We start from the raw sequence: 222,732 nt of genomic DNA, 5'->3' as shown, positions 1-222,732 counted from the left end.
AATGCCGAGATGGCCATTCCACCCGCCGCCTACGGTGTCATTGCCTATGTCGTGGGAGGGGTTTTCGTCTGGATACTCAACAAGCGTCAGGCGGCGGCGTCTTGACCGGCGGATGACTTTGATGCGGCGTCCGTCAGATTCGATGCAGGGGTGCTAGGCAAACCAATCCGCGCCTATCGCAAGTTCTGTGCAAATCAAGACCTGACGCGCCGCTTTGGAGTTAGGTATCCTTGCAATCTGCGATTCAAGAAAGGCATTCGAGAAAACACCTCTTTTTCTCAACCGTTTTGCCGCCTCGTCGGCCAAGGTTCTCGCGGAGCGACCCTGATTTTCAATCTCTGTTGAAGGATACTGGTTGCTAAGAAATAGCCTCGCTTCCGGACCGGTCGCCACAGTTGAACCGGCTATATCGAAAAATTCGGGGGCGTCCAGCCAACGAATGAATGCAATGAGCAGGGCTTGATCGTAGCGTTCCTCTATAGAGCGATTCAGCCAAACGCCGATCCACCGGGAGTCGAAGAGTGGGTAGCGATAGATATTGTCCGAGTTGTCGCGGTGAGGCCGGATACGAAGTTCCATCCGGTAAGCGAACCTAAGCTGATCCTCGAACAACAATTCCTGATTTGCCACATAGGGTTTTCTGGGAAGGAATTTGGTCCCTCGGATCCGCGATGCCAGTTCGAAGGGATCATTTGCCCTACTAAAACGCTTCCTGGCTTTAGTCCATTCGACGTTCTCCGACAATTTTGTTCGCACCTGTGAAACCGCGCCGCCTCCTAAACCATGGAATTCGACACGGCTTGGAAATGCCTTTTCTATCTTTTCTACCGCCGTAAGCCTCCTGAGGAAGAGCACATCCTGCTCGCGCCTGGCCAAGCTATAGAGGTCATCGAAACACGGGGTAGAAGATGGTAGCGAAAACTGTTCGATTGGAAGGCGGTCCGCAAGGGCGCGAGCAACCCCTGCGTCGAATTTTCGGGCGAAGGTATAAGTTTTGGGTTGTATTCCGTTCCGTCGCAGATAGTGCAGAATCAGGCGTGAATCGAAGCCTCCCGAAAGTCCCATGACGACGTTTTGGTTGGGTTCGATAGTTGTGATTTCGTCCCTAATAATCTGATTCAGGGTGCTATCCATGGCTTCAAAGCGCTCGGTTGGAGTTGCCGTCAGCCAATCCGCCTTGAAAATATCGGGCGCACTCTGCTTCGCTGAAACAAGGTAATGAATCGCTTCCTTGGAGCGACGATCATCAAGATAAAAACCGAACGACAGAAAATTTAAGAATTTCTCGCTTTTTCGTAAATCCTTTTCATCAATAAAATCAAATCTACTGTAAGGAAAATTTATTTTACTGAATTTTGCTAGAAACCTTGAGAGCATGTTCAGTATTCATGGCGATGAGCCGATTCCTCGGTAGCGTTCTCAAGCCACGAGAAACGAAAAAAATCCTTCCATAAAAAAAGGTAGTAAATCACAGCAGGCTCCCAGGCCACCACCGTAAGTTTAACTTGGCGTCTGTGTTCCAGCAACTGGTTGCCCATGCCCTTGATGGTCGCACAGTGCTGACGACGCCTAGGTCGGTATTCGCGATCCAGCAGTCTAACGTGACAGTGGAGACGGTCCCGGTGGTCCATCTCATGATCCGCTCTCCTAGGCCATGCGCCCAAAAACGGCCGCCTTGCGCATCCTCCTTCCCGCAACACTTTAAGGTGAAGCAGCATGGTCGCGATCCGGGCCGCATTCTTTCTGGCTGTCGCGATACTGATCTCCGCATCCGCTCACGCCGAACCGTGTCAGGAAGTCGATCGATCCAGGTGAGGCGGGTTGGTCTGCCGAAAGTCTCGATGCTGCGAGACGCTATTCGAAGAGCTCAAGCCGACGACTGTCGTGGTCATCCATGACGGAACGATGGTTGCCAGTTGGTGCGATCTCTCACGCGAGGTGAACATTGCGTCGGTGCGAAAGCCTTCTCAGCGCCCTCTACGGCATCGCTGTCTCCGAGGGCAGGATTGATCTTTCGAGCAGCCTGCCGACCTCAAAATCGACGACAATGCGCCAGGTCTGATAAGCGCTGCGCGGGGGCCATCGAAGATATCTGATTATGTGAGGTAGGTCGCGAGTGCCTGTGCCCGTACCTGTTAAGAGCGCAAATTCTTCAACGGCTTACACAGGTGAAGAAAGTCTATTGGTGCGGTCGAGAGGACTCGAACCTCCACGGGTTGCCCCACAGCGACCTCAACGCTGCGCGTCTACCAATTCCGCCACGACCGCACGTGGTAGGAGCCGGAACTGGCCGGCCCGCGGCGTGTAGCAAATCGCCTAGCCCGAAACAAGGGCAAAGGCGGCGTTATTCGTCACGCGGCCGCTTGCCGCGGGGAAAGGCGGGAACGCGCCGTTTCGAGGCGCATTTCGTTTGATGTTCTTAGGCGTTGCGCGCTAGACCTGAACCGCATCGTCCACCCGGTCACAGACCATTTACAAGCCGGAGGCGCCGTTGGAAAACCAGCACGAAACGCCGCCCGAGGCCAACCCGTCCGGCGCGGAGCCTGATATCTACGGGGATGGCGGAAGCATCCGCTCGTCCTTCCTTGCCCATATAGGCGCGGCAATCGCGGATCGCGATACGATCACGCTGAAGCGCGATGTGGGCGACCTCCACCAATCCGAACTCGGCGATTTGCTGGAAGCGCTTCTGCCGGAGCAGCGGTTGGCGCTTGTCGAACTGCTGGGCAAGGATTTCGATTTCTCGGCACTGACGGAGGTCGACGAGGCCATACGCCTCGACATCGTCGACAACATGCCGAACGAGCAGATCGCCGAGGCGGTCCAGGAGCTCGATTCCGACGACGCGGTCTATATTCTCGAGGACCTCGACCAGGAAGACCAGGACGAGATTCTCGCCAAACTGCCGTTCACCGAACGCGTCCGCCTTCGCCGCGCGCTCGATTACCCAGAAGAGACGGCCGGGCGGCGCATGCAGACCGAGTTCGTCGCCGTGCCGCCATTCTGGACGGTCGGCCAGACGATCGACTACATGCGCGAGGATCAGGACCTGCCTGACCGCTTCAGCCAGATCTTCGTTATCGACCCGACCTTCAAGCTTCTGGGCGCGATCGACCTCGACCAGATCCTGCGTGCCAAGCGCGCGGTGAAGATCGAGGAGATCATGCACGAGACGCGCTATGCGATCCCGGCCACGATGGACCAGGAGGAGGCGGCACGCGAATTCGAGCAGTACGACCTGCTGTCGGCCGCCGTCGTCGACGAGAACGAGCGGCTGGTCGGCGTGCTGACCATCGACGATGTGGTCGACGTTATCCAGCAGGAGGCCGAGGAAGACCTGATGCGCATGGGCGGTGTCGGCGACGAAGAGCTCTCCGACACGGTGCTCGCCACCTCCCGCTCGCGCGTGCCCTGGCTTGCAGTCAACCTCATCACCGCCTTCGTAGCCGCTTCCGTCATCAGCCTGTTCGATGGCACCATCGAGCATGTCGTGGCGCTGGCAATCCTGATGCCCATCGTGGCCGGCATGGGCGGTAACGCCGGGTCGCAGACCATGACGGTCACCGTGCGCGGCCTCGCGACCAAGGACATCGACATCTACAATGCCGGCCGCGTCATCCGGCGCGAGATGGGCGTGGGTATGATCAATGGCATCGTCTTTGCCACGTTGATCGGGGCAGTCGCCGGCCTCTGGTTCCAGAGCGTCGAGATCGGCAGCATCATCGCGGTCGCGATGGTGGTAAACATGTTCGCGGCGGCGGTCGCGGGAATCCTGATCCCGATCATGCTCAATCGCTTCGGCGCCGACCCTGCGGTGGCCTCCGCCGTTTTCGTGACCTCGGTTACCGATGTGGTTGGCTTCTTCGCCTTCCTCGGCCTCGCCGCCTGGTGGTTCGGGGTGATGTAGAGGGCGGCTTTTGTCGCGCGTTGGACCCGTCCGAACTTCGGCGGGCAGCAGGACGTCGCTGCATTCCCCTTCTCGATTCCGTACCTTTGCTATAAAAACCGATCGGGGCGAGAAGGCGGGCGACAACCAGATGGTAGGGATTCCTGACCGTGAACTGAAGTTCGCACCCGACTTTTCGTATGCCCAACGCGGCGACGGCATGGTGATAAAATTCACGCGTGCGGAACGTCTGTTGCTCGCGAACCTGATCGCACATGCCGGTATGCTGCGCAGCCGCGAACAGCTCCTCGACGCCGTTTCGGAGGTTGGGTCGGACACGTCGGATCGCAATGTCGACTTCTTCATCACGCGGCTGAGAGGCAAGCTCGGCTGCTCCGCCAGGAACCCGAAATTCATCGCTACCCGGTATGGCGAGGGCTATGTCTGGGTCGGCCCACGTTCCGCTCGGACTGGTCCGCTGGCGGAATGCTTCGTGGTCGTTGGGCCCGTTCTTGCGATTGGGCAAGGGAGCGGGGGCACTGAGGCGGTCGGCTTCGCCGAAGATCTGGCCCTTGCCCTCAGGAAGCAGTTGCCGGCCGAGAGGGTAGTCGCCGTCCGATCCGACGATGCCGGCGACAGTTCGCCATTTCGGGTCAGTCTTACCTTCGTCGTCTCCGGCGGCAGGACCGAATGTATCTCCTCGTTGCACAGCAGGGAGAGCGCCAAGGTCATTGTCGCGCGGCGTGATGACTGTCATGGACTCGATGTCGACCTGCTGGCCGGGAGCCATCTAGCCGCGCTCTGGCAGTTTCAGGTGGACCGGACGGGTGCGGGCGCCACCGACGCGGCTCCGCTGGCGGTCAGGATGTTCGAGGCCGGTGCCCTGTTCGGAGAGGACGTGCCTGCGGGACTGCCAGACGAGGTTGCGAAGCTCAAGGGCGAAGCCTTCCCGTCAGCGGCTATCTGGCGCAAGAACGAGGCGCAGTTGCGCCGGCTGCTTCACGATGGCAAGGCGACCGCCACCACGCGCCTGATGCTCGGCATGAACATCTACACCCGCTACATCATCGACGGTTGGCGGTTCCTTGCCAACGAAGACCCTCGCGAACGGGATCAGGCCGAGCTGGAAAGCCTCATCGTGGACATCCTGCCCGAACTGCTTGACGATCCACAGAACGCGCTGTCGGCTGCGCTCGTGCTCAGCTTCATGGGGCCGGCGTATCAGTTGCTGGCGCTGGAAATCGCCGAGGAGGCGTTCGCCCGGTCGACCGCGCTGGCGGACGGGCTTTCCACACTCGGCCGTCTGCGCGGCTTTGCTGGCGATTTCGACGGCGGGCTCGACCTGCTCTACCGCGCCCGGCCGCTGTGCAAGCCAGGCTCGATTTTCGAGCGCTACGTCACGTCCTGCATCTGCCAGATACTGCTGGCTGCGGGCAATTTCGAGGAAAAGGATCGCGAACTCGAAACGCTGACCCGAAGCCCGATAGCCAAGGGTCCCTACCGCCTTCTCTATGCCAACCCCGGCGAGGCCACGCCGTCGCTTCCGGTGCGCATCCATCTTGCGCTCAGCCCGCGAAAATACGCCCGTGCAACGGTGCTGTGGAGCTACTACATCTGCGCGCGCGTCTATCGGCATCAGGAGGCGCAGGAAAACCTGATCGTGGGCCTTGCCGGCCACATGCGCCGCCGCTTCGGCGACGACATAGTCCCCCAGGAGGTCGGCGCGGCAATACCGGCGACGATGCGCGACGTCATCCAACCTTCGCCGGATCAGGTTAAAGCCTATGCGTCCTTCTAGATCTTGATATGGCCTAGTTCGTGCTTTCGCCCGCCGGCCGCATCTCGTGCAACTGCGCCTGATTCAGCGGCGTGATCTCCCGCAGAAGCTTGGAGTGCATCGCCGTGGCGAAATCATCGAAGCTGTTGGCCACGATCACGAAGGCGGTCGCCCCTGAAATCACCTTGCCTCGATAGTACTCCTCGAGGTCCTCTTCCTCATCGAGTATGGCGAGGCCGTTGATGATGACGCCGTATTCCTCAGCCCTCTTTTGAGCCGAGAAGATGGAGACACCATGCCGCCTGCGCGGATAGAGCGTTTCCTTGCCGTCGCCCGACACGTCGATCACGCGCTGCATGGCGCAGAGCGTGGGATCGTCGAGCAGATCGAGCGCCTGCCAGACGCCCTGACCCATGTCGGTGCCGCCGCCGCCAACCCTCGGCAGGCTTTCGATCGTGCTGGCGAAGCCTTCGATGTCCTGTGCGTTGCGCACCGACTGCCAGCCCACCGTGGTCGCTGCCATCGCCGTATCGGACCACACAACCGCGGCGAGCGCGATGCCTCCCGCGCGCCGCACGGCCTCTTCAATTTTGGGGTCTCTTAGCGCCTGCGACAGGCCGCCCATTTGCAGGACATATTCCCTGTCATCAACGCTGCCGGACGCGTCGATCGCGAAGACCAGCGCGGTGCCGAAACATCCTCTTGCGCTGGCGGGGCTGGGCGCCATGCCGAGCAAAAGGCATATCATAAGCGAACCGAGGAAAGGTTTCGTGATCGCGGCAAGGCAGATGCGATATGGAGACAGGTTCATGTCGGCCCCTTACCGTTGAACGCGTCGCTTCCGTTAGGGAAGGAATGTTGCAGGATTATTTGCGAACCGCCGGAGCACGACGTGATATCGCGCGGGAAACTGCCTTCCCGTTCGGGAGGGCGTACCTCGCCTGACCCTGCCGCTGAGGTGCGGTCTGTCGCTGGGTGCTCGGCCTGAAATTGACTTTTACGTAAATGCCGTCAGAGTCGTTCGCGGCGGATTCGGTCGCCGGGAGAACCCATGCGGGAATATTACACGATCACCGAACTGACCCGCGAATTCGATATCTCGACGCGCACGTTGCGTTTTTACGAGGACGAGGGGCTTATCCAGCCGGTGCGGCGAGGCCGGACGCGCCTGTTCAGACCGTCCGACCGGCACCTGATCCGCCAGATCCTGCGCGGCAAGCGGCTCGGCTTCTCGATCAACGAGATCCGCGAGATCATCCAAATGTATCGCGAGCCGCCCGGCGAGGTGGGTCAGCTCAAGCTGATGATCAAGCGCATCGAGGAAAAGCGCGAGGACCTTCGCCAGAAGCGTCGCGACCTTGAGGAAACGATCGTCGAGCTGGACAACGCGGAGGAGGCCTGCGTCGAGCGTCTCGCCGAGCTTGGCGTCAACACCTGACTTTCGGCCGGCTCAGATCCAGCGCCTGACCCGCTTGGTGTAGTCGCGATAGTGCTTGCCGAATTTGTCGGCCAGCCAGCGCTCTTCCTTCTGGATGGCCACTTTCTGCGTAGCGAATGCAGCGACGATCGCTGCCGGCAAGAACCAGGTGATACCCGTGATCAGCCCGACTCCGATCAGGAGAAGCGTGTCAGCGAGATAGATTGGGTTGCGCGTGACGGCGAACGGGCCTGTGGTGAGCAGATGTTCCGGCCGCTTGTTCGGGTTGATCGGCGTCTTCGCATTTGCCATCGCGCGGAACGCTGTCAGGAACAGCGAGACCATTGCAAGCAACGCCAGCCAGCCGACCGCGACCAGGATGTCCGACATGGGCGAACCGAACCAGGGCAGGGGGTAGATGGCGTGCAGGATGAGGCTCGCCACTATGCCCAGGACATAAATCACCGGCGGCCATGGTATGACGCCTTTGGCGGCTGGCGCTGCCATAGTCGGTGCGGGTGTGTGCGCATGCTGCTTCGCATGCTTTCCCTTGGCGTCGCTCATGGTGCTCCTCCCTCCGGCATGGCGTTGTCCGTTTCGATCGTGCACTGGCGCGCTGCCTCCTCCGCAGTGGCGCGCAGTTCGTCGCTCTGTTCGCCGGCGTAGAAGCTCTGCATCGCGCCGGCGCGCTCCAGCGTATCGAGCACGCAGGCACAATAACGCGGGCAGAACTCCGTGTCGCGCTGTTCGACGCAGGTCCGCTCGCACGCCTGCAGGAAGTTCACCTCGCGGCTCTCCTCGCTCGGCGGGAAGACCTGCGCGAACAGCCAGGCGCAGGCGATCAGGATCGGCTGGTGGATCAGGTAGAAGGCAAGGCTGTGGCGGCCGGCGAAATCCAGCGGCCACAGCCACCGCGGTGCGCGCCATGGCGCGAGCATGGTGAAGAGACCCGTCTGCGCAGCGATCTTTCCGGCCGCGATGCCGATCAGCACCATGCCGAACCACGGAAATACCGGCACGAAGTCGTTCGAGCGCGAGTAGTTCACCGACAGTCCCGTCCACCACCACCAAGGCGCGTCGAAGAATTCGGAACGCAGATAGTGGGGCGCGGCCAGCACGATCGCCGCGATCGAAATCGTGACGACGGCCGGCAGCGGCAGGAAGGCGAGCCCGAGAATGCTGGCCAGCGCGATCTGGTGCAGGATACCGAAAAAGATGAAGCCGTTCGGCATGGCGACATAGGTCGCGGCGGTTATCGCAAGTGCAGCCGCCGCTACCATTGCCCAGCGCCGCCAGAATGAGTTCCAGCGAATCTGCTTGCCATGCGCAAGCACGAGGCTGACGCCGACCAGGAACAGGAAGCTCCCGGCGATGCAGCGCGCGAACAGCTTCCAGCCGCCCGTGGTCGCCATGTCCGGTGGCACATAGCCAAAGAACCCGAGGTCCCAGGTGAAGTGGTAGATCGCCATGGCGACCAGCGCGAGGCCGCGCGCGATATCGATAGCCTCTATGCGCCCCTTCCTTTGGGGCGGGGCGCTTTGCTGTTCGTTGGTCACGGTAGCGTCCATGCTGCGCCAAGCGTTAGCACGTCGCGTCAACGGACGGCAAAGTGCTGGTTGTCGCTTCCGGTGGAAAGCTAGGTTTCTGTGTCCGCGAGCGCCTTGTGCTGGCCGCGCACCCAGCCGTGGAAGCGCGCCAGCTCGTATTCCTCGGGCATCAGCACGCCGGCCTTGTGGCGGCGCGCATGCAGGCCGCGCTGGTTGAGTTCGCAGACTGCCGCGTCCTCCTCCAGCACCTGCATGCCGAAGCCGACGATGTTGTCGAGGCCCTTTGGCGGCATCTCCTGCGGCGGGAACAGCCATTCCGCCGTCAGCTTCGTCCGTTCCGGCCCGAGCGGCGTCAGCGTCACCGTGCGCACATAGTCGACATGCCCGACGACGAACATCGACGGCAGGCTCATCGCGTAGCTCTGGCGGGCGGCGCGCTCAGCCTCCGTCAGGCCCTGAAACTGCGGCCCGTAGGAACGTCCGTCTCCCGACCAGGTCTCCGCGCCTTTGCGCAAACCGCCGGAAAACTCGGGCGAATCATTGTCAGCGTGCTTGGCCCAGTCCGGATCGTCGTGGCGCGCCATCAGCCCGCGCCCGTAGATCGGCACGAGGTGCGACAGGTGCTTGTGCACGCCGGGGCAGTGCAGGCACTCGTTGAAGTTTTCCCAGAAGATCTTCCAGTTGCAGTTCATCACCTTGGTGAACACGTGTCCGCTGACGAGGTCCTCCAGCGGCCAGTTGGCGAGGCTGACCGACGCCTCGTCGAAGCTTTGCTCGACGCTCTCCGCGGCGTTCTCGTCGAGATTGACGAAGACGAAGCCGCGCCACTCTGCGAGCTTGACCGAATAGAGCGGGTAGTCTGACTTCAGGAATCCCTCGGGCAGCGATTTTGACCGCACGCGCACCAGGTCACCACGCAGCGAATAGGACCATGCGTGATAGGGGCAGGTCAGCAGGCGCGCCTTCAGCCTGCCGCTCTCCGCCGTGCAGAGCTGGGAGCCACGGTGCCGGCATGTGTTGTGGAAGGCGCGCAAGGTCGCGGTTTCGTCGCGCACCACCAACACGTCCTGCGTGCCGATGGTGAAAACGCGAAAGGCCAAGGGCTCGGCAATGTCGGCCGCACGGCAGACCATCACCCAACGCCGATACCAGATCGCCTCGAGGTCGCGCTGGTATTCTGCGGCGTCGAAATAGGCGCCGGCAGGCAGCGTCCCTTCGAGCTGGCGCAGGCCGTGATAGAGGTCTTCCTTGGCCGGGCTTGGCTGCATGGCTGGCTCCTTTCAGCCAGCGGATACCGGTGCGGGATATTTGTCAATTCGCGCCTGGGACCGTCGGTTAATCAGTTTGCCGCGCCCGGTGTTCTCGATTATAGTTTGCAGGTCGACGGTTCCGGAAGGACCGAGAGGGAATGCGGTGAGGGTTTCGACCCAAAGCCGCGGCTGCCCCCGCAACTGTAAGCGGTAGCCTTTTCCGAAAGCCACTGGGCGCAAGTCCGGGAAGGTGGAGAGGGCGCAAGATCCGCGAGCCAGGAGACCTGCCGGCGACGAAAACTTCTCGATGCCCTCGGGTGGAGGGTGAAAGGACTAGGGAATGAACACTGCTACTTCCTCGATCGGCGCTGCTTCCTCCGGTTCGCGCGCCGCGCAGCTTGGCCTCGCTGCCCTGCTTGGCATCTTCATCGTTGGCTTCCTGGGCTTCTCGCACATGGAAGTGGTGCACAATGCCGGACACGATTACCGGCATTCGCTGGCTTTTCCCTGCCACTAAGGGAGTAGAAACATGAGCATCTTTCGTAGCGCCGTGTTCACCGCGGCGGCTGCCGGCTTGCTTGCCGGTATCCTGCTTGCTGCCCTCCAGACCTTCTCCACAGTTCCCCTGATCCTCAAGGCGGAAACCTTTGAAAATGCCGGCGGCGGCCACGACCATGGCGCACCCGCGGAAGCGGCGGCGGTCGACACAACTGGGCCCGCAACCGCCGAACATCATAGCGAAGAAGCCTGGGGCCCCGAAGATGGCTTCGAGCGTTTCGCCTATACGACAGGCGCCAACATCATCAGCGGCTTCGGTTTCGCGCTGCTTCTGGTCGCCGCGTCCGAATTTGCCGGCGGCATCCGGAACTGGCGTCAGGGCACGGTGTGGGGATTTGCCGGCTTTGCCGTGTTCACGCTGGCGCCTGGCCTCGGGCTGCCGCCGGAACTGCCGGCCATGCCGGCCGCCGATCTCTTCGCGCGCCAGGTCTGGTGGATCGGCACGGTGGCGGCAACGGCTGCCGGTCTTGCGCTCATCGCCTTCCGTGGCACCATTCCATTGTCGATGCTCGGCGTGGCCTTGATCGTGCTTCCGCACATCATTGGTGCGCCGCAGCCAGAGAGCCACGAGTCGCCTGTCCCCGCCGACCTGCATCATCAGTTCGTTGTCGCAGTGACGGTTACCAACCTCATCTTCTGGGTGGCGCTCGGCGGCGTCATCGGCCTGGTGCGCCAACGCTTCTTCGGCCAGCAGGCAACCCTCGGCGCGAGCGTTGCCTGAGGCGTCCGGGACTAACGCTTCCGGTCGAAGCCTGACCTTCCTTCTCGGCGGCGCGCGTTCCGGCAAGAGCACGCACGCCGAGAAACTCGCCACGGAGCTGCCGGCTCCATGGACCTACATTGCCACCGCGCAGGCCTATGACGACGAGATGGCGGAGCGCATCACGCTCCACCGTTCGCGGAGAGGCGAGGGCTGGTCGACTGTTGATGCGCCGTTCGGACTTGTCGACGCGCTTCGCGCGGTTCCGGCCGGCCGGCCGGTTCTTGTCGATTGCCTGACGCTCTGGCTCTCCAACCATATGCTGATGGAAAGCGATGTGCAGGCCCGTTCCGATGAACTGGCCGAGGTGCTTGCCGCACCGCGAGGCCCGTGGTTCGTCGTCTCGAACGAGGTGGGCCTGGGTATCGTGCCCGACAATCCTCTCGGACGCCGGTTCCGCGACGCGCAGGGACGGCTGAACCAGAAAATTGCTGCCGTTGCCGACCGCGTGCTTTTTTTTGTCGCCGGCCTACCTATGCAGGTGAAATGATGACTGCGATCGACGAGAAGGAAGCCGAGCGCCATCGCGCCAAGATGGCGAAGCGCAAGGCCGTGCAGGACGCAGAAGTCGCCGGCAAGACGATTACGGAAAAGGGCCTGCTCATCGTCAACACCGGCCCCGGCAAGGGCAAGACCACGGCCGCTTTCGGTCTCGCCTTGCGCATGCTTGGCTATGGTCGCCGCGTCGGAGTCGTGCAGTTTGTAAAAGGTGCCTGGCATTCAGGCGAAAAGGACGCCTTCGCAACCTTCGGCGATCAGGTCGTCTGGCACACGATGGGCGAGGGGTTCACCTGGGAGACGCAGGACCTTCAGCGCGACATCGCGGCTGCGCAGGCGGCATGGGCGAAGGCGCTCGAACTGCTGGCCGATCCGTCGATCAGCCTCGTCGTGCTGGACGAACTGAACATCGCGCTGCGCTACGACTATCTCGACGTCGAAGCCGTCGTGGCGAGCCTGAAAGCCCGTCGTCCGGACCTGCACGTCGTGGTCACCGGCCGCAACGCCAAGCCGGCTCTGGTCGAGGCCGCCGACCTCGTCACCGAGATGGGGGCGGTGAAGCATCACTTCTCCGCCGGCGTGAAGGCCCAGGAGGGGATCGAGTTCTGAGGAGGCGTTGTTGCGTTGCTTTTGCCTACTACCGGCGTTGAGGCGCACCTTAGTCTTTGCGATTTCGCATTCTGGCATAGGAGAGGAAGAGCATCAGAACGCCGAACAAAGCGGCGCATATGATGTTTCGGCGATTTAGTATGTCTTCGAGTATCCAATCACCGCGTTCTAACGGCCAAACACCGGTGCTGTCTTTGACGATTGGCTGGCCAGAGACGCGATCGACCGCAAACTCGCAGCCATTCAGGCTTGTAACCGAGGGTCCGGGCTTGAGGAATTCAAATGGCATCTCTCGACTGTCCATCTCACGCCTTTGGAGGAACGTCCCGTCAGTGCTGAATATGTCGATCGTGTCAGTTCTGACGCTGTAGATACTTAACGTATCGTCCGGATTAAGGGCGATTTTAAACAGGCCGCCCGCACTATCCGGTTGAAAGGCAGCCTTGAACTCTCCTCGGCAACTATAGAGCTGAACTCGAGTCGCTCGGGCCAGAATAGGGTCCTTCATTTTCACGAACAAATTGCCGTCTGGGGTCACCAGAACCTGGTCGAATATGCTGCTCGTGGGCCAAGCTCTCACATTTACGACACGCTGATAGAAGAGATTTCCGGAAGATGCGGTTCCCAATGCTAGAAGGATCGCCAGGATCCCGATCTTAGCGGTCCGGCGCTGCGAATTCGTTTGTCGCCAGAGTTGAATTCCTATGATCAAAGTTATGACCCACGGGAATATCACCTCCATCCATACAATAGAAACATGAGGGTTCATTGACCCGTTCTTAGCTCAGAGACGATTAAATCTGAGTAAATCGGGTCGGATTAAGATTCGAATATTAGGAATATTGCTTTGAATTTTTAGTTTTACCGATCATAGCACCACTACTGCTCCCACGAGACCAAGGGTCGAAATCAATAACGTATCGGCCACCCAGAACAGCCGCAGCGCCCGCCTGATATCGGCTGCGGTCACGGCTCGCCGCCCGCCTTCGCCCATATAAGCGAAGTCGCCCATGACGCCGCCATAACTTCTCGGTCCTGCCAGCGCGATGCCGAGCGCGCCGGCCATCGCCGCTTCCGGCCAACCGGCATTGGGCGAACGGTGTTTTTTGGCGTCGCGCCAAACTGCACGCCAAGCGGTTTTCGCATCCATGCGGGGGAGGAGTGCCGCCGCGATGACGATCAGCAAGGCTGTCAGCCGCGAGGCCGGCAGGTTGATCAGGTCGTCGAAGCGCGCGGCCGCCCAGCCGAACGCCTCATGCCTCGGCGTCCGGTGGCCTATCATGGAATCGGCCGTGTTCGCAGCCTTGTAAGCAGAGCCAGCCGCCAGCCCGCCAATCGCCATCCAGAAGGCGGGAGCGACCACGCCATCCGAGAAATTTTCGGCCAGGCTTTCGATCGCGGCCCGCCCGACCGCTGCCCGGTCCAGCGTTTCGGGGTCGCGTCCGACGATCTTCGAAACCGCCTCGCGACCGGCCGCCAGTCCACCCGCGTCGAGCGCCTTGGCCACCGCCTCGACATGCTTCGACAGGCTCTTTTGCGCCAGCAGCGTCGTGCCGAGCGCAATCGCCACGAAGAATCCTAGCGGATGAAGCAGCAGGAAGGTTTGCACCGCATAGGCGATCGCAGCAGGCACGCCGACGATGACAGCCAGAGCCGCCACGCCGCAAAGGCGACGCGTCCGGTCGCTGTCTGTCGCGCGGTTGAGCGTGCTGTCGAGACAGGATATCAGGCGGCCGATCCAGGTGACCGGATGGCCGATTGCCCGGAACAGCCGGTCCGGATAGCCGAGCCGGGTTTCGAGAGCGAGTGACAAGAAGGCGATCAGGACGGACATGAACATTCCGGCGAAGGCGATAGAAGCGGTAGCCGATCACGGCGGCAGCCTCGGCCGCGCGCGGTCGCTGTTTCCGCATGCGCCGGAGCCTTGGGTCGACCTCTCCACCGGGATCAATCCGCACTCCTACCCGCTTTTCGACCTGCCCGCCACCGCGCTGACGCGCCTACCCGAGCCGGCGCAGGCGCGCGACCTCGCTGCTGTCGCGGCGAATGCCTATGGCGCGCCGTCGCCACGTCACGTCGCGCTCGCTCCGGGTACGCAGATCCTGCTGCCGCAGGTTTTCTCGCTGGTCAAACCCGGTCGCGCGGTTGTCCTTGGCCCGACCTATGCGGAGCATGTCCGCGTCGCGTCGCTTGCCGGTCATTCCGCAGTCGAAGTCCCCGATTTCGCGATGCTCGCCGACGCCGATCTCGCCGTCGTCGTCAATCCCAACAACCCGGACGGACGTATTGTCCCGCGCAGCGACCTTCTCGCGCTTGCCGAAACGTTGCGCCGACGCGGCGGATTGCTGATCGTAGATGAAGCCTTCATGGATGTCGGCCCGCGTCGGGAATCGCTTTGTGGCGACGCGGAGCAGTGCGGCATCGTCGTCCTGCGCTCGTTCGGCAAATTCTTCGGCCTGGCGGGCGTTCGCCTTGGCTTCGCAATCGCTTCACCTGACATCGTGGAGCGGCTGGATGCGGGGTTCGGGCCGTGGTCGGTTTCCGGTCCAGCGCTGGAATACGGTATCCGGGCATTGGTCGACACAGGCTGGCAGGAATCCATGCGCGACCGCCTTGCAGCGGAGGCCGCGCGGCTCGATGCAATGCTTGCCGGGCATGGCGTCGTCGCGGATGGCGGCACGAGCCTCTTTCGTCATCTGACATCGTCCGACGCGCCGGACTTGTTCGATACGCTCGGCAATGCCGGCATTCTCGTGCGCAACTTCGCCGACCGCCCGCACCAGCTTCGTTTCGGACTTCCCCTCACCGAAAGCGAATGGAGCCGGCTGCAAACGGCGCTTGCCGTGTGGAGCGCTAACAGGGGAGGCAGCATGCGCGCTGCTGCATCGCGATGATCTGGGTCTGCCCCCTCTCGAAGGTCGACGCCACCGTCGCATCGACCAAAGCCGAGCGCCTGCTTTCGCTGCTCGCGCCCGGCACGGCGATGACACGGCCGTCCACGATCGCCGAGGCGAACCATCTCTATCTTTCGCTGCACGACATCGCGGAAGCGCAGGAGGGGATGACGCTGCCAGGCGAGGCGCATATGCGGACGCTGCTCGACTTCGCCGAAGCCTGGAACCGGTCGAAGCCGCTGGTCATCAATTGCTATGCCGGCATCAGCCGCTCGACTGCTTCGGCCTATATCATCGCAGCCGCATTGGAGCCGTCTCGCGACGAAGGGGAACTCGCCTGGGATCTCAGGCTGGCCTCACCGAGCGCCACACCGAACCCGCGCCTGATTGCGCTGGCCGACGACATGCTGGGCAGGCAAGGCCGCATGGTATCCGCAATCCAGTCGATCGGTCGTGGCGCCGACGCCTTCGAGGGCGTGCCTTTCGCGCTGGAACTCGGCCGATAGCTACTTCACCCAGTCGGAAAGCCTGGCCGTCCGCACATCCCTGAGCAGCTTGATGAACCCGTCGGCCTGATGCCCGGCTGTCAGCCGGCCCTTTTCGGCCGTGGCCTTGGCCGCCTCGCCGACCACGCCATGCGGATTGAGGTCGGAGGCCGTCCAGGCGAAAGCGTGGGTGCCGGTCGGCTTCAGCAGGTCGAACTCCTGTTCGGCCCGCTGTACGCTGGAGACAAAGTTCTCGGCTTTCGTCATGTCCACAAGGTCGGGGCGGAAATGCAGCATGACCGACGTCTCGAAGTCGCCGCCATGGATGCCATAACGATCCTCGATATCGCTGTAGAGACCTTCAGGCCGGCCGAAGCGCGACCAGCTCGACTTCACCGCCAGCATGCCGAACTGGACGCGCAACTCGCGCGCCACGATTCCCATGATTTCCTCGTTGCCGCCATGGGAATTGATGAAGACGAATTTCTTCACGCCGGCCCGCGCGACCGAGGCTCCAAGCTCCGTCCATGCCTTGATGAGCGTCGTGGCCGGGATGGTCAGGGTGCCCGGCGCATGCAGATGTTCGTTCGACTTGCCGACCGACTGGACCGGCAGGATGCGGATGTCGAGATCATCAGGCAGCCGCTCGATCAGCGTGTGCAGCATGCCGTGCATGATGGTCGTGTCGGTTGATACGGGCAGATGAGGGCCATGCTGCTCGATGGCCGCCACCGGCAACACGGCGATGGTTTTTTCCGGGTCGATCGCCGCGTAGGCGGTCGTCGGAAAATCTCCCCACCAGACTTTTCTCGGAGCCACGGGAACCTCGTCCTTTGATTGCCGGGGTTGTAGTTCGGGGGACGGCTGACCGCAACTGGCGGTTCAACCCGCCGCGATGACCTCGATCTCGACCTTAAATTCCGGGCGGGTGAACCCGGAGACGATCATCAGAGTCGAGGCAGGCGGCGGGTCGGCGACAAGCCGGTCGCGCACCTCCATGTAGGGTTTCATGTAAGCGCGATCGGTGACGTAGGCGTTGATCCGCACGACGTCCTTAAGCGCCATGCCTGCCTCCGAGAGGATCGCGGCAATGTTGGCGAAGCACAGTTCGGCCTGAGCGCCGACTTCCTCCGGAATCGTGTCATCCGGCCCGATGCCCAACTGCCCGGAGCACAGGACAAGCCTTTTGCCGGCGGGCACTTCCACGCCGTGGCTGTATTTGGCGAATGGCGGCCTTATCGATTTTGGCGTCAGAGCCTTTGACATTCGTTATCTCCGTTTCGCTGACAGTAGGGCTTCCGAAGGCACTGCATCAACAGTCAGTATCTAATGCCATCCACATGGACTTGAGCCTGAAAAATGGGCACGATGCTTCCCGGACTTGCCAAGGGTCGCCCCTGCCGCACGACAGGAAAGGGAACGACTGCTGGCACGCCTCTTGCTTGGAATATCAAAGTGCCGCGCCGTCGCGCGATGACAACTGAGGGTGACGTTCATGAACAGGCTTCTCACGATCTCCACGGCTGCGTTTGCCTTTGCCGCAACCAGCGCCACCGGCGCTTTCGCGGTTCCGGTGACCTTTGGCACCAACTGGTTGGCGCAGGCCGAGCACGGCGGTTATTATCAGGCCGTAGTCGACGGCACCTATGCCGCCTGCGGCCTCGAAGTGACGATCCAGCAGGGTGGTCCGCAGGTCGCCGGGCGCCCACTGCTTCTCGCGGGCAAGATCGATTTCTACATGGGCGGCAACATGCAGCAGGCATTTGACGCCGTCGCCCAGAACATTCCCTTGCGCGTCGTCGCCGCCTCCTTCCAGAAGGAGCCGCAGGTGGTCATGTCGCATCCCGGCGAGGGGCTGGACACGTGGGAAGAGTTGCCCAAGGCAGACCAGTACATCATCGGTGACGAGGGCGCGCAGAGCTTCCTGCTGTGGATGGCAGAAGAGTATGGCTTCGACCTGTCGAAGCGCGTGCCCTACACCTTCAATCCCGCGCCCTTCATCGCCAACAAGAAGTCCATCCAGCAGGGCTACGTGACCTCCGAGCCGTTCGCCATCGAGAAGGAAGGCGGCTTCGTTCCGAACCAGTTCCTGCTCGCCGACTATGGTTACGACACCTATTCGACCACGATCGAAGCCATGCAGGATACGATCGACAAGCGTCCGGAGGTCGTGCAGTGCTTCGTCGATGGCTCGGCCAGGGGCTGGTACAACTACCTCTACGGCGACAACAAGGCTGCCAACGAGGCGATCAAGAAGGACAATCCTGATATCACGGACGATCAGATCGCCTTCTCCATCGCGCAAATGAAGAAGTTCGGCATCGTCGATTCCGGTGATGCCGAAAAGCTGGGCATCGGCGCGATGACCGACGAGCGTATCCAGAGCTTCTACGACAAGATGGTCAAGGCTAAGGTGATGCCGGCAGACATCGACATCAAGAAGTCCTACACGCTCGACTTCGTGAACAAGGGCGTCGGCCTCGACCTGAAGCCGTAACGGCTTCGACCTTAGACAGCATGTTGCAGGAAGGGCCTGCCACAGCCGGCGAGGCAAAGGGCAGGGGCGGTGCGCCCCTCCTTATGCTGCGTGATGTCGGAAAGAGTTTTTCCAACGGCGTCGTGGCGTTGCGGAACGTCGACCTCGCCATTCGCGAGGGTGACTTCCTCAGCCTCCTCGGACCCTCCGGTTGTGGCAAGTCCACGGCCTTGCGCATCATCGCCGGCCTTTCGACGCCCACGACCGGCCTGCTGGACTGGCGCGGCGACGCGCGGGGGCGCTCGGACATCGGCTTTGTTTTCCAGGAGCCGACCTTGCTGCCGTGGGCATCCGTCTTCGACAATGTCTGGCTGCCGCTAAGGCTGCGCGGCGTTTCACGCGAAAAGGCCGCGCCCGTAATCAGTGAGATGATCGAGCGCGTGCATCTGACCGGCTTCGAGAAGGCCATGCCGCGCGAACTTTCCGGCGGCATGAAGATGCGCGTGTCGATCGCTCGTGGCCTCGTCACCAAACCCCGGCTTCTGCTGATGGACGAGCCATTTGCCGCGCTGGACGAGATCACCCGCTTCCGGCTCAACAACGACCTGCTCGAACTCTGGCAGGAGCAGAAGTTCACTGTCGTTTTCGTGACGCACAGCGTATTCGAGAGCGTTTTTCTGTCCAACCGCATTGTCGTCATGGCTGCGCGCCCCGGTCGCGTCTTTCGCGAGATCGCTGTCGATGCACCTCATCCGCGCGATGAGGCGTTCCGCACCTCGACCGGCTACGCCGCGCTCTGCCGCCAGGCTTCCGGCGTCCTCGGTGAAGCCATTATCCTTGGCGGAGGCGTCCATGACGATCACTGATCCGCAGGCTTTGCCGCTCGATCCGGAAGAGGCGCGGCGGGTCCGCTCGGCGAAACTGGAGCGCATCGGCCGGTGGGTGCTACCGCTCGCCATCATGCTGCTCGCGATCTGGCTGTGGGATCGCATCTGCGTCTGGAACGAGATCCCACGCTATATTCTGCCTCGTCCCGGCGAGGTGCTGGCGACGCTCTATACCGACGCCGGGCTGCTGTTCGGCTCGCTCCTGACCACGTTGCGGATCACGTTTCTCGGCCTGTTGCTAGCCGTTGTCGGCGGCGTCGGGCTTGCCGTGCTGTTCGCCCAGTCGAAATGGGTGGAGATGTCGTTCTTTCCCTTCGCGGTCATCCTGCAGGTGACGCCGATCGTAGCGATCTTTCCGCTGATCAATATCTATGTCGACAACCAGACCGCCAAGCTGTTGCTGTGCGCCTGGATCGTCGCCTTTTTCCCGATCCTGTCCAACACGACGCTCGGGCTGAACTCCGTCGATCGCAACCTGCTGGACCTGTTCAAGCTGAACGGCGCGACGCGCTGGCAGGAGCTTTGGCACCTGCGTCTCCCAGCCGCGATGCCATATTTTCTAGGCGGCCTGAAGATTGCCGGAGGGCTGGCGCTCATCGGTGCGGTCGTTGCCGAATTCGTCGCCGGCTCGACCGGCCAGTCGTCGGGCTTGGCATCCCGCATCATCGAGGCCGGATACCGGCTCAACGCGCCGCGCCTGTTTGCCGCGCTGATCCTGATCTCCTTCACCGGTATCGTGATCTTTCTCGTGATGTCGCTGATCTCACATCTCGTCCTGCGCAACTGGCACGAGAGCGCCCTGAAGCAGGATCGATGATGGCTGCATTCGACGTGTCGGGTTCGTACACGCTTACCCGCGTCCGCCTTCATGTCTCGCTGACGCCCGGGTTTTCCGCGCCGGTCGACGCGGACGGCTTTATGCTCGCCGACCTTTCGGTCGCCGATGGCCGGATAACGTCCATCGTTGCCCGCGACCCGTCTTCGCAAGCTTCAAACGGTCTCGCTGGCCGTATCGTCCTGCCCTGTTTCGTCGATTGCCACACCCATATCGACAAGGGGCATATCTGGCAGCGCAGCCCCAATCCGGACGGCTCGTTTATGGGAGCGCTGGCCGCAGCCGAGGCTGATCGCGTCGGGCGCTGGACCGCTGCCGATCTCGAACGCCGCATGGATTTCTCGCTCCGGTCCGCCTACGCGCACGGCACCAAGGCGTTGCGTACGCACCTCGACAGCATTCCTCCGCAGGATGCCATTTCGTGGCCGGTCTTCGAGGTGATGCGCGAACGCTGGCGCGGCAGGATCGAGTTGCAGGCGGTCAGCCTGATCGGGCTCGAATCCGCGCGCGACCGGCAAGGCTTCTCAAAACTCGCCAGACGGGTCGCGCGTTCTGGTGGCGTGCTCGGCGCTTTCCTCTATCCGATGCCCGATATCGAGGAACTGCTGGACTTCGTCTTTTCGCAGGCGATCGAGCATGGCCTCGACCTCGACTTTCATGCCGACGAAACGCTGGACCCCTCCGCGACCGGCCTGTGCAAGATCGCCGAAGCCGCGCTCTGGAACAATTTCGGGGGCAGGGTGCTCGTCGGCCATTGCTGTTCGCTGGCCCGCCAGCCGGAGCAGGACGTCCTTTTGACGCTCGACAAGGTCGCAAAGGCCGGCCTCTCGGTCGTCTCCCTGCCGCTCTGCAATCTCTATCTGCAGGATCGTCGCAGCGATGGCACAACGCCGCGCTGGCGCGGCGTTACCCTGTTGCACGAGATGAAGGCGCGCGGCATTCCCGTCGCCGTCGCGTCGGACAACACGCGCGACCCGTTCTACGCCTATGGCGACCTCGACATGCTGGAAGTCTATCGCGCCGCGACGCGCATCCTGCATCTCGACCATCCCGTTGCCGACTGGTCTATGGCCGCTACCACAACCCCGGCCGACATCATGCGGCTGGAGGGGACAGGGGTTCTCGCGGCGGGTGGCCCCGCCGACTTCATCATCTTCCGGGGACGAAGCTGGACGGAATTGCTTTCCCGACCGGAATCGGATCGCATCGTGGTGCGCAACGGTCGTGAGATCGAACGCAGCTTGCCTGACTATTCCGAACTCGACGACCTGATGGGTGCGTGATGGACATAACCGCGCTGAAAGCAGAGCTCGAAGGGCTGAAGATCGAGGACAATCCCAAGATCGTCCAGCAGAAGAGCCGCGATTTCTACTGGTATAGCCCGCTCCTGAAGCGCCAACTCGATCATGTCACGGCCGATCTCGTCGTCTCGCCGCGAACGGAGGGTGAGGTGATCAGGGTTCTCGCCGCTTGCCACAAGCATGGCGTACCGGTCACGCCGCGCGGCACCGGGACGGGCAACTACGGCCAGGCCATGCCCCTTTCCGGCGGCGTCGTGCTCAGCCTCGCAGAGATGAACGCGGTGACGTCGATAGCACCCGGCCGAGTCGTTGCCCATCCGGGTGCCGTCATCGCCGACATCGACCGCGCGACCCGCGCGCATTCCGGGCAGGAACTGCGACTGCACCCTTCGACCTACGCCACAGCGTCCATCGGCGGGTTCATTGCCGGCGGTTCGGGCGGCGTCGGCTCGATCAATTTTGGTGGCTTGCGCGATTTCGGCAATGTGCTGCGGCTGCGCGTCGTCACCATGGAAGCCGAGCCGCGCATCCTCGACCTGACCGGCGAGGACATCCATAAGGTCACCCATGCCTACGGTACCAACGGCATCATCACCGAGGTTGAGATGCCGCTGACTGCATCCTACGACTGGGTCGACGTCATCGTCGGTTTCGACAGCTTCATGGGCGCGGCGCGTTACGGAAACGCGCTTGCCTGCCAGGACGGCATCCTGACGAAGCTGGTCACGCCGATCGCGGCGCCGGTTCCGCAGCTTTATTTCAAGCGTCACCAAAAGTTCTTCCGCGACGGGCAGAGCATCTGCCTTGCCATGGTCGCGCCGCACTCGCTCGACGCCTTCCTTGCCTTCACGCGCCGCGCTGGCGGCGATGTCGTGTACGACGCGGCAACTGCTTCCGATGAAGAGAAGAAGGGCCTGCCGCCGGCCTATGAGCTTGCGTGGAATCACACCACGCTGCGCGCGCTCCGCATCGATCCGGCGATCACCTATCTCCAGTCGCTTTATCCTTTCCCAAGCCATCTCGACCTGATTGAGAAGATCGACGGGCTGTTTCCGGGCGAGGTGCTCTCGCATCTCGAATTCGTCCGCTTCGACGGCAACATCACCTGCTTCGGCCTGAACCTCGTCCGTTTCACCACCGAGGAGCGACTGGACGAGATCATCCGCGCCTTCGAGGACAATGGCTGCCCGATCTTCAACCCGCACCGCTACACGCTGGAGGAGGGCGGTATGAAGCAGACCGACGAGGTTCAATTGGCCTTCAAGCGCGAGGCCGATCCGCAGGGGCTGCTAAACCCCGGAAAGATGATTGCCTGGGAACACCCCAACTACGATTACCGTTCCGGCAAGACCTTTTTGTTCAAGGGACTTGAGCGCACGTCCTGATCACACATGAAAATCCTCGTCCTCCACGCCCATCCGGTCGAGACCAGCTTCAATGCCGCGCTGCACCGGACCATCGTCGAGCGGCTGACCGCCGCGGGGCATCAGGTCGATGACTGCGACCTCTACGCCGAGGACTTCGACCCGAGGCTGACACGCGCCGAGCGTCTCGCCTATCACGACCCGCGAAGCGCAAATGATCCCGCCGATCCCTATGTCCAACGCCTGCTCGCGGCTGAGGCGCTGGTGCTCTGTTTTCCGGTCTGGAACTATGGCTACCCCGCCATCCTGAAAGGGTTTTTCGATCGCGTGTTTCTGCCCGGTGTCTCGTTCACCATGGTCGACGGGCGGGCGACGCCCAGCCTGCATACCATCGCCAAGGCAGCGGTTGTCACCAGCTATGGCGGCTCCAGGCTGCGGGCGCTCCTGATGGGCGATCCGCCGCGCAAGCTCGCAATGCGGCTGCTCCGCTCGACCATCAGGCCCTTTGCGCCTGTCTCCTATCTCGCGCATTATTCCATGAATCATTCCACGCCCGAAAGCCGCGAGCGCTTCATGAACAAGGTTGCCGCCAAGATGGACGCTTTCTGATGCGCTGCCTTGTGGTCTTCTGCCACCCGGTGCCGGAGAGTTTCGGGGCCGCCGTTCGCGACACGGCGGTCGCCGCTCTTGCCGCGCGCGGCTGGGAGGTCCGTCTGGTCGATCTCTATGGCGAGGGTTTCGATCCGGTGCTGGGCGCCGAAGAGCGCCGCAACATGGATCGCGCGCCTGATGATCCGGCCCTGGCGCCTCATATCGCGAACGTCAGATGGGCGCAGGCGGTTCTCTTTGTTTACCCGACCTGGTGGTACGGGTTGCCCGCTATGCTGAAGGGCTGGCTCGACCGCGTCTGGGCGACCGACGTTGCCTTCAAGCTGCCGCCCGATGGCGGCCGCATCGTTTCGCTGGTGTCGCACATCCGCAAGATTGGCGTGATAACGACCTGCGGCGCGTCGCCGTGGATTTCCTTCCTGATGGGCCAGCCCGGCCGCAAGACCATCCTGCGCGGCATGCGGGCGCTCTGTGCGCCGACGGCGCGGACGCTCTATGTGGCGCACTACAACATGGACAATTCCACGCCGCAAAGCCGCGCAGCATTTCTCAGTAAAGTGAAAAGCAAGCTCGCGAAATTCTAGCTCGCGCTGATCAGGTTTATGGGGACAGGGCCCGGCCAAATCGAATAGTGTGTCGGTCTCGATGTCCGATCATAGGCGCGCTCGAATGTTCGCTTCAGGCTTTTGGATTCTGATCGTCATAGAAGCGGTGACCGGCGCCTTGTCGGGCGTATTGCTCGGAAACCTGGTGCCGCCGCTGAGCCTTGGCCGATTGAAAGACGCGGCATTCGGCGCAATTGGCGGCATTGGCTTGACTTGGCTGGGCGCTCAGACCCCAGGTGTTGAGTCGTTTGTGGAGGATACGGCCTCGGACGGCTCGTACATCATTTCCCCGGAACTGCTGGTCGGGGTTGGCGTTGCGGGACTGCTCGGCGGGGCACTCTTGGTCACAATCATCGGGCTGTTTCGAAATCGCTTCGGAACTTGAGTCTCTGCCCGCAAGGAGGAAACCATGATCAAGTTGGGCGGAAGGTATCAGCACCTTGTCCACGGCGCCGGTTGTGGCTGCGTCAGTCCCGAGCTTCAGGCGGCCTCCCGCCGGCTCGATGCGTTTTCCAGACGCGAATTTCTCGCTGGATTGGGTGCGGCGGCCATTTCCGGGATGGTATCCGGGCCGGCGTTCGCCCAAACCCCTCCGTCCAAAACGCTGCTCCGGCAGGTCCGGCTCTTTGACGGCAAGTCGGATGCGCTTCAGAGCGTCCAGATTCTGATCGAGGACAACCGTATCGCCTCTATCGATACGGCCAACAACGCTCCGCCTGCCGATGCGACGGTCATCGATTGCGGTGACCGAGTCCTGATGCCAGGCCTCATCGACGCACACTGGCATGCGATCTTCGCTGCAGTGCCGATGCAGGTTCTCATGACGGTCGATCCAGGCATGATCTTCACCATGTCGACCGCCGAAGCCGAGCGCACGCTGCTGCGAGGCTTCACGACTATCCGCGATCTGGGAGGACCGGCCTTTTCGTTCAAGCAGGCCATCGATGGCGGCATCATCCCTGGTCCTCGCATTTTCCCATCGGGCGCGATGATCACGACCTCCGGCGGACATGGCGACCTTCGCATGCCGTTCGAGATACCGCGCGACGGCGATCTGCTGAGCCTCAGTGAAAAGTTCGGCGGAGCGTCGATCGTCGACGATCTCGGCGGTTTGAAAAGGCGCGTGCGCGAGCAACTCCTGCTGGGAGCTTCGCAGGTCAAGCTTGTGGCCGGGGGCGGCGTCTCTTCACCGCGCAGCCCGCTGGACATGATGACATTCAGCGAGGACGAATTGCGCGAGGCGGTGGCGGTTGCACGCGACTGGAATACATATGTCACCGTGCATGCCACATCGGACGCGGCAGTTCGCCGCTCGGTCGCCGCCGGCGTGCCCTGCATCGAGCATGGGCACCTAATGACAGAAGACACGGCCAAGCTCGTCGCCGACAACGGCATTTGGCTGAGCACTCAGCCGTTCCTGACAATTGCGGACGCCGCTTCCCAGACAGGCCCCGGTGTTGAACGGGCAGAAGAAATTTTCGGCTACACGCCGGGAATGTACGGGTTCATCAAGAAGTACGGGATCAAGGTCGCGTGGGGCTCTGACCTGCTGTTCTCGGCTGAGCTGGCGCCGCGCCAGAACGTCATGCTGACCCATCTCGCCAACTGGTATTCGAATGCCGAGGTCCTGCGCGCAGCGACATCGGTCAATGCCGACCTGCTTGCGCTTTCCAACCTGCGGAACCCCTATGAGGGCAAGCTGGGTGTGATCGAGCACGGGGCTTTCGCCGATCTCCTTGTCGTCAACGGCAATCCGCTCGACGATATCCGGCTGATTGAGAATCCCGAGCAAAACCTTTCTGTCATTATGAAGGACGGCAAGGTTTACAAGAATACGCTGTAGCCAATACTAGGAGGCAGGGTCGGTTGCGGTGGGGCGCTTTCGTGAATTGCGCTCCCAAGCCCTCGCTTCGGTCGAGGCGACCAGTGTCGACAAATTTCGCCATTGAGGGATAGCGAAACATGCAGGACGTAAGCTCCAGGACCACCAGCGTAACCCAGGTCCTGATCGCGACCTTGCTGATCGTTGCCACGCTCGCCGTGGCCGATGGCATCTTTGCTCCGATCGCCTTCGCGCTTTTCATCCTGGCGCTGGTGTGGCCGGTTCAGGTTCGCCTCCAGAAATCTCTTCCGCGCATCGTCGCGTTGCTGATCACCTTCCTGGTGGTTGCCGCGGTGGTGCTGGCCCTTGCCCTGCTTACGGCCTGGTCCTTCAGCCAGGTTGCCCGATGGCTGGTCGCGGACGCCTCGCGCCTCACACAGGCCTATGAATCCCTCAGGCTCTGGCTGGAGGAGCGCGGGATCGTCCTTGCCGTTCTCTGGTCCGACAATTTCGGCATGTCGTGGATATTGCGCGTCACGCAGACGCTTGGTGGTCGGCTCAACAGCACTTTCAGCTTCTGGCTGGTCGCGCTTGTCTACGTGCTGCTTGGTCTTCTTGAGGTGGAGGATTTCGCCAAGCGGCTAAAGTCTCTCCGCAATGCCGCCATCGGTAATATGTTTCTTCAGGGATCCAGGCTGACGGCTGCGAAAATCCGTAGATACATGGTGATCAGGACGGCGATGAGCGTCATCACCGGCCTTCTGGTCTGGGCGTTCGCAAAGCTCGTCGGCCTCCCTCTGGCTGAACAATGGGGCTTTATCGCCTTCGCGCTGAACTACATTCCGTTTATCGGGCCGCTTGTCGCAACACTGCTGCCGACGCTTCTTGCGCTCGCGCAGTTCGACACATGGGGAGGCGTGATTGCGCTCTTTGTCGGACTGAACCTCATCCAGTCCATCGTCGGCAGCTATGTGGAGCCGCGCGTCGCCGGCAGCGCGCTGTCCATGTCGCCGGTTCTGGTGCTCTTCTCTGTCTTCCTGTGGGGCTATCTCTGGGGCATATTCGGCGCGTTCATCGGCGTGCCGATCTCGATCGCCGTCCTGACCTTCTGCAGCCAGCACCCTTCCAGCAAGTGGGTTTCCGACCTCTTCGGACTGCAGGCGCCCGAAAAGGCGTAAACGCTGCGTTCTCAGCTGTTGCAGACAGGCAGCGCACTAGGCGGACCGGGCTGGCTGTTTCGCCGAGCCCGGGGCCGTTGGATCGATCAGTTCACGATCTGGAAGTAGTACGTATCGATAAATCGGCCGCGAACGTCGGACTGTACCCTGCCGCGCAGCTTCAGTTCGGTCTTGGTCGTTACTTCCCGGCCGCGCCAGAATTCCTTTTCGATCCGAACCCGGATTTCTCCGGTTTTATCGCGAAACAGGTATTGCGCCCTGCCGACTTCCTTCTTGATGGAGCCTGTCAGCTCTACCCTGTCGCCGACGCGTGCGGAGCGGGCGTCCTGCACGGTCGTTACGCTGGCTCCGCCCGATCCCGCGAACTGGGCCTGAGCGGCGCCGGCCGAGAAGGCGCTTAGAAAAGCAACGGCCAATGAAATTCTTCCGATACCCGCCAACGTCACGATATGCTCCACCTGTACGAAGATTGCCGGATATAGATTGCAAATAATCCGAAACGTCAATCTTCAGGTTACATGCGCACGCGCTCTGATTTCGGGTCGTACATCGGCTTCAGGCTTGCTTCCGCCGCGAAGCGTTCGCCGGCAATCTCGATCTCATAGGAAGACGCCAGCATATCGGCCTCGATCTGGCCTTCCGAGGGCACATAGCCCATGCCGATGGCTCCGCCGAGGAAGTGGCCGTAGTTGCCTGACGTCACCGTGCCGACAATCTTGCCGTCGCGCACCAGCGCTTCGTTGTGGAAGAGCAGGGGCTCGGTATCCTTCAGGCGGAACTGCACCATGCGGCGTGACAGCCCGGCCTCGCGCTTCTTCAGCACCGCGTCCCGGCCGACGAAATCGCCCTTGCCGGTCTTCACCGCGAAACCGAGGCCGGCCTCCAGCACATGATCTTCGTCGGTAATGTCATGGCCGAAATGGCGGAACGCCTTTTCAATGCGGCAGGAATCCAGCGTATGCAGCCCGCAGAGTTTCAGGTCGACATCCGTGCCGGCCTCTTCGATCGCCTCGAAGACATGTGCCGTCTGGTCGGTCGGCACGTAAACCTCCCAGCCGAGTTCGCCGACATAGGTCACGCGGTGCGCGCGGGCCTGCCCCATGCCGATCTCGATGTCCTGAAATGTTCCGAACGGATTGTTTTCGTTCGAGAAATCGTTCGGGCTCACCTTTTGAATCAGGTCGCGTGATTTAGGCCCCATCAGGCAGAGCACGCTTTCCGATGCGGTCACGTCTGTGATGACGGCGAACTCGTCGGCGAGATGCTTCTTGAGCCATGCGAGGTCGCGTTGCAGCGTCGCGCCGGGCACCACGAGGAAGAACACGGCTTCTGACAGCCTCGTGATCGTCAGGTCGCTCTCGATGCCGCCGCGTGGGTTCAGCATCTGCGTGTAGACGATGCGTCCATCAGGCACGTCGAGATCGTTGGCGCAGAGCTTCTGGAGGAAAGCCAGCGCATCGCGGCCCTCGACCCTGATCTTGCCGAAGGAAGTCATGTCGAATAGTCCGACGCCGTTCCTGACCGCCAGATGCTCGTCGCGCTGGTTGTCGAACCAGTTCTGCCGCCACCACGAATATTTGTATTCACGCTCCTGATCCGGACGGGCGAACCAGTTTGCGCGCTCCCATCCGGCTACCTCGCCGAACACCGCGCCACGTGCCTTCAGGTGTTCATGCAGCGGCGAACGCCTGATGCCGCGCGCGCTGGCCATCTGCCGGTAGGGGAAATGGTCGGCATAGAGAAGGCCGAGCGTCTCGGTCACGCGCGCCTTGAGGTAGCTGCGGTTCTTCTGGAAGGGCTGGGTCCGACGGATATCGACTTCCCAGAGATCGAACGGCGCTTCACCGTCATTGATCCATTGCGCCAGCGCCATTCCGGCTCCGCCGGATGACACGATGCCGATGGAATTGTATCCGGCCGCGACCCAGTAGCCGGAGAGTTCCGGAGCTTCGCCGAGATAGTAGCGGTCGTCGGGGGTGAAGCTTTCGGGACCGTTGAAGAAGGTGTGGATGCCCGCCGTCTCCAGCATCGGCATCCGGTTGACGCCCATTTCGAGGATCGGTGCGAAATGGTCCATGTCCTCCGGCAACTGGTCGAAGCAGAAGTCTTCGCGGATGCCGTCCATGCCCCAAGGCTTCGCCACCGGCTCGAAGGCGCCGAGCATCATCTTGCCAGCGTCTTCCTTGTAGTAGGCGCATTCGTCGGGCACGCGCAGCACCGGCAGCCGCGACAGGCCCGCGATCGGCTCGGTGATCAGGTAGAAGTGCTCGCATGCGTGCAGCGGGATGTTGACCCCTGACATCGCCCCCAAATCGCGAGCCCACATGCCCGCGCAGTTGATCACGATGTCCGCCTCGATCGTGCCCTGTTCGTCGCCTTGTGCCCACGAGACGCCAGTCACGCGTCCGTCCTGCTTGTGGACGGCAGTCACCTTCACGCCCTCGACGATCTTGGCGCCGCGCTGCCGCGCGCCTTTGGCGAGCGCCATGGCGATGTTGGCCGGGTCGCATTGGCCGTCGAGCGGCAGGTGCACCGCGCCTACAACACCGTCAATGTTGAGGTGCGGGTACATTTGCTTGACTTCGGTGGGCGAGATTTCGCGCACGTCGACGTCGAACGCGCGCGCCACCGTCGCCTGCCGGTAGATTTCGTGCTTGCGTTCCTCCGAGAGGGCCACCGTGATCGAGCCGACCTGCCGCATGCCGGTCGCGACGCCGGTTTCCTCTTCCAGCTTCACGTAGAGGTCGGCGGAATATTTCGCCAGCCGCGTCATGTTCTGCGAGCCACGCAACTGGCCGATCAGCCCGGCCGCGTGCCATGTCGTACCTGAAGTCAGTTGCTTGCGCTCCAGCAGGACCACATCGGTCCAGCCGAGCTTGGCGAGATGATAGGCGACCGAGCAGCCGGAAACGCCGCCGCCGATGATGACGGCGCGCGCCTTGGAGGGAATAGGGGCCATGGTCAGGCTGCCTTGCTGCGATAGGAGGATGCGAACCGGCGCAGGCGCGTCGCGGCGTCGAGAAGGATGGCGTCCGGCTGGCAGAGGCTGATGCGGACATGGCCCTTGGCTGCGTCGCCGAAGCTCGAGCCCGGCATGACTGCCACCTTCTCGGCATCGAGCAGGCCCCATGCGAATTTCTCGTCGTCATGCTCGATCGCGCTGACGTCGAGCATGACGTACATGCCGCCCTCGGAGCCACGCACGACGATGTTGTTCAGGCCCGAGACTGCGTCCAGGAACAAGGTGCGGCGGCCGTTGTAGATATCGGCGATAACCTTGACGCCATAGTCGTTTTCCAGCGCCTCCGTTGCCGCACGCGACACGAAGTCCGTCAGGCCATACGTAGTGACGAGGTTGAGGCTGATGAGGACCGAGATCATGCTTTCCGGCCCGGTCAGCCAGCCGATGCGCCAGCCGGTCATGCCGTGGCTCTTGGACATGGAGTTGATGACCAGCGTGCGCTCGGCCATGCCGGGCAGGGCGCGCGGCGAGACGTGGTGTCCCTCGGCAAGCGTCCAGTAAACTTCGTCCGAGAGAAGCCAGAGGTCGCGGCGGATGCAGAGGTCGGCAAGAGCCTGCAAGCTTTCGCGTGAATAGACCGCGCCGGTCGGGTTGTTCGGCGTGTTGATCAGGATTGCCTTGGTGTTGGGCCGCAGCGCCGCCTCAATGTCCTCGGCGCGGGGCTGGAAGCCATCTTCCGCGCGCGCTTCCACCACGGTGAAGTCGGCTTCGGCAGCACGGAACGTGCCGGGATAGGTCGCGTAGTAGGGGGCGACCACCACTGCGTGATCGCCCTTGTCCAGCGTCGCCTGCACGGCGGCGTAGAGCGCAAGTTGCCCGCCGGGGGTTGCGATGATCTGGTCGGCGTTCGTTTCCACCCCGGTGCAACGCGTCGATGCCTTCGCCATCGCCTGGCGCAGGCGTGGGATGCCGGGCAGTTGCGTGTAGTGGTGATAACCGCCCCTAACCGCCGTGACGCAGGCTTCGATGGTCTCGGAGGGCGTATCGAAGTCGTGGTCGCCGACTGAGAGCATGATGATCGGCTCGCCCGCTTCCTTGCGGGTCATGGCGGCGAAATGCACCTCCCAGCCATCCTTGCCGGAGGGGATGATGCCGCTGATGCGTGCGGATGGTTTCGGCATGGCTACGCCCTCAATCTTTCGTTCTTGGGATCCCAGAGCGGCTCGTCCTTCTGGACTGTCGCGGAAAAGCGCTCGCCGAATATCTCGACCTCGATTCCGGTGCCCGGCTCGGCAAGATCGGCGCGCAGCATGCCGAGCGCGATCGACTTGTCCACCCGGTGACCAAAGCCTCCTGACGTCGTCTCGCCGACAATCTTTCCGTCATGCCAGAGCGTCGACATGTAGGGCGCGTCGAACTCGGGGCTGTCGACGACGAGCGTGACGAAGCGTTTCTTCACGCCCTGCTGCCTCTCATTTTGCAGCGCTGCCTTGCCCTTGAAATCGGGCTTGTCCCATTTGACAAACCGGTCCAGCCCGCCCTGCAGCACCGTATAGTCGGTCGAGAGATCCTGCTTCCAGGCGCGATAGCTCTTTTCAAGCCTGAGCGAATCCAGCGCGAACATGCCGAACGGCTTCAGCCCGTGCTTCTGGCCGGCGGTCCAGACCGCGTCGAAGATCGCCGCCGTGTCCTCGACCTTGCTGTGGATTTCCCAGCCGAGTTCGCCGGCGAAAGAAACGCGGACCAACTGGCACCAGCGGCCGGCGATACGCCGCGGTTGGGTGGAGAGCCAAGGGCGGTGCAGATCAACTCTTTCCGCCACCTCCGCAAGAATTTCCCGTGATTTTGGCCCTGTAAGAATCTGACAGGAAAAGCGGTCTGTCGCGTTCTCAATTCTAACTTTGGAACCGCTGGGCAAATGTCGCGTCAGCCATTCGAAATCATGTGATTCGGCAACCGCAGCGGTGATGAGCATAAAGCGCTCGCCGTCTTGTAGAGCCATGATCGACATCTCTGTGACGATGCGGCCCTTCTCGTCAGAAAAGTAACCGAGACCAATTTTGCCGGACTTCGGCACGACGCCGGTAATCATGGTTGAGAGCCATTCGCGTGCATTTTCACCCGAAAGCATGAACCGCGAGAAGCCCGGCAAGTCGAGGATGCCCGCCGCGTCACGCACGGCGAGACACTCCTCGCGAATGCGCTTCTGCCAGGGTCCGTCGCGGCGGAATGTCTGCGTCGACTTCTCCGAGGTATCGTCGCCGGGCTTGGCGTACCAGGTCGCGCGCTCCCAGCCGTTATAGGCGTTGAACTGAGCGCCGAGCGCGGCGATCCGCTCGTGGAGCGGTGAAAGTTTTCGCCCCCGTCCCGCCGGCCAAGCATGGCGCGGGAAATGGATCGCGTATTCGTGGCCGTAGATTTCCATGCCCTTGGCCACCGCATAATCCTGTTCGGCAGCGAAACCGGTGAAGCGGCGCGGGTCGCAGGACCACATGTCCCACTCCGTCTGGCCCTCCGTCACCCATTCGGCCAGCACCTTTCCGGCGCCACCGGCCTGCGCGATGCCGAAGGTGAAGACGCAGGCCTCGAAAGCATTCGGCACGCCCGGCATCGGCCCGATCAGCGGGTTGCCGTCCGGCGCGTAGGGGATCGGGCCGTTGATGACCTTCGAAAGCCCCGCCGTTCCAAGGATTGGCACGCGCGCGATGGCGTCGTTCAGATACCACTCCAGCCGCTCGAGGTCGTCCGGGTAGAGCTGGAAGGAAAAATCCTCCGGCATCGGGTCATCCGGCGTCGCCCAGTGCGCACGGCAGTTTTTCTCATAGGGGCCGAGGTTCATGCCGCTCTTTTCCTGGCGCAGATAGTAGGAGGTATCCACGTCGCGCAACAGCGGCAGCTTGTGGCCGACCTCCTTGCTCCATGCCGCGAGTTCGGGGATCTCCTCGAACAGGATGTACTGATGGCTCATCACCATCATCGGCACCTTGCGGCCGAACATGGCGCCCACTTCCGCGGCACGGTAGCCACCGGCGTTGATGACGTATTCGCAGCGGATTTCGCCCTGCGCCGTCGAGATCACCCATTCGCCGTTTTCGCGGCGTGCCCCGGTGACCGGGCAGAAGCGGATGATCTTGGCGCCCATGTCGCGCGCGCCCTTGGCAAGCGCCTGCGTCAGTTGTGCAGGGTCGATGTCGCCGTCGCTCGGATCAAAGAGCGCACCTTTCAGCTCATGCGTCTCGATGAAGGGATAGCGGCGCTTGATCTCGTCGAGGCCGACGACATCAATGTCCATGCCCTGATAGCGGCCCATCCCCTTGGCGCGCTGGAATTCCTGCATGCGCTCGTCCGAATGCGCGAGCCGGAGCGATCCCGTGACATGGTAGTTCATGGGATAGTCGACCGCCTTCGCCAGCCCGCGATAAAGCTCCGTCGAATAGCGCTGCATGTTCATCAGCGACCACGAGGACGAGAAGGTCGGCACGTTGCCAGCCGCGTGCCAGGTCGAACCTGAGGTGAGTTCGTTCTTCTCCAGCAGGACGCAGTCGGTCCAGCCTGCCTTGGCGAGATGGTAGAGCGAGGAGACGCCAACCGCGCCGCCGCCGATGATCACCACGCGTGCAGTTGAAGGAATATCTGCCACTGACTTCTCCGGTCGTTACGTTCGTTCGTTGATATTGGTTCAATAAACAGGCGGCGAGATGACCCAGATCACCACCGCCGGTTTATCGCCGGGATTTCGCCAGCGAAACGGCTTCGCGGCGAAACGAAAACTGTCGCCTTCGGCAAGGTGGTGCCAGACGCCGTCGATCTCGATATCGAAGCGTCCCAACGCCAGATATCCAGCTTCTTCCGTCTTGCGGAGTGCAGGCTCCGGCAGTTCCGAACCGGGCGCGAACACCGAGCGCAGCATCTCGAAGCTGCCGCCAAGATCAGGCGAGAGAAGCTCTTCCACCAGCCCGCTTTCGCTGGTGCCAAGGGAGCGTCGGCGGCTGGCGCGCACGACAGCGCCACGCTCCTCTTCGGTCTCGGCTTCATGACTGAAAAACAGGCTGAGCGGCACGCCGAAGAGTTCTGCGAAGGCTCGGAGGTCGGCTAGGGAAGGGGTGGACAGTCCGCGCTCGACCTGGCTGACCCAGCCGACTGATCGCTGCAGGCGCATCGCGATCTCGGCCAGCGTCAGCCCACGCGCCTTGCGCAAGGCACGCAGGTCGTGCGCCAGCAACTGCGTGGCGGATAGCGGCTCTTCGCGATGAGCGGCGCTGTGCGGCATCAGAATCTCATGAAAATTCAGTTCTGAATTTCATGAAGTCTGATCGCCATGAAAAAATCAAGTCGATTTTCATATGCCACGATATTGGCTTGCCGTCCCGGCATCCCGGTGCAAAGAGCTGGGCCGGCAAGGCCGCCTCCCGGGGGACCGACATGGCAGTACGAGACGAAGACAATTTCTCGCGTCAGGACGCCGCTGTCGTGGACGGCATGATCAAATCGCGCCGTTCCGTCCGTGCCTTCCTGCCCGACCAGGTCGATGAGCAGATGATCCGGGAAATTCTCGAGGTCGCTTCGTGGGCGCCCTCGGGTGCGAACATGCAACCTTGGAAAGTATATGTGACGACGGGGGAGGCCAGGCAACGGCTTTCGGATGCCATCCTGCAGTCTGGGCTGGCGACGGAGGATGTCTCAGGAGAATACAAATACTACCCCGATACGTTTTTTGAGCCATACAACGCCCGTCGTCGCGCCGTCGGCTTTGGCTTGTATCGGCTCCTGGGCATCGGCAAGCAGGACGGCGAGCGGATGCGGGCCCAGTATGATCGGAACTTCGCGTTCTTCGATGCGCCGGTCGGGCTGATCTTCACCATCGATCGCCGGCTGAATCAGGGCTCATGGATCGACTATGGCATGTTCCTGCAGAACATCATGGTCGCAGCGCGGGCCAGGGGGCTGCACACCTGTCCACAGGCGGCCTTTGCGCGATATTACCGACAGATCAAGCCGGTGCTTGGCATTCCCGACGAGCAGATCGTCGTCTGCGGCATGTCGATGGGCTACGAAGACGCCTCCAAGCCCGAGAACGGTCTAAGAGCCGATCGCGCGCCCGTGGATGAATGGGCGGTTTTTCTTCGATAACCGATTACTCGACTTCGTAGCCGACTTCTTCGCTGGCATGGCAGAGCGCATTCCAGAATGACCGCGCGAAGGAGCGGAAGACATAGACGTCGAATTGATCAACGCCCGTCCGCTGGATTAGCGCGAAGATATCGTGATGGACGGTCGAGATGCCTGAGCCGACGGCAAGCGCAGGCTTGGAGAAATCGACTGCGAAGAATTTCGCCAGCACCCACTCCGCTTTCGGCCCGGCAATCCGGATCACCGTGCGGCCGTGGGACAGGTCGGTCACGGTCCCGGCGTCAGGACCGACCGCATTGGCAAAATAGCCGAAAAGCCCTTCCTCCTGATCCGCCACCAGGAATTTCCCCGGCGCAAAGCCGAAGGCGCTCTTGGTCTCGGTAGCGACCCCGCTGCCGGCGCCGCCTGGCACGAAAAGTCCCATCACCTCGCGGATTGCGGCGAGGATGCCCGCCTGCTGCCCGGGCCACGCCGCGAGCTGGACGATGGAGCCGGGCTGCACCTCCGCGAGCGTCACGCCGACGCTGTGATCGTCCCGGGCGTATCTGCCCGGACGCAACACGGGTGCAAGCGGCGAAAGCTGGTCAACCATGCATGCGCTTCCCTTCCGGGTCATAGAAATGGTGGCTGACGATCTCCACCGGCCCGAAACGCTTGCGCAGCGGGTCGGAGATGAACGCGCGCTGGCCGTGGCGTGACTTGCCGGCCTTCACCAGCGCCAACCCGATATATTGCCCGAGCGTTGGCGAATAGCAGGCCGCGGTCAGGTGGCCGATCGAACCGTGGGGATTGTCGCGGTCGAGTTCCTCGACTATGTGCGCGCCGCCGTTGAGCGGAATGTTGTCGCGCGAGAGGATGCCGACGAGTTGCAGCCGGTCCGGCGCGACGAGCCCTTCACGGTCCATCATCATCGAGCCGACGAACGGCTTCTTCTTCGACAGCATCCAGTCGAGATGCAGATCGCGCGCCGTGACGCGGCCGTCGATCTCGGCGCCCGTGACATGGCCTTTCTCGATGCGCATGGTGCCCAGCGCCTCCAGGCCATACGGGACCAGCCCGAATGGCTTGCCAGCCGCGGTCAGTGCTTGCCACACATGGGTGCCGTGACCCGCGCCGGAATAGACTTCGTAGGCCAGTTCGCCAGAGAAGGAGAGGCGGCAGATCATGACGGGCGCCCGGTCGATCTCGCCATGGACGATGCCCATGAAGGGCAGTGTCTCGTTGTCGACCTTCGTTCCGGTCACGCAGGCGGCGAGAATGTCCCTCGACTTCGGGCCCGCAATCGAGGCGCCCGCCCATTGGTCGGTGACCGAGGTCAGCGTCACCTTCAGCTCCGGCCAGATCACGTCCAGCAGGTATTCCAGATGCTGCATCACCTTGCCGGCGTTGGCGGTGGTGGTGGTCATCAGGAAGTCGTGTTCGGCCAGTCGCCATGTCGTGCCGTCATCCAGGACGAGCCCGTCCTCGCGCAGCATCAGCCCGTAGCGCGCCTTGCCGACGGGCAGGGTCGAGAACATGTTGGTGTAGATGCGATCGAGAAAGTCCGCTGCGTCCGGTCCCTGCACGGCGATCTTGCCGAGAGTCGAGACATCCGCGATGCCGGCTGCTTCTCGCGTTGTCCGCGCCTCGCGCACATAGGCCTGCTCGACCGTCTCTCCGGGCAGGCCGAAGATCATCGGACGATGCCACAGGCCTGCGGAATAGAGCGTCGCGCCGTTCTCGACATGCCAGTCGTGCATCGGCGTCAGCCGCTCCGGCCTGATCTCGCCGTAGCGCTCGGCCGCGAGCGCGCCGATGGTCACCGGAGCGAAAGGTGGGCGGAAGCGCGTCGTGCCGACCTCCGGGATCTGCTTGCCCAGCGCATTTGCCATGATGGCAAGCCCCGGAACGTTCGACGTCTTGCCCTGGTCGGTCGCCATGCCGAGCGTCGTGTAGCGCTTCAGATGCTCGACCGACTGGAAGCCTTCACGGTGCGCCAGACGCACGTCGTCCGATGTCACATCGTGCTGGAAGTCGACGAACGCCTTGCCCTTTGCGGCGATCTCGAAGACCGGGGCAGGGGCGATATCGAGGTCGTCGCTCGAAGTCGCGGGCAGCAGGCCCGTGTCCGTCCCGCCACCAGCCGCAAAGCCTTCCGAAAGCGCGGCGTCCAGCGAGAACGTCCCGTTGAAACCGCCAGCGCCAACCCAGCCGTCGGTATCCTTTGGCGGCAGGAAGGCCTGCAGCCTTTCGTTCCATTCCGCCTTCGCGCCTGCCTGGCTTGCGAGATTGATGACCGGCGACCAGCCGCCCGACATCAGCAGGCAATCGACATCGATGCTGCGCGGATCGCCGCTGATCTGGCCCGTCGCCGCGTCGAAGGCCTGCACCTTGATGCAGTGGAGCTTCTTGCCGCCTTCGGTCGCGGTCACGGCGCGCCCGGTGAGGATTTCAGCGCCGGTCCGCACCGCGATCGCGCGCGCTGTCTCGGAGATTTCCGCGCGGACATCGATGATTGCGACGACCTGGCAACCAGCCTCGCGCAGAGCCAATGCGGAACGATAGGCTCCATCATTGTTGGTCAGGACCGCAATCTTTTCGCCGGGCATGACGCCATATTCGGCCGCGTAGCGCTCGGCAGCATTCGCCAGCATCACGCCCGGGCGATCATTGCCCGGAAACACCAGCGGCCGTTCGAACGCGCCTGTCGCCAGCACGACCGTGCCGGCCCGGATCGTCCAGTGGCGCTGGCGCGGCTCGCCCCTGCGCGGCGATGGCTTGTGGTCGGTCACGCGCTCCAGCGCCGCGATTGTGTTGCCGTCGTAGTAACCCCAGACGCTCGTACGCGGCAGGACGCGGACATTGGGCATCCGCGCCAGTTCGCGCACGGTCGCTGCCGCCCAATCGCTAGCGGGCTGTCCGTCGATCGTCTCGTCGCTCCAGTTGGCCGATCCGCCGAAGCGTGCGTCCTGCTCGGCCAGAATGATCCGTTTGCCGATTTCCCCCGCTGCCTTCGCAGCCATCAGCCCCGCCGGTCCTGAGCCAACCACCAGCAAGTCGCAGAAGGCGTTCATGCGCTCGTATCGCGAAGGATCGGCAGCCGTGCCCGCCTTGCCGAGACCTGCGGCGCGGCGAATGAAATGTTCGCTGAACATCCAGAAACGCGTGCCTTTCAGCGGCCCGATCACTGGCCCCATGAATGTCTTGTAGTAGAAGCCGGCGCCGAGGACTTTGCCGCCAAGCTGGTTGATCGCGCCGACATCCAGCCCCAATGACGGAAAACGGTTCTGGCTGACGACTTTCAGGCCGTCGTAAATCTCCAGCATCGTCCCCTGGATGTTGGGTTCGCGCGCCTCGCCGCGCAGGATCGTGACCAGCGCATTCGGCTCGTCGACGCCTGCTGCGAGCAGGCCACGCGGGCGGTGACATTTGAAAGAGCGTCCGAGCAGGGTGACGCCGTTGGCGAGCAGTGCGGAAGCCAGCGTGTCGCCCGGATGGCCCGTGAATTCCTGCCCGTCGAAACTGAAGCGGATGCTGCGCGAGCGGTCGATCAGCCCGCCGCTGGTGGCGCGACGCGGGCTCATGCCGGCTTCTCCACCTTGCCGGTTTCGCGCGCCAGCGTCACGTCCAGTATCTTGTGCGTCACCGTGTTGCGCAAAACCCTGAGATGCGACCGGCAGCCGCCGGAATGCTGCCATGTCTCCTCGTGGTCGCCGGCCGTGTTCACGCGCTCATAGATGTAGGCGTTCCAGGCTGCCTGGTCGGTCGAGCTAGGATCCGGTCGCGTGCGTCCGCCTTCCTCGCGATAGACAAATTCGGAGGAGTCGCGCGGGCCGCAGAAGGGGCAGGTGATGATCATGTCTGTCCCTCCCTCAGTGCAGGTTGGGCGTCGCGCCCTGACCCTTGTCGTCGATCAGGATGCCGCGCTGGAACCGGTCGAGCGTGAAGGGGGCGTTCAGCGCATGCGGTTCGTCCTTGGCGATCGTCCACGCAAAGCACCATCCCGAAGCCGGCGTCGCCTTGAAGCCGCCGTAGCACCAGCCGGCATTGAGATACATGCCGGGCAGGGGGCCCGTCGTGATGATCGGCGAACCATCCATCGACATGTCGCACAAGCCGCCCCAAGAGCGCAGCACGCGCAGGCTGGCGAAGCTCGGGAACAGCGCCAGCATCTCCGAATGCACTTCCTCGACCAGAGGCAGGCTACCGCGCTGGGCATAGCTGTTGTAGCCGTCGAGCGCGCCGCCATAGACAAGGCCGCCCTTGTCGGACTGAGCCGCATAGAAATGCCCCATGCCGAAGGTCAGCACGGTGTCGAGGATGGGTTTCAGCGACTCCGACACAAAGGCCTGAAGCACCTGGCTTTCTATCGGCATCGTCTCGATGCCGGCGAGCTTCATGACGCGGCCGGTGCTACCGGCGACCGCGACGGCCACCTTTTTCGCCCTTATCTCGCCGCGCGAAGTGGTGACGCCGGTTACCTGATCGCCGTCGCGCAGGAAGCCGGTTACCTCGCAATTCTCGATGATATCGACGCCGCGCCGGTCCGCGCCGCGCGCATAGCCCCATGCGACAGCATCGTGGCGCGCGGTGCCCGCGCTCCACTGCATGACACCGCCGAGGATGGGGAATCTGGCCGAGCCGGAGGTGTCGAGCGCCGGCACCAGCTTCTTGATCTGCGCGACCGACATCAGTTCGGAATCGATGCCCGAATGGCGCAGCGCATTGCCGCGCCGCACATACTCGTCCAGTTGCCCCGGCGTGTGCGCGAGGTTGAGGCAGCCGCGCTGCGAGAACATCACGTTGTAGTTCAAGTCGTGGGAGAGGTTCTCCCACAAATCCATCGAATGCTCATAGAAGCGATGGTTTTCCGGCAGCAGGTAGTTGGAGCGCACGGCGGTCGTGTTGCGGCCGACATTACCGGAACCAAGATAACCCTTCTCCAGAACGGCAACGTTGGTGATGCCGTGCTCTTTGGCGAGGTAGTAGGCTGTCGACAGGCCGTGCCCGCCACCGCCGATCACGATCACGTCGTAGCTCGGCTTCGGATCGGGCTTCCGCCACGCCGGCTTCCAGTCGCTGTTTCCGCTCAGCGCGTTCTTCAGAAGCGTATAGGCCGAATATTCCCGCATTGTTGCCATGGTTCTCTGGAAGGAGCGCAGACTACAAGGCAGCCCTTTGTGCCAAGGTCAGGATTGCGCCATTGCCTTTCGCATGGCCGACCCCCTTGGATCAAGGCGACTTGCCCGCCCTTACGGGTGTCTTTATCAAGGGCCGCGTCTTTACAGGTCCGGGAAGTAGTCTGCTTGCGGTTCGGTCGAACTGCAAGGTTTATCAGGGGTTCCATGCCTTTCGTCCGCCTTTGGCGCACAGTCGTTCTGGTCGTACTCGCCTTCGCGATCCTCGCGCCGGCGGCTTTCGCGCAAGGTCTCGGCAACACCGCCAACCCGCTCATTGAGCAGCAACGCGGGACGATCCAGGAATACACCGCGCGTGCGGACGCGCTTGAGAAGGACATTGCCGCAAACAGCGAGCAGGACGGCAAGCTTGTCGAAATAAGGCTGAAGCTGGAAGAGCTGGCGCGCGAGCTATTCTCGAGTGCTGTGGCGTTTCGCCCCCGGCTGGCAGAGATCAATGCGCGGCTGGACCAGCTTGGCCCTGCTCCGCCCGAGGGCCAGCAGGAACTCGACATTGTCTCCGTCGAGCGCGAAGGGCTGCTGACCGAAAAAGGCGAGATCAATGCCGTACTCGGCCTGGCCGAGTCGCTGTCGATCCGCGTCAACGGGCTGATCGAACGGATCGGCGAACTCCGCAGCGAACTGTTCCGCAACGTGCTGACCAAGCGCTATTCGCTGACACAGGCCTTCGACGGCGAGACATTTGGTGATGTCGAGGCGGAATACACGAATTTCTACCGCGCTATCTCGTCCTGGCTGAATTTTGTCGTCAAATACAAGTTCCAATCCGTCCTCGCGGCGGCGTTCTTCGCCCTCGCGGCCGCGGCCGTGCTGCTGGTCGGCGGTAGGAGGGTGTTCAGGCGGCTGATCCACGCAGACCCGACGGCCGAAGATCCGTCTTATCTGAGCAGGTTGTCGGTTGCCTTCTGGTCGACGCTGCTGCCGACGGTGACGTTCGGCGTCTTTCTCGCGGCGACGCTGTTTTTCTTCAACTATTTCAACGTTCTGCGCGGTGATATCGGGATTTACCTGAGTTCGCTTTTCGCCGTTGTGGGCGTGATCTTCTGCGTCAACAGGCTGGCCGACGCTGCGCTGTCGCCGGGCCTCCCCAACTGGCGCCTGATTTCGATCGACACCCGTACGGCACGCAGGCTGGTGCTTGCGCTGACGGCCATGGCCGTGGTGATCGGCTTCAACAACTTCCTGACGGTCGTCAACACCACGATGGGCTCGCCGCTTTCGCTCACCATTGTCAGGAGCTTTCTGTCATCGCTCATCGTCGGTGCGCTGCTCGTCCTTGTCGGGCTGTTGCGCTACGAGGCGGACAACTGGAAGCCATGGCACGGCTGGCTGCGCTATATCGCCATAGGGTTCGGCTTGTTCATCATCATCACGGCGCTGCTGGGCTATATCGGCCTCGCGACTTTCGTGGCCCAGCAGGTCGTCATCACCGGCTCCATCCTTGTCACGGCCTATATCGGTTTCCTGTCAGCACGCGCGATCGGCGCGGAGGGCGGCTTTGCCGAGACCTCCGTGGGGCGCTGGCTGACCGCCAAGTCGAATACTGACCCAACCACGCTCGACCAATTCGGCCTGGTCGTCAGCCTCGCCATCAACCTTTTGGTGCTGCTCGTCTTCCTGCCGCTGATCCTGTTCATGTGGGGCTTCCAGCCCGGCGATATCCAGGCCTGGGCCTACAAGCTCGGCTCCGGTTTCAGCATCGGCACGTTCCGCTTCTCGCCGGTCGGCATCCTCACCGGCATCGTCGTTTTCATCGTTGGCTACTTCGTCACCCGCTGGTTCCAAGGTTGGCTCGACGGCTCCGTGATGGCACGTGGTCGGCTCGACACCGGCGTACGCAATTCGATTAGGACCGTGGTCGGCTATGCCGGTCTCGCACTCGCGGCGCTGATAGCGATTTCCTCGGCGGGCATCGACCTCTCCAGCTTCGCCCTCATCGCAGGTGGTCTGTCGCTCGGTATCGGTTTTGGCCTTCAGAACGTCGTATCCAACTTCGTGTCGGGCTTGATCCTTCTCGCTGAGCGTCCCTTCAAGGCAGGTGACTGGATCGTCGCGGGCGATGTTTCGGGCACGGTCAAGAAGATCAGCGTCCGCGCCACCGAAATCGAGACGTTCCAGCGCCAGAGCGTCATCCTGCCGAACTCGCAGCTGATAAACAGCGCGGTCGGCAACTGGACCCATCGTAACAAGCTGGGTCGCGTCGACATCAAGGTCGGCGTTGCCTATGGCACGGACGCCAAGCGCGTTCATGCCGTGCTTCTCGAGATCGCCCGGAATCATCCGCTGGTGCTGAGAAATCCCGAGCCCTTCGTCTCGTTTGCGAATTTCGGTCCGTCGGCGCTCGAATTCGAAGTTCGCGTCTTCCTCGGCGACGTGACCAATGGCGGTGGGGTACAGAACGACATCCGTTTCGCCATCCTGGACGTCTTCGATTCCGAGGGCATCGAAATCCCGTCAACGCCACGCGCGGAGATGCCCAAGCCGCAGGACGCCTGGCCGACCGACGACGAGCGCGACGAAGCGGAGCTGATTGAGAAGAAGGCTCTTGAGGAGGCGGCTCTGGCCGAGCGGAAAGCCGTAGCAAAGCGCCGGGGCTCGCGGGTACGCAAGCCGGATCCATCCTGAGTTTCCCGATTGTGGCGTGAACGTGGCATTCAGTTGCCGTTCAGATTGGTTGTCCTATAAGGTCGCCGAAAAGGGGCTGTTGGCCCCGCAACAGAGGCGGCGAAAGCCGAAAATGAAATGCTCAGGACCCTAGTCGCCACGACCTTGCTGCTGGCTGGCGGCGTGTCCGCACATGCGGCGAGCGCGGTCAATCTCGACAGCGAACCACGCACGCTGATCGTCACCGAGGGCGGCAGCAAATCCGAACTCGTCGTCGGTGGCGGCGAAACCGCAGATTTCTGCGCTGCAGGCTGCTTCGTGACGCTGCCGAACGGCGACATCGAAGCGCTGACCGGCAGCGAGACGATCGAGATCAAGGGCGGCGTCGCCCGCATCAAGTAGGCGCTTCGCCACGTCGTGTAAAAGGCCGGGCTATGCCCGGCCTTTTCGTTTGTGACACGGTTGGTCGCGCCGTATTGGCGCGATGTCGCAAACAGGCTTCAACCCGATCCGATTGCCGCTCTATAGTCTGCCGCGAAAATCCTCGGAGTCGTGGCAATGGCAGAGTTTCCGTCAAAGGCGAAGGTCGTCATCATCGGGCAGGGCGGCATCGTCGGCGCGTCGATCGCGCATCACCTGATCGAGCGCGGCTGGGACGACATCGTCGGCATCGACAAGTCGGGCATCCCGACCGACATCGGCTCCACGGCCCACGCGTCCGACTTCTGCTACACGACGAGCCACGATTATCTATCCGTCTGGACGACCCAGTATTCCATCGATTTCTACGAAAAGATGGGGCACTACGCCCGTATCGGCGGTCTTGAGGTCGCGCGCACCGGCCACGATTTCTGGATGGACGAGATCAAGCGCAAGCTTTCTTCTGCCAAGGCGTTTGGCACGCGCGCGCACTATGTTTCGCCCGCCGAGATCAAAAAGCTCTTCCCCCTGATCGAGGAAGACAAGGTCATGGGCGGCATGTTCGACCCGGATGCAGGCCTTGTCGTGCCGCGTTCGCAGACGGTCGCCGGCAAGCTCGTCGACGCTGCCGAAAAGACCGGCAAGCTGCGCACCTTCTCCAACACGCCCGCCCAGTCACTGATCGTCGAGAACGGTCGCATCAAGGGCGTCGTCACGCCTCGCGGAACCATCGAGGCCGACTACGTCATCGTCTGTGCCGGCATCTGGGGGCGGCTGATCGCGGAAATGGTCGGCGAGGATCTGCCGGTGATGCCGGTCGATCACCCGCTGACCTTCTTCGGTCCCTTCGAGGAATTTGCAGGCACGGGCAAGGAGATCGGCTATCCGCTGCTGCGCGACCAGGGCAATTCGGCCTACATGCGCGACACCGGCGACCCCAAGACCACCGAGGGCGGCCAGATCGAGTGGGGCTATTACGAGACGGACAATCCGCGCCTCTGCCATCCGCGCGACATCCTCGAAAAGAACCAGGCGCGCCTGTCGCCGTCGCAGCGCGACCTCGACATGGAACAGATCATCGAGCCGCTGGAGCGCGCTATCGAACTGACCCCCATCCTCGGCGAAATCGGCTACAACGAGGGCCATTCCTTCAACGGCCTGCTGCAGGTTTCGGCCGCTGGCGGGCCGTCCTGCGGCGAGAGCCAGAAGGTGCGGGGACTCTGGTACTGCGTCGCCATCTGGGTCAAGGACGGTCCCGGCTACGGCAAGCTGATCGCCGACTGGATGACCGACGGACGCACCGAGATCGACCACAACTCGATCGACTATTCGCGCTTCTACCCGCACCAGTTGACCGAGGATTTTATCGAAGGCCGCACGCGCGAAGCCGCGCAGAAGATATACTATCCTGCGGTCCATCCGCGCGAGCCGTACGGGACCGGCCGCAACATCAAGCGCTCGCCCTTCTACGAACGCGAGAAAGAACTCGGCGGACATTTCATGGAGCTTGGCGGCTGGGAACGCGCTCACGGCTACGCCGCCAACGATCACCTGCTGGAAAAGTACGGCAACCGGGTGCCCGTCCGCGAAAACGAGTGGGATGCCAGACATTTCTGGCGCGTGTCGAACGCCGAGCATCTCGCCATGAGCGAGGATTGCGGCATCGTGAACCTCAGCCATTTCCACATGGTCGACATCGAAGGGCCCGACCATGTCGAACTGCTCGAATGGCTTTGCGCCGCGAGGATCGGCGGCGACGCCAATATCGGCAAGGGCATCTACACCCACTTCCTCGACGATGAGGGAATGGTGCGAGCTGACTTCACCGTGTTCCGCATGGCCGACCGCTGCCGCCTCGTGAACGGCGCCGACGCCGGCCCGCGCGACTTCCACTACATGAAGCGCGTTGCCGAGGATCGCGGCCTCGACGTAAAGATCACCGACACGTCCGAGAAATACATCACGATCGGCATCTGGGGCCCCAATGCTCGCCAGACGCTGAAAAAGGTTGTCGCCGATCCGGCCGGGCTCGACCCCGAAAACTTTGCCTTCGCAGCGATCAGGCAGATCGAGATCGCGGGCAAGCCGGTCACGGCTTTCCGCATCTCCTATGTCGGTGAGCAGGGCTGGGAACTGCACATGAAATATGAGGACGGTCTTGCCGTCTGGGATGCGCTCCGCGCCACCGGCGTCATGCCCTTCGGCGTCGAGACCTACGCCAACTCCCGGCGCATGGAAAAGAGCCTGCGGCTGCAGAACGCGGACCTGCTGACGCAGTACAATCTCATCGAGTCCGATCTTGCCCGTCCAAAGGTCAAGGACGTCGATTTCCGCGGCAAGGCGAAGCACCTCGAATACAAGGCCCGCGACCACCAGCCGGCCATGCTGTGCACGCTGGTCCTGACCGACACGAAAGACGCCAAGGGCGTAGTCCGTTATCCCGTCGGGATGATGCCGGTCCTCGACCCCGCCACCGGTGAGGTGCTGGTCGACGAACTCGGTCGCCGCTCCTACACGACCTCCGTCGCTTACGGTCCGACGCTGGGCAAGAACATCGCGCTTGCCTATCTGCCGTGGGCTTATTGCCAGGAAGGTCGCAAGCTCGCGGTCGAGTATTTCGCCGAAAGCTTTCCCGTGGAGGTCGCAGCCGTCGGCTACAAGCCGCTCTACGATCCGGAGAACCTGAAGCCGAGGAGCTGAGCACGCTTCATCGACCTCGACCTGATCGGCAGACGGCAGTCGCGCGATTGTGAAGTATTGTTGCCCCGGCTTGCTTGCCGGGGTGTGTTTGCATCGCCTAGCCTTGGGCCATGTCTCGTCTGCTTCGTCTATGGCGGGTCGTTCTGGGCGGCATCGCTGCCGTCCTGATGGCCTCGCATGCAAGCGCCGTCGAACAGGTCGATGTCGAACTTGTTCTTGCAGTCGACGTCTCGCTCTCCATGTCCCCGATGGAACTCAACATCCAGCGTGACGGCTATGCCGCCGCGCTGACGCACGAGCGGGTCCTGCAGGCCATCGCGGACGGCGCCTACGGCAAGATCGCCATCACCTATTTTGAATGGGCCGGCGTCAATTCGCACCACATCATCGTGCCCTGGACCGTCATCGCCAACAAGGCCGACGCCGAGCGCGTCGTCGCGAGATTGTCGGCGCAACCGCCGAACAGCGCGCGGCGCACGTCGATCGCAGCCGCACTCGAATTTGGTGCGGATCTCTTTGCCGAAAGCCAATACAGCGGCCAGAAGCGTGTCATCGACATCTCCGGCGACGGCCCGAACAACCAGGGCGCGCCGGTTCAGGTGTCGCGGGACGCGGTCGTCGCGCAGGGCATCGTCATCAATGGGCTGCCGCTGATGACGACGGCCGGCTTCTCCAGCGCCTTCGATGTCGTCGACCTCGACCGCTATTACACGGATTGCGTGATCGGCGGGCCGGGAGCTTTCATGATTCCGGTCAACGACTGGTCGCAATTTCCGGAGGCGGTCAGGCGCAAGCTGGTGCTGGAACTCGCCGGCCCTCTATCTCCGGCTTGGCGTGCGGAAATGGCCGGCGAGAAACTGCCGGTGGTCAATGTGCAGGCCGAGCAGCCGATCGATTGTATGGTCGGCGAGAAGATGTGGCGCGACCGAAGCTGGATGTGGGACGATCAGCAGCGCTAAAGGACGGCAAGTGCCTATGCCGCCAGCAACTGTTTCCTGTCCAGCCGTTCCTGCTGCGGCGAGCGCGCATAAAGCTCTCGATAGCATTTGGAGAAATGCGACGCGGAGACGAATCCGCAGGCGACGGCCACTTCCACCACCGGCATGGACGACTGGACAAGCAGGTGGCGGGCGCGGTCGAGTCTGATTTCGAGATAGTAGCGCGCGGGCGAACGGCCCATCTCCGCGCGGAACAGCCGCTCGATCTGGCGGCGCGAAAGGTCGACGTCGTCGGCAATCTCGATCAGCGAGAGCGGCTCGGAGAGGTTCGCTTCCATAAGTTCTATGATCGAAAGTACCTTGGCGTTCTGGACGCCCAGGCGGGCCCTGAGCGGCAGACGCTGGCGATCCGTCGGGCTACGGACGCGATCGGTCAGCACCTGTTCGCACACCCGGTTGACGAGATTGTCGTCGTAGTCTTCGCCGATCAGCTTCAGCATCATGTCCAGCGCGGCCGTGCCGCCGGCGCAGGTGTAGATGTTCTGGTCGATCTCGAAGAGGTCGGCAAAGACGTTGGCTTTCGGAAAGGCTTCCGCGAATCCGGGCAGGTTTTCCCAATGGATGGCGCAGCGCTTGTTTGAGAGAAGGCCGGCGGCGGCAAGGATATGGGCGCCGGTGCAAAGCCCACCCAGCGCGACGCCGCGGTTATATTCCTCGCGCAGCCAGGCGAAGGTGGTGCGATTGCTGTAGGTTTCGACGTTAAGGCCGCTGCAGACGATCACCATGTCCGGCCTGTCCGGTCCCGCCATCCGGCGGCGCTCGTCCTCGAGCGAGGTGTTAACTGCGCACTCGACGCTGTTGGAGGCTTTCACCGGCCGCCCGTCGATGCTCGCCAGTCGCCACGTGTACGCCTCGTAGCCGAGCATCCGGTTCGCCATCCTGAGCGGGTCCAGCGCGGTCGCAAACGCGATCATCGTGAAATCGGGGACCAGAAAGAAGACGAACGACCTCTTTGCAGGCAGTTTGGCGGCGTTCAACGTGGCTCTCCGCTGCGGTGATGACGCGAACAGGATGTCGCTATCAGCAAAGCGCCATCAGAATCCCTTTATTGTCAATGGGTGCGGCGAGTGTCTCATGATTAAATCTGCGACATGGTCGCAAATTGGCCAGCGGCGGCCTTTCGCCTGCACACAAAAGAAAACCGCCGCTGGCCGTTAGGCCCTGCGGCGGTTTCAGATGCGGGCGAGCGTCCCTTGGGCCGCTACGAAGCCCGCGCTAGCGATATTCTCAGACGAGCGCGCCGAAGCGTGCGCCAGCCATTGCGCCGGTCTGGCCAGGCATCGTGCGGCCGAGCTTCTGGCGTTCCAGGGCGGTCGTCAGGTTGATTTCACGGCGTTTGCCGAATAGGCGAGCGAAAAGCTTCATGACACGTCTCCATGCATCGAGGTTACACGGGGTGCCTTCGCAGAAGAGCTCAGGAGTGGGGCATCTCGTTGGATGGCGCGGATATAGGCGTGGCTGCCGAATATTTAAGCGGTAAAAGCGAAGCGGCGCGACGTAAAAACGACATCGACCTTTTTTTAAGGCAAATTCAAATCCGGAATTTCGCTTTGTTTACAGATAATTAATCTGATGTTTGTGTCGCCATGCAGCTTGCTCATGTGCGCCATGCAAGGCCTGCATGGGTAGGAGCGTGCCTGCGCGGAGAAGAAGGCCTGCCGCGTCAAGGGAAAATGCGGCAGGCCTGTTTGCTTTCGGTTTCACGTTTACTTCGACCCCGACCAGGAACCGACGCCATGGTTCTGGCCGACCTTCTTCTCGAAGGCATCGGGCCAGCCGATGTCTTTCTGGAGTTCGACCGGCAGCGAGCGAATGGTCCGCTCGGTCTGGTAGCGGGCGCGGGCGGCGCTGAATTCGGCGGCCAGGCGGCCGATGGATGAAATTATGGACATGACGATCTCCTCTCGTGTTTGCCGGACCCTTCCCTGTCCGGGTTGCCCTGACTAAGGGCGTTCGGTTTCCGCTTCATTCCGCATCTAGGCCGTCCCTGTTTCGGTAGTGTTACCGCACAACGAAGCTTCGATGACATTGACTATGAGGCCGACCTGGTGTTCAATCAAACGAAATGAAATGATGTTTTAGATCAGGGAAATTGAAGGAACGGAACCGTGAACGCACCGCTCAATCACCCGCTGCCGCTGCTCGATCTCGATGTGCTTCGAACCTTCGTCGCCATCGCTGAAACGGGCAGCTTCACCACGGCGGCGAATGCAGTTTTCCGCACACCGTCTGCGGTCTCCATGCAGATCAAGAAGCTCGAGGACATTCTCGGCCGGTCCGTCTTCGCGCGCGACGCGCGCTCGGTGTCGCTGACGACCGATGGCGAGATGCTGCTGGGCTATGCCCGCCGCATGCTGGCCATCAACCGTGAGGCGGTATCGAAGTTTATCATTCCCGACATCGCAGGCGTCGTGCGCATAGGCTCGCCTGACGACTATGGCGAGCGCGTGCTACCGCATGTTCTCAAGCGCTTCGCACAGTCACATCCATCGATCGCGGTGGATGTCATCGTCGACCAAAGCGGCAATCTGCGGCGGCGCATGGATGATCGCGAACTCGACCTGACGCTCGTCACCCGGTCCTCCAAGAATCCGATGACCGGCGCGGAAGTTCTGCTGACGGAACCGATCGTCTGGGCCGGAGCAAAGGGCGGCTGCGCGCATATGAAGGAGCCGCTGCCGGTGTCCATCTGGGAGGAGGGCTGCGCATGGCGGGCCGGCGCACTGGAAGCGCTCGGTCGCGAGGGGCGCAACTACCGCATCGCGTATATGAGCGCCCACGCCACCGGCCAGCGCTCGGCGATCATGGCCGACCTCGCCGTCGCGCCGCTGCCCAAATCCTTCCTCAACAGCGACATGGTCGAGCTTGGCACGAAAGACGGCCTGCCCGAGATGGGCACCTACAGCCTCGCCATGTTCGTCGCGCCGGACGCCAGCGCGCCGGTAAAGGCCGCAGCAGACCACATCCGCGCGACCTTCGAGGTCTACGGCCAGACGGGTAAGTGGTTCTGATCAGTCGCGCGACCTGCGCGCCGCGCGTTCTTCCCTTGAGCGGCGGCGTGGCGCGTTGTCGCCGCCTTCTCCCTCGGCCAGCACCTTTCGGGCCGGCAGTGTAACTTCAGCCGACAGTTTCGGGAACGCGTCAACCTTGTTTGGCAGCGCCATCGCGTTAATGAAGAGCTGCTGGAAGTCCGGCTCCAGCGCCGTCTCGATCTTTTCGATCTTCGACACTTCCTGCTCGATCTCGCGGCGATGCTCGCGGTTGAGCAGTGCCATCAGCGCTCCGGTACCGGCCGCATTGCCGACGGCTTTCACCTCTGACAGTTCGCAGTCCGGGATGATACCGAGCGTCATGGCGTATTTCGGATCGATGAAAGAGCCGAACGCGCCGGCGAAGCGGATCGTGTCGACTTCGTTCACGCCCTGCTTGTCCATCAAAAGCTTGATGCCCGCATAAAGCGCGGCCTTGGCGAGCTGGATGGCGCGGATATCGTTCTGTGTCACCGAAATGCGCGGTTCCCCGTCTCGCAACAAGTAAGAGAAGGTACGGCCCGCGTTGAAGATGCGTGGCGTCTTCGACGCGAGGTTCCCATCGACGACGCCGTCCTCCGAGATGATGCCGGTCAGATACATCTCGGCCACGACCTCGATGATCGCGGAGCCGCAGATGCCGGTCACCCCCGTCGCCTTGGCGTCCTCCTCGAAGCCCGGTTCGTCCGACCATTTGTCGACGCCGATGACGCGGTATTTGGGTTCCAGCGTCACAGGATCGATGCGCACCCGCTCGATCGCGCCCGGCGCGGCGCGCTGGCCAGATGAGATTTCCGCGCCCTCGAATGCAGGTCCCGTTGGTGACGAGGCCGCCACGACGCGCTGGCGGTTGCCCAGCACGATCTCGGCATTGGTGCCGACATCGACCAGCAGCATCATGCGGTCCTGTCGGTAAGGGCCTTCCGACAGCGTCGCGCCGGCCGCATCTGCGCCGACATGGCCGGCGATGCAGGGCAGGGTGTAGAGGCGAGCGCCGGGGCTGACGTCGATGCCGATCTCGTGCGCCCAGAACTGCATCGAGCCCGAGACGGCGAGCGCGAACGGCGCCTGCCCGAGTTCGGTAGGGTCGATGCCGAGGAACAGGTGGTGCATGATCGGGTTGGCCACGAACACGCAGTCGAAGATGTCGTGCCGGTCGACGCCGCTTTCGGTGCAGACCCTGCCGATCAGGTCGTTGACGGCGTCGCGCACGGCCTTGGTCATCGCCTGCTGGCCGTCGGGGTTCATCATCACGTAGGAGACGCGGCTCATCACATCTTCGCCGAATCTTATCTGCGGGTTAGGCGCGCCTGCTGATGCAACGATTCTACCAGACAGCAGCGAAACCAGATGCATGGCGATGGTCGTCGAGCCGATGTCACAGGCGATGCCATAGGCTTCGTTCTTCAGCCCGGGATAAAGCGCGATGATGAAGGGGCGCGACGATTCCATGTCGCGGTGGATCGCGGCTGTGACCGCCCAGTTTTCCTTGCGCAGGATCTTCTGGACCTGCGGCACGAGATAGGGAGCGACCAGAAGATCCTTCCAGCCCCAGTCCTTGCCGAGCATCACTTTCAGGCGGTCGAGATCGCCGAGCGGCTTGTGCATGTCGGGCTCGTCGACCTCAACGTAGCACATCTGCACCGCCGCATTGCGCTCGATCACGCGATCGGTAGCGGCTTTCCGGATAGTCTGCGCGTTGATGACCGTGTCCTGCGGCACGTCGACGACGAGATCGCCCTGGATCGTCGCCGAGCAGGAAAGGCGGCGGCCCTCGGGCAGGCCGCGCACGCGCTCGTAGCGCTCTTCCTTCGGACCCTTGGGCGAAATGTGGTCGAGCGTGGAGGTTATGCCGTGCTTGGCGAAATTGCCTTCCTGCACCTCGATCTGGCAGCGCCCGCAGGTCGCCCGCCCGCCGCACACGCTCTCGACATAGACGCCGAGCTGGCGTGCTGCGTCGAGCACAGGCGTGCCGACGGCAAACCGCCCGCGCTTGCCTGACGGCATGAACAGGACGAGGGGATCGGTTTGGCGGTTGTTATCCATGGCAATGCGATGCGGGCAGGGGCTTCCTTAACCCCGCGAGCGACGTCCTTCGCGATTGCGGCCGCGCGGAGCAGCGCCGGGGTCGCGGTTGAAGTTGATCCAGGCGGCGCCGCCCGTATCCTGGTTGAGGAGGAAGTTGGCGGCGCGGATCGCTTCCATCTCCTTGCCCGGACGCGGCTTGGTCGAGCCCAGGCCGAACAGCTTGACGAAGGTTTCGTCGTCCATGTCAGGCGGCAGCATGATGCCGGCCGCCTCGACCTCAGCCTTCTTCTCGGCGATCTTGGTCGGGCCGACCGGCAGCGCGACCGGGTTCATGATCGCGCTGGTCATGCCGGCGGCATAGGCCATGGGCAGGAAGGCGTTGTTGATGCCGTGGCGGTTCGGCAGGCCGAACGAGATGTTCGATGCGCCGCAGGTGGTGTTGACGCCAAGCTCTTCACGCAGGCGGCGAACGAGGGTGAAGACCTGATGGCCGGCGGTCGCCATCGCGCCGATCGGCATGACCAGCGGATCGACCACGATGTCATGGGCGGGGATGCCGAAGTCGGCTGCGCGCTGGACGATCTTCTTGGCGACGGCGAAGCGGACATCCGGGTCTTCGGAAATGCCGGTGTCGTCGTTGGAGATGGCGACGACGGCGACGTTGTACTTCTTGATCAGCGGGAGGACCTTTTCCAGCCGTTCTTCCTCGCCAGTCACCGAGTTCACGAGCGGGCGGCCCTTGGCGGTCTGCAAGCCAGCTTCGAGTGCGCCGGGAACCGATGAGTCGATGCAGAGCGGCGTATCGACGACCGACTGCACGGTTTCGATCAGCTTCGGCATCAGGATGGGCTCGACGAAGTTGTTGTCGGCATAGCGCGGATCCTGCGCCATCATGTTGGAGAAGACCGCGCCCGAATTGATGTCGAGGACCGTCGCGCCAGCCTCGGTCTGGGAAATGGCGTCCGTCTTGACGCGCGAGAAGTCGCCGCGCTCCAGCTCCTCGTTCAGCACCTTGCGGCCGGTCGGATTGATCCGCTCGCCGATGACGCAGAAGGGCTGGTCGAAGCCGATGACGATTTCGCGGGTCGCCGAGGCGACGATCGTGCGGGTCATGAATCTCTCCGTATGATATAAAGACTTCTTTATATCGTTATCTGATCTCGTCAAGCGACATGGTTGGGCGGGTGCGCGCCGTCAGTGCGCGGACTTCACCATGTCGACCTGGGTTTCTGTCACGTCGTCCTTCAGCAGGTGGTCAAGCCGTGCCGCTACCGTCGCATCGTCTGCGCGCGACTCCCGCTTCCATGGCCGGCGGCCCTTCAGCACGCCCGATTCATCGACGATCTCGGCAACGTATTCTTCCTGCCGGTAGGCCATCACATGGATGCCTGACACGCCGGGGATTTCCTTCACCTCGTTGATGATGTCGATGCAGAGTTGCTTGCCTTCCTTCTTCTGGTCCTGCGCGCCCTCCAGCCGCGTGATCACGGCGTCCGGGATGTGGATGCCCGGCACGTTCGACCGGATCCATTTCGCGGTCTTGGCCGAGGCGAGAGGCCCGACGCCGACAAGCACAAAGACTTTCTCAGTGTGACCGAGGTCGCGCGCCTTCTGCATGAATGTCTTCAACATCGGCACGTCGAAGCAATACTGGCTCTGCACGAACTGCGCGCCGGCCGCGATCTTCTTTCCCAGATGTATCGGGCGAAAATCATAGGGCGGCGCGAAGGGGTTGATTGCTGCGCCGAGGAAAACCTGCGGCGGCGTCGTCAGCTTGCGCCCCGACAGGAACTTGCCATTGTCGCGCATGATGCGGATTGTTTCGAGCAGCGATGTGGAATCGAGGTCGAACACCGGCTTCGCACCCGGCTGGTCGCCGGCCTGCACGCCGTCGCCCGTCAGGCAGAGGATGTTGGCTACGCCCATCGCCGCGCCGCCCAGCACGTCGCCCTGTATGGCGATGCGGTTCTTGTCGCGGCATGCAATCTGCATCACCGGCGCATAGCCCATGCGGGTCAGCAGCGCGCAGATGCCGACGGACGACATGTGGCAGTTGGCGCCCGACGCGTCGACAGCATTGATCGCGTCCACCCAGCCGTCGAACACTTTCGCGCGGTTATAGACGTCCTCAGGGTCGGCGCTGTCGGGAGGATTGAGTTCCGTCGTCACCGCGAATTCGCCGCGCCGCAGCACGCGCTCAAGTCTGCCACGAGAGCTATGGCCGGGCAGCAGGTCCAGCGGCAAGTCGATGCCGGCCGGGTTCTCGTCCGGATGAAACGGCCGCTTCTGGCTCATGCCGAGGCTCCCGTTTTCGCCGCTTCGCGCGCCGCCGCCGCATTGGCCGTAACCCGCAGCCATGCCGACGTCTCGCGCAGCGACTGATCGACCGGCTTCTGTACGGCCAGGATCGCATCGCCCTTCACCATGTTGCGCGAACCTTCCCACGCCTTCACCCAGACGCAGGGCATGTCGGGCTCCACCTCGCAATTGCCGTTGGCGCGCACGCCACCGCAGGGGCCATTGCGCAACTGTTTGGGGCAGTTCATTGGGCACGACATGCCCGTCGAGGAGAGGACGCACTGGCCGCACATGCGGCAGTCGAACATCAGGCCCTTCACGCGCTTCTCGACGAATTTTATCGGCGCCTCGACGCGACCATAGCCGATGCCCTTCCACAGTGGATGCAGCATCAGGAACAGGTCGGCGAAGCGTGCGTAGAACCACTCGAGCATACGGCTGTGGCGGATCGACCAGAGACGGATGGAATAGCTGCGCTGTACGCGCCGCTGTGGCGACACGTCTGATGGTTTGTAGTCGGATTTCGGCGCGGTCTTCTTGACGACGGTGGCCTGCGTCACGCCGCCGGTGGCGGAAGGCGGAATCGTCTCCGCAGCGGCGCTGGCCGGGCCTTTGGCTGTCGTCGAGATTGGCTGGGTTTCGGACATTTCTGCCGTGCCTCGCGCGTGGATCAGGAAAGCCGGCCGCCGGCCTTGGCCAGCGCCACCAGCCGCTCGCGGTAGTATTCGGCGTCGATCGCGGTCGCCGCCTTGTCAGCTTCTGCTTCCAGATCGTCACCGACGCTCACTGGGTCGGCCTTGCGCCATTCCGCCAGATAGGCGTCCGTCTCCGCCGCGCCGGAACGCATCGCCGCCATGTCGATCGCCTCGGTGAAGCGGAGCGGCAGTTCGCGCTTGGCGTTCTGCCGGCCCTTCTTGACGATGACCTGCGCGGGGATGTCGCGCCAGTAGACGATGATCAGGTCGGCCATGGATTTCTCGCAAATTTCAAGCATTTCAGCATTGCCGGAAGCGCAATTCGCCCGCTTCTCACCCGACGACGCGCGCGCATTCAAAAGCGACGCATTGCGATGACGCAAACAGAAAAGTGTCGGCGGGGATTACCACACGCCCTTGGTCAGTCCGGTCCACAGGTAGAACCAGATCGTAGGGTGATACCATTGTCGAGACGGCATGTCCGGCGCTGCCGGCGTCAGGCGCCCGTCCAGCGCGTCCTCTATGCCCTTGATGCAGCTGCCGCGCGACAGCGCTGCGAGCCGCAGCGGATAGAGCGCGATGTTGTCGCCCGGCTCCGGCTTCCCGCGAACCTGATGAAGCACGCCGCCCGTGTCCACACCAGCGTCGACCAGATGCACCGTCGTGCCGAAATTGCCGGCATCGCCCGTTGCCAGCGCCCAGTAGCCACCGTTCATGCCGCGATATTTCGGTGTGATGCCGGCGTGATAGTTCAAGACCGGGCAGGGGATTGCCGCCAGCGTCCGTTTCGACAGCAGCCGGCATCCGGCGAGTAGGATCACGTCGGGTTTCAAGCGTTCGATCACGGAAACGAATTCAGGCGCATTGGCCGACGGGACCTTGATGATTGTCTGGCTAGCTGTCGGTTTGGTCTCCAATCCGGCTTCGCGTTCGATGTGTTCAGCCCTCCGTGCGAAAAACCGCTTGCCGAGCCGCACCAGAACCATCGTGCCCAACTGGCCGAGAGCCGTTATCCAGCCCTGCCGCCGCGCTCTGGCTGCCAGCAGTGCTTTCTTGGATTCCGGCTCCTCCTCGATGACCGTGATCGCGCCGAAGCGATCCGTCAGCGCGTTGACCAGCGCCCAGATATGCGGCCCGCCTTCCGTGACGACCACGATCTTCTTGTCCACGGCGGCCTCAGAAGAGCCAGCCGAGGGCGGCGTGGGCGGCGAAGCCTGCGGTGCCGACGACGCCGGCGATCACGATCATGGAGACCACGCTGACCGCCCCGCCGATGGCGAGCAGAACGCCGTCCCTCTCCGACAGCGCCAGGCCCAGCAAGGCTGTCGCAAAGGCCGGCAGCCAGTTGCCGAGTGGAATTGGAAGCGTCACGACGATTGCCAGCACGAGCGCCAGGCAACCTATGATGCGGTCACCCTGCTTGCGCCAGAAAGGCCAGTATCGCGGCCGGATCACGCGCTCGATGCGGGCGAGACGCGGTATGATCCATTCCATCGTCGAGCGGAACGTGTCGGCGCTCAGGGACCGCTTGGACAGGGCATCGGGAAGCCAGAGCCTGCGCGTGCCGTAAACCATCTGCGCCGAGACGATGATCAGCGGAATGCCGAGGATCGCCGAAGTACCCGGCGGCAGGGGCAACAGGTTGAAGGCGGCGAAGAGAACCAGGATAGGCGCGAAACCGCGATTGCCGAGCGCGTCGCGGATGTGGCCGATCGAAACCGATCCGTCTGCATCTCGGGCCAGTTGCGCGAAAAGCTCGGACAGCCTTCGCGGCCGCCGGCGCCTTGGTGCACCGTCGTTCGGCCCGCTTTCGAGGCTCGAAGCTTCCGCCGTCATTCCGTCAGCAACCCCACGCCGCACGGTTCATGCAAGTCGGCTCCATTCTGCCCCTTGCGGGTTAACCTATGGTGACGACCATGCCTGGACTGACAAGGCTACCGCGTCACCTCTTGAATTCAAGGATATCGAGCTTGGACTCATATGTGGGGGCGGGAAACTCGATCCGCCACTCCTGCGAACCGGTGCGGAATGCGTAGCCGACCTGATCGGTCTCTGGTCCGCTGCCATAGGGCTTCGCCTTGTCACCTGCGATGAACAGGGAGCCGAGATAGATCATGCGTTTTTCGCTGTCATCGTAGAAGCGGCCGGTCGTGCGCTGGGAGCCGGTCAGCTTGTCGAGCTTCCAACCTGATCCATCGTCGCTCACCCGGCACTTGAACCAGTCGTATATCACCAGCGTCGCGAAGCCGCCCGCCTTGATCGTGCGGCAGCGCCATTCGCCGCCCATGTCGAAATCCGGCGTCGACAGCAGTGGTTTCGCCAGCAACGCATCGAGCTGCGTCACCTCTGCCGGATCGCCCGACTTCGCCTCCGCAAGCGCCGTCTTGCGTGTCTCGTCGTAGTGTTCGAGCCGCGTCTTGTCGGCGGCCGTCATCAGCTTCTGCACCGCGCCGTCGGCGAGAACCGCTGTGGCGGGGAGGGCGAACGCGATCGTCAGCGCAATTGCACGAAGCATGACGGGTCTCCTTGTGGTTTCAGGAGCGAAAAGTCAGGTGAATCAGGCGCTTTTGGGTCAGGTCCGAAATCAGGCCTTGGCGGCGTTGACGATTGCCGGCGTAAGGTCGCCATAGCCGGTAAACCTATATTCGTAGTCCAGCCCGAGATAGTCGGCCGCCCATCTCGCCTTCTTCTGCAACTCAGCGTCTTCGGTCTGCGCCAGATAGACGATCTTGGTGTAGTTGCCGAACACCATCTGACGTAGTTCCGGGTGCTGATCCAGCTTCAGAGGTTCGATCACGAACGCTTCGAACTGCCGGGCGAGCAGGTCCGTCAGGTAGAAGGCGGTGAATTCGTTGTCGATGTTCCCCAGGAACGCTTCGTTGCCCGTGAAGAACGAATAGCAGTGCGGTCCGCCAATCCGCTCGATGCCTTCCTCGGCGCAGATCTTGTCCAGTTGCCCTTGCGTGCCGCATTCGGCATAGCCGATGAAGATGCGCGAATAGCCGTCCGCGTGCGCCTCGGCGATCGCGTCGCGCATGCCGGGCCCGATCTTCTCTGGAAAGACGTGCCAGATGGCCGGCAGGCAGACGAGGTCGACATGCTTCAGGTCATTGGCCTTGCAGATGGCGATGACTTCGCGAGCGATCGCGCCGCAGGCGATGACCCGCACCCGCTCGGCATGCGGCGCCGTCGCGGCGACTTTGCCGCTTTTCGCAATTACATCGGGCGTTTCTTGCGCCATCATGGGTCAACCCAAGGTCATCCGGCCATGCGGGACTGAAAATTCACGCGACGGATGGAACCTATCGTCGCGTTAATTCGTTGCTCTGCGCATTCATCTAGTCATTGAGGGAGACATAGTCGATGAAACTGTCGCGTATCGCAACACTCGCCACGATTCTGGTCTGTGCCATCGCCGTTTCGGCCTGCGCCAACACCGTTCGCGGTGCGAAGCGGGATGTTCAGGCGACCGCCAACGCGATCGAGAACTGATCCGCCAGACTTTCCACGACAAATCCGTTCGACAGCACGTTTTCAGGGCCGCGTTTTTCGCGGCCCTTCATTTATGTACGTTAGGCCGAAGCGCGCAGGTTGTGCTTGCGCTTCATGAAGTCCTTGGCGGTTTCCACCGCCACGGCCGCATCGCGGCAGTAGGCGTCGGCGCCGACAGCCTTGCCGAATTCCTCGTTCAGCGGCGCACCGCCCACCAGCACGACATAGTCGTCGCGGATGCCCTTTTCCTTCATTGTGTCGATCACGACCTTCATGTAGGGCATGGTCGTGGTCAGCAGGGCCGACATGCCGATGATGTCGGGCTGGTGCTGGTCGATCGCATCGAGATACTTCTCGACCGGGTTGTTGATGCCGAGGTCGATGACGTCGAAGCCGGCGCCTTCCATCATCATGCCGACGAGGTTCTTGCCGATGTCGTGGATGTCGCCCTTGACTGTGCCGATGACCATCTTCCCCTGCTTGGGCGCGCCTGTGGCGGCCAGAAGCGGGCGCAGAATGTGCATACCAGCCTTCATGGCATTGGCTGACAGCAACACTTCCGGAACGAACAGGATGCCATCGCGAAAATCCTCGCCGACGATGCGCATCCCCTCGACGAGCGCCTCGGTCAGAACCTTGTAGGGCGCCCAGCCGCGCTCGAGCAGGATGTTGGTGCCCTCTTCGATCTCCTCCTTCAGCCCGTCGTAGAGGTCATCATGCATCTGCTGCACGAGTTCGTCGTCGGAAAGCTCGGAGAGGATGATCTCGTCGTCGGACATTTTGAGCTCCTGTGGCCGCGGGGCCATCATGGCGTGGAAGGGGACGTTGCGGCAATAGGTAGCCTGCAAGGCTTTGACCGCCATAGCCGATTTGCGACGCGCTGCAAAAGGAAAGCGGCAATCGGAGGCAGGAAGGCCTGTTCGAATCCTTGCCGCTTCCGAGAGGCGGTTTTTCCACTCACGGCTTGGTGATGATGCCGGAAACGGGGGTGGTTACCTGCAGATGCCTACTTGTCTTCAAAACACGCCCCCTTAAAGCTTCAGATCGTTAAATCTGTCTGGATAGGGGACATTTCATGCAACTGAACTTCCTGCAGCCTTGGGCGCCGCACATCCTGAGCATCCTACGCATTCTTGCCGCCGCGACTTTTCTCACGCACGGCACGATGAAGCTCTTCGGCTGGCCCGCGCCGTTCCCCTATCCGTTGAACGGGCTGCTCTACACCGCCGCAATCCTGGAAGTCGTGGGTGGTCTGCTTCTCGTCATCGGCCTCTTCTCGCGCCCGGTCGCTTTCATCCTTTCAGGCCTGATGGCCTTCGCCTATTTCCTCGGCCACGCTTCGGGAGGCTTCTTCCCGGCCCTTAATGGCGGCGAGCCGGCACTGCTCTTCTGCTTCGTTTTCCTCTACATCGCGGCTGCGGGGCCCGGGCCCTGGAGCCTCGATGCCGCGCAGGGCAGGGCATAATCACCGACGGAAGATATCCCGTTCCCTGACGGGGTATCCTTCCCGGTTCGCGCTTGACGCTGCCGGAATTCAACGTGTCCGGCTTGTCGGGTTTGCGACAGGCCGTGGCGTTGGCAAGCCGTTTCCACTAGGCTCCATGGCTACGATCCGGCCGTTGGCAGCGCCGTGAACAGTCCGGCTGCGCCGCTTATCCAGGGAAGACATCATGACCGACAATCTCGCAGCCGAACAGGAAGCGCCCGCCGGGCGTCGCGGCCGTGGAGCTAGCGGCGGCGCGGCAGCCCGCCGCGCTGCGCGCACCGGCGGCGGAGCCGGTCCGCAGCTCACCTACATCAAGCGCGAAATCCCGCTTTATGAAGTGCTGAACGAGGAAGGCCTGGCGCTCATCGAGAAGAACGCCGACACCGTCCTTGAGGAAGTCGGCATCATCTTCCGCGATGATCCCGAGGCACTCGAAATCTGGAAGAACGCCGGCGCCGACGTGAAGGGCGACCGCGTCCATTTCCCGAAGGGCCTGCCGCGCTCGCTCCTCAAGACCGCGCCGTCGCAATACATCCAGCATGCCCGCAATCCAGACCGGTCCGTGCAGATCGGCGGCAACGCGACCGTCTTCGCGCCGGTCTATGGCCCGCCCTTCGTGCGCGACCTTGATGGTGTCAGGCGTTACGCCACGATCGAGGATTTTCGCAATTTCGTGAAGCTCGCCTACATGGCGCCGTCCATCCACCATTCGGGCGGCACGGTCTGCGAGCCGGTCGACGTGCCTGTCAACAAGCGCCACCTCGACATGGTCTACAGCCACATCAAATATTCCGACAAACCCTTCATGGGGTCGGTCACCGCTCCTGAGCGGGCGGAAGACACGGTCGCCATGGCCAAGATCGTGTTCGGCGACGATTTCGTCGAGAACAACACGGTGCTGACGTCGCTCATCAACGCCAACTCGCCGATGGTGTTCGACGACACGATGCTGGGCGCCCTCAAGGTGTACGCGCGCCACAACCAGGCCTGTATCGTCACCCCGTTCATCCTCGCCGGCGCCATGAGCCCGGTCACGGTCGCCGGCACACTGACGCAGGTGCTTGCCGAGGTGCTTGCTGGCGCTTCGCTGACGCAGCTTGTGCGGCCTGGCGCGCCGGTGCTGTTCGGCACCTTCGCCTCGTCCATTTCGATGCAGTCCGGTGCGCCGACCTTCGGCACGCCGGAGCCTTCGCTCGTCTCCTATGGCGCCGCGCAGCTTGCGCGCCGTCTCGGTCTGCCGTTCCGTACCGGCGGCTCGCTTTGCGCCTCCAAGGTCCCAGACGCGCAGGCGGCCTATGAGAGCGCCAACACGCTGAACTCGACCGTTCTGTGCGGTGCGAATTTCGTGCTCCATTCGGCCGGCTGGCTCGAAGGCGGTCTGGCATCCTGCTATGAGAAGTTCATGATGGACATCGACCAGCTCGGCATGCAGCAGAAGTTCGCGGCCGGCGTCGATCTCTCGGAGAATGGCCAAGCGATGGACGCCATCCGGCAGGTTGGTCCGGGCAGCCACTTCCTTGGCTGCGATCACACGCAGGCCAACTTCCAGACTGCCTTCTACCGCTCGTCGATCGCCGACAACAATTCCTTCGAGCAGTGGCAGGCCGAGGGCGAGAAGACTGCACCGCAGCGCGCCAACGAGCTCGCCCGCCGCTGGCTCGAATCCTACGAGGCGCCTGCGCTCGATCAGGGTATCGATGAGGCGCTCCTGGCCTTCATCCGCCAGAAGAAGGAGTCGATGCCCGACGCCTTCACGTGAAGGGAGCCCGATTCAGGCCGGGCTAAAGTGGCCGACATCATTCACAAGGAAGTCTGGCGCAGCGCGTTCAAGAGCTGAGCGTCGTCGTGTTCGCTTTCAGTTGGTGTTGTGCGTGGCGTCCACGGCAGGGTCGTAGGGTGCATCGCATAGCGTGACGCCATCGAGTGTGCTGCAATTGGTTGCACCTGCCGGGACTCCAGCGGCGATGTCGGCTTCCGTGGCCGGGAGGGCCGGAGCATTTGCCAGAGGTGCTTCAGGCGATCCCGGCAGGGGTTCTTCCGTCGGCATGGCCGACATGGAAGTCTCCATGGGCTCCTTCGACATCGGCGCGCTCGCTGGGGCCGAGGCGTGAAAGCCGGAGGACGGTGAGGGGGCGTTCCCCGGCATGGGCGGCGGGGGCAACGATGCCGGCTGCATCGCCATCGATTGTGCGGCAACCGGTGCGTAGGAAACGTTCTGCGGTTCGGAGGAAGCGCAGCCGGCCAAGAGGACTAAAAACAGGGCCGGCGTCAGGCGGAATGTCATGCTTGAACTCACGTGGAGCCGCGATGTTTCAGAATTCCGGGCGGGTGGCAAGGCAACAATGATGTGGACGGCCTCCTGTCCCGCCACGAAATCTTGATCGGCTCCGTCCCGGCATTGGTCAGGAACGCGGCGACCGGATAAGGTTCGAAGTGAGTTGCAAGGCAAGGAGCGCAGTCATGAGCCGGCAGGAAATCAGGATAGAGACGGCTGACGGCATAGCGGACGCGAGCCTGATAATGGCCTCAGGCGCCGCCCCCTCGGCCGGCGTGATCATTTTCATGGATGCCTTCGGCGTCAGGCCCGCCCTGGAGCAGATAGCCGAACGTATCGCGGCCGATGGCTATGCGGTTCTGGTACCCGATCTCTTCTACCGGGGAGGACGCTTTGGCCCTTTCGATGCAAAGACGGGTTTCAAGGACGAGGCTTCGGCAACACTCATTCGCGCCGCGATGGGATCCACCACGCAGGCCATGACCGCCAAGGATACTGCCTCGTTCATCGGGGCCTTGGCCGGCCATGGCGTTACCGGGCCGATGGCGGTGGTTGGCTACTGCATGGGCGGCGCACGGGCCATCAACGCGGCGGCTGCGCACCCCGAGCGCATGGTTGCCGCGGCAAGTTTTCATGGCGGCAATCTTGCCAATGATGCGCCTGACAGCCCGCAGATCAACGCCGGCAACATCAAGGCGCGTATCTATGTCGGTGCGGCTGGCGTCGATGGGAGTTTCCCGCCAGAGCAGGCAGGCAAGCTCGCGCATGCCTTCCGGTCGGCCGAGGTGGACCACATCATCGAGAACTATGTCGGCGTGGCGCATGGCTGGTGCGTGCCGGACCACACGGCCTACGATGAGAGGGGCGCGCAGCGTCACTTCGCACGGCTGAAGACGCTGTTCGCCGAGACACTCGGCGGCTGATCAGGCGATGGACGACCCCGACCTGTTCAGGATCGAAGCGGCGCTTTCGGCCCATGGCCTTATACAGCGCGGCGGCTTCAACTTCGCCGATGCCTCGCCTCCGGGTCCATCGGGCCGACCTGCGAAGTCCATCCTTATGGTCGGACAGGCCGGGGATGCGCTATGGCCGCATTTCCTGCGCTGGCGTGAACGGCAATCGGAGTCCATCGCCAACCCGCTCGACACATGGTGCCGGGAGGTCATCGGTGCGGTGGCAGCCTGCTTCGGCGCTCGTGCCGTGTCGCCTTCGGACCGTCCCTACCTGCCGTTCCAGCAATGGGCGATGCGCGCCGAGGGCCTGAAGCCGTCGCCGCTCGGCATCCTCATGCATCCCGAATACGGCCTGTGGCACGCCTATCGCGGCGCGCTGCTGTTGGATGTTGAGATTCCGATTCAGGCGCCTCGCGAGGTGATTCACCTCTGCGATCTATGTACCGGAAAACCCTGCCTGAAATCCTGTCCGGTCGATGCCTATTCGCCCGACGGCTTCGCTTATCAAGCCTGTCTCGGTCATGTCCGCGCGCCCAAGGGCGAGCCCTGTCGAACCAGCGGCTGCCTTGACCGCAACGCCTGCCCATATGGAACGGCTTATCGGTATGCGGCTGCGGAGCAGGCTTTTCACATGGCCGCGTTCATGCGCTGAACGGTGCCGATTACTCGCCCATTTCCTGTATCAGGCCATAAAGATTGGTGCAGCGCGCGCCGGAACGGCAATAGGCGAAGACCGGACCTTCCAGTTCCTCCAGGGCCTCTGCCTGATCGGCGACGTTCTGCTCGGTAATCTGGCCGCTGATGACCGGAATGTAGCGGAATTCCAGCCCCGCCGCCTCGGCCGCCGCCTGTACGCTCGCGGCGGAAGGTTGTCCGGGCTGCTCGTCATCCGGCCGGTTGCAGATGACGCTCTTGAAACCCGCCGCTTTCACAGCTTCGATCTCGCCGGGCGTAATCTGCCCGCTCACCGAATAGTCTTCGCTGATCTGACGGAATTCCATGGTGCACCTCTTGGTCGCGACGGTGGGCCCTTCTAGGGCCGCTTTGCCGCCGTAGCAAGCAAAGCGGTTCCAAAGTTGGCGCCTAGCTGCCCAGTATCGCGCCCTTTATGGCGCCGATGTTGTTCTTCATCATGTCGATATAGGTCGCCGCCGGCCCGTCCGCATCCGACAGCGCGTCGGAATAAAGCGTACCGCCGATCTTCAGCCCGGTTTCGCCGGCAATCTGCTCGATTAGCCGCTGGTTGGTGATGTTTTCGACGAAGATCGCGGACGCCTTGTCCTCGCGCACCTGCCGGATCAGCTTAGCCACGTCAGCCGCAGAAGCCTCCGCTTCCGTCGAGATGCCTTCCGGCGCGAGGAAGGTGATGCCGTAGGCGTGCTCGAAATAGCCGAAAGCATCGTGCGAGGTGATGATGGTCCGCTTGTCGGCCGGGATGGCGGCAACGCCCTCCTTCACTTCGATTTCCAGGGCGTCGAGCTTTTGCGTGTAGGCCTGTGCGTTGGCCTTATAGCTGTCGCATCCGTCCCTGTCGGCGACGCAAAAGGCGTCGGCCACGTTCTTCACGTAGATCCTTGCGTTGGCGATCGACTGGAAGGCGTGCGGGTCGATCGGGCCATGGTCATGCCCGTCCTCATGCACATGGTTGTCCTCACCTTCATGCGCTTCGCCTTCGTGCGCGTGAAGGTGGCCTTCCTCTTGTTCCTCGACGGACAGCGGCTCGACGCCCTTCGTCAGTTCGACGATTGCAGCCTTGGTGCCGCTGGCCTCGACGAGGCGGTTCAGAAAGCCCTCGAAATGCAGGCCGTTCACCAGCACCACGTCGGCTGTTGCGACCGACGCTGCGTCTGTCGGTTTCGGTTCATAGACATGGGCGTCGCCATTCGGGCCGACGAGCGTCGTCAATTCGATGCGGTCGCCGCCCACGTTTTTCGCGAAATCGCCGATGATTGAGAAGCTGGCGACAACCTTCAGTGGTTCAGCGGCGGCGGGCAGGCTCACCAAACCAAATGTTATAACAGAAATCGCCGAAGCGAGCCGAATGGTGGGGTGCATGGTTTTCTCCTGGTCAGGCGGTGCGGTGACGGTGATGGCGGATGCGGGCGCGCAAGGCTCCACGCGGGCCGGCGACGATGGAAAACAGGTATGCCGCGCCGGCCGACAGGATGATCGCGGGACCGGAGGGCAGGGCGGCGTGATAGGACATCAAGAGACCGGCGATGCAGGAGGCGATGCCGATGGCGAGGGCCAGAAGGCACATCGTCCACACGCGGTTCGTCCAGAAGCGCGCGGCAGCGGCCGGCAGCATCATCAGGCCAACGGAGAGCAGCGTACCCAGCGCCTGAAAGCCGCCTACCAGATTGAGCACGACGAGCCCAAGGAAGATGAAATGCACCGGCGTGCCGAGCCGGCTCACCGAGCGCAGGAACAAAGGGTCGAGGCATTCGGCCACCAGCGCCCGCCAGAAGACGGCGAGCGTCAGCAGTGTAACGCCTGCAATCGACGCGATCAGCCGCAGCGCCTCGTCGTTTAGCGCCAGGACCGTGCCGAACAGCACATGCATGAGATCCACGCTCGATCCGCGCAACGAGACGATCATCACGCCAAGCGCCAGCGAGATCAGGTAGAACGCCGCCATCGAGGCGTCCTCCTTTTGCACCGTGAAACGCGAGACCGCCCCGGCCCCCATGGCGACGACGACGCCGGCGATCAGCCCGCCCACCGTCATCGGTATGATCTCCAGCCCGTAGAGCAGGAAGCCGACCGCCGCGCCGGGCAGGATGGCATGCGCCATCGCGTCGCCGGCAAGGCTCATGCGCCGCAGCATCAGGAAGACGCCAACCGGACAGGAGGACAGCGACAGCATCAGCGAGCCGGCAAGCGCGCGCTGCATGAAGCTGAACTCGACGAAAGGTGCGACGAAGAAGTCGTACATGCTCAGGCTGCTTTCGGCCCGTGGTCGTGGTGGTGGTTATCGTCATGATGGTGATGACTATGGCCGGCATGCGCCGCATGACCATGCGCCGCATGACCATGCGCCGCGTGATCGTGCCCATGGCCGTGATCGTGACCGCCCAGTTCCTCCGGTTCGCACCACGGCGCGTCGTCGTGCCAGGCCTCGTCGAAGCGGCGCGCCTTGAGCAGGTTTTCCGCCGTCAGCGCTTCCGCCGTTGGTCCCCACGCCACCGGCCGACGCGCCAGAAGCAGCGTTTCGGGGAAATGTTCGCGCACGAGGTCGAGGTCATGCACGACCACCAGCACCGTCCGCACCTCGCCATGCCAGCGCTTGATCAGCGCGACGAGGTCGGTGACGGTCCTCGCATCGATCGCGTTGAAGGGCTCGTCCAGCAGGATGATTTCGGCGTCCTGCACCAGCACGCGGGCAAAAAGCGCGCGCTGGAGTTGCCCGCCGGAAAGTGTATCCAGCGTACGCTTTTCGAAGCCTTCGAGCCCGACAGCCGATAGCGCCCGCGCCACGGCCGCTCGATCGTCGGCCGTATGGCGTCCGAGAAGCCCGCGTTTCGGCCAAAGGCCCATCGAGACGAGGTCAACCACGCGCGCCGGAAAGCTGCGATCCAATTCGGATTGCTGTGGCAGATAGGCGACGCGCGCGCCCTCCACCTTGATGCTTTCGCCAGCCATCGGCTTCAACACGCCGACGATGCCCTTCATCAGGGTCGATTTGCCGGAACCGTTCGCGCCCACCACGGCAGTCAGCGAACCGCGCCTGACCGTTCCGCTGAGGTGGTGCACTGCCGGATGCTCGTGGTAGCCGAGCGTCAGGTCGCGAAAGGTGAGGGCGGCTTGCGCCATGGGTCGGTCTGCTCCCGGTGGACGCGTTTTGCGTATGTGATGTTATTACATTAGTCAATGTGGGAGAGCTGAACTTTCGTGTTCCTATTCGTCAGGATCGATCGTTGACTCGTCCGGCGGTCGATGGGTAGGTGGTCGCTGGCTGGGGCGGCCGTGCATGGAGGATTTGGTGCCGTCATCAGAGGCTACGAAGATATCCGGCGTTGATTTTGCCAATCACTCCTTCGCTAAGCTGGACGATCTTCCTGCGGCCTCTGTCTCACAGACCGATCTTGTGGTTGCGCTTCAATCGGCTTTTTGGGACATACGGCATCCCCGTCAGACGGCTTGGGGCGAGCACATCCCCTTTATGTTCAGCCTCATGACTTTGGCCAAACCGCGCCGTTTCGTGGAACTCGGCGTCTACAACGGCGCCAGCTTTTTGGCGGCGTGCCAGGCGGTGCGGAGGTGCAACCTCTCCACGACCTGCGTCGCCATCGACAACTGGTTGGGCGATGTGCATGCCGGAAGCTATTCGGAAGATGTGTTCGACAGCTTCGTGGCTGTCCTGAGCGACTACGATGCCTTTGCGGGCTATATCCGCAAGGAGTTCGACCAGGCCCATGTGCAGTTTGCCGACGGATCAATCGATCTGCTTCACGTCGATGGGTTTCACACCACCGAAGCGGTTCAGAACGATTTCGAGACGTGGCTCCCGAAGATGTCCAAGAGAGGCATCATGATGTTTCACGACACCAACGAATTTCGCGAGGGTTTCGGTGTCTGGCGTTTCTGGCAGTCGGTGCGGACGAAGTTTCCGCATTTCGAGTTCATGCACGGACATGGGCTTGGCATTCTTCTTGTCGGAGATAGATCTCCGCTGAGAGAGATGTTCGGTGGTGGCGGCATACCAGCACCAGTCCTATCGAACGAGTTCCTGCAGGCGATGTTTGAGGGAATCGGCCGTCTGGCTTGGGAATCAACCTGGCGCGACAAGCAAAATGCACTCGCCATCAAGAATATGAAGAATTCCACGTTCTGGCGGATCACCGTGCCGCTTCGGGCATTGAAGCGTTTGGTCAGGCGAAAAAAGTGATCCTTGCGATCTTTCCCATTTAGGCACGATTTTTCGGAATGACAGGCTTGCCTTGTCCGTCACCGGAAATCTATGGAAGGCCCGCAACACAGGAAGGAATGCCCAAATGACCATTCGCCGCATCGATGTCGGCCCCCGCATGAGCGGTGTCGTCATCCACAACAACACCGTCTATCTCGCCGGTCAGGTCGGTGAGGGTGCGACCGTCGCCGAGCAGACCAAGGACGTTCTGGCGCAGGTCGATGCGCTGCTCGCCAAGGCCGGCACGAACAAGTCGAAGATCCTGCAGGCCATCATCTGGCTTTCCGACATATCGACCTTCACCGAGATGAATTCGGTCTGGGACGGCTGGGTCGACCCCGCCAACACGCCGGCCCGCGCCACCGGCGAGGCCAAGCTTGCTGCGCCGAAATACAAGGTCGAAATCATCGTCACCGCGGCGCTGGACTGATTTTTCGCGCATCGCGATTCTGAGATGGCCGCCTCCGGGCGGCCATTTTCGTTTTGGGCAGTCGCAAAAAAATCTTTCCACGCCCCCAAGGATCGCCCAAAAGCCTTCGTCCAACGGTCAAATGATGGCGATGATGCTGGATGAAGTCGAGCCGACCGATCTCGATCTGATCGGCAAGGCCCGGAACGGGGACGGCGAGGCTTTCGGCAGGCTTGTCGAAAGACACTACGATTTCATCCATCGTGTCGCGTGGCGCTGGTCGGGCCGCAAGGCCGACGCCGAGGACATCGCGCAAGAAGTCTGCGTAAGGCTTGGCCGAGCGATCAGCGGCTATCGCGGCGGCGGCGCCTTCACCACCTGGCTCTATAAGATGACCATGAACGCCGCGCGCGACATGATGCGCAAGACGAAGCGCGAGAGCGCGAAAGGCGAAGCCTTTGGGCTTCACGTGGTGATCGAGAGCCAGGGCGCAGACGAACCAGACGACCAGGCCGAACGGCTATGGGCACAGGTTCGCAAGCTGTCGGACAAGCAGCGCGACGCGGTGTTGCTCGTCTATGGCGAGGGCCTGAGCCATTCCGCAGCGGCCGACGCCATGGGCTGCGCGGAGGCGACCGTGTCCTGGCATATCCATGAAGCGAAGAAGCGGTTGAAAGTGCTGATGCTTTCGGCCGGGGAAGATTGACCATGGTCGACGACAACGAACTCAAGCGACTGGCGGGGCTCAAGGCTCCCGCGCCGCGCGCCGAGACCAAGGCCCGCGCGCTTTCGGCCGCCATGCAGGCTTTCGAGGAGAAAAATTCGGCCGATCCCAAAGGATCGGAAAACGGGCAGCGTCTCACGGATCGTCTGAGGGAGATCTGGAAAGAGATGATGCAGAAGAAGCTGATCGCTGCGCCGGCGCTGACCGGACTGATCGCGCTGCCGGTTGCCGGCTACACCGCGTTCTACCTGATGCAGGATGCGTCGCGTTTCGGCGGGAATGTTCCCGTTGAGACCACGGCCGTGCGCCAGGAAGAGAAGAAAGCCGACGCCGACAAGCTTGAGGCCGTGCCTCCGGTTGTCCAGGTCGCGCCGAAACCGGAAGCGCCGGCCACCTCCGAAACCTTTGCCGAATCCGAGGTCGGCCGTGGCATCGCCATGCCTGCGCCGGTAGCAGAACCCCGCGGCCGCGTTGGAACGCTGCCGGGCGCCGTGGCCAACTCGAAGCTGATGGCTGATGAGGCATCGCGCGGCATCGCCCCGCCCATGGATGTGCAGGCTCCCGCAGCCGAGGACCGCGAGCGTTTCGCCGAGTTCAAGACCAACCCGGTCCGCGCGGCTGCAACCGATCCCGTCTCCACCTTCTCGATCGATGTCGATACGGCGTCCTATTCTTTCGTGCGCCGTTCGCTGAAGGAAGGCTTCCTGCCGCAGGCCGACACGGTCCGCGTCGAGGAGATGATCAACTATTTCCCCTACGACTGGCAGGGTTCGTCCGACGCCTCGACGCCGTTCAACTCGACGGTCACGGTGATGCCGACGCCGTGGAACCAGCACACCAAGCTGATGCATGTCGCGATCAAGGGTTATGACGTGCAGGCGGCCGAACAGCCGCGCGCCAACCTCGTCTTCCTGATCGATGTGTCCGGCTCCATGAATGCGCCAGACAAGCTGCCGCTGCTGCAGTCGGCTTTCCGTCTGCTGGTGACCAAGCTGAACCCGGAAGACACGGTTTCCATCGTTACCTATGCTGGCGAGGCCGGTACCGTGCTGGAGCCGACCAAGGTTTCTGAACGCTCAAAAATCCTGTCGGCCATCGACAGACTTCAGCCCGGCGGCACGACCGCCGGCGAGGCCGGCATCAAGGAAGCTTATCGGCTTGCGCAGGATTCCTTCGTGCAGGGCGGCGTCAACCGCGTCATGCTTGCCACCGACGGCGATTTCAATGTCGGCCAGACGGATGACGACGATCTCAAGCGCCTGATCGAGGACAAGCGCAAGTCCGGCGTCTTCCTGTCGGTCTTCGGCTTTGGCCGCGGCAATCTCAATGACCAGATGATGCAGGAGGTCGCGCAGAACGGTAACGGGACGGCCGCCTATATCGATACGCTCGCCGAAGCCGAGAAGGTGCTGGTCGAGGAATCGTCCTCGACGCTCTTCCCGATCGCCAAGGACGTGAAGATCCAGGTCGAGTTCAACCCGGCCGCCGTCTCGGAATATCGCCTCATCGGCTACGAGACCCGCGCCCTGAACCGCGAGGACTTCAACAACGACCGCGTCGACGCCGGCGAGATCGGCTCGGGCCATTCCGTCACCGCGATCTACGAGATCACGCCGAAGGGCAGTCCGACGCAGACCATCGACGACCTGCGCTATGGCGAGGCCTCGACCAACAATGGCGGTATCGCGAATGCTGACGAATATGCCTTCGTGAAGATCCGCTACAAGCTGCCGACGAAGGACGTCTCGAAGCTGATCACCACGCCGGTGACGAAGGCCAACGAGGTATCGTCCTTCGACGCTGCGGACGCCGACCGCCGCTTCTCGGTTGCGGTCGCGGCCTTCGGCCAGAAGCTGCGCGGCACTGATCAGGTCGCGTCCTATAGCTACGACGACATCATGAAGATTGCCACTGCCGCCCGGGGAACGGACCCCTTCGGGTACAGGTCCGAGTTCCTCTCGCTTGTGCGCCTAGCCTCGGCGCTCTCAGGCGGAAACCGGTAGTGGCGATAGCGGCCGTGTCCTTTCAGACAGGATCGTTCTGATACGGGGGCATGACCGATGGGCGGGTGAGGCAGGCCGGCGCGGAGGCGGGGGCTTTCCGCCGGCCTTTTTTGCGTGCAGAACCAAGCCCATGAACGGTGAATTCAACGAATGGGATATCGAGCGCACCGGCCTGCGCTCGCTATCCTCGCCAGAGATCAAGCGGTTCTGGGACGGCTACGTTGCCTTCCGCAAGCCCGTCGAAATCGCGCATGGCAGCCTGTGGTCGCGCTGGCGCGTCGTGTCGGAAGACCTCGTCATCTCGCTCTATCTGACGAACCGTAGCGTCGGTGTGTTTGTCAGGGGACAGCGCGGGGAGCGCTACAAGACCACGGTCGAACGGCTGTCAGCCTTTGAGCCCAGCCTCGGTGTCGCTCTCGGAGCCAGCCTGCGCGGCTACGAGGGTTGCTGCTACCTCAGCAACCACGCGCTGCCGGTGACTGATCCCACAAGCTGGCCGCAAGGCTATGCGCTGCTCGCCGAACGCGAGGAACGCTATTTTCGCGTGCTCTCAGCGTTGCCGCGCGACACCGACTAGCCGCGCCGGCGGCGTCGTCCTTCGCCGGCGTTCTCGCCTGACCCGCTCTGGTCGGCGGTCTTGTTGCGCAGCGGCCCGATGCGCGAAACGATCGCCTCGACGGTCGGGCGCTCACCCTTCTTGTGCACGTCCAGCGCCTTGCGCATCGCGGCCAGATGCTCGAAAGAGGTTCCGCAGCAGCCACCGATGATCGTCGCGCCGCTGTCCACCGCCAGCCTCACATAGTCGGACATGAGTTCGGGCGTTCCAGAATAGTGGATTTCGGTTCCGCGGAATTCCGGAATGCCGCAGTTGCCCTTCACGATCACGGTCGCGTCCGGCTTCGCCGCCGTCATGTCGAGCAGGGAGGCGAGGATGTCGGAAGCACCGACGCCGCAATTCGCGCCTACTGCAACGGCGGGCTCAGAGACGCCGTCGGCGACGTGGTGCACGTCCTTCGGCGCGAGGCCCATCATCGAGCGGCCTGCCGTGTCGAACGAGAACGTATAGGTGTAGGGCAGGCCCACCTTGATCGCCGCTTCCGCCGCAGCCTTTGCCTCGTCGGGTGCGGACATTGTTTCGATCCAGGCGATTTCCGCGCCGCCGTCCTTCAGCCCCATGATCTGCTCGGCAAAGGCTTCGACGGCTTCGTCATAGGTCATTGCGCCCAGCGGCTGTAGCAGTTCGCCGGTCGGCCCGACCGACCCGGCCACGATCACCTTGCGGCCAGCCTTGTCGGCCACGGCGCGTGCGATTTCCGCTGCGCGCCGGTTGAGTTCGTGGACCCGATCCTGCGCATTGTGCAGCTTCAGCCGGTGGCGCGTTCCGCCAAAAGAGTTGGTGAGGATGATGTCCGCGCCGGCATCGACGAAATTCTGGTGCAGCGCCGTGATCTTGTCGGGGTCGCTCTCGTTCCACAGTTCAGGCGCTTCGCCCGACGCCAGTCCCATGTTGAACAGGTTCGTGCCGGTCGCGCCGTCGGCAAGCAGCACGCCCTTTTCAGCCAGAAGCGCATTGATCGGGTTGGTCATGGAAACTGACTTTCAAAGGAATGAATTCGAGATAAGGATATAAGCAAGTCTTTATATCGCGTCAATCAAGCTCTTCGCGCTGAAATCCGCCTGCGCCAGCCTGCGGACATAGGCTGCGGTCTCGTGTGCGTTGACTTCGGCCGCGCGGATCAGATTGTCGAAATGGCGCGTCAGCGTGCGGATCGGATCGGTGGCGTTCAGCACAAGATACATGTCGCCGACATAGATTGCAGCCCGGAAGGGGCCGAAAATCGTATAGGGTACTGAGTAGCGCAGGCGCCCGTCATAGAGAAACAGGCGGAAGGTCGGGTAGAGGTCATCCAGCAACTCGGCCATGTGCGCCAGTTGCGCGCGCCGGTCGTGTTCGGCCAGACCGCTCCATACGCCAAGCCCGCGCGCGAAGATGTCCAGCGTATGGCGCGGCATGCAGACCTCCATGTCCGTCTCCGGTCTGCGGTTGTATTCGATGCGGTACTGCGTCTCGTCAGATTGCTTCTCGCGGCTGCGGTTGGAAATGTCGGCTTCGTAGTCGATCAGCGCTTGGGTGCGCAGCAGATCCGGAATGCCGGCCGGGACATATCGAATCTTCGTACCCGCAGCCTCTGCGTGCCAGCGCGCAAGCAAGGTGTGGTTGCGATCGTTCGAGCCTTCCTCGATCTCAAGGCTTTCGCGGATTTCGCCCGTCAGTCCTTCATCCTGGCTCAGCCCCAGAAGCCAATCGAGCGATACCTGGTTTTCGGTCGCAATGTTGAGCAGCGTCTCGGCACGGGGCAGGCGGGTCGAAGTCCCGGACAGCAATTGCGACAGCGCCGAGCGGTCAATGCCCACCGCGGCGGCGAACTCCGACTGATTGCGATCCGATCGCTGCAGCAGGAGTTTCAGGCGTTCCCGGAACACTCCTGAAAGGTCGCGTTTGTCCACGTATTGCCCTCGTCGGATGTGGATTCGTTTTCCTTCGGCCCGCACGGTTCAGCGGGCTTACGAAAGATGAATCCAGTTTGTGTTTATAAATCATAACACATGAGGATTTTGGTGCGCAAACTCTACGTTTTATGCACATTGTCTCATTGAGCCGGCTCACCTCTCCTGACACAATGCTGTCAGGAATCGAAAGATTCCCGACTGGGGTGGTCGACGTTAATGAAAAAGCAGAAAAGGGATAGCAGGCGTGAAGTTGCGGCCATCGAATGGCCGACAGTCTTCCTGATCGGGGCGTGTTACGCTGCCTGGGGTGGGGCAGCGATCTTTCTCTGGCCAAGCTATCCGCTGATTGCGCTTATCGTTCTCGGCGTCGTACTCGCCATGCAGTCTTCCCTCATGCACGAGGCGGCCCACGGGCATCCTACCCGCAAGAGCTGGATCAACGAACTGCTGGTCGGCCTTCCGATCGGGCTCGTCTACCCCTTCCGTCGCTTCAAATCCCTGCACCTGCGCCACCACGCCGATGAGCGCCTGACCGATCCCTTCGACGATCCCGAAAGCTATTACAAGGCGCTCTGGCACCATCAGGAGCTTCCGCCGCTGTTCAAGCGGGTGCTGGCGATCAACAACACGATGGCCGGTCGTTTCGTCCTTGGTCCGTGGCTTGGCTCGATCGGCTTCATGCTCGAGGACGCCAGGCTGATCGCGCAAGGCGACAGGGCGGTCCGCCGGGCGTGGTTCCTTCACGCACTCGGACTGGCGATCGTGCTGCCGGTCGTCCAGTTCGGCTTCGGCATTCCTCTCTGGCTCTATATCCTCGGACCCGTCTGGCTCGGACAGGCGCTGATCTCGGTGCGCACCTTCGCCGAGCACCAATGGTCGGAACGCCCGGACGGCCGCACCATCATCATCGAGCGCTCGCCCTTCGCCTTCCTCTTCCTCAACAACAATCTGCACCTTGTTCATCACAAGAGCCCGAACGTCGCCTGGTACAAGCTGCCGAAGCTGTTTCGCGACCGGCGCGCCCAGTGGGTCGCCATGAACGACGGCTATGTCTTTCCGGGCTATTTCGCGTTGTTCAGGGAATATGCCTTCCGGGCGAAGGAGCCGGTAGAGCATCCCGTCCTACGCCGCGCGCCCGAACCAGGCCGTGCCTTTACGCCACGCATCAGGGCACGCAACGTGTCCGGTCTTGGAACGGTTCCCGTACCGGCCGAGCCGCCGAAGGAGTAGGGGCGCCTCAACCCGTGAGCCTGGCGATCCATGTCTCCACCGGATCGCCGCTGCCGAGGTCAGGCTGGACGAGACCGTCGATCATGAAGGTCGGAGAGACATGGATGCCGTTCTGGCGGCCGTATTTTGAATGCCACTTGATCTCGGCCTCGAGTTCGGGGAACTCGAACGCCTCTTTCAACTCCAATCCGGTATAATCCTCAATTCTCCGGATGATCTGGTTCGGCGTCGCGTCCATGTTCGGTCCCTTGCAATGACGCTCGAACTCGAACTCCTCGCGATGGGCGCCGACCTGCGTCAGCACGCGCCGGGCGTTCTCCTTGCCGCCGGGCAACATGGAGGCGGCCAGGATGCAGCGTACGATGACGCCCGAAAACATGTGCCATGGCTGGGATTGCATGCGCAGCTTCACCGTCACCTTGTCTTCGCGCGCGCCGGCCAGAAGATCGTCCAGCTTGTTGTAAGCCCGCACGGAATAGGGGCAGGTCGGCTCGAGGAACATCTCGAACGTTCGCGGGCCATGTCCCCAGAACAGCGGGTCTGCTTTGCGTTTGGCCTGGGTCATGGGTATTGCTCGATTTTGGTGTTGGGTCCGGGAAGTGAGCACGAGTCGTCCGGAAATCCAATGCGCGGGTCAAGGTATCAATGAAATCGGGTTCTTCGGTGATCGCAGCACTTCCCATGTACGAGTGGCCGGAAACCCGTGCAGCCATCGACGCGGAGTGGGCTGCCCTGCGCACCCGCCTGCTTGACGCCGGCATCGACGCACCCGACCACCTCTTACGCCGAAACGGTGATATGCCGCCCGTTCCCGGCGGCATTCGTGACGCCATGGGCAAGGTCGTGGCGCCCGATCCGGCAACGCTGCCGACCGACAATCTCGACTTCCAGACACTCTGGAAGCATCCCCACCTTCTCCTCGCGCAAACCTGCTGGGGGCCACTCGAGCAGGGGCTTGCCGAACACGTCGTGGTCGTCGGCCAGCCGTCCTATGACGGCATCGAAGGCGGGCAGGGCGCGCTCTACTCAAGCGCCATCCTCATGCGTCGCGGCGACGGGGAAGCGACGGCGTCACCCGCCGACGGTCGTGCCGTCCTCCCGCTCGATCTCATGCGCGGCGTCCGCTTTGCGTACAACGGCACGGACTCCATGTCCGGTGTCATCGCCCTGACCCGCGACCTTGAAGCCGTCGGCGAAAACACTGCCATTTTCTCCGAACGCATCGAAACCGGCGCGCATCGCGCGTCGATCGTCGCTGTCACGGAGGGCAGGGCGGATGTCTGCGCCGTCGATTGCCGGAGCTGGCAGATCGCGCAGCTTTATGAGCCGCGCGCGGCCGACGTTGAAGTGGTCGGCTGGACGGCCCGTCGAAAAGGCCTGCCCTTCATCACCTCGCGCCACACTCCGCCCGACATCGTCGAAAGGCTGCGCGCGGCGCTGTCCGGGGCATAGCCGATCAGGGCATCAACTGGCCGCCGTTCACCTCGATCACCTGTCCGATCACGTAGCCGGAGAGCGCCTCGGAGGCGAGGTAGAGATAGGCCCCGACGCAATCCTCCGCAACGCCGAGCCGTCCCTGCGGGACGGTCTTCAGCATCGCATCGAGCAGTTCAGGCGTCGAGTAGCGTTCGTGAAAGGGCGTCGTGATGACGCCCGGTGCGACCGCATTGACGCGGATGCCGTAGGGAATGAACTCCTTCGCCATGCCGCGCGTGACGTTCGATACGAAGGCCTTCGACGAGCCATAGAGGCCGGCGCCGTTGGCGGCTCCGTTACGCGCCGCAATCGAGGTCGTATTGATGATGAAGCCGCCGTTCTTCTTCAGGTGCGGCAGCGCCGCCTGCGATGCGGTTACGACCGACCGCGCGTTGAGGTCCATCACCGCGTCATAGTCTTCGTCCGTGGCCAGTTCGTAGCGGACGCGCTTCACCATGCCGCCAGCGTTGTTGATCAGTCCGTCCAGTCCGCCGAGAGTGCTCGCCGCATCCTCGATAGCGCGGCGCACTTCTCCTGATTTGGAAAAGTCCGCCTGCACCAGATGCAGCGTCCCGCCTGCCGCCGTGATTTCCTCCGCCAGCATTTCGGCAGCGCCTGCGCTGGCGTTGTAGTGCGCTGCGACCTTCGCGCCCTGTGCGGCAAAAGCCTTTGCAAGGGCCGCGCCGATGCCCGTCGACGCGCCGGTGATCAGCACGGCCTTGCCGGCCAGGTCGGGGATTTTCAAAGCCGTCGCGTCCATCTGCGTCTCCTCCGAGAAATTTTGCGAGACCTTTGCATGTCAGGCGGCGGCGTCAAGCTTTGTAGCGGCGTTGTTCGCTCAGCCGCCTAGCAGGCGCGAGTCCAGCGGATAACTTGAAAGCTGTTCGTTGCCTGCTTCTGTGATCAGTATCTGTTCCTCGATCTTCACGCCTTCATGCCCGCCGAGCCTGCCGATATAGCTTTCCACGCAGAGCACCATACCCGGCTCCAGCACGCCGTCCGGCGTGTCGTTCGTCCAGTCCGCTGCATGCGGCAAGGTGGGATATTCGTCGGCCAGCCCGACGCCGTGATAGAGCACGCCGTAGCGCGTCGGAAAGCAGTCCGGCGGCGGCACCGTCGAGCGCTCCACGAGGTCGCGGAATCCCATACCGGGCTGCATCAGTTCGGTATTGTGAGCGATCTGGTCCGCCGCGATGCGAAAGAGATCGCGTTGCTCCTTGGATGGCTTTCCGTCGCCGCAGAGCCATGTGCGCGAGAGATCGGCGCAGAAACCGTAGGGTCCGATCAGGTCCGTATCGAAGGCGACGAGGTCGCCGGCCTCGATCCTTCGCGACGAGCATTCCTGGAACCACGGATTGGTGCGCGGGCCTGACGACAGCAGACGCGTCTCGATCCATTCGCCGCCGCGCGCGATGTTGGCGCGATGCAGTTCGGCCCACAGCTCGTTTTCGCTGATGCCCGGTTTCAGCGCCGCTTCCATCTCACCCATTGCACACTCGCAGGCCACGATCGCGCGGCGCATGGCCAGAATCTCGTCCGGCGACTTGATGAGGCGCGCGTTCTCCATCACCGCCTCGCCATTGCCGATGCCGATGCCAAGTTTCGCCAGTTCCCCGACGCCTTCCGGATTCAGGTGATCCACTGCGATGCGCATGTTGCCGCCGCCATGCTCGCGCACGAGCTCGGCGATGCCACCGGCCCAGCGACGCACCTTCATGTCCGTCAGTTCGCCGCCGTAGAGATACATCCACGACACCGCCGGCCGTACCTCGTCCACCACGCCGGAATGATCCGACAGGTGCTCGCAGGAGAAATAATCGAACAGCACCACCGGCCCTTCGGTCGCGACGAAGCAGTGGCGCGTCGGGTTGTGCGCGACCCAAAGCTGCATGTTGGTGCTGTCGGTCGCGTAGCGGATGTTGACTGGATCGTAGAGCAGCGCGCCGGCATAGTCGCGTCGCTTCAGTTCGGCGCGGATGCGCTCCAGCCGATACGCGCGCATCGCCGGCAAATCCGGCGCCGCGATACCCGCCGCCGCCCATTCTCGTTCTGCAGTCTCGCCATAGCCCAGCATATGCTGGTTCAGCGCCGCCGCCTTTTCGCGCGCCTGCTGGCGCAGGGTCTCGACATCCGTCTTGGCACCCGGCTCGAAGGGCATGATCTTGCGATGGCGGCCGAAATTGCCTTTCGACGGCGTGTCCATGTGGAGCGGGCTACCCCCGCATCTTCCCGCCATCCGGGTCAAACGGCGGCTCGACGTTGATGCGGGCAGGGCGGCGTTCGCCGAGGATTTCGATCTCGAACAGGCCGTCGCTCTCATTCTCCGCCAGTGCCGTCGGCACGTAGCCCTGCGCCATCGACCTGTTGACGTAGTGCGCAAAGCCGCCCGACGTCACCCACCCGACGACCCGCCACTCGCCGTCGGTGATGCCGCGCACGGCAGACGCGCCGGTCGCGGCCGTCGACCCGCGCGCCTCCTTGCCGGACGCGTCAAAACGCGGCGCGCCGTACCCGTGCGGCTTTTCCACCGTGCCAAAGTCCTTGCCCCCGACTTTGGCCCAGATTGGCTCGTCGCCCATCACGTCGGCATCAAGCGCATCGACGATCAGGGAGACGCGACGAAGCGCGCCACCATCCGCCTTTTCCTTCGCCGCGGCCTCGCGGCCGACAAAGTCGTTTTTCTCCAGCTTGATGAAGCGATCCATCGCGCCCTCGAAAGGCCCGTAGATCGGCCGCAACTCGCGGAACCATGTCGGGAAGTTCTTTTCGAGCCGCATCGACAGCAAAGCGCGCATGCCGAAATCGACGATGCCGAACTCCGCGCCCGCCTCCTTGATCGCCTTGTAGACGAGTCGCTGGTAGGCTGGCGCCATCCAGATCTCGTAGCCGAGGTCGCCGGTATAGGTAATGCGGTTGACCATGCACGGTGCGCCGCCGACCGCCATCTCGCGGAAGTCCATGAACTTGAAAGCCTTCGATGACACGTCGACATCAACCAGCTTCTGCAACAGCTTCTGGCTGTTCGGGCCGGCGATGGAGAGGCCGACCAGTGTCTGGTCGAAACGGTGGATGCGCACGCTGCCGTCTTTCGGCAGGTGCTTCTCGAACCAGCGCATGTGGTATTTCTGCGCGGCTGACGATCCCCAGATCATGAATTTGTCGCCGCCGGTCTTGGCAATCGTAAAGTCGCCGATCAGCTTGCCTTGCTCGTTCAGCATCGGCGTCAGCACGATGCGGCCGGTCTTCGGCATGCGGTTGGTCATCAGCCGATTCAGGAAATCCTCCGAACCAGTTCCGCTGACTTCATATTTCGCGAAGTTGGCGATCTCGGTGACGCCGACGCTTTCGCGCGTCTTCCGCACCTCATTGCCGATATGCTCGAAGTCGTTGGAGCGGCGATAGGAGACGATGTCCTTCGGTTCCGTCCCCTTCGGCGCGAACCAGAGCGGCGTTTCCAGGCCCCAGCTATCGCCCATGACGGCATTGTTCGCGACCATCGTGTCGTAGAGCGGGGTGGTTTGCGCGGGGCGCGCCGCCGGCAGTTCTTCGTTGGGGAAGCGGATCGAGAAACGCCGCGAATAATTCTCACGCACCTTGGCGTTGGTGTAGCGCAGGCTTGCCCATTCGCCGAAGCGCGCCACGTCCATGCCCCAGACGTCGAAGCCGGGATCGCCATTCACCATCCAGTTTGAAAGCGCGAGCCCCACGCCGCCGCCCTGGCTGAACCCTGCCATGACGGCGCAGGCGCACCAGAAGTTGGTCAGGCCCTGCACCGGGCCGACCAGCGGGTTGCCGTCGGGCGCGAAGGTGAAGGGGCCGTTGATGATCTGCTTGATGCCAGCCTTTTCGATGCCGGGGAAATGCTTGAAGCCGATTTCAAGCGACGGCGCGATGCGGTCGATGTCCGGCTGCAGCAACTCATGGCCGAAGTTCCACGGCGTCTCCACAGGCGACCACGGCTTGCAGGCCTTTTCATAGGTGCCGAGCAGCACGCCGTTGCGCTCCTGCCGGGTGTAGATCTCGCCCTTGAAATCGAGCACGCCGACCATCTCGCGGCCGGTCGATTTGTTGAATTCCTCGACCTCCGGCATCGGCTCGGTCAGCAGGTACATGTGTTCCATCGCGAGCAGCGGCAGTTCGACGCCGACCATCCGGCCGACCTCGCGCGCCCACAGGCCGCCGCAGTTCACGACATGCTCGGCCTGAACTGTGCCCTGTTCGGTGACGACGTTCCATGTGCCGTCCACTTCCTGCGTCAGCTCGACGACCCGGTTGCGCAGAACGATCTCCGCGCCCAGCTTGCGCGCCGCCTTGGCGTAAGCATGCGTTGTCCCGGACGGATCGAGGTGGCCTTCGACCGGATCCCACATGGCCCCGACGAAATTCGTCTCGTCCATCAGCGGGAACATCGCCTTGGCTTCCGACGGCGTGATCAGTTCGGTGTCCATGCCGAGATAGCGGCCCTTGGCGTGCGCCAGTCGCAGGAAGTCCATGCGCTCGGGCGTATCGGCCATCATCACGCCGCCGGTCAGGTGCAGCGAGCAGGACTGGCCGGAAAGCTCCTCCAACTCCTTGTAGAGCTGCACCGTATAGGCTTGCAGCTTGGCGACGTTCGGGTCGCCGTTCAGCGTATGGAAACCGCCCGCCGCATGCCATGACGAGCCGGACGTCAGTTCGGAGCGCTCGATCAGCACTACGTCGGTCCAGCCGGCGCGAGCCAGATGATAAAGCACCGAGCAGCCGACGACACCGCCGCCTATGACAACCGCCTTTACGTGGGATTTCATGTGGTTCGTTCCGTGAGATGAAAAATTGAATCTGCCGCGCGCCTTTCCTCTCACCCGTCGAGCGGGGGAGAGGTGTCTCGCGCAGCGTGATGGAGTGTGGGTCGATCAGCGGTGTTGTTGGGCCGTTGGGCACCTGCGTAAACGAAACGCAAATCAGAAGCGGTAACGACTTCGGCGAGCCTGCCGTCAAGTGCAGCCAGAATCGTTTCGCACACCGAGCTCCGGTGCTTCACAACCTCATGGCTCCAGAAGCGCATCACCGAATAGCCCAGCGAACGCATGAGTTCGTCGCGACGGCGGTCATACGTACTGTCGGCGTGCTGCGAGCCGTCGAGTTCGACGACAAGCCATCGTTCACGGCAAGCGAAATCGGCAAAGTAGGGACCAACTGGAAATTGCCGTGTAAATTTATGGCCGCCGAGTTTCCGACGCTTCAATTCCAACCACAGCAAAGCCTCTGCCTGATTGTCGCCCTGGCGGAGTTTGCGCGCACGCGCTGTGGCGCCTGCCTTGCGCCTGCTTCGCGTTTGGGAAGCGCCTACCCCCACTCCGTCGTCGCTCCGCGACGCCACCTCTCCCCCCTGCGGGGGTAGAGGAAAGGAGCCAAGGTCGGCCGACGCGCGCCTTTCCTCTCCCCCGTCGAGCGGGGGAGAGGTGTCACGCGTAGCGTGACGGAGTGGGGGTCGACCTGAACTCACCGTAAAACAATCCACGTCACGGGCTGCCGAACTCAAAAATCCGTCGGCGCGCCGCCTTCGGCCTTGCGCTTGTCGACGAAGGCGTTGATCTCTTCCTCGATCGCGGGATCGATGGCCGGCCTCTCGTAGGCCGCCAGCCGCTCCTTCCAGACCCGGTTGGCGCGTTCCAGCGCGGTCGGGCTGCCTGCTTCCGCCCAGGTCTCGAAATTGCGCCAGTCGGAGATGACGGGCGAATAGAATGCGGTCTTGTAGCGCGACTGCGTGTGGGGTGTGCCGAAGAAGTGGCCTCCAGGGCCTACATCGCGAATGGCGTCAACGGCGAGCGCATCCTCCGACAGATCGAGCGGCTGCAGGAACTCCGCCACCATCTGCAACAGGTCGATGTCGAGGATCATCTTCTCGTAGGAGCAGCGCAGGCCGCCCTCCAGCCAGCCGGCTGCGTGCAGCACGAAATTCGCGCCGCCCTGGATCAGCCCCCACAGCGAGAAGACGCTTTCGTAGGCCGCCTGTGCGTCGACCTGGTTGGCGGCGCAGACGTTGGAACTGCGATAGGGAATACCGTACCGCCGTGCGAGCTGCCCGCCGACGATCTGCGCCTTCATGTATTCCGGTGTGCCAAAGGCCGGCGCGCCCGACTTCATGTCGACATTGGAGGTGAACCCGCCATAGCCGACCGGCGCCCCCTTCTTCACCATCTGCGTAAACGCGAGGCCCGCCAGCGCCTCGGCGTTCTGCTGCACCAGCGCGCCGCCGACCGTCACCGGCGCCATCGCACCCGCCAGCGTGAACGGCGTCACGATCACAAGCTGCCCGTTGCCGGACATCTGGATGATGCCCTCCATCATCGGCACGTCGAGTTTCAGCGGCGAATTGGTGTTGATGATCGTGTAAACCGAAGGCTCGTCCTGCAATTGCTCGCGCGAAATACCGCGCGCTATGCGGGCGATCTCGATCCCGTCGACATTGCGCTCCTTGCCGAGCGAATAGATGTGGAACGCCTTGTCGGTAAGCAAGGACAGGTCGCGGATGCATTCGAGGTGGCGGATCGACGGGTGGATGTCCACCGGTTCAACGGGGTAGCCGCCTGTCGTCATCAGGATGTTGTGCACTTGCGCCAGCTTCAGGAAGTTCCTGAAGTCCGCCTGGTTGCCGGCGCGCCGCCCATTGTCGAGGTCCGAGCAGTTCGGCGCCGAGGCCATCTGCGAAAAGATCAGATTGTTGCCCCCGAAGCGCACATTATGCTCGGGGTTGCGCGCATGCAGCGTGAATTCGCTTGGGCAGCTCGCGATCGTCTCCAGGATCATGTCGGCGTCAAAGCGCACGCGTTCCGTACCCTCGCGCACGTCTGCGCCATGCGCCTTCATGATGCGCCGCGCTTCGTCGTGCAGCACGTCGACGCCGATTTCCTTCAGCACGCGCAGCGAGGCGCGGTGAATCGATTCCAGCTCGTCATCCGAGACAAGTTTCGTGGGCGCGAAGGGGTTTTTCAGTTGCCGGAAGGCCGGCTGGTCGAAAGCAGCCGCCCCGCCGGCGCGCTTGCCCGCCCGGCCGCCACGGCGACCCCTGTCGGTGGCGAGCGTCGGTTCTGCCGGATGAAGCGCGGCGGTCATGGTACCCTCATGATGAAGCAGGTTTCGACTTCATCATGGACTGGCGCAAGCCACCGCATTGCGGAGGCGGCGACCACTAGAGCGAGGGAAGCGACATTGGCCGACGCGGCGGCGTTGGCCGGCGTTTCACACCAACGCAACGCCCACCGCTACAGCTGCCAGCACCGCCACGCCCGTCCGCATCAACATCTGCCTGCGACGGCCCTGGGTCTCGGCCCTGGGAAATTTGCCCCGGCGGATGGCCCAGAATTCCAGGTCGCCCGACGGCACGTCATATCTGTCAAACGTCCAACTCTGTTCCATTGTAGACTCCATGGCGTGCACCCGCCGCCTTGAGCACTCACATAGGAACCCAAAGTAACTGACCGATGCTGCGCCAGTTATGTGGCTGATACAAAATTGATATAATTAATACGGGCGATTTCGGTCATAATCGGTCATGGCGACAGGCTGGCTCACAGGTCGATTTTGCTTGGTCCTGTGCTCCCCTCGATTGCCTTTTGCGCGCGCCGCTGATGTGTTCCGCGCGACAATCAGACAGGCTCTCCATTTTGACCATCGCGCGTCACAATACGGCAGTCGAACAGACGCCCTGGGCGGCACTTGCCGGAGTGATCGCCACAGTCTCGGTCTTTGCCATCGCGCAGGGCCTGACCTACCCGTTGCTGTCCTTCATCCTGGGACGGCAGGGCGTCTCGCCTGCGATGATCGGATTGTCGGCGGCGATGTCGCCGATCGGCTTCATCGTTTCGTCCCCGCTGATCCCGGTCGTCTCGCGCAGGTTCGGCGCCAAACGCACCGCGCTGACCTGCGCCTTTCTGGCCGCGATCCTGCTTGCCCTGATCGGCTGGACGCAGGATCTGTACGCCTGGTTCGTCCTGCGCTTCCTGCTCGGTGCGGTCATAAACCCGCTCTATGTGCTGTCCGAGGTCTGGATCATCGCACTCGCACCCCCGTCGCGTCGGGGCCGCATCATGGGCATATACACAACCATAATCTCGGCCGGCTTCGCGGCCGGTCCGCTCTGCCTGCTTCTCGTCGGTTCGGAAGGCTGGCCGCCGTTCCTCATTGGCATCGTCGCGTTCCTGGTCTGCGCAGGATGCTTGCTGGTGGTGCTCCCGCGTCTGCCCGACATGCGGGGAGAGGAGGGGCACAGCGCATCGGTCATCGGCTTCATCCCGATCGCATGGCTGCTTGCGGTGTCGGTGCTCATCGCCGCCGGCTTCGAGCAAGCCGTGCTCGCCTTGCTTCCGGTCTACGGCACCCAGCACGGCATCAACGAAGTCACCATGTCGGCGCTGCTGGCAACGCTGATCGCCGGCAACATCGCGCTCCAGGTCCCGCTCGGCCTTGTCGCCGAGCGCACGTCCGCGCGTCAGGTCAAGTTCGGCTGCGTGGTGCTTGCCGTGATTGGCTGCATCCTGCTTCCGCTTATGATCGAAACGCCGCTCATATGGCCGCTCCTTTTCTTCTGGGGGGCGGCAACCTACGGCATATACACCATGAGCATCATCGAACTCGGCGAACGCTTCACCGGGCCGATGCTTGTCGCAGGCAACGCGGCCTTCGCGATGATGTGGGGCGTCGGCGGCATCATCGTGCCGCCGGTGGCGGGGGCTGCGATGGACGTATTCGGCCAGCCGGGCCTGCCGATAGCGCTGGGCGCGATCATACTGGTCCTCGGCGTGTTGATGGTCGTGCGCCGGCGCGACGCCTGAAGCCTGCCGCTTGAAGCGCGTCCGCGATCTCTTTATGACTGACCTATGATCCGCCGCCGCACATTTTCGACGCTCGACGCCGCGGTCCGCCCCTCGCGGCGGACGCTGCGCGCCGAGCTTCTGCGGCTTTGCGCCCGGATCGGCTACTCGCCGCCCTTGTGCCTCTGAATCCGCCGCCGCGCCAGGGTCGAACCCCTTGCCGGCTTGATTCAACTTTGAGGCACGACATCATGACCTATCAGAATTATTCGCTGAAGCAGTTGCAGGCGATCGACGCAGCGCATCATCTCCATCCCTTCACCGACCACAACGAACTCAGGGCCGCCGGTTCGCGCATGATCGTGCGCGCCGACGGCGCCTATATCTACGACAGCGAGGGTAACCGCATCCTCGACGGCATGGCGGGGCTCTGGTGCGTGGCGGTCGGCTACGGTCGCAAGGAACTCGCCGAAGTCGCTTACGAGCAGATGCTGGAGCTGCCCTACTACAACTCCTTCTTCAAATGCACGACGCCGACGCCGGTGCTGCTGGCCCAGAAGCTGGCCGACCTCGCGCCGAAAAACGTCAACCAGGTATTCTTCGGCTCTTCGGGCTCCGAGTCCAACGACACGGCGCTGCGCTTGGTCCGCCACTACTGGGTGCTTGAGGGCGAGCCGCAGAAGAACATCATCATCTCGCGCCGCGACGCCTATCACGGCTCGACGGTTGCCGGCGTTTCGCTCGGCGGCATGAAGCATATGCATGGCCAGCTTGGCGGCGCGGTACCCGGCATCGTCCATGTCATGCCGCCCTATGCGTTCGAGAATGCCGAACCGGGCGAGAGTGAAGAGGCTTTCGGCCTGCGGGCGGCAAAGGCGGTCGAGGATGCCATTCTCGAAGCTGGCCCCGACAATGTCGCCGCCTTCATCGGCGAACCCGTCATGGGGGCAGGGGGCGTCAAGATCGCGCCCAGGAATTACTGGGCCGAGATCCAGCGCATCTGCCGCAAGTACGACGTCCTGCTGATGGTCGACGAGGTCATCACCGGCTACGGCCGCACCGGCGAATGGTTTGGCTCGCAATATTACGGCATCGAGCCAGACACAATCACCACCGCCAAGGCGCTGACGTCGGGCTATCTGCCGCTGTCGGCTCTGCTCGTCGGAGACCGAATCGCCTCGACGCTGATCGAGAAGGGTGGCGAGTTCTTCCACGGCTACACCTATTCCGGACATCCCGTCGCCTGCGCGGTGGGCCTGCGCAACATCGAGATCATCGAGCGGGAAGGCTTGGTGGAGCGCGTGAAGACCGACACCGGCCCGTATTTCGAGCAGCAGCTGCGCGAGCGCATCTTCGGCCATCCGCTGGTCGGGGAAACGCGCGCCATCGGCCTGATGGGCGCCATCGAGATCGTCCGAAGCAAGGAGACGCGCGAGCGCTACAAGCCGTCGGGCAGCGCCGCCGTCGTCATCCGCGACCACGCCATCGCCAACGGCCTCATGCTGCGCGCCACCGGCGACACCATGATCCTGTCGCCGCCGCTCATCTGGACGCGCGAGACGATCGACGAGGCCTGCGACATCATCCTCAAGGCGCTCGATCTGGCTCAGGCAGACCTCGCAGGAAAATAGCGCTGCCCTCTTGCGCAACCGCGTCTCCGGCCCGACGTTATATGACTGCATCACAGAGGCGGGTCGGAGCATGAAAAATCGTCGTTCCAGACGTTACGACGTAATCGCGGTCCCGACCGGTCTTGCGCTGGCGCCGATGGTTGCCGCCATGCGCCTGCCTCTGCTGGCCGCGGAGGCCGGCACTGTCGGCAAACTGGCTTCGGAAACGGGTCTGGCCGTCACCGAAAAGATCGAAGCCGCCGCCGAAGGCATTGTCGCCGCCCAGTGGTCTCTGTTTTCGTCTGCCCTGTCTTTCTGGCCGGATGTCTTTTCGGGCAAGACGCCAGCAATGCTTTCGGGCGCGGCCGTGGAGCGTTCCATGCAGGCGGCGCTTGCACCCGCCAGCCGCCGCGTCAGCGCAAATTACCGTCGGCTGTCAAAGCGCTAGCAAGCGATTTCTTTGTTTGAAAAGCAAAAGGGCCTGTCGCTTGGACAGGCCCTTTTCGCATCCCTGCGGCGTGGATCAGAGATATCCGAGCAGCCACAGGATGATGATCACCGGAATCGGTATACCAATCAGCCACAAAAGTCCGCCACGAAACATAGTGTTCTCCCAGTTGGTTTTCCCTGCATCAATGCGGAAAACGCAAGAGGGTTCCGTTGCCGACGTTAAGGGCGGTCAGGTGGGTACGAGTTCGCTATGCGGTGATGTTCATTCGCTATGCGGTGATGTTCAGGTGCCTCCGCCCCCCGTACCCGGATCAATAGGCGATGTCGTCTGGGCAGTCACCGATTGCAGCAGCACCAGAGACTTCTTCACCGTAGGCTTCAGGTAGGATCGACGCGAAGACGTTCGAAGCATTCTGCCCTCCATTCTTTCACCTGCAAACTACGACCTTCCCGACAACCGACCGTTGAGTCAAATTCGGAAGCGCCGAATACAGAGGCCGGCTCATCTAATGGATCCAAGGGGTGGGCAGGAGAAAGAAGCCCGCCACCGCAAGTGCAAACACACGCGTTGGCTGACTTTCCTGGTCGTGGGTTAATGGAACGACCGGCGCGGAAGAAGTCTTGGTTCCCTCACGAAGCGGAAGCCCGTCTCCGGTTGCCTGAAAATGCTCGTCAACGAGCTTCCTGGCCGTTGAGGGAACGACCATCGCCCTAACTGCCGGCAAGGGGCTCGGTTCCGTCGCTCATGCCAAACAACAAAAAAGCGGGCCCAAAGCCCGCTTCCCTTCGTTTCCGAGACATTGCGTGGTGCCGGTTCATTCGTGGTCACCGCGCCGTCGACCGGCACAAATAACCGCCTCAAACTGGGGGATCTCACGGACCATCTGTCCAGACCTTCCCGCACCAAGGAGGCGATGGACGCTATATGGGATTGTATTGCGGCGTCATCAAGGCTTTGGTTGCGTAAATGGCGTCACACGGAACTTTTCGTCCGCGTCAGTGTTATCAAGGCGCCCCAAACATTCCCTATCAAGGGCCTGCCGGACCTCCAGCCGGCGGGCCTTTTCTTTGGAAGGAAATTGTCATGCGCCTCGCCGAGCAATTCGTGCTCTTCAGCCTGAGCTATGCGGTCATAGTCGGCTTCGTGGTTGGCGGATTCTATCTGGCGGGGTGATTTGCTGCGATGGCTAAAAAGGCAAAAACCGCGCCTGCGGAGCGCGGTTTTGCCATTCAACGCATGGCCCCTCGCGTACTGTACGCTGCGAAGGTAACGGCTCCGGTACGCGAGACCTGATCCGGAGCGTCGGGCGGCTGCGATGTCCGCCGTGCAATGAGTTGTAGAGTGACATTCTTACCGCGTGGTTATCGAGAGCTTAAGCAAACCTAAATTTGCGATTTTTTTGATTAAATTGCGTTGCCGTTGCGTCAGCCTCCCGCCCCGGCGCGAACATGGGTCGCGGCTCGCTATGCCGTTTTCCAGCTAGGCGTAGCGGCGAAACTCGACCAATGTGCGCGCCTATTAACGGCGAGCGAAGCGTTGGGCGATCCCGCAAAAAAAATCCTTTCCGGTGTACGGAGTTTCCTGGCCGACCTCGACGACGCTGTTGTTCGTTCGTTCGTGTCGGCCACGGAACGGGAAATGGCCGTGCGAAATCTGGCGCCACGTCCGCTGCCCTGTCTCGCTCACCTCGATCGCATCGCCGAGATTTCGGCAGTCAGGGGGCGCGGCCTTGCAGGATCCCTGCGCGATGGAGCGCAAAATCTGCATTGGGGCCAAACTTATACGGCGTCTGATTTCGGGCCCCGTTTCATAGACAACTACGGCTGGCTTGAAGTCTTCGGCACACGCGGGCATTTCGTGAACGACACGATCGCCGGCGGCTTCCTCATTCTTGGGCCTGATATCGAATATCCCGACCATCACCACGTGGCGGAGGAAGTCTACATTCCGCTGACCGGCGGCACCGATTGGCGGATGGATGGCGGCCCGTGGCGGAGGCGCGCCGCGGGCGAAATCATCCACCACGCGTCCAATGTCAGCCACGCCATGCGCACCGGCGACGAACCTCTGCTCGCCTTTTACCTCTGGCGCGGTGGGCCGCTTGCAGCACGCTCGACGATCACCGGCGTTGTGGAGAAGCCCGAGGCATGACACGCGCCATCATGCTCCAAGGCACGGGATCCGATGTCGGCAAGACCGTGCTGGTCGCCGGCTTGTGTCGCGTCGCGCGCAATCGCGGCATGGTCGTCCGCCCTTTCAAGCCGCAGAACATGTCGAACAATGCCGCCGTTGCCGATATCCCCGGCCAGTCCGATGGCGGTGAGATCGGCCGTGCGCAATGGCTGCAGGCGATCGCCTGCAGCGTCGCGCCTTCCATTCACATGAACCCGATCCTGCTGAAGCCCCAGAGCGATGTCGGCAGCCAGATCATCGTGCAGGGTAGGGTGTGCGGGCAAGCAAAGGCGCGCGACTACCAGTTGCTGAAGCCGCGCCTCATGGAGGCCGTGCTCGATTCCTGGAACAAGGTCGGGGAGGGGGCGGATATTGTCATCGTGGAAGGCGCGGGGTCTCCAGCCGAGATCAACCTTCGCCCGCGCGACATCGCCAACATGGGGTTTGCAACCGCCGCCGACGTTCCCGTCATTCTCGTCGGCGACATCGACCGCGGCGGCGTCATCGCCTCGCTTGCCGGCACGCATGTCATCCTGTCTGAGGAAGATCGCCGCATGATCGTCGGCTACCTCATCAACAAATTTCGCGGCGACGCCTCGCTGTTTGATGATGGCATAGACGCCATCCACAAATTCACCGGTTGGCGGTGCTTCGGCGTCGTGCCCTGGCTGCACGCCGCCGCCATGCTGCCGTCGGAGGATTCCGTCGTGCTGGAGCGGCTGGCGTCCGGCAGCCCGCGTCCGCTCAAGATCGCCGTACCAATGCTGTCGCGCATCGCAAATTTCGATGATCTCGATCCCTTCAAGGCCGAGCCGCAGGTCGAGCTCGTGTTTGTCGCGCCCGGCCATCCCCTGCCTGACGATGCCGGCCTCGTCGTGATCCCCGGCTCCAAGTCCACCATCGCCGATTTGATCGACTTCCGCCGGAACGGCTGGGATGCCGATCTCGCGGCACATCGCAGGCGGGGCGGGCATGTCGTCGGCATCTGCGGCGGCTACCAGATGCTTGGCCGCGTGGTGCGCGATCCGCGCGGCATCGAGGGGAGCGTCACCGAGACCGATGGGCTTGGCCTGCTCGATGTCGAGACCATCATGGAGCCCCAGAAGACCGTGCGCAACGTCGAGGCACGTTCCCTGACCTACGACGCGCCGCTGTCGGGCTACGAAATCCATCTCGGCCGCACCACCGGCCCCGACTGCCTGCGCCCGACCGCCGTCATCAATGGCGTCGAGGATGGAGCGACCTCGTCGGACGGCAAGGTGTTCGGGACCTATCTGCATGGGCTTTTCGGGGCTGACGCGTTCCGTGGAAGGTTTCTGGAGAGCCTCGGCGTCAGGGGCGGGGGGCTGGATTACCGCGCCGAGGTCGAGCGCGCGCTCGACGAACTCGCGGCGCATCTCGAACGCCATCTCGACTGCAGCGCCATCTTCGCTGCCGCCCGCTGATACGTTCTCCCGGGAACCGCATCGAATCGGCTATACCCAAGGCATGGCCGAAGTTTCCCTCTATGCCCCGGTTAAGAAATTCCTCGAAAGCCTCGATTTCGTCGTCAAGGGCGAGATCGGCAATTGCGATATCGTCGGCCTGCGCAAAAGCGAACCGCCGGTTGTCGTCATCTGCGAGTTGAAGATGCAGTTCAATCTGGAACTCATCTTGCAGGCTGTCGACCGTGCCAGCGCCTCGGACGAAGTCTGGCTGGCCGCCGTCATGTCGGCGCGCGGCAAGGGTCGGGAATCCGACAGCCGGTTTCGAGCGCTCTGCCGGCGTCTGGGGTTCGGGCTGATCGGAGTCACCTCGCGCGGCGCGGTCGAACTGCTGCTCAGCCCCGCTGCCCCGGCTCCGAGGCGTGATCCGAGGAAGCGGTCGATGCTGATCGAGGAACACCGGCGCAGGCGCGGCGATCCTGCGGTCGGCGGCAGCACGCGTTCTCCCGTCATGACGGCCTACCGGCAGGATGCTCTCACCTGCGCGGCGGCGATGGCGCAAGGCCCGCGACGTCCGCGCGATCTTGCGACCCTGACGCCGCGCGCCGGCAAGATCCTGCTGCACAATGTCTACGGCTGGTTCGAGAGGGCCGAGCGCGGCGTCTATGTGCTCACCGACGCCGGCCATGCCGCGCTTGTGCGGTGGCCGCAGTCTGACGCTCCCGTCGGCTAGGATCGCGCCTGCGGATGATATGTGCCGAAGCTCCAGACGTTCCCTTGCGGGTCAGCGCAGATGAATTCCCGGCTGCCATAGTCGCGGTTGACTGGCTCCTGCAGGATTTTCGCGCCAGCGACCCTTGCCGTAGCATAGACCGCGTCCACGTCGTCCAACGCGATATAGAGCGCCTTGCCTCCGTTTTCTCCGGGCTCGCCGACCATCCCGCCGAATTTATCGTCGCGTGCGTCGCCCACCATGATGATCGACCCGCCGAGGGCCAGTTCGGCGTGTCCAACCTTGTCGCCCTGCATGTGCTGCTCGTGGACGGCAAAGCCGAACGCCTTTTCCAGCCATTCGATCATGGCGGCTGCGTCGCGGTAGCGGAAGGTCGGGTAGATGTTCTGTCCGGTTGTCATGTGATGCTCCCTGTGAATGGAGCCGTTCTGCCATGACCGCGCCCGTCGCGGCTTGAAGAAATGTTACCCGATCGCCAGCGTAGACGGTGTGCGGCCGGCAAGGTCCCGGAACTCGCGCACCATGTGCGCCTGGTCCGCGTAGCCGCAATCGGCCGCGATATCCGCCCAGCCGTCGCCGCTGCCCGCTGCCGAAAGGGCGCGACGCATCCGCACGATGCGCGAGACCGATTTCGGTCCGAGCCCGACCTCGCGGCGGAAGCGATCGACCAGATGCTTCCGGCTCAAGCCGATTTCCCTGGCAATCGACGCGATGCGCCTCGCTCCACCCGTTGCCGCGATCGCATCGAAGGCCCAGGCGACATCGGCTGCTGGCGCATGTGCCTTGGCGAGCCGATCCGCGACAAATGCTTCCGCGAGATCGAAACGGCTTTCCCAGTCCGCCGTAGCGCCGAGCTGCTCGCGCAGCGACCCGCCTGCCGCGCCGAGCACATCGTCCAGCGCCACCATGCGTTCGCTCAGTTCCGTCATCGGCATCGCGAAGAACTGCCGCGCGCCCAGCGGCGTGAAGTTGATCTGCAGGCAGTGGGAGGCGCCGAAGGAATCGATCGTCACCGGGCCGGCGAACAAGCCGGATGTGAAGCTGCCGTAGCGCTCATTGTCGCTCGGATCCCGACCCAGGCCGATCGCGAAGGGGTCGCCGAAACTGATCACCAACGGTATGTCGAGCGAGGCCGCCTCGACCTGCCGCAGGCGACCGCCGCCTGTTTCGCGGTAGCCGACGATCTGAGTGACGATCCCGGCGAATGCGGCGCGCGGTTGCCGCCAGGCGGTCTGGATAACCGGCGGCGCTGCGGGCGGGCGGGGATCGTCGTGCGTCGTCATGGTGGCGCTTACGATAGCAGGAAAGGGAGCGATCCAAAAGAAAAGCGCCCGGTCGAGGGACCGGACGCCTCCGTTGCCTGAGCTACCCTGAACCCCCAGGGTTCAGCTCACGATTCGCTTGCAACGATCCTATGGGGCTTTGGTTCAAACGCCAAGCAGGGCGCGCACCGGGTGCGTGGGGTCTGCGAGTAGCCGCAGCGCCATGGCTACGCACACGATAACGAGCAGCGGCTTGATCAGCCTGGCTCCGTTCTTCAGCGCCAGCGCGGCGCCCAGGCGTGCGCCCGCGAACTGCGCCACACCCATGATCAGCCCGATCTTCCACGACACCACTCCGACCGCTGCGAAGGCGGCGAAACCTCCGAGATTGGTCGCGAAGTTCAGGAACTTGGTATGCGCGGTCGCCTTCAGCAGGCCGTAGCCCGCCAAAGAGACGAAAGCGAGCATCAGGAATGAGCCGGTGCCCGGCCCAAACACGCCGTCGTAAAAGCCGATCAGCGGTACGATCGCGAGCCCGAAGGCGGTCGGGCCGATCCGCTGTGCGCGATCCAAGTCGTCCAAATTGGGCTTCAGCGCGAAATAGAGTGCGATCGCTACCAGTACCACCGGCAGCGCGATCCGCAGCGCGTCCCCTGGGATCGACGTCGCAACCAGCGCTCCGATGGCCGAGGCTGCGAAACCGAGCACCGCCCACGGCAATTGCTGGCGAACATCGACCTTGCCTTGCCGCGCATAATGCAACGCGGCCGATCCGGATCCGAACAGGCCTTGCAGTTTGTTGGTGCCGAGCGCTTCGAAGGGTGTAAAGCCGGCTAGCAGCAGGGCCGGTATGGCGATCAGCCCGCCACCGCCTGCGATCGAATCGATGAAGCCCGCCACGAATGCGGCGAGGGCAAGCAGGAGGATGACGTGCGTCGCGAGATCGGACATTGGTGCGGCTGGAGCGCGGACAGGGGGGGGCATCGACGCCCGAAAATTAACGCGCTTCCACCACATGCGGCCCACTTGCGCAAGACGCATTTCGCGCTAGCGTAAGCGGATGTCTGAAGAAGGTCACAGGTCGGGGATGTCCATGGCTACGGGGTTGCTTGCCCAGATAAGGGGAATTTTCGAGGGCGATCCGGGCGTCCGCAAGGTCGCCGACGATCCCGTGCTTTCGGCCGAACTGCTGCTGCTTTTCCGCATGATTCTCGCCGACGGGCAGGTTTCCGATGCCGAAATGGCCGTCTTCCGCCGCATCTGCAAGGAGTCCTTCGGCATTGGCGAGGAGAGCATGCAGGGCGTGATCGATTACCTCAACGACTTCGGCTACGAGACCAATGGCGCGCAGGCGATCGACATGTTCAGGGAACTCGACATCGACCGTCGCAAGGAACTCGCCCGCCACATGGCGGCGATCGCCAAGGCTGACAGCAACCTTGCCGAAAACGAAGTGCGCCTGCTTCGCCGCACCCTCGATCTGCTCGGCATTTCCCCGGTGGACGTGGTCAAGTCAACGAGCTGAAGCGTCTCAAGCGGCTTCCAGCTTCAGCTCCACGGCCACCGGCACATGGTCCGACGGCTTTTCCCAGGCGCGCACATGCTTGTCGATCGAGGTTGACGCCAGCAGGTTGGCGGCCTCGGGCGACAGCATCAAATGGTCGATGCGGATGCCGTTGTCCTTCTGCCACGCGCCAGCCTGATAGTCCCAGAACGTATAGACGCCGCCGGCCTCGGTCGTGGCGCGCACGGCTTCCGTGAAGCCGATGTTCTCCAGCCGCCGAAACGCCTGCCGCGTGACCGGCTGGAACAGCGCGTCGTTCACCCAGTTTTCAGGAAAACGCGCATCGATTGGCTCGGGGATGACGTTGTAGTCGCCCGCCAGCACCAGTGGCTCCTCAAGCTCCAGCCGCTCCTTCGCCCAGCGCTCCAGGCGCGCCATCCACGCCAGCTTGTAGGGAAATTTCACGGGGTCGTCGGCCGGATTCCCGTTCGGAAGGTAAAGCGACACCACCCGCAGCGCGCCCTTCGCCGTCGAGAACACGCCCTCGATGAACCGCGCATGATCGTCGCTGTCATCCCCAGGCAGGCCGCGATTGACCTCGTCGAAGCGCAGCTTCGACAGGATCGCCACGCCGTTGAAGCCTTTCTGGCCGTGCGTCTCGACATGATAGCCGAGCGCCTCGACCTCAAGCCGGGGGAAACCCTCATCCACCGTCTTGATTTCCTGCAGGCAGACAATGTCCGGGCTCGCCTCCTGCAGCCAGTGCAGCAGGTTGCCGATGCGGGCGCGCACGCCGTTGATGTTCCAGGTGACGATCTTCATGGCCGGATGGTTAGCATGAAGAAGTGCTGCCGTTCATCCCCAAAACGGGCGCCCTTCTTCATTGCTGACACGGTAGTGATGCTCTTGGCGGAACGTACCGGCACTGCTCCAGCAATGGGAGAAGGGAGAGAGGCCCCACCTTGCATCCGTCACTCACTCGGTTTAGGCCCTGTCCGCCTTACAATGAACGGTTTCAGCCATGCTCGACATCAAATGGATTCGCGAAAACCCGCAGGCGCTCATGGAAGCGCTGGTGAAGCGGCAGTGGTCGCCCGAGAAGGCGCAGTCGACCGTCGATGACGTCATCGCTAGGGACGAGGCGCGTCGCGCCCATCTCGGCGGCTTGCAGGAGCGGCAGGAGCGCCGCAACGCTGCCTCGAAGGAAATCGGCAATGCCATGCGTTCCGGCGATATGGCCAAAGCCGAGGAATTGAAGGGCGAGGTGTCTGCTATCAAGGAATGGCTTGCCGGCGCGGAAGCCATGGAGCGCGATCTGGACAAGGCGCTCGAAGATGCGCTGGCCGTCCTGCCCAACGTGCCGCATGCCGATGTGCCTGTCGGCGCCGACGAGAATGACAATGTCGAGGTTCGCAAGGTTGGCGAGCCGCGCCCGCATACCAATTGGACGCGTGAGCACTACGAGATCGGCGAAACGCTCGGCATGATGGACTTCGAGCGTGCTGCCAAGCTTTCGGGCGCGCGCTTCACGGTGCTGAAGGGCCAGCTTGCTCGCCTCGAACGCGCGCTCGGCCAGTTCATGCTCGACCTGCACACTACGGAGCATGGTTATACCGAGGTGATCCCGCCGCTGCTGGTGCGCGACGACGTCCTCTATGGTACCGGCCAGCTTCCGAAATTTACGGAAGACCTGTTCTTCACGCCGCATGGTGAAAGCCGGCTCGGTCTCATTCCCACTTCGGAAGTCCCGCTGACCAACCTCGTGCGCGAGGAAATCACGGCGCACGACAAGTTGCCGCTGCGCTTCACTGCGCTGACGCCCTGCTTCCGCTCGGAAGCGGGTTCCGCTGGCCGCGACACGCGCGGCATGCTGCGCCAGCACCAGTTCTACAAGGTTGAGCTCGTCTCGATCACCGACGCCGACTCCTCGCGCGATGAACACGAGCGCATGACCCAATGCGCCGAAACCGTGCTTAAAAAGCTCGACCTGCCGTTCCGCACGGTGGCGCTCTGCACCGGCGACATGGGTTTTGGCGCACAGAAGACCTACGACATCGAGGTCTGGCTGCCCGGCCAGAAGGCCTATCGCGAGATTTCGTCCTGCTCGGTCTGCGGCGATTTCCAGGCACGCCGCATGAACGCCCGCTACCGCCCGCCGGAAGGCAAGGGCACCGCTTTCGTCCATACGCTGAATGGCTCGGGCGTGGCGGTCGGCCGCGCGCTCATCGCCGTCATGGAAAATTATCAGGAAGCCGACGGCGCCATAACCATTCCTGAAGTGCTGCGGCCTTATATGGGCGGCCTGACAAAGATCGAAGTGCGATAGACGATGCGAATTCTCATAACCAACGACGACGGCATCAACGCCGAGGGCATCGCCACCCTGGAGCGCGTGGCGCGCACCCTTTCGGATGACGTCTGGGTGGTCGCGCCGGAAGCAGACCAGTCCGGCTATTCGCATTCACTTTCGCTGTCCGAGCCACTCAGGCTCCGCAAGATTTCCGACAAGCATTTCGCCGTGCGCGGCACGCCGACCGACTGCGTCATCATGGGTGTGCGCCGCTTGCTCCCCGGTCTGCCCGACCTCGTGCTGTCAGGCATCAATTCCGGCACTAATATCGCCGACGACATCACTTATTCCGGCACGGTCGCCGGCGCGATGGAGGGTGCTATCCTAGGCATCTCGGCCTTCGCGCTGAGCCAGGCCTACAATGTCGAGGGCGGCCAGCGCTTCGTTCCCTACGAAACCGCCGAGGCGCTTGCGCCAGACCTGATCCGCAAGCTTCTGGACGTCGATCTGCCGAGGGGCACCTTCCTCAACCTCAACTTCCCGAGCTGCAAGCCGGAAGCGGTCGCGGGCGTACGTGTCACCGGGCAGGGCAAGGTCGGCTACAATATCGACATCGAGGAGCGCGCCGACGGTCGCGGCTTCCCGTACTACTGGCTCCGGTTCGGCCGCGATCTCGGCGATCTGCGCGACGGCACCGACATCCACGCGGTCAAGAACGACTTCGTTTCGGTGACGCCGCTGAAGTTCGATTTCACCGCGCACGAGCTACACGATCAACTCACCAAGGCGCTTGCATGAACGACGCAGCCGCGACCGAAGCCCCCAACCAGCGCGAGGCGTTCGCGTCTTTTCTTTTGCGCCTGCGCGGCAAGGGTATCGTTGCAAAGGACCTCGTGTCGGCTTTCGAGGCGACGCCGCGCCATCTTTTCGTTCCGGAACGCTGGCAGTCCGTCGCCTGGAGCGAGGGTATGATCCCGATCGAGTGCGGCGAGGCGGTCGAAGGGCCGGACCTTCAGGCGCAGATCATTTCGGCGCTCGCCATCGAGCCCGGCCACCGTGTGCTTGAGGTTGGTACCGGGTCGGGCTTCACGGCCTCCGTCATGTCCAGGCTCGCGGCGCGTGTCCTGACGGTTGAACGCTACAAGACCCTGACCGGCTTGGCGCGGCAGCGGTTCGAGACGCTCGGGATAACAAATGCGTTCGTCCGGCAGGCCGATGGATCGCAGGGGCTTGCTTCCGAGGGGCCGTTCGACCGCATCGTGGTCTGGGCGGCTTTCGACAGCATGCCGCGCAATTTTGTGGAGCAGCTTGCCTCCAACGGCGTGATGATTGCACCAATCGGTCCGGAAGAGCAGCCGCAGACTCTCGCCAAGCTGACCAAGACGGGCAGTCGATTCGAACGCGAGGACGTCGGCACAGTGCGCCTCCAGCCCATAATGCGGGGCGTCGCCGCCGCGATTTGAACGAAACTGAATAAATTCCGCTTCAAATGAGGGAGGTTTAACCGGCCGGTAAGATTAACGCGCTTTTATTGAGTCAGTTGTGTTCGAGTGTGCGCGGGTTTTGCCATGCAGGTCAGAGTTTTGAAGCGGAACGGACTGAGGCTGTCGCAGGGGGTGGCGGTTCTCCTTCTGGCGGGTATTTCCGCAGGGTGCTCCTCCGCCCGGTTCGGCGGAACCGACGATTTCATGACCGCCTCCACGACGCCCAATCAGCGTGAGATCATCCGGCCGAGCGGCGACACCACCGGTGCGCAGCCGGCCGGCAACTACGACAATCAGGGCTATATCGGCTCGCAGGCGGCACCAGCCAGTGGCGGCGTCACCCGCAGCGAACTCGCTCCCCCCACCGGCGCTTCGGCTCCACAGCCGACCCAGACCGCGTCCATCCCGCTTGCCGAAACGTCTGGCGGCACCATGGCGCAGCAGCAGGCCAGCGTGAACGGCAACGGGGCAGGGACCCGTGTGACGGTCCAGGCCGGCGACACGGTTTACGGCCTTGCCCGCCGCTACGGCGTCCCGGCTGACACGATCATGCGCGCCAACGGCATGTCGCCGTCGGACAACCTTCGCTCCGGCTCGAAAATCCTCATTCCCGGTGCTTCCTCCGAGATCGCTACACAGACGGCGGCCCTTGCCCCGACAAAGGCCACGGAAACCGCAAAGACCGTGGCTGCCGGCACCTACAAGGTGCAGGAAGGCGACACGCTCTCGCGTATCGCCAGCCGGACGGGTGCGAGCGTGTCCGCCATCAAACAGGCCAATGGTCTGTCGGACGAGGCCATCCGCATCGGCCAGACGCTGAAGATTCCGGGTTCGGGCGGTTCCGTGCAGGTTGCTTCCGCGGCTCCGGCCACGCCTACCAAAACGGACGCTGCAACCGCACCGACGAAGACCGCTTCGGCTCCGGCTGCACCCAAGCAGCCTGAGAAGAGCGAGCAGGTCGCTGCCTACACGCCGCCCAAGAAAACCGAGAAGGTCATCGACGAGGCCAGCGAGACGGCTCCCGACGCAACCGGCATCGGCCGCATGCGCTGGCCGGTTCGTGGCCGCGTGATTTCGCAGTTCGGCAAGGGCGGCGGCAAGACGAGCGACGGCATTGACATCTCGGTTCCCGAAGGCACCTCGGTGAAGGCTGCCGAAAACGGCGTCGTCATCTACGCCGGCGACGGCCTCAAGGAGTTCGGCAACACCGTGCTGGTGCGCCACGAGGACGGGCTTGTCACGGTCTACGGCCACGCCAGCGCGCTCAAGGTCCAGCGCGGCGACAAGGTCAAGCGTGGGCAGGAGATCGCGGTCTCCGGCATGAGCGGTCAGACGGATGCTCCGAAGCTTCACTTCGAAGTCCGCAAGAATTCGGCGCCGGTCGACCCTTCGACCTATCTGGAATAAAACCAGAAAAATAGCGCGGGCCGCCTGACCTCCAGTCTGGCCCGCACCTTACGCCCGCCCGCAAGGGCGGGCATTTTCGTTCACGGGCACGCGGACGGCATTATCCTGTCCACATGTTTGCGAGTCATCTGAATCCCTTAGCCCTGTTCCTGCATCTTCTTCGCGAGGGCGAGATGCAAGTCCGGCGCTGCTTCAACCAGCATCCTCGCCGCGTCAGACTGCGGATGCGAAAGCACTTCCTCCGTCTTTCCAGTCTCGACGATCCTGCCCTCGTGCATGACCATCACCTCGTCGGTGATCGCCCTTGCGACGGTTAGATCGTGGGTGATGAAAATGTAGGCGACGCCGAGCTTCTGGTTCAGATGGGCGAAGAGGTCGAGGATCTGCGCGCGAATGGAGACGTCGAGCGCGGAGACAGGTTCGTCCGCGACTACCAGTTTTGGCCGGGTAATGATCGCGCGCGCAATCGAGATGCGTTGCCTTTGTCCGCCGGAAAATTCGTGCGGGTATTTGTGCATGTCGGATGGCTGCAGTCCGACTTCGTGCAACGCGTGCTCGATCAACTCGCGCCGTTCTGCCTTGCCCGGCTTCTTGTCGAGCAGGTGCAGCGGCTCGGCCACCAGCCATTCGACTGTCCGGCGCGGATTGAACGATCCGTAGGGGTCCTGGAAGACGACCTGCATGTCGCGCCGGGCCGACCTCAGCGCGGCCTCGTCGCGACCGGTCACTACTTCGCCTCTGAACGCGACCGATCCGGATGTCGACTTTTCCAGCGCCAGGATCACGCGGGCGAGGGTGGACTTTCCGCAGCCGGATCGTCCGACGAGCGCAACGGAGCGCCCTTCGCCGAGGGTGAAGGAGACATTGTCGACCGCGCGGAAGGTTTGCGGCTTTTCGAACAGAGACGCGCGGCGGCCGGGATAGTCCTTCGTGACGTTCTTGACCGAAAGCAGGGGAGGTTTGCTTTCGTTGCTGGAGGAGGTGGTGGCCGAAACGCGCTTGTGCCGCTCAGGAACATGAAGAGATGCCTGCGTGAGTTGGCGCGTATAGGGACGAACCTGCGCCGAGAGCGTTTGCGCGGTGTCGCCCGTCTCCATCACTTCGCCGCCGCGCAGGATTGTGATCCGATCGGCCATCTCCGTTGCGACCGCGAGGTCGTGCGAGATGAGCAGCATACCCATCCGGTTTTCATTCACCAGCTCGCGCAGGAGGTCGAGGATCTGTGCTTGCAGCACCACGTCCAGCGCCGTCGTCGGTTCGTCGGCGATCAGCAGCTTCGGTTTCAACGCGCAGGCGATCGCGATCACGACCCGTTGCCGTTGCCCGCCGGAAAGCTCGTGCGGATAGCGGCTGAGCGCAAATTTTTCGGGCGGCAGGCCGACCCGCTGGAGCATCACACGGGCTTGCCCCTCCGCATCCGTCCGATTGGCGCCGGTGTGCAGCCGGATGCCCTCCGCGACCTGTTCGCCGATCGTCTTAAGCGGGTTCAGCGCAGTCATCGGCTCCTGAAAGACCATGCCGATGTCATCGCCACGCAACGCGCACATGTCCTCCTCGGATGCCTTCACAAGGTCCAGACCATTGAAACCGATTCTGCCGGAAAGCGCGGCGAATTCCGGCAGCAGCCGCATGACGGAAAGCGCCGTCATCGACTTTCCGGAGCCGGATTCGCCAACCAGCCCCATGATTTCACCGGCCTCTATCTTCAGTTCGATTCCTTTCAGGATCGGCGTGCCGCCGATGTCGAGCTTCAGGTTCTCGATTTCGAGCAGGCTCATCGCCGCCGCCTAAGCTTGGGGTCGAGCAAGTCGGCGAGGCCGTCGCCGATTAGATTGAGGCCGAGAACGGTGAAGACGATTGCCATGCCGGGCGCGATGGCAAGGTGAGGTGCAACCACCATGCGGGTCTGTGCGTCGAACAGCATCCGCCCCCAACTCGGCATGGGGGGCTGCGCACCCAGCCCAAGGTAGGACAGGCTGGCCTCCGCGAGGATACCAAGCGCGAACTGGATTGTCCCCTGAACCAGCAGCAGCGTGGTGATGTTCGGCAGGATGTGCTCGATCGTGATCAGCATGGGTCCTTTACCGGCGGCGCGGGCGGCCAGCACGAATTCGCGCGGCCGGATGGAAAGCGCGCCTGCGCGTGCCACGCGGGCGAATACCGGGATGTTGAAGATGCCGATCGCAATGATGGCGTTGATCGCGCCCGGCCCGAAAACCGCAGTAATCATGATCGCCGAGAGCAGGGCCGGGAAGGCGAAGACGACATCATTCGCCCTCATGAGCGCGTCGTCGATGTAGCCACCCTTTGCAGCCGCCCAGCAGCCGAGCGGTACACCGATGCCCATGCCGATGCCGACCGCGACAAGCGCGACGGCGATCGAGTTGCGTGCTCCGACCATGATCATCGACAACACATCGCGACCGAACTGGTCGGTTCCGAGGATATGATCCCATGATGGCGGTAGCATCCGGTCGGCCACCACCAGCTTGGTCACGTCGTAGGGCGTCCAGAAAAACGAAAGGAGCGCCATGGCTACAATCAGCGTGGTGATGATTGTGCCGGTCGCGAAGGAGCGATTTGCGAAGGCCTCCCTGAGGAAGCCGCGTTCCCGGTGTGTCGCCGTTTCGCTCACGCGCGTGTTCTCAGGCGAGGGTCGACGACGGCATAGGCCATGTCGACGAGCAGATTAATGAGGATGACGCTCGCGACGAGCAGCATGACGACGCTTTCGACCACTATTAGGTCGCGCTGGTTGATGGCCTGGACGACCAGCCGCCCCACACCGGGCAGGTAGAAGACGTTTTCGATGATGACCGTGCCGGCAAGCAGGAAGGCGAATTGCAGCCCGAGGATGGTCAGGACGGGAAGCATGGCATTGCGCAGCGCATGTCGCCAGAGCGCCGCATTGCGCGACAGGCCCTTGGCGCGCGCCATGCGGATGAAATCTTCGCCGAGCACTTCGATCAGGGCCGAACGCGACACACGTGCCAGGATTGCCGCCTGCGGCAACGCAAGCGCGATGGCCGGCAGGATGAGCGCCTTCAATGCCGGCCCGATGCCAGCCTGCCAGCCGGGGAAGCCACCGGCCGGCACCAGTTGCAGCCACACGGCGAATAAATAGACGAGCAACAGGGCGAACCAGAAATTCGGGATCGCGACGCCTACCTGCGCGACGGCCATGGAGATCGTGTCCGCCGGCTTGCCCCGCCGTGCGGCCGCGAAGACCCCGACCGGAATGGCTATTGCCGTCGAAAGCGCCAGAGCGATCAGAGCGAGCGGCAGCGAGACTGTGACCCGTTCGGCGATCAGTTCGCCCACGGGAACGGAATAGGTATAGGACTTGCCGAAATCGAGCGTGAGCAGGCCGCCCGTCCAGTGGAAATACCTGATAAGGAAACCCTGATCGAGCCCCATCTGGACGCGAAGCGCCTGGACGGCATCGTCGGTGGCGTTCATGCCGAGCATCAGCCGCGCCGGGTCGCCCGGAATGACTTCCAGCACCGAGAAGACCACAATTGACGCCACGACCAGCGTGACGAGGCCGGAAACGATACGGCGCAGGAGATAAGCGGTCATCCCGATGCTTTACCCGCCGAGCTAAAGACGACCGCCATCTTTAGCCCAGCCGTCCGGTCTCTGCGAGTACCGATTGGCCTAGTCCGCCCACCTGACCTTGGTCAGGTCGTTCGCCTGGATAGGGGAGTTTTCCCAGAGGCCCTCGACCTTGGCATCCCAGATGCCGATCTTGGGCAACTCGAACAGGAAACCGTTCACCGCATCGTCGGCGAGGATTTTCTGGGCAGTCCCGTAGAGTTCCTTCCGCTTGGCCCCGTCGGAGGTGAGATGCAGCTCCTCGAGCACCTTGTCGAAGGCGGGATTATCGTAGTTGAAGTAGTAGTCCTTGCGAGCATAGATATCGATGTCGTTCGGCTCCGTGTGGGAGACGATGGAGAGGTCGTAGTCCTTCTCGGTGAAGACCTGCTTCAGCCAATCGGCCCACTCGACGGGAATGATTTCGGCGTCGATGCCGATGCCGCGCAATTCAGACGCGATGATCTGGCCGCCGTCTCGGGCGTAGCCCACGGGCGGCAGCTTCAGAGTGGTCTTGAAACCATTCGGAAAGCCGGCTTCGGTCAGCAGTTCCCTGGCTTTCGCGGGATCGTACGCGTAGGTTCCCGTCAGGTCGATATAGGCCTCGTTGGCCGGCGAGAAGTGCGAGCCGATCGGCACGCCATATCCGCCTGATGCTCCGTCGATGATGGCCTTCCTGTCGATGACATGCGCGATGGCCTGCCTAACCTTCAACTGATCAAACGGCGGCTTCTTGTTGTTGATGGCAAGGATCGTCTCGCCCTCCGTTGAGCCGATCACCACCTTGAAGCGCGGGTCGGATTCGACCTGCGGAAGGGCATCGCCGAGCTGATAGTTGGGCAGCGCCTGCACGTCGCCGGACAGCAGCGCCGGCACCGCTGCGGCGGCGTCCGGAATGATGCGGAACTCCGCCCGGTCCAGCGCGACGGGCTCGCCCCAGTAGCTGTCGGCCTTGACCAGCGTAATCGACGAACCCTTGGCCCAGCGGTCGAACCTGAAAGGTCCGGTTCCCACAGGCTTTTCCTTGTTGGTCTCGGCAGATTCCGGCGCGACGATGACCGCGTCGCCCCAGCCGAGATTGTAGAGGAACGACCCTTGAGGGTTTTTCAGGGTAACCCTGAGGGTCGCAGGATCAACTACGTCCGCGGTATCGATCGCGGCAAACAGGCCTTTTTGCGCGTTAGTCGAGTCGTCGGCGCGCGCCCGGTCCAGCGAAAATTTCACGTCGTTCGCGTCGAAATCCGTGCCGTCGTGGAATTTGGCGCCTGTCCTCAGCTTGAAGGTGTAGGTCTTGCCGTCGTCAGATATCATCCAACTCTCGGCCAGCGCCGGCAGCACTTCGCCGCGCGAGCCGATTCGGGTGAGCCCCTCGAACACATTCGCGTAAAGCACCTCGTCGATTGCGGCTGCCGCGCCGGCTGTCGGGTCGAGATGCGGAGGCTCCAGAGGAATGCCAAGCACGAGATCGGTGCGGGCCGCGTGAGCCGTGCCTGAGGCGAGCGCCATGAGCGCTGCGGCGAAAACGGATTTCCAGATGGTCATTGCGGCCCTCCCAGTGCCTGCGTCGCGCGGATAGAAGCGCTATTTTGCCGTTCAGTAAAACAGCTTTTTCGCAAATGCGAGAGGGAAACTGAAATGGTTTTCTATTTCAAACGGTTAGATGATTGCTGCACTGCAAGATATTATGCGCCAGCTTTTTCCAGCAGCCGGCCAAGCAGGAGAAGGCCGTCCGGCCAGAGCCCGAGCTTCGCTTCGTTTCCCATATGCCCGAGATCGCCGGCGTCGGCGATATCCGAGCCCCACGCGGTGGCGAACGCCTGCGCCTTCTCGAAACTCACGCGCGGGTCCGTCCGGCTGGCGACGACCAGGGTGGGAAAAGGCAGGGGTTGCAAGGGCATAGGGGCGAACGGCCGCACGAGGTCGAAAGACGGGTCGGGGTCCTCGACATTGGTGGCGGCGACCAGAAAGGCCGCCAAAACCTTGGCGCGCTGGTTTTCGTTCGTTTGCGCTGCCCATTTCACTGTGGTCGCAACGGAAAGAGAATGCGCGAGGATCACGACCTTGCGCGGAGCCACCATGACGGCTGCGTCAAGCCGGGCGATCCAGTCGCCAGGCTCCGGCTTGTCCCAGTTCGCCTGAAGCACGCGCGACGAATTGGGAAACGCGCGGCACCAGTGCGCCATCCAGTGGTCAGGCTTCGAGTTGCCCCGGCCCGGCACAACCAGAAAGTCGAAATCACCGGCGACCGATATCATCAGGCTTCCCCGAATACGCGCCGGAAGATCGTGTCGACATGCTTGGTGTGGTAGCCGAGATCGAATTTCTCGCGGATTTCGGCCTCGGACAAGGCAGCCGTGACTTCCGGGTCCCCGAGAAGCTCCTCGAGGAAATCCGCCCCCTGTTCCCACACCTTCATGGCGTTGCGCTGTACAAGACGGTAGGCGTCCTCGCGGCTGACGCCGGCTTGAGTCAACGCCAGCAGCACACGCTGGGAATGCACGAGACCGCGGAACTTGTTCAGGTTTCGCAGCATGTTTTCGGGATAGATGACGAGCTTTTCGATCACGCTCGCCAGCCGGTTGAGAGCAAAATCGAGATGGATGGTCGTGTCTGGCCCGATGCCGCGTTCCACGCTGGAATGCGAGATGTCCCGTTCGTGCCAGAGCGCGACATCCTCCAACGCCGGGGTGACCGCCATACGCACGAGACGCGCCAGGCCGGTCAGGTTTTCGGTCAGCACAGGGTTGCGCTTGTGCGGCATGGCCGACGAACCCTTCTGGCCCGGCGAGAAGAACTCCTCGGCTTCCAGAACCTCGGTGCGCTGCATATGGCGGATTTCGATCGCGACATTCTCGATCGACGAAGCGATGACGCCGAGCGTCGCGAAGAAGATCGCATGACGGTCGCGCGGGATGACCTGCGTCGAGATCGGTTCCGGTTTCAGGCCGAGCTTCTCGCAGACATGCTCTTCAACACGCGGATCGATATTGGCGAATGTACCCACCGCGCCTGAGATAGCGCCGGTAGCCACCTCGGCACGCGCGGCGACAAGGCGAGCGCGGTTGCGGTCCATCTCGGCATAAAAGCGGGCGAAGGTCAGGCCCATCGTAGTTGGCTCGGCGTGAATGCCGTGGCTGCGCCCGATGCGGACGGTGTCCTTGTGCTCAAAGGCGCGCTTCCTTAGGGCTGCAAGCACGCGGTCGAGGTCGGCAAGCAGGATGTCTGCAGCGCGCACCAACTGGATGTTGAAGGTGGTGTCCAGCACGTCTGACGATGTCATCCCCTGATGGATGAACCGCGAATCCTCGCCGACAAATTCGGCAAGATGGGTCAGGAACGCGATGACGTCGTGCTTGGTGACGCTCTCGATTTCATCGATGCGTTCGACATTGAACTCAGCCTTGCCGCCCTGTTCCCAGATCGTCCGGGCAGCTTCTTTCGGGATGACGCCGAGTTCGGCGAGAGCATCGCAGGCATGAGCCTCGATCTCGAACCAGATGCGGAAGCGGGTTTCGGGCGACCAGATGGCGACCATGTCGGGTCGCGAATAGCGCGAGATCATCGTGGAAGCTTTCCTGTCCGTTTTTACGTAGCCGCTCCCTAACAGAGGTGGCCACAATGCTCAACGCGGCTGACGTGCAAACCAGAGGGCGGCGAGGATAAGCGCGATGAACCCGACGGGGAAGAAAAGCCGCAGGCCAAGGACCGCGAACTGATAAAGTGCAACCGCGATCGTGAAAACAAACTGGAAAAACCAGACGCGGGTGAAAGTCTCTGCGTGCCATTCGGCGTAGTAGGAACGGTACTCAAGCGCGAAAAGTCCGGCGATAGCGACGAAGGAAGCAGCGGCAAGGGAGACAAGACCTGCCGCGAAGGCCGTCTCGGCAGCGCGCCGGTATGAAAGGAACCGCGCGAGGATCATGCCGATCGGAAAAGCCACAATGCCCCCCATCGCGAAGAACCCCGCTATGGTTCTGATCCTGTCTGGCGTCTGCCAGTTGTCCCAGACAAGCACGGTCGCGGCACTGGCGAACATGGCCAGCGCCCACAGAAAGGCGCCCACCATGGTGGGCAGTAGCGGAGGAAAGGCGTTGACCCAGGCGCCTCTCAGCCAGCCTGCATTCGGTTGGGCTTTGGCACTTCCCTCGGTCAAGAACGATGTTCCGCGCCCGATTTCACCGCGACGACCATGTGGGGAAGAGGTCGTTCGAAGAAGGTGTCGCGGCGTAGATGCCACGCGCTATCGCCCGCGCCATCGTGGCGCCGGCAGCCGCGTAAAGGTCGATCGCATCGTCGAATGAAAGAATCTTGCCGCTCGTACCCGTGGCGAGGGCGAAGACCAGGTCTCCGTCGGCGGGCGTATGTGTCGGCCAGATCGACCGCGCGAAGCCGTCATGAGCACAGATCGCTAGCCGCTTTGCGGCTGCTGTCGTCATGGCCGCGTCTGTCGCGATGACGGCAATCGTGGTGTTTGCGAGCTGGTCTCTGAACTTCAGAAGGATGCGGCGGGCGTCCTGCGGTATAGGCGAGGGATAGCCCAGACCTCCGAACTCGTCGCCGATTTCGAAAGGCGCTGCCCAGAAATGGCGGCTGCGACCGAGTGTGACGGAGCCGATGGCATTTACGACGGCGAGCGCTCCGATAGTGATGCCGTTGTCGAGCACGGTGGACGCAGACCCTAATCCGCCCTTGAGACCGGAGGTAAGCGACCCCACGCCCGCACCGGCCGTGCCGATCGCAAAATCACGGGAGGCGGACTGCGCGGCCTCGTAACCCAAGTCCCGATAGGGCGGATAGCGTCCCCAGCTTTTGTTGCCGCCGTTTGCGAGGTCGAAGACGATCGCGGCCGGGACAATCGGAACCACGTTGCCGCGCACCTCGAAGCCGACGCCTCGTTCCCGCAAGGCTGCCTGAACGCCGGAAGCGGCGTCGAGGCCGAAGGCCGAGCCGCCCGAAAGCGTCAGGGCATTGACGGTCTCGACGGTGTTGTGGGGTTCAAGGAGATCGGTTTCGCGTGTGCCGGGCGCGCCGCCGAGAACCTGCACGCCGGCCACAGTCGGCTGGTCGCAAACGACCACGGTTACGCCTGACTTCAAGTTCTCGTCCGAGATGTTGCCCACACTCAGGCCGGTAACGTCTGTTATCAGGTTGCGCTTTCCGGTGCGGAACATCAGGGGACCGCCACTTCGGTGAAGCGTGTGCCGTCGAAGCGGAACAGCCGATAGGGGTTTTCGCCGAGGTCGCCGTTCTCGTCGAAACGTATTGTCCCGATCGCGGTCGTGAAGTCGCGGCCTGACAGTCCCGATGGCAAGAACTGCCCGGCAATTGCGGTGTGCGCAATCTCGACGGCGGCGTAGGCCGGCAGGACATAGCCCTGCGCCAGCAACTGCCTGTCGGCAAAGGCCTTGGCGACCTCGGGCAGCGCCACGTCTATCCATTCCGGCAGCGCGACCATAAGCGTTCCGGCCGCAAGCGGTATTTCGCCTGCGGAACGCAGGGTTTCACCCGATGCAACGATGATATTCGCCTCGGGATGCGCCGCGTCACGCGATATGACCGCGACATCGTCGCGCTCTCCGCCGACGAAGGCGCGCGTGGCGCCTGCGCGCTGCAAGCGGCCGATGAGCGCAATCTGGTTGTCGAGCTGCGGGCGGAAAGTATCGACGAACACAGGCGAAAGGCGGGCCTGTTCGGCGGCGATGCGCAGGCTTTCGGCAAGTTCGCGCCCGTAGATCGTACCGTCATCGACGATCGCGAACAGGTCACGCTGCCAGAGCCGTGTCAGAAGCTGGCCGGCTGCCTCCCTTTCGTCGTCTGCACGAGGTCCAAGGCGATAGATCAGCCACCCGGTGCGATTTCGGCGGTCCGTTATGCTGTCGGTGCGAATCCCGACTGTGATCGTCGGAATATTTGCCTGTTTGAGGATGGGAAGCGCCGCCTCGAGTGCCTCGCTGCACAGGAAGCCGATGACGACCTGCACCTGAGCCGCAAGCAGTTCGCGCGCCGCCCGCGCGCCACCTTGGGCCGTGCAGCCGTCGTCGGCGATGGCGAGTCTGACGGATGGATCCCTCAATCTTTCGGCTGCAAGGCTGGCGCCGGTCCGCATTTGCTGTCCGAGAATTGCGGAAGGGCCCGAAAGCGGCGCGGCAACGCCGATCAGGGCTTGAGCTCCGGCCTCGCTGACGGGTGCAGACGCGACAAATGCGCAGAATATCGCTGCCAGAAATCGCATGCGCGGTGTTGATTCTCCTATCTCGGGTACAATGACGCGCGGAAGCGACGCGCGGCAAGCCTCAAAGCCCGACATTCGCCTGCGGAGATGCCGTTGCTTGTTAGCCCGGTATTCCAGCAATATATGATCTGGGAGGACATACGACCGTCCAAGGGAATTCGAGAGTGCTGAAAAAGAACGATATCGGGCCACAGACCTACCGCGACGCCATGGCGCGGTTTGCGGGTGCAGTGCACGTAATCACGACGAATGGGTCAGCGGGAAAACGCGGCACGACGGTGATTGCTGCGTGCTCGGTTTCCGATACGCCGCCAACCGTGCTGGTGTGCCTCAACCGCGAGAACCCCAAAAACGATATCTTTATCAAGAACGGCAACTTCGCGCTTAACACGCTGGCATCGGACCAGCAGGCCCTAGCAGAGGCATTTTCGGGCCAGACTGGCCTCCCTGTGGAGGAACGGTTCTCGGTGGCCGAGTGGGACAAGATTTCGACCGGCGCGCCAACACTGCTGGGCGGGTTGGCCGTGTTCGATTGCGAGATCATCGATACGAAGGACCACGCCACGCATCGCGTCCTGTTTGGCGAGGTGAAGGGCATCCGTATCGGCGATGCGACGCATCCGCTGATGTATTTTGAACGCGGTTACCGGTTCTTTTGAGCCGGTGGCGACGAGAAGGAAGGCGATGGCCGGCACCGCGCATCTCGATGAAGTCCGCGATCCCCTGATCATCGCCGAAGGATGGAAGGCGGAGGGCCGGGGTGTGGCGATTGCCACGGTTGTCGAGACCTGGGGTTCTGCGCCGCGACCAGCAGGCAGCCATCTGGTCGTCGATGTCGACGGCAATTTTCACGGCTCGGTGTCGGGCGGATGCGTCGAGGGCGCTGTCGTGGCCGAGGCGATCGACGTCATCGATTCCGGGAAAGCGCGGACTCTCGAATTCGGCGTTGCCGACGAGACGGCCTGGCGTGTCGGACTGTCGTGCGGCGGGCGCATCAAAGTTCATGTCGAGCGACTGGGATAGGGCGGCATTATGGAGTTCGCCCTGCTCAACGCTTTAAATGACGAACGCCGGGCGAGACGCGCGGTGGTTCTGGTCAAGGACCTCTATGACGGCAGCGCCCGTTTGGTTCGCGAAAACGAAGAGGTCGGCGGAGAACTGGGCGAGGCCGTCGCCAAGGCGTTTCGCACCGGCAATTCCGGTCTGGTGGAGGCTGGCGGCAGAAGCCTGTTCCTGAACACCTATCTGCCGCAACCGCGTCTGGTCGTGATCGGTGCGGTCCACATAAGCCAGGCGCTTGCTCCCATGGCTCGTATCGCTGGCTACCCCATCGAGTTGATCGACCCCCGCACGGCCTTTGCAAGTGCCGATCGCTTTCCGGATGTCGAGCTGTTCGCCGATTGGCCCGAAACCGTTCTTGCCGCGCGGCCCCTTGACGCCTATTCGGCGCTCGCGGCCGTCACACACGATCCGAAGATCGACGATTTTGCGCTGAAGGCAGCGCTCGACGCCGGGTGTTTCTATGTCGGTGCCCTTGGCAGCCGGAAGACCCACGCAAAACGCGTCGAAAGGCTGCTGGCGCTCGATGCGACTGCCACGCAGGTCGAGCGCATTGCGGCCCCGATCGGTCTCGACATCGGCGCCTCCAGCCCAGCCGAAATCGCCGTGGCCATACTGGCGCAGATCGTCCGCGCCTTTCGCTCGCGCGGAGTCGGGAACGATCGTCTGCCGAAGGGCGAGGCGGCGTGAGATTCGGCCCGGTTCCGCTTGCGGAAGCCGAGGGCGCATTGCTTGCCCATGCCGTTGCCGTCGGCGGAAAATCCTTCCGCAAAGCGCATTGCCTGACGGCAGAAGATGTCGCGTTCATGCGCGAGGCGGGTGTCGCGGAAGTTGTGGCGGCTGTTCTCTCGTCCGAGGATATCGATGAAGATGCCGCTGCGACACGGATCGTTGCGGCCATGCGCTTCGACGGTATCGAGGCCAAGCCGGCTTCGACCGGGAGGGTCAACCTGTATGCCAGGCAAGCAGGCCTGTTTGCGGTCGACAAGGCGCTGGTTGATCGCCTGAACGTGCTCGACCCTTCGATCACCCTTGCCACCATCGCGGCCTACAAGCCGGTCGGGCGCGGCGACATGGTGGCCACGGTGAAGATCATTCCGTTTGCCGTCGACCGTCGATTGATCGACCAGGCGACATCGCTCCTGTCGCTTTCCGACATATTCGCGGTTCATCCATTTCGCTCCGTGTCGGTGGGCCTCATCCAGACGGTGCTTCCTGGCCTGAAGGAAAGCGTTCTCGCGAAGACCACGCGTATCACGTCGGCGAGGCTGGCGCGTTCTGGCAGCGTGATCGGCGAGGAAAGGCGCGTGGCGCATTCGACGCTGCCTCTGGCTGAGGCAATGACGACCTTTTCGGCGACAAACGACATGGTGATCGTTTTCGGAGCGTCCGCGCTTTGTGATTTCGATGACGTCATTCCGTCCGCCATCAGGCGGGCTGGGGGCGAGGTGCTGCGCGCAGGCATGCCGGTCGATCCCGGCAATCTCCTGGTGCTGGGACGATTGAACGGCAAGCCTGTCATCGGCGCGCCCGGCTGTGCGCGTAGCCCGAAGGAGAATGGTTTCGACTGGGTGCTCGACCGCCTGATCGCTGGCCTCGACGTGACGGAAGACGACATAGCTGGGATGGGCGTCGGCGGCCTCCTTATGGAAATTCCAACGCGTCCACAGCCACGCGAGGCTTCGGTTGCCGCAAGGCCCGTCGATGTGCATGCAGTCATTCTGGCCGCCGGTCGGTCGAGCCGCATGCGCGGGCCGAACAAGCTCATGGCGCTCTTTTCCGGTCGCCCCCTGATCCGGCAGACAGCCGAACGCGCGCTTGCTTCCCTGGTTCAGGGCGCTGTCGTCGTGATTGGCCACCAGGCTGAGCGCGTTCGTGACACCCTAGACGGCCTCGACGTGGATATCGTGCACAATCCCGATTTCGAGTCGGGGCTCTCAAGTTCCCTGAAAGCCGGCGTCGCAGCCTTGCCGCCGTCCTCAGGCGCGCTGATCCTCCTGGGCGACATGCCTGAGGTTTCCGTTGCCGACATGGACAGGCTCGTCACCGCGTTTCGCAAGGCGGGCGGGCAGGCGATCGTCCGCGCCACGCATGACGGCAAGCGCGGTAATCCCGTCATTTTGCCGCGTGCGCTTTTCGGTCAGGTCTCCACGACGGAAGGAGACACAGGTGCGCGGCATTTGGTCGAGTCCGGGCTGGCTGAGGTGATCGACGTCGAGATCGGGGCAGGGGCATCGATCGACGTCGATACGCAGGATGCGCTTGAAAGCGCCGGCGGCGTGCTTCAAGACTGACCGATGACCTTTCGCATCTCGCTGCTTCTCTCCGGCTTGCTGTCCCTTTCGCTAGTCGACAGCGTCTTCGCGCTGACGCTCAAGCCGTTCAAGGACGAATTGTTCGCGTATCCTGCCATCCTGTCTTCGGAAGGCGGCGGAGCCTATACCGTTGTCGACTACAACGAGGCCCGCGACATCAACAAGCGCGACCAGATTCCAGAACGCAGGGTGCGTGGAAACTACATCTCGACCGGCGTCAGGAAGGCTCAGAAGGATCTTGGCCTCAAAACGGATGCGGGCACGATCCGGCATTTCGCTGTTGGCAAGACCGAAGGTGCGCAGATCATCACCATCTATCTTCACGGGCAGGGGGGAAGCCGGAAGCAGGGGGTCGACGATTTCACCTTTGGCGGCAATTTCAACCGCATCAAGAATTTGATGGTCGCTAATGGCGGGCTCTATTTGTCGCCGGATTTCCCCGACTTCGGCGAAAACGGCGCCAATCAGATCGCGGCGTTGATCGACCACTATGCTGCAAAATCGCCCGGAGCGAAGATCTTCGTTGCCTGCGGGTCAATGGGCGGCATGCTTTGCTGGCAACTGGCTTCCAACCGCACGACGGCCAACCAGATTTCAGGATTGCTGCTGCTGGGCTCGCTCTGGGATGACAGCTTTCTCTCCAGCGCAGGCTTCAAGGCGAAGGTCCCCGTGTTTTTTGGCCAAGGTAGCCGCGACACCGTTTTTCCGGTCGAGAAGCAGGAGGCCTTTTTCAGGTCGATCACGGAGCGCTCCCCCGGCTATCCGGCGCGGTTCGTGCGATTCGAAACGGGCACGCATGGAACGCCGATCCGAATGCTGGACTGGCGCGAGACGCTGAACTGGATGCTCTCGGTTCGCTGATCGCTCAGGGCGCGGTGTCGTAGTCGAGCACCGTCTCCGGATTGATCTCGCCGTCGTAGGACGCATCGACGTCGTATTTCACCAGCGTGAATTCGCCGTTCCGGAAGAGCCATGTGCCTGAATCGGACGCGTCACCGACCCCGCGCCATTTGCCGTGCGAGGTGATGGAGTGACTGCCTTCGTCGTAGAACGAGTTGATCAGCTTGGGCGTGGCCTTGTAGCCGATGATCGACACGCTATCGACCTTCTCGTCGCTATTGTCGTCTTCATAGCGGACATCCAGTTCAGGCGTGGCGAACTGCACCTCGCGGAGGCCTTCATCCTCGTTATGCTGGTAGTAGACGTGGCTCTCATTGTAGGCACCGGTGCCGCAATAGAACCGAAATAACCGGGCTGTCCTCTCAGGGTCGCCGTCGGCATCGGTGCTGTAGCGATACGGAATCGTATATTGCTCGACTTCGGCATTGGCCGGGTCACCTCCCGGCAGATGCCGGTCACATTCCGGGTGCATCGTATCGAACAGCGTCCTTACGTCCGACAATATGGTGTCGGTCTGCTCGGGCGCTGGCGCATCCGGGCAGTCTTTCGGCAGCGCATCCTCGTAGCTCACGGTCGACGGTTTCAGGCTGCCCTTCTCTATATGCAGCGGACGGAACGGCTCTCCCTGAATCGCGGGGTTTGCGAGTCTCAGCGTGTAGCATCCGGCAAACACCTTCTCGCCGCCCGCCTTGTCGAAGGCGATTATAGCCACCGGCAGATAATAAAAGGTGCTGCCGGCAGCACCTTCGGATGCCACGCTGCCGGTTATGACGTTCACCTGCTGCGTACCCTGATACCCCTTCGCAAAGGCATCGAGATCCTTTGCGGGTTTCTGGTCGCCGAAATAGTCCCAGGCGCGCGCATATTCCTGGCGGTTTATGGCGTTGTAGAAGGACTGAATCAACGATGCCGCGCTGGAGCGGTCATCGATGTATCGCGTTTCCTGTGCATGTGCTGTGAAGTTGGGAATGCAGGTCAGGAGAACTGCCGTGGGCAAGGCAAGGGTCGTCATGCGCATGTCGAGAATCTCCGCCGCTTCGAAGACAGCATAACATTGATTGCGGCAGGCGATTGACGGAAGGTTTGTCGCTGGATCAGCGTCCTGCGAGTTGACGTGGGTGACGCGGGAAGTCAGCCGGGCGTGCGCCGAGTTCAGCGTAGTCGGCCTTGCACATCGCATGGAGCAGGGCTAGCGCGGCACTGAAATGAACCTGCTCAGTGGGGCGCGGGCGGGAGAACAACTCTGTCCTGAACACCTTTTGTCCAGCTCCAATTGGACCTCCCACTCGAAATCTAATCGATTCTAAGAGATTGTGCACTGCAACATGGCGCATGGCAGCTATGCGGGTGGGCGCATGCTGTCTCGATCGCTAAATTTCAACATAAGCTGGGTCGCGAATTTTAACCGGGTTGCGCCTATGTTTCCCGACACGACGGCAGGCGAGTTTGTCTCAGGAGGTTGCCACGGCTACGAAAGGCGATTTCGCATCGTTGCTAGACGATTTGTTCGTGGCTGCCGAAGTGGCCGCGGAACCGTCTCCGCGGCATGCGATTCCGTTCGATTATCTGGCTGTCGCGGAAGAGCTTCACTCGGGCCGCATCAAGGTTTCCGGTGATGCCGTCGCTGCCGAATATCGACTGTCGAGCGAAGATGTCGAAGCAGAACTGAAGGCTCTGCTTGGAGAACTCGAAGCGGAGCAGGGGGTAGAGGATTCGCAGCCGGCCATGGATCGATCCGTCGAAGCGGAAGATGTTTCGATCCAGATGCTTTCGACAGATCCTGCAATCATTGCCATCGAACTAGGGCTGGATGGGCCGGCATCTCCCGATCTCAATCGGCTGAGAAGGATGTTTGCGCTGAAGAACCATCCGGATCGTGTTCCATCGCATCTGAGACAGCAGGCCCTCCGGCGCATGCAGGTCGCCAACGGCCTGATCGACGAGGCCAAGCGCAAGGCAGTCGCCAAGGCCCGGCGGTAACCCCACCTCCAACCGGTTGGCGATCTTCCCTTTCCTGTGCGATCAAGCTAGATCGCTCATATCCCCTCCAGTCTATCCAACCAAAACATCCCGGAGTTTGCGCATGGAGATGCGACGCCTTGGCCGTACGGACCTTTCCGTTTCGCGGATCTGTCTGGGTACGATGACATGGGGCCAGCAGAACACGGAGGCCCAAGGCTTCGAGCAGATGGACGCCGCTTTCGCAGCTGGCGTGAATTTCCTCGACACCGCCGAACTCTATTCGATCCCGCCGAAGCCGGAAACGCAGGGCAGTACGGAGCGGATCGTCGGCAACTGGCTCAAGGCTCGGGGGAATCGCGACAAGGTCGTTGTGGCCACGAAGGTCGTGGGGCGAACCGTGATGGATTGGTTTCGCGGCGGCCGACCGTCGAAACTGGTCAGGGCCGATATTTGCGACGCCATCGACAAGTCGCTGACACGGCTGGGGACAGACTACGTCGATCTCTACCAGCTTCATTTTCCGGAAAGAAAGATTCCGTGGGGGGCGAACCCCACGCGGTACGGAACCTGGCCCGCCGAAAGGCATGAGGATGAGACCCCTATCGAAGAGACGCTTGGCGTTCTCGACGAGCTTGTGAAGCTCGGCAAGATTCGCCATTTCGGCGTCTCGAACGAAAGCTCCTGGGGAGTCATGCGCTTCGTTGCAGAGGCCGACAAGGGCATCGGTCCGCGCGTCGTCTCGATCCAGAACGCTTACAATCTGGTCAACAGGACTTTCGAAGTGAACCTTGCGGAAGTTTGCGAGCGCGAGGACGTTGCTCTGCTCGCCTATTCGCCTCTCGGACAAGGGTATCTGACCGGAAAATACGATAACGGCGCCAAGCCCGAGGGAGCGAGGTCAACGCTGTTCAACCGCGGTCAGCGATACGAGACGCCCAACGCCGCCGAGACAATCGCCGAGTACAGCAAGCTTGCCCGGAGCTTCGGCGTGGAGCCCGCACTCTTCGCCGCCGCTTTTGTTCTCAACCAAAATTTCGTCGCCTCGAGCATCATTGGAGCGACCAAGATGTGGCATCTGGAAACCGCCCTGGCGGCAGCCGACGTGAAGTGGACCGAGGAGATGCAGAAGGCTGTAGATGCGATCCACCAGCGGACGGGGAATCCCTGTCCCTGAGTTCCGTGTCTATGCTGACTAGCCGCGGCTGAATCAAAAGCCTATGCCTGTCAGAACGATCCGGATCGGGAGAACGCGACTTGCTGCGGGTGACAAAGGTGCCGGTTGAAGCCATTTATGTGCCAACCGCGCGGCGCAAGCTGCTACATCCCGAGACCGCGCGCGCTCTAGCCGAAGATATCCTGGAAAACGGGCTGAAGACACCGATACAGGTTCGGCACGATGGCAAGCGATACATCCTTGTCGAAGGCCTGCATCGCCTTGAGGCCTTGAAATGGCTGGGTGAGGCCGAGATCGACGCCTATCTGGTGCAGGCGCGCAAGCACTAGCGTCTCGACAGCCAGCTTTCGATGCGGTCCATCGCCGTGACCATGTCGGCGTGGCTGCCGGCATAGGAAAAGCGCATGTAGCGATGGCCGGCCAGAGGATCGAAGTCCCGGCCCGGAGGCGCGGCGACATGCGCCTCGGCAAGCATGCGCTTCGCAAAGGCCATGCTGTCGTTGGTCAGCCTTGTGACGTCGCAGAACGCGTAGAACGCTCCGTCCATGGGGGCAGCGAAAGCAAAGCCCAGTTCCGGAAGCCGTTGCTGCAGCAGCTCGCGATTCCATGCGTAGCGCGCCTTGACCTCTTCGAGTTCCGCAGTTGCGCCGAAAGACTGGATAGCCGCGATCTGCGACAGTTCCGGCGCGGAAATGTAGAGGCTCTGCGCGATCCGCTCGACCGGCCGGACCAGTCTTTCGGGCAAAACCATCCAGCCGATGCGCCAGCCAGTCATGCAGTAGTATTTCGAGAAGGAGTTGATGACGGTTACGTCCGCTCCGAAGCTGAGGGCGCTCACGTCCGGCGCAGAATAGGCGAGGCGGTGGTAGATTTCGTCGGAAATGACGGCGAGACCGAGGTCACCGGCCGTGTCGATCAATTCCTTCAAATCCTCAGCCGGAACGACCGCACCCGTCGGATTGGCGGGGCTGGCGAAAAGGACCCTCACCGGCGCGGCGGCATGGGCCTCGCGCAGATGCTGCGCGTGCAAATAGGGGCAGCCGTCAAGCTCGATCTCCACGACTTCGAGACCGAGAGCGGCCATGATGTTGCGGTAGGCCGGATAACCGGGGGCGGCGATAGCTACTCGGTCGCCGGGGTCGAACATCGCTAGAAAGGCGAGGTTGAACGCGGCCGAGGAACCGGTGGTGACGGCAATGCGGGCGGGCGGAACCTCGAGCCCATAGTGGTCGGCATAATGTGCCGCGATCGCCTCGCGCAGGGACATCATGCCCAGCGCGTCGGTATAGCCGATGCGGCCGTCGGAAAGGGCCTTGGCCGCCGCTTCCCGCACGCGCTGAGGCGCTGGGTCGGATGGCTGGCCGACCGCCATCGAGACCACCGGCACGCCGCGCGCCTTCAGCCGGTTGGCCTCGGCGAGGATGTCCATGGCGTGAAATGGCTCTACATCGCCCCGCTTTGAGATCGCTACCGTCATCTGCTCCGGTTTCCGTGGCCCACCGCGCCGCAGAAATGCCCGATTGGTGTGGGGATCACAAGTTCATGATCTTTTCGACGCCGACTTTCCATCGCCCGTCCGCTGGTTTACCAGTCGTGCCCGTCATGGACGCTGTTGTTTCTTCCTTGCTCAAGCTGGTTCGCGCCGCAGCCGTGGCCGGTTTGGCCGCTATCGTCGTCGCGACCGCATCGGTTTCGGCGTTCGCGCAGCAAGGCAGGGTTCCGATCGTGCGGGACGCAGAGATCGAGGCGCTCGTCCGCGACTATGCGCGGCCGATTTTCAAGGCAGCCGGGCTGTCGAAGTCGGGCATCGACATCATTCTGGTCAACGATCCGAATTTCAACGCGTTCGTCGCCGGCCGCCGCATGTTCATCAACACCGGCGCGTTGCTGCAGTCCGAAACCCCCAACGAGATCATCGGCGTTATCGCGCACGAAGCTGGCCACATTGCCGGCGGACATCAGGAGCGCCTGCGCGACCAGATGGCGCGCGCCCAGACTATGGCGGTGATCGCGTCGCTGCTCGGCGTCGGCGCGATGGCAGCAGGTGCGGCCACAGACCAAGGCGGGCTTGCTGGCGCGGGTGCGGGCATCATGATGGGCGGTAGCGAGACGGCGCGCCGCAGCCTGCTAAGCTATCAGCGGACCGAGGAAGCTGCGGCCGATCAATCCGGAATCAGGTATCTGGAGGCGACCGGCCAGTCCGGCAAAGGCATGTTGACGACGTTTGCCCGCTTCCAGAGCGCACTATCGCTATCGGGCGCGCAGGTCGACCCTTACCGCATAAGCCACCCTATGCCGCGAGACCGCATCGCCAATCTGGAAACGCTGGTGAAGGCCAGCCCCTATTACGACAACACGGATTCGGCCGACCTGCAACTGCGCCACGAGATGATGCGCGCGAAGATCGCCGTCTATACCAAGGGGCAAGGCGAGGCATCCCGCCTCTTCAAGAAGCTCTCGCCGCTGGCCGCGCAATATGGCGATGCGCAGCTGGCCTATCGTTTCGGCAGCCCCCGCAACGCGTTGAAGAAGGTGGATGCGTTGATCAAGCAGCATCCCAACAATGCGTATTTTCACGAACTGCGCGGCGACGTCCTGCTCAAAGCCAACCAGCCGGAAAAGGCGGTCGCTGCCTACGCAAAAGCTGCTCAACTCGATCCAGCCAAGTCGAGCATCACCCAGATCGCCTACGGACAGGCGCTGTTGGCGACTGGAAAGACGGAGAACATCAAGAAGGCAGCTTCACTGATCAAGGACGCGCTGTCGCGCGACAAGGAAAACTTCAACGGTTATACTTACCTTGCTCAAGCCTACGGCCAGCTTGGCGACGTCGGCCAGGCTGAGCTTGCGACCGCCGAGGGCTACTACTACAGCGGCAATTACCAGCAGGCGAAGATCTTCGCCATGCGCGCCCAGCAGAAGTTCAAGCGTGGCGAGCCCGCGTGGGTTAGAGCACAGGACATCATCAGCCAGAAGGGCCCAAAAAAGAAGGGCTGAACCTTTTTGGCGCAACGTGCGACAAAGCCGTAACGGCAAACGGATAGAGGACAGGACGATGGGCAAGGCGGTTTGGGTGAGCGCGGCGGGTCTTGCCGTCGCTGCGGGAATGCTTGGAGCCGGCTATGTCGCGGGCAAGCCGGGTGTGGCGATGGCCAATGCCGAGACGGCGACGGTAGCATCGGCGGAAGCACCGCTCGACAGGGTTGGCATCGAGAACATCATCCGCGACTATCTGGTCAAGAATCCCGAACTCCTGATCGACATGCAGCAGGCGCTGGAGGACAAGCAGCGCGAGGCGCAGCGGGTCGCCAACCTGGAAGTGATCGACGGGGCGCGGGACACGATCTTCAACGCCGCCTACGACGGGGTCGTCGGCAACCCGGCGGGCAAGACCACGATCGTCGAGTTCTACGACTACAATTGCGGCTACTGCAAACGTGCCCAGGAAGACATGCTTGCGCTGACGGCCTCCGATCCGGATCTGCGCTTCGTGCTCAAGGAATTCCCGATCCTCGGGCCGGATTCCTCGAAGGCGCACATGGTGTCGATGGCCTTCCACCGGCTGATGCCCGAGAAATACGGCGACTTCCACAACCAGTTGATCGGCGGGCAGGGCCGCGCTACCGAAGAAGCCGCGATACGGATTGCGTTGTCGCTCGGCGTCGACGAGGCCGCACTTCGCGAAGAGATGAAGAACCCGGCGATCGCGCAAGCGTTCAACGAGACCTACGAACTTGCCAATAAGCTCGCCATCACGGGCACACCGTCCTACGTAGTCGGCAACGAGGTGGTGTTCGGCGCGCTAGGCCAGGAATTGCTGGCGCAGAAGATCGCCGAGACGCGCGCCGCCGACGCCGCGACGGCCGCGAACTAGTTTTTCGCTCACGGCCGTATCGCCGCTATGCTGGCGGCTGGACCTTCGCGGGAGCGCCGAACGATAGGCGGCCCGCAGTCGCGAGCCCGGCCTTGGGGCCGGGAGCCTTTGCTAGCCCTTTCGCGCACTTTGCGTCCTTTACCCGCGACAGGTGCGCGATGCGACGATCGCTTTTCCGGCAACAAATTTGAAACCACGTCGCTTAAGCGGGAAACAATTTCCTTCTGCTACGTTTTGTGTTGCGTCACGTTCGGAGAACTTCGATGCGCAACATGCTGGCAGTCGCCGCAATCGCGGTTTTTATCGTCAGTACCGGACTTCTGGAAATCGTCAGGGCCGACCACCGGCCCATGACCTCGCTGCCGCCTGCAATGGGCGATTTCGGAACTGCGAAGGTCGATACGACCGAGACGGGCGCCGTGAATTAACGGCTTCGTCGCTTCCTGCCGTTGAACTTTCCCGGCCCCCGCGCTAGTTAAGCGTCTGCGGACCGGGCCCCTCTGGCGAGGTTTTTTTTCTCCTCGTGATGTCGGACCGCATCGGAATGTTCCGATGCCGCGGGTCCACTGTCCGAGACTTCCGTCATCCTTCGTTCCGATCGATCGTTTTTCATCGAGAGGAGCGTTTCCTTGGATTTCCTGTTCATCGACTGGCTGGGCACACCTGCGTGGTTCTGGCTCGCCTTCATCACACTCGTCGTCACGCTGACGGCCTTCGACCTCGGCTTCCTCAACAAGGAGGACCGGGAAATGGGCATCGCCGAGAGCCTGAAGCTCTCCGTCTTCTACATCGTCATCGCCATGCTGTTCGGCGCCTGGGTCTGGTATGCGCGCGGGGCCGAGCCGGGCATGCAATACCTGACCGGCTATTTTATCGAAAAGGCGCTGTCGATCGACAACGTCTTCGTCATCAGCCTGATCTTCACCTATTTCGCGATTCCCGCGAAATACCAGTACCGGGCACTTCTATGGGGCATCATCGCGGTCATCGTGCTGCGCGGCATCATGATCGCGGGCGGCGCGGCCTTGGTGCAGCAGGCCTACTGGGTGCTCTACATCTTCGCCGCGTTCCTGATTTTCACCGGCATAAAAATGTTCTTCGCCGGCGACGAGCCGATCGACATCAAGGACAATGCGGCGATCAAGTTCATCTCGCGGCGCATGCGGGTGACGCAGGAGCATCACGGGCACCACTTCTTCGTGCGCGCGCTGGACCCAAAGACGGGCCGGCTGGTGACGGCGGCGACGCCTCTCTTCCTGGCGCTGGTGGTGATCAACATCGCCGACCTTGTCTTCGCCGTGGACAGCGTGCCGGCGATCTTCGCCATCACGACAGACACGTTCATCGTCTATACGTCGAACATCATGGCGATCCTCGGCCTGCGCGCGCTCTATTTCGCGCTCGCCGCCATGGTGCACCGCTTCCACTACCTGAAATACGCACTGGCCACCGTTCTGGTGTTCATCGGCGCGAAGATCTTCGTCTCGGACTTCGTGCTCGACGGTGGCAAGTTCCCGCCTGTGCTGAGCCTCGGCGTGACGCTGGCGCTGATTGCCGGCGGGATTCTGTACTCGCTGTGGAAGACGAGGAACGAGCCGGAGCCGGAGTGGCCGGCGGGGATGGAGGAGGGCGACCCGGCGCGGGATTGAGGGGCGTTGCCTTCTCCCCGTGCGGGAGAAGGTGGATCGGCGCGATAGCGCCGAGACGGATGAGGGGTATGTCGGCGTCAAGCTGGAGCACCCCTCATCCGACTTCGCTTCGCTCAGCCATCTTCTCCCCCAAGGGGAGAAGGGAGGGCGGCGCATACAGGTTTTCGTTGCCACGCCTCGTTTCCGATCTGGCTGTTGAACTGTGTGGGAAGCGGCGCATGGCAGCGACGTCTTCTAAGTAAGTAATGTGACGCGCTGCCATGCGCCGCCGGCGTTTATCCCTCTGCCGGCGCCCGGCCCATCAGCTTCCGGTATTCTGGAAGCCACGAGCGCACGAGGCGGCAGACGGTCGGACGTCCCGCCCAGTCCAGCGGAAGCATCCGGCGCCACACTTGCCCGGGACGCTGGCTGTACACACCCGTTCCCACACGCAAGTTGCGGGGTGGAGAATAAAGGAGGTGAGATGAGTGGGGATAAATCGGCCCGGATTATTTTTTATTATGCAATGAAATCAACGGGATGAGTTAAAATCTTTTTCACCCAATCAGACGATCGTCGGTTGTCTCCTGCCGGTGTTCGAAGTTGCAACGATCGCGCAACGTCAATCCGCCGGTCCGGGGTTGAAAGGATCCAGGCAAACCGAACCAAGCTGCTCGAAATGGCGAAGGTTGCGGGTCGCTACCGTCAGTTCATGGTGCTGTGCCGTCGCCGCGATCAGCGTGTCGGCGTAGCCAGGGCTTGCTCCCAATCCTTTTGCGCGGTCGGAAAGCGTGCCGGCGATAAGAGCGACCTCCACGCCGACCGGAAGCAGCATGTCCTCGAAGTCGCGAAGGGTTTCGTCAAACCACGCGGCCAGCCCGGCCGCCTTGCGCGAGGCGCCCATGCGCTCAAGCCGCGCTATGCCCTGTCGTATTTCGCTGAGTGCGACCACCGGCAAAAACAACGCGCCGTCATGCTTGCGGAACCAGTCTGTCGCGCCGGCATCCCCGCGTCCGGGCGCAAGTGCGGAGAGCACCGACGTGTCGACCAGAAATCCGGTCACAGGTCGATATCGCGCAGCGGCGTCTCGTCGCGCTCGAACTCGATGCCATCAGGGAAGGCGAGCAGATGCTCGGCGAAGCTTTTCTTCTTCGACTCCGGATAAAGCCTGCGCGCATCCTCGACCGGCACAAGCACTGCGGCGGCCTTGCCATGCTTCGTGATGGTGGTCGGCTCGCCGCGCTCGGCCGCCGCGAGCAGCGCCGAAAGCTCGGCCTTGGCATCGCGCACCTGCATGTGCTTCATGGCCCATCTCCAGATGTGACTACATGAGACTACATTTAGTATGGGGGCAGTCGGAATGCAAGCTGATGCCTGATGTCGGGACCGATGGGAGGTCTGCGCGGGGCTAAGCGCTTCGTTGTGCGCCGGCATCGCCACCGCGCTTTCGTCATCCTCGGGCTTGACCCGAGGATCCATGCCGTGAGGTCGAACGTGTGGGCAGGTGGTGGAGGGCTTGCGCCTGTTCTGGACGGTCGGCGCGCTGCCTGAGCGTCACGGCATGGATCCTAGGGTCTGCGCCGCGTCGCTGCGCTCCTTGCTCCGCCCTAGGATGACGAAGAGGAGAGAGCGCCTGTCTGTGGGGGCGAAGGAGGGAGCGCTTCGTGGGTGACGAACGGGGAGGACGCGCTTCGTTGTGCACCGGCATCGCCACCGCGCTTTCGTCATCCTCGGGCTTGACCCGAGGATCCATGCCGTGGGGTCAAACGAGCGGGCATGTGGTCGAGGTCGGGTGCCTGTTCTGGACGGTCACCGTGCTGCCGGCAGGTCACGGCATGGATCCTAGGGTCTTCGCGACGGCCTTCGGCCTGCTTCGCCCTAGGATGACGAAGGAGAGGCGCGCTATCCCTCCCTCTCCGTCTTAGCCTCGCTCTGCCACCTTCGCCTTCACGGGACTAAGGGCTGGGCGCTCTTGCTACAGGACATGATTGGACTTTCTACGGTTGTTTCGCCAGTGAAGCGCCTGCAGATTGTTTTCATGATCGGAGCCTAACAGGGAAACGGGATGGATATGGTCCACCTCCCATCCATATTCGCTAGTCTTTCCGTACTCGTTCCAGTCTATCCACCAACCGAAACGATCCTTTCTATATTTGGTCGAATCGTATCCGGGCATAATGGTCGCTCGGGACCACGCGGCAAATTTGTTTGCGTCTTCGCCGAGCAATGCACTCAAAAGTGGGCTGGCCATGTTTTTCTCCTATGTCGCTGCCGTTCCGCCTCAGCTACCTCGACTTTGAGAACCGACTCCCCATATGGTGCCCTTGCTACAGGTGATGGGCCAATCGGTCTCTTCGCCCCGCGTGAGCTTCGGCTTATTCGCGGTATCCAAAGCCGGCCTTCGGGCCGGCTTTGGTGTTTCTGGGCTTTTGCCCTTAAACTTTTTTAGACACCTTTCCGTTTTTGTTCCGATTTGTAGTTTCGGCCCGATCTTGCGACCGAGCCGAAAGTGCTACGGTTTAGCGTTCAGTTTTCTCTCAGCTGCACCCGCTGGTCGCCCCACAAGTATCGCACTTCTCGCAGGTCCCGTTCCGCACCATGGTGAAGTTCTGACATTCCGAGCAGGAGTTGCCGGTGTAGCCTTGCAGAAGCGATTTGGCGCGGCGGTCGTTGGCGAGCGCCTTGGCGTCGGCGGCTTCCTGGGCGGCGGTGTCGGTGAAGAGGGCGGACGTGGCGTCGGCCTCTTCCTCGGCGATGTCCTCGGCAAGCTCGGCGGCGCGCTCCTCGTAGTCGCGCTTGAAGGCTACCGCGCCGTCGCTCTCGGGGCGGATCGCGTGGGCGGCCGCCGTCTGCAGCGAGCGGACGTTGGAGCCGGCGAAAGCCGTCGGCGCGGAGCGGGTCGGTGAGGACGAGATGCCGCCGAAACCCTTCGGCTCGGACGACTGGCCTATGCTCGACACCAGCTTGACCGGCGAGGCGCCGCGCGTCAGGCCCTTGGAGAAGGGCGTCGCCTTGCCTTCGGTGATGCCCTTGCCGAGCGCGGTGTTGTCGAAGTTCGACTGGTCGACATGGGCGAGGTCGTGGCGCTCCAGATAGGAGACGGCGAGCTCGCGGAAGACGTAGTCGAGGATCGACGTGGCGTTCTTGATGGCGTCGTTGCCGACGACCATGCCGGCCGGCTCGAACTTGGTGAAGGTGAAGGCCTCCACATATTCGTCCAGCGGCACGCCGTATTGCAGGCCGAGCGAGATGGCGATGGCGAAGTTGTTCATCATCGCGCGGAAGGCGGCGCCTTCCTTGTGCATGTCGATGAAGATTTCGCCGAGGCGGCCGTCGTCGAACTCGCCGGTGCGCAGGTAGACCTTGTGGCCGCCGACGATCGCCTTCTGGGTGTAGCCCTTGCGGCGGTTCGGCAGCTTCTCGCGGTCGCGGTAGAGACGCTCGACCACGCGCTCGACGATCTTCTCGGTGACGGCCACCGCGCGGGCGGCGGCGGGCGAGGCGACCAGCGTCTCGAATGCATCGTCCTCGTCCTCCTCGTCATCGGCGATGAGCGAGGCGTTGAGCGGCTGGGAGAGCTTCGAGCCGTCACGATAGAGCGCGTTGGCCTTCAGCGCCAGCTTCCAGGACAGCATGTAGGCATTCTTGCAATCCTCGACGGTCGCCTCGTTGGGCATGTTGATCGTCTTGGAAATCGCGCCCGAGATGAAGGGCTGGGCAGCCGCCATCATGCGGATGTGGCTCTCGACCGAGAGACAGCGCTTGCCGATCTTGCCGCACGGGTTGGCGCAATCGAAGACGGGCAGGTGCTCGGCCTTGAGGTGCGGCGCGCCTTCCAGCGTCATCGCTCCGCAGACATGGATATTGGCGGCCTCGATGTCCTTCTTCGAGAAGCCGAGCGCGGGCAGCATCTCGAAGGAGAAGTCGCCGAGCTGCTCGTCGGTGAAGCCAAAAGTCTCCTTCACCCAGTCGGCGCCGAGCGTCCACTGGTTGAAGACGAACTTGATGTCGAAGGCGGAGCCGAGTGCTGCGTTGATCGCGGCGATCTTCTCGTCGGTGAAGCCCTTGGCCTTGAGCGCGCCGGGGTTGATGCCGGGCGCCTGGTTGAGGTTGCCGTGGCCGACGGCATAAGCCTCGATCTCGGCGATCTGCGCCTCGCCATAGCCGAGGGTGCGGAGCGCCTCGGGAACGGCGCGGTTGATGATCTTGAAGTAGCCGCCGCCAGCGAGCTTCTTGAACTTCACCAGCGCGAAGTCGGGCTCGATGCCGGTGGTGTCGCAATCCATGACGAGGCCGATCGTGCCAGTCGGCGCGATGACGGTCGACTGCGCGTTGCGGTAGCCGTGTTCCTCGCCAAGCTCGATGGCGCGGTCCCACGCAGCCTTGGCGCGTTCGCCGAGTTCGGGCTGCCTGAGGTCTGCATGGACGAGCGGCACGGGATTGACCGCGAGCTTCTCATAACCATCCTTCTGGCCGTAGGCTGCGCGGCGGTGGTTGCGCATGACGCGCAGCATGGATTCCGCGTTGCGGTCGTAGTTCGGGAAGGCGCCGAGCTCGGCGGCCATCTCGGCCGACGTGGCATAGGAGACGCCGGTCATGATCGCGGTGAGCGCGCCGCAGATGGCGCGGCCCTCGGCGGAGTCATAAGGGATGCCCGAGGTCATCAGCAGGCCGCCGATGTTGGCATAGCCGAGGCCGAGCGTGCGGTACTCGTAGGAGAGCCTGGCGATCTCCTTCGACGGGAACTGCGCCATCATGACCGAGATTTCGAGCACCATGGTCCACAGGCGCACGGTGTGTTCGTAGGCCGCGATGTCGATCGTGCCGTCGGCGTTGCGGTAGGGCAGGAGGTTGATCGAGGCGAGGTTGCAGGCCGTGTCGTCGAGGAACATGTATTCCGAGCACGGGTTGGAGCCGCGGATCGGGCCGCCGGCCGGCGAGGTGTGCCAGTCGTTCATGGTGGTGTTGAAGTGCAGGCCGGGATCGGCCGACGCCCAGGCGGCGTAGCCGATCTTCTCCCAGAGCTCGCGCGCCTTCTGCGTCTTCATCACCTTGCCGTCCTTGCGGGCGGTGAGCTTCCAGTCGCCGTCGGTCTCGACAGCGCGCAGGAAGTTGTCCTTGAGCGAGATGGAGTTGTTGGAGTTCTGGCCGGAGACGGTGAGGTAGGCCTCGGAGTCCCAGTCGGTATCGTAGGTCTTGAAGTCGATCGCCGTGTAGCCCTGCCTGGCGAACTGGATGACGCGCTTGACGTAGTTCTCCGGCACGCCGTCACGCTTGGCATCCTTGATGGCGCGCTTCAGGGCAGGGTTCTTGTTCGGGTCGTAGCAGTCGTCGCCGGGGCCTTCGCAGGCCACGCAGGCCTTCATAACGGCGGCCATGTGCTTCTTGACGATCTTCGAGCCGGTGACCAGCGATGCGACCTTCTGCTCCTCGTTGACCTTCCAGTCGATGAAGGACTCGATATCGGGGTGGTCGGCGTCGACGATGACCATCTTGGCAGCGCGGCGCGTCGTGCCGCCCGACTTGATGGCGCCGGCGGCGCGGTCGCCGATCTTGAGGAAGGACATCAGGCCGGACGACCGGCCGCCGCCGGAGAGCTTTTCGCCTTCGCCACGCAGATGCGAGAAGTTGGAGCCGGTGCCCGAACCGTATTTGAACAGGCGGGCTTCACGCACCCACAGGTCCATGATGCCACCCTCGTTGACGAGGTCGTCGCCGACGGACTGGATGAAGCAGGCGTGCGGTTGCGGGTGCTCGTAGGCGGACTTCGACTTGGTCAGCTTGCCGGTGAAGGGATCGACATAGAAGTGGCCCTGGCCGGGGCCGTCGATGCCGTAAGCCCAGTGCAGGCCGGTGTTGAACCACTGCGGCGAGTTGGGCGCGACGCGCTGCGTGGCGAGCATGTAGGACAGCTCATCCATGAAGGCCTGAGCGTCATCCTCGGACTTGAAGTAGCCGCCCTTCCAGCCCCAGTAGGTCCAGGTGCCCGCTAGGCGGGTGAAGACCTGGCGGGCATCGCGCTCGGAACCATAGCGCTGATCTTCCGGCAACTCGGCAAGGGCGGCCTCGTCGGGAACCGAGCGCCACAGGAAGGAGGGGACGTCGTTTTCCTCGACCTTCTTCAGGCGCGCGGGCACGCCGGCCTTGCGGAAATATTTCTGGGCGAGGATGTCGGCGGCGACCTGCGAGAACTGCGCGGGCACGTCGATGTCGTCGAGCCGGAACACGACCGAGCCGTCCGGGTTCTTGATCTCGGAGAGCGCCTTGCGGAATTCGATCTCCGCGTATGCGGATTGTCCTGCCTTGGTGAAGCGCCGCTCGATATGCATGATCCCGTTGTCCCTTTTCATCTATATATAGCGCTTCGCGAGGGAACTTTCCCGCTCAATCTCACGAAGACGCAGTCCGCCATTGCCGCCGTCTCAAGACGGCGACTTTCTCCTCCTTCGCTGCTGTCCGTTCCCTGATAGGCCAACCCCTTGCGGAGCCTTGCGTTTCGGTCTGCGGACGGACCCGCGAAGGTCCCTCAATACTGAAAACTCGATGATTCCCCCATCGGAGGAATTTCACATTATCTAGCGTCGAGTTTGCCCGCAAACACTAAATATAGTGTTAACAGAGTATTTTTCAAACCCGTCGCCTTGTCCCTAACAGCCCCTCATGCGCATGCAAAAACCAAGCCTCCGGTAGCTCATCCCGACCGGACAAACCGCCTGAAAACCCGCTCAAATCTGGAAACTTTATACCGGCCTGGAGTTCTTCCGGCCGCGCCCGAAACAGGAGCGCATGGCCTATAAAGGGCGACTCGTTTCCGGCCGTCAAGGATTCGTTTTTAATAGTTTTGTGACCCCAACATGTTGTGTGCCGGCTATGTGGATAACGGGGAGGATTTGGGCCGGTATCGCGCCAAACGCCATCAGACAGGATCGGCCGGAAACGATACCCAGGGACACTTGATCCATCGTGCCGGGGATGGGATCGTTATGCGGAAAGTTCATATCGCCTCCCAGAAGGACCGACGCCATGGCGACTCGCGGCTTTACCGGACGACGCAGCGGATCGGAAGAAACGAGGGAGCGGCTGCCGCCGGGCCAGTTCCTCGAACATGGATTTCCCGTGCTGTCAGCGGGGCCGACGCCACGCGTCCGCATTGAGGACTGGACCTTTACGCTCAAGGACGGGGTGCGGCCGGTCAAAAGCTGGAACTGGGCCGAGCTCAACGCGCTGCCGCAATCGAAGATGACGCGCGACATCCACTGCGTGACGACCTGGTCCAAATTCGACACTGCCTGGGAAGGCGTGATGATCGACGACATCCTCGGCGACGCCTTCATCGAGCCGCCGACCGGGTTTACGCTGGCGCATTCCTTCGACGGGTACACAACCAACGTGCCGACCGCCGACCTTGTAGGGGGAAGGGCAATGGTAGCGCTGCGCTATGAAGGAAAGCCGATCACGCCCGACCATGGCGGCCCGGCGCGACTGCTGGTGCCGCATCTCTATTTCTGGAAGTCGGCCAAGTGGATCAACGGGCTGCAATTCACAGCCAAAGACGAACTCGGCTTCTGGGAATTGCGCGGCTATCACCGCTACGGCGATCCGTGGAAGGAGCAGCGTTACACCAATGATTAGAATGGACCAATATTCACGCCAGGACGGCCTGCAAAAGGCAGCACGCTGCGCTTCCGGTGCTCACGTACGAAAAGTACGCTCCGCTCCGGTTCTCGCATGCTCCCAGTTTGGTCGCTTGCGCGCCCGTCTTCGACTCCGACTCGCCCTGCCGCGAATCTTGACCCATTCAGACACCTGATGCGCTGGCAGAACGCGACCGTCTCGAAGATCGTCCGGCGTTCGCCGACGGTCTCCAGCTTCTTCTTTAGGTTGCCGGAGTTCATTCCCTTCGTCGCCGGCCAGCATGTGAGCGTCAGGCTGACCGCGCCGGACGGCTACCGCGCGCAACGCAGCTATTCGATCGCGTCGGCGCCGGAGGAAACAGGGCACGTCGAATTGGCGATCGAGAAATTGAAGGACGGCGAGGTGTCGCCGTTCTTCCACGAGGTGGTAGAGGTGGGCGACGAAATCGAGGTTTCGGAGCCGATCGGCGGCTATTTCGTCTGGCCAGCCGATGACAAAGGGCCATTGCTGCTGATCGCCGGCGGGTCAGGCGTCGCGCCGTTCATCTCGATGGCGAGGCACAAGCTCCTGAGTGGGTCGAATGTGCCATTGCTGCTGCTTTTTTCAGCGCGCACTCGCGGGGACCTGCTTTACCACGACGAACTCGCTCACATCGTCGGCGGCAAGATCGGGTTCGATCTCATGGCGACGCTGACGCGGGAAACCGCTCCGCCGCCGGGTATGCTCAAGGGGCGCATCGACGCGGCCATGATCGGCGAGGCTCTCCGCAGGCTGCCGGCACCGCCGCTTCAAGTTTATGTGTGCGGCTCCAACCCGTTCGTCGAAAATGCCGCGCAGCTTGTCGTTGACGCCGGCGTCGCGCCGGGCCTGGTTGCGACCGAACGCTATGGCATCTGAGAGTGCTGCGCGATCAAGCGTATTTGCGAGGATCGGCGCCAAAGGCGGCGATGAGCTGACAGAGATCGGGCTCGTTGAGCATGCGGGCAGCGTCGATGGGTTTGACCCATTTGCGCTTGCGCTGCCGTTTTTCCTTCCATTTGTCGGCAACCATGTCGACCTCGAGGGGGAACACGAGAACCTCGCAGGGCACGGCTTCCCCGGACGAGCGCATCTTGTTGTAGTAATAGCGGCCGACCTCCTTGCGCGCCACCGCGCCGGAGATGCCGGCTTCCTCACCCGCTTCGCGGGCGGCGGCCCCGCCAAGATCCTCGTCGGCTTCAGGCCAGCCCTTGGGCAGCACCCAGCGTCCGGTATCGCGGCTGGTGATGAGCATGATCTCGACGCCCGTCTCGGTCTTGCGCCAGGGCAGGGCGGCAACCTGGATGCGGCAGGGCATCTTGCCGAAAAGCCGGCGCACCCTTTCGACCAGATTGTTGCCCGTTACCGCATTCATGGCATCGAGGGCCGAGGCCCAACTCTCTCCGATTCATTTGCCGCCTTACTATTTTTAGGGCTAATTCCCGAAAATAGAAGCGAAAAATCCGCTGGAGAGAGGCGGAATCCAGCCTCGCTCCAGTCTGGAGGCAATCAGAACATGATTCGGACGCTGGAATGTGACGTGGTGACCGGCGGACTGTAACCGCCAGCGTCGACCTCAGCCGGCGTGATCGTCTGCGATCGGCTTCTGGTAGGTAAAGCCGAGGTCCCAGGGGAAATAGATCCAGGTGTCTTGGCTGACTTCGGTAACGAAGGTGTCCACCAGCGGTCGTCCCTTTGGCTTGGCATAGACAGTAGCGAAATGGGCCTTGGGCAGCATGGCGCGCACGATGCCGGCGGTCTTGCCGGTGTCGGTCAAGTCATCAACGATGAGAACGCCCGTGCCTTCGTTTTCCAGAAGCGAAGGCGTGATCTCCTTGAGGACCGCCAGTTCGCCCTGCGAGGTGTAGTCGTGGTAGGAGGCGACGCAGACCGTCTCGATCAAGCGGATTCCGAGTTCGCGCGAGATGATCGCGGCAGGCACCAGCCCGCCGCGCGTTATGCAGACGATCGCCTTCCATTGGCCGTTGACGCCTGAAAGCCGCCAGGCGAGCGCGCGCGCATCGCGGTGAAACTGGTCCCACGAAACGGGAAAGGCCTTTTCAGGAAGCGACATGCGATTGCACTCCACGCGTTGGAATGCAGCCGGAATTAGCCGGGAAGCCGGGTTTCTGGCAAGCCCGCCTTGGGGGACCGGGCCGATTGTCCGCAGCTAAACTTGCGTCAGCGCGACAGAAACGCGGTGACGGGCACGGATTGCAGGACAGTGCGGGTGACGCCACCGAAAAGGAGCTGCTTCAGCCACGAATGGCTGTAGGCGCCCAGCACGAGCAGATCGGCTCCCGTTTCCGCGAGACGGTTGCGGATCACGTCATCGGCCGCGAGCCCGCCAGACGCGGCATTGTGAACGGTGACGGCCACGCCGTGTCGCTCCAGCGCGGCGGCGATGTCGACTCCGGGTTCCTCGCCGGCCGGGCCTTCGGGCGGATCGACCAGCAGCACTTCGACGCCTTCCGCCTCGATGAGGAAAGGCAGCGCGTCGAAGGTCGCACGCGATGCTTCGCGGCTGCCGTTCCACGCGACGACGACGCGCCTGAAGGCGGCAAGCGGCGGCGCTTCGCGCGGCGTGACCAGAACCGGGCGGCCGGCATCGAAGAGCAGCGCGTCGACATCCGGCGAGGCGCCGTCCTCGCCGCCCTGCGAGGCGACTACGAGATCGCAACTGCGCGCGCTGGCGATGCCGGAATGGGCGCTGTCGCCCGAAAAGCTCTCGAGGCTGCGCCATTCGGCGGCGACGCCAGCGCTGGCGGTGCGCTCGCGGAACACGGCCTCGATCTTCTTTGACCGTTCATCGTTGATCTCAGTGGTGGCCTGGATGAACTCGGCGTCGGGGAAGCCAATGGTGGAGGTGTAGGGAACCGGAAGCGCCTCGGCATGCAGGCCGATGAGATAGCTTTCGAAGCGGGCAGCCAGCGCGCCGGCGCAGTCGCTCACGCGCTGCGCGTCCTCCTCGCTCTGGATGATGGCAAGAATGGTCTTGAACGGCATGGCTTCCTCCGAAGGTCAGGCGCGGTGCAAGGATGCATCCACTTTGCTGTCACAGGCAAGGTGCACAGCCGCGTATGCGAAAAACGATTTGGCGACGAACGGCGTTCCAGTCGTTTCGCCAGCGCCTATTTCGCCGGCAGCGAGGCGACCATGGCTTCGACGGCCTGCCGCGCTGCGTCGAGTGCTTCCTTCGTGCGGGCGCGGATGACTAACTCGGTGTGGAAGCCGCCGTCGAGATACTTCGGATAGGAGCCGATGATCGTGTCGGGATGGGCCGTCTGGATCTCGGCCAGCGGTCCGCCGATAATGCCTTCGCCGTGCGGGCAAGGGACCGTTGCCGAAAGCAGCTTCGTACCCGTGCGGAGCGTCGGCACGACATTGTCGAGCATCGCCTGGAAGATGGAGGGGACGCCGGCCATGACATGGACATTGCCGATACGAAAACCGGGCGCGATCGACACCGGATTGTCGATGTGCTCCGCGCCGACCGGCATGCGCGCCATGCGCTTGCGGGCTTCGTTGAACTCGATGCCACGCTTGGCGTAGCTCTCGCCGAGCAAAGTCACGGCCTTCGCGTCGTATTCGCAGGGAACGCCGAAGGCTTTCGCGACCGAGTCGGCGGTGATGTCGTCATGCGTCGGGCCGATTCCGCCGGTGGTGAAGACATAATCGTAGCGGACCCGCAATGCGTTGATGGCGGCGACGATCTCGTCCTCCTCGTCGGGGACGACGCGCACTTCCTTCACGTCGACGCCGATGGCGGTCATGATGTCGGCGAGATGGCCGATGTTTCGGTCCTTGGTGCGGCCGGAGAGAATCTCGTCGCCGATGACGATCATGGCGGCGGTGACGATGTCGGACATGCTGTGACCTCGGAGAGACTGACGTCACTTAGCGCGCTGTCCCGCGCACCGCAACGTCGTCCGTTCTGTGAACAATCTGTCCGCGATTAGGAAGCTTCCATTGAACGATCGGAGCGCTAGTTGTTTGGGGTGTGCGGCGCAGCAAGCGCCCAAGGGATTCCACTCAGGAGAACGATAATGGCGAAGATTCTGGTCCTCTACTATTCCAGCTGGGGCCACATGGAGCAGATGGCGAAGGCGGCGGCTGAAGGTGCGAGGGAAGGCGGCGCTGACGTGACGATCAAGCGCGTGCCGGAACTGGTATCCGAAGAAGCTGCCAAGGCAGCCTACTACAAGCTCGATCAGGAAGCGCCGATCGCGCAGCCGCTGGAACTCGCCGACTACGACGGCATCATTCTCGGCGTCTCGACCCGCTACGGCTCGATGGCGGCGCAGATGAAGAACTTCCTCGACCAGACGGGACCGCTCTGGGCGAAGGGCGCGTTGCTCAACAAGGTTGGCTCCGTGATGGCCTCGACCGCGACGCAGCATGGCGGCGCGGAACTGGCGCTCATCAACGCGCAGGTGTTCATGCAGCATCACGGCATGCTGATCGTTCCGCTCTCCTACGCGTATCAGGGACAGTCGGGCAACGATGTCGTCCGCGGCGGGGCTCCCTATGGCATGACGACGACCTCGGACACCGACGGCTCGCGCCAGCCATCCGCACAGGAACTGGAAGGTGCGAAATTCCAGGGCAAGCGCGTTGCCGAGATCGCGGCCAAGCTGCACGGGTGATTTTCCCGAACAGGACGATCGAAGGCGGCTCGGTTTCGGGCCGCCTTTTTCTTATGTGCTTGTCGTCGGTTCCGGCATGGTTAGTCTGTCCCGACCACAAACGGGGACTGCATGGCTTCGATCACAGGCTGGGTTTTCAGCGCGCTCTTTCTGATCGCCTTTCTCGTCATCGGCTATTTTGCGCTGGCGACGCGTCGCATCGCGGAGCGGGCCGAACGGACGGTTCCACCAGCCGGAAAATTCATCGACATCGGCGGCAACCGCATTCACTACGTCGAGGCCGGCGAGGGGCGGCCGATCGTCTTCGTGCATGGGCTGGGTGGACAACTGCATCATTTCCGCCATCCGACGTTTCCGACCTTGCCCGGCTACCGGCTGATTGCGCTGGACCGGCCGGGATCTGGCTACTCGGTACGCGCGGCGGGCGCCAGTGCGCGGCTTCCCGAGCAGGCCAAGGTCGTTGTGGACTTCATCAGGGCGCTGGGGCTGGAAAGGCCGCTGCTGGTGGGGCACTCGCTTGGCGGGGCTGTGGCGCTGACCGTCGCGCTGAACCATCCCGAGGCGATCTCCGGGGTCGTGACGCTCGCGCCGCTGACCCACATGGAAGATGCAATCCGGGCGGAGTTCAAGGCGCTCTACATCAAGTCGACGCTGAAACGCTGGCTGATCGCCAACACGACGGCGGTGCCGGCATCGCTTAAATACGCGCCGCAGACGCTCGACTTCGTGTTCGGGCCTCAGAAGTGGCCGGAGGACTATATCGTCGCTGGCGGCGGCATGCTGGGCCTGCGGCCGAGCCATTTCTTCGCGACGTCGAGTGACATCGTCGCCATCGAGCAGGACCTCGGCGCGATCGAGAAACGCTATGGCGAGATCACCATACCGGCTGCGATGATGTTCGGCTCGGGCGACCGTGTCCTAGACCAAAAGAGGCACGGGCTGCCCATGCGCGAGAAGATCGCGGGCCTCGACTTCGAGCTGCTGGATGGGCAGGGCCACATGCTGCAGTTCATGGCGAAGGACGAGGTGGCTGATATGGTTAAACGCACGGCGGAAAAAGCCTTCGCCTGAACAGCGATATGGCGCGCGCCCAGGAGGCAGTTGCGCGGCTGCAACGTCTCTCTGGAAACACCAACGAGTGTATGGCCAAGGGCAGCGCTTGACGCTAGACTTTCTCCGTTCGCGCCATGCTGGGGAGCTTGTAGCGTCCATGGATAGATATGTCGCCGTGCAGGAACCGACCTGTACGTGGGCGGTTTTCGATACGTTCGACGATCTGCCCGCGCAGTTTGGGGGAGTAACGCTGATTGGCCTTGAGGAGGCCGAGGCGCTTGAGCTTGCCGCCTCCGCCAACGAGCAATGTTCCATTCGGTTGCGTGAAGCGCTCGCTCTCGGCCGGCTGAGGCTCGTCGCGACGAAGGCCGCCTGAGGCGCCGCCCATTCCGTTGTCCGGCCTGGGCGCGCTTGCGCGTCTTTAACGAATTGCTGCGATAGTTCTTCCTCCAAGCGACACGATGACGCCGAGGAAGGGACGCATGTCGAACGCTCACTTGAACAGGAACGAAACAAGGGCCGCGAAATTCTGCGTCCCATTCGTGATGGTCGTCGCGATTGCGGCCGGGTGCACGTCAACTCCCACGGACTATGCCGCCACACTCTCGCAGCAGGATCCGAAATGGATGTCGCCAGAGTGCCAGGACATTCGGGCGACGGCTGCGAACTACAAAGAGCAGAAGGTTAGCTGGGCAGCGGGTGCTTTGATCGGGCCATACGGCCTCGCGCTTGTCGCAGCGGGCAAGGAGCACCAGGAGAAGCAGCGCGTAAAGATGGCTCGCGAAATGCACCTGAAATGCTCCAGCCAGCCCTTGCCGAAAAACCTGAAAGAAAGGCCGGTCGCGCAGCAGAAGATCAAATAGGGCCGGCGTTATCGCCGAGCGGAAATACTGCCGTCGTGGTTTCCGCTGTTGACGAACGAGCCCGACACGTTGCAAGCCAAAGCCGCGCGGACGTGGCGGAACTGGTAGACGCAAGGGACTTAAAATCCCTCAGCCACTGGCTATGCGGGTTCGATTCCCGCCGTCCGCACCAGATTGAAATCGTTTGACCGCAAGGGCTGCACGAGTCTTTCCCCCCGCTATGCGCCTCTGATGCAGAAATATCACAGAAATCAGCTATGTGATTCGATTCTGATCTTAATGCGTTTGTCAATATCAAAAATGTGATATTAGCATTGCGTTGAGTAACAGTTGGGGGAGTAGCGCTCGTGAAAAGACTCTTGATCGCATCCGTCTTCTCGATTGGGGTGACCTCGGGGACATCTTTCGCTGCAGATGCAGTGGTGGATTACGTTCCGGTGGAGCCGGTGGTCGCCGTGAAATATTTCGACGGCTTCTACATCGGTGCACATGGCGGCTGGGGCTGGGCCGATGCTCCTGCAAACTATGTCAACCCGCCGGCGTCGGCTTGCGGTCCCAGTGGGTCTTATGGCTGTGCTATCAGCCTTGATCCGGAAGGCGGCTTTGTCGGCGTTCAGGCCGGCTGGAACTACGTGTTCGACAACGGATTCATGCTGGGTGTCGAGGGCGACTATTCCTATGCCAGCCTCAATGACAGCGGGAATGGATTGTTCACTTTTGGGGGAACTCAACAGTCGCATGTCGATATCGACATCGACCAGATGGCGACGATCATGGGCCGTGTTGGCTTCGTGATGGACCGCTGGATGCCGTTTGCCACAGTTGGCTGGGGTTGGGTGCATGGCGAGCGCAATGTGAACAGCAGCTTCCCGGCTGGGTTCAGCGCCAGTGCCGAAAATTGGCATGACGGCTGGGTTCTCGGCGGCGGTGTGGAATACGCGCTGGACGAGCACTGGACGCTAAAGGGCGAATACCGCTACTTCGATGGCGGCGACGAAGTCTATGGCGTCGGCTTTGCGGGCGGCACCAATTACGATCTGGACATCTCGACTGTACGTTTCGGCATAAACTACGGCTTTTAGTCGTATAGCCTGAAGCTTTCAAAGCCCCGGCGCAGCCTACAAGTTCTGATCGCCACCCAACATCGGACCAGAGCCCGGCGATTACGCCGGGCTTCTACACGCTGCGTGCCGCGGATGCTGCATCCTCCGGGCTTAGCGCCACAGTCATGCAGCGCCGCCAGGAGGATAGCCATGAAGCTTTGGGGTAACGTGATTGCCATCGTCGTGCTTGCTGTTGGCGTGCTCTGGACGCTGCAGGGCGCCAATGTCATCGGCGGCAGCTTCATGACCGGACAATCGCAATGGCTGTACATCGGATTGGCTTGCGTCGTCGTCGCGCTTTTTGCGCTGTGGCGGCTGAACCGGGGTCGCCCGTCGCGCCCCTAGAGCATGTCCTCTCGAAGTTGTCTCTGGTGCGGGACAAGACATACGCAAAATCGAATCGGCTACCGCCCCAACGACCGACCTTGAGAAATCGCAGCACACTTCGGAGAGGTGCGTCGACCCGGTTTTTGACGCGGCGGTGATCCACCTGCCCGCGGTACGCGTAATCAGGATGCCAACGCCCATCATGGGCAATGAAGCTAACAGCCCATCATGGGCAAAAGGCGAGGAACCTGAAAATGAAAAAGCTGCTGGCCGCAGCGGCGCTGAGCGCGTCGCTGTTCGGAACGAATGCCTATGCCGCCGACATTGTCGACACGGCAATGTCGAATGGAAGCTTCAACACGCTGGTGGCCGCCGTGAAGGCTGCCGGTCTTGTCGAAACGCTGAAGGGCGCCGGTCCGTTTACCGTTTTCGCTCCGACCGATGAAGCGTTCGCGGCCCTTCCCGCAGGCACAGTGGACGATCTTCTGAAACCCGAGAACAAGGACAAGCTGGTTGAAATCCTGACCTACCATGTCGTGGCTGGCAAGGTCATGTCCGGCGATCTCAAGGACGGGATGAAGGCTGCGACCGTTGAAGGCGCCGAGGTGACCATCGACCTGGACAACGGAGCGATGGTCAACGATGCCAAGGTCGTCACGGCCGATGTGGCTGCGGACAACGGCGTCATCCATGTCATCGACAAGGTGCTTATGCCTCCCATGTAAGGGTCGGGCCGGGAAGCCGGCGATAGTCGACGCGCTGCCCATTCCATCCCCGAATGCGGCGCGTCGGCTTTCCGAGGGGGGCTGAGGGCATCTTGTCCACGACCGGTGGGCGCGGGACTGAGCCCAGTGACGGGGGAGTGCGACTGAAAGACAGCGCGTGACCATCCGCGAGATTTCCACTCGGTCGGAAAAGCAACCGCATTCTTCCCACGATTGTATCTTCTAGGCTTGGCGGTGAATCCATGTGTGTGTTGCCGTTGGGTAACAGCGACGTGGCCTGCAGGATGCTAAGCAGAAAATGGCCCAAGGGTTAGACGAGGGGATTCTGTCCCGACTTTTGGGCATTTCAACGGAAGAGAGAATATCATGCAGAAAGAACGTAAGTCGTACGAGAAGCCGGTTGTGAAGAAGTCGCTGGTCCTGCTCCAGTCGGTGACCGCGCAGAGCAGCTCGCAGAATATAACCTGACGTCTTGCGGGTTAGAGTCAAAGCGTTTCTATTCATGAAATTTGCGGGGAAGGGGTGATGTAGTATGAAGGTCGTAGTGCGGAAGTCTTATGAGAAGCCAGTTGTCAGGAAGTCGCTGGTTCTACTGCAGTCGGTGACGGCGCAGAGCAGCTCGCAGGCAGCATGATTTTTTCGAGCCCGGCCTTCGCGCCGGGCTTTTGCGCTGGTGGAAAGCCTTGATTTCAGTGGGGGTAGTTATGCAGGTAATTGCAAAACGAAAGTCGTACGAAAAACCTGTACTCAGGAAGTCGCTGGTGCTGCTGCAGTCGGTGACGGCGCTGGGTACATCCAACGATACGCCGTGATGGACCGGCGGAACGAAAGCGTCGATCAGAGTTGAAGGCCAAGCAAGGGTGCAGACATGCTGAAAGTAGCGAAGCGCAAATCTTACGAGAAGCCGGCGCTCAGGAAGTCGCTAGTGTTGCTGCAGTCGGTGACGGCGCAGAGCTCGTCGCAACTGGCGAGCGGCTAAGATCGAGCCGATAGCGTCCGTTTTCGCGCGCCAGGCCCGTTCCCATTAGCGGTTGTGTGACGATACCAGGGCGAGCGTGGGTAACCTGTAGCTTTAAGGTTGTGTTGCCCTTGAGGAAAGCCATCAATAAAGTTGCAACGTTTTGCGGGCCTTATTGGCTCACAACAGGCAACAGGCAGCACGACGTCATGAAAAATCTCTCCTTGGTCCTCGCAATACTCGCCGGGGTTGTGTTCGCGCCGTTCGGCGGCGGCGCATTTGCGGCGACGCTGACGGCGAACGTCTCGCTTTCCACCCAGACGATGACGGTCATCCACCGCGGCCGCGTGATCGCCCACTGGCCGGTTTCCACGGCCCGGCGCGGCAAGATCACGCCAACCGGAAGCTGGTCGGCCAAGTGGTTGTCGCGCAATCACCGGTCGAGCCGCTACAACAACGCGCCCATGCCGTACTCCATCTTCTACAACGGCAACTATGCGGTGCACGGGACGTATGAAACCAAGCGCCTCGGTCGTCCGGCGTCCTCTGGCTGCGTGCGTCTCGCCCCAGCAAATGCGGCGAAGCTCTTTGCGCTTGCTCAGGCCGAAGGGCTGAAGAACACGCGTATCAACGTACGTTACTGACGAGGGTGAAGGCGCGCGCTGCCGATCCGTTGACCGACATGCATCGCGCGCCTGAAACGCTCGATCGGATTCTGTGGGCAAGCTGATTTGCGGCTTGCTGTCAGCAATCGGTCATGTCGGGAATGTAGTCCTTGACCTCACCGAGCCGGAGGGTGTCATTCACGGTCCCCGGTTCGCAGGGGGGTTGTCAGGGACACGCCAATGACTGCCAACGATTTTGCCACGGGCGCCATTTGCCGTGTGGTCGTCCCGATTGCCCTCGCTGTCTTGGCTTTTCCAACCACAGCAGCCTTTGGCGAAGATTTCCCGAAGCTGGAATACAAGCTGCCGAACGGCGCCGCCTTCAAAATATACGGTCAAATAGCCACGGGCGTCCTGGTGTATGACGACGGCTTCCAGACCGAAGCCTATGCGCCGATCGACAACAACAATTCGATTTCCCGCGTAGCCGCAAGCTATGGTCGGGATTTTGGAGGTTGGGGCCTCGAGGCGGTGGTGGAAGTAGAGTACCCCGCATACTCAACCAACAACATCAACGTCCGGTCGCCGTCACCGGACTGGGGGTGGGAAAATACCTACTTCCGCAGGATAGAGGTCACTCTGGAGAACGAGTCCTACGGCAAGCTCTGGCTCGGCCAGGGCTATATGGCGTCTGACTATTCGGCCGAAGTCGATCTTTCGGGGACGACGGTCATTGCGTACTCCAAAATCCAGGGTACCGCCGGCGGACAGCTGTTCCGCAATGCCGCGACCGGTGCGTTCGGTCCTTCGGTAAACTCGGCCTTCAATAATTATGACGGGCTGGGGCGCAATGTCCGCATACGCTACGATACCCCGAAAATGGCGGGGTTCGTTGCCAGCGCCTCCTACGGCGAAAACGCGCTCGGCGACAACGACACGGCGCTTGCAGACGTTGCGCTCAGGTACAACAACACGTTCGACGACTTCAAAGTTTCGGGCGCCATCGCCTATGCGTGGCAGGAGAACGACGTCGAGATCGTCGATGGGTCGGCATCCATCCTGCACCAACCGTCGGGCATCAACCTGACCTTTGCTGTGGGTTCGCAAGATAACGGAGCCAAGGTCGGGCGCTATGCATATGGCAAGCTGGGATTGCTGCGCGACTATGTGGAACTCGGCCCGACGGCTCTAGTGGCAGACTACTACTACGGCGAGGACATTGCAGCGCTGGACTCTGCCAGCCAATCTTTCGGCGTCGCAGCCGTGCAGACCATCAAGCAGTACAACACGGATCTCTACCTCACCTACCGTCGATACCAGTACGATACGACCACGGAGGATTTCGAGGATGGAGATGCGGTGCTTGGCGGGGCGCGCATCAGGTTCTGAGCGGAAGGTCTGAAGCCGGGTGGATCGTGATGAAGCTGCCTGCGGCCAGGAATGTCAGGTCCGGCCAATGTTGCGCTTGTAGCTGAACCCAGCCACAGCGCTTGCCCATACGGCCCGAGTCCGTGGCGTCACAGGGCGAGCCCGGTGGCCAGATGTCGAACTCTTCGTAGATACGCTCGATGAAGAAGTGTCGCGAGTCGGACCCAACCGACACGCGCGCATCGATCCAGCCGGACGGGTGGACGGAAAGATTGAGCGCGGCATCGTGCTCGATTCCGTTGCTGGATACCAGAAAATCCACCAATAGCGGCTGGCCATCAGCGCGCTCGCCGACCGAAGCCACGAGGACATTCCAGTTTCCGACGATCCAGGACCGATCAATGTCGAGGCCGATGCTCAGCAGGCCGGCGAGTTCATCCAGCATGATTGCCGCCTCGACAAAGCAGTCTTCGCCGCCGATCGGCTGCGCGTAGATCGGAGGTCGCAGCGGAGGCTCGACCTCACTCATGCGGCTGCGCCGACCGGATCACTGGACCGCGCCGAGCGTGATGATCCTGAGCGGCGTCGTGACGATGATGCTCGCGGCCTGGCCAAGACCGCCAGCGATGTCGTTCACGCGCTCGTTGGCCTGCTGCGGCGTCGGCACGAGGCTTTCCGGCATGCGAAGCCGATCGCCGAGCAACTGCACCAGCACCGGATTGTCGGCAAACTTGGCATGGTTGAGTTTATCGCCTGACTGAATGGAGCTCAAATCAACCACAGTCACGCCCAGCGCGGCCAGTTCGTCTGCATTGGCATCGTCGCCGACGCGCGCCTGGTTGCCGCCGATGAAGCTGGAGAGGCGGAGCGCCTTGTCGTCGCTGGACAGAAGAACCGCAAAGGGTCTGTCGGGCTTGCCGTAGCGGCGCATCTGCTTCTTGAAGATGTCGACGTCGATGTCGGGCGAGGCGAGGACGACATAGCCGAGCTTGCCGCTGAGGTCGCGGTTGCCGGCGATGGCGAGCTGGCGCAGCGTTTCCATGGCCAGCCAGTTGCCCATCGAGTGCGCGATGATGTCGATGCTCTTGATGCGCGGCGAGCGGGACAGCATGACCAGTGTCGCTTCCAGGTCGTCGCGGGCGGCCGTGCTGCTGTCCTTGTCGTAGACATAGTCGCGGGTCTTGGCGCCGGAGGCCCAGGAGAACAGGACCGGGGTGCCGGGGTATTTGGTATCCTGCGCGATCTGGGTGAGGCGATAGACGCCGTCGTCGAAGCCGGTGTTGTAGCCGTGCACGAAGACGAGCACGCGCTCGCCCTTGTTGGCGACGGCGGTGACGAACTGCTTGCCGGACTCGTAGATCGTCAGGTCGACGGCTGTGAAATCCTTCGCGGGATCACCCGGCATCCCGTCCTTGGCGCGCTCGATCTTGCCGATCTGGTGGTTCTTCGGAACGGTGACCCCGACGCGACCGAAGGCCAGATCCTCGGAGCGGTCCCGGCCAAACACGACACTGGCATCCGCGTCCTTCTTGCGTGTCGTCGCGACGAAGATGTCGTGTTTCGCCATGACGCCTGCGGGCGGGGGGGCGGCAGGGTTGGCCGCAATCAGCTCGTGCCTGCGTTCGCTTATGCAGCCGGACGCCGCCATGGAAAGCATGAGTATGACAAGCAGTCTCAAACGCACGGCGACGCTCCGCACCGGACAGCGCCGGCCTTTGAACGCACGGATAGTGCCAGAACAAGCCGGGGTCCAGCCCAAACTATGAGGATCGGGGTAAGTTACGGGTGGGATGCGACTTTCAGCCCTTGCCCGTCCGGTTTGGCTAAGAGCCCTGATTGAGCATGTTGATGCGGTCGGTGACCTGACGGTCGGTAGCATAGCCGTCGTCCTCGCGCAGGCGCTGGCCGAGCATCCTGACGAGATTCGGATTGTCGGCGAACTTTGTGTGGTTCAGGCTGTCGCCGCTCTTTTCCTTCGAGAGATCGACGACGACCACGCCGAGTTCGGCGAGGTCGGCAGCGTTCTTGTAGTCGCCGACGCGCTTGTTGCCGGCGAGGATGCCGGACAGGCGCAAGGCGCGGTCGTCCTCTGACAGCATCAGGAAGAACGGCCGGTCCGGCTTGCCGTAGCGACGCATCTGGCTGCGGAAGACGTCGACGTCGATGTCCGGCGAGGCGAGCACGACGTCGCCGAGCTTGCCGCTCAGGTCCCTGTCGCCGGTGATCGCGAGCTGGCGCAGAGCCTCCATGGTGACCCAGGTGCCCATGGAATGGGCGACGATGTCGATGCGGCGCGCGCCGGACTGGGCAAGCACGCGCAGCGTCACCTCGAGCTGGTCGCGCGCGACGCTGGCGCTCTCGCGGTCGTAGACATAGTCCTTCGTGCTACCGCCGGAAGCCCAGGAGAACAGCACCGGCGTGCCGGGGTAGCCTGAATCGTGCGCGATCTGGGTGGCGCGATAGACGGCACTGTCGAACGAGGTGTTGTAGCCGTGGATGAAGATCATAACCCGGCCGCCGCGCGCGGCGATATCTGCGCTGAGCGCGTTCGAGAACTGCGGCTGCGCGTCGTAGGCGACGACCTCCGTGGCAGTGAAGAACTGCGTGGGGTCGGCCGGCTTGCCGGGCTTGTTCCGTTCAATCTGGCCAGTCTTGTGGTACTTCGGTACGGTCACGTTGACGCGCGCGAAGTTGAGCTTGGGTGAGCGCGAGTTGGAGAAGACCTTGGCATCGGACGACGCCTGCCGCGTGGTGGCGACGAAAATCGAGTGGTTGCCGGCGATCTCCGTCACGGGCACCTGAACGGATCCGGTGCCGATAAGATCGGTGGCCTGGTTGTTTGTCATGCATCCGGCGCTCAGAAGCGCCAGAGCAACGATCAGAAACTTCGATTTCAGCACGCGTTAACCCTTTGGCCGTTCGGCTCTTTTTGCTCGACCCTCCCGACCCCTGAAAGTAGGCAATAGCAAGGCGCAAGGGTGACAAAAGCGTCAACGCCGTGCGAGGGAGTTGCACGGTGTTGCGCGAAAGCCAAAAGCGGTGCACGGCCGGCCGCTCATCAAGCCTGTGGTTTCGCTCGCCCTGATGTGCCATAGCGCGGATCGCAGCCGATCCAGATGATTGCCGATCCAGACAGGCGTCAAACCAATGGTGGATCACAGACGATGACCAGTTTCGCTGAACGCGTATCGACGGCCGGAGATGCGCTGCGCGCGCTGTTCCCGGCAACGCCGCTGCAGGAAAACGACTATTTGTCGAAGAAATACGGCGCGCGCGTACTGCTGAAGCGCGAGGATCTGACTCCGGTACGCTCGTACAAGATTCGCGGCGCCTTCAACTTCTTCCGTAAGGCGATTGCGGCCGGCAACGACGCCGACCTCTTCGTCTGCGCCTCGGCCGGCAACCATGCGCAAGGCTTCGCCTTCGTCTGCCGGCATTTCGGCAAGAAGGGCGTTGTCTTCATGCCGGTGACGACACCACAGCAGAAGATCGACAAGACGAAGCTCTTCGGCGGCGCCTTCGTCGAGATCAGATTGTTCGGTGACTTCTTCGACGACTGTTATCGTGCCTCGCTGGAATTTGCCGAGACGAGCGGCGCGCATATGGTGCCGCCATTCGACCACAAGGACATCATCGAAGGGCAGGCGACGGTCGGCTGGGAGATCGCCGAACAGATGGCGGCCGGACGATCGGCGGACATGATGGTGCTGCCTGTCGGCGGCGGCGGGCTGTCGGCCGGCATCACGCAATATTTTCATGACATCAGGCGTGACGCGCGTTTCGTCTTTGCGGAGCCGGCCGGTGCCGCGAGCCTTGCGACAAGCCTTGCGTCTGGGCGGCGCGTGAAGCTCGACGCGGTCGACAATTTCGTCGACGGCGCGGCGGTTGCGGAAATCGGTCGCGAGCCGTTCCGGCACCTCAAGGATTTTCCGTCGGAAGCTGTCCATCGGATTCCTGAAAACCGACTGTGCGCGACCATGATCGAAATGCTGAACATCGAGGGCGTGGTGCTGGAGCCGGCAGGTGCGCTGGCCATCGACGTGCTCAAGGATTTTCCAAGGAAGGACATTCGCGGCAGGACGATCGTCTGCGTCGTATCGGGCGGCAATTTCGATTTCGAGCGACTGCCTGACGTGAAGGAGCGCGCGTTGCGTTTCGAGGGACTGAAGAAGTATTTCGTCTTCCGCTTTCCGCAGCGCCCTGGAGCGTTGCGTGACTTCCTCGACCTGCTCGGACCGGACGACGACATCGCGCGTTTCGAGTACCTTAAGAAGTCGGCGCGCAATTTTGGCTCGGTGCTGATTGGCATCGAGACGAAGGACAGGAAGAATTTCGACGTACTGGCGAGGCGCTTCCACGAGGCCGGGTGGGCCTACCAGGACATCACCGACAACGAGACGATCGCCGGGCTGGTGATATGACTGTCTATGTCGTCCTGTTTCGCGGGGTCGGGGGAGCGACGCAACTGCCGGTGAAGCCGCTGCGTGAAGCGCTGACCGAAGCCGGGTTCAGGCAAGTCTCCACCTACATCAACAGCGGCAACGCCGTGCTGTCATCGCGCAAGGGCGCTGCAAGCGTGATGGCTGATGTCGCCAGGATCACGAAGAACCAGTTCGGGTTCGAGAAGGACATCCACGTGCTGTCGCGCGAGGCTTGGGCGGAGCTGATCGCGACGAACCCATTCCCGAAGGCGGTCGAGACACCGAAATTCCTGCACGCCGCCGTGTTGGCCGAAACGCCCCAGCCGGAAAGACTGGAGACGCTGCGCGCCTTTGCGAAGGGCAGGGAGGCGATTGAGGTCGTGGACAAGGTGGCCTACCTCTACACGCCCGACGGCTTCGGCACCTCGAAGCTTGCGGAGAAGTTCGACAAGGGCATCGGCGTGCCCAACACGGCGCGCAACTGGAACACCGTGATCGCGCTGGCGAAGCTCGCCGACGCGATCGGGTGAGGCGCTGGCGTCACCAGCTTCCGGTGTTGGCCATCGAGACCCAGGGCTCGGCCTTCTCCAGCGCCGGGCCCTTCTGCAGCAGTTCGATGGAGATGCCGTCGGGCGACCTGATGAAGGCCATGTTGCCGTCGCGCGGCGGACGGTTGATGGTGATGCCGGCCTCCATCAGGCGCTGGCAGGTGTCGTAGATGTTGTCGACCTCGTAGGCGAGGTGGCCAAAGTTGCGACCGCCCTGATAATCCTCCGGATCCCAGTTGTAGGTGAGTTCGAGGAGCGGCGCCTTGGTGTTGATGCCGGTCTGCTCGTCTTCCGGCGCGGCCAGAAAGATCAGCGTGAAGCGGCCGCCTTCGTTCTCAAGCCGGCGAACCTCTTTCAGCCCGAACTTCTTGACGTAGAAGTCGAGCGCCTCGTCGATATCGCGGACGCGGACCATGGTGTGCAGATAGCGCATGATTTTTCCTCAACAGTTTCGGCAGGTTGGGGAACATAGGGCGGCATCGGCACCTCGGCAATCGATCGTGTCGCCGCGACATTCGATTTACCTTCGTCCGGCCAAATCTTGGGACACAGCGAAAAAACCTTGCGGCAGCCCTTGCACACAAGCTTCCGCACGGTGTTATTCTTGCATCAAGAATCAGCAGTAACAGTCCACCACAGGGGGCGTTCTGATGGGGGAAAAAGCCTCTATCACGAGGCATGAGGATGCCAGCGGGGAAGCCTTTGTCGGCAATGAAGCCGACGATGCTGGCGTCATCGAAGTTTCGGGGGCCATCAAGTGGTTTGACGTCGCCAAGGGCTACGGCTTCGTGTTGCCTGATGGCGGGCGGCTGGGCGACGTGCTCATCCATGTGACCTGCCTGAGGCGCGACGGCTTCCAGACAGCGCTCGAAGGGTCGCGTGTGGTCTGTCTCGTCAAGAACGGCGATCGCGGCCTGCAGGCGTTTCGTGTCCTCTCCATGGACAATTCGACGGCGGTGCATCCGGCGGAGATGCAGGAGCAGCGTACGCATGTCGTGGTGACGCCGGAAAGCGGACTCGAGCGGGCGCTGGTGAAGTGGTTCAACCGGACCAAGGGTTTTGGATTCCTGACGCGCGGCGAAGGCACGGAAGACATCTTCGTGCACATGGAGACGCTGAGGCGTTACGGTCTCACCGAACTGCGTCCCGGGCAGGTCGTGCTCGTGCGCTTCGGGCGCGGCGACAAAGGCCTTATGGCTGCCGAAATTCACCCGGATATCGGTACGCTGCCGGTCTCGCACTGAAGTCCTCGCACTGAAGTCGCAACCACGCTGGCCGGACCACACCGGGAGCCATTCAATGATGCGCAAAATTCTGCTGGCTGCGGCAGGGGTCGTTGTCATCCTCGCGGTGGCGGGCTTCTACGTCTTTTACTACGGCATGCAGCCGACATCGGCCGACCAGGCGATGCACCTCCCGGTCGATCCGGTGTCGCTGGTCATCGAAACCGCGTCGGGCGAAAAATCCTTCACCATCGAGATCGCCGACGACCAGAACGAACGCTCGCGCGGGCTGATGTTTCGCGAGACGATGGATGACGACCACGGAATGCTGTTTGTCTTTCCCGAAACAAAACCAGTGGGCTTCTGGATGAAGAACACGCCGATGCCGCTGGATCTCATCTTCGTTGGACAGGACGGGCGCGTCATCGACATCCTGCCGGGCGAGCCGTTCTCCGAGGCGTTGATCGCGCCTGCCGACCCGGCGCGGTTCGTGCTGGAACTGAAGCGGGGAACAGCGGAGAAGTCCGGCATCGCCGACGGCGATTTCCTGCGCCATCCGGCCGTCAACGAGGCTCCCGGGGCAGCCAATCCGGGGTGAGGGCATGGTCTCGATCCTGAAAGCCGTCGCCGGTTCGATGCAAGTCTTCGCACATGACGGGTTCGACCTGGCTTTCATCGACCAGCAGCCTTCGGCCGAAGCCGAACCTGTGCTGCTGATTCATGGCTTCGCTTCTTCCTATGTCGTGAACTGGGTCTCGACGGGTTGGGTCAAGACCCTGAACGACGCGGGCTACCGGACAATCGCGCTCGACAATCGCGGCCACGGCGTATCAAGCAAGAGCTACGTGGCGGCCGATTATACGCCGCAGAAGATGGCGGGCGATGCGTCAGCCCTGCTCGACCATCTCGGCGTCGCGCGGGCTCACGTGATCGGCTACTCGATGGGCGCGCGCATCGCCGCGTTCCTGGCGCTGGCCGAACCGCAACAGGTCGCAACGCTGGTTTTTGGCGGCCTCGGCAGCGGTCTGGTTGATGGCGTCGGTGACTGGGATCCGATCGCATCGGCGCTGCTGGCCGACGATGTCTCAACGATTATGCATCCGCGCGGCAAGGCGTTCCGGACATTCGCGGACCAGACGAAAAGCGACAGGCGCGCGCTGGCCGCCTGCATCACTACCTCGCGAATCGAACTCAGCGAGGCCGACGTCGCTCGCATCGCGCAACCGACGCTGATCGCGGTGGGGACGAAAGACGACATCGCGGGATCGGCGGGCGAACTCTCCAGCCTGATGCCGAACGCCGAGAGCTTCGACATCGAGGGCCGCGACCACATGCTGGCAACCGGCGACCGAAGCTTCAAGCAGCGGGTCGTGGCGTTTCTGGGGGAACATCCGATCGCTGGGTCCTGACGTTGGGTCAGGCCTTTTCCCGGAACAGGCGGATCATATCCCGGATCGACAGGTGGCCTTTCGCGACAAATCTCATTTGCCGAAGAGGGCCTGCAGACCTTAACGTGTCCCGATCGACCAGAAGCATCGTCCGGTGCTGAACCCTCAGATGAGAGAATTTCTTGAGAGCGTATGGCACATATGCGGTCAGCAAGCGCTCGCCCAGAAAGCCGATATATCTGGCATCATATGCCGTGCGATCTTTGAAATCGGCCGGGGGATTTTCATAAAGTGCCTGCGTCAGATCGAAGAGGAACTCGCTGTAGTGCTCAAACACAGGGCGAGACATGACAAATATGTTGCCCAGCAGCAGTTCGCGCGCTGCCAGCGTCCGGTCAAAGTCGTTCAGAAAATCCGGTCGACGGGCGGCGATGGTGTTCCGCAGGTAGTCCATGTCAACAATCGGATGATATTTTCCGTAATGGTCCTGGACCGTCTCTTTGAGCTGCCGAGGCGCCGGCAGGATGACGGAAAAGCCATTCGGTTGAAGGGTCTCGAAGGTTCGTTCCCAGTCCAGCGAAAGCGTCTGCGTTCAGATAGGGAGCGAAGCGTTCGGGTTGCGCCGCAAGGGCAGGGACCGCTTCCAGGAAACGCCTGTAATGCATCAGTCCGATGAAGGATGAATCATGGTCGTTCTTCCAGGCCCAATAGTGCGCCGTAAGTTCGCAGTAGCAGGGGTTGCGGGCCGAAATGTTGTCGCCGGTGTCGTCTCCGATCATGTCAGGGAGATTTGAACTGGCGAGTGCCCGGCCGACGTGGATCGGTACGAGGGGCTTGCCGGCATAGATTGGCGCCTGTTTATGATACGCGATGTAGATCGTCGCGCGCTGACTCACTTCGGCGGAACTCATGACTAAAGTTCTTGCTGTGGCTGCGGCAGCGAAACAATCGCCTCCCTGCCTCGCCATGGACGCGACCAGATTTGGAGCCGATCAAGCAAACCGGGTGCGCTGACCTTGGAGCCGCCCTCCGTCTCAGGGTCGCTCGAAACGGGAAAGGCGTTGTCGAGTTTCGCGAGAATCTCTGCGGTGTCCTGTTGCCCGGCGAGCAATAGCTCGTATCGGTCCAGCAAATTGGAAGCGTCCACCTCGTATCGCTGGGGATAGAACGCATAATGGGCGACTATTGCGTCACCGGTAATGCAATTGGTCCTTCCGGTGGCTATGGCGCTGGTGGTTGTCCAGTCCTCTTCTTCGTTCCAGCCGATCAGTTGTGGATGTTTCGCGAGGTCACGGCCGAACCACGATATGCAATTGATGGAGAAGCGGGCGAGGGAAATGGGATAGTTCCCGCCTTTCAATCGGTGCCAGTCGCCAGTTTCGGCAAGCTTGAGGAAAAGCTCATGGAGGGACTTTGCGAACCTTCCGTCCTTCCATCCGATCTTATCCCAGGCGGACATCGAGATCGGACGACTCGTGCGTATCCTGCCTGTCCGCTCGAGCAGTGCCGTGCATATCGCGTTGTTGATGATGAGTGGCATCGTCAGCAGGTACTCAGGATGAGCGATCCTGAAGGCAAGGAAGCGCTCGAAGAAGCCGGGCTCGATCCAGACCACATCATCGTCAAAGCGCACGTAGACGGTGTCCTCGTCCATCGACAGCCGATGAAAAGCTCCAATGCTTTTGGTGCCGTCAACGGCACCGTCTGGCTGAGCGACGAGGTTTATCCTGCTGTCCAGCTTGGCCGTGGCTTCAAGAAAACGGATATCGGAAGCATTCGTTGTGTTGACCCATATGTCGTATCTATCGACGAAAGCGGACGCGAGGATTTGCGGAATAAGAAGACGCATATAGCGCCGCCGACCAGCCGGCGTTACGCAGACAATCCTGTGCTCCTTGAACATTATCGGGCTTAAACTTCTTCCTGCAATCTAAATGGCGGGGCAAAATATGGCGGCGATCTCGTAAATGTTAAAATTGTATCCAAGTTACATGTTCTTGCAATGGCTTGGAACGCACGCCACAGCAACCTGAACCGCTGGGGCGGTGTCAGCGAGATTCTGCAGCTTCATCGAACCCGATGTCCGTTTGGAAGCGGCTCTTCAGACGCCGGGAAGGAACTTTTCTCAGAATGCCGTCCACCCGCTTGACGCAAATCCGGCCGCGACCTAATGGAACTGCGCCCGAAGCGGCGAGGCCTCGTGGCGGAGTGGTTACGCAGAGGACTGCAAATCCTTGCACCCCGGTTCGATTCCGGGCGAGGCCTCCATCTACTTTTCACAATGGGGTCAGCTCAACGCGTAGGCCCCATCCTTGCCCGCATACCGCATCTGCGGCATCCTGCCTTTTTAAACGGCCCATCCACGCAGAGGCAAACCTGTGAAGCTCTTCGGCACCATCGTCGCCATTGTCGTGCTCGCAATCGGTTCAATCTGGACGCTGCAGGGCGCCAACTTGATCGGCGGAAGTTTCATGACCGGACAGACGCAGTGGCTGTATATCGGGATCGTATGCGTCCTGGTCGCACTGTTCGCCCTTTGGCGCCTCAACAGGGGCCGCGGACCATCTGTCCGCTAGCTCGCAATGTGCGGTCGCTTCACCCGCTTCCACACCTGGGCTGACATCCATCGGATGTATAGCCTGTTGCCGGTGACCGAGACGGGCCGCAACACCCAGGCCCGCTACAACATCGCGCCGACAGAGGATGTCTATTTCGTCACCGCAGACGAGGATGGTGCCCAGCAGGTCAGGGAAGGTCGCTGGTGGCTCGTGCCATGGTGGGCGAAGGAAATGCCCAAGGCGGCGATGTTCAACGCCAGGATCGAAACTGCGGACACGTCCGGGGCTTTCAAGGACGCGTGGAGGTCGAAGCGCTGCCTGATCCCGGCCGATGGGTTTTACGAATGGACCAAGAACGCGGAGGACGACAAGCGCGACCCATGGTTCATCCATCTGCCTGCCAACCAGCCGTTCAGCTTCGCCGGCCTCTGGGCGCACAACGACAAGCTCGGCGTGACCAGTTGCACGATCATCACCATACCGGCGGCCGAGCCCATGAGACCGCTCCACGACCGCCAGCCGGCTGTCCTGGCACCGCAGGCCTATGACGCGTGGCTGGACCCGGCGACGCCCGCGCCGGACGTGAAGCCTCTCTTGTCGAACAATCTCGTCGGTGGGCTGCAGTTCCATCGCGTGGGTCGCAAGGTGAATGCATCAGGCAGGGCCGACAAGCCGAACGATGATGCTTCGATGATCGAGCCAGTGCTAACCGTCTAGAGCATCCTCATCGGTTTCGACGGGCAACAACTCTCGTCCCTTGCGCTCGATCTCCATATGCCAAGCACCTTCGTCAGGCGACATATGGCCGTTGTGGCGGTGATAGTCCGGGGGCCGGTTACCAAGCACGTTGATGGCTTTGCGCAGATCCTTGCGGAGTTGCATCATCGCCTCGCCGTGCGGAGTGTAGTGGTTCATGCCAATGCTGGCTTTTGAGATAGCGATTTCCAGCAGTTGAGCGCGGTACTCGATCTCGTCAAAGTCGGTTCGGTAGATTTCCCTGCGTAGTTTCTTGCGGCCTGGCATGGCGCGCGCTCCTCAGTGCCCCGAGGTTGTCGTTACTCCCCGAGGAATATCTTCCTGATATTCGCACGGTCGTCAATTGGGTCGCTGTTGCCGTTGGGTCACAGGCTGAGGTCTCATACCGTGTTATGAACCCGCTATCAGTGTTCTGGACGGGAGAAATATCAGTGAAAGCTCAAATACTTGCCGCCGCCCTCTTAGTTGGGACTTCCAGCTTTGTTCTTGCAGCCGATCCGGGCATGCCGATGGAGGAACCTCCTGTCGGCTTCACCTGGACCGGTGGATACGCAGGCGTCCACATAGGTTATGGCTGGGGCGATTCCGACTTCACAGACGATGACGGCTGGAACTTGACTGGCCAGACCTTCGGCGTTGATGCCGATGGCGTCCTGGGAGGTGTTCAGGCGGGCTACAACTGGCAGACTGGAAGTCTTGTCGTCGGTGTCGAAGGCGAACTTGGCTATCTTAACCTGGACGGCAGCGGCCTTCAGGAGGACGGGGTTTTCAACGATACCTACGGAGTTGTTGACGGCGGTTTCTATGCCGGACTCAGCGCGCGCGTTGGATACGCAATGGATCGCACCTTGCTTTACGCCAAGGCGGGAGGGGTCTACTACGGCGGGGAGTTCTCGTTGTCCGACGTACCGACGATCGCCGGCCCGGGCACCTTGTCGGGCTCTGAAACAGTAGGGCTGGGCTACCAGATCGGCGGTGGCATCGAGCATGCTGTGACCGACAACTGGACCCTCAAGCTCGAATACGCCTACTTTGACTTCGGCAGCGAAACGGTCACCGGGTTCGACGGCGGTGGCGATCCGTGGAACTACTCTGCCGATTTGTACGCCCATACTGTGAAGATTGGCGCGAACTTCAAGTTCTGACCATCGCCGGGTCTAGGTAAGTTAGGAGTGACCGAAAGCATGACAACGATATCGAAACGTACTTACACGAAGCCGGCATTGCGGAAATCCCGCGTAAATCTGCAGGCGGTTACCGCTCTGGGTACAGCGAGCGGCGACGACACCATTCTGGATCCGGGCGGCCAATAGCCAGCGTTCAGCCTGTCCGAAAGCCCGGCCATCGCGCCGGGCTTTTTATTTGCCCATGTCCCCTTTGTGACTAGCGCCTTGGCGCCGATGCTATAGGGTGGGCGCCATCCGGCGCAATTGGCCCAAGGCGCGTCCGACTGAGAGTGCACTTTGCTCCCGCCTCAAGCAGGGAGTGCGCTATGCACCGCGACGGATTATCACTCGATGGCATGAAGCTGCAGGCAGCGAAGGATCTTGCCGCGAAAACCGGTATCACCGAGACCCAGGCCATGGAGTTAGTGCGGACACTTGGCCTGAATACCTCATCCTTAATCTTTCACGCGAACCAGTTGAAGGCTAAGGGTAGCTGATCCCTAGCTGGCCACCTTGCCCGCATACCGAAGCTTCGGCATCCTATGGTTGTGCAGGCGATAGCGGGAAGGGAAAGCTCTGGGTGCTGCGGCACGCAACTTGAGCCAGTCGAGAAGATCGTCAAACGCAATACCGGCTTCACCGAACGCGACGTTACCAATCTGGCCGCGCATGGTGGCGCGATAGCGTCGGTCAAAGACGCCATGGAGTGCTATACTGAGTGGAGCTTCAAGGCCCCCGATCCAAAGGCCATGGTGGTGATGTCGGACCCGGCAACATTCGATGAGGATAATTAGCGATCTAACTGGTCCCGACAAAAAGGCGCTGCGGATATTCTGTTGGGTGGCGATCGGTTTCGAACCTTTGGCAAAAGCTGCTGGTGTCGGACAGAAGAGCATGGATTCGCTGATGTTAAGGGACTCGCGGTCGAAGGTCCGCCATCGATCCATGGACGAACGTTCAAGATCACTGACAAGGGCTATCTGGCGCGGGTATGGATAAACGGCAGGCGGACCAGAGTTTTTCCGTCCTGAGCCGCCATCCGCATGACGCGGGTCAGCCCGCCCGTCCTTGCCATCTCCCGGCCGGGCCGTTAGTGAGTCCGGCGTCCCCTGTTGATGCAGGCGTCTTCACTTTCCCAGGAGGAGGCGGGCGGCTATGGTGGCTGCGGGCAGGACCAACGAACAGGGCGCGCCGGGCGCGCGGGAACGCGAATATGACCGTCGATTTCACCGAACTCCGCGTCAAGATGGTCGATGGCCAGTTGCGGACAACGGATGTGACCAGCCATTCCCTTCTGGGAGCCATGCTCAGCGTGCCGCGCGAGCTTTTCGTGCCAGATGTCCGCAAGGCGCTTGCCTATATTGACGACGACATCCTGCTGTCCGGCGAGGGCGGTTCCGAAGCCCGCTACCTCATGGAGCCGGCGCCGTTCGCCAAGCTCGTTCAACTGGGCGAGGTCGGCGTGGGGGACAAGGTGCTGATCGTGGGGGCGGGTACCGGCTATTCGGCAGCCGTGCTTTCGCGGATGGCGGGCTCTGTCGTTGCTCTCGAAGGCGATGCGGCGCTCGCCGACAAGGCACAGGCGACATTGGCCGGCCTCGGCTGCGACAATGTCACCATCGTGCGCGGCCCGCTGACCGCCGGCCATAAGGACGGTGCGCCCTACAACTTCATTCTCGTGGAAGGAAGCGTCGGCGAGTTGCCGGAAGCGCTCCTGAAGCAGCTTGCCGATGAAGGGCGGCTGGTCGTGGTGGAGGGCCGTGGCGCGGCCGCCGCGGCGCGCATCTACACCAAGGCCGAGGGGATTGCGACTGGTCGTCGCGCCTTCAATGCGGCAGTTAAGCCACTCCCGGGATTTGAACGCGTCCCGGCATTCGAATTCTGAAGGCTTGGCCCTTGCACGATCCGCCCAGCCATGATGCTTTATGCTGGGTAGGCTTTGTCGGTTCCGGCGCTTGCATTCGGAACGGGCGGAAAACAGGGGTTTGAGACAGTGGCTGGGTAACCGGCATCTGGGACGGCAACCGAATCAGGCAGCCGGCTCCAGCGCAGTGAATGAGGGTTAAGTGTCGTTGGTAGCCAAGAAAGTTCTCGCCGCCGCACTCATCGCAGCGACGGCGCTCACCCCGACAATGGCGTCCGCGGAGACGCTGTTCGGTGCGCTGACCAAAGCCTACCAGTTGAACGCCACGCTGAACTACAATCGCGCCGGCGTTCGCGTCACAGACGAGAACGTGCCGCTGGCGAAGTCCGGATACCGGCCGACGGTTGGGGCGAGCGGGACCATCGACTATACGGACACGGAAGGCGGAACGCGTCTGACGACGGGCTCTTTTGGCGTGCAGATCAACCAGATGCTGTTCGACGGTTTCCAGACCAAGAACAATGTGCGCACTGCGGAAGCGCAGGTGAGGGCCTCGCAGGAAAGCCTGCGCAACCAGGAACAGAACACGCTTTTCGATGCCGCAAGCGCCTATATGGACGTGATCCGCGACCGGCAGATCGCCGTGCTGACGGAACAGAACCTGCAGTTCCTGACCGAACAGGCGCGGGCCGCGCGGTCCCGCTTCGAGGTGGGAGAGGGAACTCGTACCGACGTGGCGCAGGCAGATGCCAGCAGGCTTCTCGCGATCGCACAGCTTTCGGCGGCGCGGGCGCAGGCGCAGGTCAGCGAGGCCACCTACCAGCAGGTGATCGGAGATGCTCCGGGCAAGCTGCAGCCGGGGCAGGCGCTGTCGAAGATGCTGCCGAAAAGCGTGGATTCGGCGGTCGCGATGGCGGCGATCGAACATCCCGCGATCATTGCGACCCAGCATCTGGTCGATGCGTCCGCTTTCGCCGTCAAGTCGGCCGAAGGCGCAGCGTTGCCCGGTGTGACGGCCAACGCGGGCGTTGCCCGTAGCTATCGCAACACAGAATTCGACGGGCTTCCGGGCGTCGGCGGTGCCAGCGACGGCAGCTTCAACTCCGCGTCCATCGGCGCGACGCTGACGATCCCGATCTACACCGGCGGCGCGGTTTCCGCCCGGGTCCGGCAGTCAAAGGAAACGCTTGGGCAGGCGCGTATTCAGGTCGACGTGACCCGTGATCAGGTTCGCCAGGCAGTCGTCTCGGCCTGGTCGCAATATGTGGCGGCGCGCGAAAACGTGTCCGCGAATCGCGAACAGGTCGCCGCGCAGCAACTGGCGCTCGACGGTGTGATCGAAGAGCGCAATGTCGGGCAGCGCACCACGCTGGACGTGCTGGACGCGCAGGCCGATGTCATAAGCGCGCAGATCGACCTCGTCGGCTCGCAGCGCGATGTTGTTGTGGCGAGCTACGCAATCGTTTCCGCGATGGGCGCGCTGACCGCCGAGCGTCTCGGCCTGCAGGTGGCCATCCACCGACCGCAAGAGCACTATGACGCGGTCAAGAACAAGGCAGCCGGCTTCAAGACGCCCGACGGCCGCTGAGCCTTGGTGGCAAGTTCCTGAACTTGCCCCAGCAATCTGTTGAAATCGCATGCATACGGCGTTTGGGGATTCTCCAAACGCGATCCCTCCGCTACGCTTTCGCCAACGATTCGAAAGTTTGACAGTATGACGGATCAGTATTGCAGGGGGCGGCGGACGTGACGATGGCACAGGCGAGCAACGCACAGCGCGAACCTTCGATGGAAGAGATTCTGGCGTCGATACGGCGCATCATCGAGGACAACGATGCCGCCAGCCGCAAGCAGGCAAACGATCCGGCGCCGGTTCGTCCTGTTCCTGCGGAGAGGCCGGTCGTGACGGAGCGGACGGTCATCGAAGTCGACGCGTTCCGCGGCGAGTTGCATGCACAGCCGGCGGAGCCGGTGCGCGAAGAGATCCAGCCTGAGCCGGTCCGCCATAAACCGAGCCTTGCGGAGATACAGGCACAGATTGCCGCCGAAGCAGCCGCCATGCCCACGCGTTGGGTCGAACCAGAGCCTGAGCTTGAACCCGAGCCCGAACTGCCGCCCGTGATCGAGCGGCAGGCCTACCAGCGTTCCTCGGACGACATTCGCAGGGCGATCGAGAATTCGCGCGCGGCTCGCGAGGATGCCCGTGCGTTGCTTGGCCTGCCCGAGCCGGCGAACACGGTTCGGCCCGTCGAGGTCCAGGTGAGTGAACCGGCGCCCGCACCCGTGGCCGAAATCGAGGAAGGCCGTCCGCACTTCGTCGCGCCGGTCCGCTTTGCCGAGAACGAAAGTGTTGCGCCGAAGCCCGCGCTTCTTTCAGAGCGCGTCGAGCGTCAGGTGGCGGCCTCGTTCAGCGAGCTTTCTGAGGCTTTTGCCGCCCGCAGCCGCAAGACTTTCGACGAAATGGCGGAAGAAATGATCGCGCCGCTGCTGCGCGACTGGATGGAGAACAACCTGCCGACGCTGGTGGAGCGCCTGGTTCGCGAAGAGATCGAGCGGGTGGCGCGCGGGTCCTAGTCCCTTCGGCGGGCTGCCTATATAGTCAGGACGCCGCCTTCGGGCGGCGTTCTTGTTGAGGTCGCGCCCAGACCGCAGCGGTTGACTTGCCGTTGGCCTTCGGATTTACCGGGCGCGAAAAATCCGGACAGCTTCGCCCATGCTTGAAAAGACCTACGACGCAAAGACCGTCGAGCCGAAGATCGCAAAAATCTGGGAGGATGCCGACGCTTTCGCGGCCGGGGCGGGCGCGCAGCCCGACGCCGATCCGTTCACCATCGTGATCCCGCCGCCGAACGTTACCGGATCTCTGCATATGGGCCATGCGCTCAACAACACGCTGCAGGACATCCTTGTTCGCTTCGAGCGCATGCGCGGCAAGAACGTGCTGTGGCAGCCCGGCATGGATCACGCGGGCATCGCCACCCAGATGGTGGTCGAGCGACAGTTGATGGAGAAGCAGATTCATCGCCGCGACCTGACGCGCGAGCAGTTCATCGACAAGATCTGGGAATGGAAAGCCGAGTCCGGCGGCATGATCTTTAACCAGCTCAAGCGGCTGGGCGCCTCGGCCGACTGGTCGCGCGAGCGCTTCACCATGGACGAGGGCCTGTCGAAGGCCGTGCTCGAAGTGTTCGTGACGCTCTACAAGGAGGGGCTGATCTACCGCGGAAAACGACTGGTCAACTGGGATCCCAAATTCGAGACGGCGATCTCCGATCTCGAAGTCGAAAGCCGCGAAGTCGACGGCCACATGTGGCATTTCAAGTATCCGTTGGCCGGCGGGGAAACCTACACCTATGTCGAGAAGGATTCCGACGGGACCATCGTGTTCTCCGAGGAGCGCGACTATATCTCGATCGCCACCACGCGTCCGGAAACGATGCTGGGCGACGGAGCGGTCGCCGTTCATCCCGATGACGAACGCTACAAGCCGATCGTCGGCAAGCTTTGCGAGATTCCGGTCGGCCCGAAGGCGCATCGCAGGCTGATCCCGATCATCGCAGACGAATATCCCGATCCGGCCTTCGGCTCGGGTGCGGTGAAGATCACTGGCGCGCATGACTTCAACGACTATCAGGTTGCCAAGCGCAACAACATTCCGCTCTACCGCCTGATGGACAATCAGGCGCAGCTGCGCACCGATGGAGAGCCCTACGCCTTCTACGCCGAACAGGCGCTGCAGATTGCGAAATCCGGGGAACTGCCTAACGAAGGCATCGTCGACGACATCAATCTCGTCCCGGACGAGTATCGCGGGCTCGACCGCTACGAGGCGCGCAAGCGCATCGTCGATGCGATCAATGCCGAAGGCCTTGCCGTGACCCGGCCGGACGCAGAGGGCAATCCCGTTCCGTATGTCGAGAACAAGAAGATAATGCAGCCCTTCGGGGATCGGTCGGGCGTGGTCATCGAACCGATGCTGACGGACCAATGGTTCGCCGACGCGAAGACGCTGGCGCAGCCAGCGATAGCCTCGGTGCGCGAAGGGCGTACGAAATTCGTGCCCAAGAACTGGGAAAAAACCTATTTCGACTGGATGGAGAACATCCAGCCGTGGACGATTTCCCGCCAGCTCTGGTGGGGACACCAGATTCCTGCCTGGTACGGACCGGACGGTCGCGTCTTCGTCGAGAAGACCGAGCAGGAGGCGCTGGACGCAGCGGTCGAATATTATCTTGCTCTGGAAGGCCCGTGGAAGGCATGGGTCGAGGAGAAGCTGGAGAACTTCAAGCCGGGTGAAATCCTGGTTCGCGACGAGGACGTGCTGGACACGTGGTTCTCGTCGGCGCTGTGGCCGTTCTCGACGCTCGGCTGGCCGGACGAGACGCCAGAACTGAAGACCTACTACCAGACCGACGTGCTGGTGACCGGCTTCGACATCATCTTCTTCTGGGTCGCCCGCATGATGATGATGAGCCTGCACTTCATGAAGGAGGAGCCGTTCCACACTGTCTACGTCCACGCGCTCGTTCGCGACAAGAACGGCGCGAAGATGTCGAAGTCGAAGGGCAACGTCATCGATCCGCTCGAACTGATCGAAGAGTACGGCGCCGACGCGCTGCGCTTCACGCTGACCATCATGGCGGCGCAGGGCAGGGACGTGAAGCTCGACCCTGCTCGCATCGCCGGCTACCGCAATTTCGGCACCAAGCTCTGGAACGCGACGCGCTTTGCCGAGATGAACGGCGTCGCGCGTAACGACGACTTCTGGCTGAACGACGCCAAGCTGACCGTCAACCGCTGGATCCTGACCGAACTCACACGGGCGGCGAAGGAGATCACCGACGGCATCACCGCCTACAGGTTCAATGAGGCTGCTGCTGCGGCCTATCGTTTCGTCTGGAACCTGTTCTGCGACTGGTATGTGGAGTTGCTGAAGCCTGTCTTCATGGGCGAGGACGATGCTGCAAAGGCCGAAAGCCGCGCCACCATGGCCTTCGTTCTCGACGAGATCTACAAGCTGCTGCACCCGATGATGCCCTTCATGACGGAAGAGCTTTGGGCGGAGACGGCGGGCGAGGGACGCGAGCGGCAGACGTTGCTCTGCCATGCCGCATGGCCGGCTCCCGACTTCGAGGATGGGGAATCGGCGGCCGAGATCAACTGGCTCATCGATCTGGTTTCGGGCGTGCGCTCGGTGCGTTCGGAGATGAACGTGCCGCCGTCGGCGATCGCGCCGTTGGTCCTTGTCGGTGCGGATGCGACGACCAGAGAACGGCTCGAGCGACACGGGGCGGCGATCAAGCGGCTGGCGCGCGTTGGCGAGATCAGCCATGCGGACGCCGCGCCGGCACAGTCGGCGCAGTTTGTGCTCGGAGAGGCGACCGCCTGCCTGCCGCTCGGGGAGCTGATCGATCTCAAGGCCGAAGCGGCCCGGCTGCAGAAGGAACTGGCCAAGGCGACCGAAGAGATCGCGCGCCTCCACAAGAAGCTGTCGAACGAGAAGTTCGTCGCCAACGCGCCGGAGGATGTGGTGGTGGCGGAGCGGGACAAGCTCGATGAGTATCGCGAAACGCAGCTTCGGCTGGACGCCGCACTCTCGCGTGTCCGCAGCGGCTGACACGTCTCAAGCGCACGCTCCGCCCGGGCCGCAACCGTACGCTGCGTTTAGGCTGAAATGCCGCAGCGTGAGGTTGATCGGTCGTGTATTTTTGGGCTGTCCTGTTGTGTTTATGTGACAGTGATTGGAAATTGCGTGGGCGCGACTTCGATAACGCAGCGTCCTTAGGGCTTTAGTTGCTCGAAAGCGGCAAGATCGCACGCGATGGATCGATTCTTGCCAGGCCCCGGACGCAAAAACGCGGAGTTTTCGCGGCCTACGCTGCGTTGCAGCCAAAATTTGCTGTTGCCGCTAATAGGCGAAATCACTTTAGCTGGCGCAGGTACTTCTGGGAGGAAGCCATGAAAAGGCTGCGTATCAAAGCGCTTCTTGTGGGATTTTCATCGCTGGCTGTCATTGGGCAGGCGGGAGCGGGCGGGTTCAACCGCGGCGTGGCTAACCTCGACGGGCTCTATGGCGCCGCTCAACTCGGTTTTTATGGCGGCGTGACCTATGTGTCGCCGCAAAGGTCGTATGAGACGATCGAGGGAACGAATGTCGGTTTCTTTCCGTCCACAAATCCGCCGGGACAGTCTGGGCCTGTGTATATAACCGACTTCACACAGACTGACGTCACGTTCTCAAATGACTACGTCGTCCCCTACGCTTCGGTAGGTGGGCGTATCGTAGGCGATGTCAACTGCGTCGGGTCCTATGTTCAGCCGTTCGGCGCGGACTCGGAATATTATGGGCCGATCACTTTCCAGACCGCGAGCCAGAAACTTGAGACGAACGAGTATGGCCTGACGTGCGGCTATGGTTTCGATCTCTCGAAAGGCCGTTTGTCGCTTATCGGCGGCACTTTCTATGAGACGGTAGACTACAGTCAGGCGAGGAATTTCACCGGATATATTCCTGGAGTGTCTGGCGACAGCACCGTTGCGCTGGATTCCGGTGCATGGGGCTATAGGCTCGGTGTAGGTTATGAAATTCCCGAATATGCTCTGAAAGCGCAGTTGCTTTACCGCTCCCAGACAAATCATGATGCGAGCGGCGAATATTCCAATACGCCATTCTACTATCTCGCGGCGCTCAATGGCGCCGGAAACTTAAATCCATACAACCCCTCCCAACTAAGCGCTCCGGCCTCAGCAACCGCTTCCTTGCCGGCGATGCTCGATTTGACCGTCCAAAGCGGAATTGCCGAGGGTTGGCTTGCCTTTGGGTCCGTGAAATGGACGGACTGGAGCGTGCTGTCCAGCATCATTGTGACGGAAGGACTTGCCAATCAGCCGTTCTCGACCACGCGATTCTTCTTCGAAGATGGCTGGACCGTTACAGGCGGCGTAGGCCACCGCTTTAACGAAAGTCTCGCTGGATCATTCTCGATTACCTGGGACAAGGGTGTTACCACAGGTTGGGACACCCTTACAGATACATGGACCTTCGCTGGTGGCGTCGCTTACGATGTAAAGGAAAATATCCAGGTGCGCGCCGGTGGTGCAGCGATCTACTTTACTGAAGGCCAGAAATGGCAGACGGCGAGCCCGATCGACTATGTTGCGAGTTCGCCAGCCGAGTGGGGCTACGCCCTGTCGATCAGTGCCGCCGCCAAGTTCTAAAGCTAACCTGAAAGACCTCCCAAAAGCCCGGCTATGCCGGGCTTTTTCATTTGCGCGCCACTGTTGCATCCTTGCTACGCTTGCAGGGCATCCGCAATTTGTGACGTTTCGGCAACACTTTCTGAACAACCATTGGGCTAAGGTTCGGGCCAGTAGAATTGCCCAGTTCCCGCCATAAAGGGGGCGCACCCGGATAGCCTCTTCGGACCCGCGCCGACCAAAAAGACGAGACGACGGGATGCATGCCGTGCGTAGAACGGCAAGGAAAATAATGGACGCCAGAGTAGTCGCGCAGGTCAGTTCCAGAAGCAGCCGGGAGACCTCTGGTCAGGACTGTACCGGTCGCAGTTTGGCCGAAATGCGCTGGCAGAATTCTCCTCGCAATCGTAGCCGCGGCATCGTCAGGCCCGACGTCGCGGGTGTCGCCCCCAAGGTGGCATCGATACGATCGCATCTGGCGGAGAGGGCGACGGATTGGAACCCGTGCAGGACTGGCTATCGGTCCGGCGCGATGGATGAATTGCGCTCCGCCCCGGCGGACCGCCACGGGAAGGCCCATCAAGGGAATACTGGGGCGCGAAAGAATATAATGGTCATGCGGTTGTTCGGGTTTGTCAGGATTTGCGTTTTCGGGGTCGGCATGGCTGCCGGCACGGGCGCGGCGCTGGCTTTCGACGACACCGTGTTCGACGACTCGAGCGGTGAAGTCAGAGCCGAATCCAGCCCGTGGGATGTCTTCAAGTTTGGCTATTCAGCCTATCAGAGCGGCCATAAGGACCAGGCGGCGGAAGCCTATCGGTATGCTGCCGAAAAGGGGCAGATCGGCGCGACGTGGAAGCTCGCCCGCATGTACGCCTCCGGCGACGGTGTCGCCCGCGACGACTACGAGGCCTACAAGTTCTTCTCAGAGATCGTCGAGCAAGATGTCGAACCGGGCAGCCGTGACGAGAGCTACGTGTCAGACGCGCTTGTGGCGCTCGGCGGCTACATGAAGACCGGTATCCCCGGAACGCCTGTTAAGGCCGATCCGGTGGCAGCGCAGGAATACTTCATGCGCGCGGCGGCCAACTACCGAAACCCGAGCGCCCAGTACGAGATGGGCAAGATCTTCCTCAAGGGCGACGGCGGCGTGAAGGCGAGCGTCCGCCAGGCCGGTCGCTGGTTCCAGCTTGCCGCCGAGAAGGGCCACGCCGGGGCGCAGGCGACGCTCGGCAATTTGCTCTTCCAGAGCGGCAAGGTAGTGCGGGGGCTGGCCATGATGACGGCTGCGCTCGAACGTGCCGCGCCCGCCGACCAGCCGTGGATCCGCGGCATGCAGGAAGAGGCGTTCTCGCTTGCCGGCGAGGCCGACCGCCGCACCGCGATTGCGCTTGCGCAGGACATCCTCGGCAAGGGCGACAGCGACAGCCAGTAGTCGGCGACCGCGAGCGCAGACTTCAAACGGCTGTGTCCAGTTCCCATTTCTGCTCGACCTGACACCACCATTGCGAAACAATGGCGCATTCAGATTGAGTCTTGGATTGGGCACACATGAGCAGCGAGCGACCGCCGCGCGACCCCATACTTCGTGAGGCAGCGACGAGGGCGCAGGCGGCTGCGCCGGCCGAACGCCCATTCGTGCACCTGCGCGTGCATTCGGCCTATTCGCTGCTCGAAGGCGCGCTGCCGCTGGCCAAGATCGTGGCGCTCGCTGCCAAGGATCATGCGCCGGCGATCGGCGTGACCGACACCAACAACCTGTTCGGCGCGCTCGAGTTCGCGCAGAAGGCGGTAAAGGAAGGCATCCAGCCGATCATCGGCTGCCAACTGGATGTGGCCTTCGCGGACGACAGCGTGGAAGCCAGCCGCAACCATCAGAGGCGGCAGGGGCCGGAGGTGTTTCCGCTGGTCCTGATCGCCGCGACCGAGGCCGGCTACGGCAATCTGGTGCGGCTGATCAGCCGGGCCTATCTGGAAAACGGTCCGGGCGATCCCGCGCATGCGTCGCTGGCCTGGGTCGCGGAACTGGCCGACGGGCTGATCTGCCTGACCGGCGGGCCGCGCGGCCCAATCGGAACCGCGCTAAAGACGGACCACTTACCGCTGGCTGAATCGCGGCTGCTGACGCTGAAGCGCATCTTCGGCGACCGGCTCTATGTCGAACTGGAGCGGGTGGCTGGCTTCGACCCTGGCGTCGAGGCGAAGACGATCGATCTCGCCTATACCCACGAACTGCCGCTGGTCGCGACGAACGAGTCCTTCTTCCCGGCTCGCGACGACTACGAGGCGCATGACGCGCTGATCGCTATTGCCGAGGGTTCGGTGATCGCGGTGGATGAGCGCAGGAGGCTTGCGCCTGACAATTTCCTGAAGACGCAGAAGGAAATGTCTGACCTCTTCGCCGATCTGCCCGAGGCGATCGACAACACGATCGAGATCGCCCGCCGCTGTTCCTACTATCCAAGGAACCGCAACCCGATCCTGCCGCGCTTTACAGGCGCGGAAGCGGCCGATGCCGACGCGGCGCTCGCGGCAGAGGCGGATGAACTCGCCCGTCAGGCACGCGAAGGGCTGCGCATACGCCTCGAAGCGCATGGCCCGACATCCGGCTACACGATCGAGGATTACGAAAAGCGTCTGGAATTCGAGATCGGGATCATCACCCGGATGAAGTTCCCGGGCTATTTCCTGATCGTCTCGGACTTCATCAAGTGGGCAAAAGCGCAGGATATTCCCGTCGGGCCCGGACGCGGATCCGGCGCGGGCTCGCTGGTCGCCTATGCGCTGACCATCACCGACATCGATCCGTTGCGGTTCTCGCTGCTGTTCGAGCGCTTCCTCAATCCGGATCGCGTGTCGATGCCCGACTTCGATATCGATTTCTGCCAGGATCGCCGCGAGGAGGTGATCCGCTACGTGCAGCGGAAGTATGGCCGCGAGCAGGTCGGGCAGATCATCACCTTCGGTACGCTGCAGGCGCGAGCGGTGCTGCGCGACGTCGGGCGCGTGCTGCAGATGCCCTACGGTCAGGTCGACCGGCTCTGCAAGATGGTGCCGCAGAACCCGGCCAACCCGGTATCGCTCGCCAAGGCGATCGAGGGCGAGCCGCGCTTCGCCGAGGAAGCCGAAAAGGAGCCTGCGGTCCAGACCCTGCTCGACATGGCCCAGAAGCTGGAAGGGCTCTACCGCCACGCATCGACACATGCCGCCGGCATTGTGATCGGCGACCGGCCGCTTTCCGAACTGGTGCCGATGTATCGCGACCCGCGCTCGGACATGCCGGTCACACAGTTCAACATGAAATATGTCGAGCAGGCGGGGCTGGTAAAGTTCGACTTCCTCGGCCTGAAGACGCTGACGACGCTGGACCGTGCGGTGAAGCTGATCCGCCGGCGCGGCATCGACATCGATCTTGCGCGCATCCCGCTCGACGATGCGCAGACATACGCCATGCTGTCGCGCGGCGAGGTGGTCGGCATCTTCCAAGTGGAAAGTGCCGGCATGCGCAAGGCGCTGGTCGGCATGAAGCCCGACCAGATCGAGGACATCATCGCGCTGGTCGCTCTCTATCGCCCCGGCCCGATGGAGAACATCCCGACCTACAACGCCCGTAAGCACGGCGAGGAGGAGATCGCCTCGATCCATCCGAAGATCGACCATCTGGTGAGGGAGACTCAAGGCGTCATCGTCTATCAGGAACAGGTGATGCAGATCGCGCAGGAGCTTTCCGGCTATTCGCTCGGCGAAGCCGACCTGCTGCGCCGCGCCATGGGCAAGAAGATCCGCGCCGAGATGGACGCGCAGCGCGTGCGCTTCGTCGACGGCGCGCTGAAGAACGGCCTCGAAAAGGCACAGGCGAACATGATCTTCGACCTGCTGGCGAAGTTCGCCGACTACGGCTTCAATAAGAGCCACGCGGCGGCATACGCGGTCGTCTCCTACCAGACTGCCTATCTGAAAGCGCATTATCCGGTCGAATTTCTGGCGGCGTCGATGACGCTCGACATGGGCAACACCGACAAGCTGGCCGACTTCCGGCAGGATGCGATGCGGCTCGGCATCGAGGTCGTGCCGCCATCGGTGATGACCAGCTTCCGCGACTTCGAGGTCGGCGAGAACAAGATTTTCTATTCGATGGCGGCGCTGAAGGGCGTTGGCGACGCGGCTGTCGAGCACATCGTGGAGAAGCGCAAAGAAAAGCCGTTCGCGAGCCTCGAGGACTTCTGCGAGCGGGTCGATCCCAAGATCGTCGGCAAGCGCGTCCTGGAAACGCTGATCATGGCCGGCGCGCTGGACTGCTTCGGGCACGACCGGGCAGCGATGATGGCCGGGCTCGATCGCATGATGGGGCTTTCGGCTCAGTCCAGCGAGAATGCGGCGCTGGGGCAGGGCGACATTTTCGGACTCGCCGCTGCCGGTCCCGTGCAGAAGCTGCATCTGCCGCTCACCGAGCCATGGCTGCCGGCCGAGCGGCTGCACCGGGAATTCCAGGTCGTCGGATTCTACCTTTCAGCGCACCCGCTCGATGAATATCGCGCGGCGCTGAAGAAGATGCGGGTGCAGAACTGGGCGGAGTTCGCGGCGGCTGTGAAGCAGGGGGCGACAGCTGGACGCCTCGCTGGCACGGTTACCTCCCGGCAGGAACGCAAGACGCGGACCGGCAACAAGATGGGCGTGGTGACCTTCTCCGATACGTCTGGCCAGTACGAGGCGGTGCTTTTCTCCGAAGGGCTGGCGCAGTACCGCGACATGCTGGAGCCCGGCAAGTCGCTGGTGATCACGGTTTCCGCGGAGGACCGTGCGGAGGGCGTTAACATGCGCATCCAGACGGTACAGTCGCTCGAGGATGCCGCCGGGCAGGCGCAGAAGGCGCTGCGCATCTACCTGCGCGACCCGGGTCCGGTGAGCACGCTGGCGACGCAGCTCTCGACAAGGGGTGAGGGGCAGGTCAGCTTCGTGGTTCTGAAAGCGGACGCCGGCGGCGAGGTGGAAATCGAACTGCCGGACCGCTACCGCATCTCGCCGCAGGTCGCGTCGGCCATGCGGGCGGTGCCGGGTGTGGTCGAGGTGGAACTGGTCTGAGCAACTTTGCAGCGCGCCGGGCGTTTGAGCGGCGATACGCATTGCTTGCCGGGGAGGGGTTCAGTCGTGGTCGCTTCCCAAGTCGATGAACCGCTGACCGGGATCGCGCGGGTACGCGATGTCCTGCGCCGGCTGTATCACGGGCGCACTCCGGGAGCCGTATGGTTCCAGACCGCGGTGATCATCGTCGATCTGGCGATCATCGGCTTCTTTATCGTGACTCCGATTCTGGCCGGGACGGCTTCCTTCCTGTGGATCGACTATACGGTGGCGGCCGTCGTCGCGGCCGACATGGTGGCGAGGCTTCTCGCTTCGACCGACATGTGGCGCTTGCTGAAGAAGCCGACGTCGTGGGTGGACATTTTCATCCTCGCCACGCTGCTGTTTCCGCAGGCGCTTGCCAATCTCGGCTTTCTGCGCATCCTGCGCCTCTGGTCGCTGGCGCACAGCCGCGCGCTGCTGACGCCGCTGGAAGAGCGCGGCCTGCTGAAATGGCGCGAGCCGATTGTCGCGGTCGTCAATCTCGTGACGTTCCTCTTCATCGTCACCGGCTTCGTCTACACCTTCTTCTTCATCAACGGGTCCGGCATCGGAGGCTATGTCGATGCCTTGTATTTCACCGTGACAACGATCACTACGACCGGCTACGGCGACATCACGTTGCCGGGTACGGCGGGCAAGCTGACGTCCATCGTGGCCATGATCGTCGGCATCTCCCTGTTCGTCAGGCTGGCGCAGGCGGTCTTCCGCCCGGCGAAGGTCTATTTCGAGTGCACCAGTTGCGGTCTGCGACGGCACGAGCCGGATGCCGTTCATTGCAAGGCCTGCGGATATCTCCTGAAAATCCCCGATGACGGGAACTGATCAGGATGTTGCGATCTCCGGCTCCTTTGCGCGACGCCTTAGGTTGAAAAGGTTGCCCGCCAGAATGAGGACGGCGCCGACGGCCGTGAAGGCGTCGATCTTCTCGCTGTAGAGCAGGAAGCCGATCAGCGCCGACAGCGGCAGGCGCAGAAAATCCATGGGCATGACGACAGTTGCCTCCGCGTAGCTAAGGGCACGGGCCATGCAGAAATGCGACGACATGCCGGTGAACGAGACCAGCAAGATCCAGGGCCACATCCAGAGTTCAGGCGTGCGCCAGACCGACAGAGCAGGGATGATACCGATCACCGACTGGATGATGAGCATCCAGAAGATGATGACCACCACGCCGTCCGTGCGCGTCAGGGACTTCACCATCACTACCGAGACGCCGAAGCAGACGGCGCCTGCCAGCATGATCAGATGGCCCGGCTCGACGGCGCTTACGCCCGGCCGCACGATGACCAGCACGCCGAGCATGCCGGACAGGATGGCTGCGACCTTGCGAAAGGTCATCCGCTCCCCAAGGAAGAGAACTGCGAGCAGCGAGCCCCAGATCGGTGTCGTGAATTCGATGGACATGAGCTGCGCCAGAGGAATCATGGTCAGCGCCATCAGCCACGAATACTGTCCGCCGTAGTGGACGATATTGCGGAAGATGTGCAGCCATGGTCGCTTCGTGCGCATGGCGGCAAAACCACCGGAGACGAAGACCAGCGGCAACAGGATGAACCAGCCGATGATCGAGCGCAACTCCATGACCTGAAAGACGTCAAGCGCCGGGATGATGGCCCGGCCGGCTACGGTCATGGTCAGGAAGGAGGCCATCGACCCACACATCCATAGCGCTGCCTTGAGCGTCGATTGCGTCTGCTCCATGCGCGCTCTGTGGCAAGCGCCGGGCGGTTGCGCAACCTCTAACACGGACAAAGCTGTGTGCCAGACAGCCCCGCTACTCCTCCTCGCGGTCGATATGCTCCGGCGGGTGGGCGTTGCGACCTTTGCCGAAGGTGTAGCCCGTCTCGACGGCCTTCTTTCCGAACTTTTCGCGCAGGCTGTCGATTGCACCTTCCGCCAGCGCGCGCTTGTGCGCGCCGACGTCGACCAGATCGGGCGGATCGGCCTTGTCGGCTTCGGTCAGGTCGCTGACGCCGATCCCGAGCAGGCGATATTTGGTGCCGTCGGTCTCTTTTTCCAGAAGATGCAGGCCGGTCTGGAAAATCCTGTCGGCGAGGCGGGTAGGGTCGCCGAGCTGGAGGTTGCGGGTGCGAATCCTGAAATCCTGCGTTTTCAGCTTCAGGACCACGGTTCGACCGGCGATGCCGGCCTTCTTCAGGCGGGTGGAGACCTTTTCCGACAGCGCACGCAGAACCGGAACGAGGTCGGCTGGCGAAGCCAGATCGGCATCGAAGGTCGTCTCTGCCGACACGCTCTTGGCGTCCCGCTCGGCGTGGACACGCCGTTCGTCCTGGCCACGCGACAGATGGTAGAGCCGGTCGCCCATCGTGCCGTAGCGCTTCATCAGGTCGGCACGGTCGAGCTTCTGCAACTGCCCGATCTGCCGGATCCCGTCACGTTCCAGCGTCGCCGCGAAGGCTTTGCCAACGCCCCAGATAAGCGTCACCGGCTGCTCGGCCAGGAAATCGACGGCCTCTGCCTCGCCGATGACCGAGAAACCGCGCGGCTTGCGAAAGTCCGAGGCGACCTTGGCGAGGAACTTGCAGTAGGACAGGCCGACAGAGACGGTGATGCCGATCTCCGTTTCGACACGTCGTGCAAAGTCGGCCAGCACCATCGCGGGCGGCCGGCTGTGCAGGCGTTCGGTGCCCGAGAGGTCGAGGAACGCCTCGTCGATCGATAGCGGTTCGACAAGCGGCGTCAGAGCCTGCATCATGGCGCGGATTTCGCGGCCGACGCGGACATATTTCTCCATGTCAGGCGGTATGACTACCGCCTCGGGGCAGGCGGCCAGAGCCTTGAACATGGGCATTGCCGAGCGCACGCCCTTGATGCGGGCGATGTAGCAGGCCGTCGAAACGACGCCGCGCTTGCCGCCGCCGATGATGACCGGCTTGTCGCGCAGGGCCGGATTGTCGCGTTTCTCCACGGCGGCGTAGAAGGCGTCGCAGTCGATGTGGGCGAGTTGCAGGCTGTAGAGTTCGGTATGCCGCGCAAGGCGTGGGCTGCCGCAGCGTTCGCAGCGCGCCGCTTGGCCGGTCTGCATCGTCATGCAGTCGCGGCAGAAACCATGTCCGGGATCGTTGACAATCAGAGCCATTGCTGCGAACATATAGAGAACATCCCAAATCTTATTCCGGCGCAGCACCCCGTACAAGGTTATGCGGAAGGGTTTTCATGTCATTCGCCATCTCGCCGCTGACACCGGATCTGTGGACCGCATTCGAGGATTTGTTCGGGAAGCAGGGTGCCTGCTATGGTTGCTGGTGTACCTAATTCCGGTTGCGGCCCGCAGTGCGCAAGGTCACCGACAGCGAGGGCAAAAAGCAGATCATCAGGCAACGGATCGAAGCCGGGCCACCTCCCGGGTTGCTTGCCTTAGAGAACGGGCAAGCCGTCGGCTGGATGCAGATCGGCCCGCGCTCCGATGTTCCGGAATGGAACAATGCCGGCAGGGTGTCCGCCGAGGTCGCCCCCAATGAAGCTGCCGATCCAGCCGTGTGGGCAATGTCCTGCTTCTTTCTGCGGAAGCAGCGCGAGGCAGGGGATTGACGCATCGGATGGTTGAGGTGGGACTGGAGTTTGCCGCACGCAACGGCGCCCGGTTCGTGGAAGCCTGCCCAATGGATCAGGCCGGCAATTCGAAATCGATCGGGCTGTTCGTCGGGTCGTCACGGGTCTTTGAGAAGGCCGGGTTCTCAAGGCTGGTCGAGCGCAAGGCCGGGCGTCCGCTGATGCGCTATGTGCTTTGAATCAGGCGGAATGCCTCACGTCGACCGGTCGTGCAGGTCGTCGCCGAAGGGAAGATCGCGCAGCGCCGACGCCACGCTTTTGGGCGCAATGCCGGTTTCCTCGGAAAAGCGCAGCAGGGTCGGCTCGTGGGCGGCGATGAACTGAAGGACGCCGGCGAGGAAGCCCGGTTCACGCGCTGCCTGTCGGATAGCCGAGGCCTCGATGCCGGTGATTGCCAGAAAGCGCGGCAGCAACTCGGGATCGGCGGCGACGAAGCCCAGCGCCTGTATCGCCAGAGCTTCCGCCTGTTCGCGCCTTTGGTCGTCCCGGGACATGCTTGTTACCCTTTCGGAATCAGCTCCGGTTACCTATCCTGTGTAGGCAACGCCGGGTAGCGGAATGCTTGCCTTCGAAGCTGTTGGTTTGCGTTTCGTCAAGGTTCTTGTCGTAAGCTGTCTGTGGGGTTTGACGCCCGCAGCGGCGTTTGGGCGATGACTGTCCGGTCGGTCCGGGCGGTTGAAACGGGATGTCGATGCCGAAGAAAGTCATGATCGTCGAGGACAACGAGCTCAACATGAAGCTCTTTCGCGACCTGATCGAGGCCAGCGGCTACGAGACCGTGCGCACGCGAAACGGGCTTGAGGCGCTCGACCTGGCGCGCCAGCATCGTCCCGACCTGATCCTCATGGATATCCAGTTGCCCGAGGTCTCCGGCCTCGACGTGACGCGCTGGCTGAAAGAGGACGACGACCTGCACAAGATCCCCGTGATCGCGGTGACCGCGTTCGCGATGAAGGGGGATGAGGAACGCATACGGCAGGGTGGCTGCGAGGCCTACATATCGAAGCCCATCTCGGTGCCGCGCTTCATCGAAACCATCAAATCGTACCTGGGCGACGCCTGATGACCGCGCGTATCCTCGTCGTCGACGACATCCCCGCAAACGTCAAGCTGCTCGAAGTCCGGCTGCTGGCCGAATATTTCGACGTGCTGACGGCGTCGAATGGCGTCGACGCCATCGAGACATGCGAGAACGGCAAGGTGGACGTCGTCCTGCTCGACGTAATGATGCCTGACATGGATGGCTTCGAGGTCTGTCGCAGGCTGAAGAACGACCCGGCGACATCGCATATTCCCGTTGTCATGGTCACAGCGCTCGACCACGTCTCAGACCGGATACGGGGGCTGGAGGCCGGCGCGGACGATTTCCTGACCAAGCCGGTGAACGACCTGCAGCTCATGACGCGGGTACGCAGCCTTGTCCGGCTGAAGATGCTGACGGACGAACTGCGCCTGCGCGCGTCGACGACGCGCAATATCGGCATCGAGGAACTGCTTGCGCGGCGCGAGCCCGCGGCCGAACAGAAACCGCGCGTGCTGCTGATAGACGAACAGCCTGAAAACGGCAGGCGGATCGCTGAAATGCTGGATGATATCGCGGAACTGGAGATCGCCAGCGACCCGCATGTCGGCTTTTTCCGGGCTGCTGAAGGCGCCTACGAGTGCATCGTCGTCTCGACCGGTTTCGCCGAATTCGACCCGCTGCGGCTCTGTTCGCAGCTTCGGTCCATGGATGCTACGCGTTTCGTGCCGATCATCCTGCTCGCCGGGGTGGGGGAGGACGAACGGATCGTCCGGGGCCTCGAACTTGGCATCAACGACTATCTGACGACGCCGATCGACCAGCAGGAACTGACGGCCCGGCTGCGGACGCAGGTGCGCCGCAAGCGCTACAACGATCATCTCAGGCAGAGCGTGACCCAGACGATTGAGATGGCCGTCACCGACCCGCTTACCGGCCTGCACAACCGGCGTTATCTTGACAGCCACCTGCAGACGCTCTTCGACCGTGCCGTTGCGCGCCGCCGCCCGCTTTCCCTGCTGATCACCGACATCGATCGCTTCAAGTCGATCAACGACAGCCATGGCCATGATGGCGGCGACGTCGTTCTGCGCGAATTCGCGCAAAGGCTGCGGAAGAACGTTCGCGGCATCGACCTGGCCTGCCGGTTCGGCGGCGAGGAGTTTGTCGTCGTGATGCCGGACACCGATGCCGCAATCGCGCAGAAGGTCGCCGAGCGTGTGCGCGCCGAGATCGCCGACAGGCCGTTCCTGATCGGGGACCTGAAGATTCCCGTCACTGTCAGCGTCGGCGTCTCGTCATTGCGGCATGGCGTCGATTCGATGCCGGATTTGCTGAAACGCGCCGATGTGGCGCTCTACGAGGCCAAAAGCAGCGGTCGTAACAGGGTCGTTGCAAAGGCAGCCTGACGCAGCGGCAAATAACCTTAAGGTCAAGACCTCCTGTATCCGGAATTTACCTTAATCCAAGCGAGGCCGGTCGCGTGGTTAAGAAAGTATTGATTTTACAGGACCTTTGGACGAGTGTGGTTCTACCAGAACAGGTGAACCAACGGGGAATGACGAACCGGAACACCTGAGAAATACCCCATGATGCTCAGGTCCGCCGCATCTCCTGGGTCCGTGGGGTTGGCCGGCCGGCGCTGGCGCACAGTGGCCTCCTCGTACCGCTGCCAACCGCCGACCGGCCCCCTTATTTTCTGATAAATCGAGTCATGAAACCGCTCTAACTGGCAGTTTTCATTGCACAATCGTGCCTGTAGGTCTCTTACTGAGGCGTGCTGCCCGCCTTTTTCGCGCGCAAACAAAAACGCCGCCCGGAGGCGGCGTTCGATGATTCAGCGAAAACCGATCTTACTTGATCTTGGTTTCCTTGAACTCGACATGCTTCTTGACGACCGGGTCGTACTTGCGGAACGACAGCTTGTCGGTCTTCGTGCGGCTGTTCTTGCTCGTCACATAGAAGAAGCCGGTATCGGCGGTCGACAGAAGCTTGATCTTGAGTTTTGCAGCCTTGGCCATCTTTTCGGTCCGTTCGATTGTCTGGAGTTCGTGCCGCTTCGACGCGGACGAGGTCCGGACGCGGAAAACTTGGCGCGACACATAAAGATCGCCGCTCGAAAGTCAAGCCTGTGCTGGACTCCGGCTTTCAGCCGATGCGGTGGCGCATGCCGGGCAGGGTACGGCAGATGACAAGAACGATGTAGGCCGCAAAGAAGAAGCTGAGCGACCAGCCGAAGCCATTCGTACCGAAAAGGTCCATGCCGATGCCGACGGCCTGCGGGCCAACGACCATGCCGAGCCCGTAACAGAGGACGAAAGCCGCGTTGGCGGAAGCCAGGTCACGCCCTGTGAGGCGCGACCCCAGATGGGCGAGCCCGACGGTGTAGAGGGCTGCGACCGCGCCTCCCCAAAGGAACAGGAGAAGCGCCATGATGTGCCAGTTGGACATGAGATGAGGCATCAGCAGCGTGCCGATCAAGCCGATGACCGCGCAGAGAAGCAGAAGATGGCGCCGGTCGCTGACCCTGTCGCTCAGCATGCCCATGGGAATCTGCATCATGACATTGCCGAGTCCGATCATGCTGAGCAGAAGTGCGGCATCGGATTCCGAGTAGCCGATGCGCGCGCCATAGACCGGGAACAGCGCGAAACCGCCGGTTTCCACCGCGCCGAACACCAAAACGGCCGCCGTGGCGGTTGGGACCAGCCAGATAAAGCGGATGAAGGACTTGGGCTGTTCCGCATCGCCTGTGTGGATCGCCGGGCTTTCCCGCCATGCAGCCAGTACCGGAATGGCCGCAAGGGCGACCAGCACGAAGGTGATGCCGAAAGGCAGGAAGCCCTGGCTGCCGATCTGCGCGAAAAGCCAGGGGCCGCCAGCAAAGCCCAGCGCCAGCACCGTTCCGTAGATGCCCAGCACAAAACCCCGCTGGCGCGGCGGCGCAGACGAACTGATCCAGAATTCCGACAGGATGAAAAGAACCGTCAGGGCGAAATGGAGGATCGCTCGCAACGGAAACCACATCCAGAAGCTTGAGACGAAGTAGAAACCCACGAAAGCGATCGCACCGAGCAGGATCATCGACAGCATGGTCCAGACGACGCCGAAACGGACAGCTAGCGGGGTGGCGAACGGCGCTGCGACGATCGAGGCCACGCCGGCGATGGCCGTGTTCAGTCCGATCATCGTGGCCGAAATGCCACGCGATTCGAGGATGACGCTCAAAAGCGGCATGCCGAGCCCGATGGCGATGCCGACGACGCTGATCGAGGAGATTGCCGCCGAAATGGGCAACCAGTGCAGCTTGTCCGGATCCTTGGTGAGCGGGCTGTGCATGTATGCGGTCTGGCCGTATGCGATCTGGTCGTTTGAGATCCGGGCATTGTGACGATGGCCGAGGACAAGGTCCGGCCACGGCAATGCCGGTAGCGGGACTTCATGTCAATGCATTGACACGGAATGACGTGCCGCTGGGGAAGGGAGGTGGCGGCGCACCTGTGGGAAAACCCATCGTTTGCGCCGTTGGAGGTGACGAAGCGTTTCCAACTCGAGTGCGGACACGGGCCGTTCGAGGCGCTATCGGATAATTCCGGGCGCTTGCGTGCGCCAAAATGGAAGGAATTGGCGCGTGCTCGTCGATGGGAAGTGGGTCGAGAAGTGGCAGCCGGTGCAGGCGACCGACGAAAAAGGCGGGTTCGTCCGCCAGATTTCCGGCTTTCGCAACTGGGTAACGCCAGACGGAACGGCAGGCCCGAGCGGCGAGCGCGGTTTCAGGGCCGAGGTGGGCCGCTACCATCTTTATGTCGCGCTGATCTGCCCATGGGCGTCGCGAGCGCTGATCGCGCGCAAGCTCAAGGGTCTCGAAGAGGTCGTCTCGCTTTCGGTCGTGGAGCCGACGCTGACAGACCAGGGGTGGCGTTTTGGGACCTATCCCGGCGCGACCGACGACCCGGTCAACGGTGCGACCTATATGCACGAGATCTACACGAGGGCCGACCCGCACTATACCGGCCGCGCCACGGTTCCGGTACTCTGGGACAGGCAGCGCCGGACCATCGTCAACAACGAGTCGGCGGACATTGTGCGCATGTTCAATTCCGGTTTTGGGGAATTGGCCAGCACGGCGATCGACCTTTACCCGCAGGCGCTGCGTGGCGAGATCGACGCGCTCAATGACCGCATCTATCCGGCGTTGAACAACGGCGTCTATCGCGCAGGCTTCGCGACGAGCCAGATCGCCTACGAGGAAGCATTTGCCGACGTGTTCGGCATGCTCGACGAACTGGAGACGCGATTGCGGGACGTTGGCCCGTTCCTGTTCGGCGAGAGCTTTACCGAGACGGACATCCGCCTGTTCGTGACGCTCGTTCGATTCGATGCGGCCTATCACGGCATATTCAAATGCAATCTGCGCCGGATCGTCGACTATCCCGAATTGAGCGCGTGGCTGGGGCGCATGCTGGCGGTGCCCGGAGTCCGGGAAACGGTCAGCATCGACCACATCAAGAAGGGCTACTATTCGATCAAGAGCCTCAATCCGACCGGAATCGTGCCGGTTGGGCCGGATCTTCCCGGCCTCGACCCGGCCGCCGTACGCCTTGCCTCTCAATCCTCGCCGAGTGCGCCATGACTTCGCTTGTTATTTTTCTGCACGGTGTCGGGAGCAACGGGGCAGACCTTGCTCCTTTGGGGGAAGCTTGGCGGGACAGGCTGCCGAACACGATATTCGCCGCCCCGGACGCACCGTTCGCCTGCGACCAGGGCGGAGCGGGACGGCAATGGTTCAGCATTGCCGGGGTGACCGAGGCGAACCGCCCCGCGCGTGTTTTCGAGGCGCGCGGACGCTTCGACCGGACGATCCCGGAAATCGTCGGTGCGCATGGGTTCGCCAACTCGCCGGAACGCGTTGCGCTGGTGGGGTTCTCACAGGGGACGATCATGGCGCTCGACGTGCTCGCCTCCGGTCGGTGGCCGGTTGCGGCCGTCGTCGGGTTTGCCGGTAGGCTGGCATCGCCGGAGCCGCTTGCTCCGTCCCTCGCAACAAAGGCACTGCTCATCCACGGGGCCGCCGATCCGGTTATTCCGGCAACCGAATCCCAGCGCGCGGCGGAGCGTTTGCGCCAGGAAGGCATATCCATCGACACGCTTTTCGTTCCGGGAGTGGGACACACGATCTCGGCGGGCGGGGCGAAGGCCGCCTGCGATTTCCTGAAGAAGGTCTTCGCCGGCTGATTTTGAGGGCATAGGCGGATCATCAGACTATGCGCGACCGTCTGAGATGGTATTGTGACGGGCAGGAAGCCGCGCGTCGCGGCGGAGCGTTTGGAGAGGACAGCGATGTTGAGAGCTTTTCTGAAGGCCGCGGTACTCGCTGCAGGCGTTCTGCTGGTCCCGGTGGCCGCCCTTGCGTGCGAGGGCGGCAAGGTGCTGATGGAGGACAATTTCAGCAAGCTGAACCGCGCCTGGGGCGTGGCGGTCGATCCCAAGGTGGAACGCCTCGACGGAGAGGGCCTTTCCACCGACTATCCGCCTGGTACCGTCAAACGCGCGATCAGCCAGTGGGGTTTCTTCGACAATGCGGTGATCTGCGCGACCTACAAGGTAACGTACAACTGCACCGACGCCGACCGCTGCGAGACGCAGCCCTATGTCGGCCTGATCGTGTGGGGTGTCGATCTCGAAAACTACTACGCCTTCGAGGTCGCGCCGCTGGTCGGTATCTACAGCGTGCAGCGCCTGCAGAACAACAAGTGGCTGACGCCCGTCAACTGGACCGCGCTGCCGGGGAACCGGAAGTTCGCAGCCGGCGACAAGTTCGAGCTTTCCGCGGTCATGAAGGGCAACATGGTGACGTTCAAGGTGAACGACCGCCCGGTCATCGAGTTCGAGGCGATGGCTCCGGAAGGCGGCTCGCTGGTCGGCTTCGAGCTTGCCGCCGCCCAGACCGGACGGTCGAAGACACAGCTCAACCTGTCGCGTTTCGAGGTGCGGGAACTGACGCCGGAATCGCAGTGAGCGCGTCCGCTACGAGGCGGCTCAGAGCATCTCGCGCATGAAGGTCTTGCGCACCATCCGGTAGCAAGGTGCTGGGCCGCCTGGCGAAAGCGCCGGGTCGGCGCCTAGGCGCTTTTCCAATTCTACAAGCACGGTTCGCGTAATTTCTGGCGCGTCCGCTTGTTTCGCCTCCGCGATCGGCAGCCAGACAAGTTCCTCAAGTTCGTCTGTCGGGCCGCCACCGGGCAATTCGACGGCGACGTCCTCGCGCCATGCTGCGAGGAAACGCGTATCGAAGCGGCGTACCCGGCCGGGCGGCGTGATGGCGCGCGCGATCATGCGCAGGCCCGCGAGCGCCGGCCGCACGCCGTGGTCGGCAAAAGCCTGCCACTCCGCCTTGCCCGCAACGAACGGACCGCGCTCGCCGATCAGAAGCCCAGCTTCCTCGAAGGTCTCGCGGACGGCAGAGAGCGCAATGGCGCGGGCTCGGGTCAGGCTCGTGCGGCCTGTTCCGGCCGTTAGCTTCTGTTCCTCATGGGGATGAAGGCCGGAGGCGACGACGATACGGCTGTCGGACGGGTCGGTCCGGCCGCCGGGAAAAACGAACTTTCCGGGCATGAAGGCGTGGCGCATGTGGCGGCGACCCATGAGGACACGCACATCATCGCCGCTACGGTCGAGCAGCATAAGGGTGCCGGCGTCGCGGGGGCGTAGCGGCCCGGGGCCTAGCGCGTTTGCTTCGAGCCGATCGACTTCGGACTTCGGCAGTCCTTCCATGGAAGGCGGGTCCGCGCTCAAATCTCCGGATGCGTTTCGAGCGCGTCGCGCTCGCCGCCGAAGCCGTGCATGTACAGCGCCCATTGCAGGCCGACCACGCCGCCCTTGACCGGACGGAGCATGCCGAGCGCCATCGCTATGGTCAGGGGCACCCAGATGGCCAGATGCTGCCATGTCGACAGCGTGCTGGTCGCCTCGAAGCCCATGAAGGCGCCGACGATGACGTGGCCGACGATGACCACCACCAGATAGGCGGGCAAGTCGTCGGCGCGGTGGTGATGAAACTCCTCGCCGCACCGGTCGCAAGCGGGCGCAACCTTGAGGAAGCCGTTAAAGAGCTTGCCTTCGCCGCATTTCGGGCACCGGCAGCGCAGGCCGTTGAAGATGGCGTTCCAGAGCGGACGGGCAGTGCGACCGGTGTGATGCACGCCGCCGAATACCTGCTGTTCCATTTCATCGTCTCCTGCGGTTGCGCGGCTGCGAAGCGCGCTCGCGAACCCGTCTGCCCGATTTCGATTTATGGAATGAGCGTTTCGAGCCGGGCAGGGGCTTGGGTTCGCTCAACATCTCGAAACGCATCGCACCAGCCAACGGCGCGACTTCGACCAGTTTCACCTCGACATGATCGGCAAGCTGGAAACCCTTGCCGGAATTGCTGCCGAAGAGGGCACGGGCCGCTTCGTCGAAATGGTAATAATCATCTCCAAGCGAAGATATAGGTATGAAACCATCCGCGCCGTACTGCGGCAATTGGACAAATAGTCCCGATTTCGTCACACCAGATATGCGCGCCTCGAAGGTCTGGTCGACCTGTTCGGATAGAAAAGCCGCGACCAGCCGATCCACCGTCTCGCGCTCGGCGGCCATGGCGCGCCGTTCGGTGGCCGAGATCAGGCCCGAGATTTCCTCAAGCCGCTCCTCCTCGGCGGGCGTGATGCCGTCCGGGCCAAGCTTCAGCGACGAGATCAGTGCGCGGTGCACGATGAGGTCGGCGTAGCGGCGGATCGGCGAGGTGAAGTGCGCGTAGCGGCGCAGATTGAGGCCGAAATGGCCGAGATTCTCGGGCGAATAGATCGCCTGGCTCTGTGTGCGCAGCACGACCTCGTTGACCAGCGCCTGGTTTTCGGCCCCTTCCACCTGGGCAAGGATGCCGTTGAACTGGCGCGGCGTCAGGTCCGCCCCGCGCGCCAGCGACATGCCGAGCGTGGCGAGGAATTCGCGCAGCGATTCCTGCTTGGCAAGCGACGGGGCGTCGTGGACGCGGTAGACGAGCGCCTGGCGCTTCGCCTCCAGCGTCTCGGCCGCCGCGACGTTGGCCTGGATCATGAATTCCTCGATCAGCTTATGGGCGTCGAGGCGTTCGGGGACGATCACGCGGTCTACCGTGCCGTCCGACTTAAGCAGGATCTTGCGCTCGGGCAGGTCGAGTTCGAGCGGATGGCGCGACTCGCGGCCGCGTTTCAGGATGGCGTAGGCATCCCACAGCGGGCGTAGGACCGTGTCGAGGATCGGCCCAGTGACATCGTCTGTGGCGCCGTCGATCGCCGCCTGCGCCTGAGGATAAGCGAGGCGAGCGGCCGACTTCATCATGATACGGTGGAACGAATGCCTGATCTTGCGGCCATCCGCCGTGAACGTCATGCGGACGGCCATGGCCGGGCGTTCCACGCCTTGCCGTAGCGAGCACAGGTCGTTGGAGATGCGCTCGGGCAGCATCGGCACGACCCGGTCGGGAAAATACACCGAATTGCCGCGCTTCAGCGCCTCGCGATCGAGCGCCGAGCCCGGCACGACATAGGCCGCGACATCGGCGATGGCGACGGTGACGATGACGCCACCCGTGTTTGCCTCGTCGGGGTCCGGCTCGGCGTGGACCGCGTCATCGTGGTCCTTGGCGTCCGCGGGGTCGATGGTGACGAGCGGCAGGTTTCGCCAGTCTTCGCGGCCTTTCATCGTCGCCGGCTTCACAGCTTCGGCCTCGGCAAGCACGTCGGGCGGGAAGATGTGCGGGATTTCGTGCGCGTGGATGGCGATCATTGAAACCGCCTTCTCCGAGGTCAGCGAGCCGAGCCGCTGCAGAACACGGCCGCGCGGCAGGCCGTAGCGGGCGGAGGAGGTCTGCTCGACCTCGACCAGATCGCCTTTTTCGGCGCCGTTGAGGTCGTCACGGCCGATGATCATCTCTGACTGTCGGCGCTCGACAGGCTCAATACGGAAGGAGCCGTCGTCCATCTGGCGCAGCACGCCGAGCACGGCTTCGGCGCGGCGTTCGAACACCTTTATGACACGGCCGGTGTAGGCTGGGCCTTCGTCCTCGCCAGTCGCAAAGGTTTTCGCCAGCACGCGGTCGCCTATGCCGGGGGCCGGACCATTGCGGTAGGGGCGGAGCGAAACGACGGGCGCGTCGCCAAAGCGAGACTGGTCCCATTCCGACGGACGGGCGAGCAAGCCGCCATCGGTGTCGCGCGCATAGATTTCGAGAACCGTGACGGGCGGCAGACCGCCGGGGCGCGACAGGCGCTTGCGTTCCTTTGTCAGCAGGCCCTCGTCCTGCAGGTCGCGGAGTATGTCCTTCAGCCAGACGCGGTCGTCACCCTTCAGCGAAAAGGCCTTTGCGATCTCGCGTTTGCCTGCGCGATCGGGGTTTTCCGCAATGTATTTGAGGATGTCTTCCTTCGACGGCCGGAAATCGCCTTTCGCAGCCGCACGTTTGGCGGCGGGTTTTCCGGTTCCGGGTATCCGCCGCGCCAAGGTTTACGCCTTTTCCTTGGGCGCGGCCTTCTTCGCCGCCGGCTTTTTGGTCGACTTCTTCGCGGTCGCCGCCTTCTTGGTGGCGCCCGATTTTGCGGCGGCCTTGCGTGCGGGCTTCTTGCCGCCGCCCTTGGCGGCGCGCTCGGCGATCAGCACGAGCGCTTCCTCCAGAGTCACCGACATAGGGTCCTTGCCCTTGGGGAGCGTGGCATTGGTCTTCTCGTGGTTCACATAGGGACCGTAGCGACCGTCGCGGACAGTAATCTTGCCGCCATCTGGATGGTCGCCGAGTTCCTTGAGCGCGGCCGGCGTTCCGCCGTTGCGCGCGCCGCGACCCTTCGAGAGCTTGTCGGCGATGACGGTGACCGCGCGGTTGAGGCCGATGGAGAACACGTCCTCAATGGATTCAAGATTGGCGTAGGTGCCGTCGTGGAGCACGAAGGGTCCGTAGCGGCCAAGGCCGGCCGATATCATCTTGCCGCTCTCGGGATGCTGGCCGACGTCGCGCGGCAGCGCGAGCAGAGCCAGCGCCTTTTCGTGGTCGATCGAGTCCGGTGTCCAGCCCTTGGGCAGGCTTGAGCGCTTGGCATCCTTGCCGTCGCCGCGCTGGAGGTAGGGTCCGAAACGGCCGGAGCGCAGCGTGATCTCCTCGCCGGTGTAGGGATCCTTGCCGAGTTCCTTCGGGCCTTCCGATTCACCTTCGGCGCCTTCTGCACCGAACTGGCGCGTGTAGTTGCACTCGGGATAGTTGGAGCAGCCGATGAAGCCGCCGCTTTTACCAAGGCGCAGCGACAGAGTACCGGTTCCGCATTTGGGGCAGGTGCGCGGGTTGGAGCCGTCGGCGCGCGCCGGGAACAGCAGCGGCGCAAGGTCCTCGTTCAGCGCGTCAAGCACTTCAGAGATGCGCAGGTCCTTGATGTCGTCGATCGCCGCCGAGAAATCGCGCCAGAAGTCGCGCAGCACTTCCTTGTAGGCGAGCTTGCCGTCGGAGATTTCGTCCAGCTTCTCTTCGAGCGACGCGGTGAAATCATACTCGACATATTTCTCGAAGAAGCTTTCGAGGAAGGCAGAGAGCAGCCGGCCCTTGGCCTGCGGAATGAGCCTGCGCTTGTCGATGGCGACGTATTCGCGGTCCTCGAGCGTCTTGAGGATGGCCGTGTAGGTGGAAGGCCGGCCGATACCGAGCTCTTCCATCTTCTTGATGAGCGTGGCCTCGGTGTAGCGCGGCGGCGGCTCGGTGGTGTGCTGGGTGACGTCGATCTTCTCGCGCTTCAGGGCTTCGCCGGCGCGGATTTCCGGAAGGCGGCGGTTTTCCTCATCCTCGGCGTCGTCTTCCTTCTGGTCGGTGTACGCGGCGATGAAGCCGTCGAACCGGACGACAGAGCCGACAGCACGCAGCGTCGCTGTGCGCGAACCATTGACGGCCTCGATCTCGGCGGTGGTGCGCTCGATCTCGGCCGGGTTCATCTGGCTGGAGATGGCGCGCTTCCAGATCAGGTCGTAGAGGCGGAACTGGTCGGCATCGAGATACTGGCGCATCGCGCCCGGCGTGCGGAAGAAGTCGGTCGGGCGGATTGCCTCGTGGGCTTCCTGCGCGTTCTTGGCCTTGGTCGAATAGAAGCGAGGCTTCTCCGGCAGGTACTTTTCGCCGAACTCCTTGGCGATTGCGGCACGGGCACCCTCGATAGCCTCCGGCGCCATCTGCACGCCGTCGGTTCGCATGTAGGTGATGAGGCCGGCGGTCTCGCCGCCGATGTCGATGCCCTCGTAGAGGCGCTGCGCGATCTGCATCGTGCGCGTGGCAGAGAAGCCGAGACGCGAGGACGCCGCCTGCTGCAGCGTCGAGGTGGTGAAGGGCGGGCCGGGATTCCGCTTCGTCGGCTTGGCCTCGACCGATAGAGCCTTGAAGGACGCGCCTTGCAGCATGGCGCGGATGTCGTCGGCCTGCGCCTGGCTGGATATGTCGAGCTTCTGCAGCCGCTTGCCCTCGAAACCGGTGAGTCGGGCCTCGAAGGAGTCGGCGCGTGGCGTGGCGAGGAGGGCTGCGATCTGCCAGTAGTCCTCGCGGATGAACTTTTCGATCTCGACCTCTCGGTCGGAGACGAGACGGAGGGCAACGGACTGCACGCGGCCTGCTGACCGCGAGCCGGGCAGCTTGCGCCAGAGAACTGGCGAGAGCGTGAAGCCGACGAGGTAGTCGAGCGCTCGGCGGGCGAGATAGGCATCGACCAGCGGCGCATCGATCTGGCGCGGCTTGGCCATCGCGTCGAGCACGGACTGCTTGGTTATGGCGTTGAAGACGACGCGGCTGACCGGCTTGTCTTTCAGCACGCGCTTGTTCTTCAGCACCTCCAGCACATGCCATGAGATCGCTTCGCCCTCGCGATCCGGGTCGGTCGCGAGGATCAGGCCATCGGCCTCCTTCATGGCGGAGGCGATTTCACTCAAGCGCTTGGAGGAAGGGCCATCGACTTCCCAGGACATTGAGAAATCGTCATCCGGGCGCACCGAGCCGTCCTTGGCCGGCAGGTCGCGCACGTGGCCATAGGATGCCAAAACCTTGTAGTTTCGGCCGAGATACTTGTTGATCGTTTTCGCCTTCGCAGGCGATTCGACGACGACAACGTCCATGAGCTGTTCAATTTTCCTTGTGGCGCCGGCGAAGATTTGTCGCGCCTGAAATGTGGAATCGCTCGTCAAATGGCCGGGCTTTGGCATTCGGTCAAGTGCGGGCGGGCATTTTCCCCCTTATGCAACCTATGCGGTAGGTCAAAATTCCTTGCTACCTTAAGTATTTATGTTAGAGTTGCTGCCTGTTGGGGGTGCGATCCTAACAACCGGAGAAGACTGGAGTTTGGAACGGCTGCTCTGCGCAGGCAAATCGCAGCGGGCGGCATTGGAGTCATGCATGGCGCATATGCAGCCGTTGAAGAGACAGGCGGAAACGCTCGAATATATTCAATCTATGCTTGGGCAACTGCGTTCTATGGCTGCCGGCGAAAGTTTTGACATGCTGGCCTATCTTATAGAGATGGCGCATCTGGAGGCGAGCGACGCCCTGCGAAGCAACGCTGTATCAGATGCCCCCCGGCAAAAGCGTGACCAGTCCTCCTGAATGGCGTTCGAGCCGGCCAGCGAGGTCAAGCTCCAGTAAAATCGCCGAGACCTGTGCCGGTTGAAGAGCCGTATGCCTGATCAGTTCGTCGATGCCGACAGGGGTGGGGCCTAGCGCCTCCATGACGCGTTCGCGGTCGCTCTGGGCCGGCGGTGCGGTCGACCGGAAATCCGACATCTCGGTGTCGGTCGGATCTTCCATTCTGGGCGGAAGCTGGATGGTTGAGCCGGTCAGCGGAGCGATCGCCTCGATGATGTCCAATGCCTCGGTGACGAGAATCGCGCCGTCCTTGAGCAGGCTGTTGGCGCCGGCAGCGCGCGGGTCGAGCGGCGAACCGGGCACGGCGAAGACAAGCCGGCCCATTTCGCCTGCCAGGCGGGCGCTGATCAGCGAGCCGGAGCGCTGCGCCGCTTCAACTACGATCAGGCCAAGCGACATGCCGGCGATGATGCGGTTGCGACGTGGAAAGTCCTTGGCGCGCGGCTCCCATCCAAACGGCATTTCGGAAACCGCGGCACCCGAACCGGAGGCGATCCGATCGGCCAGTTCGCGGTTTTCCGGAGGATAGGGCTGGTCGAGGCCTCCGGCAAACACCGCGACCGTTCCTGTCGCGAGGCTGCCCTGATGCGCAGCGGTGTCGATTCCGCGCGCGAGACCCGAGACGACGCCATAGCCTCGTTCACCGAGTTCGGCGGCGAGCATGCGCGCCATCCTGACGCCAGCAAGCGAGGCATTGCGCGCGCCGACGATGGCGATTGGCGGCAGCGAAAAAACGGCCGCTTCGCCCTTCACGGCCAGAAGGGGCGGAGGATGATCGATGCGCTTAAGCAGCGGCGGATAGTCCGCTTCGCCAATGCCGACAAAGCGTGCGCCGTATTTGCGCGCCGCCTCCAGTTCAGCTTCGATCTCGGCGATGGCAGGTATGCGAACGTTGCGGCCTGCGCCGCCCGCCAGCGCGAGTTCAGGCAGGATTTCCAGTGCGGCTTCGGCGGAGCCGAACTTGTTGACGAGATCGCGGAAGCTGGCGGGCCCGACATTGGGCGTGCGGATGAGGCGAAGCCAGGAGAACCGTTGCCGGTCGCTGAGGCGAGGGGCCCCGGCTGTGCTCAACCCTTGGCCCCGATGCGCGTCTCGGTGCCGGCGAGGAGGCGCGAAATGTTGGCGCGATGCTTGATGAAGACGATGACGCTTAGGACCGCGAACAGGATCGCAAGATCGCTGCGCCCCATGAACCAGAGCGCGAAGGGCGTGACAATGCAGGCGGTCAGCGCCGAGAGCGACGAATAGCGAAGCGCCAGCGCGACCAGAATCCAGATCGCGAGGAAGAGCAGGCCGGCCTGCCACATCAGGCCGAAAAGGACGCCGATATAGGTGGCGACGCCCTTGCCTCCCTTGAAGCCAAGCCAGACAGGGAAGATATGCCCCAGAAATGCGCCAAGGCCGGCGGCCATCGCGAGTTCCGGGCCGTAAATGCCTGCGATGAGTACGGCGGCGGTGCCCTTCAGCGCGTCGAGAAGGAGCGTCGCGGCAGCGAGACCTTTGTTGCCGGTGCGCAGGACATTTGTCGCGCCTATGTTGCCCGAGCCGATGCTGCGCACATCACCGAGGCCGGCGGCACGCGTCAGCAGCAGGCCGAACGGTATCGATCCCAGCAGATAGCCGAAGACCAGCGCGAGAATCGGCAGGTAGGACATTGGACCTCCCGGGGCGGACAGTGCGCCGCCGCCCCTATAACCGGAAAACTGTGCGGCCTGAAACCAGCGTTTGCAAGACCTGTCCCTGCATTCTGGCACCCTCGAAGCAGGTGTTCTTGGAGCGCGAGCGTATGTCGGCCTCGGCCACGATCCATGGCGCGTCGAGATCGACGACGATCAGGTCGGCAGGCGCGCCGGGCGAAAGCCGGCCGCCGGGCAGGCCGAAAAGCTTGGCGGGCGCCGTCGATAGGACTTCGGCCAACCTCAGCAGCGGCACGTCGCCATTGTGGTAGAGGCGAAGGGCGGCCCCGAGCAGTGTTTCCAGCCCGATCGCGCCGCCGGCGGCGTCGGCGAAGGGCAGGCGCTTGGTGTCGACGTCCTGTGGGTCGTGCGAGGAGACGATAACGTCTACCGTGCCATCCCTGATCGCCTCGATCATGGCAACACGGTCATCCTCGGCTCGCAGCGGCGGCGAGAGCCGAAAGAATGTGCGGTATTCGCCGACATCGTTCTCGTTGAGGGAGAGGTTGTTGATGGAGACGGCGGCGGTGACGTTCGCCCCGTCGGATTTTGCGCGTGCAATCGCCGCCGCCGACATGGCTGTGGAGATTTTCGCGGAGTGATAGGCCCCGCCGGTCAGCCGCGCCAGCATCAGGTCGCGTTCGAGCGGGATGGCTTCCGCCTCGCGCGGAATGCCTGATAGCCCGAGCCAGCTCGCATAGAGCCCCTCGTTCATGACGCCGTTGGCGGAAAGCTCGGCGTCCTGCGTCTCGTGCGCGATGACAGCGCCGAAATCGCGCGCATAGGTCAGCGCGCGGCGCATCAGGAGCGAACTTGCGATCGTGTGGCGACCGTCGGTGAATGCGACCGCGCCGGCCTCGCGCAGAAGGCCGAATTCCGTCATCTCCTGGCCTTCGAGGCCCTTGCTGACGGCAGCAGCCGGGTAGACGTGGACGCAGGCCGTATCGCGCGCTGCGCGCAGCACATGCTCGACCAGCGCGATGTCGTCGATGACGGGAGCCGTGTCGGGCATCGTCACGATGGAGGTGACGCCGCCTGCGGCCGCTGCCTCGCTCGCCGAGGCGATGGTCTCGCGATATTCCGCGCCGGGTTCGCCGATGAAGACCCGCGAATCGACCAGTCCGGGAAGGATCGCCTTGCCGGCGCAGTCGATGACGGTTGCGCCGCCGGGCGTGCCATGATTGCGCGCGGATGCGCCGGCGGCGGCGATCTTGTCGCCGTCGACGATAACCGTGCCGACCTCGTCAATGCCGCGCGAGGGATCGACGATGCGTGCGTTAGTGAAGACGGTGACGCTCATTTCGCGCCCCCATCGCGTCGCGGATCCAGCAGCGCTTCCATAACGGCCATGCGGACGGCTACGCCCATCTCGACCTGCTCCTGGATGACGCTCTGCGGCCCGTCGGCGATGGCGCTCGCGATCTCGACGCCTCGGTTCATGGGGCCGGGGTGCATTACCAGCGCGTCGTCCTTGGCGGCCTTCAGCTTTTCGGCATCGAGGCCGAAGTAGCGGAAATACTCGCGCACCGATGGCACGAAGGCGCCGGCCATGCGCTCGCGCTGCAGGCGCAGCATCATGACCACGTCGGCGTCCTTGAGGCCTTCGGCCATTGTGCGGTTGACAATCACGCCCATCTTCTCGATTCCTGACGGAAGCAGGGTGGAGGGGGCGACGACGCGAACCTGCGCGCCCATGGCGTTCAAAAGCAGGATGTTGGAGCGCGCCACGCGCGAATGCAGGATGTCGCCGCAGATGGTGACGATGAGCTTCGACAGCGGACCCTTGGCGCGGCGGATGGTCAGCGCGTCGAGCAGCGCCTGCGTGGGGTGCTCGTGCGCGCCATCGCCGGCGTTGACCACGGAGCAGCCGACTTTCTGGGCAAGCAGCGCTGCCGCGCCCGCCGACTGGTGGCGGATGATCAGGATGTCCGGCCGCATGGCGTTCAGCGTGATCGCGGTGTCGATCAGGGTTTCGCCCTTTTTCACCGAGGACGAGGCGACCGACATGTTCATGACATCAGCACCGAGCCGCTTGCCGGCCAGTTCGAAGGAGGACTGGGTGCGGGTCGATGCTTCGTAGAACAGGTTGATCTGCGTGCGCCCGCGCAGCGTCGAGGTCTTTTTCTCCGACTGACGCGAGATCGACACGGCCGCGTCGGCGCGGTCGAGAAGCAATTCGATGTCGGGGGGAGAAAGGTCGCCGATGCCAAGCAGATGGCGGTGGCGAAACAGCGGCGGTGAGGGCGCTTCGGTCATGTCAAGGCGCTGCTATAGGGTGCAGGTTCACGTCTCGCAAGGCCTGCCGCGCCGGCATTTCCCGATTGGCCGCCTTCTCCCCGGTATTTTCACAGCGCCAGCATTTTCGTCATGTTAACCACACCTTGGTCTATATTAGCCCAAAGGGTCGGCCGGGATTCAACCGGTAGACTTCAGCCCAAGGACAGCGCGTGACGGACGAGGTAACAAACCAGCCGCCTCCCATCGCAGGCGGCAACGCCTGGCGCGGCGATCCGCTACTGATCCAGATCGCGGAGGATTTTTCCGCGCCCGTACGCAAGGATCTCGACAACATCGGACGCTTTGTGCTGTCGCCCGAGGCGCAGGATACCGCGCGCCTGGCCAATACCGAGACGCCCGTGCTGCGGACGCATGATCGGCAGGGCAGGCGCATCGATCAGGTGGAGTATCACCCGGCCTACCACGCCCTAATGCGCCGGTCGGTGGCCAGCGGGCTGCATTCCTCGATCTGGGAGAATGGCGCGGCCGAGACAGGCCGCCGTCATCAGGTGCGGGCGGGGCGGTTTTATCTGACGTCGCAGCTCGAAACAGGACATCTGTGTCCGATCACGATGACCAGCGCGTCGCTGGCGGCGCTGATGGCGAGTCCGCAGCTGTTCCGGGAATGGGCGCCGCGCATTACCACGCGCAAATACGACCAGGCGAGCAAGCCTCCGGTTGAGAAGACCGGCCTGACGCTCGGCATGGGTATGACCGAGAAGCAGGGCGGCACCGACGTGCGCGCCAATACGACGCGCGCCGAGCGGGCGGGCAGCGGCTTCTACCGCATCACCGGGCACAAATGGTTCATGTCAGCGCCCATGTCCGACGCCTTCCTCGTGCTGGCCCAGGCAGGCGAGGGCCTCTCCTGCTTTCTTGTGCCGCGCATTCTTGGCGACGGGACCGGCAACGGTTTCCGGTTCCAGCGGCTGAAGGACAAGCTCGGCAACCGCTCCAATGCTTCGTCCGAGGTCGAGTTCGCCGGCGCCATCGGGCAGATGGTCGGCGAGCCGGGCGGCGGCGTCAAAACCATCATGGACATGGTGACGCTGACGCGACTCGACTGCGCACTCGCTTCCTCCGGCCTGATGCGCGCCGGGCTTTCCGAGGCAATCCACCACGCGCGCCACCGCTTGGCCTTTGGCCAGAAGCTGTTCGACCAGCCGCTGATGCAGCGCGTGCTGGCGGACATGGCGCTCGATGTCGCCGCAGCGTCCGCGCTGTCGTTCCGGCTGGCGCGTTCCTTCGACGATGCAGCGAGCAGTCCGAGGGAGGCATCCTTCGCCCGCGCCATGACGCCCGTGGTCAAATACTGGGTCTGCAAGATCGCGCCGTCACTGCTCTACGAGGCGATGGAGTGCATCGGTGGCAACGGTTATGTCGAAGAGATGCCGCTGGCGCGCTACTATCGAGAGGCGCCGGTCAACGCGATCTGGGAAGGATCGGGCAACGTGATGGCGCTCGACGTACTGCGCGTCATGGCGCGCGCTCCGGCCCTGTTCGAAGAGGTTCTGGCGGGAATCGAGAAGGATCTGGGCGCGGGTGGACCGGGCACGGTTGCGGTGCTGAAGGCCGCCATGCAGGTGGCAGGTTCGGACGAGGGATCGGCGCGCATCCTGACCGAACAGCTTGCCCTTTCGGCTGCCGCTGCCGAACTCAAGCGCATGGGTGCAGGGCGCATTGCCGACGCCTTCATCGAGACGCGGCTGGCCGGCCAGTGGCGCACGACCTACGGCATGTTGGACGCGCGTCACGACGCGCGACTGATCCTGGACACACTTTACCCACAGACGGGCTGAGCGGCGTTTCGCTAGACCAGAGAGCCGCGCGGGGCCGTCAATCCCGCCGGTGCGAGCGATCCACTGAAACGTTCCGTTAACCTTAACAAATGGTTTACGTTGCGCCGGAGATTTTCAGGAACCACTGTCTTACGTGGCCAAAGGGATTCGCATGCGCGCTTTTTCAAGACAGAACGCGAACCAATGCCGGGCGTATTCGTTACGACGAGCAGGCGCGGAGAGGTTCTGATGCGGTGGGTGTTCGCGGCGTGGGCGTTGCCGATGGGCCTGTTCTGGGGCTGGTATTTCCTGTCGCTCAATAACATCCACTTCGGTTACGTGATGCTGACGCGGGATGCGCATGACATCGTGTTCCAACTCTATGGCAACATGCTGGGGATGGACCCCGACATCATTCCCGGGCTGGTCGCGCGGGCCTGCATCCTCGATACACTGCTGATCCTCGGCATCTGGGCCTTCCGCCGACGCAAGGAGATTTCTGTCTGGGTGCGAGGAAGGCGTGATCGCTATTTCGGCGTGGAGCCGTCGCCGAATGCGTGAAGCCGGTCCAGCACACCTTGCAGGATGAAGGCCGCCGCCGCGGAATCGATCTTGCCGGCGCGCTTCTTGCGGGAAAAGTCCATCTCGATCAGCGTCCGTTCGGCAGCGACGGTCGATAGCCGCTCATCCCAGAAGACGAAGGGCAAGGCGGTCATCCGCGCGATGTTGCGCACGAAGGCACGTGAGGCCTGCGCGCGAGGGCCTTCGGACCCATCCATGTTGACAGGCAGGCCCATGGCGACCGCGCCGACATTGTCCTTTCCCAGAAGGTCCAGTAGCGCTGTCGCGTCGGCAGTGAACTTCTTGCGTACGATGACTGGCCGGGGGTGGGCGAAGGAGAGGCCGCGATCGGAGACTGCAACGCCGATCGTCTTCTCGCCGAGGTCCAGCCCAGCGAGCGTCTTGCCGCCGACCAGGGTGGCGGGTAGGTCTGCAATGTCAATGACGGCCAACGGTTGTCCCTTTACGCCCTGCACATCGTTTCTACATTTTCTGGACACGTCCCTCCAGCACGGATGAAATCAAGGAGATTTTGATGAAACTGACCTGGTATGGACAGTCGGCGTTTCGGATAGAAGTCGGCGGGGCGACGATCCTGATCGACCCGTTCCTCGAAAATCCGCTGTGGGACGGCGGATGGGAAGGTCCGTCGGAGGGCGTTACACATGTCCTTCTGACACACGGTCACAATGACCACATCGGCAACTCGGCAGACATCCTCAAAAGGACTGGCGCGCAGCTTGTCTCCAATTTCGAAATCTGCATGTATCTCGTCGGCCAGGGCGTTTCGGGCGACAAGATTAACCCCGGCAACACCGGCGGTACCGTGGATTGCGGCAGCTTCACCACGACGTTCGTGCAGTCGCTGCATTCGTCATCATTCAACGTCGGCGACGGGTCGAATGTCTATCTCGGCAATCCCAACGGGCTCGTGCTGCATTTCCCTGACGACAAGACGCTCTATCACATGGGCGACACCGACATTTTCTCCGACATGGCGCTGATCAACGAGTTGCATCAGCCGGAGGTCGGTCTGGTGCCCGTCGGCGACCGCTTCACCATGGGCGGAGCCGTGGCGGCGCTCGCTTGCCGGCGCTTTTTCAAGTTCGAGACGGTGGTGCCATGCCACTACAAGACGTTCGGCCTGCTCGACCAGACGCCCGACAAGTTCGTGGAGGGCATGGAGGGCTCGGGGACGACGGTGCTGGTGCCGCAGGTCGGCGAGGCGGTTGACATATAGGCGGCAGTTGCGCGGTGCGCTCCGCGCCGCTATAGCCCGGACATCCTGATTTAAGCCGGTCTGCCGGAGTTTTCGCATGTCTGTCGATATCGCAACCGTCAAGCGCGTCGCACGCCTCGCCCGCATCGCGGTGACGGAGGACGACGCCTCGCGCATGGCCGGTGAGCTGAACACCATCCTCGGCTTCGTCGAACAGCTCAATGAGGTCGACGTGACCGGTGTCGAGCCTATGACGTCGGTCATTCCGATGGAGATGAAGAAGCGACAGGACGGCGTCACGGACGGCAACAAGGCCGCCGACATCGTCGCCAACGCGCCTGCGACCGACGAGAACTTCTTCCTCGTACCCAAGGTGGTGGAGTAGGTCGTGCCCGCGCCTGAACTGGTGACGATCGCGGTCGAGACGCCCTTGCAGGACGATGTGCGTGCGATGGTCGCCGACCTGAACTCGACGATGATCCCGCTGACGCCGCGCGAATTCCAGTTCCAACTGACGGCCGAGCAGATGGCAGAACCTTCAGTGACGGTGTTTGTCGCGCGTGACCAAGATGGCCGCGCGGTTGGCATGGGGTCGCTGAAGGACCATGGCGGTGGGTTGGGCGAGGTCAAGCGCATGTTCACGCTGCCCGAGGTGAGGGGCCAGCGCGTCGGCTCCCTGCTCCTGGCGCGCATCGAGCAACTGGCCCGCGAAAAGGGCGTTTCGCGGCTCGTGCTCGAAACCGGCGAGGCGCCGGGTTTCGAGGCGGCCTATCGTGTCTATGAACGCGGCGGGTTCACGACCTGCGGCGCAGTTCTCGACTATCCGGATTCCGGCTGGTCGCGTTTTTACGAAAAGAAGATTGGTTCATGAGCGACCTGACCGGACTGACGATTGCGCAGGCGCGCGAAAAACTGCGCGCCAAGGAGATTAAGGCGACGGAGATTACCGACGCCTATCTGGATGCCATCGAGCGCGCCAATCCGTCGCTCAACGCCTATGTGGCAATCACGCCCGACAAGGCGCGCGACATGGCGAAAGCCTCCGATGCGAAGCTGGCGAAGGGCGAGGGCGGAGCGCTTGAAGGCATTCCGCTCGGCATCAAGGATCTGTTCGCCACCGAGGACGTGCACACGCAGGCCTGCAGCCATGTGCTCGACGGTTTCAAGCCGCGCTACGAGTCGACGGTGACGGCGAACCTCTGGGCTGATGGCGCGGTGATGCTGGGCAAGCTCAACATGGATGAGTTCGCCATGGGCTCGTCCAACGAGACCTCCTACTACGGCCCGGTGATCAATCCGTGGCGGCGTTCGCGCGTCGAGACTTCGGTCATGCCGTCGACCCACTACGGCGACGGAGGCTTTGTGTCCGCTGGCGGGACGAAGCAGACCAAAAGCTACGACAACATGCAGCTTGTGCCCGGCGGCTCGTCCGGTGGTTCGGCTGCGGCCGTGTCGGCCTTCCTGTGCGCAGGCGCGACCGCGACGGATACGGGCGGTTCGATCCGCCAGCCGGCGGCGTTTACTGGCACTGTCGGCATCAAGCCGACCTACGGGCGCTGCTCGCGCTGGGGCATCGTCGCCTTCGCGTCTTCCCTCGACCAGGCCGGTCCCATCGCACGGGACGTGCGCGATGCGGCGATCATGCTGAAATCGATGGCTTCCGTCGACGCCAAGGACACGACTTCGGTCGACAGGCCGGTTCCGGACTACGAGGCGGCGCTGGGGCGCTCCGTGAAGGGCATGAAGGTCGGAATCCCCCGCGAATACCGCGTCGATGGCATGCCGGCCGAGATCGAGGCGCTCTGGCAAAAGGGTATCGCCTGGCTGAAAGACGCGGGCGCAGAGATCGTCGATATCTCCCTGCCACACACCAAATATGCGCTGCCGGCCTACTATATCGTCGCGCCGGCGGAAGCGTCGTCCAACCTCGCGCGCTATGACGGCGTGCGCTACGGGCTGCGAGTGCCCGGCAAGGACATCGTCGAGATGTATGAGAACAGCCGCGCCGCCGGTTTCGGCCGCGAGGTGAAGCGACGCATCATGATCGGCACCTATGTGCTGTCGGCCGGCTACTACGACGCTTATTACCTGCAGGCGCAGAAGGTGCGTACGCTAATCAAGCGCGATTTCGAGCAGGTCTTCGATGCCGGCGTGGACGTGATCCTGACGCCGGCGACGCCGTCGGCCGCATTCGGCGTGGCGGACCAGGACATGGCGGCCGATCCGGTCAAGATGTACCTCAACGATATCTTCACGGTGACGGTGAACATGGCCGGCTTGCCCGGCATCGCGGTTCCGGCCGGTCTCGACGCTCACGGGTTGCCGCTTGGCCTCCAGTTGATCGGCAAACCGTTCGAGGAAGAGACTTTGTTCCAGGCCGGACATGTCATCGAACAGGCCGCCGGTCGGTTCCAGCCGGAGAAATGGTGGTAGAGGAAGAGCTCATACAGCCCACGCCCAACAACTGGGAGCGGGTGAACCGGCTGGTTTCGGATATCGAGAGATTGCGCGGCCCACTGCACATCTCCATCCGCCAGACCGAAGACGGGCTTGGTATCTACGTTCCGCCGTCCCGAAAGATCGCAACGGTTCTGTTTCTGCTGTTGTGGCTCTGCGGCTGGGCCGCCGGTCAGTATTTCGCCGTTGGCGAGTTATGGCGGAGCGGCTTGCGACTGCCAGGCGTGCTGCTGATCGTCTGGATCGTCCCGTGGACTCTCGGCGGGCTTGCCGTGATGTGGACCATTCTTTGGCAACTCCTCGGCCAGGAGCGCCTCTTCTTTACCGCAGGGGCGCTGGTCAGGGAATGGAGCGTGCTCGGGCAGAGCCGCAGAAGGACGGTCATGGACAAGGAGATTGTGTCGGTGAAGGTCGACGGGCCTGGCGGCGATCTCGCCGGCCTGGGCACCATCAAGGTCGAGACAACCGGAAAGCAGATGCGGATCGGAAGCGGCCTCGATCACTACGAAGCCGAACTGGTCGCCACGCTGATCCGGGATCAGGCCGCGTTGGAGCAAGGGCCGAAGTGAAGGTTCGTTGGGAGCCGGTGGCCGAATCACCCTCGTCGCCCTAGATTTGGCGACCGTTGCCTCGGGGATCGGTCCCATCGACGGCAGAGGCACGACCAGCGACGCAGCTTACGGGGCAGGAATGAACGACTTCTCCCTTCTCTTTTACGCCTCCAAGGTCTTCTGGTTTCTCATCCAGCCGCTCAATCTCGTGCTTTTCCTGTTGGCGCTGTCGCTTCTTGTCGGCTGGTTCGGTTGGCGAAAGCTGCGCGGCTTCACCCTGTTTCTCTCTTTCCTGATCCTGGCGCTTGCCTCCTGGACATCGCTTGGCGCGCTGATGCTGAACCCTCTGGAAGAGCGCTTCCCGCGTCCGCCGGCGCCGGACAAGGTGGCCGGAATCATCGTGCTTGGCGGCGGGCTCGAAGGGGCGATCAATCTTGCGCGCGGCGGCTACGACATCAACAGCGGCGGCGATCGCTATCTGGAGGCCGCCGTGCTGGCGCGTCGTTACCCGGACGCGCGGATCGTGATTTCCGGCGGGACCGGCACCGTCATACTAGACGGCGAGGGCGATGCCGACACATCCGTCAAGCTGTTCACGGCGCTCGGCATTCCGCAGGACCGACTGGTCCTCGAAGGGGAGTCACGCAACACCTACGAGAATGTGGAAAACATCCGCAAGCTCGTCGCGCCGGGACCGGACGAGACATGGCTGCTCGTGACGTCCGCGTTCCACATGCCAAGGTCGGTCGGACTTTTCCGCAAGGCCGGTTTCCCCGTTACGCCGTGGCCGGTGGACTACCGGACGTCGGGACAGGAGGGGATCGGGGTCTTCAAGGACAATCCCGCGGATTCGCTTGCCGCCACCACGATGGCCATCCGCGAATGGATTGGCCTGATCGGCTACAAGTTCACCGGACGCATCGACTCGGTGTTCCCGGGGCCGCTGGATTAGGCATCAAGAACTGCTTTGCGTGCCTCTGAAAAGAACTGGCGTCGCACAAGCACGGCGAAAATGCAGAGCGTCGTCAGCGCGAAGACGATCGGGCCGACGAACCAGCCGAGGTAGCCGATCGAAAAGAAGATGCCGCGCAGACCGGCGTTGAAGTGCGTGCCGGCGAGGATGTTCATGCGCGCTGCCCTCTGCACGGCAATCTCGGTTTCCTCCGCATGGCCCGGCTCGTCCTTCTGCACGGGAACGGCTCCGATCAGGATCGAACAGTAGTTGAACAGGCGGTACGACCAGCCGAACTTGAAGAAGGAATAGGCAAAGATCAGGAGCAGTCCGATCACCTTGATCTCGAAGACCGGGCGGGACGCGACTGCGGACAGCGGCAGATCGCCCAGCACGTTCAGGACCCGGTCGCTGGAGCCGATGAGCGCGAAGCAGCCGCCGATGGCGATCAGTGCGCTGGAGCCGAAGAAGGCGGTGCCCTGCTGAAGTCCGAGCATTATCGAGGTGTCGATCATACGCAGGTCGCGCCGCGCCATGGTGCGCATCCAGGTTTCGCGCTGGCGGTTCATGGCCGTCGACAGCGAAACCCGGCTGCCGAGTTTCCCGGCCACCGCAAGTGCGTGGATCGCCCACATGGCGAGGAAAAACAGAAGCGCTGCGAGATCGGCGTTAGACAAAAGCATCGAAAAGCCCGTTTCCTGCACCCGTTTGCAGTTACTATATACAGAATGTCGCGGGGTGATCATCCGAAGTCGGGGGATGCGAAGCGGTATCCGCCGAAACAACGGAAACATCCATAGCAGTTCGACCCGCGGTGTGATCGGAGCCTGAAATTGTTCCTGTCGGTATTCGACCTCTTCAAGATCGGCATCGGGCCGTCGAGTTCCCATACAATGGGGCCGATGACCGCCGCGTCGAGGTTCCTCGACGAAATCCTGACAGGCGACTGGCCGCGCCCGGCTGGCGCAAGGGTCGATCGTATAGCGGTCAGCCTGCACGGTTCGCTCGCTTATACGGGCGTCGGCCATGGCACGGATCGCGCCGTGATCCTTGGCCTTACAGGCGAGACGCCCCAGACCGTCGATCCGGACAAGAGCGATGAAACCGTGGCTGCCATTTCGACAGCAAGGCGCATTTCGCCGCCCGGTCACCCTTCCTATCGTTTCGATCCCGCTGTGGATCTCGTGCTCGATCGCAAGACACCACTGACGGGGCATGCCAACGGCATGGCATTCCAGGCGCTAGATGCCGACGACAGGCTGCTTCTGAGGCGCGTCTATTATTCCATCGGCGGCGGCTTCGTCGTTTCGGAAGAGGAATTGCAGAAGCTCAAGGCGAAGGGCCCGGACAAGCCTTCGAAGCGGGTTCCATATCCCTTCAAGAATGCGGTCGAGATGCTCTCCATGGCCAGCAGGGCTGGCCTGTCGATTGCCGAGATGAAGCGCGCCAACGAGGAGGTTCATCTAGATCGCGGCAGGCTCGACGAAGGGCTGGACGCGATCTGGGGAGCGATGGCGGGCTGCATACAACGGGGACTTTCACAAGAAGGTATCATGCCGGGCGGCCTGAAGGTGCGCAGGCGGGCGCGGGCGCTTCACGACAAGCTGAAAGAGGATTGGCGCACAAACCGGCCGAACCCGCTGCTCGCCAATGACTGGCTTGCGGTTTACGCGATGGCGGTGAACGAGGAGAATGCCGCCGGCGGTCGTGTGGTTACCGCGCCGACCAATGGGGCAGCAGGCACCTTGCCTGCCGTTCTGCGCTACTGGCTGCATTTCCACCCGGAGGCGGATCAGGAAAGCATTCGCGACTTTCTGCTCACCGCGGCCGCCGTGGGGGGGATCATCAAGCACAACGCGTCGATTTCAGGTGCGGAAGTCGGCTGCCAGGGCGAGGTCGGGTCGGCATCGGCCATGGCGGCGGCAGGCCTGTGCGCTGTCATGGGCGGCACGCCCGAGCAGGTAGAGAATGCAGCGGAAATCGCGCTGGAGCACCACCTCGGCATGACCTGCGACCCCGTTGGCGGACTGGTGCAGGTTCCCTGCATCGAGCGCAATGCGCTCGGTGCGGTGAAGGCCGTGACCGCCGCGTCGCTCGCGATCAAGGGCGACGGCACGCATTTCGTGCCGCTCGACGCGGCCATCGAAACGATGCGTCAGACGGGCATCGACATGAACGAGAAATACAAGGAAACCAGCCTCGGCGGCCTGGCGGTTAACGTCGTGGAATGCTGAAAGCCTTTAGTCGGTGCTTTCCATGCCTTCCGTTTCATTGACAGCATTCGCGTCGGTGGCCAGCACCTCGACGTCCTGATTTCGGCCGCCCTGAACCGTGAAGTCACGCTGGTAGATCCGTTCCTTGTTCTTGGCGACGATGGTGTATTCGCCTTCCGCAAGGACCAGCGATGCGAATGCGCCGACAACCTCGCGTACCGGATCGCCGGAACTGGAGAGCACCGACCAGGAGGTGTCCGCCAAGGCTTCGCCGCCGGCCTCGCGCACGAGCTTGAATGTGATTTCGGCAGCCTTATGCTCGACGGTCGCCTCGGTCAGCTTGCCGGCGTCGACACGGATATCGGAACGGATGACAGCGTTGACCGAGCCGTAGGTCGAGACGATGTGATACGTCCCCGAGTTCAGCCGAACCACAGCGTTGGGGCTGACGTCGGGGATGATCAGCGCCCGTTCGCCGCTGGCATCCGGGGTTTCGTCATAGATCGAGAACTTGAGCTTGGACGCCGGGATGCGTATGCCGCCGGCAAGCGTTGCGTCAAGCTTCAGGCCGCCTGCATCGAGGACGAGGCTTTCGCTCTTGTCCTCGCGTCCGACCGTGATGCGCTTGGTGGCGCCGGCGCGGCCGTAGGACGCATGCACCAGATAGCCGCCCGGGGCGAGGTGGAAAGAACTCGTTCCGCCCTGAGCAGAGGCGATCAGCGGCAGCTTGCCGTCCGGGCCGGCTTCCTGGCCGAACACGCGCCAAACCAGCCCGCGCGAAATGTCCTCGCCTTCTTCTATCAGCTTGGCCGAAAGCGTCACCTCGCCGCCGCCGCCGAGCGCAAGCGGCGTCGAAGAATCGGTCGCGGGCGCAAAACTGGATATGGCGGGAAGCTGGAGCTGGGCCGCAGGGTCGCCGCCTTCCTGCGCGCTCACCAGCGCGGGCAGGGCGGTAAAGACGATTGTCGCGATGAACACGACAAAAAGACGGATTACCCCTCCGGTCATGCTTGCGTTGAACCCCAACCCGGTGGCAATTTCAAGGCCAAACCGCCGGCCGTATTCCTCGCGCGGTGTCACGACAGCCAACCGCTGGTGTCGTAAACCCAACCAAGCCAAGACGCAGCAGGCCGCCGCGCTTCAGCCAAGAGACCGGAGAAAAGCGAATGGCCATGTCCGTCATCGACCACCTGCTGACTCGCAACTCGGCGCCGATCCCCGAATTGAAGGAGCCCGCGCCGACTGATTCGCAGATCGAAACAATGCTTACGGCTGCCAGCCGCGTCCCGGATCACGGCCGCTTGGCACCCTGGCGCTTCATCCTCTACCGGGGCGACGCGCGCTTCGCAGTCGGCGAGAAGCTGGTCGAGCTTGCGGAAAAGCGCGAGGGGCCGCTATCCGAGGGGCGGCGGCAACAGGAGCTGACGCGGTTCTCCCGCGCACCGCTGGTGGTCGGCGTGATCTCGAGCCCCAAGGACAATGCAAAAATCCCGCAATGGGAGATGTTCCTGTCTGGCGGCGCAGCGGCGATGAACCTGATTCACGCCGCCAACGCGCTCGGTTACGGCGCCAACTGGATCACCAACTGGTATTCAGATGTGCCGGAAGGCAGGGCGATCCTGGGGCTCGCTCCCAACGAGCGCGTCGTCGGCTTCGTGCATATAGGCACTTATGCAGGGCAGCCTTTCGAGCGACCGCGCCCGGATGTCTCGACCCTCTATGCCGACTATGATGGGCCCTGGAAGGGCTGAGGACACTCAGCCTTTCGTCATGTGACGACCCGCAATGCCGCGCGACGCATGGCAGGTGTTGCAAGCCTCGCCAGAGCTTCCCGGTCCCGCCGTGCGGCTTCGGGCTGATAGAGAACCGCCTCGAGCATGATGCGACGCATGCCTTCTGTGCTTTCGATATAAAAATCCTGCCCTTCCGAGAGACCGAGCAGCGCAAGGCCGATGGGTGACGTGAGCGGCAGGAACAGAACGGACGACGCATTCATGCGGTCGTGGCTCAGGATGCGGCTGTCCGGCTCGCCTGCGTCGATGCGGTAGGTAATGCGGCTGCTCAGCGTGGCGACGGTTGTGCCAACGTCGTCGGCGAAGACGACCTTCGCTGCGTCGATCTTGCGGCGCAGGAGCCTTGCCATGGGGTTATCGGCTTCCTTCGAACGATCGAGCATGACTTCGAGAATGGTGAAATCCTTGGTGGTGAGAACGCAGGCGTCCTTGTGCATCGCACTTCTCCTTCCGCCGGTTGGCGGAGTTGCTGACAGATTCGGGAGAAGTCCCCTGGCCGTCATCGACGGCGCAGGGGCTAGATGCATGCGATCAGGCAGCCTCCGTAGAGCGCCATGCGGCAGCGCGCTGTCATGATGCGCGCAGAAGCGTGGTGTCGGCCTTGCCGGCGTCCACGCTCTCCACCGTGAGGCGGCGGATGCGGCCATCGCGCGCTTCCCAGTCGATAGACTGGCCAGCCGACAGGCCGATCAACGCAACGCCGATCGGCGTCAGGATGGAGATCTTGCCGGCCGAAATATCGGCATCTTGCGGGAAGACGAGCGTGACGGTGCGATCCTCTCCCGCGTCGGTCGAGTAGCGCAGTGTCGTGCCCATCCGCACGATAGTGTCGGCAAGCCTTGCGTCCGGTGTGACGCGACCGCGTTCCAGTTCAGCCAGCAACTCGTCGAAGACGGGTTTGCCCGCACCGGACTCCGCCAGACGCATCAATTGTTCATAGTCGGACTGGCCAAATGTGATGGGCGGCTTGCGCCGCGTCCTGATATCGGAAGTCATGTCAGACCTCATCGTGGTCCAAACCCGCTCAGCGGGTGGAGCTAAAGACTTAAGGGTGGATGTCGCCTGAGAGCCGCACTATGCGGACTGCACTTTGCCAAGGTCCGCCCGTTTCAGGCGGTTGGCTGCCACGCCCCACGGCCGGGCGCGACACGACCGGGCCGGGGGTCAGCTGCCCGCGATAGGGCAGACCCTGTTCAGAAACCTTGTGAGGCGTTCCGTGTGGCTCATGGCAACAGACATGGGAAATAACGCCGACGCTGTCAAGGACGCGGCCTCGTCTTGCCTCAGGCCAGTACGCCGGCGTCACGAGCGCGGGACAGCAGGCGTTGGGCGCGTTTCAGGTGCGGTATGTCGTACATGCGCCCTTCCAGCGCGACGACGCCTGCGTTGCCGGCGTCGGCAAAGGCGGCAACCAGCGCCTGAGCTTGCTCGACGGCTTCGCGCGATGGGGTGAAGACCTCGTTGATGACGGAAACCTGTGCCGGATGGATGGCGAGCTTTCCCGTGAAACCGTCGCGCTCAGCCTCGAGGCATTCGGTACGCAACGTATCGAGGTCCCGAAAGTCGACATGGACGGTGTCGATGGCAGCGACCACCGAAGCCGAAGCGGCGAGTAGCGTGACGCTACGGGCAAGGCGGAACACATCGGTGTAACGGCCATGGGCGTCACGGTTGGTTTGCGCGCCGATCTCTGCTGCAAGGTCTTCCGCGCCCCAGGTGAGGCCGACAAGGCGAGGACTGCAGCCGGCATAGGTGGCGGTCGAAAGCGTGGCGAGGCCTGTCTCGGTGATGATCGGAAGGATCGCGATCCCGCCATCGGGCAACCCGGCTTCGATCTCGGCGACGCGCAGTTTCGTCGACAGCTGCTGGACATCCGCACCGCCCTGCGACTTCGGCAGGATGAGGCCGTCTGGTTTCGCCGGAACAACCGCTGCCAGGTCCGCGTCGGTAAGACCGGTAGTCAGGTCGTTGACGCGGACATAGACCCGGTGGCCGCTGGGCCGCGCCCGGATCGCTTCGCCTGCGAGAGTGCGCGCCTTCGGCTTGTTTGCGGGTGCGACCGAATCCTCAAGGTCCACAATCACCGCATCTGCTCTGGCTGAGAAGCCTTTCTCCAGCTTCTTTTCCGAATCGCCGGGTACGAAGAGAAGCGAGCGCATCAGGCCGGCTTCTTGAAAATCATCGCTTGGCGTATGCAACGCGCCACCAGAACCCCATGCTGGTTGTAGGCGCGATGTTCCATCTCGACGATGCCGCGATCGGGCTTCGATTTGGATTCCCGCACGGAGAGAACCTCCGTCTCCACCCGGATCGTGTCGCCGTGGAAAACGGGAGCGGGGAATGTCGTGTCGGTCATGCCGAGATTGGCGACCATGGTTCCGAGCGTGGTGTCATGGACGGAGATGCCGATCATCAGTCCCAGCGTGAACAGCGAATTGACCAGCGGCTTGCCCCATTCGCTCTTCGAGGCGAAGTCGAAATCGATGTGCAGCGGCTGCGGGTTCAGCGTCATCACCGAGAAAAGCATGTTGTCGCTTTCAGTGACGCTTTTGGTCAGCGCGTGCCTGATGACGGAGCCGACCCGGAACTCCTCGAGATGCAACCCGGCCATCCGATCCTCCCTCAGTATCAGCATTATGCGTCGTAACACCGGCGGGCAAGACGTCAACGAACATGGTTAACCAATCGTAAGCCATTTCCCGGCTAGGGTTCAGACTAAGCCAGAGGGTTGGGCGAGGGGTACTGCGACTTTGATGGTCGTTTCTCACTTTCTGAAATGGGTGAACACGGCAAAGGTGACCGAGCGCGCGGCTGCAGCCGGTGCGCTGTCGCGGGCCTACGCGCAACACGAGATGCCGTTCGAGGATCGGTGTGCCGCGGAGGCGGCGATGACGCTGCTGCTGGACGATCCTTCATCGAAGGTACGCAAGGCGATGGCCGAGGCGCTGGCGCTTTCGCGCCATGCGCCGCCACAGGTGATCGCGGCGCTGGCAGCGGACCAGCCGGAGGTCGCAGCACTGGTGCTGGCGCGTTCCCCGCTGCTGACGGACGCGGACCTGATCGAGCGGGTCGCGAACGGCGCCAAGGCAACTCAATTACTGGTGGCCGATAGGGCCGCCGTGTCGATGGAGCTTTCGGCCGTCATTGCGGAAATCGGCGAGGCCGACGCCTGCAAGGTTCTGGTCGCCAATGCTGGCGCCGACATCGCGCCGCTGTCCTTCCGCCGCATGGCTGAACGTTTTGGCCATTTGGGGTCAATGCGCGAGGCCTTGATCGCAGATCCGCGCCTTCCGGCGGATTGCCGGCATATGCTTCTGATGAAACTCGGCGAGGTGCTGCAGGGCTCACCGCTCGTCGTCGCGCTGATGGGCGCGACGCGCGCCGAGCGGATCATGAAGGACGCCTGCGTGAAGGCGTCGTTGACCCTCATCGACAGTACGCGCGTCGAAGAATATCCCGCACTTGTCACGCATTTGCGCGTACGCGGCGACTTGACGGCGAGCTTCGTCATCCGCGCCGTCGCGCATGGGAAGGTCGATTTCTTCGGCGAGGCGCTGGTTGGGCTTTCCGGACAGTCGGAAGAACGCATCCGCTCGCTGCTGGCGGCGGGAAGCGATGTCGCGCTGACCGCAGCGTTCCGCAAGGCGGGCCTTTCGGACGTCGTGCATGCGGTGCTGATCAGGGCGCTCAAGGTGTGGCGGGAAGTCGCCAACGGCAAGCGCGTCGCCGGCGCGCAGGAAGTGTCGTGGCTGATGCTGAAGGAAGTCGGCGGTCATGAGGCACAGGGCGACCTGGCCGCGCTCCTGAAGTCCATCCATCTCGACGCGCTGCGCGAGAATGCGCGCGAGCACGCGTTGGCGATCGCAGCGGCGTAGCTAGCCGACTGGCAGGACAGGCGGTGCGCGGCGTGCGCGCAGCGCATGCAGGACGACCGCCGTCAGCACCACCGCACCGCCGGCAATGCTCATGAAGGGCGGTAGCTCCGCGAGAAATATCCACGCGAACAGAATGGCGAAGGGAACTTCGGCTGCGCCAAGCACACCGGATTCCGACGCAGGGATCAGACGTGCGCCTTCGGTCCAAAGCACAACCGCGCAGGCAAAGGTGAAGCCGAATCCCACCATGCGCCATGCATCCGACGTTGAGACCGCGAGTGGATCGGTGATCAGCCAGCCTGCCGCGAAAAGGATGAAGGCGGATACAGCGCCGACCCAGACAACGGGTGAATTGCGAAAAGCGCGTATCATCACGAGGTAGATGGCGCTTGAGACCGTCATGCACAGCGCGACGAGGTCGCCAAACGTGTTTCCGCCGCCAATGCCGCCCGACACGATGATGCCGACGCCCAGCAGGCAGACGACGGCCATGGCAAGCGTGAAGGGGCGGGGACGTTCGCGCAGGAATATCCATTCCAGAAAGGCCGCGATCAGCGGCGTGGCGGCGTAGATGACGGCCACGTTGGCGACATAGGTGAACTTGAAGGAGGCGATGAAGCCGAGAGACGCCGCCACGCCAACTGCCACCATCAGCCAACCGCGCCAGCCGAAGTCGAGACGCAGGCCATTCGGCCCTGACCGCCAAAGGACATAGCCAGTGATAAGCAGGCCGCCGACGAGGCCACGCCAGCAGGCGATCGTCCACGGATCGGTAGAGATCGACTTGGTGAAGATGCCGGCCATGGCGAAGAAGGCGGACGAAGCGACGACCAGCATGGCGCCGAGCCTGCGCTCTACGGAAAGGGGGTGCGGAATCGCAGTGTCGCCGGACATGCCGGCATCCTATAGATGGACAAGTACCGGTCCCAATGTCAGGACGGGGAGTGGCTTGGTCCAGCCTCGGAGTCGATCGAGGTGGGTCAATCGATAGGGGGCGAATGAAATGACACGCGCGTTCTTCGTGGTTGCCTTACTGTTGGCAACTGGCCCCGCATTCGCCATCGCCAATCCGGCTTCTGAGTTCTGCGTGAAGATGGGCGGGCGGCTGGACATCGTGAAGGACAAGAGCGGGGGCGAGATCGGCCTCTGCTACCTGCCTGACGGTCGGATCATCGAGGAATGGACGCTGTTCAGGATGTATGAGGGCAAGGTGCCGTGAGGCTAGCGCCAGTACCGGCGTCGAGGCCTTGCGAGTGCCGTGAAGGCCAGCGCGACCAGTAAGGTCGTTACTCCGACCGCAATGACGCCGGCCGGGGTGATGCGGGCCGTGCTTTCGACCGAGATCATGTTCCCGACGCGGACGTTGTAGGTCGCCTTCATCTCCTCGGGATGGAGCGGTGTGTCGCTGTCGGCGGATGAGCTGGTCACTTTGGCCATGCGCCCATCCTTCCGCAACGACAGCTATATGTCCAGCACCTCGGCGTCGGCGAACTCGGCGCGCTCCTGAATGAAGCGGAAGCGGGCTTCCGGCTTGGTGCCCATCAGCGCGTCGACGGAGGCCTTGGTACCCTCTGGGTCCGTCTCGTCGACCTCGACCCGCAGGAGCGTGCGCTTCCTGGGGTCCATCGTGGTCTCCTTGAGCTGGGCCGCCATCATCTCGCCCAGGCCCTTGAAGCGGCCGATCTCGACCTTGCCGCGACCCGTGAACTCGGTCTTCAGCAACTCGTCCTTATGGGCGTCGTCGCGTGCGTAAAGCACCTTGCCGCCTTGGCTGATGCGGTAGAGCGGCGGCACTGCCATATAGAGATGGCCACCTCGGATGAGGTTCGGCATCTCCTGATAGAAAAACGTAATCAGCAACGAGGCGATGTGGGCGCCGTCCACGTCCGCGTCGGTCATGATGACGACGCGGTCGTAGCGCAAATCCTCGTCGCGGTATTTTGTACGTGTGCCGCAGCCGAGCGCCTGGATGAGGTCCGATATCTGCTGGTTGGCGGCAAGCTTGTCGTTGCCGGCGCTGGCGACGTTGAGGATCTTGCCGCGCAAGGGCAATACAGCCTGACTGGCGCGGTCGCGCGCCTGCTTGGCCGAGCCGCCGGCGGAGTCACCTTCCACGATGAAAAGCTCGGCGCCCTGTGCGGCGGTCTGCGTGCAGTCGGCGAGCTTGCCGGGCAGGCGCAGCTTGCGCACGGCCGACTTGCGGCTGACCTCCTTCTCCTGCCGGCGGCGCACGCGCTCGTCGGCGCGCGCGATAACCCATTCCAGCAGCTTCGAGGCTTCCTGCGGGTTGTCGGCGAGCCAATGGTCGAACGGGTCGCGGATGGCGGCCTCGACGATGCGGATCGCTTCCATCGTCGCAAGCCGGTCCTTCGTCTGGCCGACGAATTCGGGTTCGCGAATGAAGACCGACAGCATGCTCGCCGCCGAGATCATCACGTCGTCGCTGGTGACGATGGAAGCGCGCTTGTTGCCGACGAGCTCCGCATAGGCGCGAAGGCCGCGCAGCAGCACGTTGCGCAGGCCGGCCTCGTGCGTTCCGCCTTCATGGGTGGGAATGGTGTTGCAGTATGAGCTGACGAAGCCGTCGCCGCCGTACCAGGTGACCGCCCATTCGACGGAGCCGTGGCCGCTCTGCTTTTCGCTCTTGCCGGCGAAAATCTCGCGCGTGACCTGGAATTCCGAGCCGAGCTGCGCGGAGAGATAATCCTTCAGGCCGCCGGGAAAATGAAAGACAGCCTTTGCCGGCGTCTCGTCCTTTTCCTTGAGCAGTTCCGGCGCGCAGTTCCAGCGGATTTCGACGCCGCCGAACAAATAGGCTTTCGATCGCGCCATGCGGTAGAGCCGCGCGGGCTCGAAATGGGCGTTCTTGCCGAAGATGTCCGGATCGGGGTGGAAGCGCACGCGCGTGCCGCGACGGTTGTGCACCTCGCCGAGCTGTTCCAGCCCGCCCTGCGGGATGCCGCGCGAAAAGCGCATGCGGTAGAGCTGGCGCGCGCGCGCAACCTCGACATCGAGGCTATCCGACAGCGCATTGACCACGGACACCCCGACGCCGTGCAGGCCGCCGGAGGTTTCGTAGACCTTGGAGTCGAACTTGCCGCCGGCGTGCAGCGTGCAGAGGATGACTTCCAGCGCCGACTTCTTCGGGAATTTCGGATGCGGATCGACAGGGATGCCGCGCCCGTTGTCGGTGACGGTCAGGAAGCCGTCGGCAGACAGATCCACCTCGATAAAGGTCGCGTGGCCGGCAACCGCCTCGTCCATCGAATTGTCGATGACTTCGGCGAACAGGTGGTGCAGCGCCTTCTCGTCGGTGCCGCCGATATACATGCCGGGACGCCGCCGGACGGGCTCAAGGCCTTCCAGCACCTCGATGTCGGCGGCCGAATAGCCTTCGCTGCCGTCTTTCGGCTGCGTGCTGCGCTTGGCCGCCGCCTGCAGGATAGGGTCCAGCGGCCGCGACACCGAGCGGGGCGCGGGTTTTTCCGGCTGGGAAAATAGGTCGTCTCTGTCGTCCATGGGGTACCGGTTCAGCGAATCAGTCTGGATACTGCCACGGCGGTAGCATCGGGGAACAGGGTTCACGTTACGTTCGGGCGAGGCGCCGTCTTTAGCGCAGGCTCGGGATCGTTCTCAAGAGCGCCAAGCCAATAAGGCCGATCGTCGGAAGCCACAAGGCGACGAGGCCGATTTCCCCATAGGCGATGACGCCGCAGAAGACGCCGGCGACCATGCCGAGCCAAAGAAGCAGATATGGCAGCCACCCCCAGCTCCCGCCGCCTTGGAACGCTGCGACGATCATCTGACCGAGCTTGACGAGGTTGCCGGTCATATAGGTCACCGCCATCCCTCCCTGGCCACTGCGCAGGACCATGTTCATGGCACCCATGACAAGCGGCGTCACCATAATGGCCGCATCGTCCAGCTTCATGGCTGACAGCGCCGACGCGATGCCGAGCAGTCCCGCCAGGATGAGCATGCCGAACGCGCTGGAAAACCGCTGTTCCAGCAGCGTTCCCACGATCACTCCGAGGACGAAGAGGCCGATGATTGCTGCCGGCAGCAGCGCGCCTGCCACGCCATCGGGCAGCGCGGCGGCCATCTGGGTGGAGTTGCCGCTCATGAAGGAAACGAAGTAGCCGCCAAGGTGCATGAAGCCGAGTGCGTCGACGAAACCGGCCATGAACGACAGCGCAATGGCGATGGCGACCCGCGCGATCATGTCTGTCGCAAGCCGATCAGCATGGAAAACAACAGTTTAATCCAAACCATTCGATAACCAACGAAGCCGAAATGGAACGGCTGCAAGCCCTACGATTCCTGAATCTTTAACAAAGGTCCCTAGCCTGAGGCCAATAACAAAAACAGGCATACAGGGGTTTTGAGGGTGCGGGGTAAGGCTGTCACGATGATCGGCATCGCTGCCGTGTTCGGCGCGATCTCGATATTTGCCGCTGACCTCTGGGTCAAAAGCACGGAAAACGCGCGCATCGATCCCATCGAGGTCAGCGTGCCGATGCCTGATGTTCCGCGTGTAGAATTCGGCAAGATCGTGGTCGCGTCCGCGCCGCTACGCTTCGGCATGCAGCTCGACCGCGCCCAGCTCAACGAAATCCCGTGGCCGCAGGGCAACCTTCCGGAAGGCGCGTTCGGCTCGATCGACGAGCTTTTCGCCGACGGTTCGCGCGTGGTCCTGTCGCCAATCGAGCCGAGCGAGCCGGTGCTGCTTGCGAAACTTTCAGGCGCGAACGGCCGCGCCACCCTGTCGAACCTGCTTGCGCCCGGCATGCGCGCCGTCACCATCCGGACAGACGAGATCGCTGGTGTGGGTGGCTTCATCACGCCGGGCGACCGCGTCGATATAGTGCTGACGCGCGATGCGGGCGCGATCGACGAGGTGTCGGGCAACGCTTCAGGGGCGGCGGGGTCCACCATCGCGACGGAGATCGTGGTCGAGAATGCCAAGGTGCTGACGGTCGGCCAGGGGGCGGACGAGCGTCAGACAAGCCCGCAGGTCGTCGGCTCGGTCACCGTCGAGGTCAGCGTGGACGGCGCCAAGAAGATCGCGCTGGCTCGCAACGTCGGCTCGTTGTCGCTTTCGCTGCGGTCGGCCGCCGATGTTGGCGAGACGGGCGATGGGCTGACGACGATCTCGTCCTTCGGCGGTTCCGTCTCCGGCGGCGCGGTCGATGCTGTGAGCTCGATCTTCGGTGCGGCCACGGCAGAGCCGGAAGGGCCGAAATTCAAGACGGTGATCGTGACGCGCGGCCTGCAGCCGCAAAGCTATCAGGTCGTGACACCGGAACGCTATGTGCCTCCGGAAACGATCAAAGGCGCGCAGGATTTCAACTGAACCCGGCGGGACACCGGGAATAGGGGACAGGGTCATGTTTGAGGGAACAATGCCAACCGGACGAGGCACGACGAGGACGCTTGTGGCCTCGCTGCTGGTCGCTGCGCTCGGCCTGGCCGGGCTGGCCGCAGGGACATCGTCGGCCGCCGCCAACGACGTGATCCGCATCTCGGCGAACAAGACCACGTCGATCAAGATCGCCAAGGGAAAGCCGAAGACGATCAAGACCAGCGTGCCATTCTACGAGATCGTGCTTGGCGATCCGGAGGTCGCGAACGTCAATCCCCTGACGGACGACTCATTCTATGTCCTCGGCAATACTCTCGGCACCACCGGCATCGCGCTGTTCGACGAGAACAAGCAGCTTGTCGGCACCGTCGACATCGAAGTAACGCTGGACACCGACCGCCTCGCTTCGACCATCCGCAACAGCGTGCCGGGCGGCGAGGAAATCCAGGTGAGCTCGGCCAACGGCCGCGTCGTGCTTTCCGGTTCGGCCAACGACCAGGTGGCGGCCGACAAGGCGTCGAAGATCGCGTCGAACTTCTCGGGCGAGGAGACGGTGATCAATTCCGTCAACATTTCGTCGTCCCAGCAGGTGCAGCTCAATGTGCGCTTCGTGGAGATCAACCGCGAGGTCGGGCAGGAACTCGGCACCAAGATCAGCGCCACCTATCTCGGGACCAACGGCGGCATTTCCTTCAATTCGAATCCCAAAGCCACGAGCAGCGCACCCGCCGGCCAGATCATCGGCGCATTGTTGACCAATGGCTGGACGATCGACGTCGCTATCAAGGCACTCGAGGATCGCGGCTTGGCGCGCCGCCTTGCCGAACCGAACCTTGTCGCTCGCTCTGGTCAGAAGGCGAGTTTTCTTGCCGGCGGCGAGGTGCCGATCCCGGTTGCAGAGGACGATGGCGTCGTCACAGTCGACTACAAGAAGTTCGGCGTCGGGCTCGACTTCACGCCGACCGTCCTTGCCGATGGCCTGATATCGCTCGACATCGCGCCGGAAGTCTCGTCGGTAGATCGCTCGCAGTCCTATCAGGTCGGCAACATCTCGCTGCCGGGTTTCGTCGTGCGGCGCGCGCAGACATCCGTTGACCTGAAAAGCGGTCAGAGCTTCATGATGGCCGGCCTGCTGCAGACCGAAAACGACATGATCCAGCAGCGCGTGCCGGGGCTTGGCAAGCTGCCGGTGCTCGGGCCCCTGTTCTCGTCCAAGGCCTACCAGCGCCGCGAGACCGACCTTGTCATCATCATCACGCCCTATCTGGTGAAGCCAATCGACCCGTCCAAGAAGGTCCGCGAGCCGACCGACGGCACCGCGCCGGCCAGCGCCGTTGAGTACTTCCTCGGCAACAAGGAAGAGGTCAGGGTTTCAGATGCCGGTACAGTTGTGAGCACGAGAGGCGGAGTGGCCGCACAGGTCGGTTCCGGCCACATACTGGACCTGCCGTGAGGAGCATGGGTATGCGCACTGTCTTCAAACTCGCCGCGATGACAGGTCTTGCCGCGCTCGCTTCCGGGTGCATGACCGAATCCAAGCGCCAGGCCGACGGGCTGACGCACGGTGCTGGCGACGCCATGGCCTCCAACACCGTCATGCAGATGGTCGATCCGTGGCAGTACGGCGTGCAGGACACCGATCTTCTCGTCCCTGCCAACAGGGCCGCCGCAAGCGCTGCTGACACGTCTGCGAATTCCAAGCAGTCTCAGACGTCGAGCAGCAGTGGCAGCGAGTGACAGGCAGGCCGATGGCAAATCCCACCAACAGCAAGCGCATCGTCCTCGTCTCGACGGACAAGGCCTTCGTGCAGGACAGCAGGGCGGCGTTCGCCGCTTCCGACCTGATCCAGCTCTCCACCGTCGAGAAGAGCGTGGTCGAACTGCGCGGCGAGATTCAGGAAGCCGATTGCGACGCCGTCATAATCGACATGGACGCGGCCAGGCTCGAGGAGATCGAGGCGCTGCAACGCATCACCCGGAGACTCGAGGGCAGGGCGCCGATCCTCGTCGTCACGCAGGAGTTCAGCGCGGCGGCGGTGCGCATCCTCGTCCAGCTGCACGTCGCCGATTTTCTCGTGAAGCCGCTGACGACCGCCGACCTCGTGCGCTCCTGCATCCGCGTTCTTCAGGGACCCGGTCGCGAGCAGAACACCGAGTCCCAGATTTACACTTTCATGCCGGCGGCCGGCGGTGTCGGCTGCACGACGCTGACACTGCAGACCGCTTTCCAGCTTCATCATTCAGTGACGCGCGGCGCTTCGACCTGCGTGGTCGACCTGAATTTCCAGCAGGGTGCCTGCGCGGAGTATCTCGACCTCGAACCGCGCTTTGACATCACCGAAATCGAGAACCAGCCGGAGCGCCTTGATCGTCAGCTTCTCGACGTGATGCTGTCCAAGCATTCGAGCGGGCTGTGCGTACTCGCCGCGCCGACGCGACCGTCGGAGATGCGTTCGTTCAACGCCGATGTCGTGGTGCGCATGCTCGACCTCGTCTCGGCCTATTTCGACAATGTCGTCATCGACATGCCGCGCACATGGTTTCCATGGACGGAAACGGTGCTTCTCGGCTCGAACAAGCTCTATCTGGTGACCGAGATGACAGTGCCTTGCTTGCGCCACACCCAGCGGCTGATCCAGGCGATCTATGAGACGGTCGGCAAGGAAGTGAAGCCCAACGTCATCGTCAACCGCTTCGAGCAGCGCATGTTCGAGAATGGCGTGAAGCAGGCCGACGTCGAGGAAATCCTCGGCGATCACTTCGTCGGCGGCATCTCCAACAACTACCGGCTGGTGCGCGAGGCCGTGGATCGTGGTGTGCCTCTGCACGAGGTCGATGCGAACGCCAACGTCATCAACGACCTGAAACGCATCATCCTGCCGGAAGAGGCGGTCGCTGCGCCCAAGAAGCGCTCCATCCTCGACATGGGGCGTGGGCTGTGGAGGAAATCAGCGTGAGCGCAAGCCGCTTCTCCGCATTGCAGAGCCGCGATGCTCGGCCAGTCGCAGCGCCTGAACCGGCGCTTGCGTCTCATAAAGCCGTTGTCATTCCCACCACGCGGAAGATGCAGCCAAAGGCCGACCTTGCGCCCAAGGCGACGAACCGGGTCATAGACGCACGGGCGCGCCTGCATCGGACGCTGATCGAGGAGATCAACCTCGTCGCGCTGGAGCGGCTGCCGCGCGACGAGATGCGCCGGCAGATTCATGATTTCGTGTCCGAGAAAACGCGCCAGGAGCGGATGGCGATCAACGTTGCCGAACTCGAGGCGCTGGTCGATGACGTCGTCGACGAGATGGTCGGCCTTGGGCCACTGGAACCGTTGCTGAAGGACCCCGAGATCAACGACATCCTGATCAACGGGCACCAGAACTGCTTCGTCGAGCGGAAGGGAAAGCTCCAGCAGGTCCACATTCCGTTCAAGGACGAGGCGCATCTGCTGCGCATCATCAACAAGATCGTGTCCGCCGTTGGCCGCCGCGTCGACGAAAGCCAGCCGATGGTCGACGCCCGCATGCTGGACGGCTCGCGCTTCAACGCGGCGATCCGCCCGGTCGGCGTCGACGGACCTCTCGTGTCGATCCGCAAGTTCTCCAAGAACAAGCTTGGCCTGCACAAGCTGGTCGAGTTCGGCGCGATCCCGCAAAATGTCGCGGAAGTGCTCGCGGCGGCGGTGCATGCGCGCAAGACCACTATCATCTCGGGCGGCACCGGCACCGGCAAGACGACGATGTTGAACGCGCTGTCGGCCTTCATCCCCGAGGACGAACGCCTTATCACTATTGAGGATGCGGCCGAACTGCAGCTCCAGCAGCCGCATGTGGCACGGATGGAAACGCGGCCGGCGAACATCGAGGGACACGGCGAGCTTAAGCAGCGCGACCTCGTCAAAAACGCGCTGCGCATGCGCCCCGATCGCGTTATCCTCGGTGAGTGCCGTGGTGAGGAAGCGTTCGATATGCTGCAGGCGATGAACACCGGTCACGAAGGCTCCATGGCGACGATCCACGCCAACACGCCGCGCGACGCGATCAGCCGCCTCGAACAGATGCTCGGCATGACCGGCATGCCGATGACCGTGCAGTCGATCCGCAGCCAGATTTCCAGCGCAATCGACATCATCGTACAACTGACGCGTCTTTCGGACGGCAAGCGCAAGGTGACCAGCGTTGCCGAGGTAACTGGCATGGAAGGCGACGTCATCCAGATGCAGGAAATCTTCCGCTTTGTGCGCACCGGCATGGAAGCGGACGGCAAGATACTTGGACATTTCGAGGCAACAGGCATCCGCCCGCGTTTTCTCGAAGACATGCGCGCCATGGGCATCGAGTTTCCCGGCAGGTATTTCGAGCCGGGCCGGCCGCTGGAGTGATCATGAGCGGCGCGCTCTACATCGTCTATATCGGCGCAGCGCTTTTCGGCATCATGATCACCGAGGGGCTTTATCTGCTCTATGCCGGCCGGCAGGACCGCCGCGCCGCGATCAATCGCCGCGTGAAGCTGCAGGAAAAGAAGATCAGCCAGGAACAGGTGCTGATCCAGCTGCGCAAGGAGCGTGGGTTGGAGGGCAGGTCGTTCCTGTCGATGGACTGGATAAAGAAGCTCCGCGTGCAATCGGGCGTGACCATGCCGATGCCGAAGTTCCTCGGCATCACGTCGGGCGTGGCGCTGGCTGTCGTCGCAACCGCCGTCGTCTACGGTTTGCCGATCCTCTTCGCGCTCGTCCTGTTTCCGTTTCCCTGCGCCATTATCCCGCTGCAGGTTCTGAAATTCCGTCGCAACCGGCGCCACAAGGCTTTTGGCATCCAGTTGCCTGAAGCGCTGGAACTGATCACGCGCAGTCTGAAGGCGGGGCATCCCGTTCCGGTGGCGATCGGAATGGTGTCGCGCGAGATGCCCGACCCCATAGGCACCGAGTTCGGCGTAATCGCGGACGAAGTTACCTATGGCTCCGATCTCGTGTCGGCGCTCCACAACCTCCATGAGCGCGTGGGACACGAAGATTTGCCGCTCTTCGTCACGGCCGTTTCGATCCAGAACTCGTCGGGCGGCAATCTGCGGGAAATTCTGGATGGGCTGTCGATGACCATCCGCGAGCGCGGCAAGCTGAAGCGCAAGGTGCGTGCAATCTCCACCGAAGGTCGCATGTCCGCCTATATCCTGACGGCGGTGCCATGCCTTCTGGGGGCGGCCATAATGGTCCTGATGCCGCATTTCTACACCAGTGTCTGGGACGAGCCGATGACTTGGTATCTCCTCGGTGGCTCCGTCGTGTGGCTGATGCTGGGCAACGCGATGATGTTCAAGATGGCGACCTTCAAGTTCTGACATGCAGGATTTTATCGTCTTCCTCGCCTCGCTTCGCCCGACATCGCTGATGCCGGTGGCGATCCTGCTGCTTGCATGCGGCGGGCTGGCGGTCGCATGGTCGACGCTGACCCAGCGCGGCGAACAGAACGACGTCAAGCGCCGCCTGAAAGTCGAGGCTGTGACTGCGGTCGTGGCCCCGGAGCCTGAAAAGAAGAAAAACCCGGGTGCGGTGCGGCAGAAGGCGGCGAAGACGGCACAGGACTTCTATGCCAAGAGCGACCCGGAAAACGTGGCGCGGCTGCGGCTGAAGCTCATCCAGGCCGGCTACATGGATCCCGGCGCGATCGGAACCTTCTTCCTGATCCGCTTTGGTTGCCTGTTCGCGGGCGCCGTGCTTGCCGTCCTGATCAACAACTGGCTGGCGAGCGCCGAGGCGACGACGTTCAGCCGCTGGTCGCTTGTGCTCATCGCGGGCGCGGTTGGCTATTTCGTGCCGAACTTCGTGCTGTCGCGCCTTATCTCGGCGAAGATGCGCGAGTACCGCAACGGCTTCCCCGATTTCATGGACCTGATGATCGTCTGCTCCGATGCCGGCATGGCGATGGAGGCCGGGATCGAACGCGTCTCGAAGGAACTGGCGAACACCTATCCGTCGCTCAGCCAGAACCTCGTGCTTGTCTCGCTGGAGCTGCGCGCGGGACGCAGCCTTGACGATGCGTTGAAGTCGCTCGCCGATCGCCTCAGCCTGGACGAGGTGCGGTCCTTCGCCACGCTCTTGCAGCAGTCGAAGGAACTCGGCACCAGCCTGTCTGGCGCGCTTCGCGTTTTCTCCGACGAAATGCGTCACAAGCGCATGTCTCTCGCCGAGGAGAAGGCGCATGCGCTGCCGGCCAAGATGTCGGTGCCGGTGACGGTCTGCATTCTGCCGGTTGTTCTGATGGTGGCGATTATCCCGATCCTGGTAAAGGTGACCGCGGACTGAATCTCCGCGGTAAACGAAGCGTGACGCGGTAAGCCAATCTTAAGCGCGCTTGGGCACCAAGTTTAAAAGCCTTTGAGCTAATGTCGCTGTGTTAACGACCCGGGGAAACCGGGCGGGCGGGACAGGGACAATGGGCAAGCTAACCTCTACGGGGATAGCCGCTATATGCGCGGCTTTGATGGTCGGCGGCTGCACGACGCAGGGTGTCGACAAGACGGCCACGACGGCGATCACGCCTGTGCCCGCGGATGTCAGCGCAGCCGATCTTTCGGCCGGCAAGGCGCAGTTCCGCGAGGCAAACTACGGGCTCGCAGAACGGCATTTCCGCAAGGCGGTCGAACTGCGGGCCGACAATTCGGAAGCATGGATGGGCCTCGCTGCGTCCTACGACCAGCTCGGACGGTTCGACTTTGCAGACCGCGCCTACGACCAGCTGCTGAAGGTAGCCGGGCGCAGGCCCGAGGTGCTGAACAACATGGGCTATTCGCAGCTTCTGCGCGGCAACCGCAAAAAGGCGCGGCAGCTGCTCAATGAAGCCAGGAACGGGATGGCAGACCCGGCCGTCGTCGATGCCAACCTGGCGCTTCTGGCCAAGGAATAGTGGACTCGTTTGAATCAACGCGATCTTCCCGGCAAGAGAGGTCCGATAGCGTTGGTAGCCCATGGGCCTGCCAAGTTAACGATTTGGAAACCAAGTTCACGCAGGCGGGCCGCATTCGATGTGGAAGACGGGGTGCCGGTCAGCTAAACAAGCGACTGCGTCTGGTTAGTGTGGAGGGAACGAAGATCAGGCCGCAGACGGCATGAATTCGCGGGTAGTTCCTATGTTCGACATGACCTCGATGCTGCTTGGCGCCGCCGTGGCAGGCATCGGCATCAGCCTGACGATGCTGTCCATGTGGCTGACGGACCGCAAATCCTACTACAAGGTAGGCTGGGCCGTCGGCGTGGGCTTTCTTATCCTGCATGTCTTCGCATACTGGATTTATGCGCGCAGCGGAGCAGTCGTGGCGGGCGTGTTGGCCTGCGCCTTCCAACCGATCGGCGCCGCCTATCTCTATGCGTCGGTTCGCCAGTATTTCGATGCGAAGTTCAGGCTGCTCAGGACGGTGTTGTGGATATCGCTGCCGTATCTCGCGATCGTCCCTCCGATCTTTGCCGTGGGCTATGACGGCGTGGCACTCGTGATCCAGAACATGCTGACGGCAACGCTTCTGATTCTCGGTGGCCTGACCTACGTCGAGCGATGGAGAGAATCGCCATTTGCGGTCGGCAGTCTGGCGTTCCTCTATATCGTGACCGGGGTGAGCTTTGCGCTCTGCGGCCTTGTCATCGCTGCGAACGGCCAGTGGAGCATCGGCTACCCGCCCCAGAACTGGGCGGAAGAACTTAACACCGCGATTTCGATCCTTGCGCTGACCGGCGCCGGCGCGATGACGCTGTCGCTCGACCAGATGCGTCTGGCGAGACGCAACCAGCTTTCCGCGATGAGCGATCCCCTGAGCGGGCTGCTGAACCGTCGCGGCCTGGCTGCCGCGATTTCGGATACGTTGCTTGAGAATGAGGCCGTCGTCCTGTTCGATCTCGATCATTTCAAGCGGATCAACGATCGTCACGGTCACGCCGTCGGCGACGACGTCATCCGGAGCTTTGCCGATACGCTGCGGGAACACGGCCGGTCAAGCGATCCCAAGGCCCGTCTCGGTGGCGAGGAATTCGCGATGGTCATGCGCGGCGTGTCGCTGCAGGAGGCGAGGGGCATTGCCGAGCGCATTCTTAGTGCTTTTGCGGCCGTCCAGATGGTTTCTGCCAAGGGCGAACACTTCAGTTGTACGGTCAGTGCGGGGTTAGCGTTCGGTCAGGGCAAGGGCGTCCCCGTCGAACACGTCATGGCGCGCGCCGACAGCGCGCTTTATGCGGCCAAGCGCGCTGGCCGCAATCGCATCGAAAGCGGAGAACTGCGCCTCGTCGGCTAGGCCTGTCGATGTTCCTCGTCGTTGCGGCCGAGGAACATCAGATATCGAAAAACACAGACCTCTACTCAGCGGCGTCCACATACTCGCTGAGCGGCGGGCAGGAGCAGACCAGGTTTCGGTCGCCCGCCACATTATCGATGCGCGAGACAGGCGGCCAGTATTTCGCGGCATTCGAGTCTCCGGCGGGATAGGCCGCTTCCAGCCGCGAATAGGCGTGCTTCCATTCGCCGGCAAGTGTCTCGGCAGCGGTGTGTGGTGCGTTGGCGAGCGGATTGTCGTCGTGCGGCCATTCGCCCTTCTCGATTTTCGACGCTTCGCCCGCGATCGAGATCATCGCTTCACAGAAGCGGTCGAGCTCTGCTTTCGGCTCGCTTTCCGTCGGCTCGACCATCAGCGTGCCTGCGACCGGCCACGACATTGTCGGGGCGTGGAAGCCGTAATCGATCAGGCGCTTGGCGATGTCTTCCACGCTGACATCGGCGCTGTCCTTCAACACGCGCGTGTCCAGGATGCATTCATGCGCGACGCGATCGTTCTTGCCTTTAAACAAGACGGGGAAATGCGCACCGAGCCGCGTTGCGATGTAGTTGGCGTTGAGGATCGCCATTTCGGTCGCCTGCTTCAGTCCCGCCGGACCCATCATGCGGATATACATCCAGGTGATCGGCAGGATGGACGCGCTGCCGAAGGCGGCGGCGGCGACCGCATGCGCGGTGCCTTCCGTGACGTGGCCGGGCAGAAACGGCGCGAGATGCGCCTTGACGCCGATCGGCCCGACGCCCGGACCGCCGCCGCCATGCGGGATGCAGAACGTCTTGTGCAGGTTCATGTGGCAGACGTCAGCGCCGATGTCGCCCGGCCGCGCCAGCCCGACCATGGCGTTCAGGTTGGCGCCATCGAGATAGACCTGTCCGCCATGCTCGTGGATCGCAGCGACGATCTCCTTCACGCCTTCCTCGAAGACGCCGTGCGTGGATGGGTAGGTGATCATCAGCGCGGCAAGGTTTTGCGCGTGCTCGGCGGCGCGGGCCTTGAGGTCGTCGATGTCGATGTCGCCTTCGTCCGTGCATTTCACCACGACCACGCGCATGCCCGCCATCGCGGCACTCGCCGGATTGGTTCCATGCGCGGAGGAGGGGATGAGGCAGACGGTGCGGTTCGCGTCGCCGCGCGACAGGTGGTAACGCCTGATGGCCAGCAGTCCGGCGAACTCGCCCTGGCTGCCGGCATTGGGCTGCAACGAAACGGCATGGAAGCCGGTGATCTCGGCAAGCCATGCCTCGAGGTCGGCAAACATTGCCCGATAGCCAGCGGTGTGCGCAGGCGGCGCGAAGGGGTGCAAATTGCCGACATCGGCCCAGCTTACCGGCATCATCTCGGCTGCGGCGTTGAGCTTCATGGTACAGGAGCCGAGCGGGATCATGGTGCGGTCGAGCGCCAGATCCATGTCGGAGAGGCGGCGCAGGAGCCGCATCATCTCGGTTTCTGATCGGTTCTCGTGAAAAACCGGCTGGCTCAGGAAGGCCTTGCCGCGTGGTTTGCCGGGCAGGTCGCCTGCGGCGTTGTCTGGCACTGTCGCGCCGAACAGGGCCGCGATGGCTTTGAGGTCTGCCTCGGTCGAGGTCTCGTCGAAGGCGATCGAGAGCATATCGGCGTCGAGGACGCGCAGGAGACGCCCGTCCACCTGCGCCTGCGCGGCGATACCGGTGGCCTTGCCTGTTACTTCCACGGTGACAGTGTCGAAACGGCTCTCCCCGGAGACAGGCAGACCGACGTTTTTCAGCGCGTCGGCGAGGCGCGCCGCCAGACCGTGCACGCGGCCTGCGATCTCCTGCAGGCCTTCAGGGCCATGCCAGATGGCGTAGGCTGCGGCCATGTTGGCGAGAAGCGCTTGCGCGGTGCAGATGTTGGAGGTCGCCTTGTCGCGGCGGATATGCTGCTCGCGCGTCTGCAGCGCGAGGCGATAGCCGGGGCGGCCGTGTGCATCGACGGACTGGCCGACGAGGCGTCCGGGCATCAGCCGGGTCAGCTTGTCGGAAACTGCGCAATAGGCCGCGTGCGGGCCGCCGAAGCCGAGCGGCACGCCGAAGCGCTGCATGGAGCCGACGGCAATATCCGCGCCGAGTGCGGCGACGGGTTCGGTGAGAGTCAGGGCCAATGGGTCGGCAACGAAGACGACGATTGCGCCGGCCGCCTTGGCCTTCTCGATCGCAGCGCCATGGTCGCCATAGACGCCGTGCGTGTCCGGCCAAGGCACGATCAACGCGGCGGTGTTGTCGTCGATGTCAGCTCCGTCGATCTCGATGCCGAGCGGTTCGGCGCGGGTGCGCATCACGTCGATCACCTGCGGATGCAGCGGTCCGGCCAGCGCCACCTTCGTGCGCTTTTCGCGATGATGGCGGAAGGCAATTCCCATGGCTTCCGCGACGGCGGTCGCCTCGTCCAGCAGCGAGGCGGACGCGACCGGCAGGCCGGTCAGTTCGGCGACCAGTGTCTGGAAGTTGAACAGCATCTCCAGCCGGCCCTGGCTGATCTCTGCCTGGTAGGGCGTGTAGGCGGTGTACCAGGCCGGGTTCTCGAACATGTTGCGCTGGATGACCGGCGGCACGATCGTGCCGTGGTAGCCGGCGCCGATGAAGCTTTTCATGACCGTATTCGCGCCGAGCTTGGTCGCCAGTTCAGCCAGCGCCTCGGCCTCCGTCGCCGATGCGGGCAGGGCGAGCGGACGATCCAGCCGGATCGACTGCGGCACCGCCTGGGTGATCAGGGTCTCGACGGACGGCACGCCGATCGTCGCAAGCATGGCGCGTGTGTCGGCCTGGCTGGGGCCGATGTGCCGGCGGGCGAAGCTGTAGGTCGATACAGTCATGATGGCCTCCGATCAGCCGATGTGGGCTTTGTAGCCGGCCTCGTCGAGCAGGCCCGAAAGCTGGCTCTCGTCAGCGAGCTTCATCTTCCAGAGCCAGCCATCACCCGTGGCCGCCGAATTGACGAGCGAGGGGTCGCCGGAAAGCGCGCCGTTTGCCTCGGTGACCTCACCATCGACGGGCGCATAGACGTCCGACGCGGCCTTGACGGATTCGACCACGACAGCCGTGTCGCCCTTCTTAAGTGCCTTGCCGACTTCGGGCAGTTCGACGAAGACGAGGTCGCCGAGTTGTTCCTGTGCGTAGTCGGTGATGCCGACAGTGGCGATGCCGTCCGCGACACGGATCCACTCGTGGTCTTCGGTGAAGTAGGTCGTTGCCATAGGAGATTATCCCTTTCGGTAGCGATGAGGCGTGAATGGAAGCGGTGAAACGTCGACTGGTATTTTCGTGCCGCGCACGTCGGCGAAGAGGCGGGTTCCGGGCTTCGCCAGAGCGGCGTCGACATAGCCCATGGCGACCGGCGCGGCGGCGGACGGCCCGAAGCCGCCGGAGGTGACGCGGCCTGCGGGGTTGCCATCGGCATCGAAGAGCGCCGTTCCGGCGCGCACTGGCTGCCGCCCTTCGGGTTTCAGGCCGACGCGCTTTTCAGCCGGGCCTTCGGCTAGGATCTTGCCCAACGCTTCCGCGCCGACAAAGCCGCCGCTGGCGCGAACGTCCTTGGAGATCGCCCACATCAGCCCGGCCGAAGCCGGGTTTTCGTCAGGCGTGATGTCTTGCCCGTGCAGGCAGAGCCCGGCCTCCAGCCGCAGGCTGTCGCGCGCGGCAAGGCCGATCCATTGCACGCGGGGGTCTTCCAGAAGCGTCGTCGCCAGTTGGCGGGCGTCGACTTCCGGCAGGCCGATCTCAAAACCGTCCTCGCCGGTGTAGCCGGAGCGGCTGAGGAACCAGTTGGGGCGGGGTTCGATCCCATGCATGAAGATAAGCGCGTCTGTCGGAATGCCGGCCTTGGCCAACACGTCCGCAGCATCAGGCCCCTGGAGGGCCAGAAAAACGCGGTCGAGAGGTTTGACGGTGACAGCGAACTCCTTGGCAATAGCCTTCAGATGCGCCTCGTCGGTCGCAGCATTTCCCGCATTGGCGACCACCATGAAACGTTCCGGCCCGAGCCTTGTCACGATCAGGTCGTCTATGATGCCGGCCGTCTCGGTCAGGAAGAAAGTATATTTCGACTGCGCTGGCTCGAGCCCTGAGGCGTCAAGCGGACAGGCGCGGCTCAGCAGCGCGGCTGCTCCCAACCCGAAAACCTCGAACAGCTTCATGTGCGAGATATCAAACAGGCCGGCATGCTCGCGCGTGTGAAGGTGTTCCTTCATCACGCCGGGGGGGTAGGTGAGCGGCATCGACCAGCCGGCGAAGCCGCCGAAACGCGCCCCGGCTGCCTTGTGAAAATCTTCGAGTGGAAGAGATCTAAACTGCCCGTCCGTCATGGCTTCTCCAGAGACACACGCAAGCGGTCGCGGAATGCGACCGATTCGTGCCCCTCTGTCTGAAGCCTGAGAGACTCGCGCAGCCGGAGCTCTGTCGGCGACGCTTACACCTTCGGCGCGGGGTGGCCCCCGACTTTCCAGAGTGTCCTTTCCGTCTACGGTTCTTTTGCCTGAGAGATTTCGGGCGATTTCCCCTTCGGCGGCGGTCTATCGACCGCTCTCTCCCGCAAACAGATGGGCCAAAACAAGCCCCGGACAAAGAAACGCATAGCCCATGCACGACGCTTTGTCACCTGCCGGCGGCATCTACCGGAACCGCACTGCGGAAGCGCTTTGCTAACCAAGCCCCTTTGCAGTTCTTAAAAAACGTCCTGCTAATATATGCCTGTCTAAAAAACCGCCGCCGCGAGCAGGCGGAAGCCAAAAGGGGGCTACGGGCG

221 protein-coding genes, 3 tRNA genes, 1 pseudogene and 2 riboswitches (2 of these 227 running past the window's edge) are annotated in these 222,732 nt (G+C 62.6%); of the genes and pseudogenes, 120 read left to right on the top strand and 105 right to left on the bottom strand.

Annotated elements, in window-relative coordinates:
- Window positions 1-105, top strand: the final stretch of a protein-coding gene (locus ABMA32_RS10855) for a bile acid:sodium symporter family protein (RefSeq protein WP_349013778.1). Its footprint begins 768 nt before the window's first position; 105 of the gene's 873 nt are visible here — the last part of the coding sequence; the start codon falls outside the window, past its left edge; its stop codon occupies window positions 103-105.
- A 48-nt stretch (window positions 106-153) separates the two neighbouring features.
- Here ABMA32_RS10855 and ABMA32_RS10850 read toward each other — a convergent pair whose 3' ends face one another.
- Both ABMA32_RS10850 and ABMA32_RS10845 read right to left on the bottom strand, forming a co-directional pair.
- Window positions 154-1,377 carry a hypothetical protein gene (locus ABMA32_RS10850; protein WP_349013777.1) on the bottom strand — a complete coding sequence of 408 codons (1,224 nt, stop codon included), beginning with the start codon at window positions 1,375-1,377 and terminating at the stop codon, window positions 154-156.
- 806 nt (window positions 1,378-2,183) lie between these two features.
- A tRNA-Leu gene (locus ABMA32_RS10845) sits at window positions 2,184-2,268 on the bottom strand.
- 223 nt (window positions 2,269-2,491) lie between these two features.
- On the opposite strand from ABMA32_RS10845, the gene mgtE reads away from it, so the two are divergent.
- Together mgtE and ABMA32_RS10835 are read left to right on the top strand one after the other, a co-directional pair.
- Entirely contained in the window at window positions 2,492-3,907 is a 1,416-nt protein-coding gene (mgtE, locus tag ABMA32_RS10840) for a magnesium transporter (RefSeq protein WP_349013776.1), read from the top strand.
- A 130-nt stretch (window positions 3,908-4,037) separates the two neighbouring features.
- Window positions 4,038-5,684, top strand: coding sequence for a helix-turn-helix domain-containing protein (locus ABMA32_RS10835; RefSeq protein ID WP_349013775.1), 1,647 nt, complete (start codon window positions 4,038-4,040; stop codon window positions 5,682-5,684).
- Between the two features lie 13 nt (window positions 5,685-5,697).
- Here the strand turns inward: ABMA32_RS10835 and ABMA32_RS10830 are convergent, their stop codons facing one another.
- Complete coding sequence (locus ABMA32_RS10830; protein ID WP_349013774.1) at window positions 5,698-6,474, bottom strand: DUF1194 domain-containing protein; 777 nt, start codon at window positions 6,472-6,474, stop codon at window positions 5,698-5,700.
- Window positions 6,475-6,714: 240 nt separating this feature from the next.
- Here ABMA32_RS10830 and ABMA32_RS10825 point away from each other — a divergent pair, with 240 nt between their 5' ends.
- Window positions 6,715-7,101 (top strand): MerR family transcriptional regulator, encoded by a 387-nt coding sequence (locus ABMA32_RS10825; RefSeq protein ID WP_349013773.1) that lies wholly within the window; start codon window positions 6,715-6,717, stop codon window positions 7,099-7,101.
- 12 nt (window positions 7,102-7,113) lie between these two features.
- On the opposite strand, the gene ABMA32_RS10820 is transcribed toward ABMA32_RS10825, so the two are convergent.
- The 3 genes from ABMA32_RS10820 to ABMA32_RS10810 all read right to left on the bottom strand — a co-directional run bounded on the left by ABMA32_RS10820 (window position 7,114) and on the right by ABMA32_RS10810 (window position 9,895).
- Window positions 7,114-7,587 (bottom strand): methyltransferase family protein, encoded by a 474-nt coding sequence (locus tag ABMA32_RS10820; protein ID WP_349014717.1) that lies wholly within the window; start codon window positions 7,585-7,587, stop codon window positions 7,114-7,116.
- Window positions 7,588-7,640: 53 nt separating this feature from the next.
- Window positions 7,641-8,636: an acetyltransferase domain-containing protein gene (locus tag ABMA32_RS10815; protein WP_349013772.1), complete on the bottom strand. Its 996-nt coding sequence runs from the start codon at window positions 8,634-8,636 to the stop codon at window positions 7,641-7,643.
- A gap of 80 nt (window positions 8,637-8,716) precedes the next feature.
- Complete coding sequence (locus tag ABMA32_RS10810) at window positions 8,717-9,895, bottom strand: aromatic ring-hydroxylating oxygenase subunit alpha (RefSeq protein ID WP_349013771.1); 1,179 nt, start codon at window positions 9,893-9,895, stop codon at window positions 8,717-8,719.
- A gap of 99 nt (window positions 9,896-9,994) precedes the next feature.
- Window positions 9,995-10,183, top strand: a riboswitch (cobalamin riboswitch).
- Window positions 10,184-10,217: 34 nt separating this feature from the next.
- Here ABMA32_RS10810 and ABMA32_RS10805 point away from each other — a divergent pair.
- Genes ABMA32_RS10805 through cobO form a run of 4 tightly spaced genes read left to right on the top strand, consistent with a single transcriptional unit; the run spans window position 10,218 to window position 12,302 of the window.
- A complete protein-coding gene (locus ABMA32_RS10805; RefSeq protein WP_349013770.1) occupies window positions 10,218-10,394 on the top strand; it encodes a CbtB domain-containing protein in 177 nt (58 codons plus the stop codon).
- A 12-nt stretch (window positions 10,395-10,406) separates the two neighbouring features.
- The gene (locus tag ABMA32_RS10800) at window positions 10,407-11,156 is read left to right on the top strand and encodes a CbtA family protein (protein ID WP_349013769.1); all 750 of its coding nucleotides are present in this window, start codon (window positions 10,407-10,409) and stop codon (window positions 11,154-11,156) included.
- Complete coding sequence (gene cobU / locus ABMA32_RS10795) at window positions 11,149-11,685, top strand: bifunctional adenosylcobinamide kinase/adenosylcobinamide-phosphate guanylyltransferase (RefSeq protein WP_349013768.1); 537 nt, start codon at window positions 11,149-11,151, stop codon at window positions 11,683-11,685. The genes ABMA32_RS10800 and cobU overlap by 8 nt, the downstream gene beginning before the upstream one ends.
- A complete protein-coding gene (cobO, locus tag ABMA32_RS10790) occupies window positions 11,685-12,302 on the top strand; it encodes a cob(I)yrinic acid a,c-diamide adenosyltransferase (RefSeq protein ID WP_349014716.1) in 618 nt (205 codons plus the stop codon). Before cobU ends, cobO begins: the two co-directional genes overlap by 1 nt.
- A gap of 49 nt (window positions 12,303-12,351) precedes the next feature.
- On the opposite strand, the gene ABMA32_RS10785 is transcribed toward cobO, so the two are convergent.
- A complete protein-coding gene (locus ABMA32_RS10785; RefSeq protein WP_349013767.1) occupies window positions 12,352-13,071 on the bottom strand; it encodes an NHL repeat-containing protein in 720 nt (239 codons plus the stop codon).
- 99 nt (window positions 13,072-13,170) lie between these two features.
- Complete coding sequence (gene cbiB / locus ABMA32_RS10780; protein ID WP_349013766.1) at window positions 13,171-14,136, bottom strand: adenosylcobinamide-phosphate synthase CbiB; 966 nt, start codon at window positions 14,134-14,136, stop codon at window positions 13,171-13,173.
- On the opposite strand from cbiB, the gene cobD reads away from it, so the two are divergent.
- Both cobD and ABMA32_RS10770 read left to right on the top strand, forming a co-directional pair.
- The gene (gene cobD, locus ABMA32_RS10775; protein ID WP_349013765.1) at window positions 14,135-15,196 is read left to right on the top strand and encodes a threonine-phosphate decarboxylase CobD; all 1,062 of its coding nucleotides are present in this window, start codon (window positions 14,135-14,137) and stop codon (window positions 15,194-15,196) included. The two genes, cbiB and cobD, sit on opposite strands and share 2 nt — an antisense overlap.
- Complete coding sequence (locus ABMA32_RS10770) at window positions 15,193-15,702, top strand: tyrosine phosphatase family protein (protein ID WP_349013764.1); 510 nt, start codon at window positions 15,193-15,195, stop codon at window positions 15,700-15,702. Before cobD ends, ABMA32_RS10770 begins: the two co-directional genes overlap by 4 nt.
- Here the strand turns inward: ABMA32_RS10770 and ABMA32_RS10765 are convergent, their stop codons facing one another.
- Entirely contained in the window at window positions 15,703-16,500 is a 798-nt protein-coding gene (locus ABMA32_RS10765; RefSeq protein WP_349013763.1) for a creatininase family protein, read from the bottom strand. It abuts the gene before it with no gap.
- A 63-nt stretch (window positions 16,501-16,563) separates the two neighbouring features.
- A complete protein-coding gene (locus ABMA32_RS10760) occupies window positions 16,564-16,947 on the bottom strand; it encodes a RidA family protein (RefSeq protein ID WP_349013762.1) in 384 nt (127 codons plus the stop codon).
- A 229-nt stretch (window positions 16,948-17,176) separates the two neighbouring features.
- On the opposite strand from ABMA32_RS10760, the gene ABMA32_RS10755 reads away from it, so the two are divergent.
- The 10 genes from ABMA32_RS10755 (at window position 17,177) to ABMA32_RS10710 (ending at window position 26,758) form a co-directional block, all read left to right on the top strand.
- Complete coding sequence (locus ABMA32_RS10755; RefSeq protein WP_349013761.1) at window positions 17,177-18,178, top strand: ABC transporter substrate-binding protein; 1,002 nt, start codon at window positions 17,177-17,179, stop codon at window positions 18,176-18,178.
- Window positions 18,179-18,198: 20 nt separating this feature from the next.
- On the top strand, window positions 18,199-19,023 hold the full coding sequence (locus tag ABMA32_RS10750; protein ID WP_349013760.1) for an ABC transporter ATP-binding protein: 825 nt from the start codon (window positions 18,199-18,201) through the stop codon (window positions 19,021-19,023).
- Complete coding sequence (locus ABMA32_RS10745; RefSeq protein WP_349013759.1) at window positions 19,010-19,861, top strand: ABC transporter permease; 852 nt, start codon at window positions 19,010-19,012, stop codon at window positions 19,859-19,861. Before ABMA32_RS10750 ends, ABMA32_RS10745 begins: the two co-directional genes overlap by 14 nt.
- A complete protein-coding gene (locus tag ABMA32_RS10740) occupies window positions 19,858-21,162 on the top strand; it encodes a cytosine deaminase (protein ID WP_349013758.1) in 1,305 nt (434 codons plus the stop codon). The genes ABMA32_RS10745 and ABMA32_RS10740 overlap by 4 nt, the downstream gene beginning before the upstream one ends.
- Window positions 21,162-22,565: an FAD-binding oxidoreductase gene (locus ABMA32_RS10735; RefSeq protein ID WP_349014715.1), complete on the top strand. Its 1,404-nt coding sequence runs from the start codon at window positions 21,162-21,164 to the stop codon at window positions 22,563-22,565. The genes ABMA32_RS10740 and ABMA32_RS10735 overlap by 1 nt, the downstream gene beginning before the upstream one ends.
- Before the next feature lie 6 nt (window positions 22,566-22,571).
- Entirely contained in the window at window positions 22,572-23,153 is a 582-nt protein-coding gene (locus tag ABMA32_RS10730) for an NAD(P)H-dependent oxidoreductase (RefSeq protein WP_349013757.1), read from the top strand.
- Window positions 23,153-23,737, top strand: a complete 585-nt coding sequence (locus tag ABMA32_RS10725) for an NAD(P)H-dependent oxidoreductase (protein WP_349013756.1) — start codon at window positions 23,153-23,155, stop codon at window positions 23,735-23,737. The genes ABMA32_RS10730 and ABMA32_RS10725 overlap by 1 nt, the downstream gene beginning before the upstream one ends.
- Before the next feature lie 85 nt (window positions 23,738-23,822).
- Window positions 23,823-24,143 carry a hypothetical protein gene (locus tag ABMA32_RS10720; protein ID WP_349013755.1) on the top strand — a complete coding sequence of 107 codons (321 nt, stop codon included), beginning with the start codon at window positions 23,823-23,825 and terminating at the stop codon, window positions 24,141-24,143.
- Between the two features lie 24 nt (window positions 24,144-24,167).
- Window positions 24,168-25,601 carry a metal-dependent hydrolase family protein gene (locus ABMA32_RS10715; protein WP_349013754.1) on the top strand — a complete coding sequence of 478 codons (1,434 nt, stop codon included), beginning with the start codon at window positions 24,168-24,170 and terminating at the stop codon, window positions 25,599-25,601.
- Window positions 25,602-25,720: 119 nt separating this feature from the next.
- The gene (locus ABMA32_RS10710) at window positions 25,721-26,758 is read left to right on the top strand and encodes an AI-2E family transporter (RefSeq protein WP_349013753.1); all 1,038 of its coding nucleotides are present in this window, start codon (window positions 25,721-25,723) and stop codon (window positions 26,756-26,758) included.
- An 86-nt stretch (window positions 26,759-26,844) separates the two neighbouring features.
- Here the strand turns inward: ABMA32_RS10710 and ABMA32_RS10705 are convergent, their stop codons facing one another.
- From ABMA32_RS10705 to ABMA32_RS10685, 5 genes are all read right to left on the bottom strand, one after another.
- Entirely contained in the window at window positions 26,845-27,174 is a 330-nt protein-coding gene (locus tag ABMA32_RS10705; protein ID WP_349013752.1) for a YgiW/YdeI family stress tolerance OB fold protein, read from the bottom strand.
- Between the two features lie 98 nt (window positions 27,175-27,272).
- The gene (locus ABMA32_RS10700; protein ID WP_349013751.1) at window positions 27,273-29,717 is read right to left on the bottom strand and encodes a GcvT family protein; all 2,445 of its coding nucleotides are present in this window, start codon (window positions 29,715-29,717) and stop codon (window positions 27,273-27,275) included.
- Window positions 29,718-29,719: 2 nt separating this feature from the next.
- The gene (locus ABMA32_RS10695; protein ID WP_349013750.1) at window positions 29,720-30,901 is read right to left on the bottom strand and encodes a pyridoxal phosphate-dependent aminotransferase; all 1,182 of its coding nucleotides are present in this window, start codon (window positions 30,899-30,901) and stop codon (window positions 29,720-29,722) included.
- A gap of 2 nt (window positions 30,902-30,903) precedes the next feature.
- Entirely contained in the window at window positions 30,904-33,360 is a 2,457-nt protein-coding gene (locus tag ABMA32_RS10690) for a GcvT family protein (protein ID WP_349013749.1), read from the bottom strand.
- Between the two features lie 39 nt (window positions 33,361-33,399).
- Entirely contained in the window at window positions 33,400-33,990 is a 591-nt protein-coding gene (locus tag ABMA32_RS10685) for a helix-turn-helix domain-containing protein (RefSeq protein ID WP_349013748.1), read from the bottom strand.
- A gap of 152 nt (window positions 33,991-34,142) precedes the next feature.
- Here ABMA32_RS10685 and ABMA32_RS10680 point away from each other — a divergent pair, with 152 nt between their 5' ends.
- A complete protein-coding gene (locus ABMA32_RS10680; protein ID WP_349013747.1) occupies window positions 34,143-34,850 on the top strand; it encodes a nitroreductase in 708 nt (235 codons plus the stop codon).
- A 4-nt stretch (window positions 34,851-34,854) separates the two neighbouring features.
- Here the strand turns inward: ABMA32_RS10680 and soxG are convergent, their stop codons facing one another.
- Genes soxG through ABMA32_RS10660 form a run of 4 tightly spaced genes read right to left on the bottom strand, consistent with a single transcriptional unit; the run spans window position 34,855 to window position 39,961 of the window.
- Window positions 34,855-35,442: a sarcosine oxidase subunit gamma family protein gene (soxG, locus tag ABMA32_RS10675; protein WP_349013746.1), complete on the bottom strand. Its 588-nt coding sequence runs from the start codon at window positions 35,440-35,442 to the stop codon at window positions 34,855-34,857.
- Entirely contained in the window at window positions 35,435-38,413 is a 2,979-nt protein-coding gene (locus ABMA32_RS10670) for a sarcosine oxidase subunit alpha (RefSeq protein ID WP_349013745.1), read from the bottom strand. The genes soxG and ABMA32_RS10670 overlap by 8 nt, the downstream gene beginning before the upstream one ends.
- Window positions 38,410-38,688, bottom strand: coding sequence for a sarcosine oxidase subunit delta (locus ABMA32_RS10665; protein ID WP_349013744.1), 279 nt, complete (start codon window positions 38,686-38,688; stop codon window positions 38,410-38,412). Before ABMA32_RS10665 ends, ABMA32_RS10670 begins: the two co-directional genes overlap by 4 nt.
- A gap of 13 nt (window positions 38,689-38,701) precedes the next feature.
- On the bottom strand, window positions 38,702-39,961 hold the full coding sequence (locus ABMA32_RS10660; protein ID WP_349014714.1) for a sarcosine oxidase subunit beta family protein: 1,260 nt from the start codon (window positions 39,959-39,961) through the stop codon (window positions 38,702-38,704).
- A 213-nt stretch (window positions 39,962-40,174) separates the two neighbouring features.
- Between ABMA32_RS10660 and ABMA32_RS10655 the strand changes: the two genes are divergently transcribed.
- The 4 genes from ABMA32_RS10655 to ABMA32_RS10640 all read left to right on the top strand — a co-directional run bounded on the left by ABMA32_RS10655 (window position 40,175) and on the right by ABMA32_RS10640 (window position 46,710).
- A complete protein-coding gene (locus ABMA32_RS10655; RefSeq protein ID WP_349013743.1) occupies window positions 40,175-42,652 on the top strand; it encodes a mechanosensitive ion channel family protein in 2,478 nt (825 codons plus the stop codon).
- Between the two features lie 117 nt (window positions 42,653-42,769).
- Window positions 42,770-43,033: a hypothetical protein gene (locus tag ABMA32_RS10650; RefSeq protein WP_349013742.1), complete on the top strand. Its 264-nt coding sequence runs from the start codon at window positions 42,770-42,772 to the stop codon at window positions 43,031-43,033.
- Window positions 43,034-43,189: 156 nt separating this feature from the next.
- Window positions 43,190-45,751, top strand: a complete 2,562-nt coding sequence (locus tag ABMA32_RS10645; protein WP_349013741.1) for a GcvT family protein — start codon at window positions 43,190-43,192, stop codon at window positions 45,749-45,751.
- Between the two features lie 110 nt (window positions 45,752-45,861).
- Window positions 45,862-46,710 (top strand): DUF1194 domain-containing protein, encoded by an 849-nt coding sequence (locus ABMA32_RS10640; RefSeq protein ID WP_349013740.1) that lies wholly within the window; start codon window positions 45,862-45,864, stop codon window positions 46,708-46,710.
- A gap of 14 nt (window positions 46,711-46,724) precedes the next feature.
- On the opposite strand, the gene ABMA32_RS10635 is transcribed toward ABMA32_RS10640, so the two are convergent.
- The 3 genes from ABMA32_RS10635 to ABMA32_RS10625 form a co-directional block, all read right to left on the bottom strand.
- Window positions 46,725-47,663 (bottom strand): GlxA family transcriptional regulator, encoded by a 939-nt coding sequence (locus tag ABMA32_RS10635; RefSeq protein WP_349014713.1) that lies wholly within the window; start codon window positions 47,661-47,663, stop codon window positions 46,725-46,727.
- 313 nt (window positions 47,664-47,976) lie between these two features.
- Complete coding sequence (locus ABMA32_RS10630; protein ID WP_349013739.1) at window positions 47,977-48,114, bottom strand: hypothetical protein; 138 nt, start codon at window positions 48,112-48,114, stop codon at window positions 47,977-47,979.
- 341 nt (window positions 48,115-48,455) lie between these two features.
- Complete coding sequence (locus ABMA32_RS10625) at window positions 48,456-48,641, bottom strand: hypothetical protein (RefSeq protein ID WP_349013738.1); 186 nt, start codon at window positions 48,639-48,641, stop codon at window positions 48,456-48,458.
- A 216-nt stretch (window positions 48,642-48,857) separates the two neighbouring features.
- On the opposite strand from ABMA32_RS10625, the gene ABMA32_RS10620 reads away from it, so the two are divergent.
- Window positions 48,858-49,760, top strand: coding sequence for a LysR substrate-binding domain-containing protein (locus tag ABMA32_RS10620; RefSeq protein ID WP_349013737.1), 903 nt, complete (start codon window positions 48,858-48,860; stop codon window positions 49,758-49,760).
- On the opposite strand, the gene ABMA32_RS10615 is transcribed toward ABMA32_RS10620, so the two are convergent.
- From ABMA32_RS10615 to ABMA32_RS10575, 9 genes are all read right to left on the bottom strand, one after another.
- Entirely contained in the window at window positions 49,761-51,824 is a 2,064-nt protein-coding gene (locus tag ABMA32_RS10615) for an ASKHA domain-containing protein (RefSeq protein ID WP_349013736.1), read from the bottom strand.
- 27 nt (window positions 51,825-51,851) lie between these two features.
- Window positions 51,852-52,919: a methyltetrahydrofolate cobalamin methyltransferase gene (locus tag ABMA32_RS10610; protein WP_349013735.1), complete on the bottom strand. Its 1,068-nt coding sequence runs from the start codon at window positions 52,917-52,919 to the stop codon at window positions 51,852-51,854.
- Between the two features lie 81 nt (window positions 52,920-53,000).
- The gene (locus ABMA32_RS10605) at window positions 53,001-54,101 is read right to left on the bottom strand and encodes a methylenetetrahydrofolate reductase (RefSeq protein ID WP_349013734.1); all 1,101 of its coding nucleotides are present in this window, start codon (window positions 54,099-54,101) and stop codon (window positions 53,001-53,003) included.
- On the bottom strand, window positions 54,098-54,751 hold the full coding sequence (locus tag ABMA32_RS10600) for a methylenetetrahydrofolate reductase C-terminal domain-containing protein (RefSeq protein WP_349013733.1): 654 nt from the start codon (window positions 54,749-54,751) through the stop codon (window positions 54,098-54,100). Before ABMA32_RS10600 ends, ABMA32_RS10605 begins: the two co-directional genes overlap by 4 nt.
- A 23-nt stretch (window positions 54,752-54,774) precedes the next feature.
- Complete coding sequence (locus ABMA32_RS10595) at window positions 54,775-55,074, bottom strand: virulence factor (RefSeq protein ID WP_349013732.1); 300 nt, start codon at window positions 55,072-55,074, stop codon at window positions 54,775-54,777.
- A gap of 129 nt (window positions 55,075-55,203) precedes the next feature.
- The gene (locus ABMA32_RS10590) at window positions 55,204-55,968 is read right to left on the bottom strand and encodes a formyl transferase (protein ID WP_349013731.1); all 765 of its coding nucleotides are present in this window, start codon (window positions 55,966-55,968) and stop codon (window positions 55,204-55,206) included.
- A gap of 7 nt (window positions 55,969-55,975) precedes the next feature.
- Entirely contained in the window at window positions 55,976-56,635 is a 660-nt protein-coding gene (locus ABMA32_RS10585; protein ID WP_349013730.1) for an exopolysaccharide biosynthesis protein, read from the bottom strand.
- Between the two features lie 106 nt (window positions 56,636-56,741).
- A complete protein-coding gene (locus tag ABMA32_RS10580) occupies window positions 56,742-57,314 on the bottom strand; it encodes a DUF4893 domain-containing protein (RefSeq protein ID WP_349013729.1) in 573 nt (190 codons plus the stop codon).
- A gap of 69 nt (window positions 57,315-57,383) precedes the next feature.
- On the bottom strand, window positions 57,384-58,043 hold the full coding sequence (locus ABMA32_RS10575) for a DUF1638 domain-containing protein (RefSeq protein WP_349013728.1): 660 nt from the start codon (window positions 58,041-58,043) through the stop codon (window positions 57,384-57,386).
- A 119-nt stretch (window positions 58,044-58,162) separates the two neighbouring features.
- Here ABMA32_RS10575 and ABMA32_RS10570 point away from each other — a divergent pair, with 119 nt between their 5' ends.
- Window positions 58,163-58,291, top strand: coding sequence for an EncA/B family entericidin (locus ABMA32_RS10570; RefSeq protein WP_292764711.1), 129 nt, complete (start codon window positions 58,163-58,165; stop codon window positions 58,289-58,291).
- 80 nt (window positions 58,292-58,371) lie between these two features.
- Here the strand turns inward: ABMA32_RS10570 and ABMA32_RS10565 are convergent, their stop codons facing one another.
- A complete protein-coding gene (locus tag ABMA32_RS10565) occupies window positions 58,372-59,070 on the bottom strand; it encodes a corrinoid protein (protein ID WP_349013727.1) in 699 nt (232 codons plus the stop codon).
- 296 nt (window positions 59,071-59,366) lie between these two features.
- Between ABMA32_RS10565 and ABMA32_RS10560 the strand changes: the two genes are divergently transcribed.
- Window positions 59,367-59,756, top strand: a complete 390-nt coding sequence (locus ABMA32_RS10560) for a DoxX family protein (RefSeq protein ID WP_349013726.1) — start codon at window positions 59,367-59,369, stop codon at window positions 59,754-59,756.
- Between the two features lie 205 nt (window positions 59,757-59,961).
- A complete protein-coding gene (locus ABMA32_RS10555; protein WP_349013725.1) occupies window positions 59,962-61,536 on the top strand; it encodes a trimethylamine methyltransferase family protein in 1,575 nt (524 codons plus the stop codon).
- Between the two features lie 96 nt (window positions 61,537-61,632).
- On the opposite strand, the gene ABMA32_RS10550 is transcribed toward ABMA32_RS10555, so the two are convergent.
- Entirely contained in the window at window positions 61,633-61,860 is a 228-nt protein-coding gene (locus ABMA32_RS10550; RefSeq protein WP_349013724.1) for a hypothetical protein, read from the bottom strand.
- A 377-nt stretch (window positions 61,861-62,237) separates the two neighbouring features.
- Here ABMA32_RS10550 and ABMA32_RS10545 point away from each other — a divergent pair, with 377 nt between their 5' ends.
- Complete coding sequence (locus ABMA32_RS10545) at window positions 62,238-62,975, top strand: dienelactone hydrolase family protein (RefSeq protein WP_349013723.1); 738 nt, start codon at window positions 62,238-62,240, stop codon at window positions 62,973-62,975.
- 7 nt (window positions 62,976-62,982) lie between these two features.
- On the top strand, window positions 62,983-63,657 hold the full coding sequence (locus tag ABMA32_RS10540) for a 4Fe-4S dicluster domain-containing protein (protein WP_349013722.1): 675 nt from the start codon (window positions 62,983-62,985) through the stop codon (window positions 63,655-63,657).
- Window positions 63,658-63,667: 10 nt separating this feature from the next.
- Here ABMA32_RS10540 and ABMA32_RS10535 read toward each other — a convergent pair whose 3' ends face one another.
- The 4 genes from ABMA32_RS10535 to aztA form a co-directional block, all read right to left on the bottom strand.
- The gene (locus tag ABMA32_RS10535) at window positions 63,668-64,006 is read right to left on the bottom strand and encodes a protein tyrosine phosphatase family protein (RefSeq protein WP_349013721.1); all 339 of its coding nucleotides are present in this window, start codon (window positions 64,004-64,006) and stop codon (window positions 63,668-63,670) included.
- A gap of 82 nt (window positions 64,007-64,088) precedes the next feature.
- Window positions 64,089-65,060 (bottom strand): zinc ABC transporter substrate-binding protein AztC, encoded by a 972-nt coding sequence (gene aztC / locus ABMA32_RS10530; RefSeq protein ID WP_349013720.1) that lies wholly within the window; start codon window positions 65,058-65,060, stop codon window positions 64,089-64,091.
- 13 nt (window positions 65,061-65,073) lie between these two features.
- Window positions 65,074-65,940, bottom strand: a complete 867-nt coding sequence (gene aztB / locus ABMA32_RS10525; RefSeq protein ID WP_349013719.1) for a zinc ABC transporter permease AztB — start codon at window positions 65,938-65,940, stop codon at window positions 65,074-65,076.
- A gap of 2 nt (window positions 65,941-65,942) precedes the next feature.
- Window positions 65,943-66,818, bottom strand: coding sequence for a zinc ABC transporter ATP-binding protein AztA (aztA, locus tag ABMA32_RS10520; protein WP_349013718.1), 876 nt, complete (start codon window positions 66,816-66,818; stop codon window positions 65,943-65,945).
- Window positions 66,819-66,975: 157 nt separating this feature from the next.
- Between aztA and ABMA32_RS10515 the strand changes: the two genes are divergently transcribed.
- The 5 genes from ABMA32_RS10515 to ABMA32_RS10495 all read left to right on the top strand — a co-directional run bounded on the left by ABMA32_RS10515 (window position 66,976) and on the right by ABMA32_RS10495 (window position 71,627).
- Window positions 66,976-67,893: a class I SAM-dependent methyltransferase gene (locus ABMA32_RS10515; protein WP_349013717.1), complete on the top strand. Its 918-nt coding sequence runs from the start codon at window positions 66,976-66,978 to the stop codon at window positions 67,891-67,893.
- A gap of 106 nt (window positions 67,894-67,999) precedes the next feature.
- Entirely contained in the window at window positions 68,000-68,344 is a 345-nt protein-coding gene (locus tag ABMA32_RS10510) for a RidA family protein (RefSeq protein WP_349013716.1), read from the top strand.
- 124 nt (window positions 68,345-68,468) lie between these two features.
- Entirely contained in the window at window positions 68,469-69,029 is a 561-nt protein-coding gene (locus tag ABMA32_RS10505) for an RNA polymerase sigma factor (protein ID WP_349014712.1), read from the top strand.
- A gap of 2 nt (window positions 69,030-69,031) precedes the next feature.
- On the top strand, window positions 69,032-71,050 hold the full coding sequence (locus ABMA32_RS10500) for a vWA domain-containing protein (protein ID WP_349013715.1): 2,019 nt from the start codon (window positions 69,032-69,034) through the stop codon (window positions 71,048-71,050).
- A gap of 130 nt (window positions 71,051-71,180) precedes the next feature.
- Window positions 71,181-71,627, top strand: coding sequence for a hypothetical protein (locus ABMA32_RS10495; RefSeq protein WP_349013714.1), 447 nt, complete (start codon window positions 71,181-71,183; stop codon window positions 71,625-71,627).
- Here ABMA32_RS10495 and bmt read toward each other — a convergent pair.
- Together bmt and ABMA32_RS10485 are read right to left on the bottom strand one after the other, a co-directional pair.
- A complete protein-coding gene (gene bmt, locus ABMA32_RS10490) occupies window positions 71,624-72,637 on the bottom strand; it encodes a betaine--homocysteine S-methyltransferase (RefSeq protein WP_349013713.1) in 1,014 nt (337 codons plus the stop codon). The two genes, ABMA32_RS10495 and bmt, sit on opposite strands and share 4 nt — an antisense overlap.
- Before the next feature lie 51 nt (window positions 72,638-72,688).
- Window positions 72,689-73,558, bottom strand: coding sequence for a helix-turn-helix domain-containing protein (locus tag ABMA32_RS10485; RefSeq protein ID WP_349013712.1), 870 nt, complete (start codon window positions 73,556-73,558; stop codon window positions 72,689-72,691).
- Window positions 73,559-73,777: 219 nt separating this feature from the next.
- Between ABMA32_RS10485 and ABMA32_RS10480 the strand changes: the two genes are divergently transcribed.
- The gene (locus ABMA32_RS10480) at window positions 73,778-74,791 is read left to right on the top strand and encodes a fatty acid desaturase (protein WP_349013711.1); all 1,014 of its coding nucleotides are present in this window, start codon (window positions 73,778-73,780) and stop codon (window positions 74,789-74,791) included.
- A 7-nt stretch (window positions 74,792-74,798) separates the two neighbouring features.
- On the opposite strand, the gene ABMA32_RS10475 is transcribed toward ABMA32_RS10480, so the two are convergent.
- The gene (locus ABMA32_RS10475; protein ID WP_349013710.1) at window positions 74,799-75,356 is read right to left on the bottom strand and encodes a DsbA family protein; all 558 of its coding nucleotides are present in this window, start codon (window positions 75,354-75,356) and stop codon (window positions 74,799-74,801) included.
- Window positions 75,357-75,436: 80 nt separating this feature from the next.
- On the opposite strand from ABMA32_RS10475, the gene ABMA32_RS10470 reads away from it, so the two are divergent.
- Window positions 75,437-76,243: a phosphate/phosphite/phosphonate ABC transporter substrate-binding protein gene (locus tag ABMA32_RS10470; protein ID WP_349013709.1), complete on the top strand. Its 807-nt coding sequence runs from the start codon at window positions 75,437-75,439 to the stop codon at window positions 76,241-76,243.
- Between the two features lie 4 nt (window positions 76,244-76,247).
- Here the strand turns inward: ABMA32_RS10470 and ABMA32_RS10465 are convergent, their stop codons facing one another.
- The 6 genes from ABMA32_RS10465 to ABMA32_RS10440 all read right to left on the bottom strand — a co-directional run bounded on the left by ABMA32_RS10465 (window position 76,248) and on the right by ABMA32_RS10440 (window position 83,665).
- The gene (locus ABMA32_RS10465; protein ID WP_349013708.1) at window positions 76,248-77,027 is read right to left on the bottom strand and encodes an SDR family NAD(P)-dependent oxidoreductase; all 780 of its coding nucleotides are present in this window, start codon (window positions 77,025-77,027) and stop codon (window positions 76,248-76,250) included.
- Between the two features lie 78 nt (window positions 77,028-77,105).
- Window positions 77,106-78,470: a M24 family metallopeptidase gene (locus ABMA32_RS10460; RefSeq protein WP_349013707.1), complete on the bottom strand. Its 1,365-nt coding sequence runs from the start codon at window positions 78,468-78,470 to the stop codon at window positions 77,106-77,108.
- Between the two features lie 10 nt (window positions 78,471-78,480).
- Window positions 78,481-81,054: a GcvT family protein gene (locus ABMA32_RS10455; protein ID WP_349013706.1), complete on the bottom strand. Its 2,574-nt coding sequence runs from the start codon at window positions 81,052-81,054 to the stop codon at window positions 78,481-78,483.
- A gap of 50 nt (window positions 81,055-81,104) precedes the next feature.
- Complete coding sequence (locus tag ABMA32_RS10450; protein ID WP_425475518.1) at window positions 81,105-81,626, bottom strand: endonuclease domain-containing protein; 522 nt, start codon at window positions 81,624-81,626, stop codon at window positions 81,105-81,107.
- A gap of 158 nt (window positions 81,627-81,784) precedes the next feature.
- On the bottom strand, window positions 81,785-83,362 hold the full coding sequence (locus ABMA32_RS10445) for a trimethylamine methyltransferase family protein (protein WP_349013705.1): 1,578 nt from the start codon (window positions 83,360-83,362) through the stop codon (window positions 81,785-81,787).
- A gap of 126 nt (window positions 83,363-83,488) precedes the next feature.
- Entirely contained in the window at window positions 83,489-83,665 is a 177-nt protein-coding gene (locus ABMA32_RS10440; RefSeq protein ID WP_349013704.1) for a hypothetical protein, read from the bottom strand.
- A gap of 248 nt (window positions 83,666-83,913) precedes the next feature.
- Here ABMA32_RS10440 and ABMA32_RS10435 point away from each other — a divergent pair, with 248 nt between their 5' ends.
- The 3 genes from ABMA32_RS10435 (at window position 83,914) to ABMA32_RS10425 (ending at window position 87,117) form a co-directional block, all read left to right on the top strand.
- Window positions 83,914-85,080 carry an MFS transporter gene (locus tag ABMA32_RS10435; protein WP_425475517.1) on the top strand — a complete coding sequence of 389 codons (1,167 nt, stop codon included), beginning with the start codon at window positions 83,914-83,916 and terminating at the stop codon, window positions 85,078-85,080.
- 230 nt (window positions 85,081-85,310) lie between these two features.
- Window positions 85,311-86,690, top strand: a complete 1,380-nt coding sequence (locus ABMA32_RS10430; protein WP_349013703.1) for an aspartate aminotransferase family protein — start codon at window positions 85,311-85,313, stop codon at window positions 86,688-86,690.
- A 70-nt stretch (window positions 86,691-86,760) separates the two neighbouring features.
- Window positions 86,761-87,117 (top strand): hypothetical protein, encoded by a 357-nt coding sequence (locus tag ABMA32_RS10425; RefSeq protein ID WP_349013702.1) that lies wholly within the window; start codon window positions 86,761-86,763, stop codon window positions 87,115-87,117.
- A gap of 285 nt (window positions 87,118-87,402) precedes the next feature.
- Here the strand turns inward: ABMA32_RS10425 and ABMA32_RS10420 are convergent, their stop codons facing one another.
- Window positions 87,403-87,531, bottom strand: a complete 129-nt coding sequence (locus ABMA32_RS10420; protein WP_349013701.1) for a hypothetical protein — start codon at window positions 87,529-87,531, stop codon at window positions 87,403-87,405.
- Window positions 87,532-88,758: 1,227 nt separating this feature from the next.
- On the opposite strand from ABMA32_RS10420, the gene ABMA32_RS10415 reads away from it, so the two are divergent.
- The 3 genes from ABMA32_RS10415 to ABMA32_RS10405 are packed head-to-tail and all read left to right on the top strand — an operon-like array spanning window position 88,759 to window position 91,449.
- Window positions 88,759-89,271 (top strand): dimethylsulfonioproprionate lyase family protein, encoded by a 513-nt coding sequence (locus ABMA32_RS10415; RefSeq protein ID WP_425475516.1) that lies wholly within the window; start codon window positions 88,759-88,761, stop codon window positions 89,269-89,271.
- The gene (locus tag ABMA32_RS10410) at window positions 89,268-90,737 is read left to right on the top strand and encodes a cobyric acid synthase (protein ID WP_349013699.1); all 1,470 of its coding nucleotides are present in this window, start codon (window positions 89,268-89,270) and stop codon (window positions 90,735-90,737) included. Before ABMA32_RS10415 ends, ABMA32_RS10410 begins: the two co-directional genes overlap by 4 nt.
- Window positions 90,738-90,780: 43 nt before the next feature.
- A complete protein-coding gene (locus ABMA32_RS10405; protein WP_349013698.1) occupies window positions 90,781-91,449 on the top strand; it encodes a DUF2161 domain-containing phosphodiesterase in 669 nt (222 codons plus the stop codon).
- Here the strand turns inward: ABMA32_RS10405 and ABMA32_RS10400 are convergent.
- The 3 genes from ABMA32_RS10400 to ABMA32_RS10390 all read right to left on the bottom strand — a co-directional run bounded on the left by ABMA32_RS10400 (window position 91,446) and on the right by ABMA32_RS10390 (window position 93,662).
- Window positions 91,446-91,850: a VOC family protein gene (locus ABMA32_RS10400; RefSeq protein WP_349013697.1), complete on the bottom strand. Its 405-nt coding sequence runs from the start codon at window positions 91,848-91,850 to the stop codon at window positions 91,446-91,448. The genes ABMA32_RS10405 and ABMA32_RS10400 overlap by 4 nt on opposite strands.
- Window positions 91,851-91,913: 63 nt before the next feature.
- Complete coding sequence (locus ABMA32_RS10395) at window positions 91,914-92,732, bottom strand: helix-turn-helix domain-containing protein (protein ID WP_349013696.1); 819 nt, start codon at window positions 92,730-92,732, stop codon at window positions 91,914-91,916.
- A 144-nt stretch (window positions 92,733-92,876) separates the two neighbouring features.
- Window positions 92,877-93,662: a TSUP family transporter gene (locus ABMA32_RS10390; RefSeq protein WP_349013695.1), complete on the bottom strand. Its 786-nt coding sequence runs from the start codon at window positions 93,660-93,662 to the stop codon at window positions 92,877-92,879.
- A 142-nt stretch (window positions 93,663-93,804) separates the two neighbouring features.
- Here ABMA32_RS10390 and ABMA32_RS10385 point away from each other — a divergent pair, with 142 nt between their 5' ends.
- Window positions 93,805-94,236, top strand: a complete 432-nt coding sequence (locus ABMA32_RS10385; RefSeq protein ID WP_349013694.1) for a TerB family tellurite resistance protein — start codon at window positions 93,805-93,807, stop codon at window positions 94,234-94,236.
- 6 nt (window positions 94,237-94,242) lie between these two features.
- Here the strand turns inward: ABMA32_RS10385 and xth are convergent, their stop codons facing one another.
- Window positions 94,243-95,037, bottom strand: coding sequence for an exodeoxyribonuclease III (gene xth / locus ABMA32_RS10380; RefSeq protein ID WP_349013693.1), 795 nt, complete (start codon window positions 95,035-95,037; stop codon window positions 94,243-94,245).
- 199 nt (window positions 95,038-95,236) lie between these two features.
- Here xth and serS point away from each other — a divergent pair, with 199 nt between their 5' ends.
- From serS to ABMA32_RS10360, 4 genes are all read left to right on the top strand, one after another.
- Complete coding sequence (serS, locus tag ABMA32_RS10375; RefSeq protein ID WP_349013692.1) at window positions 95,237-96,541, top strand: serine--tRNA ligase; 1,305 nt, start codon at window positions 95,237-95,239, stop codon at window positions 96,539-96,541.
- Between the two features lie 3 nt (window positions 96,542-96,544).
- Window positions 96,545-97,303 carry a 5'/3'-nucleotidase SurE gene (surE, locus tag ABMA32_RS10370; RefSeq protein ID WP_349013691.1) on the top strand — a complete coding sequence of 253 codons (759 nt, stop codon included), beginning with the start codon at window positions 96,545-96,547 and terminating at the stop codon, window positions 97,301-97,303.
- Complete coding sequence (locus ABMA32_RS10365) at window positions 97,300-97,968, top strand: protein-L-isoaspartate(D-aspartate) O-methyltransferase (RefSeq protein WP_349013690.1); 669 nt, start codon at window positions 97,300-97,302, stop codon at window positions 97,966-97,968. Before surE ends, ABMA32_RS10365 begins: the two co-directional genes overlap by 4 nt.
- A 105-nt stretch (window positions 97,969-98,073) precedes the next feature.
- Window positions 98,074-99,396 (top strand): LysM peptidoglycan-binding domain-containing protein, encoded by a 1,323-nt coding sequence (locus ABMA32_RS10360; RefSeq protein ID WP_349013689.1) that lies wholly within the window; start codon window positions 98,074-98,076, stop codon window positions 99,394-99,396.
- 137 nt (window positions 99,397-99,533) lie between these two features.
- Here the strand turns inward: ABMA32_RS10360 and ABMA32_RS10355 are convergent, their stop codons facing one another.
- The 9 genes from ABMA32_RS10355 to ABMA32_RS10315 form a co-directional block, all read right to left on the bottom strand.
- Entirely contained in the window at window positions 99,534-101,174 is a 1,641-nt protein-coding gene (locus tag ABMA32_RS10355; RefSeq protein WP_349013688.1) for an ABC transporter ATP-binding protein, read from the bottom strand.
- A complete protein-coding gene (locus ABMA32_RS10350; protein WP_349013687.1) occupies window positions 101,171-102,031 on the bottom strand; it encodes an ABC transporter permease in 861 nt (286 codons plus the stop codon). The genes ABMA32_RS10355 and ABMA32_RS10350 overlap by 4 nt, the downstream gene beginning before the upstream one ends.
- Window positions 102,028-102,975, bottom strand: a complete 948-nt coding sequence (locus ABMA32_RS10345) for an ABC transporter permease (RefSeq protein ID WP_349013686.1) — start codon at window positions 102,973-102,975, stop codon at window positions 102,028-102,030. Before ABMA32_RS10345 ends, ABMA32_RS10350 begins: the two co-directional genes overlap by 4 nt.
- Window positions 102,976-103,053: 78 nt before the next feature.
- Entirely contained in the window at window positions 103,054-104,532 is a 1,479-nt protein-coding gene (locus ABMA32_RS10340; RefSeq protein ID WP_349013685.1) for an ABC transporter substrate-binding protein, read from the bottom strand.
- Between the two features lie 140 nt (window positions 104,533-104,672).
- Window positions 104,673-105,245: an RBBP9/YdeN family alpha/beta hydrolase gene (locus tag ABMA32_RS10335; RefSeq protein WP_349013684.1), complete on the bottom strand. Its 573-nt coding sequence runs from the start codon at window positions 105,243-105,245 to the stop codon at window positions 104,673-104,675.
- Window positions 105,245-106,552 carry an adenylosuccinate lyase gene (gene purB / locus ABMA32_RS10330; RefSeq protein WP_349013683.1) on the bottom strand — a complete coding sequence of 436 codons (1,308 nt, stop codon included), beginning with the start codon at window positions 106,550-106,552 and terminating at the stop codon, window positions 105,245-105,247. Before purB ends, ABMA32_RS10335 begins: the two co-directional genes overlap by 1 nt.
- A 60-nt stretch (window positions 106,553-106,612) precedes the next feature.
- The gene (locus tag ABMA32_RS10325) at window positions 106,613-107,143 is read right to left on the bottom strand and encodes a hypothetical protein (RefSeq protein WP_349013682.1); all 531 of its coding nucleotides are present in this window, start codon (window positions 107,141-107,143) and stop codon (window positions 106,613-106,615) included.
- A 22-nt stretch (window positions 107,144-107,165) separates the two neighbouring features.
- Window positions 107,166-108,161, bottom strand: coding sequence for a P1 family peptidase (locus tag ABMA32_RS10320; RefSeq protein ID WP_349013681.1), 996 nt, complete (start codon window positions 108,159-108,161; stop codon window positions 107,166-107,168).
- Window positions 108,161-109,222: a branched-chain amino acid ABC transporter substrate-binding protein gene (locus tag ABMA32_RS10315; RefSeq protein ID WP_349013680.1), complete on the bottom strand. Its 1,062-nt coding sequence runs from the start codon at window positions 109,220-109,222 to the stop codon at window positions 108,161-108,163. The genes ABMA32_RS10320 and ABMA32_RS10315 overlap by 1 nt, the downstream gene beginning before the upstream one ends.
- A 164-nt stretch (window positions 109,223-109,386) precedes the next feature.
- On the opposite strand from ABMA32_RS10315, the gene ABMA32_RS10310 reads away from it, so the two are divergent.
- From ABMA32_RS10310 to ABMA32_RS10290, 5 genes are read left to right on the top strand one after another with little or no spacing between them, the layout of a single operon-like run.
- Window positions 109,387-109,881, top strand: coding sequence for a flavin reductase (locus tag ABMA32_RS10310; protein ID WP_349013679.1), 495 nt, complete (start codon window positions 109,387-109,389; stop codon window positions 109,879-109,881).
- Between the two features lie 25 nt (window positions 109,882-109,906).
- Window positions 109,907-110,245, top strand: coding sequence for an XdhC family protein (locus ABMA32_RS10305; RefSeq protein WP_349013678.1), 339 nt, complete (start codon window positions 109,907-109,909; stop codon window positions 110,243-110,245).
- 9 nt (window positions 110,246-110,254) lie between these two features.
- Window positions 110,255-110,971, top strand: a complete 717-nt coding sequence (locus ABMA32_RS10300) for an XdhC family protein (RefSeq protein ID WP_349013677.1) — start codon at window positions 110,255-110,257, stop codon at window positions 110,969-110,971.
- Complete coding sequence (locus ABMA32_RS10295; protein WP_349013676.1) at window positions 110,968-112,575, top strand: NTP transferase domain-containing protein; 1,608 nt, start codon at window positions 110,968-110,970, stop codon at window positions 112,573-112,575. The genes ABMA32_RS10300 and ABMA32_RS10295 overlap by 4 nt, the downstream gene beginning before the upstream one ends.
- 3 nt (window positions 112,576-112,578) lie before the next feature.
- Window positions 112,579-113,457 carry an alpha/beta hydrolase family protein gene (locus tag ABMA32_RS10290; RefSeq protein WP_349013675.1) on the top strand — a complete coding sequence of 293 codons (879 nt, stop codon included), beginning with the start codon at window positions 112,579-112,581 and terminating at the stop codon, window positions 113,455-113,457.
- Between the two features lie 4 nt (window positions 113,458-113,461).
- Here the strand turns inward: ABMA32_RS10290 and ABMA32_RS10285 are convergent, their stop codons facing one another.
- The gene (locus ABMA32_RS10285) at window positions 113,462-114,514 is read right to left on the bottom strand and encodes a DUF1176 domain-containing protein (RefSeq protein WP_349013674.1); all 1,053 of its coding nucleotides are present in this window, start codon (window positions 114,512-114,514) and stop codon (window positions 113,462-113,464) included.
- Between the two features lie 491 nt (window positions 114,515-115,005).
- Here ABMA32_RS10285 and ABMA32_RS10280 point away from each other — a divergent pair, with 491 nt between their 5' ends.
- The 3 genes from ABMA32_RS10280 to ABMA32_RS10270 all read left to right on the top strand — a co-directional run bounded on the left by ABMA32_RS10280 (window position 115,006) and on the right by ABMA32_RS10270 (window position 116,961).
- The gene (locus ABMA32_RS10280; protein WP_349013673.1) at window positions 115,006-115,476 is read left to right on the top strand and encodes a hypothetical protein; all 471 of its coding nucleotides are present in this window, start codon (window positions 115,006-115,008) and stop codon (window positions 115,474-115,476) included.
- A gap of 103 nt (window positions 115,477-115,579) precedes the next feature.
- Window positions 115,580-116,632 (top strand): aldo/keto reductase, encoded by a 1,053-nt coding sequence (locus tag ABMA32_RS10275; RefSeq protein WP_349013672.1) that lies wholly within the window; start codon window positions 115,580-115,582, stop codon window positions 116,630-116,632.
- A gap of 80 nt (window positions 116,633-116,712) precedes the next feature.
- Entirely contained in the window at window positions 116,713-116,961 is a 249-nt protein-coding gene (locus ABMA32_RS10270; protein ID WP_349013671.1) for a ParB N-terminal domain-containing protein, read from the top strand.
- On the opposite strand, the gene ABMA32_RS10265 is transcribed toward ABMA32_RS10270, so the two are convergent.
- Entirely contained in the window at window positions 116,958-118,109 is a 1,152-nt protein-coding gene (locus ABMA32_RS10265) for a pyridoxal phosphate-dependent aminotransferase (protein ID WP_349013670.1), read from the bottom strand. The two genes, ABMA32_RS10270 and ABMA32_RS10265, sit on opposite strands and share 4 nt — an antisense overlap.
- Before the next feature lie 125 nt (window positions 118,110-118,234).
- On the opposite strand from ABMA32_RS10265, the gene ABMA32_RS10260 reads away from it, so the two are divergent.
- The 4 genes from ABMA32_RS10260 to ABMA32_RS10245 all read left to right on the top strand — a co-directional run bounded on the left by ABMA32_RS10260 (window position 118,235) and on the right by ABMA32_RS10245 (window position 122,155).
- Window positions 118,235-119,629, top strand: coding sequence for a M48 family metalloprotease (locus ABMA32_RS10260; protein ID WP_425475536.1), 1,395 nt, complete (start codon window positions 118,235-118,237; stop codon window positions 119,627-119,629).
- Between the two features lie 58 nt (window positions 119,630-119,687).
- Window positions 119,688-120,506 (top strand): DsbA family protein, encoded by an 819-nt coding sequence (locus tag ABMA32_RS10255; protein ID WP_349013668.1) that lies wholly within the window; start codon window positions 119,688-119,690, stop codon window positions 120,504-120,506.
- Window positions 120,507-120,769: 263 nt separating this feature from the next.
- The gene (locus ABMA32_RS10250; RefSeq protein ID WP_349013667.1) at window positions 120,770-120,934 is read left to right on the top strand and encodes a hypothetical protein; all 165 of its coding nucleotides are present in this window, start codon (window positions 120,770-120,772) and stop codon (window positions 120,932-120,934) included.
- A 201-nt stretch (window positions 120,935-121,135) separates the two neighbouring features.
- Complete coding sequence (locus ABMA32_RS10245; protein WP_349013666.1) at window positions 121,136-122,155, top strand: TerC family protein; 1,020 nt, start codon at window positions 121,136-121,138, stop codon at window positions 122,153-122,155.
- A gap of 601 nt (window positions 122,156-122,756) precedes the next feature.
- On the opposite strand, the gene ABMA32_RS10240 is transcribed toward ABMA32_RS10245, so the two are convergent.
- The 4 genes from ABMA32_RS10240 to ABMA32_RS10225 all read right to left on the bottom strand — a co-directional run bounded on the left by ABMA32_RS10240 (window position 122,757) and on the right by ABMA32_RS10225 (window position 128,463).
- Window positions 122,757-123,197, bottom strand: coding sequence for a type II toxin-antitoxin system VapC family toxin (locus tag ABMA32_RS10240; RefSeq protein WP_349013665.1), 441 nt, complete (start codon window positions 123,195-123,197; stop codon window positions 122,757-122,759).
- Window positions 123,194-123,439: a type II toxin-antitoxin system prevent-host-death family antitoxin gene (locus tag ABMA32_RS10235; RefSeq protein WP_349013664.1), complete on the bottom strand. Its 246-nt coding sequence runs from the start codon at window positions 123,437-123,439 to the stop codon at window positions 123,194-123,196. The genes ABMA32_RS10240 and ABMA32_RS10235 overlap by 4 nt, the downstream gene beginning before the upstream one ends.
- A 670-nt stretch (window positions 123,440-124,109) precedes the next feature.
- Window positions 124,110-124,385, bottom strand: coding sequence for an HNH endonuclease (locus ABMA32_RS10230; protein WP_349013663.1), 276 nt, complete (start codon window positions 124,383-124,385; stop codon window positions 124,110-124,112).
- Window positions 124,386-124,671: 286 nt separating this feature from the next.
- Window positions 124,672-128,463 carry a vitamin B12-dependent ribonucleotide reductase gene (locus ABMA32_RS10225; protein WP_349014709.1) on the bottom strand — a complete coding sequence of 1,264 codons (3,792 nt, stop codon included), beginning with the start codon at window positions 128,461-128,463 and terminating at the stop codon, window positions 124,672-124,674.
- Window positions 128,464-129,157: 694 nt separating this feature from the next.
- On the opposite strand from ABMA32_RS10225, the gene ABMA32_RS10220 reads away from it, so the two are divergent.
- The gene (locus tag ABMA32_RS10220) at window positions 129,158-129,766 is read left to right on the top strand and encodes a sulfite oxidase-like oxidoreductase (protein WP_349013662.1); all 609 of its coding nucleotides are present in this window, start codon (window positions 129,158-129,160) and stop codon (window positions 129,764-129,766) included.
- A gap of 177 nt (window positions 129,767-129,943) precedes the next feature.
- Window positions 129,944-130,666, top strand: a complete 723-nt coding sequence (locus ABMA32_RS10215) for a ferredoxin reductase (protein WP_349013661.1) — start codon at window positions 129,944-129,946, stop codon at window positions 130,664-130,666.
- 13 nt (window positions 130,667-130,679) lie between these two features.
- Here ABMA32_RS10215 and ABMA32_RS10210 read toward each other — a convergent pair whose 3' ends face one another.
- The 4 genes from ABMA32_RS10210 to ABMA32_RS10195 form a co-directional block, all read right to left on the bottom strand.
- Window positions 130,680-131,162, bottom strand: a complete 483-nt coding sequence (locus ABMA32_RS10210) for an NUDIX hydrolase (protein ID WP_349013660.1) — start codon at window positions 131,160-131,162, stop codon at window positions 130,680-130,682.
- Between the two features lie 201 nt (window positions 131,163-131,363).
- Complete coding sequence (gene gpt, locus ABMA32_RS10205; RefSeq protein ID WP_349013659.1) at window positions 131,364-131,861, bottom strand: xanthine phosphoribosyltransferase; 498 nt, start codon at window positions 131,859-131,861, stop codon at window positions 131,364-131,366.
- A 107-nt stretch (window positions 131,862-131,968) separates the two neighbouring features.
- Window positions 131,969-132,793, bottom strand: coding sequence for a universal stress protein (locus ABMA32_RS10200; RefSeq protein ID WP_349013658.1), 825 nt, complete (start codon window positions 132,791-132,793; stop codon window positions 131,969-131,971).
- Between the two features lie 125 nt (window positions 132,794-132,918).
- The gene (locus ABMA32_RS10195) at window positions 132,919-133,656 is read right to left on the bottom strand and encodes a competence/damage-inducible protein A (protein ID WP_349013657.1); all 738 of its coding nucleotides are present in this window, start codon (window positions 133,654-133,656) and stop codon (window positions 132,919-132,921) included.
- A gap of 177 nt (window positions 133,657-133,833) precedes the next feature.
- On the opposite strand from ABMA32_RS10195, the gene wrbA reads away from it, so the two are divergent.
- From wrbA to ABMA32_RS10145, 10 genes are all read left to right on the top strand, one after another.
- On the top strand, window positions 133,834-134,433 hold the full coding sequence (gene wrbA, locus ABMA32_RS10190) for an NAD(P)H:quinone oxidoreductase (RefSeq protein WP_349013656.1): 600 nt from the start codon (window positions 133,834-133,836) through the stop codon (window positions 134,431-134,433).
- Between the two features lie 111 nt (window positions 134,434-134,544).
- Window positions 134,545-135,504 carry an alpha/beta fold hydrolase gene (locus ABMA32_RS10185; RefSeq protein ID WP_349013655.1) on the top strand — a complete coding sequence of 320 codons (960 nt, stop codon included), beginning with the start codon at window positions 134,545-134,547 and terminating at the stop codon, window positions 135,502-135,504.
- Window positions 135,505-135,643: 139 nt separating this feature from the next.
- Window positions 135,644-135,862, top strand: a complete 219-nt coding sequence (locus ABMA32_RS10180; protein WP_349013654.1) for a hypothetical protein — start codon at window positions 135,644-135,646, stop codon at window positions 135,860-135,862.
- 106 nt (window positions 135,863-135,968) lie between these two features.
- Window positions 135,969-136,349 (top strand): hypothetical protein, encoded by a 381-nt coding sequence (locus ABMA32_RS10175; protein WP_425475515.1) that lies wholly within the window; start codon window positions 135,969-135,971, stop codon window positions 136,347-136,349.
- 86 nt (window positions 136,350-136,435) lie between these two features.
- Window positions 136,436-136,521 (top strand) — tRNA-Leu (locus tag ABMA32_RS10170).
- A gap of 175 nt (window positions 136,522-136,696) precedes the next feature.
- Window positions 136,697-137,431 carry an outer membrane protein gene (locus tag ABMA32_RS10165; RefSeq protein WP_349013653.1) on the top strand — a complete coding sequence of 245 codons (735 nt, stop codon included), beginning with the start codon at window positions 136,697-136,699 and terminating at the stop codon, window positions 137,429-137,431.
- Window positions 137,432-137,602: 171 nt separating this feature from the next.
- Complete coding sequence (locus tag ABMA32_RS10160; protein ID WP_349013652.1) at window positions 137,603-137,797, top strand: hypothetical protein; 195 nt, start codon at window positions 137,603-137,605, stop codon at window positions 137,795-137,797.
- A gap of 230 nt (window positions 137,798-138,027) precedes the next feature.
- Window positions 138,028-138,504, top strand: a complete 477-nt coding sequence (locus ABMA32_RS10155) for a fasciclin domain-containing protein (RefSeq protein ID WP_349014707.1) — start codon at window positions 138,028-138,030, stop codon at window positions 138,502-138,504.
- Between the two features lie 1,167 nt (window positions 138,505-139,671).
- Window positions 139,672-140,106 (top strand): L,D-transpeptidase, encoded by a 435-nt coding sequence (locus ABMA32_RS10150; protein ID WP_349013651.1) that lies wholly within the window; start codon window positions 139,672-139,674, stop codon window positions 140,104-140,106.
- A gap of 201 nt (window positions 140,107-140,307) precedes the next feature.
- Window positions 140,308-141,456, top strand: a complete 1,149-nt coding sequence (locus ABMA32_RS10145; RefSeq protein ID WP_349013650.1) for a hypothetical protein — start codon at window positions 140,308-140,310, stop codon at window positions 141,454-141,456.
- Here ABMA32_RS10145 and ABMA32_RS10140 read toward each other — a convergent pair.
- The 3 genes from ABMA32_RS10140 to ABMA32_RS10130 form a co-directional block, all read right to left on the bottom strand.
- Window positions 141,446-141,964: a hypothetical protein gene (locus ABMA32_RS10140; protein WP_349013649.1), complete on the bottom strand. Its 519-nt coding sequence runs from the start codon at window positions 141,962-141,964 to the stop codon at window positions 141,446-141,448. The genes ABMA32_RS10145 and ABMA32_RS10140 overlap by 11 nt on opposite strands.
- Before the next feature lie 18 nt (window positions 141,965-141,982).
- Window positions 141,983-143,119 (bottom strand): alpha/beta hydrolase, encoded by a 1,137-nt coding sequence (locus ABMA32_RS10135; protein WP_349013648.1) that lies wholly within the window; start codon window positions 143,117-143,119, stop codon window positions 141,983-141,985.
- Between the two features lie 139 nt (window positions 143,120-143,258).
- Window positions 143,259-144,281, bottom strand: coding sequence for an alpha/beta hydrolase (locus ABMA32_RS10130; protein ID WP_349013647.1), 1,023 nt, complete (start codon window positions 144,279-144,281; stop codon window positions 143,259-143,261).
- Between the two features lie 318 nt (window positions 144,282-144,599).
- Here ABMA32_RS10130 and ilvA point away from each other — a divergent pair, with 318 nt between their 5' ends.
- Window positions 144,600-145,856: a threonine ammonia-lyase IlvA gene (gene ilvA / locus ABMA32_RS10125; protein WP_349013646.1), complete on the top strand. Its 1,257-nt coding sequence runs from the start codon at window positions 144,600-144,602 to the stop codon at window positions 145,854-145,856.
- Window positions 145,853-146,386 (top strand): DUF1697 domain-containing protein, encoded by a 534-nt coding sequence (locus ABMA32_RS10120; RefSeq protein ID WP_349013645.1) that lies wholly within the window; start codon window positions 145,853-145,855, stop codon window positions 146,384-146,386. The genes ilvA and ABMA32_RS10120 overlap by 4 nt, the downstream gene beginning before the upstream one ends.
- Window positions 146,387-146,396: 10 nt before the next feature.
- Here ABMA32_RS10120 and ABMA32_RS10115 read toward each other — a convergent pair whose 3' ends face one another.
- Entirely contained in the window at window positions 146,397-146,837 is a 441-nt protein-coding gene (locus ABMA32_RS10115) for a VOC family protein (RefSeq protein ID WP_349013644.1), read from the bottom strand.
- Between the two features lie 217 nt (window positions 146,838-147,054).
- Between ABMA32_RS10115 and ABMA32_RS10110 the strand changes: the two genes are divergently transcribed.
- The 3 genes from ABMA32_RS10110 to ABMA32_RS10100 are packed head-to-tail and all read left to right on the top strand — an operon-like array spanning window position 147,055 to window position 149,036.
- Window positions 147,055-147,648 (top strand): cold-shock protein, encoded by a 594-nt coding sequence (locus tag ABMA32_RS10110; protein WP_349013643.1) that lies wholly within the window; start codon window positions 147,055-147,057, stop codon window positions 147,646-147,648.
- A gap of 55 nt (window positions 147,649-147,703) precedes the next feature.
- Window positions 147,704-148,225, top strand: a complete 522-nt coding sequence (locus ABMA32_RS10105; RefSeq protein WP_349013642.1) for a DUF192 domain-containing protein — start codon at window positions 147,704-147,706, stop codon at window positions 148,223-148,225.
- Window positions 148,226-148,262: 37 nt separating this feature from the next.
- Window positions 148,263-149,036, top strand: a complete 774-nt coding sequence (locus ABMA32_RS10100; protein ID WP_349014706.1) for an alpha/beta fold hydrolase — start codon at window positions 148,263-148,265, stop codon at window positions 149,034-149,036.
- A 7-nt stretch (window positions 149,037-149,043) separates the two neighbouring features.
- On the opposite strand, the gene ABMA32_RS10095 is transcribed toward ABMA32_RS10100, so the two are convergent.
- The 3 genes from ABMA32_RS10095 to ABMA32_RS10090 are packed head-to-tail and all read right to left on the bottom strand — an operon-like array spanning window position 149,044 to window position 150,918.
- Window positions 149,044-149,541 (bottom strand): DUF4422 domain-containing protein, encoded by a 498-nt coding sequence (locus tag ABMA32_RS10095; protein ID WP_349014705.1) that lies wholly within the window; start codon window positions 149,539-149,541, stop codon window positions 149,044-149,046.
- Entirely contained in the window at window positions 149,471-149,926 is a 456-nt protein-coding gene (locus tag ABMA32_RS24305) for a DUF4422 domain-containing protein (RefSeq protein WP_425475514.1), read from the bottom strand. The genes ABMA32_RS10095 and ABMA32_RS24305 overlap by 71 nt, the downstream gene beginning before the upstream one ends.
- 2 nt (window positions 149,927-149,928) lie before the next feature.
- Entirely contained in the window at window positions 149,929-150,918 is a 990-nt protein-coding gene (locus ABMA32_RS10090; RefSeq protein ID WP_349013641.1) for a hypothetical protein, read from the bottom strand.
- Between the two features lie 291 nt (window positions 150,919-151,209).
- Here ABMA32_RS10090 and ABMA32_RS10085 point away from each other — a divergent pair.
- Together ABMA32_RS10085 and ABMA32_RS10080 are read left to right on the top strand one after the other, a co-directional pair.
- Window positions 151,210-151,283: transfer RNA gene (locus ABMA32_RS10085), tRNA-Cys, on the top strand.
- A gap of 314 nt (window positions 151,284-151,597) precedes the next feature.
- The gene (locus tag ABMA32_RS10080; protein WP_349013640.1) at window positions 151,598-152,290 is read left to right on the top strand and encodes an SOS response-associated peptidase; all 693 of its coding nucleotides are present in this window, start codon (window positions 151,598-151,600) and stop codon (window positions 152,288-152,290) included.
- Here the strand turns inward: ABMA32_RS10080 and ABMA32_RS10075 are convergent.
- Window positions 152,279-152,596 carry a hypothetical protein gene (locus ABMA32_RS10075; protein ID WP_349013639.1) on the bottom strand — a complete coding sequence of 106 codons (318 nt, stop codon included), beginning with the start codon at window positions 152,594-152,596 and terminating at the stop codon, window positions 152,279-152,281. The genes ABMA32_RS10080 and ABMA32_RS10075 overlap by 12 nt on opposite strands.
- A 125-nt stretch (window positions 152,597-152,721) precedes the next feature.
- Between ABMA32_RS10075 and ABMA32_RS10070 the strand changes: the two genes are divergently transcribed.
- From ABMA32_RS10070 to ABMA32_RS10020, 11 genes are all read left to right on the top strand, one after another.
- Entirely contained in the window at window positions 152,722-153,474 is a 753-nt protein-coding gene (locus ABMA32_RS10070; RefSeq protein WP_349013638.1) for an outer membrane protein, read from the top strand.
- 347 nt (window positions 153,475-153,821) lie between these two features.
- Window positions 153,822-153,992, top strand: a complete 171-nt coding sequence (locus tag ABMA32_RS10065) for a hypothetical protein (RefSeq protein ID WP_349013637.1) — start codon at window positions 153,822-153,824, stop codon at window positions 153,990-153,992.
- Window positions 153,993-154,037: 45 nt separating this feature from the next.
- Window positions 154,038-154,289, top strand: a complete 252-nt coding sequence (locus tag ABMA32_RS10060; protein ID WP_349013636.1) for a hypothetical protein — start codon at window positions 154,038-154,040, stop codon at window positions 154,287-154,289.
- A 419-nt stretch (window positions 154,290-154,708) separates the two neighbouring features.
- Window positions 154,709-155,380 (top strand): protein-L-isoaspartate O-methyltransferase family protein, encoded by a 672-nt coding sequence (locus ABMA32_RS10055; RefSeq protein WP_349013635.1) that lies wholly within the window; start codon window positions 154,709-154,711, stop codon window positions 155,378-155,380.
- Between the two features lie 181 nt (window positions 155,381-155,561).
- The gene (locus ABMA32_RS10050; RefSeq protein WP_349013634.1) at window positions 155,562-156,947 is read left to right on the top strand and encodes a TolC family outer membrane protein; all 1,386 of its coding nucleotides are present in this window, start codon (window positions 155,562-155,564) and stop codon (window positions 156,945-156,947) included.
- A gap of 164 nt (window positions 156,948-157,111) precedes the next feature.
- Window positions 157,112-157,933 carry a PopZ family protein gene (locus tag ABMA32_RS10045; RefSeq protein ID WP_349013633.1) on the top strand — a complete coding sequence of 274 codons (822 nt, stop codon included), beginning with the start codon at window positions 157,112-157,114 and terminating at the stop codon, window positions 157,931-157,933.
- A 139-nt stretch (window positions 157,934-158,072) separates the two neighbouring features.
- Entirely contained in the window at window positions 158,073-160,976 is a 2,904-nt protein-coding gene (locus ABMA32_RS10040) for a valine--tRNA ligase (protein WP_349013632.1), read from the top strand.
- A gap of 341 nt (window positions 160,977-161,317) precedes the next feature.
- The gene (locus ABMA32_RS10035; protein ID WP_349013631.1) at window positions 161,318-162,577 is read left to right on the top strand and encodes an outer membrane protein transport protein; all 1,260 of its coding nucleotides are present in this window, start codon (window positions 161,318-161,320) and stop codon (window positions 162,575-162,577) included.
- A gap of 595 nt (window positions 162,578-163,172) precedes the next feature.
- A complete protein-coding gene (locus tag ABMA32_RS10030; RefSeq protein WP_425475534.1) occupies window positions 163,173-163,991 on the top strand; it encodes a tetratricopeptide repeat protein in 819 nt (272 codons plus the stop codon).
- A gap of 116 nt (window positions 163,992-164,107) precedes the next feature.
- A complete protein-coding gene (dnaE, locus tag ABMA32_RS10025; protein ID WP_349013629.1) occupies window positions 164,108-167,638 on the top strand; it encodes a DNA polymerase III subunit alpha in 3,531 nt (1,176 codons plus the stop codon).
- A gap of 66 nt (window positions 167,639-167,704) precedes the next feature.
- Window positions 167,705-168,502 (top strand): ion channel, encoded by a 798-nt coding sequence (locus ABMA32_RS10020; protein ID WP_349013628.1) that lies wholly within the window; start codon window positions 167,705-167,707, stop codon window positions 168,500-168,502.
- Here the strand turns inward: ABMA32_RS10020 and ABMA32_RS10015 are convergent, their stop codons facing one another.
- Window positions 168,503-169,381 carry a DMT family transporter gene (locus tag ABMA32_RS10015; protein WP_349013627.1) on the bottom strand — a complete coding sequence of 293 codons (879 nt, stop codon included), beginning with the start codon at window positions 169,379-169,381 and terminating at the stop codon, window positions 168,503-168,505.
- Between the two features lie 73 nt (window positions 169,382-169,454).
- On the bottom strand, window positions 169,455-170,792 hold the full coding sequence (locus ABMA32_RS10010; RefSeq protein ID WP_349013626.1) for a DNA polymerase IV: 1,338 nt from the start codon (window positions 170,790-170,792) through the stop codon (window positions 169,455-169,457).
- A gap of 65 nt (window positions 170,793-170,857) precedes the next feature.
- Here ABMA32_RS10010 and ABMA32_RS10005 point away from each other — a divergent pair.
- Window positions 170,858-171,432, top strand: a pseudogene (locus ABMA32_RS10005) (GNAT family N-acetyltransferase).
- A gap of 15 nt (window positions 171,433-171,447) precedes the next feature.
- Here ABMA32_RS10005 and ABMA32_RS10000 read toward each other — a convergent pair.
- The gene (locus ABMA32_RS10000; RefSeq protein WP_349013625.1) at window positions 171,448-171,747 is read right to left on the bottom strand and encodes a DUF3572 domain-containing protein; all 300 of its coding nucleotides are present in this window, start codon (window positions 171,745-171,747) and stop codon (window positions 171,448-171,450) included.
- Window positions 171,748-171,944: 197 nt separating this feature from the next.
- Here ABMA32_RS10000 and ABMA32_RS09995 point away from each other — a divergent pair, with 197 nt between their 5' ends.
- Together ABMA32_RS09995 and ABMA32_RS09990 are read left to right on the top strand one after the other, a co-directional pair.
- Window positions 171,945-172,316: a response regulator gene (locus tag ABMA32_RS09995; protein ID WP_349013624.1), complete on the top strand. Its 372-nt coding sequence runs from the start codon at window positions 171,945-171,947 to the stop codon at window positions 172,314-172,316.
- A complete protein-coding gene (locus ABMA32_RS09990; RefSeq protein ID WP_349013623.1) occupies window positions 172,316-173,683 on the top strand; it encodes a PleD family two-component system response regulator in 1,368 nt (455 codons plus the stop codon). The genes ABMA32_RS09995 and ABMA32_RS09990 overlap by 1 nt, the downstream gene beginning before the upstream one ends.
- Before the next feature lie 444 nt (window positions 173,684-174,127).
- Here the strand turns inward: ABMA32_RS09990 and rpmG are convergent, their stop codons facing one another.
- Together rpmG and ABMA32_RS09980 are read right to left on the bottom strand one after the other, a co-directional pair.
- Window positions 174,128-174,295 (bottom strand): 50S ribosomal protein L33, encoded by a 168-nt coding sequence (gene rpmG / locus ABMA32_RS09985; protein ID WP_121582893.1) that lies wholly within the window; start codon window positions 174,293-174,295, stop codon window positions 174,128-174,130.
- Window positions 174,296-174,422: 127 nt separating this feature from the next.
- Window positions 174,423-175,613, bottom strand: coding sequence for an MFS transporter (locus tag ABMA32_RS09980; protein WP_349013622.1), 1,191 nt, complete (start codon window positions 175,611-175,613; stop codon window positions 174,423-174,425).
- A gap of 292 nt (window positions 175,614-175,905) precedes the next feature.
- Here ABMA32_RS09980 and ABMA32_RS09975 point away from each other — a divergent pair, with 292 nt between their 5' ends.
- The 3 genes from ABMA32_RS09975 (at window position 175,906) to ABMA32_RS09965 (ending at window position 178,292) form a co-directional block, all read left to right on the top strand.
- Complete coding sequence (locus ABMA32_RS09975) at window positions 175,906-176,907, top strand: glutathione S-transferase family protein (RefSeq protein WP_349013621.1); 1,002 nt, start codon at window positions 175,906-175,908, stop codon at window positions 176,905-176,907.
- Window positions 176,904-177,509 (top strand): alpha/beta hydrolase, encoded by a 606-nt coding sequence (locus tag ABMA32_RS09970; protein ID WP_349013620.1) that lies wholly within the window; start codon window positions 176,904-176,906, stop codon window positions 177,507-177,509. Before ABMA32_RS09975 ends, ABMA32_RS09970 begins: the two co-directional genes overlap by 4 nt.
- Before the next feature lie 105 nt (window positions 177,510-177,614).
- The gene (locus tag ABMA32_RS09965; protein WP_349013619.1) at window positions 177,615-178,292 is read left to right on the top strand and encodes a hypothetical protein; all 678 of its coding nucleotides are present in this window, start codon (window positions 177,615-177,617) and stop codon (window positions 178,290-178,292) included.
- A 21-nt stretch (window positions 178,293-178,313) separates the two neighbouring features.
- Here ABMA32_RS09965 and ABMA32_RS09960 read toward each other — a convergent pair whose 3' ends face one another.
- The 4 genes from ABMA32_RS09960 to topA are packed head-to-tail and all read right to left on the bottom strand — an operon-like array spanning window position 178,314 to window position 184,430.
- Window positions 178,314-179,048 carry an NUDIX hydrolase gene (locus tag ABMA32_RS09960; protein WP_349013618.1) on the bottom strand — a complete coding sequence of 245 codons (735 nt, stop codon included), beginning with the start codon at window positions 179,046-179,048 and terminating at the stop codon, window positions 178,314-178,316.
- A gap of 17 nt (window positions 179,049-179,065) precedes the next feature.
- Window positions 179,066-179,500 (bottom strand): DUF983 domain-containing protein, encoded by a 435-nt coding sequence (locus tag ABMA32_RS09955; protein WP_349013617.1) that lies wholly within the window; start codon window positions 179,498-179,500, stop codon window positions 179,066-179,068.
- Window position 179,501: 1 nt separating this feature from the next.
- Window positions 179,502-181,799, bottom strand: coding sequence for a ribonuclease R (gene rnr, locus ABMA32_RS09950; protein ID WP_425475513.1), 2,298 nt, complete (start codon window positions 181,797-181,799; stop codon window positions 179,502-179,504).
- Window positions 181,800-181,802: 3 nt separating this feature from the next.
- The gene (topA, locus tag ABMA32_RS09945) at window positions 181,803-184,430 is read right to left on the bottom strand and encodes a type I DNA topoisomerase (protein ID WP_349013616.1); all 2,628 of its coding nucleotides are present in this window, start codon (window positions 184,428-184,430) and stop codon (window positions 181,803-181,805) included.
- Window positions 184,431-184,707: 277 nt separating this feature from the next.
- Here topA and ABMA32_RS09940 point away from each other — a divergent pair, with 277 nt between their 5' ends.
- Window positions 184,708-184,914 (top strand): hypothetical protein, encoded by a 207-nt coding sequence (locus ABMA32_RS09940; RefSeq protein ID WP_349013615.1) that lies wholly within the window; start codon window positions 184,708-184,710, stop codon window positions 184,912-184,914.
- Here ABMA32_RS09940 and dprA read toward each other — a convergent pair.
- Genes dprA through ABMA32_RS09920 form a run of 4 tightly spaced genes read right to left on the bottom strand, consistent with a single transcriptional unit; the run spans window position 184,876 to window position 188,885 of the window.
- Window positions 184,876-186,024: a DNA-processing protein DprA gene (gene dprA / locus ABMA32_RS09935; RefSeq protein WP_349013614.1), complete on the bottom strand. Its 1,149-nt coding sequence runs from the start codon at window positions 186,022-186,024 to the stop codon at window positions 184,876-184,878. The two genes, ABMA32_RS09940 and dprA, sit on opposite strands and share 39 nt — an antisense overlap.
- Window positions 186,021-186,608 (bottom strand): glycerol-3-phosphate 1-O-acyltransferase PlsY, encoded by a 588-nt coding sequence (plsY, locus tag ABMA32_RS09930; RefSeq protein ID WP_349013613.1) that lies wholly within the window; start codon window positions 186,606-186,608, stop codon window positions 186,021-186,023. Before plsY ends, dprA begins: the two co-directional genes overlap by 4 nt.
- Before the next feature lie 34 nt (window positions 186,609-186,642).
- Window positions 186,643-187,929 carry a dihydroorotase gene (locus tag ABMA32_RS09925; RefSeq protein WP_349013612.1) on the bottom strand — a complete coding sequence of 429 codons (1,287 nt, stop codon included), beginning with the start codon at window positions 187,927-187,929 and terminating at the stop codon, window positions 186,643-186,645.
- Complete coding sequence (locus tag ABMA32_RS09920) at window positions 187,926-188,885, bottom strand: aspartate carbamoyltransferase catalytic subunit (RefSeq protein WP_349013611.1); 960 nt, start codon at window positions 188,883-188,885, stop codon at window positions 187,926-187,928. Before ABMA32_RS09920 ends, ABMA32_RS09925 begins: the two co-directional genes overlap by 4 nt.
- Window positions 188,886-189,076: 191 nt before the next feature.
- Here ABMA32_RS09920 and ABMA32_RS09915 point away from each other — a divergent pair, with 191 nt between their 5' ends.
- Both ABMA32_RS09915 and ABMA32_RS09910 read left to right on the top strand, forming a co-directional pair.
- Complete coding sequence (locus tag ABMA32_RS09915) at window positions 189,077-190,705, top strand: acyl-CoA dehydrogenase family protein (RefSeq protein WP_349013610.1); 1,629 nt, start codon at window positions 189,077-189,079, stop codon at window positions 190,703-190,705.
- 228 nt (window positions 190,706-190,933) lie between these two features.
- The gene (locus ABMA32_RS09910; RefSeq protein ID WP_349013609.1) at window positions 190,934-191,245 is read left to right on the top strand and encodes a DUF6105 family protein; all 312 of its coding nucleotides are present in this window, start codon (window positions 190,934-190,936) and stop codon (window positions 191,243-191,245) included.
- On the opposite strand, the gene ruvX is transcribed toward ABMA32_RS09910, so the two are convergent.
- The gene (gene ruvX, locus ABMA32_RS09905) at window positions 191,212-191,697 is read right to left on the bottom strand and encodes a Holliday junction resolvase RuvX (protein WP_349013608.1); all 486 of its coding nucleotides are present in this window, start codon (window positions 191,695-191,697) and stop codon (window positions 191,212-191,214) included. The two genes, ABMA32_RS09910 and ruvX, sit on opposite strands and share 34 nt — an antisense overlap.
- 83 nt (window positions 191,698-191,780) lie before the next feature.
- On the opposite strand from ruvX, the gene ABMA32_RS09900 reads away from it, so the two are divergent.
- From ABMA32_RS09900 to ABMA32_RS09875, 6 genes are all read left to right on the top strand, one after another.
- Complete coding sequence (locus ABMA32_RS09900; RefSeq protein ID WP_349013607.1) at window positions 191,781-192,485, top strand: metal-dependent hydrolase; 705 nt, start codon at window positions 191,781-191,783, stop codon at window positions 192,483-192,485.
- A 76-nt stretch (window positions 192,486-192,561) separates the two neighbouring features.
- Window positions 192,562-192,849: an Asp-tRNA(Asn)/Glu-tRNA(Gln) amidotransferase subunit GatC gene (gatC, locus tag ABMA32_RS09895; RefSeq protein WP_349013606.1), complete on the top strand. Its 288-nt coding sequence runs from the start codon at window positions 192,562-192,564 to the stop codon at window positions 192,847-192,849.
- A gap of 66 nt (window positions 192,850-192,915) precedes the next feature.
- Window positions 192,916-193,335, top strand: a complete 420-nt coding sequence (locus ABMA32_RS09890) for a GNAT family N-acetyltransferase (protein ID WP_349014703.1) — start codon at window positions 192,916-192,918, stop codon at window positions 193,333-193,335.
- Window positions 193,332-194,897, top strand: a complete 1,566-nt coding sequence (locus ABMA32_RS09885) for an amidase (protein WP_349013605.1) — start codon at window positions 193,332-193,334, stop codon at window positions 194,895-194,897. Before ABMA32_RS09890 ends, ABMA32_RS09885 begins: the two co-directional genes overlap by 4 nt.
- Window positions 194,888-195,490, top strand: coding sequence for a hypothetical protein (locus tag ABMA32_RS09880; protein ID WP_349013604.1), 603 nt, complete (start codon window positions 194,888-194,890; stop codon window positions 195,488-195,490). Before ABMA32_RS09885 ends, ABMA32_RS09880 begins: the two co-directional genes overlap by 10 nt.
- 121 nt (window positions 195,491-195,611) lie before the next feature.
- Window positions 195,612-196,424 (top strand): YdcF family protein, encoded by an 813-nt coding sequence (locus ABMA32_RS09875; RefSeq protein ID WP_349013603.1) that lies wholly within the window; start codon window positions 195,612-195,614, stop codon window positions 196,422-196,424.
- Here ABMA32_RS09875 and ABMA32_RS09870 read toward each other — a convergent pair.
- Window positions 196,421-197,107 carry a DUF599 domain-containing protein gene (locus ABMA32_RS09870; protein WP_349013602.1) on the bottom strand — a complete coding sequence of 229 codons (687 nt, stop codon included), beginning with the start codon at window positions 197,105-197,107 and terminating at the stop codon, window positions 196,421-196,423. The genes ABMA32_RS09875 and ABMA32_RS09870 overlap by 4 nt on opposite strands.
- Before the next feature lie 150 nt (window positions 197,108-197,257).
- Between ABMA32_RS09870 and ABMA32_RS09865 the strand changes: the two genes are divergently transcribed.
- A complete protein-coding gene (locus ABMA32_RS09865; protein ID WP_349013601.1) occupies window positions 197,258-198,658 on the top strand; it encodes an L-serine ammonia-lyase in 1,401 nt (466 codons plus the stop codon).
- Window positions 198,659-198,664: 6 nt separating this feature from the next.
- On the opposite strand, the gene ABMA32_RS09860 is transcribed toward ABMA32_RS09865, so the two are convergent.
- On the bottom strand, window positions 198,665-199,645 hold the full coding sequence (locus ABMA32_RS09860; RefSeq protein ID WP_349014702.1) for a hypothetical protein: 981 nt from the start codon (window positions 199,643-199,645) through the stop codon (window positions 198,665-198,667).
- A 158-nt stretch (window positions 199,646-199,803) separates the two neighbouring features.
- Here ABMA32_RS09860 and ABMA32_RS09855 point away from each other — a divergent pair, with 158 nt between their 5' ends.
- Window positions 199,804-200,388: a nitroreductase family protein gene (locus ABMA32_RS09855; RefSeq protein WP_349013600.1), complete on the top strand. Its 585-nt coding sequence runs from the start codon at window positions 199,804-199,806 to the stop codon at window positions 200,386-200,388.
- A gap of 17 nt (window positions 200,389-200,405) precedes the next feature.
- Here the strand turns inward: ABMA32_RS09855 and ABMA32_RS09850 are convergent, their stop codons facing one another.
- The 4 genes from ABMA32_RS09850 to ABMA32_RS09835 all read right to left on the bottom strand — a co-directional run bounded on the left by ABMA32_RS09850 (window position 200,406) and on the right by ABMA32_RS09835 (window position 203,041).
- Window positions 200,406-200,867: a GreA/GreB family elongation factor gene (locus ABMA32_RS09850; RefSeq protein ID WP_349013599.1), complete on the bottom strand. Its 462-nt coding sequence runs from the start codon at window positions 200,865-200,867 to the stop codon at window positions 200,406-200,408.
- Between the two features lie 133 nt (window positions 200,868-201,000).
- Window positions 201,001-201,426, bottom strand: coding sequence for a nucleoside diphosphate kinase regulator (gene rnk / locus ABMA32_RS09845; protein ID WP_349013598.1), 426 nt, complete (start codon window positions 201,424-201,426; stop codon window positions 201,001-201,003).
- A 287-nt stretch (window positions 201,427-201,713) separates the two neighbouring features.
- Window positions 201,714-202,589: an HpcH/HpaI aldolase/citrate lyase family protein gene (locus ABMA32_RS09840; RefSeq protein WP_349013597.1), complete on the bottom strand. Its 876-nt coding sequence runs from the start codon at window positions 202,587-202,589 to the stop codon at window positions 201,714-201,716.
- Window positions 202,589-203,041 (bottom strand): MaoC family dehydratase, encoded by a 453-nt coding sequence (locus ABMA32_RS09835; RefSeq protein WP_349013596.1) that lies wholly within the window; start codon window positions 203,039-203,041, stop codon window positions 202,589-202,591. The genes ABMA32_RS09840 and ABMA32_RS09835 overlap by 1 nt, the downstream gene beginning before the upstream one ends.
- A 142-nt stretch (window positions 203,042-203,183) precedes the next feature.
- On the opposite strand from ABMA32_RS09835, the gene ABMA32_RS09830 reads away from it, so the two are divergent.
- A complete protein-coding gene (locus ABMA32_RS09830; RefSeq protein ID WP_349013595.1) occupies window positions 203,184-204,305 on the top strand; it encodes a DUF2336 domain-containing protein in 1,122 nt (373 codons plus the stop codon).
- On the opposite strand, the gene ABMA32_RS09825 is transcribed toward ABMA32_RS09830, so the two are convergent.
- Window positions 204,306-205,199, bottom strand: coding sequence for a DMT family transporter (locus tag ABMA32_RS09825; protein ID WP_349013594.1), 894 nt, complete (start codon window positions 205,197-205,199; stop codon window positions 204,306-204,308).
- Window positions 205,200-205,308: 109 nt separating this feature from the next.
- On the opposite strand from ABMA32_RS09825, the gene ABMA32_RS09820 reads away from it, so the two are divergent.
- Window positions 205,309-205,524, top strand: coding sequence for a DUF333 domain-containing protein (locus ABMA32_RS09820; RefSeq protein ID WP_349013593.1), 216 nt, complete (start codon window positions 205,309-205,311; stop codon window positions 205,522-205,524).
- A 2-nt stretch (window positions 205,525-205,526) separates the two neighbouring features.
- On the opposite strand, the gene ABMA32_RS09815 is transcribed toward ABMA32_RS09820, so the two are convergent.
- The 3 genes from ABMA32_RS09815 to ABMA32_RS09805 form a co-directional block, all read right to left on the bottom strand.
- Entirely contained in the window at window positions 205,527-205,742 is a 216-nt protein-coding gene (locus ABMA32_RS09815; RefSeq protein WP_349013592.1) for a hypothetical protein, read from the bottom strand.
- Between the two features lie 24 nt (window positions 205,743-205,766).
- Entirely contained in the window at window positions 205,767-207,824 is a 2,058-nt protein-coding gene (gene parE / locus ABMA32_RS09810) for a DNA topoisomerase IV subunit B (protein WP_349013591.1), read from the bottom strand.
- A 91-nt stretch (window positions 207,825-207,915) separates the two neighbouring features.
- Window positions 207,916-208,527, bottom strand: a complete 612-nt coding sequence (locus tag ABMA32_RS09805) for a YoaK family protein (RefSeq protein WP_349013590.1) — start codon at window positions 208,525-208,527, stop codon at window positions 207,916-207,918.
- Window positions 208,528-208,713: 186 nt separating this feature from the next.
- Here ABMA32_RS09805 and cpaB point away from each other — a divergent pair, with 186 nt between their 5' ends.
- From cpaB to ABMA32_RS09760, 9 genes are all read left to right on the top strand, one after another.
- The gene (gene cpaB, locus ABMA32_RS09800; RefSeq protein ID WP_349013589.1) at window positions 208,714-209,658 is read left to right on the top strand and encodes a Flp pilus assembly protein CpaB; all 945 of its coding nucleotides are present in this window, start codon (window positions 208,714-208,716) and stop codon (window positions 209,656-209,658) included.
- A gap of 49 nt (window positions 209,659-209,707) precedes the next feature.
- Complete coding sequence (locus ABMA32_RS09795; protein ID WP_349013588.1) at window positions 209,708-211,120, top strand: type II and III secretion system protein family protein; 1,413 nt, start codon at window positions 209,708-209,710, stop codon at window positions 211,118-211,120.
- A gap of 11 nt (window positions 211,121-211,131) precedes the next feature.
- A complete protein-coding gene (locus tag ABMA32_RS09790) occupies window positions 211,132-211,404 on the top strand; it encodes a hypothetical protein (RefSeq protein WP_349013587.1) in 273 nt (90 codons plus the stop codon).
- Between the two features lie 11 nt (window positions 211,405-211,415).
- Window positions 211,416-212,624: a CpaE/TadZ family protein gene (locus ABMA32_RS09785; RefSeq protein ID WP_349013586.1), complete on the top strand. Its 1,209-nt coding sequence runs from the start codon at window positions 211,416-211,418 to the stop codon at window positions 212,622-212,624.
- A gap of 107 nt (window positions 212,625-212,731) precedes the next feature.
- On the top strand, window positions 212,732-214,039 hold the full coding sequence (locus tag ABMA32_RS09780; RefSeq protein WP_425475533.1) for a TadA family conjugal transfer-associated ATPase: 1,308 nt from the start codon (window positions 212,732-212,734) through the stop codon (window positions 214,037-214,039).
- Between the two features lie 2 nt (window positions 214,040-214,041).
- Complete coding sequence (locus tag ABMA32_RS09775; RefSeq protein ID WP_349013584.1) at window positions 214,042-214,995, top strand: type II secretion system F family protein; 954 nt, start codon at window positions 214,042-214,044, stop codon at window positions 214,993-214,995.
- A gap of 1 nt (window position 214,996) precedes the next feature.
- Window positions 214,997-215,959 carry a type II secretion system F family protein gene (locus tag ABMA32_RS09770; RefSeq protein ID WP_349013583.1) on the top strand — a complete coding sequence of 321 codons (963 nt, stop codon included), beginning with the start codon at window positions 214,997-214,999 and terminating at the stop codon, window positions 215,957-215,959.
- A gap of 130 nt (window positions 215,960-216,089) precedes the next feature.
- Entirely contained in the window at window positions 216,090-216,560 is a 471-nt protein-coding gene (locus tag ABMA32_RS09765; RefSeq protein WP_349013582.1) for a tetratricopeptide repeat protein, read from the top strand.
- Between the two features lie 223 nt (window positions 216,561-216,783).
- Complete coding sequence (locus tag ABMA32_RS09760) at window positions 216,784-217,935, top strand: GGDEF domain-containing protein (protein ID WP_349013581.1); 1,152 nt, start codon at window positions 216,784-216,786, stop codon at window positions 217,933-217,935.
- A gap of 61 nt (window positions 217,936-217,996) precedes the next feature.
- Here ABMA32_RS09760 and gcvP read toward each other — a convergent pair whose 3' ends face one another.
- Genes gcvP through gcvT form a run of 3 tightly spaced genes read right to left on the bottom strand, consistent with a single transcriptional unit; the run spans window position 217,997 to window position 222,292 of the window.
- Window positions 217,997-220,804 carry an aminomethyl-transferring glycine dehydrogenase gene (gcvP, locus tag ABMA32_RS09755; RefSeq protein ID WP_425475512.1) on the bottom strand — a complete coding sequence of 936 codons (2,808 nt, stop codon included), beginning with the start codon at window positions 220,802-220,804 and terminating at the stop codon, window positions 217,997-217,999.
- Window positions 220,805-220,816: 12 nt separating this feature from the next.
- Window positions 220,817-221,185 (bottom strand): glycine cleavage system protein GcvH, encoded by a 369-nt coding sequence (gene gcvH, locus ABMA32_RS09750; RefSeq protein WP_349013580.1) that lies wholly within the window; start codon window positions 221,183-221,185, stop codon window positions 220,817-220,819.
- A 6-nt stretch (window positions 221,186-221,191) separates the two neighbouring features.
- Window positions 221,192-222,292, bottom strand: coding sequence for a glycine cleavage system aminomethyltransferase GcvT (gene gcvT / locus ABMA32_RS09745; RefSeq protein ID WP_349013579.1), 1,101 nt, complete (start codon window positions 222,290-222,292; stop codon window positions 221,192-221,194).
- Window positions 222,293-222,440: 148 nt separating this feature from the next.
- A riboswitch (glycine riboswitch) is annotated at window positions 222,441-222,529 on the bottom strand.
- Between the two features lie 202 nt (window positions 222,530-222,731).
- Between gcvT and ABMA32_RS09740 the strand changes: the two genes are divergently transcribed.
- On the top strand, window position 222,732 holds a 1-nt sliver of the coding sequence (locus tag ABMA32_RS09740; RefSeq protein WP_349013578.1) for a hypothetical protein. The gene runs 1,001 nt beyond the window's last position; a 1-nt sliver of its 1,002-nt coding sequence is all that appears in the window; its start codon straddles the right edge of the window (only 1 of its three bases is visible, at window position 222,732); its stop codon lies off the right edge, out of view.

It is taken from the genome of Mesorhizobium quangtriensis, assembly GCF_040081925.1.
Taxonomy (GTDB): domain Bacteria; phylum Pseudomonadota; class Alphaproteobacteria; order Rhizobiales; family Rhizobiaceae; genus Mesorhizobium_K; species Mesorhizobium_K quangtriensis.
The sequence above is the reverse complement of the archived record's forward strand: the minus strand, read 5'-3'. Positions and strand labels throughout refer to the sequence as shown.

Excerpts from the sequence above, each read along its gene's own strand:
- ABMA32_RS10850 (WP_349013777.1), bottom strand. The coding sequence starts at position 1,377 with ATGCTCTCAAGGTTTCTAGCAAAATTCAGTAAAATAAATTTTCCTTAC.
- ABMA32_RS10835 (WP_349013775.1), top strand. The coding sequence starts at position 4,038 with ATGGTAGGGATTCCTGACCGTGAACTGAAGTTCGCACCCGACTTTTCG.
- ABMA32_RS10830 (WP_349013774.1), bottom strand. The coding sequence starts at position 6,474 with ATGAACCTGTCTCCATATCGCATCTGCCTTGCCGCGATCACGAAACCT.
- ABMA32_RS10825 (WP_349013773.1), top strand. The coding sequence starts at position 6,715 with ATGCGGGAATATTACACGATCACCGAACTGACCCGCGAATTCGATATC.
- ABMA32_RS10820 (WP_349014717.1), bottom strand. The coding sequence starts at position 7,587 with ATGGCAGCGCCAGCCGCCAAAGGCGTCATACCATGGCCGCCGGTGATT.
- ABMA32_RS10810 (WP_349013771.1), bottom strand. The coding sequence starts at position 9,895 with ATGCAGCCAAGCCCGGCCAAGGAAGACCTCTATCACGGCCTGCGCCAG.
- ABMA32_RS10805 (WP_349013770.1), top strand. The coding sequence starts at position 10,218 with ATGAACACTGCTACTTCCTCGATCGGCGCTGCTTCCTCCGGTTCGCGC.
- ABMA32_RS10800 (WP_349013769.1), top strand. The coding sequence starts at position 10,407 with ATGAGCATCTTTCGTAGCGCCGTGTTCACCGCGGCGGCTGCCGGCTTG.
- cobO (WP_349014716.1), top strand. The coding sequence starts at position 11,685 with ATGACTGCGATCGACGAGAAGGAAGCCGAGCGCCATCGCGCCAAGATG.
- ABMA32_RS10785 (WP_349013767.1), bottom strand. The coding sequence starts at position 13,071 with ATGAACCCTCATGTTTCTATTGTATGGATGGAGGTGATATTCCCGTGG.
- cobD (WP_349013765.1), top strand. The coding sequence starts at position 14,135 with ATGAACATTCCGGCGAAGGCGATAGAAGCGGTAGCCGATCACGGCGGC.
- cbiB (WP_349013766.1), bottom strand. The coding sequence starts at position 14,136 with ATGTCCGTCCTGATCGCCTTCTTGTCACTCGCTCTCGAAACCCGGCTC.
- ABMA32_RS10770 (WP_349013764.1), top strand. The coding sequence starts at position 15,193 with ATGATCTGGGTCTGCCCCCTCTCGAAGGTCGACGCCACCGTCGCATCG.
- ABMA32_RS10760 (WP_349013762.1), bottom strand. The coding sequence starts at position 16,947 with ATGTCAAAGGCTCTGACGCCAAAATCGATAAGGCCGCCATTCGCCAAA.
- ABMA32_RS10755 (WP_349013761.1), top strand. The coding sequence starts at position 17,177 with ATGAACAGGCTTCTCACGATCTCCACGGCTGCGTTTGCCTTTGCCGCA.
- ABMA32_RS10750 (WP_349013760.1), top strand. The coding sequence starts at position 18,199 with ATGTTGCAGGAAGGGCCTGCCACAGCCGGCGAGGCAAAGGGCAGGGGC.
- ABMA32_RS10745 (WP_349013759.1), top strand. The coding sequence starts at position 19,010 with ATGACGATCACTGATCCGCAGGCTTTGCCGCTCGATCCGGAAGAGGCG.
- ABMA32_RS10740 (WP_349013758.1), top strand. The coding sequence starts at position 19,858 with ATGATGGCTGCATTCGACGTGTCGGGTTCGTACACGCTTACCCGCGTC.
- ABMA32_RS10735 (WP_349014715.1), top strand. The coding sequence starts at position 21,162 with ATGGACATAACCGCGCTGAAAGCAGAGCTCGAAGGGCTGAAGATCGAG.
- ABMA32_RS10730 (WP_349013757.1), top strand. The coding sequence starts at position 22,572 with ATGAAAATCCTCGTCCTCCACGCCCATCCGGTCGAGACCAGCTTCAAT.
- ABMA32_RS10725 (WP_349013756.1), top strand. The coding sequence starts at position 23,153 with ATGCGCTGCCTTGTGGTCTTCTGCCACCCGGTGCCGGAGAGTTTCGGG.
- ABMA32_RS10720 (WP_349013755.1), top strand. The coding sequence starts at position 23,823 with ATGTTCGCTTCAGGCTTTTGGATTCTGATCGTCATAGAAGCGGTGACC.
- ABMA32_RS10715 (WP_349013754.1), top strand. The coding sequence starts at position 24,168 with ATGATCAAGTTGGGCGGAAGGTATCAGCACCTTGTCCACGGCGCCGGT.
- ABMA32_RS10710 (WP_349013753.1), top strand. The coding sequence starts at position 25,721 with ATGCAGGACGTAAGCTCCAGGACCACCAGCGTAACCCAGGTCCTGATC.
- ABMA32_RS10700 (WP_349013751.1), bottom strand. The coding sequence starts at position 29,717 with ATGGCCCCTATTCCCTCCAAGGCGCGCGCCGTCATCATCGGCGGCGGC.
- ABMA32_RS10695 (WP_349013750.1), bottom strand. The coding sequence starts at position 30,901 with ATGCCGAAACCATCCGCACGCATCAGCGGCATCATCCCCTCCGGCAAG.
- ABMA32_RS10685 (WP_349013748.1), bottom strand. The coding sequence starts at position 33,990 with ATGCCGCACAGCGCCGCTCATCGCGAAGAGCCGCTATCCGCCACGCAG.
- ABMA32_RS10680 (WP_349013747.1), top strand. The coding sequence starts at position 34,143 with ATGGCAGTACGAGACGAAGACAATTTCTCGCGTCAGGACGCCGCTGTC.
- soxG (WP_349013746.1), bottom strand. The coding sequence starts at position 35,442 with ATGGTTGACCAGCTTTCGCCGCTTGCACCCGTGTTGCGTCCGGGCAGA.
- ABMA32_RS10670 (WP_349013745.1), bottom strand. The coding sequence starts at position 38,413 with ATGAGCCCGCGTCGCGCCACCAGCGGCGGGCTGATCGACCGCTCGCGC.
- ABMA32_RS10665 (WP_349013744.1), bottom strand. The coding sequence starts at position 38,688 with ATGATCATCACCTGCCCCTTCTGCGGCCCGCGCGACTCCTCCGAATTT.
- ABMA32_RS10660 (WP_349014714.1), bottom strand. The coding sequence starts at position 39,961 with ATGCGGGAATATTCGGCCTATACGCTTCTGAAGAACGCGCTGAGCGGA.
- ABMA32_RS10655 (WP_349013743.1), top strand. The coding sequence starts at position 40,175 with ATGCCTTTCGTCCGCCTTTGGCGCACAGTCGTTCTGGTCGTACTCGCC.
- ABMA32_RS10650 (WP_349013742.1), top strand. The coding sequence starts at position 42,770 with ATGCTCAGGACCCTAGTCGCCACGACCTTGCTGCTGGCTGGCGGCGTG.
- ABMA32_RS10645 (WP_349013741.1), top strand. The coding sequence starts at position 43,190 with ATGGCAGAGTTTCCGTCAAAGGCGAAGGTCGTCATCATCGGGCAGGGC.
- ABMA32_RS10640 (WP_349013740.1), top strand. The coding sequence starts at position 45,862 with ATGTCTCGTCTGCTTCGTCTATGGCGGGTCGTTCTGGGCGGCATCGCT.
- ABMA32_RS10635 (WP_349014713.1), bottom strand. The coding sequence starts at position 47,663 with ATGATCGCGTTTGCGACCGCGCTGGACCCGCTCAGGATGGCGAACCGG.
- ABMA32_RS10630 (WP_349013739.1), bottom strand. The coding sequence starts at position 48,114 with ATGAAGCTTTTCGCTCGCCTATTCGGCAAACGCCGTGAAATCAACCTG.
- ABMA32_RS10625 (WP_349013738.1), bottom strand. The coding sequence starts at position 48,641 with ATGTCCATAATTTCATCCATCGGCCGCCTGGCCGCCGAATTCAGCGCC.
- ABMA32_RS10615 (WP_349013736.1), bottom strand. The coding sequence starts at position 51,824 with ATGGATAACAACCGCCAAACCGATCCCCTCGTCCTGTTCATGCCGTCA.
- ABMA32_RS10610 (WP_349013735.1), bottom strand. The coding sequence starts at position 52,919 with ATGACCCGCACGATCGTCGCCTCGGCGACCCGCGAAATCGTCATCGGC.
- ABMA32_RS10605 (WP_349013734.1), bottom strand. The coding sequence starts at position 54,101 with ATGAGCCAGAAGCGGCCGTTTCATCCGGACGAGAACCCGGCCGGCATC.
- ABMA32_RS10600 (WP_349013733.1), bottom strand. The coding sequence starts at position 54,751 with ATGTCCGAAACCCAGCCAATCTCGACGACAGCCAAAGGCCCGGCCAGC.
- ABMA32_RS10595 (WP_349013732.1), bottom strand. The coding sequence starts at position 55,074 with ATGGCCGACCTGATCATCGTCTACTGGCGCGACATCCCCGCGCAGGTC.
- ABMA32_RS10585 (WP_349013730.1), bottom strand. The coding sequence starts at position 56,635 with ATGACGGCGGAAGCTTCGAGCCTCGAAAGCGGGCCGAACGACGGTGCA.
- ABMA32_RS10580 (WP_349013729.1), bottom strand. The coding sequence starts at position 57,314 with ATGCTTCGTGCAATTGCGCTGACGATCGCGTTCGCCCTCCCCGCCACA.
- ABMA32_RS10575 (WP_349013728.1), bottom strand. The coding sequence starts at position 58,043 with ATGATGGCGCAAGAAACGCCCGATGTAATTGCGAAAAGCGGCAAAGTC.
- ABMA32_RS10570 (WP_292764711.1), top strand. The coding sequence starts at position 58,163 with ATGAAACTGTCGCGTATCGCAACACTCGCCACGATTCTGGTCTGTGCC.
- ABMA32_RS10565 (WP_349013727.1), bottom strand. The coding sequence starts at position 59,070 with ATGTCCGACGACGAGATCATCCTCTCCGAGCTTTCCGACGACGAACTC.
- ABMA32_RS10560 (WP_349013726.1), top strand. The coding sequence starts at position 59,367 with ATGCAACTGAACTTCCTGCAGCCTTGGGCGCCGCACATCCTGAGCATC.
- ABMA32_RS10555 (WP_349013725.1), top strand. The coding sequence starts at position 59,962 with ATGACCGACAATCTCGCAGCCGAACAGGAAGCGCCCGCCGGGCGTCGC.
- ABMA32_RS10550 (WP_349013724.1), bottom strand. The coding sequence starts at position 61,860 with ATGTCGAAGGAGCCCATGGAGACTTCCATGTCGGCCATGCCGACGGAA.
- ABMA32_RS10545 (WP_349013723.1), top strand. The coding sequence starts at position 62,238 with ATGAGCCGGCAGGAAATCAGGATAGAGACGGCTGACGGCATAGCGGAC.
- ABMA32_RS10540 (WP_349013722.1), top strand. The coding sequence starts at position 62,983 with ATGGACGACCCCGACCTGTTCAGGATCGAAGCGGCGCTTTCGGCCCAT.
- ABMA32_RS10535 (WP_349013721.1), bottom strand. The coding sequence starts at position 64,006 with ATGGAATTCCGTCAGATCAGCGAAGACTATTCGGTGAGCGGGCAGATT.
- aztC (WP_349013720.1), bottom strand. The coding sequence starts at position 65,060 with ATGCACCCCACCATTCGGCTCGCTTCGGCGATTTCTGTTATAACATTT.
- aztB (WP_349013719.1), bottom strand. The coding sequence starts at position 65,940 with ATGTACGACTTCTTCGTCGCACCTTTCGTCGAGTTCAGCTTCATGCAG.
- aztA (WP_349013718.1), bottom strand. The coding sequence starts at position 66,818 with ATGGCGCAAGCCGCCCTCACCTTTCGCGACCTGACGCTCGGCTACCAC.
- ABMA32_RS10515 (WP_349013717.1), top strand. The coding sequence starts at position 66,976 with ATGGAGGATTTGGTGCCGTCATCAGAGGCTACGAAGATATCCGGCGTT.
- ABMA32_RS10510 (WP_349013716.1), top strand. The coding sequence starts at position 68,000 with ATGACCATTCGCCGCATCGATGTCGGCCCCCGCATGAGCGGTGTCGTC.
- ABMA32_RS10505 (WP_349014712.1), top strand. The coding sequence starts at position 68,469 with ATGGCGATGATGCTGGATGAAGTCGAGCCGACCGATCTCGATCTGATC.
- ABMA32_RS10500 (WP_349013715.1), top strand. The coding sequence starts at position 69,032 with ATGGTCGACGACAACGAACTCAAGCGACTGGCGGGGCTCAAGGCTCCC.
- ABMA32_RS10495 (WP_349013714.1), top strand. The coding sequence starts at position 71,181 with ATGAACGGTGAATTCAACGAATGGGATATCGAGCGCACCGGCCTGCGC.
- bmt (WP_349013713.1), bottom strand. The coding sequence starts at position 72,637 with ATGACCAACCCGATCAATGCGCTTCTGGCTGAAAAGGGCGTGCTGCTT.
- ABMA32_RS10480 (WP_349013711.1), top strand. The coding sequence starts at position 73,778 with ATGAAAAAGCAGAAAAGGGATAGCAGGCGTGAAGTTGCGGCCATCGAA.
- ABMA32_RS10475 (WP_349013710.1), bottom strand. The coding sequence starts at position 75,356 with ATGACCCAGGCCAAACGCAAAGCAGACCCGCTGTTCTGGGGACATGGC.
- ABMA32_RS10470 (WP_349013709.1), top strand. The coding sequence starts at position 75,437 with ATGAAATCGGGTTCTTCGGTGATCGCAGCACTTCCCATGTACGAGTGG.
- ABMA32_RS10465 (WP_349013708.1), bottom strand. The coding sequence starts at position 77,027 with ATGGACGCGACGGCTTTGAAAATCCCCGACCTGGCCGGCAAGGCCGTG.
- ABMA32_RS10460 (WP_349013707.1), bottom strand. The coding sequence starts at position 78,470 with ATGGACACGCCGTCGAAAGGCAATTTCGGCCGCCATCGCAAGATCATG.
- ABMA32_RS10455 (WP_349013706.1), bottom strand. The coding sequence starts at position 81,054 with ATGAAATCCCACGTAAAGGCGGTTGTCATAGGCGGCGGTGTCGTCGGC.
- ABMA32_RS10445 (WP_349013705.1), bottom strand. The coding sequence starts at position 83,362 with ATGACCGCCGCGCTTCATCCGGCAGAACCGACGCTCGCCACCGACAGG.
- ABMA32_RS10440 (WP_349013704.1), bottom strand. The coding sequence starts at position 83,665 with ATGGAACAGAGTTGGACGTTTGACAGATATGACGTGCCGTCGGGCGAC.
- ABMA32_RS10430 (WP_349013703.1), top strand. The coding sequence starts at position 85,311 with ATGACCTATCAGAATTATTCGCTGAAGCAGTTGCAGGCGATCGACGCA.
- ABMA32_RS10425 (WP_349013702.1), top strand. The coding sequence starts at position 86,761 with ATGAAAAATCGTCGTTCCAGACGTTACGACGTAATCGCGGTCCCGACC.
- ABMA32_RS10420 (WP_349013701.1), bottom strand. The coding sequence starts at position 87,531 with ATGCTTCGAACGTCTTCGCGTCGATCCTACCTGAAGCCTACGGTGAAG.
- ABMA32_RS10415 (WP_425475516.1), top strand. The coding sequence starts at position 88,759 with ATGGCCGTGCGAAATCTGGCGCCACGTCCGCTGCCCTGTCTCGCTCAC.
- ABMA32_RS10410 (WP_349013699.1), top strand. The coding sequence starts at position 89,268 with ATGACACGCGCCATCATGCTCCAAGGCACGGGATCCGATGTCGGCAAG.
- ABMA32_RS10405 (WP_349013698.1), top strand. The coding sequence starts at position 90,781 with ATGGCCGAAGTTTCCCTCTATGCCCCGGTTAAGAAATTCCTCGAAAGC.
- ABMA32_RS10400 (WP_349013697.1), bottom strand. The coding sequence starts at position 91,850 with ATGACAACCGGACAGAACATCTACCCGACCTTCCGCTACCGCGACGCA.
- ABMA32_RS10395 (WP_349013696.1), bottom strand. The coding sequence starts at position 92,732 with ATGACGACGCACGACGATCCCCGCCCGCCCGCAGCGCCGCCGGTTATC.
- ABMA32_RS10390 (WP_349013695.1), bottom strand. The coding sequence starts at position 93,662 with ATGTCCGATCTCGCGACGCACGTCATCCTCCTGCTTGCCCTCGCCGCA.
- ABMA32_RS10385 (WP_349013694.1), top strand. The coding sequence starts at position 93,805 with ATGGCTACGGGGTTGCTTGCCCAGATAAGGGGAATTTTCGAGGGCGAT.
- xth (WP_349013693.1), bottom strand. The coding sequence starts at position 95,037 with ATGAAGATCGTCACCTGGAACATCAACGGCGTGCGCGCCCGCATCGGC.
- serS (WP_349013692.1), top strand. The coding sequence starts at position 95,237 with ATGCTCGACATCAAATGGATTCGCGAAAACCCGCAGGCGCTCATGGAA.
- surE (WP_349013691.1), top strand. The coding sequence starts at position 96,545 with ATGCGAATTCTCATAACCAACGACGACGGCATCAACGCCGAGGGCATC.
- ABMA32_RS10365 (WP_349013690.1), top strand. The coding sequence starts at position 97,300 with ATGAACGACGCAGCCGCGACCGAAGCCCCCAACCAGCGCGAGGCGTTC.
- ABMA32_RS10360 (WP_349013689.1), top strand. The coding sequence starts at position 98,074 with ATGCAGGTCAGAGTTTTGAAGCGGAACGGACTGAGGCTGTCGCAGGGG.
- ABMA32_RS10355 (WP_349013688.1), bottom strand. The coding sequence starts at position 101,174 with ATGAGCCTGCTCGAAATCGAGAACCTGAAGCTCGACATCGGCGGCACG.
- ABMA32_RS10345 (WP_349013686.1), bottom strand. The coding sequence starts at position 102,975 with ATGACCGCTTATCTCCTGCGCCGTATCGTTTCCGGCCTCGTCACGCTG.
- ABMA32_RS10340 (WP_349013685.1), bottom strand. The coding sequence starts at position 104,532 with ATGACCATCTGGAAATCCGTTTTCGCCGCAGCGCTCATGGCGCTCGCC.
- ABMA32_RS10335 (WP_349013684.1), bottom strand. The coding sequence starts at position 105,245 with ATGATATCGGTCGCCGGTGATTTCGACTTTCTGGTTGTGCCGGGCCGG.
- purB (WP_349013683.1), bottom strand. The coding sequence starts at position 106,552 with ATGATCTCGCGCTATTCGCGACCCGACATGGTCGCCATCTGGTCGCCC.
- ABMA32_RS10320 (WP_349013681.1), bottom strand. The coding sequence starts at position 108,161 with ATGTTCCGCACCGGAAAGCGCAACCTGATAACAGACGTTACCGGCCTG.
- ABMA32_RS10315 (WP_349013680.1), bottom strand. The coding sequence starts at position 109,222 with ATGCGATTTCTGGCAGCGATATTCTGCGCATTTGTCGCGTCTGCACCC.
- ABMA32_RS10305 (WP_349013678.1), top strand. The coding sequence starts at position 109,907 with ATGGCCGGCACCGCGCATCTCGATGAAGTCCGCGATCCCCTGATCATC.
- ABMA32_RS10300 (WP_349013677.1), top strand. The coding sequence starts at position 110,255 with ATGGAGTTCGCCCTGCTCAACGCTTTAAATGACGAACGCCGGGCGAGA.
- ABMA32_RS10290 (WP_349013675.1), top strand. The coding sequence starts at position 112,579 with ATGACCTTTCGCATCTCGCTGCTTCTCTCCGGCTTGCTGTCCCTTTCG.
- ABMA32_RS10285 (WP_349013674.1), bottom strand. The coding sequence starts at position 114,514 with ATGCGCATGACGACCCTTGCCTTGCCCACGGCAGTTCTCCTGACCTGC.
- ABMA32_RS10275 (WP_349013672.1), top strand. The coding sequence starts at position 115,580 with ATGGAGATGCGACGCCTTGGCCGTACGGACCTTTCCGTTTCGCGGATC.
- ABMA32_RS10265 (WP_349013670.1), bottom strand. The coding sequence starts at position 118,109 with ATGACGGTAGCGATCTCAAAGCGGGGCGATGTAGAGCCATTTCACGCC.
- ABMA32_RS10260 (WP_425475536.1), top strand. The coding sequence starts at position 118,235 with ATGGACGCTGTTGTTTCTTCCTTGCTCAAGCTGGTTCGCGCCGCAGCC.
- ABMA32_RS10255 (WP_349013668.1), top strand. The coding sequence starts at position 119,688 with ATGGGCAAGGCGGTTTGGGTGAGCGCGGCGGGTCTTGCCGTCGCTGCG.
- ABMA32_RS10250 (WP_349013667.1), top strand. The coding sequence starts at position 120,770 with ATGCGCAACATGCTGGCAGTCGCCGCAATCGCGGTTTTTATCGTCAGT.
- ABMA32_RS10235 (WP_349013664.1), bottom strand. The coding sequence starts at position 123,439 with ATGAAGCACATGCAGGTGCGCGATGCCAAGGCCGAGCTTTCGGCGCTG.
- ABMA32_RS10230 (WP_349013663.1), bottom strand. The coding sequence starts at position 124,385 with ATGGCCAGCCCACTTTTGAGTGCATTGCTCGGCGAAGACGCAAACAAA.
- ABMA32_RS10225 (WP_349014709.1), bottom strand. The coding sequence starts at position 128,463 with ATGCATATCGAGCGGCGCTTCACCAAGGCAGGACAATCCGCATACGCG.
- ABMA32_RS10220 (WP_349013662.1), top strand. The coding sequence starts at position 129,158 with ATGGCGACTCGCGGCTTTACCGGACGACGCAGCGGATCGGAAGAAACG.
- ABMA32_RS10215 (WP_349013661.1), top strand. The coding sequence starts at position 129,944 with ATGCGCTGGCAGAACGCGACCGTCTCGAAGATCGTCCGGCGTTCGCCG.
- ABMA32_RS10210 (WP_349013660.1), bottom strand. The coding sequence starts at position 131,162 with ATGAATGCGGTAACGGGCAACAATCTGGTCGAAAGGGTGCGCCGGCTT.
- gpt (WP_349013659.1), bottom strand. The coding sequence starts at position 131,861 with ATGTCGCTTCCTGAAAAGGCCTTTCCCGTTTCGTGGGACCAGTTTCAC.
- ABMA32_RS10200 (WP_349013658.1), bottom strand. The coding sequence starts at position 132,793 with ATGCCGTTCAAGACCATTCTTGCCATCATCCAGAGCGAGGAGGACGCG.
- ABMA32_RS10195 (WP_349013657.1), bottom strand. The coding sequence starts at position 133,656 with ATGTCCGACATCGTCACCGCCGCCATGATCGTCATCGGCGACGAGATT.
- wrbA (WP_349013656.1), top strand. The coding sequence starts at position 133,834 with ATGGCGAAGATTCTGGTCCTCTACTATTCCAGCTGGGGCCACATGGAG.
- ABMA32_RS10185 (WP_349013655.1), top strand. The coding sequence starts at position 134,545 with ATGGCTTCGATCACAGGCTGGGTTTTCAGCGCGCTCTTTCTGATCGCC.
- ABMA32_RS10180 (WP_349013654.1), top strand. The coding sequence starts at position 135,644 with ATGGATAGATATGTCGCCGTGCAGGAACCGACCTGTACGTGGGCGGTT.
- ABMA32_RS10175 (WP_425475515.1), top strand. The coding sequence starts at position 135,969 with ATGTCGAACGCTCACTTGAACAGGAACGAAACAAGGGCCGCGAAATTC.
- ABMA32_RS10160 (WP_349013652.1), top strand. The coding sequence starts at position 137,603 with ATGAAGCTTTGGGGTAACGTGATTGCCATCGTCGTGCTTGCTGTTGGC.
- ABMA32_RS10150 (WP_349013651.1), top strand. The coding sequence starts at position 139,672 with ATGAAAAATCTCTCCTTGGTCCTCGCAATACTCGCCGGGGTTGTGTTC.
- ABMA32_RS10145 (WP_349013650.1), top strand. The coding sequence starts at position 140,308 with ATGACTGCCAACGATTTTGCCACGGGCGCCATTTGCCGTGTGGTCGTC.
- ABMA32_RS10140 (WP_349013649.1), bottom strand. The coding sequence starts at position 141,964 with ATGAGTGAGGTCGAGCCTCCGCTGCGACCTCCGATCTACGCGCAGCCG.
- ABMA32_RS10130 (WP_349013647.1), bottom strand. The coding sequence starts at position 144,281 with ATGACAAACAACCAGGCCACCGATCTTATCGGCACCGGATCCGTTCAG.
- ilvA (WP_349013646.1), top strand. The coding sequence starts at position 144,600 with ATGACCAGTTTCGCTGAACGCGTATCGACGGCCGGAGATGCGCTGCGC.
- ABMA32_RS10120 (WP_349013645.1), top strand. The coding sequence starts at position 145,853 with ATGACTGTCTATGTCGTCCTGTTTCGCGGGGTCGGGGGAGCGACGCAA.
- ABMA32_RS10115 (WP_349013644.1), bottom strand. The coding sequence starts at position 146,837 with ATGCGCTATCTGCACACCATGGTCCGCGTCCGCGATATCGACGAGGCG.
- ABMA32_RS10110 (WP_349013643.1), top strand. The coding sequence starts at position 147,055 with ATGGGGGAAAAAGCCTCTATCACGAGGCATGAGGATGCCAGCGGGGAA.
- ABMA32_RS10105 (WP_349013642.1), top strand. The coding sequence starts at position 147,704 with ATGATGCGCAAAATTCTGCTGGCTGCGGCAGGGGTCGTTGTCATCCTC.
- ABMA32_RS10100 (WP_349014706.1), top strand. The coding sequence starts at position 148,263 with ATGCAAGTCTTCGCACATGACGGGTTCGACCTGGCTTTCATCGACCAG.
- ABMA32_RS24305 (WP_425475514.1), bottom strand. The coding sequence starts at position 149,926 with ATGAGTTCCGCCGAAGTGAGTCAGCGCGCGACGATCTACATCGCGTAT.
- ABMA32_RS10090 (WP_349013641.1), bottom strand. The coding sequence starts at position 150,918 with ATGTTCAAGGAGCACAGGATTGTCTGCGTAACGCCGGCTGGTCGGCGG.
- ABMA32_RS10080 (WP_349013640.1), top strand. The coding sequence starts at position 151,598 with ATGTGCGGTCGCTTCACCCGCTTCCACACCTGGGCTGACATCCATCGG.
- ABMA32_RS10075 (WP_349013639.1), bottom strand. The coding sequence starts at position 152,596 with ATGCCAGGCCGCAAGAAACTACGCAGGGAAATCTACCGAACCGACTTT.
- ABMA32_RS10070 (WP_349013638.1), top strand. The coding sequence starts at position 152,722 with ATGAACCCGCTATCAGTGTTCTGGACGGGAGAAATATCAGTGAAAGCT.
- ABMA32_RS10065 (WP_349013637.1), top strand. The coding sequence starts at position 153,822 with ATGCACCGCGACGGATTATCACTCGATGGCATGAAGCTGCAGGCAGCG.
- ABMA32_RS10060 (WP_349013636.1), top strand. The coding sequence starts at position 154,038 with ATGGTTGTGCAGGCGATAGCGGGAAGGGAAAGCTCTGGGTGCTGCGGC.
- ABMA32_RS10055 (WP_349013635.1), top strand. The coding sequence starts at position 154,709 with ATGACCGTCGATTTCACCGAACTCCGCGTCAAGATGGTCGATGGCCAG.
- ABMA32_RS10045 (WP_349013633.1), top strand. The coding sequence starts at position 157,112 with ATGGCACAGGCGAGCAACGCACAGCGCGAACCTTCGATGGAAGAGATT.
- ABMA32_RS10040 (WP_349013632.1), top strand. The coding sequence starts at position 158,073 with ATGCTTGAAAAGACCTACGACGCAAAGACCGTCGAGCCGAAGATCGCA.
- ABMA32_RS10035 (WP_349013631.1), top strand. The coding sequence starts at position 161,318 with ATGAAAAGGCTGCGTATCAAAGCGCTTCTTGTGGGATTTTCATCGCTG.
- ABMA32_RS10030 (WP_425475534.1), top strand. The coding sequence starts at position 163,173 with ATGCGGTTGTTCGGGTTTGTCAGGATTTGCGTTTTCGGGGTCGGCATG.
- dnaE (WP_349013629.1), top strand. The coding sequence starts at position 164,108 with ATGAGCAGCGAGCGACCGCCGCGCGACCCCATACTTCGTGAGGCAGCG.
- ABMA32_RS10015 (WP_349013627.1), bottom strand. The coding sequence starts at position 169,381 with ATGGAGCAGACGCAATCGACGCTCAAGGCAGCGCTATGGATGTGTGGG.
- ABMA32_RS10010 (WP_349013626.1), bottom strand. The coding sequence starts at position 170,792 with ATGTTCGCAGCAATGGCTCTGATTGTCAACGATCCCGGACATGGTTTC.
- ABMA32_RS10000 (WP_349013625.1), bottom strand. The coding sequence starts at position 171,747 with ATGTCCCGGGACGACCAAAGGCGCGAACAGGCGGAAGCTCTGGCGATA.
- ABMA32_RS09995 (WP_349013624.1), top strand. The coding sequence starts at position 171,945 with ATGCCGAAGAAAGTCATGATCGTCGAGGACAACGAGCTCAACATGAAG.
- ABMA32_RS09990 (WP_349013623.1), top strand. The coding sequence starts at position 172,316 with ATGACCGCGCGTATCCTCGTCGTCGACGACATCCCCGCAAACGTCAAG.
- rpmG (WP_121582893.1), bottom strand. The coding sequence starts at position 174,295 with ATGGCCAAGGCTGCAAAACTCAAGATCAAGCTTCTGTCGACCGCCGAT.
- ABMA32_RS09980 (WP_349013622.1), bottom strand. The coding sequence starts at position 175,613 with ATGCACAGCCCGCTCACCAAGGATCCGGACAAGCTGCACTGGTTGCCC.
- ABMA32_RS09970 (WP_349013620.1), top strand. The coding sequence starts at position 176,904 with ATGACTTCGCTTGTTATTTTTCTGCACGGTGTCGGGAGCAACGGGGCA.
- ABMA32_RS09965 (WP_349013619.1), top strand. The coding sequence starts at position 177,615 with ATGTTGAGAGCTTTTCTGAAGGCCGCGGTACTCGCTGCAGGCGTTCTG.
- ABMA32_RS09960 (WP_349013618.1), bottom strand. The coding sequence starts at position 179,048 with ATGGAAGGACTGCCGAAGTCCGAAGTCGATCGGCTCGAAGCAAACGCG.
- ABMA32_RS09955 (WP_349013617.1), bottom strand. The coding sequence starts at position 179,500 with ATGGAACAGCAGGTATTCGGCGGCGTGCATCACACCGGTCGCACTGCC.
- topA (WP_349013616.1), bottom strand. The coding sequence starts at position 184,430 with ATGGACGTTGTCGTCGTCGAATCGCCTGCGAAGGCGAAAACGATCAAC.
- ABMA32_RS09940 (WP_349013615.1), top strand. The coding sequence starts at position 184,708 with ATGGCGCATATGCAGCCGTTGAAGAGACAGGCGGAAACGCTCGAATAT.
- plsY (WP_349013613.1), bottom strand. The coding sequence starts at position 186,608 with ATGTCCTACCTGCCGATTCTCGCGCTGGTCTTCGGCTATCTGCTGGGA.
- ABMA32_RS09925 (WP_349013612.1), bottom strand. The coding sequence starts at position 187,929 with ATGAGCGTCACCGTCTTCACTAACGCACGCATCGTCGATCCCTCGCGC.
- ABMA32_RS09920 (WP_349013611.1), bottom strand. The coding sequence starts at position 188,885 with ATGACCGAAGCGCCCTCACCGCCGCTGTTTCGCCACCGCCATCTGCTT.
- ABMA32_RS09910 (WP_349013609.1), top strand. The coding sequence starts at position 190,934 with ATGCGGTGGGTGTTCGCGGCGTGGGCGTTGCCGATGGGCCTGTTCTGG.
- ABMA32_RS09900 (WP_349013607.1), top strand. The coding sequence starts at position 191,781 with ATGAAACTGACCTGGTATGGACAGTCGGCGTTTCGGATAGAAGTCGGC.
- gatC (WP_349013606.1), top strand. The coding sequence starts at position 192,562 with ATGTCTGTCGATATCGCAACCGTCAAGCGCGTCGCACGCCTCGCCCGC.
- ABMA32_RS09890 (WP_349014703.1), top strand. The coding sequence starts at position 192,916 with ATGGTCGCCGACCTGAACTCGACGATGATCCCGCTGACGCCGCGCGAA.
- ABMA32_RS09885 (WP_349013605.1), top strand. The coding sequence starts at position 193,332 with ATGAGCGACCTGACCGGACTGACGATTGCGCAGGCGCGCGAAAAACTG.
- ABMA32_RS09880 (WP_349013604.1), top strand. The coding sequence starts at position 194,888 with ATGGTGGTAGAGGAAGAGCTCATACAGCCCACGCCCAACAACTGGGAG.
- ABMA32_RS09875 (WP_349013603.1), top strand. The coding sequence starts at position 195,612 with ATGAACGACTTCTCCCTTCTCTTTTACGCCTCCAAGGTCTTCTGGTTT.
- ABMA32_RS09870 (WP_349013602.1), bottom strand. The coding sequence starts at position 197,107 with ATGCTTTTGTCTAACGCCGATCTCGCAGCGCTTCTGTTTTTCCTCGCC.
- ABMA32_RS09860 (WP_349014702.1), bottom strand. The coding sequence starts at position 199,645 with ATGACCGGAGGGGTAATCCGTCTTTTTGTCGTGTTCATCGCGACAATC.
- ABMA32_RS09855 (WP_349013600.1), top strand. The coding sequence starts at position 199,804 with ATGGCCATGTCCGTCATCGACCACCTGCTGACTCGCAACTCGGCGCCG.
- ABMA32_RS09850 (WP_349013599.1), bottom strand. The coding sequence starts at position 200,867 with ATGCACAAGGACGCCTGCGTTCTCACCACCAAGGATTTCACCATTCTC.
- rnk (WP_349013598.1), bottom strand. The coding sequence starts at position 201,426 with ATGACTTCCGATATCAGGACGCGGCGCAAGCCGCCCATCACATTTGGC.
- ABMA32_RS09840 (WP_349013597.1), bottom strand. The coding sequence starts at position 202,589 with ATGCGCTCGCTTCTCTTCGTACCCGGCGATTCGGAAAAGAAGCTGGAG.
- ABMA32_RS09835 (WP_349013596.1), bottom strand. The coding sequence starts at position 203,041 with ATGGCCGGGTTGCATCTCGAGGAGTTCCGGGTCGGCTCCGTCATCAGG.
- ABMA32_RS09830 (WP_349013595.1), top strand. The coding sequence starts at position 203,184 with ATGGTCGTTTCTCACTTTCTGAAATGGGTGAACACGGCAAAGGTGACC.
- ABMA32_RS09825 (WP_349013594.1), bottom strand. The coding sequence starts at position 205,199 with ATGTCCGGCGACACTGCGATTCCGCACCCCCTTTCCGTAGAGCGCAGG.
- ABMA32_RS09820 (WP_349013593.1), top strand. The coding sequence starts at position 205,309 with ATGACACGCGCGTTCTTCGTGGTTGCCTTACTGTTGGCAACTGGCCCC.
- ABMA32_RS09815 (WP_349013592.1), bottom strand. The coding sequence starts at position 205,742 with ATGGCCAAAGTGACCAGCTCATCCGCCGACAGCGACACACCGCTCCAT.
- parE (WP_349013591.1), bottom strand. The coding sequence starts at position 207,824 with ATGGACGACAGAGACGACCTATTTTCCCAGCCGGAAAAACCCGCGCCC.
- ABMA32_RS09805 (WP_349013590.1), bottom strand. The coding sequence starts at position 208,527 with ATGATCGCGCGGGTCGCCATCGCCATTGCGCTGTCGTTCATGGCCGGT.
- cpaB (WP_349013589.1), top strand. The coding sequence starts at position 208,714 with ATGATCGGCATCGCTGCCGTGTTCGGCGCGATCTCGATATTTGCCGCT.
- ABMA32_RS09795 (WP_349013588.1), top strand. The coding sequence starts at position 209,708 with ATGCCAACCGGACGAGGCACGACGAGGACGCTTGTGGCCTCGCTGCTG.
- ABMA32_RS09790 (WP_349013587.1), top strand. The coding sequence starts at position 211,132 with ATGCGCACTGTCTTCAAACTCGCCGCGATGACAGGTCTTGCCGCGCTC.
- ABMA32_RS09785 (WP_349013586.1), top strand. The coding sequence starts at position 211,416 with ATGGCAAATCCCACCAACAGCAAGCGCATCGTCCTCGTCTCGACGGAC.
- ABMA32_RS09780 (WP_425475533.1), top strand. The coding sequence starts at position 212,732 with ATGCAGCCAAAGGCCGACCTTGCGCCCAAGGCGACGAACCGGGTCATA.
- ABMA32_RS09775 (WP_349013584.1), top strand. The coding sequence starts at position 214,042 with ATGAGCGGCGCGCTCTACATCGTCTATATCGGCGCAGCGCTTTTCGGC.
- ABMA32_RS09770 (WP_349013583.1), top strand. The coding sequence starts at position 214,997 with ATGCAGGATTTTATCGTCTTCCTCGCCTCGCTTCGCCCGACATCGCTG.
- ABMA32_RS09765 (WP_349013582.1), top strand. The coding sequence starts at position 216,090 with ATGGGCAAGCTAACCTCTACGGGGATAGCCGCTATATGCGCGGCTTTG.
- ABMA32_RS09760 (WP_349013581.1), top strand. The coding sequence starts at position 216,784 with ATGTTCGACATGACCTCGATGCTGCTTGGCGCCGCCGTGGCAGGCATC.
- gcvP (WP_425475512.1), bottom strand. The coding sequence starts at position 220,804 with ATGACTGTATCGACCTACAGCTTCGCCCGCCGGCACATCGGCCCCAGC.
- gcvH (WP_349013580.1), bottom strand. The coding sequence starts at position 221,185 with ATGGCAACGACCTACTTCACCGAAGACCACGAGTGGATCCGTGTCGCG.
- gcvT (WP_349013579.1), bottom strand. The coding sequence starts at position 222,292 with ATGACGGACGGGCAGTTTAGATCTCTTCCACTCGAAGATTTTCACAAG.